A 230,686-nucleotide genomic window follows, 5' to 3' on the forward strand; every position below is an offset into this window, starting at 1 on the left:
TGGTGCTGGTACTAGCACCGTTGATGCCGTCGGGAATGATTGGGATGCTGCTGGCGGCAGGGAGTGGCTTTTGGTTGCTGTGGACGCTGGCGGGGGAACGGGAAGGCCGCTGGTCGGGGGTACATTTGCTGGTGCTGCTGTATTGGGGGATTGCGCTGCTGGCCACGGTGTTGTCGCCGGTTCCTCGGGCGGCAATGGTGGGTTTGGGGAAGTTGACGTTGTACCTGCTGTTTTTTGCGTTGGCGGAGCGGGTAATGCGCAATGAGCGGTGGCGATCGCGCTTGCTGACGGTCTATCTGCTGACGGCGTTAATGGTGAGTGTCGAGGGGGTACGGCAGTGGATTTTTGGGGCGGAGCCGTTGGCGACGTGGACGGATCCAGAGTCAGCCTTGGCAAATGTGACACGGGTTTATAGCTTTTTGGGAAATCCAAATCTGTTGGCGGGTTATTTGTTGCCGAGTGTACCCTTAAGTGCAGCGGCGATCGCGGTGTGGCAAGGCTGGCTGCCAAAGTTGTTGGCGGTGGTGATGCTGGGGATGAATGCGGCGAGCTTGATTTTGACGTTTAGCCGTGGTGGCTGGCTGGGGTTGGTTGCAGCAACGATCGCTGGGGTGGTGTTGCTGGGGATTTGGTTTTGGCCAAGGTTACCGCTGCAATGGCGTCGTTGGGGGGTACCGACCATGGGGGGGTTGGCGATCGCCCTCTGTATGGGCACGATTGTGAGTGTGCCGCCGCTGCGGGAGCGTGCCGCGAGCATTTTTGTAGCCCGCGGAGATAGTAGCAATAATTTCCGCATTAACGTTTGGATGGCAGTGCAGCAGATGATTTGGGCACGGCCTTGGCTGGGAATTGGTCCTGGGAATGTGGCGTTCAACCAAATCTATCCCCTGTATCAAGTGAACGTCCGCTTCACAGCCTTGGGAGCCTACTCAATTTTTCTGGAAATTCTTGTGGAAGTTGGTTTCATTGGCTTTGGTGTCTTTCTCTGGCTATTGGCGGTTCTAGGCGATCGCGCCCGGCGTTGCTTTGAGGAGTTACGGGCAACAGGAAGCCCTCAGGGATTCTGGTTGATGGGTACGATAGCAGCCATGATCGGCATGCTGACCCATGGGCTGGTGGATACGATTTGGTTCCGCCCAGAGGTGGCAACCCTGTGGTGGTTAATGGTGGCGATCGTGGCCAGCTTTACACCCTTCCAGAGCAAAACAGCAAACGGAACTTTTAGCAATCGCGATCCTGAGCCATGAAGGTCGGCATGGACTGGCGATCGCTAGCGTGATCCTGCCAACCACAGTGGGAACAGTAACATTGACCTATCCTGAGCTGGGAGTGATGAATGGGTTGCCGGCAGGCGGGACAACGGCCGGTGAAGTAGGGGTGGTGCATCAGCATCCGAATCTGCTCAACAGGGGAAAGGTGACCCATCACTTGCTCAAGACTGTTGGCAGGACTCTCTAGGGAAAACATCAGGGAATCCTAAAGAAACGTTTGTACTGGTTGACAAAATCTCTTTTTTTAGTCTGGGGGCGATCGCGGGCAAGGGGAACCGTAGAAATACGGAGATCTGCCCCCTGTAACCTGTGGAAAACTCCAGAAGGCCTGTGGAAAATTCTGGGGAAAACCTGTGGAAAACCCCGGAAAAACTCTGAAAAACTGTGGAAATCTTTTTTATTCTTTTTCCGCCGGGATAATAGCCTGTGGAAAAACCCCTACTTTTTCCACAAGTTTTCCACAGGGGGTAAGTGGCTCAAACCCGCTTGCAGAGAGCGTTTCCGAAAAGTTTTCCACATTTCCACAGGCCCTACTACTACTATAAGAATATTTAAATAATTTAGTAGTAGTAGTGGATCCTTAAGATCCTAATGCGAATAAAATTTTTACAGAGGAAAATAAGGATGCGATCGAGGTAACTCGGGGTTAGTTTGAATGTGGGTTAGAGCTTGAGGAAATCATTGGTTGAGAGGATGGGGATATCGAGGAAGATCAGGAAACCAAGAACAAACGGTTGAGACGGTTAGAGGATCGAAAGTTGCAAGAGCTTGGGGAAAACCTTGGGGAATTTGGGGAAAACTTCGAAAAAAGAATCTGACCGTAGCTTCAGAACCTTCTAATGAGGATCCATTTGCGCCGCGGAAAATTTTTTTGGCCTGAGAATGGTCTACAAGCCCCTAGAAGGCCCGCGATCGCTGCCCCGAGTAGGTTTTATCGTTGAACACATTTGGCTGCCCATAGAGGCGATTTTACGAGGGGTTCTTTAGAAAACCTTGGGGCAGCCGTTTGCCGATAGGATAGTCCAAGCAGCTATCGTCCTCAAACTTGCCATGACACGCATTGTTACCCTCCTAGGAACAACTCCAGAACAACAAACGGCACTGGGTCTGGCCATTGCCCAGTGGTTTGCGAGGCAACAGCAACGAACCTTACTAGCGGTGCCGAGTCCAGCCACGTCCTTGCAATTTCTCATCGGCAGTTCGGATCAGGTGATTGGCTGGCAACCGAAATGGCTATCGGAGGGATTGGCGATCGCAGAACTCCTGGCGACTGAAAGTCTCAACGCGGCATGGCAAGAACTCAACCGTTTAGTAGAACCCTACTTGCCCCAAGAGCTGGTGGGTAAAGTTTATGCCGGGGAACTGGTGATCTTGCCGGGGATGGATACGTTACTCACGTTGAATACCCTGCGTGTGCACTACAGCAGCGGCGAGTACGATGTGATTGTCTATGCTGGGGGCAACAGTCAGGATACCCTGCGGCTGATTGGCTTGCCCCAAGGGTTGGCGTGGTACTATCGCCGATTTCAACGTTTGTTGGATCAACTGGATCTGAACGCGATCGCGAACGCTATTGGCGGACCGATCGCCAGCGCAATTATGGCTGCCAATATTGACACGCAAAAAGTTCGAGAGCGCTTTGCTGAGGCAAAGGAGTGGGTCGATCGCGGTGTGAAAATTGCCGCAGATCCTCAGCAGCTATCCGTGTTTCTGCTTACGGATACCACAGCGATCTCAACCGCGCAAACCCAATGGTTATGGGGCAGTGCCCAACAGGTGAATGTGCCCATTTCTGAAGTCTTTTGTATAGGGGAACCCACACCAGAAGTCAGGCGTACGTTTGCCCCGCTCCGTATTTCAGTTCTGCCTAAAGACTGGAGCAACTGGCAACATCTTGTTTCCCATCTTCCGGACTTGAATCAGCTAGGAGTAGCACCGGCTCCCCATGAGTTTGATGAGACCCAACAACAGGTACGCATTTTCCTACCGGGATTTCGCAAAGAGCAGGTGAAACTCAGCGAGTTTAGTGGGGAACTGACGGTGGAAGCTGGCGATCAGCGGCGCCACATTGAACTGCCCCCTAGCCTCAAGGGCAAACCCGTTCGCGGGGGTAAATTTGAAGCCCCCTACTTGATCGTCAGTTTCTAAGGCTGACTAAGGTTGAAGGCGCAGACGCACAGAGTCGCGGTGGGAAATCAGACCTTCCGTTTCCGCGAGAGTCATGACTGCTCCCCCCTGTTTGCGTAAGGCCGCAGGGGTGTATTGAATAATACTGGAGTGTTTCAAGAAGGTCTCTACGCCCAAGGCGGAAGCATAGCGGGCCGCACCAGAAGTAGGCAGAGTGTGATTGGGGCCCGCCAGATAGTCACCAACCGCTTCAGGGGTGGAATAGCCTAGGAAAATGGCACCGGCATGGCGCACCTGCTCGACAAGGCTCCAAGGGTCTTCAACTTCCAGTTCTAGATGCTCTGGAGCAAAGCTATTGGACAGCTCGACTGCCTGTTCGAGGGTTTCAACAATACCAATGAGGCCGTAGTGGGCGATCGCCTTCTCAGTGAGGACACGGCGGGGATGGTCAGCCAACTGTTCATTCACAGCCGTTACAACTGCCTTCGCCAGGGAAAGACTCGGTGTAAGCAAAATGGCCGCTGCAAGGGGATCATGTTCCGCTTGAGCCAGCAAATCAGCTGCAATCTGAGCAGGATGGGCCGCCTCATCAGCAATGATTAAGACCTCTGATGGCCCTGCAAGGGAGTCAATGCCCACGCGGCCGTAGACCTGCTTTTTGGCAAGCATCACATATAGGTTTCCCGGCCCAGTGATGACATCCACCCGGGGAATTGTTTCTGTGCCATAGGCAAGGGCAGCAATGGCTTGGGCGCCACCAACGCGATAAATCTCTTGAATTCCGGCTTCTTGGGCGGCAACGAGAACCGCAGGGTTAATGCCTTTGCCTTGACCGGGGGGCGTGACCATGACAATCCGCTGCACACCGGCCACCTGAGCGGGAATGGCATTCATTAAAACTGTACTTGGATAGGCCGCCCGTCCCCCCGGCACATAAAGTCCGGCAGCATCAACAGCAGTGTAGCGTTTGCCTAGGACAACGCCATCTTCGCCAAATTGCACCCAACTTTTAGGCACTCGCTGGCGGTGAAAGGCTTCAATTTGTTGCTTAGCGAGGCGAATTGCATCTAGGAGTTCTTTGGACACCTGTTGGTAAGCGGCATCCAGTTCATCCCCTTTCACCCGTAATGTTTCGGGGGTGAGGTCAATGTGATCAAACTGGGCGGTGTACTCAATCAGGGCGCGATCGCCATCCTTGGCCACACGGCGCAAAATTGCCTCAACAGTTGCCTGTTGTTCGCTCATCTCCCCGCTATCGGTGCGATCGCAAATGCGGCGTAGTTCAGCGCGTAGGTCTGTTAACTGGGTAATGATCCGCAACATGGTCGTTCACGTAGGCGAGGCAGAGAGTAGGGTCAAGGTTAAAAAACCTTAATCAACCCTATCAATAGCTTACAGTGATTTTCCAATTACAGGGGCGGGCTGAGGCTGACCAACAACGGCGGCTTGGAGCAAGATCACAATTCACAATACTGACCCTTCGGAGTTCGCAGCAGGCGGCCAAGGAAGCGAATTCTCATCTAGGGTTTGTTCAAGGGTAAATTCGAGGGCTTCAGGGATCGAATGGGGAGTCACCCCCCTGGCGCTGAGAAAGAGTTTTTTGCCATTGCGATATTGTTTGATGAAAACTTCCTGCAAAAAAGATGTCAGGATAGGGCTGGCTTGGAGTATTGGCGTATTGCCTGAGGGGGCAATCTAAAATTTAACTCTTCACTTCTGGTTGCTAACCCCGGGGGCACTATTCCCGTTCTGTGGGTCCCAGTATTCAATTTTCAGGAGTGCTCACACAGTTGCATGAAATAGCTAGCGATCGCCGATTTTTCCCTGTGGCCCAAGCGCTCAATCTCCTCAATTCAATTTTCCACCTCTCATTTGTCGAAGTGCCGTCCCCGTCGTTGGGCAACGGTCTTATTGGGCCAAAGATAACTGTCGCTCTCATAAAGAAGTTGGGGCTTAAGACAAGGTGTCGTAGGGACTAGATAACCCTGGCAACTGGTTTTCTGGTGCAGTATAGCCTAGATGTTGCCAAGCGCGGGGAGTAGCGACTCGACCGCGGGGTGTCCGTTGCAGATAGCCCATCTGGAGAAGGTAGGGTTCATAGACCTCTTCAATGGTTTGCACATCCTCGCCTGTGGCGGCGGCAAGGGTTTCAATTCCCACTGGCCCCCCTTGATAGGACTCAATCATCACCCTGAGGAGGCGGCGATCGCTCCCATCCAACCCTGCTGGATCCACATGCAACAGTTCCAGGGCAGCCCTAGCCACATCCAGCGTAATCCTGCCATCGTGCTTTACCGCCGCATAGTCCCGTACCCGCTTGAGAAGCCGCAGGGCAATGCGGGGCGTACCGCGACTGCGCCGCCCAATTTCTAGAGCTGCTTCAGGAGTAATAGGGGTTTGTAAGAGGGCGGCCCCCCGCTGGACAATCTGTTGCAGTTCTTCGGGATGATAAAAGCGTAACCGCTGCACCAAGCCAAAGCGATCGCGCAAGGGTGAGGTCAAAGCCCCAGCACGGGTGGTGGCTCCCACCAGGGTAAAGCGATTGAGTTTGAGTCGTCGTGGGCGTGCCGTTTGCTGTTTTCCCACCGTCAGATCAAGGTAAAAATCCTCCATCGCCGGATAGAGGAGTTCCTCGGTCATGCGGGAGAGGCGGTGAATCTCATCAATAAAGAGGATATCCCCTGCTTGCAGGTTCACCAGCAGACCCACAATGTCGCGGGGGCGTTCCAAGGCTGGGGCACTGGTCACCTTACAGTTGACCCCCATTTCTGCCGCTAAAATCAAGGCAATGGTGGTTTTGCCTAAGCCCGGTGGGCCATAGAGCAGCAGGTGATCAAGGGGTTCTTGGCGTGCCTTGGCTGCCTGGATGGCAATGTGCAGCACCTCCTTGAGTTCCTGCTGACCAATGTAGTCCTGTAAAGAGTGAGGACGTAAGGAGTCCTCAGCCAAGGAGTGTTGTTCCTCTGGGGTGGGTTGATTGGAGAGCACTGAAGGGGGGCGCGATCGCTCCGGTGGTGAATTTTGCGACGAAATAATCGCCATCATTGCCCCCCAGGGCAAAGCTTAAGCCCGTTTTAACCAGCTAAACATAGAGCGCAGTTCTTGACCCACCTGTTCAATGGGGTGTTCTGCCTCCCGTCGCCGCATCGCAGTAAAACCTGGTTTACCGGCCATATTTTCCAGCACAAACTCGCGGGCAAATTGACCCGTTTGAATTTCGTGGAGAATTTTGCGCATTTCCGCGCGGGTTTCCTCGGTAATAATCCGTGGGCCACGGGTGAGGTCGCCGTATTCTGCGGTGTTGGAGATGCTGTCCCGCATTTTGGCAAGCCCCCCTTCAACAATCAAATCCACAATCAGCTTTACTTCATGGAGACACTCAAAATAGGCCAGCTCTGGCTGATAGCCCGCCTGCACCAATGTTTCAAAGCCGGCTTTAATCAGGGCACTGAGGCCTCCACAGAGGACCACTTGCTCACCAAAGAGATCGGTTTCTGTTTCTTCACGGAAGGTGGTTTCAAGAATCCCGGCACGGGTGCCACCAATCCCCTTGGCGTAGGCCATGGCGAGATCGCGGGCTTGACCACTGGCATCTTGATAGACCGCAAACAGGCAGGGGACCCCTTCCCCTTGGGCATAGGTGCGGCGAACAAGATGACCGGGACCTTTTGGAGCCACCATCACCACATCTACATGGGCGGGGGGCACAATCTGGCCAAAGTGAATATTAAAGCCGTGGGCAAAGGAGAGGACATTTCCCGGTTGCAGGTGGGGGGCAATCTCCTGTTCATAAACAACCCGCTGAACTTCATCGGGCAAAAGAATCATAATCCAGTCGGCCATTTTCGCAGCTTCCGCCACGGGGTGGACCGCTAGACCCTCGGCACGGGCGCGCTCTGCAGAACGACTGCCGGCGTAAAGACCCACCACAACATTGAGACCGCTATCGCGCAGGTTGAGGGCATGGGCGTGGCCTTGGGAGCCGTAGCCAATAATGGCGATCGTTTTGTCCTTAAGGAGCTCTAGTTGGGCATCTGCGTCGTAATACATGCGCGCCATAGGGATGATGTTCCTTTCCAATTGCATTCAGCAGGTCGTTATTATTTCTCTACCACATTGGTAGAGCAAATAGAGCCCTCCTTGTGGGAATAGGGTGAAATAAATCCTATCCCAAGTTTGTCAAGAGGGCTATTGAAGGACCTTCTCAGGAGTTAGCGATTACGGGAATAACGATTGTTGCTACCACCCATGGCTTCGCGGGGACGGGCTTTGTTGACTTTGAGTTGCCGTCCCATCCACTCGGCACCGTCGAGATCGGCGATCGCCGCCTCTTCTTCAGCATCGCTGGACATTTCTACAAAACCAAAGCCCCGCTTCCGGCCTGTTTCCCGATCCACCGGTAAATAGACTTGTTTGACGGAACCGTACTCGGCAAAAACGGCCTCTAGATCTTCTTGGGTGGCCGTGTAGGAAAGGTTGCCGACATAAATAGACATAATCTGATCTGCTCCAAAGCAAAAGTTGAACCCGGTGTTGACGTTGACTTCGGAGAGACGACTGTTACGGAACCAACCTTCCCTAAAACCGAACTCAAGAATCGCTCTACTTAAGAAACTCAAGCGGCGATTACTCGCCAACCTTGTCTCCTGATTATAGCCGATCGCGATGGCCTGTGTTGCGAAAGTTAGGAATGCTACCCTAAAAGAGGTAGATTTTTTGTGAATCTTAACAATGTCTGATTTACCGGCGGTTGTTGTGGGCCTTTCCGGCGGTGTGGATAGTTCCGTTGCCATTGCCAGTCTCAAGGCGCAAGGGCACCCCGTTGTGGGTCTGACGCTCTGGCTGATGAAGGGTAAGGGGCAGTGCTGCTCTGAGGGGCTAGTGGATGCGGCGCGCCTTTGTGAGCAGCTGGGAGTCCCTCACCATATCGTCGATAGCCGCGAAATTTTTGAGAAATATATTGTGAACTATTTGATCAGTGGCTATGCCAATGGGGTCACACCGCTACCTTGTTCCCAATGCAACCGTTTGGTGAAGTTTGGGCCGATGCTGGCCTATAGCCGGGAGCAACTGGGGATTGACTACATTGCGACGGGTCACTATGCCCAAGTGAAATACAATCCCACCAGCGATCGCTATGAACTGTGGCGAGCTGTGGATCGCCATAAGGATCAAAGTTACTTTCTCTATGATCTGCCCCAAGAGATTCTAGCTCATGTGCTTTTCCCCCTTGGTCAGCAAACCAAGGCTGAGACCCGTGCCCTCGCGGCGCAGTATGGTCTGCCCACAGCCAGTAAGCCGGAAAGCCAAGATCTCTGCCTGATTGAAGCCCATGGATCCATGCGCCAATTCTTGGATCAGTATCTGCCCCGTCAGCAGGGGGAGATTGTGGATGTCTATGGACGGGTGCTAGGGTACCATCAGGGGATTCACCACTATACGATTGGCCAGCGCAAAGGCTTGGGAATCGCCGCACCTGAGCCCCTGTATGTGGTGGCTTTGGATCGGGAACACAATCGTGTTATTGTCGGCGATCGCGCCACCGCCGGCAGGCGTGAGTGTACCGTGGCACGGGTGAACTGGGTCTCGATACCACCTCCTAAAGAACCGATGACAGCCACAGTGCAAATTCGCTATCGCACCCCCCCTGTGCCGGTGACCATCATTCCCGACGCCAATGCTGAACAGGTACAATTGGAGTTTGCTGAACCGCAATTTGGGGTAACGCCGGGGCAAGCGGCGGTTTGGTATGCGGGCGATCGCCTGTTGGGGGGCGGCATTATCCAGCCCTTTGGGACACCGACACTGCACCCCCTAGAAGCAACAGCCACCCATGTTTGAGGAAAGGACCAACCATGCAAAAGCGCCTTCATTACTCATCTTTGGAAATTAACCGTCGGGCGGAAGAGTTAATTCAGCACTCCGCCAATCGCTATCGCATTACGGTGCAAATTGCCAACCGGGCTAAACAACGGCGCGGGCTAGAGGCCAGTGAAGATCTTGATGATCTGCCCCTAAAGCCGGTGATCCGTGCCATTATCGAAATGTCCGATGAAGTTGCCCAACCGGAGTTGCTGGCAGATTCCTAGCCATGGGGAGACAAGGGGGTTGGACATTTTGCGGCTGGGTGACGTGGGGGTGCTTGCTGGCACTCCTATGGTTGCCCCTGAGTAGTGCTTGGAGCGGGGGGCGATCGCAGTCTGACCCCAACTTGCCCAATGCCACTGGTGAAATTCGCATTAACCCCCGTTGGGTGGCCGAAACCCTCTATCCAAAGTTGCCCGGTTTCCCGAAGGAAAATCACTACATCCGCCAAGACAATCGTCAGCCAGCGCCGGAGAGTACGCTCCTAGAGCGATTCATTATCTATCACACTACCGTCAAAGGGCGATCGCCCCTCTACCGTTTTGACTGGAAACTTTCCCTTGCCGACTACTTGGGGCTGAATGAATTCCTGACCCCAGAAACCTATCCGGGACGTTCTTACCTAACAGTGAACCCAATGGAAGGGGATAGAGCCGCCATTCGCCAACTTAATCGTCAACAACGGGATGCCTTGGTCAGCACACTGGCCACCTTCTACGCACAACAGGCGGGGTTGCTTCCTACCCCACCACAACCTCCCCAACCCCAGACAACACTGTTAGAACCGACGCCGAGCCCCCCCACCGTTTTCCCGCCGATTCCCCAACCCGGCAGTGCAGGTCTTTTGGTGCCTCCCGCTCCTCCGCGACCAATGCCCACTGGGGAATCTCGCTTTTTATTGCCCTAGAGGTTTGCAATTGGGTTGATGAGTCATGGCTGTTCCGATTCCTGAGTTGCTCACCCCTGAGATCTTCAAACCCGCTCGCTATTTGGGCAATGAGCGGGGTGCCGTTCATAAGCCGTGGCAGGCTGCAACGGTGCGCTGGGTGCTGAGCTATCCAGAAATCTATGAGGTGGGCGCCTCGAACTTGGGACACATTATTCTCTACAACATTCTCAATGCCGTCCCCGATCAACTGTGCGATCGCGCCTACCTACCGGCGGCGGATTTAGCTGCTAAACTGCGAGCCACCCAAACCCCCCTCTTTGCTGTGGAGTCGCGCCGTGCCCTGCGGGAGTTTGACCTCATTGGCTTTAGCCTCAGCTATGAGCTGGGGGCCACCAACATTTTGGAAATGCTGGATTTGGCTGGCTTACCGCTGACCTGGTGGGAGCGCCAACAGGCATCCCTTGAGGAAATCCCCCTGATCTTTGCGGGTGGACAGACAGCGACATCCAACCCCGAACCTTACGCTGACTTCTTTGACTTTTTTGCCCTTGGGGATGGCGAAGAACTCTTGCCGGAAATTGGCCTGGTGGTGGCCGAAGGCAAACGGGCGGGGTTGAGTCGGCAGGACTTGCTCCTAGACTTGGCACAGGTGCCGGGGGTCTATGTGCCCCAATTTTACGATCGCCAGGGGGATGGCTCTGTCAAACCCAATCGCCCCGATGTGCCCGCGCGAGTTTTGCGGCGGGTGGCTACCCCAATGCCCCACTATGCCATTGGCTTGGTGCCCTACGTGGAAACCGTTCACGATCGCCTGACGGTGGAAATTCGGCGCGGCTGTACGCGCGGCTGTCGCTTTTGCCAACCGGGGATGCTGACCCGCCCTGCCCGTGATGTTGCCCCTGAGGAGGTGATTGCTGCCATTGAAACGGGGATGCGTGCCACGGGCTACAACGAGTTTTCCCTACTCTCTCTGAGTTGCTCCGACTATTTGGCTTTGCCCGCTGTGGGCGTGGAAATTAAAAACCGTCTCCAAAACGAGAACATCTCCCTCTCACTCCCCAGTCAGCGGGTGGATCGCTTTGATGAAAACATTGCCCACATTGTTGGTGGTACTCGTCAAGGGGGGCTCACCTTTGCCCCGGAAGCGGGAACGCAACGACTGCGGGACATTATCAACAAGGGTTTAACCAATGAGGAATTGCTGCGGGGAGTAAAAACGGCCTATGAGCAGGGCTGGGATAAGATCAAGCTCTACTTTATGATTGGCCTGCCGGGGGAAACCGATGCCGACGTCTTGGGGATTGCGGAAACCATCCGTTGGCTAAGGCGGGAGTGCTGGATCAAAGGACGCAAACCCCTGAGCTTTAACCTGACCATCTCCAACTTTACCCCCAAGCCCCACACCCCCTTCCAGTGGCATGCTGTCTCCACCAGTGAGTTTCTGCGCAAACAGGAGTTGCTCAAGGCAGAATTCCGCACCATCAAGGGTCTGAAGGCTAACTTTACTGATGTGCGCATCTCGGCAATGGAAGACTTTGTGGGTCGGGGCGATCGCCAACTCGGACCGGTCATCCGCCGCGCTTGGGAATTGGGAGCCCGCGAAGATTCTTGGTGGGAAAACCTGGATCGCGCCTATGCGGCTTGGACGCAGGCGATTCAAGAAGCGGGTCTGGACTGGAAATACCGCCAACTGGAAGCGGGCGAGTGGAATGTCTTTAGCGGTGGCAACCACAACCTCGATGCCCCCCTACCCTGGGATCACATTGATACGGGCATCAGTAAAGCCTGGCTAAAGGAAGACTTACACCGCGCCCTGGAAGCAGTGGTGGTCCCCGACTGTTCCTTTGCCGGTTGTTCCCACTGTGGCGTCTGTGGTATTGATTTTGGCCATAACGTGGTCGTGCCGCCGCCGCCAATTCCGCCCATTCAAGGTCAGCCCCAAGTTCCCCAAGAACGGGTTCAACGTCTGCGCCTCACCTTTGGCAAAACGGGCGAGATGACTCTCCTCAGCCATTTGGACCTGCTGCGTCTCTTTGAGCGGGCCGTCCGCCGTGCCCACTTGCCCATTGCCTTTAGCGGCGGATTTCACCCCTCACCGCGCATCTCTACCGCCAGTGCCTTGCCCCTCGGCGTGACCAGCTATGGGGAAATTGTGGATCTGGAGTTTTACCGTGAGGTCGATGCGCAAACGGTGCTGGAGCAATTGCGGCAGCAGCTTCCCCAGGAGATACCCCTCTATGGCTGTGAGGTGGTGCCCCTCAGTGAACCTGCTGCTAGTCAAGCCCTGCGAGCCGCCACCTATGAACTGCTCATCCGTACACCTGAACCCCTAGAGCGGGAGACTTGGGAACAGTGGTTAGAGACCTTGCGAGCCACACCTGAAATTCTCTATGAGCTAACCACTAAGTCAGGGAAAACCCAAGTGGTGAATTTGCGCGATCGCCTGCTGGAGATTCGCCTCAATGAGCATCAAGTGCACTGGCCGACGGTGAGCCTGATCTACACAGGGGTCTGTCGCAACGATGGCACGTTCCTGCGGCCAGAGCATTGTCTCTACTTATTGGAGAAAGTCAGTGGCCACTCCCTAGAACTGGGGGCGATCGCCCGTCAGAAGCTACACCTGGAGACCCCATGAACCTAGCAACGCAAATTCGCGGCGGTCTGATTGTCTCCTGCCAAGCCCCGGCAGATTCCCCTTTGGCAGCGCCAGAAATCATTGCCGCTATGGCAAAGGCAGCAGTTTTGCGGGGGGCAGTGGCAGTGCGCATCAATACCCCAGCCCATATTCAGGCAGTGCGCCAAGCGGTGAATGTGCCCATCATTGGCCTCTGGAAGCAGACTTTGCCAGCGTACCCCGTGTATATTACGCCTCGCTTTGCCGATGCCGTAGCCGTTGCCGCCGCGGGTGCCGATATCATTGCCCTCGATGCCACAGCGCGATCGCGCCCTGAACCTCTCCAGGACTTGATTCAGCGAATTCACAATGAACTGGGCAAGCCTGTGATGGCTGATATTGACTCCCTGGAAAATGCGGCAGCCGCGGTTGCTGCGGGAGCAGATTGGGTAGGCACCACCCTCTTTGGCTACACCGAAACCACGGCACATACTCCGCCCCCCAGTTGGTCACTTCTGAGCCAGCTGGTCGAGCATCTCAGCGTGCCTATTCTCTCTGAAGGGGGAATTGCCAGTCCAACCATGGCCGCAAAGGCCTTGGGTTTAGGGGCTTGGGCAGTCGTTGTCGGCACTGACATTACCGGTATTGATCTTAAGGTGCAGCAGTATGTCGCAGCTCTCAAGGCTAATACAGACCTTTCTTAGGGGAGTGGCTCTCAACTCTGGCTCCAGAGACTGCAACCTACTCCTGATTCCACGGCAGCCTAGGGCAGGGGAAAGCTGTGTTGAGGGCGCTGCGCCATTGAAACCTTTGACTCTCGGCCTCTCGGAGCTGAGGGGTTTGTATATTTTCCTCTCTATTCCGACCGATAAACGAGAGTTTATGGCAAGATAGAATTCATAGTGACTAATACACCGGTTAGCCTAGGAGCCACCATCTATGAGCCTAAAACTTGGGGATGTCGTACCCAACTTTACCCAAGCCTCCTCCATGGGGAACATCAACTTCTACGAGTGGGCAGGGGATAGTTGGGTTGTCCTGTTCTCCCACCCAGCGGATTACACCCCCGTTTGCACGACAGAACTGGGCGAAGTGGCGCGGTTACGCCCAGAATTTGAGAAGCGCAATGTCAAAGTCTTGGCTTTGAGTGTCGATAGTGTGGAGTCCCACCTCGGCTGGATCAAAGACATTGAAGAAGTGAACAACGTCAAGGTGGATTACCCGATTTTGGCCGACGAAGATAAAAAAGTCTCCACCCTCTACGACATGATCCACCCCAACTCCCTGAATAATCTGACGGTGCGCACGGTCTTTATCATTGACCCCCAAAAACGCCTGCGCCTGACCATGACCTATCCTGCCAGCACCGGCCGCAACTTTGCCGAGATTCTGCGGGTCATTGATTCGCTACAACTGACGGACAACTACAGTGTGGCAACTCCTGCCAACTGGCAAGAGGGTCAAGAATGCGTGATTGTGCCTTCCCTCAGCGATGAAGAAGCGAAGCAGAAGTTTCCCAAGGGCTTCAATGCTGTTAAACCCTATCTGCGCTTGACACCTCAACCCAACAAATAGCCTAGATTAGCCTAGACAAGTCATGGCCACACCCTGAGCTGTTCGGGGTGTTTTTTTGTGCCTCGGCAGCATCCCAAGATAGGATAATTTTGCATGGCAAAACCCAGGAAAGGAATAGAGGCGGAATGCAGCGCTGGATACTTTGGCTTTTGATACCCCTTTTCGTCTGTTTGAGTGGATGCGTCCAAGCAGATATGGTCATCCAGCATCAGGGACAAACGGGGGGGAGCCTAACCTACACGCTAACGCTGCCTCAGCCCGATCCTCCCTTTACCGAGCAGGTCATCCAACAGGCGCACCGCTTGGGGGGAGCGGTCCAAGAACGCGATAAAACCCATCTTCAGGTGACGATTCCCTTTGACACCAGCCAGCAATTGGCCACCGTCCTCAATCGCCTTGGTCGTGTGCCCTATCTGCCCCAAGTCACTGCTGAGGCGGATATTTTTGATCAGAACCTGTTACTCTTTGTTCGGGAACGCTTTCGCTATGACATTGACCTGCGACCGTTGGGTATTGAGTCCCGTGAGCAGGCCGTTCTGGTGGCGCCGCAGTCACTGCTGAATTTTCAGCTTGCCCTAGAAACCCCTTGGGGGGCACGTCCAATTGAACGCCCAACCACGGCGCAGGACATAGTTGTGAACCCCCATGTTCAGCGGGAGGGCGATCGCTTGACTTGGACATTGATGCCCGGTTATCTCAATCACCTAGAGGCAGCCTATTGGTATCCGAGTCCCTTGGGTTGGGGCACACTGGCGATCGTCGGCTTGCTGGTGCTGGGCAATTGGTTACGCCCTCGCCAGCCTAGGAGTCATTCAACCTAGATTTCCATGAGATGGTCTGGCCCGCCACAGAGTTGGCAACGGTATCTTGCCTATTTAATTACAGGACCTCTGATTGTCCTCAACCTCTGGGTGGCAGAGCAAGTTTACCTCTATTTTGAATATCCGATTAATATTCTTGTCATTGCCGCCATCTTGGCTTTTTTGCTCAATCAAGTGGTGATTCGTTTGTCTGCTCGCGGTCTGCAGCGACGGCAGGCGATCGCCCTTGTGCTACTGATGACTCTTGTGGTGGCCAGTGTATTGATGCTGTTGCTGCTCCCCCTTGCTATTCAACAGGCGGAAGAACTCCTGAATCAACTGCCAGAATTGGCGGATACCAGCAATCAAAATTTGCGCCATCTGGATCAACTCCTGCGCCGCTACCAGTTCCCTGTGGGGGTGAATGACTTGATGGAAGAGCTGGCGATCCAGATCAAAGGAATTACTGCCCTGTTACCCAGTGTCGCCATTACAACTGTAACCAGGTTTTTTGATACTCTCTTGGTGTTGATTCTAACGGTATATATGCTCTTTTATGGCAGTGGGATTTGGCGTGGGCTAATACAATTGGTACCCAAGCCTTGGCGGCAGGGGGTGGATGACGCTTTGCGCCTGAATATTCGCAGTTTTTTTTCAGCGCAACTATTTCTGGGGTTGTTTATGTTTCTTGCCCTCATTCCCTTTATGGTTGCCCTGCAGGTTAATTTTGGCTTTCTTTTTGCCCTCATCATTGGAGTTGCCCAGTTAATCCCTGTGGTAGGGGCAACGCTGGGGCTTGGTTTTGTCACCCTGCTCATTCTCTTTCAGGATGCGTGGCTGGCCTTGAATATTTTCCTGATTGCTGTGGTTTTGCAACAGATTAAGGATAATGTGCTTGCTCCCAAGTTACTGGGGAATTTGATGGGACTCAACCCTCTGTGGCAGTTTATTGCCCTGCTCATTGGTGCACGGGTGGCAGGTTTCTTGGGGATTTTGCTAGCGATTCCCCTAGCAGCAACGGTCAAAATGGTTCTAGAGTCCCATCCAGCTCCCGAGGTCTAGCGGGTAGCGGGCGATTGGAAAGTTTTGATTAACTGACACACCCCATGGCCAAAAGCATTGATCATGATGGCGTTGGTGGCACCACCAATGACCCCACTGATCAGGGGCAGTGCCCGCACAGGAAGTGTTACACTTCTGCTTGACACTCTGCCAACCTGTTGAACCAGAGGCCCTGGGAGCTGTTGCATTGCTTTTGGCAGCACTTGGGGTAAGTTGTTTTCCAGTGATCGTCTGGCGAAGGTGCTGAAAACTTGCCGGCACAATTCAGTGCCAAAGTAGTTTGCTAGCTCAGCAGCGCTAACCCCAAAGGCAGCCGCAATCAGGATCATCAGTACACTCTCGTCCCCCATGTCGAGGCCATAGATGGTAAAGAGGGCTGCTGCTAGCTTGGTTTGAGAATAATAAAAATAGCCAATATCCAGTGGTAGGCCAAACCAACCCATGAGGCCAGTGCTCACACCAGTACCAAGGGACCAGAGGGTGGCTTCATAAATGGCATGCTTGGCCATGCGATCGCGATCCCCCTGCCACTGAGGATCGCAGAGAAACTGGTGCCCCCATTCTTGCCCCTCCAGTAGGGTGGGGAGCATGAACCTGAGCAGCCAATTGGGTAAAGAGACGGCAGATTCCTGAGTCATCGGTGCGCTCTCCAGTTGGGGTGGTGCTACTCATTTATCCTTGGGTGAATGGCTGAGTATGCAAGCTCACCCAACTATTTTCGGGATGATTATTTGGGCACCGCCGCCGTTAGTACCTCGTGTCCCGCAGCCGTGACGAGGACATCGTCCTCAATGCGCACCCCAATGCCCCGCCAGCGATCGCCAATCTCAGGCTGACCCTCGGCAGGGGTTGCCTCAGGATGAATATAAATCCCTGGCTCAACCGTCAACACTTGCCCCGGCTGGAGAGTCACCCATGTCTCCTTGTTATGCTTGTAAAGACCTACATCGTGGACATCGAGCCCCAGCCAATGACCGGTGCCATGCATAAAAAAGGTGCGGTACTTTTGGGTCTGATTCTCTTTCCCTTCATTGATGAGGGTCGTAATTTCCCCGCGCAGCAGGCCAAGGTCAACCAAGCCTTCAACAATCACCTGCACTGCTGCATCGTGGATTTGGTTGTAGGTATTCCCCGGTCGCACCTGCTCAATCGCCGCTTTTTGGGCAGCGAGGACAATATCATAAATCGCCTTTTGTTCGCCGGTAAACTGGCCACTCACGGGAAAGGTGCGGGTAATATCGGCGTTGTAGTAACGATAGGCACAGCCCGCATCGATCAGGAGCAAGTCTCCTGCTGCCATTTGCCGTTGGTTTTCGGTGTAGTGGAGCACGCAGGCATTCGGACCTGAGGCAACAATTGAAGGATAAGCAGGGCCATCGCCTCCCCGTCGGCGAAACACATGCTCGATCTCTGCTTGGATCTCGTATTCCCAGCGCCCCGGAGCAGCGAGTTCGCGGGCCCGCTGATGGGCTTCGACAGTGATGGCGATCGCCTGGCGCATCAAGGCGAGTTCCGCTGCTGATTTAATTTGCCGCATGGGTGCTAAGAGAATACTGGGATCGGCGATCGCCCGCGGGCCTGTGCCCCGTTTCGGTAGTGTCGCCAGCAGCCGCTGGTAGTGCTTGAGAATCAGTTGATTAAAACGCTCGTTGTGACCAAAGTGGTAGTACAGCGGATCCCCCGTCTCCAAATAGCGGGGCAGGTGCTCCTCTAGCTCACCAATGGGATATACGGCATCGGCGCCTAATTCCTCCTTGGCCGCTTCTACGCCAAGGCGTGTCCCTGTCCAAATCTCTTGGCTGAGATCCTTGGGCTGCACAAAGAGCACATAGCGATGCTCACTGTGGTTGGGCGCAAAAACAGCAACCGCCTCTGGCTCATTAAAGCCTGTGAGATAGTAAAAATTACTGTCTTGGCGAAAGTTGTAGTCCACATCATTGTGCATGATGGCACGCGGGGCACTACAGAAAACAGCAACACCGGTGCCCAACTTCTCTAAAAACTCCTGCTGTCGTTGCTGGTACTCTGCTTTCATCGCACCCTGAACAATGGGTCAACCCTTGGGAATGAGGCCCCTGAAATGGTTTGGTGGGGGCGGAGGGACTTGAACCCTCACGACTTGTTTAAGGTCAACGGATTTTCATCCTCCTGCCGCTTTCGCGACCACCCCTTGGGTGTTGAGGATTGGACTCTCCCTTTACCCGCGTAGAGGATCTACGGTAGGGTAGCTCCCGTCGAGTCTCTGCACCTTCCGTTTCCGTAGGGAGGCTCCTGGGAAACGGCTTGGCTCAGGATTGCCATATTTGCCCTGTGGACAAACGTAGGTTTCCCTGAATTTGAGAGCATTCACTTAATAGATTTCTCTACTAAGGCTCAATTGCTTAAGTCCGCAGCGTCTACCATTCCGCCACGCCCCCTTAAGTACCGCTACTATACCACCTTGGCTTTGGGGGATGCAATTCCTACGGACGTTGGTAATACGCCCGCAAAGCCTCCAGAAGACGCTGATTTTCGCTGTCACGGCGCACCGCTACCCGGAAGTAGGAAGCGCCCAATTCGGGAAAGCTGCAACAGTCGCGAATCAAAATGCGATGCTGCTGTAGGAGGTAGGTTTGCACCGACAAAATGGAGCCGCTGGCTTGAATGAGTAAAAAGTTTGCCTTGCTCTTGGTCACCACCTTGAGTTCGGGCAAAGTGTTCAGCGCAGCGGCAAAGGCCTGGCGTGTGGGTGGCAGCCACTGCCATGTGTGCTCCTGAAAGGGGCGATCGCCTAAAGCCGTAACGCCAGCGATGATGGCCAGATTGTTCACACTCCAAGGATCCCGCCATGCTCGCCAGCGCTGCCAACGTTCGGGGGAGGAGACGGCATACCCTAGACGCAGACCCGCTAGACCATAAAACTTCGTCAGCGATCGCACAACAATTAAATTGGGGTACTCAGGCACCGCCGCTATTAGAGACTCGTTTGCCGCCGGCGGCAAAAAGTCCATAAAGGCCTCATCCAGCACCACTAAGGCACCTGTCTCGAGCAGGGGTTGGAGATGATGCCGCGACCAGAGATGCCCACTGGGGTTATGGGGGTTGTTGACAATGATGGCATCTGCCGGCGTCAGTTTTGGTAAGACTTCTGAGAAGTTGTTTTGTACCTGTGGCAGAGGCAGGGGAACCACTGTACTGTCAAAGGCCGCCACTGCCCGCCGATAGTCGGCAAAGGCAGGAACAACCACAAAGACCCGCTGCCGCTGCCCACATTCACGCCCCACCCATGTCAACAACTCTGCTGCACCATTGCCCACCAAAAAATAATCCTTCGGCAGCCGATGAAGGGTAGTCAGGGCCTCCACCAAGGGACGGCAATCGGGATCGGGATAGTCGCGAATTGTGGCAAGAGAGGCCTGTAGGGCAGCAATCACTGACTTTGGCGGCCCCCAAGGGTTGAGACTGGCAGAGAAATCCAAGATCTCATTGGGGGTACAGCGAGCGATCGCTGCCGCCCAAGCTAAATTGCCACCGTGGCGCGGGGGATGCAAACTATTTTTTCTTGCCCTTGGCCGCTGGTTCCGCCGCCGCAGGAGGCGCAACTTTTTCTTTGAAGAGTTTCCCTGCGGAAAAGGCGGGGACGTTAGTTGCTGGGATTTGCATTTTTTCCTTGGTTTTGGGGTTGCGCCCTTCACGGGCTTTGCGCTCCCGACGTTCAAAGGCACCAAAGCCCACCAGGGTTACTTTTTCTCCCTTAGCCACGGCCTCCATGATTTCCTCCACAGTGGCAGAGATAATCGCCTCAACTTGCTTTTTGGTGACGTTGTTGGCGCTATGGGCACGGTTAAACACAGCATCCACGAGCTCAGCTTTATTCATGGGGATCACTCCACAGAAACATTAAAGATTGTTTAATTGAGAAGATAGTGGTGAAAGGCACGAAACCCTTGCCTCTGCTTGCTTTCAAGCCTCATTCTAGAATAGCCAGACCCCAAGTGTAACCCTGAAACCTTTAAGATATGTGCTTTTCCGGTGCTTTTATCCATTAGAAATCCCTGAAACCCTTGATTTATCAGTCCTTTAGCAGATTCCCCCTACCTTTGAGATGGGTTTTAGGTCAGTGACAGTTGTTAGAAAAATTAACAAATTGCAGCAACCTGAGGGTTGAACGTGGCTCCCACAGCACAAAAAAGCCCCCTAGAGGGGGGATGGAAAATTCACAGAAAATTCACAAATTTGATGATTCGATGCAGAAGCGTTGATCAAGATTGATCGAGAAGAGGATGTCTGATGACGGCCTAGGCATCATCAAGGGCAGCAATACCTGGCAGTTGTTTGCCTTCGAGGAGTTCAAGACTCGCCCCGCCACCGGTGGAAATGTGGCTCATGCGATCGGCGACGCCAACTTTTTCCACAGCAGCCACAGAATCGCCGCCGCCAATAATTGTGCAGACCCCCTGACTGGTAAGCTCAGCCAAATAGCGGGCGATCGCCTCTGTCCCCTTGGCAAATTGATCAAACTCAAACACCCCCATTGGGCCGTTCCAGATCACCGTTTTGCAATCTTGGAGTGCCTCTTGGAAGCGCTTGACAGAAGCAGGCCCAATATCTAGCCCCATCCAGTCGTCAGGAATCGCTTCGATACTGACCACTTGGCTATTGGCATCGTTGGCAAAGTTATCCGCCACGACAACATCTGTTGGCAAGAGCAACTCCACCCCTTTCTCCTGGGCCTTGGTTTCCAGGTGCTTGGCTAGTTCCAATTTGTCTTCTTCCACGAGAGACTTGCCAACATTGAGCCCCCGCGCTTTATAGAAAGTGAAGATCATGCCGCCGCCAATGAGCAATTTATCCACTTTTTCTAAAAGGGCTTCAATGACACCAATCTTAGAAGAGACTTTTGATCCCCCGACAATAGCCGCCAGGGGACGGCGGGGATGTTCGATGGCATTTTGCAGATATTCCAGTTCTTTCTCCATCAAAAAGCCCGCCACGCAAGGACTGAGGTACTGAGTCACCCCAGCGGTTGAGGCATGGGCGCGGTGGGCAGTGCCAAAGGCATCATTGACATAGACTTCTGCACAGGCGGCCAGTTGCTTGGCAAATTCGGGATCGTTTTTTTCTTCCCCCGGATGGAAGCGCACATTCTCCAGTAGGCAGACATCCCCGTTGGCCATGGCTTGGGTGTGGGCGATCACCGCATCGCCAATGCAGTCATCGAGCTTGGCCACGGGTTTGTGGAGCAGTTCTGAGAGCCGCTGGGCCACAGGGGTGAGGCGCAACTTCTCATCCACGCCCTTGGGACGGCCAAAGTGGCTGACCAGAATGACTTTTGCACCTTTGCTGATCAGGTCTTGAATGGTGGGCAGGGCCGCACGGATACGAGTCTCATCGGTGATGACGCCCTTTTCATCGACGGGGACATTAAAATCCACCCGCACGAGGACACGCTTTCCTTCTAAGTCGGCAGCGGATAATTGCGCTACGGATTTTTTAGACACGCTAGAGCCTCCTAAATGCGTTAAAAGATAGATGATAGTACTAGGGGCATAACAATCCCGGCTAGCGATGGAGTGATGCGCTACAAATCCCTCACCTGATTCTACCCAAGGGCGTGCCCTTCCACTTGACTCCCATGAGGTGAACTCTATGTTCAAGACCATTCTTTTTCCCATTGACCGTAGCCGTGACACCCAAGAAGCCATGCCCACTGTGGTTGAGATGGTGAAACTGTTCCAGAGCCAGTTGTTTTTGCTGTCGGTGGAGGAAAGCCCAGAACCCGATCCGGAGCTAGAGGCAGCGATCGCTGAATTTTTGAATCGAGTGAAGGAAGCCTTTGCCCAACAGGCGATTGTGGCGGAAACCTTGCTACGGCGCGGCAAACCTGCCTTTGTGATCTGTGATGTGGCCGATGAGATCAATGCCAGCTTAATTATTATGGGCTGCCGAGGAACGGCGCTTACCCCAGAGGGATTTCAAGAAAGTGTCAGCACCCGCGTCATTAATTTGGCGCCCTGTCCGGTCCTGGTGGTGCCCTAGCGTAACTCAATCTTGCGGAGCTTGAAGTTTCGTCACAGACGGCCTAGTCCCTGGGGCGATCGCCGATGATTAAAGTAAAGTAAACTACCGTCTTGTCCTGTGGTTGATCTGCATGCTGAATTCAACGGATGTGACGCCTATCGCTGCTGCTGCCGCTGCCGATCAACTGCAAGCCCTGGGGGTCTACATCACTATCCATGGCCATTTCTATCAGCCCCCCCGCGAAAACCCCTACCTCAATGCCATTGAATATCAACCCAGTGCCCACCCCTTTCACGATTGGAATGAGCGCATTTACTACGAGTGCTATCGCCCCAATGCCTTTGCCCGCATCCTCAACGATCGCGGGGAGGTCATTGATATTGTCAATAACTTTGAATACCTAAGCTTTAATATTGGCCCAACGCTCTTTAGTTGGCTGGAGCGCTACGATCTCGAGGTCTATCAGCGCATTATTGAGGCCGATCGCCACAGTTGTCAGCGCTTCAATGGCCACGGCAACGCGATCGCCCAAGTCTATAACCACATGATTCTGCCCTTGGCCAACTATCGGGATAAATTGACCCAAATTCGTTGGGGCAAGGCGGACTTTCGGCGGCGGTTTGGCCGCGAACCCGAGGGGATGTGGCTGGCAGAAACGGCCATTGATTATGAAACTGTAGCCGCACTGATTCAGGAGGGGATTCGTTTTACCGTTTTGGCGCCTTCCCAGGCTCAACGCTGTCGCCCGATTCTGCCTGAGGGGGAGGCGGAGTGGATCGAGGTCAGCGGCAGCCAAATTGATCCAACGCGTCCCTATCGCTGCTATTTACCAGGGGGCGATCGCCAGCGGGATTACCTAGACATCTTCTTCTACGACGGTCCCATTTCGCGCGATATAGGCTTTAGTGACCTGCTCAGTAGCTCCCAATTTCTAGCAGGACGGTTGGGGCAGGCCGTGCGCGGCGATCGTCGCCCCAGTCAAATTATTGCCGTTGCCACCGACGGTGAGACCTTTGGCCATCATAAGCATGGCGGTGAAAAAGCCCTCGCCTATGCCTTTAGGGTGGAATTTCCACAGCGGGGTTGGCAGATTACCAACTTTGCCTATTACCTCAGCCTCTTTCCCCCCACTTGGGAAGTGGAACTCAAACCAGTCACCGCTTGGAGTTGTGCCCATGGAGTGGATCGCTGGCAGGACAATTGTGGCTGCGGTGGGGGTGGCGAGTGGCATCAACGGTGGCGACGCCCCTTGCGAGATGCCCTGAACTGGTTGCGGGATGAGCTCATTGATATTTATGAAACCCTGGGCAGTGATTTATTTCAGGAGGTTTGGGCGGCCCGCGATGCCTATATTGCGGTGATTGGCGATCGCTCCCCGGAGACCCTGCACCGCTTTTTGGCACACCACCAACGTCATCCCCTGAGTCAAAGGGAGCAAATTGATGCTCTGCGTCTGCTGGAGATGCAGCACCATGCCCTGCTGATGTTTACCAGTTGTGGTTGGTTCTTTGATGAGCTCTCACGGCCGGAGGGGGTGCAAATTCTCCGCTATGCCGCACGGGCAATCGAACTGGCAGGGGATGTCGCCGGCGTACAGTTGGAACCCGAGTTTATTGAGCGGCTGGCAGCGGCCCCCAGCAATCTGCCGCAGTTTGGCGATGGGGCAAGGGTCTATCACCAGTTGGTAAAAACAGCGCAAATTAGCCTACGGCAGGTGGCTGCCCACTATGCCATCAGCTCCCTCTTTAACAGTTATCCCCGCCAACACCAACTCTACTGCTATGAGATTGAGCAGGGGGATTACCATCTCCAACGCATGGGCAGCCTGACGCTGGCGATCGGCCAAATTCAACTCACCTCGACGATGACAACCGAGTCACAACTGTTGATCTTTGCTGTCTTGCACCTGGGGGGCTGGGATTTCCACTGTGTTATTCAACCCTTCCAAGGGCGGCGCGAATATAGCCAGATCAAGACCCATCTCCTGCAAGCCTTCCAACAGGGCAGTGCGGCGCGGGTGGTGATGGCAATGACGGAACGCTTTGGGGGGCTCGCCTACAGCTTGGACGATCTCTTTGCGGAAGAACGACACCGCCTCATGGGGGTGCTGGCGCGGGAAACCCTCAACCGCTTGGATCAGCTGTATACCCAAGTCTATCGTGATAACTACGGCATCCTCATGGGGTTTCAGCGGGATGGCCTGAGCGTGCCCCAGGAATTGCAGGTGGCCGCGGCGGTGGCTTTAACCCATCGTGCCATTAGCCATTTGCGAAGTTTAGAGCAGGACCTCAGCGATCTTGCTGATTTGCCCTTGGCAGATCTGCAAAGCCATTTGGCGGAATTGGCAGCGATCGCCCGCGAAGCGCGGCTGTTGGGCTGTCAACTTGGTCTTCAAGAGCAACAACGGCTCCTCGAGCAGACCATTACGACGGGATTACGCTATCTGGCTCACCATTTGCAGACTCATACCCTAGGACAATTGAGTCCCTTGCTTCAGGATTTGATCACAATCGCGGAGGCCTTGGGTTTGAACCTGAATCTGGATCGGGCCCAGGAGCAGCTTTATACCCTCATGGGTCAACTGCGGCAGACGGGTAGGCACCTTAGCGAGGGCGATCGCCGGCACCTACAAACCTTAGCCACCCGCCTTAGGGTTGATCCTCACCTATTGGTTCCCCTTTCTGCCTAGGAAAGCATCACCCCTCAGTCTAGAACCAATCCAGAGTGCTTCCCCCCAAAAGTGCTGGGGGCATCGCGACTTCAGGGGAGGGTTGGCAGCGGTAGATGTCTAGCAGGTGAGGAAAGTTGCCTCTACCAAGACCAAACCGACATCTAGTTTCGTTAAAATCAGCAAACTAGCCCCATAGGCCGGCCTAGGTAGGGGAAGTAGAGAGTAGATAGAAACAGTTGTGAGGAGTGGGTATGGCGTCAACGTTGCCAGAAATGGCTGAGGCTTTGGTTGCTTCATCTTCTGCTGCTGAGCGGGGGCTGATCCCACGGGTATTGCAACCGGCACTGCAGTGGTGGTTATCCTCACAGTTAGAGCAGGCAACCGGCCTGGAAATTGAGATTCAAGGGGGCGATCGCCAGCTATTGCGGGGGTACTTGCCCCATGTGCGCGTTGCCGCAGCAAAAGCCAGTTATCGCGGGATTCAATTGCGCCAAGCGGCCGTCCAAGCGGAACAGATTCAAATTAATCTAGGGCAGGTGTTGCGGGGCAAACCCCTAAAACTCTTGGCACCGGTGCCCCTGCGGGGGGAGCTGGTTCTGAGCCAAGACGATCTCAACGCCTCCTTGGGGGCTCCCCTCCTGCAATCCGGCCTAGGGGAACTACTGAAATTGCTCCATCAGCGGGGCTTGGGCAAGGCGGGAGTGGATCTCCAAGAGTGGCAACTGCTACAAACACAGGGAGAATTGGGGCCGGGCTGCCTCAAACTGATCTTCTCGATGGTGAATGCCCAAGGAGAGCAGGTGGATTGGCCTCTAATGACCCATGTGCGCTTGCAGGATGAACGGACCCTCTGCTTAGAAAAGGTGCACTGGCAAGGGGAACGTGACATTCACCCCACAGTGACCATTGATTTGGGTGATGGGGTTGCTCTTCAAGAGTTGCGGCTAGAAGCGGCTGCCCTCAGGGTACAGGGAATGATTTGCATTTATCCCTAGGTTGCTCAGCAACGCTGCCACGCGCCCTAGATCCTTGACCCCCGGCCGACTTTCCACCCCACTGGCCAGATCAATCCCCTGGGGTTGAGTTTGGGCGATCGCTTGCCGGCAATTTTCGGGTGTAATGCCCCCCGCCAGCCACCAAGGGCAGGGAATGTGCAACGCTTTGAGGAGCGTCCAGTCAAAGGGCTGACCTGTGCCTCCCAACTGCTGCGGATGGTAAGCATCCAAGAGAATGCGATCTACCGTCGACGCGTAGGCTGGGATTGCTGCCAATGTAGCTGCCGATTGCACCCGCAGGGCTTTGATGAGCACGATATTGGGGAAGGTCTGGCGCACCGATTGGCAAAATTCAGGGGATTCACTGCCATGGAGCTGGAGCGCTTGGACCCCTGTGGTTGTGACTAAATTGGCTAATGCCTCTAAATCAAGATTGGCGACAACAGCTACCGTCAGCACGGCAGGGGGCAATTGCCGACAAATCTCTGCAATGGTTGGGGCGCTGACGTAGCGGGGCGAATGGGGGACAGTAATGAAGCCAAGAGCACTGACACCCATTTGGGCGATCGCGATCGCCTGCTCAGGGAGGGTCAAACCACAAATTTTAACAGCAATTCTTGCAGGGATAGTTGAGTTAAGCATTTGTAACGAGATGCACCGTTTTGTAACGAACTGGGGGTGGCCGATCGGGCGGTTCCGTATAATTCATGGGCAATTGTACCCATTTAGGAGGAACCATGGTGTTAGCCACGCTCCCCGATACCACTTGGACGCCCTCTGTGGGGTTGGTGGTGATCCTCTGCAACCTGTTTGCGATCGCCCTTGGCCGCTATGCCATTCAATCGCGGGGAAAAGGCCCCGGCTTACCCATTGCCTTGCCTGCCCTCTTTGAGGGCTTTGGTCTGCCAGAATTGCTGGCCACCACCAGCTTTGGTCACCTTTTGGCGGCTGGCGTTGTCAGTGGCCTACAGTACGCCGGCGCCCTCTAGGGTGGGAATGCCACTGGCAATCTGACGGGAAATGAAGGGCAGTACCTCTGTATTTTTACTGGCAGTGGAATTTTCCATAAAGACCACCAAGGTATAGGGGCAGCGATCCGGTAGTTCAATATAGGCGGCATCATGGCGCACCCAACTGGTGAGTCCCGCCTTTGACCACAGCTTGGCCCCTGGAGGTAGCCCTTCCCCCAAAAACCCCTGGACCTGGTTTTCTGGATCCTGAGCCAAAAGCTCTGGATCGAGCGATCGCTCCATCAGTTCCATCATCCCTTGACTGGCGCTGGCAGAAACCGCAACACCGCCAACAATACTGTGGATTAACTTGGCCGTGGCATTGGTTGTTAGACGATTGGCATTCTGGCGATCGCGCCCAACAAATTCCTGCTCTCGTCCATAGGGACCCTCGCACCATGTTTTTTGATTCACGTTGATCTGCGTTAGTTCTGGCCACCCCAAGGACTGAAAATAGCGATTGACGATATTGCGCTGGTATTGCCACGTCCGAAAAGGTTCCGGCGGCAGCACTGGGCCACTGGTGGTTCCCGTGAGCATATCCACCACTAGGCTGGTGGCATCGTTGCTGGAATCCACAATCATATCCCGCATGGCGCGTTCCAATTCCGCATCGGGCTGGAGCATGCCACTGTGGAGCCACTCATGACAAGCCACAAGATAAAACAGTTTCACCACACTGGCCGGGTACATGGGCACATCGCCGCGATAGTGAGCGCCGGGAATCAAGTACTGCCAAAACTCTGCTGCCGTCAGTGCTCCGCCGGTATTGACGGGAATCGGTGGTGGGTACACCAGTAAGGTCAGGGCAATATCCTCCTGCCCCAGCCAAGGAAACTGTTGCCATGTGGCCTGCAGGGTACGGATCACCAAATCCGTGAGGTGGGGATGAACTTGAAAAAACATCATGCCTTCCTCCTACTCTGGCGATCGCTCGCCGCCATTGCGGGCACCGGAATAAACCACGCCCCGTTCCACATCCATCGTCAGAATGGTGCCCTCACGGATCAGGCGAGTGGCATTTTTGACGCCCACAATCACAGGAATACCCAGCCGCAACCCCAAGACGGCGGCATGGCTTGTGAGGCTGTCCTCCTCGGTAATAATGCCTGCCGCTTTGCGAATCACTTCCACCAACTCAGCACTGGTGCGCTCAGCCACCAAAATTTCCCCACGATTAAACGTACGCACCGGCATCCCTTGGCGTACCACCCGCGCAGGACCACTAACAGATCCATGGCCAATGCCACAACCCCGTCCCATCACTGAGGTAACCAGTTCCACCTTGATCATATCCGTGGAGCCAGAAACCCCTTGTAGGGTGCCCGCCGTCATGACCACCAGATCCCCCTCCTCAAGGAAGCCCCGCTCCTGGGCAGCATTAATCGCCGCCTGGAAGGATTCGCGCATCGAGGGATGATCCAATGTCAGCAGCGGTTCGACGCCCCAGACCAACTGGAGGCGACGGGCCACTTCGATATGGGGTGTTGCCGCCAAAATAGGAATTTGGGGACGAAACTTGGAAACATTCCGCGCCGTTGCGCCTGTTTTAGTTTGGGTAATGATCGCTTTGGCATGCAGCTGCGCCGCCACCTGTCCCACCGCTTGACTAATGGCACTGGGAATAGAACGCACCGCCGTAGACTCAGCCCCGGGAGGTTGCCGCAGTTGAGGTTGATTGTCAATGCGGGCGGCAATGGTGGCCATCATCTTGACCGCCTCGACGGGGTATTCCCCCATCGCCGTTTCATTGGAGAGCATCACGGCATCAGTGCCATCGAGAATGGCATTGGCGACATCGGAAATCTCGGCCCGGGTAGGACGAGGGCTTTTCACCATGCTGTCGAGCATTTGTGTGGCCGTAATGACCGGAATGCCCAAGCGGTTGGCAGCAGCGATCAGCCGTTTTTGCAGAATCGGTACATCTTCGGCGGGCAATTCAACCCCCAAATCACCCCGTGCCACCATGACGCCATCACAGAGGGAGAGAATGGCATCCATCTGCTCGATCGCCTCGTGCTTTTCGATTTTGGCAATGACTGGCACCTGCTTCCCAGCGTTGGCAATCAGTTCTTTGATCTCCAGTACATCTTGGGGATTGCGAACGAAGCTGAGGGCCACCCAATCCACCCCTTGATTGAGGCCAAACATCAGATCTTCGCGATCTTTCTCTGTTAGGGCTTTAATCGAAAGGTAAACCCCCGGAAAGTTCACACCCTTGGCATTGGAGAGGGTACCCCCAACAATCACTTGGCAATGGAGCTCCCCCGCCTCTTTATCCACTTCTTCCACGAGCATTTCCACGCGGCCATCGTCGAGCAAAATCGTGGCACCGGCGGGCACCTCTTGGGCCAAGGGGGGATAGGTAATTGAGCTAATGTGCTGATTGCCCAGGATAGGGCGACTCGTGAGGGTAAAGCGATCGCCCCGCTTGAGGGAAATGGAGCCATGCTCAAACCGCCCAAGGCGAATCTTGGGGCCTTGCAAGTCCTGCAAAATCCCCACCGGTTGCCCGAGTTCATAGGAAATTTGGCGAATGAGGCGAATGCTGCGCTGGTGATCGTCATGGGTGCCATGGGAAAAGTTTAGACGCAGGGTGGTTGCTCCCGCTTGAATAATGGCGCGCAATTTGTCGGGGTGACTGACTGCTGGACCAATGGTGGCGACAATTTTGGTGCGGCGTTGCAACGGCTGGTTCGACATAGATGGTTGAATGATGAGGCTCCAACAGGTTACCGTATTTCCTAGAACCCTTGGTAGGGATAGGGGATACAGCAGTAAGTGGCATTGCCCTTTTGGGAATGGCTAGATCTGAGGAATCGGAGTAAAGTGGTTGCTTCTAGCCTACAGCACAGCGATCGCCCTTGGCGGTGTTCCCTAGGAAGGGGCGGCAAGTTCTTTGTTATAGTTAAAATATGAGAATGATTCTCTTTTTCTTGAGCCACTGACCTATGACAACAACCCTCTCTCATTCCTCTCCAAAAATGCAGGCTGAAAAACACGGTCTGCCTGTCACCATCATCACGGGTTTTCTGGGGAGTGGCAAAACAACCCTCCTAAACCATATTCTCACGAACCAAGAAGGCCTCAAAACCGCTGTACTGGTCAATGAATTTGGCGAGATTGGCATTGATAACCAGCTATTGGTGTCCCAAGATGAGGGCATGGTGGAGCTCAGCAACGGCTGTATCTGCTGCACTATCAACAACGACTTGATCAATGCCGTCTATCGGGTGCTTGAGCGGCCCGATAAGGTGGACTATTTGGTGGTGGAAACAACGGGATTGGCGGATCCGTTGCCGGTGGCGCTAACATTTCTGGGGACCGATCTACGGGATCTCACCCGCTTGGACTCGATTATTACCGTGGTGGATGCGGAGAACTTTAGTCTGGATCTTTTCAATAGCAGCGCTGCCCAAAGCCAAATTGCCTACGGTGACATTATTCTCCTCAACAAAGCCGACCTAGTCACCGAGGAACGCTTGCAGGAGCTAGAACGGCGCATTCACGAGATGCGGGAGGGGGCACGGATCATTCGCACGGTGAAGGCACAGGTACCGCTGCCCTTGATTTTGAGTGTGGGATTGTTTCAGAGCGATCGCTACTTTGATCCGGAACACGAACACTCTGAGCACGACCACGATCATGAGCACGATCATGGGTGTGATGACCATTGCGATTCTGATCATCATCACCACCATCATCACTCTAATCACCTTGAGGAGGATGGCTTTACCTCCGTGTCTTTCCAGAGCGATCGCCCCTTTGAACTGCGAAAATTCCAGTATTTTCTTGACCACCAACTACCCCAATCCGTCTTTCGCGCCAAGGGCATCCTTTGGTTTAAGGAAAGTCCCCGCCGCCACGTCTTTCACCTCAGTGGTAAGCGCTTTAGTCTCGATGATGAGGAATGGAAGGGCGATCGCAAAAATCAACTGGTTCTCATTGGCCAGAACTTAGATCATGCAACCCTACTGAACCAGTTGGCCGCCTGTGTCACTGATCCATAACTGATCGATAAACGTCAATCATGGCCAAGCAACGTCGCAAAGCGGACTTTCCCAGCAAAGTTTGTATCGTCTGTGGCCGTCCTTTCCAGTGGCGCAAAAAGTGGGCCGATTGCTGGCAGGAGGTGAAGTACTGTTCTGATCGCTGCCGGCGGCGCCGTTCCCAAGCCCAATCCTAATGACTGTTCATTGCTTGAATGCTGCTTTAAGGAGCACTGATCCATGAAAGTTGCCTATATTTTTGCCACTAACATGGCCAGCACCTTTAAGCTGGCAACGATGGTGCTGCCCCAGCTTGAACGCGGGGATCACGGTGCCCAAGTGGTGGGCATGATGTTTTTTGACGATAATCTATTTTGCTTGCGTCTAGGAGATCCAGTGGGTGAGCGCTTAGCTCCCATCGCTAAGGAACAGGGGATTTTACTCATGGCCTGCGACCAGTGCGCAGTGCGCCGTGGTTTAGCGGAAGGGACATTTGATGAATGCGGTACAGGCTCAGTGAAGGCCAAAGGGATGGTTGAAGGGGTTGTCTGTGGCTGCTTTCCTCAGTTTTATGCCGCCCTTGCCGAAAGGGGGGTCGATCAAGTGATTACCCTTTAGGCCCTTGCTGCCCGACAGAATCCAAGCGTTCCACATCTGCTCCCAGGACTAGCTTTGCCGTTTATGTTAAAACTAGGTAGACTGGGGCTTTTGTTTGGGAAAAATGCCAGCAATCTACGACTGTATTGTGGTGGGGAGTGGTCCGGCAGGGGGATCAGCAGCTTATCATCTTGCGCGGCGCCAGCGTTCGGTTTTAGTTCTTGAAAAAGCTGCTCTCCCTCGCCAAAAACCCTGCACAGGGGGCATCTCACCGGTGATTGGCCAATGGTTTGACGTTGATTTTCAGCCTGCCATTGCCGATACCACCCGCACTGTGCGCTACAGTTGGAAGTTCAAGGATGCCGTTGAAGCCGAGTTGAGCATTCCCGAACCCATCTGGATTGTTGAGCGTACAGTGTTTGATCACTACCTGTTGCAGCAGGCGCAACAAAAGGGTGCAGTGGTGGCAGATCAGACAGAGGTTACAGGGATTACGTTCCAAAAGGATCACTGGCAAGTCCATACAGCAACCACCACCTATGGGGGGCGGTATCTGATTGCGGCTGATGGTGCCAATAGTCAAATGGCTCGGTGGCTAGGGTTTAAGCCCAAAGTTGGGCGCACTGCGGCAGTGATGACCGTCCCTAACCCCAGGGGCGATCGCGCAGCCCATTTTGAATTTGGCCTTGTTAAAAACGGCTACCTCTGGAGTTTTCCTAAGGGAGATCAGCGAACAGTGGGTGTTGCCGTTGTGCGGGGGAGCGATCGCCCCAACTGGGAACCAATTTTGCAACAGTACTGTGCGGTCCATCAGCTACAGCTTGCGGATTGTCCGATTCAATACCATCCCCTCTGTATCTGGGAAGGTCAGCAGCCCCTGCATACCCATCATGCCCTCCTTGCCGGTGAAGCCGCTGGTTTAGTGGATCCCTTTTCTGCCGAGGGAGTTCGTCCCGCCCTCTACAGTGGTATGCGTGCCGCTGAAGCCATTGATGCAGCTCTTGGGGGAGAAGTGGATGCCTTGGCCACCTACAGCAAAACCTTGCAAGAGGAATGGGGGACAGACTTGGCGTGGGCACAACGCCTTGCCGGCCTCTTCCATCGGATGCCGGGGGTCGGCTATCGCTTGGCGATGAAACGTCCCTCCGCTACCCAGCGGCTGGGTCAAGTTCTCTGTGGTGAATTGCGCTATCGCGATATTGCTGGCCGGGCTATCCAACGGCTGAGCAGTTCCCTGATTCCCGGTCGCTAGATCTCCAGTTCAATTGCCGTGGGTTGGTTGGGGGCGATCGCCAGCCCTTGACGGATACCGAGAATGCGAAAGACCTGAATTTTGCGCTCTTTCCCCTTCAGTTCCAAAGGTCCCCATGCCTCGACCTCGTAGCGATCGCCGAGGTACGCCAGCGTTTCTTGAGCCACTAAAATCCGACACGGGCTAGGCTGGCGGTGCTTATCCACACTTTCAAGACGCGAGGCCGTATTCACACTGTCGCCAATAACACCGTACTCTAGGCGATTTTTACTACCGAGACTGCCAACAACAATCGGACCGGTATAAATTCCCGCCCGCATCATCACCTGCGGTAGCCCTTGGGCAGCCCATTCGCGGTTCAGTTCCTCTAGCAGTTGTCCCAAGGCCAAGGCACAATCCACAGCATTGCGGGCATCAATGGCAATTCCTTCGCGGCTTGTCCGTTTAATGGGCACGCCAAACACCGCCATAATGCCATCACCAGTGAACTTATTAATCACGCCGTGGTAGCTTTGCACCACATCTGCGACTTTTTCCAGATAGGCATTCAGCCAGTTAAAAAGCTCCTCCGGCTCCATTCTTTCAGAAATGGTACTGAAGCCCTTCAAGTCGGTAAAAAGGAGCGTGGCAATCAGACGTTGGCCAGGCAACTTGCCGTCCTTGAGGAGTTGATCACGCCGTTCCCATAGGGCAGCGGCAATTTCGGGGGAGATACTTTGGCCAAGGAGGCGCATCACCATTTGCCGTTGTTGTTGAGCCTGTTGGGCGGTGTAGGTAACAACTCCCCCACTGCTAAGCAGCAGTGTCAATGCCGGCGGCACAAGGGGAACCCAGCCCAACTTAAGAAATAGGCCATAACAGACGAGTAAAAGAAGCAGTAGAGCCGCTGCCACTGCGGTCCCTAAGGCTAGAGGATGGCGCACTCGCCAAGCAAGGATGCCACCCAGCAATGCCCAAAGCACAATCCAAACAGTCTCGACACTGTCGGGCCAAAACCAAATGACGGCGCGATCGCCCAAACCCGCATCAATGAATTGCCCCACCATTTGGGCATGGATAAATACCCCCGCCATGCGCTGATTGTCCCGCAGGCCGGAACTAAAGGGAGTATAGAAAAAATCTTTGCCACTTTCGGCAATGTTGCCAATGAGAACCACGCGATCGCGAATCAATTCTGGTGCCACTCGTTCCGTCAGCACATCCTCAAGGGGCACCCATGTCACCGCCCGCTCGTCACCGCGGTAGTTCAGCATCACCTGATACCCCGCCGTATCCGCCCCCACATAGCCGCCATCATTGGGTTGCAGGGGTGTGAAAATGCTCTGCCCCAACTGCATCACATAAGGATCCGCATCACTGCCGCGGGGCTCAATCCCCTCATCCGCTAGATACCGCAGCGCCAGCCGCAATGAGAAGGAGTAGAGCGTATTCCCCTGGTCGTCGGGCAAAAACAACAAACTGCGACGGATAATGCCACCGGCATCAACCGTAACATCATTAAATCCCACCTGATCGGCACTGAGGGCAGCCGGCGGGCGAATGGTTGGGTGGGTAGCATTTCCCAGTTTGGTTACAGCAAAGAGGCGATCGGAACTGAGCCAAAGGCGGTTGAGCTCCTCATGCCCCGGCGGCATGGGAAAATCGCGGTAAATATCCAAACCAATGGCACGGGGTTGATGTTTGAGGAGTTTTTGTAAGGCTTGAGCATAGACCTGATCCGGTAACGATAGGGAGCGGTAACGTTGAATATCGGCTTCGGTGACTGCCACCACCAATAGTCGCGGATCGGGGCCGGGCATGGGGCGCCATTGCATCAGGCGATCGTAGGCACCCAGCTCCAGCGGTTGTAGCCAACCCATTTGACGAATCCCAATCACAACCGTGCTGGCCAGGGTACTGACCACGACAATCAGACCGAGATCAGCAAAGGTGCGGCGAAAGTGGGACAATAGGGGCAGCATAGCTTTGCAGGCAACCAAGAGATTTCCTTCATCCTATCGCTATGAAAAATTACTTGGTAGCGACACTGGGCGATCGCCTCCAGGCGGAGGCCGTTTACACCCAGCTTGAAAAGGACGGCTTCCCCATGGAAAAAGTAGCCCTCCTGGGCCGAGGCTACAAACAGTGGTCAGAGTTGGGACTGACTGATCCATTTCAAGTCGCTCGCCGGCAAATGCAACGGATGTTGATCTGGCTGGTTCCCTTTGGCTTCTTTGCCGGTTTTACCTTTAACCAAGCCACTCAAATTGACATTCTGCCGATGCTGGATCGCCTAAACAATAGTCTTTTGGGGGGCATCTTTGGGGCGATCGCGGGTGCTCTTGGTAGTCTCACCGTAGGCGGTGGCCTCCAAGTGGTAATTACGGGTAAGTCCGGCATCCCCTTTGAAAAGCGATTGCAGCGGGGCAAATACCTGATCTTGATTCAAGGGAGCGACAGCGAGATTCGTCGTGCCGAACGCCTCCTCAAAGTCCAACCCCTAGAAACCCTGCAAAGCTACACCCTCGACGAGTAGGGAATTGTTTTCTCAAAAGGGGAATAGCCAGTCTTCCCCCCTATATGGTATATTAAAAAGTCGCGATGAAAGGGTCGGTGCCCGAGTGGTTAATGGGGGCGGACTGTAAATCCGTTGGCTACGCCTACGCTGGTTCGAATCCAGCCCGGCCCATCAAAATAAATAGGCGATGCCCCAAAGGAGGGCAATAGGGCCCAGGCAAGGGTGCCACATCTGTCGCAGGGGCGATCGCGCCGCTCAAGTTGACCCAGTGGGCGGCCAGTCCTCCCATTGAGGGTGGAGAAAATACCGCGGATAGTGCAGCTATCCCTGTCTTTGGTTTGAGTGTGGTCTCTGCTGCTGTTCAATCTACTGGCGCGCGACAGAAATCGCCAGACCAGTAGCGTTTACTGGAGGAAGGCAAAGGCCAAGGTTCAGCGCCTTTAGGCCCGCATCGGCAATGGCCGCCGAGACTGCCGACACAACGTCTCGACCGCGATGAGCAAAAAAGGCGATTGTGGATATCGAGGACTTGCAGGTACGGAATATGCCCAGGTCGGCAACGGATACGAAAAATGCGCCAGGAAGAAATATTCACGCCAAGTTTGGTCTGAACCAATCAATTTTTGACCAAGGCTGGTTTGAGTTCCGGCACCAACTCGATGACAAGCTGGCATGGCAGCGTGGATGACTGGTTGCTGTGCCGCCGCAGAGCACCAGCCCGACCTGTCCGGTGGTGGTCACATCTTGGCACAAAAGCGCCAGAGATCATCCCCCTTGGCCTACGTCAAATCCGGTTTCAAGGAAAACGCCGATATCGCGTAGCGGCAATTAACATTCTTTCTGGCCGGATGCAGCAGTTTCCAGCCGAAGGGCAGGACATCCTCCATGGCCCGTGGAGCGAACCGCCCTAGCCGTCGGAAGCAAAAACCCACCAAAGCAACTACCCAAGGCGCGATCTGTGGGTAGCGCAGTAGGAAGCTTCACCGTAGCGCAGTAGGAAGCTTCACCCTTGAAGGGCGGGAGGATATGGGCCACGATTCCCTTAACCAAACTGCGCTAGGATTGTAAAGGTTTGTCACACTCCTCAACGCTCTATTACAAGAACCGCAGGAAGTCGCTATGAGTCTGCCGATTCGTAATGTTGCCATTATCGCCCACGTTGACCACGGCAAAACCACGCTGGTGGATGCCCTGCTGCGCCAGTCGGGTGCCTTTCGCGAAGGGGAAGACATTCCTGAGTGCGTCATGGACTCCAATGATCTGGAGCGCGAGCGGGGCATTACGATTCTGGCCAAAAATACTGCGGTTCGCTACAAAGACTTGACGATTAACATTGTCGATACCCCCGGCCACGCCGATTTTGGTGGTGAAGTAGAGCGTGTTCTCGGCATGGTGGAAGGTTGCTTGCTGATTGTGGATGCCAACGAAGGGCCGATGCCCCAAACGCGGTTTGTTCTAAAAAAAGCCCTTGAGAAAGGTCTGCGACCCATTGTGGTTGTCAATAAAATTGACCGGCCCCAGGCGGAACCCTACAAAGCCATCGATAAGGTGTTGGACCTCTTCATTGAGCTGGGGGCAGATGACGATCAGTGTGAGTTTCCTTATCTTTTTGCTTCGGGCTTGGCGGGCTATGCAAAAACCAATCTAGATGAAGAAGGCAAGGATATGCAGCCCCTCTTTGAAGCCATTGTCCGCCATATTCCACCGCCAGTGGGCAATCCCAATGCGCCGCTGCAACTTCAGGTGACAACCTTGGATTATTCGGAGTACCTAGGGCGGATTGTGATTGGCAAGATTCACAATGGCACGATCCAAGTGGGGCAGCAGGCAGCCTTAGTCAAGGATAATGGCCAAATTGTCAAGGCAAAGATTACCAAACTCTTGGGCTTTGAGGGCCTCAAGCGAATTGAATTAGACACGGCCAGTGCGGGCAATATTGTGGCGATCGCCGGCTTTAGTGATGCCAACATTGGCGAAACCGTTACCGACCCCAACAACCCCCAAGCCCTACCCCTAATCAAGGTGGATGAACCGACCCTGCAAATGACCTTTGCAGTCAACGACTCCCCCTTTGCCGGTCAGGAGGGAACCTTTGTGACCTCGCGGCAGTTGCGCGATCGCCTCTTTCGGGAGTTGGAAACCAATGTGGCCCTGCGGGTTGAAGAAACGGACTCCCCCGATCGCTTTGCCGTTTCGGGTCGGGGTGAATTGCACCTTGGCATTCTCATTGAAACGATGCGCCGCGAAGGCTACGAATTCCAGGTCTCCCAGCCACAGGTGATCTACCGTGAGGTCAATGGCCAGCCCTGTGAACCCTACGAATGCTTGGTCCTCGACGTTCCCGATGAAGCCGTTGGCGGCTGTATTGAGCGCCTAGGCCAGCGCCGCGGTGAAATGCAGGATATGCAGGTAGGAGGCAATGGCCGCACTCAACTGGAGTTTGTGATTCCGGCTCGCGGTCTCATTGGTTTCCGGGGGGAGTTTATGCGCCTAACGCGCGGCGAAGGGATTATGAACCACAGCTTCCTGGACTATCGTCCCCTCGCCGGTGAGATCAGTACCCGGCGCAATGGTGTCTTGATTGCCTTTGAGGAGGGCACGGCCACCTTCTATGCCCTGAAAAATGCCGAAGATCGCGGTGTCTTTTTCATTACCCCCGGTACCAAAGTCTATAAGGGCATGATTGTTGGTGAGCACAACCGCCCCCAGGATTTGGAAATCAATGTCTGCAAAGCCAAACAACTCACCAACTTTCGCTCCTCAACCGGGGATGAACTGGTACAACTGCAAGCCCCCGTGGAAATGAGCCTAGAGCGGGCACTGGAGTACATTGGCCCCGATGAGTTGGTGGAGGTAACGCCCCAATCCATTCGCCTGCGGAAAATGAGCAAGAAGCTGGCACGCCGCTAATGCTCACGAATACCTTTTTTGCCCTCTCGCTGTTGCCCTATTTGGGGTTTTTGTACTTCATGACCCGCAACCCCAACACACCCCGTTTAGCCCTGATGGGCTTCTATGGGACACTGGTCTTTGTGGCCATCACGATTCCAGCGGGCCTCTATGCCCAAAGCGTCTATGGCACAACACTAGCCAATGTAGATGGGTTGCACGGGGGGGCAGAATTTTTTCTGACATTAGCGAATATCCTGATTGCGCTCGGCTTTCGCCGTGCCCTCAAGGAATCATCCTAGTTCACTGTAGTTCACCTATTGCCAGCGGCATAACCAGAGGAAGCGAAGCCAACTGCGCAGGAGTGCCAAACCCGCCAGTGCCGCTACTGTAAAGAGGGCGATCGCTCCCCCCGGGGCTTTGGCTGACCACAACATTGCCCCCGCCAAGAGGGTAAAACCAGCCAACCCCAGATAAACCAAACAGATCAACAAACTTTCTAGCCGCCGCAGTTGCCGCTCCATCGTCGGATAACGCACAGAGACTTGTAGTTCGCCGCGAGCCAAGCGATCCTCTAACTGTTGCAGCCGCACTTCAACTCGACTGGGCTGCTGTCGTCGCTGGTTGATGAGGGTTTGGGTTTGATGAATCAATTCTCGCCAGCCCGGCCGTGAATGACGCATCAATTCCTTAACAAAGGGTTGGGCAGCAGCACTTAGGTTGTACTCAGGGTCTAAGCTGCGGGCAATGCCATCGAGGGTTGTGAGGGACTTAAGAATGTAGGTCATCTTTGCCGGTAGGCGAAAGGGTTGCTGCTCAAAAAGGGCATAGACATCCTGTTGCAGTTCTTTAAAGGCGGCTAAATCCACCGGCCGTTCAGTAAATCGATCGAGAATCAATTGCATAATCCGTTGTAGGGGAGCTCTATCAGTGACAGGCAGCAACAGCCCCAGTTCCATCAAGGCAGCAATCACGCGATCGCTATCCTTTTGCAGTACGGCAAAAAATGTTCGCACCATCTGCTGCTGATTCAGGGCTGGCACTTCCGTCATCATGCCGTAGTCATAGAAGATGAGATCCCCCTCTTTGGTCACCGCCAAATTCCCTGGATGCGGATCGGCGTGGAAGAAGCCATCCATCAATAACTGCTTGAGATAGCAACAAATTCCCCGCTGGTTAATGATCTGGGGATTCAAGCCAAAGGCTTCGATGGCGGCGCGATTGTCAATGCGTATGCCGGGGAGATACTCCATCGTCAAGACATAGCGGCAGGTATGGGTCCAATAGACCTTAGGAACGCGAATATGGGGGTCTTGGGCAAAGTTGGCACGAAAGCGATCGGCATTTTGCCCTTCTTGAACGTAATCAATTTCCCGCAGTAGGATACTAAAAAACTCCTCATAGATCTCTTGGAGGCCGTAGGCACGAAGAAAGGGTAGCCAGCGATCGCCCCAGCGAATGAGTTCACCAATGGCCAGATAGTCCAGATACAGTTGCGCCTCCAGTTGTGGGCGTTGTACCTTCACAACCACCTCTTCACCACTATGGAGCCTGGCCCGATGGACTTGGCCGAGACTGGCTGCTGCAAGGGGTTTTGGATCAAATGTGGCGTAGAGATCCCCAAGGGATTGCCCCAAATGCTCCTCAATGAGGGCGATCGCCCGCCGCGAATCAAAGGGGGGTACCTGATCCTGTAGTTTCCTCAGGGCCTCAATATAGGCCGGGGGCAACAGATCAAATCGAGTCGAGAGAAATTGACCAATTTTGATAAACGTCGGTCCCAAAACCAACAATTGCTGTACGAGCCAACGGGCCCGTTGGGATTGAGCGCGATCGCTCCGCCGCCGCCAAGTATAGTCCCACAGCAGTTGAGTCCCAAATTGCCCCAGTACCCCCACAATTTGACTAATACGGCGAAACAGCAGCCAGCGACTGGGACGAGAGGTAGAAGCAGTAACGAGCATCCAGTAGCAATGACAACAGAGCGCTCAACCTCAACAATAGCGCCTTTTTCCCCCCTATTTAGACTGGAGCGGCGATCCTTTCGCTGATTCGTTTGCCCTGTGTCTATGATGAGGGTAGAGTCTTGATCGGAAGTGACTATGGCAACCACACGTCAATTTAGTAGCTTTAGCGATCTCCTAGCCACAACGGATAAGCCCCTCTTGGTTGACTTTTATGCCGACTGGTGTGGCCCTTGCCGAATGATGGCTCCTATTTTAGAGCAGGTCAAGAAATATTTGAAATCCGAGGTCGAGGTGGTCAAAATTGATTCTGAGCGCTATCCTCAACTGACCAGTCAACACCACGTTCAGGCCCTGCCCACATTGATTCTTTTCCACCGAGGCCGTGAACTCCAGCGCTGGGAAGGGGTGCAACCGCCAGAAGTTCTGATTGATGCCATTCGTCGGCTGTAAACTTTTGAGGGCCTATGACCAACAGAGGTGATAGCCACAGCCCCTGCGGCAAAGGCAGGGATAATCCGGCGCCAAGAGGGGTGTGACTCCCCTGTGCAATGCCTAGGAAAAAAGTTGTCAGCAAATAGAGGAGGCGTAGGCCAGCATTGGCAGACATCAGCTATTGGACATTGCTTGTACCACCGTTGGCGGGGGGGGTCATCGGCTACTTTACGAATGATTTAGCAATTACAATGCTCTTTCGCCCCTACAAGCCAATTTATATAGGCGGCAAGCAAGTCCCCTTTACTCCTGGTCTCATCCCCCGCAATCAGGAGCGGCTGGCCCGTCGAATTGCCGATGCGATTCTAGGTTCCCTCTTAACGCCCGAAGAGCTGCAAAACTTAGCGCGGCGTCTGTTGCAAGTGCAACGGGTGAAGGCGGTCATCCATTGGCTCCTACAAACCAGTCTTAGCCAAATTCAGGCTCAAAGTGAACAGCGATCGGCCCAAGTTTTGGCGAATATTCTGCGGGATTTTTTTGGCAGTGCCTTGCCCCGTTTGATGAAGGTGTGGTCGCGGCGGGAAGATTTTTTGGAGCCGCAACTCAATCAATTGTTTGATCAGGTATTAGTGGAGCTGCAACTGAGTGATGAGCAGGCGGAGAAACTAGCGGATTGGCTGCTGTCGGTTATGTTGCCCCCGGATCGCCTGCGATTGGCAATAATTGACTTTCTCACCGATCGCACCATTAATGTCCTCGATCAAGAGCTACGGCAAAATACCAGTGGCACCTACTGGGTCGTGGCTAATCTTGTGGGCGTGCGCAATACGTTGATTCGTCTACGGGAGTATTGTCTCAATGAACGGGAGGCCTGTAACCGCCGCCTCGGCGACTTGATTACGGCATTGGCACTGCGGCAGCGCTTGGTGGAAGCCCTGCAAAATCTCACCCTGCAAAGTTTGCCCCTCGGCACGGTGCGGGAGCTACGGCAACTGTTTCGGCAGACGGTGCGCAGTTATATCCAAGAGCAGGGCGCTAGCGTCATTGAAACGGTGAGTCAAACGGTGGAGTGGGAAACGATTTCCCTGAGTATTTTGCGGCGACTGCGAGATTCGGCGAGTCTGGGTGCCTCCTTAGAAGTGGTCAGCGATGAATTGGCTTTGGTGCTCGATCGCTATCTGGAACGGGATATGGAACTGATCGTTGAGCGGGCGATTCCGATTTTGGATTTGGATCGGGTAATTGTGGATCGGGTCAAGGCCACCTCCCCGGAAAATCTCGAACTAGCAATTCAGGGTATTGTTCGCAGTGAGTTGCAAGCGATTGTCCGCTTGGGGGGCATTCTTGGCTTTTTAATTGGTGTGGTACAGGCAGGCGTTTTGTACTGGCAAAGTTTGCAAGTGCCCTAAACTGGAACTTTGACTTCGGACTCACCCGCCAACTGGCGCAGGTTTTGGCAGCGAATCAGTTCAGTGACATCCAGAACGGGACGGCGTTCCAACGCTGCCACCCGAGAGACCCCTGAAAGGAGCGCTTTGGCGGCCTCTTGTTCACTGTAGCCGCGCCGTTGTGCCAAGAGCAGGGCCTGGCGATCAGCCGCCACCTCCACGGGAATCCCCCGCGTATTTTGCCACACTTGCAGCCCCGCAAAGGTGGTTAGCCCCCCCGCCACCAAAATACCGATGGGGTCTGCTTGGAGGACCTGCAAGACCGTACCCCCTAAGCCGGCCACCGTTAGCCCTTGGTAGAGGTCAAGTTTGATCAAGCCAGTGGTGTCAAACCAGGCCACTGCCCGCAGCAGTAACAGATCCCGCTCTGGGGTATCGAGATGCTGCCACAGGCGAAAGTTAATTTCAATCGGGCGATCGCCCCAAGGGAGAGGGGGCCGGTAGCGCAGGACTTGGCTTTGTTGCGGTCGAGCAACCAACTTACAGCGCATCCGTGCCGACGCCGGCATCAGATCAAGCAGACGACGAATCTCAGCTTCTGGGGTCATAGGAATAGTGATGCCATCAGTGCTCTGCCCCTAGTCTGCCATTGCTGTACCTTTCCGGCAATCGTGCAGATTCCTTAGAATAAAGGGGCATGTGTTTTTTGTGCCTAAATCAAAACAGTGATGACATCGGCCTTTGCACCCTCAGAACAGTCGCTGGTTGCTTCTCCTCAAGATCTGCCCGCGGTGGATGTGGCGATTGTCGGTGCCGGGATTGTGGGTCTCAGTCTGGCCTGTGCGCTACGCAACAGTGGGCTAGCGATCGCCCTCATTGAGGCAACTCCCTACAGGCGGGAAAACACCAAGGGTCAAGCCTATGCCCTGCACCAAGTGTCTCGTTACTTCTTTGAGGAAATCGGGGTGTGGGATAAGCTTATGCCCCATGTGCAGCCCTTTGAGGTGGTGCAACTCTCCGATGAACGGTTTCCCTTGACAGTTCACTTTTCCCCAGCAGATCTGGGCACGGAAGCCCTTGGTTATGTGGGTGAGCACTCAGCGATCGCCGAGACCCTGCAGAGCGTTTTACAGTCTGCCGGCAATGTCACGTTCTACTGCCCGTGGCGGGTAGTGACCAACGAAGTCCACGGCGATCGCGCTCAGTTGACCCTCATTTCTGGTGACCCTGGGGAACCCAAGGTGGCTCACTTGGCAGCCCGTTTAGTGGTCGCCGCAGATGGTGGCAAGTCTCCCCTACGGCAGCAGATGGGGATTGAACCTAAGGGATGGCAATATCCTCAGTCCTGTGTGGTTGCCACCCTCGATGTTGCCCATCCCCAACCTGTGATTGCCTACGAGCGCTTTTGGCCGACAGGACCAATGGGCGTGCTACCCCTACCGCGGAATCGCTATCGAGTGGTTTGGACACTGCCCCACCCAGAGGCGGAAGCCGTTGCTGCCCTCGACGATCGCAGCTTTTTGGCAACACTTCAGCCCTATCTTGATCCCCAGATGGCGGAGATTACGGCTGTGGGCGATCGCTTTGTCTTTCCAGCCCAATTCATGCAAGTTAACTCCTACGCGGCGGATCGCTTTGTGGTTATTGGCGATGCAGCCCACCGCTGCCATCCCGTGGGGGGACAAGGACTCAATTTGGGACTACGGGATGTATGGAATCTGGCACAGCAGATTTTGGCTAGCCCCCTTGAGGAAATTGGCGATCGCCGACACCTGATGCACTTTCACCGCCAACGCTGGTGGCAAAATGTCTTGACCCTGGCCTTTACCGACTTCCTGAACCGTCTGTTTTCCAATACAGGGTGGCCTTTGGTGGCAGTACGCCGCTGCGGGCTGGGGCTGTTGTGCCTCTTGCCGCCGTTGAAGCGTTTGCTATTGCGCTTTATGGCCGGTCTTCTACTGCCCCTACCAGGCGATCGTGAATTCCCCAGAGGCCGTTAAAACTTGCTACGCAGTTATCTGCAACCCCGTCATTTTGTAGTACCAATTTCACAGAGAAACCAACTGCTCGGGAGAGAGGGATGGCCGCTACGGATGATCTAGAGAAAATTCGCCGCCAATTCGACTATGGTCCCTATCCCCGTGTGGCCATTGACAAAACGCCCAAGGATGACCCGAACGTTCTTTTTGTCCACGATTTAGTGACCCCCTTTTATGTGCGGGATCATCGGGTACCAGAGACCAAAGGTAAGCGGATTCTCGATGCCGGCTGTGGCACGGGCTATAAGTCCTTAGTCCTGGCGATCGCTAACCCCGGCGCCGAAATTGTCGGTATTGATCTATCCCCTGAATCTGTGAAGTTGGCGGCGGATCGGCTCAAGTTCCATCACTTTGATAACGTTTACTTTGAGGTGCGCTCCATTTTGGATTTGCCCAGTTGGGGCGAGCAGTTTGACTACATCAATTGCGATGAGGTGTTATATTTGCTGCCTGACCCCGTTGAAGGCCTCAATGCCCTCAAAAGTGTCCTTAAGCCCGATGGCATTCTCCGTAGTAATCTCCACAGCGCGCTGCAACGCTTCCCCTTCTTTCGTGCCCAAAATCTCTTTAAGCTGATGGGCTTGATGGACGAAAATCCTGAAGAAATGGAAATGGACATCGTCCGCGAGATCATGAAAGAACTCAAGGATGGTGTGGATCTCAAAGCCCGCACCTGGAACCCCCGCTATGAACAGGAGGAGGGTAGTGAGGCGCTCTTGGCGAATCATCTACTGGTGGGAGATAAAGGAAGCACGATTCGCCAACTGTTTCAATACCTAGAAGCAGCGGGTTTGGAATTTATTGCCATGGTGAACTGGCGCCACTGGAATCTGGTGGATCTCTTCAAAGACCCAGAAAACCTGCCCACCTTTTTGGCCTTGAGCCTACCCGATGTGCCGCAGTCGGTGCAGTTGGAGATGTATGAGCTGCTGCATCCGGTGCATCGCCTCTTGGATTTTTGGTGTAGTCCGCAACCCCGTGCCTCTCTACCTGAGTTAGGGGAATGGTCTGAGGAGCAGTGGGATCAAAGTACGATTCATCTACATCCGCAACTGTGCACGGAGGCAATCAAGGAAAAATGGCTGGGGTACCTCAATGACCGCATGATTGTGGATCTGGGCACGTTTATGTCCTTCTCTAGTCCCACCCCTGTCTATGTGGATGCCCTTGGGCTGGCAACCCTACTGCCCCTGTTTGATCACCCCTTGGCTTTTCCAGACTTGTGCGATCGCTATCAACGCTTGGCACCCCTTGACCCGCTCACACTCGAACCCATTGAACCAAGGGTGGCACGACAACAACTGCAAGCCCTCCTGACCCGCTTGGAACTCAGTTTGTTTGTTCTCGTCAGCCTACCCTAGGCCAATCCAGCCCAGAACTTGGGCAAGGGCCAATCCCAAATAGTTGGCGATCGCGTATCCCAGCAATCCCAATATCATCCCTACACCTAGCAATTGGGGCTGATGCCGACCAGTGGCTTGGGCAACGGCAGTGGTAGGCCCGCCAATAGCCGCTTGGGAGGCAAGAGCCAACAGTTCCACATCCAACTTCAGGAGGGCTCCCAGACCAAAGGTGACAAGACCGTGGCTAACAACAATCACAGTGGTAAAGAGAATCATTTCCAGTCCCACCGGAATTAGGGATGGCACATGGGTACCGGCACCAATCACTGTAAAAAAAAGATTCAGGCCAAACATCCCCAAAGCCCCCGTGCCCCGCAGATAGCGCATCCACTGAAATTGCGCCAATGCTAAGCTGAGGGTGGTGAGCCAGACAATGGTGGGAACGAGCGGCCAAAACTGCTGCAGTGCCCTTGACAGGACCAAGACAGCCACGGCCAAGCTGAGGAGAATCGCTAAATCTAGGGGAGCGATCGCTGAGGCGGTGGGCAGGGAGGTGACGGTAACCGCTTCCCCCTCCTCCTGGGGTGGATAAAAGCGCGCCAACAGCGAAGGCAGACTCAGCGTGGTTGCCAGCCAAATGGCCGTGAGCAGGTTATCTGCCGTCGTGGCCGCACTAAAGAGCAAATCCGAAAGGTTCAGGGCGCGCCCCACCCCCACAAAGTTCAGGCTGCCGCCAATATAGCTGGCTGCCAAACTTCCCGCCAAGCGGGGGGTATCCTCCAAAAACCGACTATGGAACAGTACACTGGCAAGGAACGCACCCACCAAGGTGCCAAAACTGGCAAGGCCAAAGGCCAACAGGGCCGATCGCCCCAAGCGCCGCACATCCTGTAAATTTACCAGCAGCAGTAGCCAGACAATCGCCAACGAGGTCATGGTGTCGTAGATGGTGTCATAGACCGCAGATTGCTGGGGAAGAATACCAACATTGGCGCAGACGGCCGCCAAAATCAAAATGATCAGTGAAGACCCCAACCGTGCTGCCCAGCGAAAGCGATGCTCTAGCCATAGCCCGAGGGCCGTCAGGGTCAATAGGATGCCCCAAAGGATTAAGGATTCATCCATGGGGCGTCAATTCTGATAGTCGCTGTCCCAACCGGGTGGGTTGCTCATAGACCCGCCGCAGGGTATTCGCATCCCGCTGCGAAATCGGGGGCGGATCCGCTACCTGGGCAAAATAGAGGGCATCAGTGGGCAGGGGGCTATGCCCCCAAATGCCAAGGGCATGACCCAGTTCATGGCGCAGCGCCCCAAGGACGAACTTAGCAGCTTGGCTAGGACGCACCACGACGCGGCAGCGATGGCGCAGCACCCCTTGGCTATCCACAAAGAGTTCATAGCTCGTTTCAGCAAAGCGAGCGCGGCGGTGATTTTGATCCGTGGGTCGCTGCGAGAGGAGGCGAATATTGGCAGGGCGGCCCGGATCAACAATTTCTAAGGGCAAATAGACTGACCACTCCGCTACTGCCTGTACTGCGGCTGCTTGCCACACATGGTTGGGATCCCACTGGGGGGGGTCAATGGCAACGGTGACTGGGAACTGAGTCCACAGTAAATAGCCCACGTCCACCGGTTGGACTGCCTCAAAATAATCTTCGCCTTGCCTAGGAATCTTCGCCAGGGAGGGGGGCAACGGATAGCGAACCGCTGGTGGCAATTGGATATTGTCGCGCGTCAGGTTTGGGGGACCTGCCAAGGACTCCCAATTCCCTTGGCTACTGCCCAACATCAGTCCTAGGGCAACCATGCCCACCAAGAACCACCACTGCCGCTTCATAGGGGCTCCTCCTTGCTCCTCAACAGGTTTGCACAAAGGGCCAGCCCGGAAATCGCCAGAGAATCACGGGAATTGCCACGGTCCAGAAAAAAGCATTGAGCAAGGCAATTTGACCCGCCAGATTCATGGGTAAATGCAACCACCCCTGCAATACCCAGCGATCCAAGGGCAAGACCACAAGCCACATGAAACAAACGACGGCCATGCCACCCCAAAAGATTGGCCAGCGGGGGTTGCGATTGACGCTTTCAAAAAAGGTTTGGCCCACCACTTCCTCGAGAAGGGCGACGGGGGCAGAGCGGTATTGCCCACCCGTGGCTGCGGTGGCTGCAGCCAGTTGCGGAGCCTGATCACCCAGGACAATGGCATTGATTTTCACCCGTTGCTGACGGGCAGTGGCAACCACCCCCGCGTCTACAGGGGCTGCACCATGGGTAATGAGGAGCAGTTCACGGCAGCGATTGGGCAGTTGTTGCAGTTGTTGGGTGGCGATGGCGATCGCCCCCGAAAGATTTTTGGCAGTCGGATCCACCTGCGTTAACAAATCACTGCGATTGAGGGCTTGATCGAGTTGGGTGAGGAGCAGATCACTATTGGTCTCAAACCGGGGCGTAAGAAACACCACATTGCGACCAAAGCCGTGGATCATCACTGCGTTGGGATTTGCCAGATCCCGTTGGTTGCGTTGTAAGTAGCGCTTGGCAGCGAGCACCTGTTGGGCCAGGGCGGTTTGTGGTTGATTAAATTGCAATGGATGATTGCCAAACGTACTGCCGCTGAGATCAAGGGCGAGAACAAGGGCGACACTGGGGCGTCCCCAATTCAACAGCGAGAAGAGCAGCGCCAGGAGGACACAGCCTATGAAGAGAATGAGGGGAATCTGAAAAAGAGGGTAATACCACAGTTGTCGCCGACGGGTCATCGCTCACCTAGGGCAAGGTACCGCTAAAGACTGCGAGGGCAGGTCCGGTCATATACAGATGTTGGCTAGGTAAATCCCAGCGAATCTGGAGATCACCCCCTGGCAGTTCAACCGTGGCTTGGGCTTGATCGCCCCCAGGACTCAGGCAACCGGTCAAAACAGCAGCGACGAGGGTGGCACAGGCCCCCGTTCCACAGGCAAGGGTCATACCGGCTCCCCGTTCCCAGACGCGCATCCGCAGGCGATCGCTCCCTAGGACTTGCACAAACTCAGTATTGGTGCGCTGGGGAAAAGCGGGGTGATGCTCAAACTGTGGACCAAGGACGGCTAAATCTAGGGCAGCCACATCCTCCACAAAGGTGACACAGTGGGGATTGCCCATACTCACGCAGGTCACCAACCACTGGCGATCGCCCACCGTTAGGGGGACATCAACCACCTTTTGATCTGCGGCTGCTAAGGTGGTGGGAATCTGCTGCGCCAAAAGTCGGGGTTTGCCCATATCCACCGTGACCTGACCATCCGCCTGTACCTCCGGTACAATGAGACCGGCCAGGGTGTCAATGCGGTAGCGGACAATTTCACCAGCAGAGCGACCCTCAAGGGCAAAAATGAACTTGGCCAAACAGCGAATGCCATTGCCGCACATTTGCGCCACGGAGCCATCAGCGTTGTACATCCGCATGCGGTAGTCGCTTTCCCCAGTTCCCCGCAGTAAAAAAATGACACCATCGGCCCCGACGCCAAAGTGGCGATCGCACCAGAATTGGGCTTGTTCCGGGGTTAAGAGCAGCTCTTCCTGATGGCGATTATCAATGAGGAGGAAATCGTTACCTAACCCTTGGTACTTCTGAAAAGATAGGCTCATAGAATTGAAAAAGTAAGAGAGGGAAAACCAATGACGGATGAATTTAACACGGCACTGCCTAGCATTCGCCAAGTACAGACCTTCATTAAAGATAGCACCGAGGTTGAAGTCAAGCTCAGCACCAGCGATCTCGTGGTTGGTAAAGTGCGCTGGCAGGATATGAATTGCCTCTGCGTTGTCGATCACTATGATCAACCCACAATTATTTGGAAGCAGGCCATTGTCTTTATTAAACCGAAGCTAGCCTAAGGGCCACAGTTTCAGTGCCACTGCCAAAGCCTCTTGATAGACCACCTGCCAAGGTTGCTGATGTTGACGAGCAAGGGCGGCACAGTCTTCGTATTCCGGCTGGACATTGAGCCGCTGTCCTTGGTGCTCCGCTACTTTCACCCGCACTGTCCCAAAGGGGGTTGGGATTTCCCGCATTTGCCGCTCTAGAATATAGCGCTCCTGTACTTGACGCCGTAGCCCCAGGGTTGTGGTTTCCCGGAAGAGTGTCTGCACACAGGCAGCCTCAGCACTGGGGGGACACAGTACTGTAACCAACACCCCTAAGCGCGATTTTTTCATCGTTATCGGCTGACAAAAGACCTCAAGGGCACCGGCGGCATAGAGTTGTTCGCAGGCATAGCTAAGGGCTTGGGGGGGCATGTCATCCAGTTGGGTTTGCAGTTCCACAATCGTTTTTGCCGTTCCTGTTTCTGGGGGGGCGGGTACCGTTCCCAACCAGAGGCGCAAGAGATTGGGTAGGGGCAACTCTTGAGTGCCAGCACCGAGTCCTACCCGCTGGAGGGTCATGGCGGGAGGCGCACCAAAACCCGCACTCAGGGCACAAACTAGGGCAGCTCCCGTCGGTGTGACCAGTTCTTTTTCGATGCCATTGCTATAGAGGGGGACGCGGTACCTTTGGCAGAGTTCTAGCACCGCAGGCACCGGCACCGGCAGTTGACCATGGGCTGCCTTGACCGTTCCGCCCCCGGTGGGTAGAGCCGAGCAGTAAACCTGACGCACATCGAGATAATCCAACCCTAAGCAGGTGCCAACAATATCCACAAGGGCATCCACCGCCCCCACTTCATGGAAATGCACTTTTTCTGGCTCAATGCCGTGTACGGCCCCTTCCGCAATGGCCAAGGCTTCAAACACCTTAAGGCTCCAGTCGCGGGCGCGATCGGGCAGATGGGCGGCGCAGATTTGGTCGGCAATCTCTGGCCAATGGCGATGGTGATGGCCGTGGCGATCGCGCAGATGTACCTGTGCTTTTAACCCCCGCTGGCCCCTGCGCTGCACCGTTTCCGTGGTCAACTCAAACTCATTGGCAATCCCTAACTTTGCCAATTGGCTTTGGAGATAGTCAAGGGGAACCCCCAAATCAAGGAGGGCACCCAAGCACATATCCCCAGCCACACCAGCGGGGCAGTCAAAATAGGCAACGGTCATGGCAGATTAGAGGCGCAGCACTAAGGAATATGGTAACAAGGGACAGAATTGATATCCTGCCTATGCTCATCCCACTTTTGCTTTTGCAGAATCTGTTGCTGCCCCCTCTGGCCAAATCAACTGTTGATACACCGTGGCGGGGGGCTGCCATTGGTAGCGCCTCAAGTTAATGCGATCGCCCGCCGTAAAAATAATCCCCTCTGCCGCTAGGCGCCAGCGCTGTAATTCATCTGTCCCGCGGCGTTGGGGCGCATAGGAAATTTTGCCTTGGGCATTGACCACGCGGTGCCATGGAATGTCAGAATTGGGTGCCACCCGATAGAGGGCATAGCCCACATAGCGCCCATGGCGAGGCCAGCCACACAGGGCGGCAATTTGGCCATAGGTAGCCACACGCCCTAGGGGAATTTGCTTCACTAGCCAATAAATTTTTTGTTGAAACGTTAGTGCCCCTGTGTCCATCTTCATAGACTTGATACTTTTTTATACTCGGAGATCAAATTTAACCCCTCTAAATCCGTATTTCTACGGAAGCAAGGCTCAAAGCGATCCACCTACATTAAACAACATTAAGGGTAGTAACAGAATTACTAAATTCAATTAAGAACAACTGCCCACGCAAAGATAGATCAGTCATGATTGAAGCAGCAGTAATGCTGAGGCAAGGAAGAGTGGAATTCGTTGCCTTGCTTTGAACCATGACGTATTTCTCGTCTAATTGCTTTTTGCGCAATGATTGCTTCTATGTTTTTTGACTTAAGTTCTCCAGTGTCTTTGTCGATATTCCTGACCCTATTTGATGGAGTCCCCCTATGACCATGACCCGTTCCCGATCCCAAGCCGCCGCTGGCGATCGCTCCAGTGTTAACCATCTCCTGCGCAAAAAATACCCGAAACGCCACCATCACTACGCTTTTTGGGACTTCTTTCAATTCGATAGCGATCGCGGTACCTACACTGATTGGAACAATGCCCGCAACCTCCTAGTCACCGAAGACTTCATCATTGGCCTCATTGAAGGCCTGGAAGAGGAAGTTGGCCCTGCTTCCAGCGTCGTTATGTACAAAATTGGCGAAGAATGGGGGCGGTGCGATGCCCAGTTTTTTGCAGAGTGGTTTCCCAGTGAATATGGCTATGAGCAGGGGATCAAGCAAATGCGGCTTTCCTATGTCCTCGAAGCTTGGTGGTGGCCCTGCACAACCCAAGGCTGGGGGAACTGGGAAGTGGATCTCAGCGAGCAAAAGCACGGCTTCATGTTCATCAATATCTTTGATTCGGTTGTGGCGCGTACCTTGGGGGATGTTGGCCGACCCGTGTGCCACCTCTATGCAGGCCTCTTTGCCGGTTTCTTCAGTGGCTTAGTTCAAAAGGAACTCAGTTGTATTGAAATCCAGTGCTACGCTATGGGGGAAACCTACTGCAAGTTCCTTCTCGGCAAACAGGATCGCATTGATGCCGCTGCCTTCTGGCAAAACGAGGGAGCTTCCGCCAAAGATATTGAAAGACGCCTCCGCAGTGGAGAACTGGTCTATGGAAAACCTCAACGGTAATTGGCAACAGCAAGCCGTTGCTGAATTCTTTGAGGAACTAAACTGGCTGGGCCTGGTGCGCCAGCAGCCGGTGGCGGCAGCGGGGGTCCTCAATTGGCAATCCCTAAAAATCGGCGAATTTTGGCAGCGGGTCAACTGGCTGGGTCTTGAGGCCAAAGGGGCGATCGCCCCCACGAGTCCCACACCGTGGCCAAGCTACCCTGTCAAGGACTTCTTTGGTCGCATGAACTGGGAAGGGGTTGGGGTCGTCTTGGCCCCTCTCTCACCACCCCCCGAGGAGGAAATTGCCGCTCCCTCAATGGCTGCCCCTGCTACCCCTTGGGCGGCGTGGTCGGTAGAAACCTTCTTCCGCCAACTCAATTGGGAAGGCCGTCCGGATCAAGCCATCTCCCTTGAACCGAGTCTGTGCCTCTGGTGCCTATCGGTCAAGGACTTCTGTGCCAGTCTTCCTTGGGCAGGCCAACCCCCGATCGCTCAAGTGAGTAAGGTGGAAGCCCCGCCCCCTGTCCCCGTAGAGCCCGAAGTCACCCTCTCAGACTTATCAAACCTGTTTTAGGAGACCCCTATGCACACCGAGTTAATGAATCTCTACTACAAAGCTGAAGAAAACTACCTCAGCAATGTGGACATCAAAGTCTTTCGCCACCACATCGAGTCCCTGCAGCAGCGGTTAAGCACCTATGAATTTCTGCGGGATCATGAAATTGAAATCTTTCAGCCTGTGGCTGATGCCCTGCAAAAGCAATATCCCACCGAAACCCCGCAAACCCTTGAGCAGGTGTTACGCCAGGCGATCGCCCTCCTGCGCTATGCCGCCATGGCCATGCTCCTAAACAATCCCGAGTTTTTGCAGCATCGACTCCTAGAGTGGCTCACGGAAGTGGTCAAGGCCCACCAAACCCAAACCCTATGGCGCAGTTGTCACGAGCTTCTCAGTGACCGCCTCAAGGAAATGCTCACGGACGCTCAGCAGGACTTGATTTTGCCGCTATTGGATCAGGCGCAAGCGACCCTGGTGGGCTTGCCAGCGGTGGTCTCCGTCCACGCCTAAGGGACTGTTGAAATTGCTTGTCATGCCTACAAATGAGGATGTCCTATGATCTCCGTTGCTGATTTGGTCAAAGATCCCGTCATCCCCGGCAATTACTACGCTGCCGATGCCTATGTGCAGGGAGATTTTGAAACGGGTCTCATTGAAAACCGCAAAGGTGCCCGTCTGATTGCCCTCCCCGATGTTTTGCTCCAAGCCATCTATGCGGGCCTTGATCAAGAAGTAGGGCAGGCCTCTGGGGTTGTGCTTTTTAACTGTGGTCGCTGGTGGGGCAAAAACTTTTATCGCCGCTTTGTCGAGGATGTCAGCGAGTACTATCGCCGTCCCCTTGCGGAGATGGAAATGGTGGAGTTTCTCCAATGCCTCAAGGAATGCTGGAAGACCCACGGTTGGGGCACGATTGACCTCGATGTGAGCTTCTACCAACAGGGCTTTTTGGTGGTGAAAACGTGGGACTCTCCCTTTGCGGCGGCGGCTCCCAAAAATACGGGTCAGCCCCAATGCGCTGCGGAAGCAGGCATTTTAGAATCCTTCTTCAGCCAATTGACCGGTCGCGATCTCCACTGTGTGCAAACCGCCTGTGAAACCCTGGGGGCAACCCATAATCTCTTTGTCTTGGGCTTGCGGGAGCGGGTCCAACCGGCCGAGGCTTGGCTGCAGGAAGGACAGGGTCATGACACGATTATGGAGCGGCTATGTCGCGCTCAGGCCGCTTGAGTATGATCCTAAAGTAACTCTCTATGCGTCATTAAAAGGAGAAAAGAGCAGTGGCCAAAGTTGTCAAGCTTGAACCCATCTCGCGGGAAACCACGGTTAATACCAATGACAATTTGCTGTCTGCTCTATTGGACTCTGAACTCCATGTGCTCAAGGAGTGTGGCGGGCGCGGGATGTGTGCCACCTGCCATGTCTATATCAAAGAGGGGATGGAGAGCCTCTCCCCCATCAATAAGCGTGAGCAACGCACCCTTGAGGTGATTACAACGGCCAATGCCACCTCTCGTTTGGCCTGTCAGGCACGGGTACTGGGGCCGGGGGTGGTGGTAGAGCTACCCTCAGGGATGTATGTCAACGCAGTTGAAGATATTGAGTCTTTGATTGGGCGGCGGGCTGAGCAGGATATTTTGCACCCCCTCGATGGCCGCGTCTTGGTGGAGGCAGGTAAGCTCATTACTCGCACGATGATTACACAGTTGAAAGATACCCAAGTGCAGGTGGGGCAATATTTCGCCAATACCTCGGATGCATAAGAACCCCTTCATTGTTTATCCTCAGGGAGGCACCATATGATGGAAGACCGTAGTTTAAACTCCCATGGCATGCCATCTCGCCGGGGGCTTGAACCCCTAGAATGGGGCGCAACAGGGTTAACGGTTGTGTTGTCTGTGGCCGCTGCTGCAACCCAACAGGCAATTTTGACGGCGATCGCCCCCTTGCCCCTTTCGTTAGCGGTGGGCTTAAACTGGGTGAGCCGCAAAAAACTGGATGACCAGTTCCAAGTCTTCCGGCAGCAACAGGAGGCCAAAATTGCTGAACTGGTGGCCTCCCAAGGGCAGCAGCAGTCAGAGTTGGCTAGCCTCAACCTTGCCCTTGCTCAGGTGCGCGATCGCCTTGAGGATGTGCAAAAACAGGTGATGCAACTCAACCAAGGGGCACAGGATCTCCACGACTACACCCGCATTCTCGACACAGAGCAAAAACAAATTGAAGAAGTGCTGGATTGCTTGCGGGAAATTGAGAAAAATACCCAAGTTATCCAAGTGAATCCCAGCCATGCCAAGGCCTACTACAACCGCGGCCTGACCCATCAGCGTTTAGGGGATGCCGAAGCAGCCATTCTCGATTACACAGAAGCGATTCGCCTCAACGATACCTATGCCAAGGCCTATCATAATCGCGGTGTGGCGCGCTCAACGCTGGGGGATCGCAAGGGCGCAGTAGAGGATCTGCGCACAGCAGCCAAGCTCTTCTTTGAACAGGGGGACATTAGCAGTTATCAGCGGGCACGGGATCTGGCCAAGCGCATCCATGAAGTGGGGAGTATTGAACAGGACAATCAAGAGGGGACAATAAAGGAGGTGCCCTTAGAAATCCTCTTCTCCTAGGGGAGAATTATTCTCCTTCTGACCCTGCATTGACAGGGACGCGATCGCGAATCATTTTGAGAAATGTTTTTCATTGATGGTTGAGGCTTGTTGTTCGCCACAGCTCATGCTGCCCAAACCTCCCGTTACCGACTGGTGGATCTAGCGGGTCAAGGCCAGTATGGGCAAGTTTATCTGGCCGTCAATCGCGAGTCGGGTGACCTTGTAGCGATTAAAGTGCTCAGCGAGCGGCAATTGCTGACCCGTGGCTTTTTGCGGGAGTTGAACTTCCTCCTGACGCTTCAGCATCCCCATGTGGTGGGCTGTCAAGCAATTGACTATATTCGTGTGCACCATAGCCCCCAGGTGAGCCGCAGTTTGGTGATGGACTATTGTGCTGGGGGGACATTGCGATCGCTCCTAGAGCAGGAACAGGCCTTGCCCCTGACGACGGCTTTGCGCCTCACATTGGACATTCTCTCTGCCTTGGCCTATGCCCATCATCGCGGCATTCTCCACTGCGATCTCAAACCGGAAAATATCCTGCTGGAGGTGACGGCGACGGGCTGGCAGGCAAAGGTGTCCGATTTTGGCGTGGCGCGGCTAATTGAGGATGTCAAGGGCAGCGGTCAAACGGGCTCCCCCGCCTATATGGCACCGGAGCGTTTCTATGGTCAGACAATGCCCGCTTCAGATCTCTACGCAGTAGGGATCCTTCTGTACGAGATGATTGTTGGCGATCGCCCCTTCCACGGTACACCTGCTGAACTCATGGCTGCCCACCTCAGCCGCCCCTATACCCTTCCCGAGGGGCTGCCCTTTCTGGTGCGGAGCATTATTGCTAAGGCCTTGGATAAATTACCGCAGCGCCGCTATAAAAGTGCAGCGGAAATGACGATGGCTGTGCAATTAGCCCTAGAGGTTATTGAAGCAGAGCATCATCAGCAGCCCCTATTGTTTTCTAGGTCACCGGCGGCGGTTTGGCTGGGGGAACCCCAGGGCTTTGCTTTGCCGCGACTACCCCAACAGGTTGCCAGTACCGCCACAGGTTTCTATGGGGTGGTGGGCGATCGCCTCTGGGCTTGGCAAGCTAGGGAGACTATACCCGAAGCGACGGCTCAATGGCCGCTACCACCGCTGCCCATTCAACTCTATGGCAGTGAAGTCAGTGCTTGGCTGCGAATCAATGCTCTGCCCCCGCAGCTTTTCTGTATCCATGACCAGTTGATCCCCCTAGACGGTCATCTTCCCTCTACCCTGAACCCATTGACCATTGATGCGAGGGGGTATTGGTGGGCAGAAACCCAGATTGATAGTGCAGCAGCGGAATTACAGCTTCATGTTCAATTGATCAATGGTCAAGGGCGGCGTACCCTTCGCTGTCAGTGGCATGGACGGACTTTTGTCGATACCCTACTCCTCAATCGTCGCTATGGGGCGGTGATTAGTCGCTCCCAAGATCCTGAAACGGCGCATCCCATCACCCATTTTCAACTCTTTGACCGCCGAGGACACTGGCGACTATACACCCCACTGCCTGCCCACCTGACGTTGTTGACCCCTGCCCATCACCAACCATGGCAAGTAGCGGCCTTTGAGGATCATCCGCAGCAACCTCTATTAGTGCTCCTACATTTGCGGCCTTGGCGGATTCAACGCTTGGGGCTGCGGTTTCGTCCCCAATTTCTCTGTGCCACACCTTGGGGCTATGTGGTGGCGGGTCGCCATAGTTTGAATTTAGTGACCCACAGCGGTGAAATTGTCGGTACGGCTGAAAGTGAACAGGAGATTGATGGCCTGGGCTTTACGGGCGATCGCCACCTTTGGTTGATTCGCCGGCAGGGAAGTGGCTGTGTGATACAAACCTGGGACATTACCACCTGGGACATTCACCTCATCCTCTAGGCCAGCAACCTATGATAGGAAGAATAGCCGTGGCATATGACCCATGAAACAGCCGCAGATTCTCAAGATTACCCGCAAAGCTGCCAGTCTTAAACAAAAGCAAAAGCAGCAGTCAGCTCCTGTAACGCTTGATGTCACAGCGACAACGGCAGCCTCTGAACCTGTCGTTGAGGTAGCAGCCGGCGATCGCGACAGTGCCCAGGGGCGTCAACATTGGTGGAGTGAACGCTGGATAGGTGTGCTGGAGTCCTTTGGCTGGCGACGGCGCTTAGAACGGGCACGCAATTATGTGCGGGAGGGGCGAGTCCTCACCTTGGAGTTCAAGGGCAACCAAGTCCATGCCCAGGTTCAGGGCACGGCCGCCGAACCCTATCACGTCAAACTGTATTTGGATGCCTTTAGTGAAGAGCAGTGGCAATATGCCATTGACGGCATGGCACAAAAAGCCTTCTATGCCGCGAAGCTCCTGGCGGGTGAATTGCCCCCCAGTATTGAAGAAGTCTTTACCCAAGCGGGACTGAGTTTATTTCCCTTCACGAAATTTGACATCCATAGCCGCTGCAATTGTCCTGACCCAGTCAATCCCTGCAAACATATTGGCGCCGTCTATTACTTGTTGGGACAGTCCTTCAACGAAGATCCCTTTCTCCTCTTTCAATTGCGGGGCAAAACCAAAGAGGAGATTCTCCAACGCCTGCGCCACTATCGGGCAACGGCGACCACCCCCTCTATGGTGCCCACCCCTCCACCCCTCTATGAGCCGCCGAAAACCGATGCCCGCTTTTGCCAATATCGCCAGCCCCTACCGCCAGAGTTAGTGGTGCTTGTCCCCCGTGGCCAACCCCAGGGGGTGCTTTCTGTCTTACCCCCCTTTCCCCACGAAGTTTCCAGTGAAGTAGCCCAGTTAATGGCCACCCTAGAGCAGATGTACAGCCGTGCCAGTCTTGCCGCCTGTCGGTTGGCCATGGGTGAACCCCCTGGAGTAGAAGTGACCAGCGAGACCCAGCCAGTATGACGGTTACAGCGAAGGTCTTCAACCCAGTCTCACAGTCGAGGACGTCTTCCTAGAACGGGCCCGCAAGGGGAAATTCCAAGTTCACCACCCCAGCGAAGCTGCTGATATAGCGATAAAGACCGTCGATCGCCCCCCTGAAGTTAGCCAACCACAAAGGCCCTAAAAAATACCAGGGCAACTATCCTGTTGACGATCGCCCCCTCCGGGTCAAATGCCGCGCTGTATCGAAGGGCTCAACCCCCAGCGGCTTCGCCCTTTTGCCAAATGACCTCAAGGGGTTACATCCCCTTTGCCCAGCGATCGGCCAACCTGTCAACAATATCCACCATTTCTGAATTACGCCAGCCCGCCAGTAGATGGCCAGCAATGGCACAGCCCCCTGCCCCGACCCCTTCCTTGACAAATCCCTGTTCATAGGCACGCAGGGCAGGATGACGGGACAAGCTGAAGTCCAGTTGAGTGTAAATGAGCGGACACTGCACACGCTCGGCTAAGCGGTGAATCTGAGCCGTTTGATCTTCAATCAGCCAACGAGTGGTGCCCACCACAATTTGTTCTGGACGCCAAGGCAGCTGACGCCACTGGGCGATCGCCCGCCCAAACGCATAGACCGCGATCATTTGCGACCCCCCCGCCAGCAAAACACCACAGGTTTGACTGGCCCGCAGGGCCATCGCAGCCACCACCACCTGCATTGGATCGCCAATGGCCGCTACACAGGTGAAGGGATCTGCCTGAGGAGGGAGATGGGCCAGCCCCTTTTGAACGAGGGACCACTTTTGGGTATGGTTGCTTTGGCGATGGCTACTGCCTACACAATCGCGAGCGGGGATGCCCAGACTTTCACAGAGGGCAAGGGCAGTGGTTGTGCCCCCCACGACGCATTCAGCAATGATCAGCCACGGATATTGGCTGCTGAGCTTGGCCCCCCAGGACCATCCCTGTTCCCAGAGGTGCGCCACCATTTGTGGTGTCATCGCCTGACCCGTGGTTAGGCAGCGAGCGGGTGTGCCCCCCAAATCAATCATCTCAGGCAACCGCGGTAGGGGTAAACCCGCATCAAAGACGTAAAGGGGCAACGCCAAAGCCTCAATGAGGGCACGACTAATCAACGCAGGGGAAGCACCCGCCGTCAGGGGCGGTAGTGCATAGTGGTACTGGGGTTGAATGCCCCGCAGGAGGAACTCACCATCGGCCAAGGCTGTGATTTGGCGATCGCTGGGGGTTTGACCCGCCGCCGAGATGCCAGGAATTAATGCCGTCTCTGTAAATCCAAGGACACAGACTAGGGCAGGAAAAGTTGGGGGCTGGCGGTGGCGATCGCTCCAAGCGCCAGCGATGGCTGCTCCGGTTGCAACGCCAATCATCGGAACCGACTGACAATTCCCGACCACTGCACCTGCTTCAGAGGTTCACGGCGATAGGAGAAAAAGAACTCAGCATCGCGAAACGTACAGTGGGGCGACAGGGCAATTTGCTCATCCCGCAGTCCCAACTGCAGCAATTGCAGACGATTGACCCGGGCCACATCCACTCGCAGGCGCTCAGGATCCGGATCAAGAAAGACCGCCGCTGGGTCTAGGGCCGCGAAACGCTGGTAGAGATCATCGCGGTCAGTGGTTTCTGTGATCCCCTCAAGAATGGTCTGCGCCAAGGCACGGGCAACCTTCAGCCCCACTTGATAGACCTCACCGCGAATGGCAGGCCCCATGGCAATCCGTAAATTGGCAAGATCACTGCCGCATGCTTGCATCTGCTGGAGCGTGGCCTTCGAGATTTGGATTGCTGTTCCCCGCCACCCCGCATGAATGGCTGCCACTCGTCCACTGGCAACATCGGCAACCAACAAGGGTACACAGTCGGCACTACAAACCCAGAGGGCTTGATTAGACCCTGTGGCCACAAGGGCATCTGCTGCCAAGGGCTGCTCCCAGGCTAAAACTTCCGCTGCCAAAGCCACGCGATCGCCATGCACCTGTTGCGTTCGCAGGGGTGTTGCTGTTGCTCCTAAGGCTGCAGTGAGGGCGCTGAGGTCTTGTCCTTGCCAATCGCGAGTAAAGAAGCCATGGCGAAACCCCTGCAGGAGATCGCAGGTGAGAAAGCGCCCAAGCTCAGTGGTTTGCCAGTGCCACATCAGGAGTGAACCCCTACACCGGGGGGACATCAAAAAGCACAGTGGTCATGTAGCGTTCCGCCCAAGGGACACCAAAGGCCTTTTCCAGAACACGACGGGTTTTATCGTTTTGCTGCTGTTGCTGGCAATACTGCCGTTGACCGGCAATGACCGCTTGGGGGTGATCCGTGGGTACGGCCTGCTGGCTAAGTTGACAGTGGAGGGTAAGGTATTCACCAATGCGATCTAGAAATTGCTGTTCCTCAGCTTCTCCCTGTGGCCGAATAAAAATGCAAAACGGCGAGAAGATATGTCCCCAAGGGGGCAGCTCACGCGGTTGACGAAAGGTGAGCTTCGGCAAAGCATTTAAGGCGCAGGTGTAGGCAGCGGGCAACTGACCCGTCACAGGGGAGAGATCCACAATCGCAGCACTAATTTGCCCGCGGCCACCGACGAGATCACAGCCAAACATGGGTAGGTCGTAGCGCGGCTCTGGAAACATGACACAGTGCAAAATGTCCAAACTCTCCCCTACCCGTGCCAATTCCAGGTGAAGCTTGCGAAAGGGAGGGGCTTGGTAGCAGTGGTTCTCAATCGTTAGCCGTTCCCCTTCTAGTTTACCCTCGACATAACCGAGATCTTCAGGCAGAGCGTAGGGTGCCAAGGGAAAGAAAGCCTGCCAAATCGCTTCAATGCGATCAGCAAGGCGCTGAATCAGAGGATGCTGGTGTTGACGCAAAGACATAGCCTTAATCGTAACCCAACTCTAGGACGCTTGCGAGGGAGCGATCGCCGCCGCTAAACTAACCAAGAGTCTAACAGCCGAAGGATCATGCCAACTTCACTTGCGACGGCCATTGACCCAAAGCAACTCCAACAGGCGATTCGCGCCAGCCAAGACTTTCTCTTTTCGCAGCAATATGCCGAGGGCTACTGGTGGGCGGAATTGGAGTCCAATGTAACCATGACCGCAGAGGTGATCCTGCTCCACAAAATCTGGGGCACCGAACAGCGGTTACCCTTGGCCAAGGCGGAACAGTATTTGCGCAACCATCAGCGGGATCACGGCGGTTGGGAACTGTTTTATGGCGATGGTGGTGATCTCAGCACCAGTGTTGAAGCCTACATGGGATTGCGGCTCTTGGGCGTTCCCGAAACCGATCCAGCCTTGGTGAAGGCACGGCAATTTATCCTTGCCCGCGGTGGCATTAGCAAAACGCGCATCTTTACCAAACTGCACCTTGCCCTCATTGGTTGCTATGACTGGCGGGGGATTCCCTCCCTGCCCCCTTGGATAATGCTTCTGCCAGAGGGGAGCCCCTTCACGATTTATGAAATGTCCAGTTGGGCCCGTAGCAGCACGGTGCCGCTGCTAATCGTCATGGATCGCAAGCCTGTTTATGGGATGGACCCGCCCATTACCCTCGATGAACTCTACAGCGAAGGGCGGGCAAATGTGGTCTGGGAACTGCCTCGCCAAGGCGACTGGCGTGATGTTTTTATTGGCCTCGATCGCGTCTTCAAACTCTTTGAAACGCTGAACATTCATCCCCTCAGAGAACAGGGGCTCAAGGCTGCCGAGGAATGGGTGCTGGAGCGTCAAGAAGCCAGTGGCGACTGGGGCGGCATTATTCCGGCAATGCTCAACTCCCTATTGGCGTTGCGTGCCCTTGACTATGCGGTTGATGACCCCATTGTGCAGCGGGGGATGGCGGCAGTGGATCGCTTCGCCATTGAAACGGAAACGGAGTACCGCGTGCAGCCCTGTGTCTCCCCCGTTTGGGATACCGCCTTAGTGATGCGAGCCATGGTGGATTCAGGGGTTGCTCCCGATCATCCCGCCCTTGTCAAAGCTGGCGAATGGCTACTCTCCAAGCAAATCCTTGACTATGGGGACTGGCACATCAAAAACAAGAAAGGTCGGCCGGGCGGATGGGCCTTTGAATTTGAGAATCGCTTCTACCCCGATGTGGATGATACAGCGGTGGTGGTGATGGCGCTCCATGCTGTGACCCTACCCAACGAAAACCTAAAACGGCGAGCCATTGAGCGGGCAGTCGCTTGGATTGCCTCAATGCAGTGTCGGCCAGGGGGTTGGGCGGCCTTTGATGTGGACAACGACCAAGATTGGCTCAATGGGATTCCCTACGGGGATCTCAAGGCAATGATTGACCCGAATACTGCTGATGTTACGGCACGAGTGCTGGAGATGGTGGGTCGCTGTCAGTTGGCCTTTGATAGGGTTGCCCTCGATCGCGCCCTTGCTTACTTGCGCAATGAGCAGGAACCGGAAGGCTGTTGGTTTGGCCGTTGGGGGGTGAACTACCTCTATGGTACGAGCGGGGTGCTGACTGCCCTCTCCCTTGTGGCTCCTCGCTACGATCGCTGGCGTATTCGCCGTGCTGCTGAGTGGTTGATGCAGTGTCAAAATGCCGATGGTGGCTGGGGTGAAACCTGCTGGAGCTACCATGACCCTTCCCTTAAGGGCAAAGGGGATAGCACCGCTTCCCAAACCGCTTGGGCGATTATTGGCCTTTTGGCCGCTGGCGATGCCACGGGGGACTACGCCACAGAGGCCATTGAAAGGGGAATTGCCTATCTTCTTGAGACGCAGCGCCCAGATGGCACATGGCACGAGGATTACTTCACGGGCACTGGCTTTCCCTGCCACTTTTACTTGAAGTACCACTACTACCAGCAGCACTTTCCGCTGACTGCCTTGGGCCGTTATGCCCGCTGGCGCAATCTTTTAGCCACTTAGGTGCGCTTAGAAGGAGCGCAGTTGTTGCTGATAGGCTAAGGTATCGGTGCCACAGAGGGGTTGGGGGCTAACCACGCATTCATTGCTGAGGCCAGAGCGGATTAAATTTTCGGCAATGAACTGGCGATCGCGGGGAGCAGGGTGCGTACTTAAAATCGTCGGCGGTGCCCCTCCCTCCCGTTGCAATTTTTGCAGAAATGTCACCATCGCCCGTGGATCGTAGTGGCTGCGAGCCAATAGCCGCAACCCATAGCGATCGGCCTCCAATTCCTGCTCCCGACTGCGGGGTCGCCGAAAAGCAAGTTCCATCGCCAGTTGGACCCCGCGATCGCGCTCCAAGCCAGCTGCGGTCATTAAGCCCTGGGCGATCGCCATTTGTTGCAGTTGACGAATCACATGGCGCTGATCGATATGGCCAATTTCGTGGGCAATGACACTGGCGAGTTCCGCCTCGTTTTCTGCCCGCAGCATGAGCCCTGTTGTGACATAGACAAAGCCCCCCATGGTCGCATAGGCATTGATGTCGCGGTCTTGAATGATGTGAAATTGATAGGGCAGCCCTCGACGTTCGCCGACACTGACCAAGCGGGCACCAATGCTATTCACATAATTTTGAGCAGCGGGATTTCGAACAAGGCGCATCCCTTGCCGTAGCATCTGCTCATGGATCTGTTGCCCCAAAGCCACCTCTTGGCGGGGCGAGATATTGGAGAGTTGGATGACCTGAAGCCCCTGCAACAGCAACCGCTGCCAGAGATTTTGTGCCTGTACCGCAACAGGATGGAGGGCGATCGCCACCCCACAGACCAGGCTGGCCAACAGGGGAAACCAACGTTGTTTTTTCACGGCTGATGCTTCGCGTAAAGTCCACACCCACGCCTAGCGGCTACTTGTCCCCTTCTGACCCCTCTATTTTAGACAGTGTTCCCAAGACTTAACGTTTTTTAATCTCTGGCACCCGTAGCCCTTTACTGGCCAGCCACTCTGGGTTAAAGAGCCGCGATTGATAGCGGGAACCCCCGTCGCACAGCACTGTGACAATTGTGTGGCCGGGGCCGAGTTCCTTGGCTAGGCGTACCGCTGCCCCGACATTAATGCCCACGGAGCCCCCCATGAAAAGGCCATCGTAGTGCAGCAGTTGATAAATGACGTCAAGGCACTCTTGATCCTCAATTTGAATCGCATCATCAATGGGAGCGCCTGCTAAATTGGCTGTAATGCGGCTATTGCCAATGCCTTCAGTGATTGAACTCCCTGTGCTACTGAGGGTACCCGTTTTTACATAGCTATAGATAGCGCTGCCCATCGGATCAGCAATCACGGTGCGAATGGCGGGATTTTTTTCCTTGAGGAACAGGGCTACACCTGCATAGGTACCCCCCGTGCCAGTGGCTGCTACCCACGCATCAATTCGGCCATCGGTCTGCTCCCAGATTTCAGGGCCAGTGGTTTCGTAGTGGGCCTGGCGATTGGCAAGGTTATCGAACTGGTTCGCCCAGAGGGCATTCTCCATCTCAGCAGCAATACGGCCAGAGAGCTTCACATAGTTATTGGGGTCTTTGTAGGGCACGGCAGGAACGGGGCGCACCTCGGCACCTAGGGTACGCAACAGGTCAATTTTTTCTTGGGATTGGGTATTGGGAATCACAATCAAGCACCTGTAGCCCTTGGCATTGCAGATGTGGGCTAGGCCAATGCCGGTATTGCCCGCTGTACCCTCGACCACTGTACCGCCAGGTTTGAGAAGGCCTTTTCTTTCAGCATCTTCAATAATGTAGAGGGCCGCTCGATCCTTGACGGAGCCACCGGGGTTGAGGAACTCTGCTTTACCGAGAATTTCACAGCCCGTGAGGTCACTAAAGTAATTGAGGCGAATCAGCGGCGTCTGCCCGACGGTGCCGACAAAACCCTGTTTAATATTCATGCCGTCGTTGTTTGAAGTGAACTGAATACTTTTATGGTAAAAGGCTTTGCCGCCAGAATTCCCTTCAGGGAGAGCGATCGCCCAGTGTGCCTTTGGCATTCACCTTTGCTATGATTGGAGATCCGTGGAGAGGTGGCAGAGTGGTTGAATGCGCTTGACTCGAAATCAAGTTTAGGGTAACACCTAACGGGGGTTCGAATCCCCCCCTCTCCGTCGATATCCCCGATCACAAGTGTCGAACCTACAACTTGTCCCTTGCTCCCCTGGTAGACATCAGCATCGGCCCGGACTCGTCATCCGCGAACTGGCTGAATTGATACGGCTGGGGATATGATAAAAAGCCGAAGTCTTGTTTGATTCCACAAAACCAGATGGAGCGGCAGAGAAGGTACTGGATATTTCGCGCTTTACGGCGAGGAGCCGACAAACAAATTAGGATTTGGGAGCCGCTCTTGTCAAGACTCATAGGCATCCGTAGTCATTGAAGCCCGTTCCATGAGCGCCAACTTTTTGATCCAGACCATGAGTAATCCCCGTGAAAACATCATCTGGCACCAGGCCACGGTGACTCGTGCTCGCCGCGAACAACTGAACGGCCACAAATCCTGTGTCCTGTGGTTTACCGGTTTGTCCGGCGCCGGCAAATCGACACTCGCCCATGCGGTGGAGGAACGATTACATCAGCTCGGCTACCGCACCTTCGTTCTGGATGGTGACAACGTCCGACACGGCCTTTGTTCCGATCTGGGTTTCACCGAATCCGACCGCAAGGAAAATATCCGCCGTATCGGCGAAGTCGCTAAGTTGATGATGGAAGCGGGGTTGATTGTCATGACCGCTTTCATCAGCCCCTTTCGGGCCGACCGCGAGGCTGTCCGCAACCGGATGCCACACGGGGATTTTCTGGAAATCTATTGCCAGGCCAGCCTGGAAGTCTGCGAGGCGCGCGATGTCAAAGGCCTCTACAAAAGGGCCCGAGCCGGAGAAATCAAGAATTACACTGGCATCGATTCCCCCTATGAACCGCCGCTGAAACCCGAGCTGATTGTCAATACAGAATGTCTGACGCTGGAAGAATCGGTAGGCGCCGTCCTGCGCATGCTCCAGGAGCGAGGGGTGGTGCAATGACCCGCGACATCAGAACAATACGAGCCCGCCTGTCTTACGACTATGGTTTCGAATTCTTGTTTGGCAATGGTTTACAATTGGCCTGTGATGCTTTCGAGAAATAACCATTGTAAAGTTCGCTGCTCGTGTGCCTGCCTTCCTCAGTGAATCGCTGATGCGTGTACGTATGGCGTTTCTCCGTCTTCGTTTGGGCTACCTTGGCCCTGGTGCACACATTTTTGGAAGATGCAGGCTGACTTATCCCTCTCACATCAGGATCGGTGCCGATACTTCGATTGGCGTGCACGTCTCACTGCATGCTTCATCCCAAGGCTTCATAGTTATTGGCGAGCGTTGCGCCATTGCTGCCTACACCCGGATCATCACACCCACCCACGACTCGTCTGTTCTTCCCATCACCGCTGTCGGCATCAACAAATTGGTGTCCATCGATGACCATGTCTGGATTGGAACTGGCGCGATCATACTTCCCGGTGTCAAAATCGGTAGCCGCAGCATCGTCGCTGCAGGAGCCGTGGTGAACAGGGATGTTCCCGAAGATGTTTTGGTGGCTGGAGTGCCGGCACGCATTGTGAAAAATCTTCCGCCAGCAGAGGTGCGTTTTGGGAACGGTCTGCGGGTAAAGGAAAGTAAAAGGGCAAGTTCATGAAACTCCATCTTGGTTGCGGCAAACGCTTCATCCCTGGGTTTGTCCATATCCATACGATCGGTTATCCGCACGTGGATCACGTCGCCACGATCGACAATCTTTCCTTCATTCCAGATGGATCGGTGGATCTGATCTACAACTGCCATGTGCTCGAGCATTTCAAACGCCGGGAAGTGCCGCGTGTGCTGAAGGAATGGCATCGGTTGCTGCGGCCAGGGGGCGTTCTGAGGATCTCTGTGCCGGGTTTCGCCCAGATTTGCGAAGTCTATAGGCGCTTCGGCAAGCTCGACCTCGTCATCGGCCCGCTGTTCGGCCGGCAGGATTACCTCTACAACATCCATTACAACGTCTTCGACTTCGATTCGCTTTTGCGCTACCTCATCGAAGCAGGATTCGTCAACATCCGGCGTTATGACTGGCGGCAGACGGAGCACGCCCATGTGGACGACTTCTCCCAAGCCTACATCCCTCACATGGATAAAGAAAACGGGATTTTGATCAGCTTGAATGTCGAATGTGAGAAGCCTTTGCTATGAGTTTCTTCGCCCGCCTCGCTAATCGTCTCGGCTACCTTTACAAGCTCCATATCTTTCGTGATCCCTTTCTTCGCGAGGTTCGCCGCTGGTTCAGGGACCGTGGAGACCAAACGCTGCGCCTCGACTATCCCTTGACCAGTGATAGCCTGGTGATTGATGTAGGGGCGTACCGTGGTGACTTTGCAAACGCGATTTACGAACAATTCGGCTGTAGGGTGCTGCTGTTCGAGCCAGTGGCTGAGTTCTATGCGTATTGTGTCGAGAGATTTAGAGCGATCCCGCGCATCGAGGTGTATGGATATGGTCTGGGCACAAACGATGCATTGCTGCCAATCGAAGTGAAGGGCGATGGTTCCTCCTTTATATCCTTCGTGCAGCCTCACACGCCACAACGTCAGGCTTGCATTAAGCGTGCAGACCGTGTTTTTGAAGAATTGGCACTCAAGCAAATCGACCTGATGAAAATAAACATCGAAGGCGGAGAATACGACCTTTTGGAGCTGCTGATTTCTTCCGGCTGGATCAGGCGTATCCGCTTTCTGCAGATTCAGTTCCACAACTTTTTTCCTGAGGCTCCTGAGCGCCGGCAGGCCATCCGCGCCAAACTGGGAGCAAGCCACGAAGAAATGTGGAATTATGAATTTGTGTGGGAAAGTTGGGTATTGAGAAGCTAAAAAATGAAGATTGCGCATATCGGTCTTCCCAAGACTGCCAGTACGTTTTTGCAAAAGCATTACTTTTCGAAGCTTCCATTTTGTTTTTATTCGACGCAATCACCCTATACCTGGCCTATTGAATTCAGGTTCATTTGGGCCACTCACCTTTTTTGGTATGAAGATTTGCTTAACAAAAATGCTCTAAAACTCCGCGACGAAAGAATCCATCATTTCAGAGTCGCGGTGAGTAAAGAGGTGGAGGGGTGGAAGAAAGGGGTAAGGTGCTGGGCTCGAACGATTGAGTGTGAGTCCATATTGCTGAGCGCCGAAGGACTATGCGGCTTGTCAGCGGAGATGACTGACGTGCATATGGAACTCTTGCGCTGCGCAGGTGTGGAGAAAGCCATGTTTGTGATTCGCAGACAAGACAAGTATGCGCTCTCTTTGTGGCGGCAGTTCATTTTGCGCGAAGACCGATTCAGTCGTTTTGTGAATTTCGCCACGTTATTCGGGTGTAATAACGATAATCCCATCGTCGATCTTGATTGGTCTCGCTATATTGAGGCTCTCCACGCCGTATTCGGCCGGGAGAATGTGCTCGTTCTGCCCTACGAGATGATGATCGAGGCGCCTGATTTGTTTTTCTTCAGATTTGAATCTTTTGCCGAGCTTGAACATGGCCAGTCGCGACCCGATATGGGGATAAGGGAGAACTTGTCATCTCGCGATGAGACCTATCGTGGTTATGTGATGGACGATTGGCTTGTTTTCGATCGGTTACCATTGTTGAGAAGGGCATGGCGCAGATTGGCGCGTAGCATCCCATTTATTAAAGATATGGGTAGCATAATTCATGAAACCAGGGTCTCTGATTCCATGCTCGAACTTTTGCTGACGCGTTATCGAGACTCTAATGCGCGGTTGCAAGAGAAAATCGACGTTGATCTAAGGGATTATGGCTATTTGTGAGAGCGGGGCTTTACCCTCACACGTCGGTGCTCTCTCCTATAGTGGAGGGGCTGCATCTAGTTTTTTCGGGCGGCGTAACGCCGATGGTCTGAATGACAAGTGGTTAGCCTTGCGTGATGCTTTCCGAGCTGCCGGAGGTGACCTTTTAGCCATCGAGGATGCCAGAAGTGCGGCTCTCGACTTCGTCATCCATGTCAATGCTCATCGACTTCGGCACGACGTGCCGGCGTTTGTGATTCTGGCGGAATCCGAGTTTATACATCCCCCTAATGTGGATTGGCGGATGCTGCAACAGTACAAGGGAATTTTTACTTGGATGCCTGATCTCGTCCGCCGGGGAATTGGAACCGAGATCTGCCTGGCCCACCCTCTGGGCGCGGGCGTGGTCGATGGCTATCAAGAGCGACCCCAGCTTCTGGTAATGATTGCCTCCAACAAGGCTTTGCCCGTTTGGCGTCCTGCGGTCGATCTCTATCGGGAACGCGTGCGAGCAATTCGCTGGTTTGAAAAGCACGCCCCCCAGGCTTTTGCGCTCTACGGACATGACTGGGATAAATCCCCACGTTTGCCGACACCCCTGGGCGGCATTGTCCATGGGGTCGAGTTTGTGCTCCCCTGGCGGCTGCAATGGTTTCCCTCGTGGAAAGGCGTGATCCCCAGCAAGCGGGAGGTTTTGCGGCACGCGCGTTTTTCCCTGTGTTATGAGAACGTTCGCGGCTTGCGCGGCTATATTACTGAAAAAATCTTCGACGCCTTTTGTGCTGGTAACGTGCCGGTTTACTGGGGTGCAGAGGATATTACCGACTATATACCAGCAGACTGCTTCATCGACCGCAGGGCATTTGGCGATTACGCCGATCTTTACCGTTACCTCACGAGTATGCCGGAGACTCGCTATATCCAATACCAGCAGGCCATTTGCGATTTTCTGGTCTCTCCCGCAGCCAAACGCTTTTCCAGTGAAATCTTCGCCACCACCATTGTCGGTAAGGTGCTCGACACTTTGGGGCGCCGCGATGAGTAAGCATTGGGATGCAACGACCCTGGGCCTGTTCCTTCTGTCCTTTAGCATTCCGGCGCGGATGACAGCTGTGATGGAAACTGTCGTTGTGCAATACACCTATGCCTATTATTTTTATTTTCAGCGCATCGCAGGTAGTACGGACGTGAGCGTGCAAGCTGAAGCGACATCAAGTATAACCAACGCCCTCTTGCCACTCTATTGGGTTTGTGGCAGCTTTCTGTGTCTTGCGGCAGCCCAACAGACGATTTTGAGCATCTATCGGGCGCGAGGCATGCAGCCCACTTGCTTCTCCACGAAACGGGGTGTTTTTGCTGGGGCCGTCTTGCTTGGGGTCTTTTTCCTGTTATTCTTCCTCCGGGCAGGCCGTAGTGTCGCGAGCTCTTTGGCCATCATCTTGCTCACTGCAGGCCTAACAAAATAGGTAGCCTTTCAGCATCTTCGTACTGCGGCGTTTTTCCACACCCTGCTTCGTCAGAAATTGAGCTGAGCCATGATCATCGTTCGTCTCTGTGGCGGTTTGGGCAATCAGATGTTTCAATATGCGGCAGGGCTGGCCGCTGCCCATCGCATCGGAAGTGAAGTCAAGTTCGATACTCATTGGTTTGACGCCACGTGCTTGCACCAAGGCCTCGAGTTGCGGCGCGTCTTCGGGTTAGAACTGCCCGAGCCTTCAAGCAAAGACCTTCGAAAAGTGTTGGGAGCGTGTGTGCATCCTGCCGTAAGGCGTTTGTTGTCGCGCCGTTTGTTGCGCGCGCTGCGGCCAAAGTCGCTGGTCATCCAGCCCCATTTCCATTACTGGACAGGTTTTGAGCATCTGACGGACAATGTGTATCTGGAGGGCTACTGGCAAAGCGAGCGATATTTTTCGAACATTGCTGACATCATTCGGCAACAGTTCCGTTTCGTTGAGCCCCTCGACCCCCACAATGCTGCGCTAATGGATGAAATGCAATCCGGCGTTAGCGTCTCACTGCACATCCGCCGGGGAGATTACTTCAACAATCCACAGATGAGGCGTGTCCATGGCGTAGACTTGTCCGAATATTACCCAGCTGCTGTTGCCACGATGATTGAAAAAACTAATGCTGAGCGCTTCTACGTGTTTTCCGACGATCCCCAATGGGTTCTGGAGCATCTTAAGTTGCCCGTTTCTTACACAGTGGTTGACCACAATCGTGGTGCGGCAAGTTATCGGGATATGCAACTAATGAGTGCGTGTCGGCATCATATCATTGCCAACAGCACTTTCAGTTGGTGGGGGGCGTGGCTGAATCCGCGTCCAGACAAAGTCGTCATTGCGCCCAGACACTGGTTCAATGTCGATGTCTTTGACACACGAGACCTGTATTGTCCTGAATGGATTGTGTTGTGACTTGCAATCATCAAAGCAACAGGCCGCTGCTATCGGTGTTGATGCCGGTATTCAATGCCGAAGCCTATGTGGGGGAAGCGATCGAGTCGATTCTTGGGCAGAGCTTTCGGGATTTCGAATTCATCATCATCGATGACGGTTCTACGGATAATAGCCTTTCCGTCCTGAAGCGTTATGCTGTGCAAGATGCTCGTATCCGCTTGATTAGCCGTGAAAACCGAGGGTTGGTTGCGACGCTCAATGAAGGGATCGCCCTTGCTCGCGGCGAGTGGATTGCCCGCATGGATGCGGATGACGTGGCTATGCCCAATCGTTTTATAGTACAGCTTGCCGCGCTCGAACGTGAGAGAGTTGATTTTTGCGGTGGCGCTATCCAGTGTTTCGGCGCCTTGCGCAGCGTGTGCTTCTACCCGCTGACCCATGAAGCTTGCGAGGTTCACTTGCTGTTTGGTGTTCCCTTTGGCCACCCGACCGTTATAGGGCGGCATTCGGCGTTTGCTGAACTGGGTTACGATCCAGACTATCCGTATGCAGAGGATTACGAACTGTGGCAGCGTGCCTGGGGGAGAGGCTACAAATTCGTCAATGTGCCCGAGGTCGTCTTGCGCTACCGCGTGCATGCAGGCCAGGTTTCAGCGCGAAAAAAGGCCGAGCAACAGAACACGGCGGATGCTGTGCGCAAGCGTCATTGGCGCGCACTCTTCCCTAGGATGGATGATAAGGAAATCGATTACATCATCAAAATGTTGCACGATGGTAAGGGTGAAACCTCGCGCCTACTGCCATGCCTTCTCAGTCTGGTGAGCCACTACTCTGGCGAGGCTCGGCAGGTGCTTTTGCTTGATAGCTATGGAGCTTTTCGTGAACTGGCAGGTTCCGACAGGTCTGCGTGGCGTAACTGGCTAACTCTCAAAAAGCAAGCTTGTAGCGATGCAGTTGAAGTCAAGGATGTTTTTCGTACAGCAGTTTTATGGGGATTTTCAATCTTTAATATAACAAAGGGTAGTATCAGATATCAACTTTTGCAAAAAATTAAATCTATTGTGTTGAAATGATCTAAAATATGATATCGGTAGTAATTCCTCTCTTCAACAAAGCGCCACATATTGTCAGAGCGGTGGAAAGTGTTCTGGAGCAAAGCAGTCCAGCGGATGAGATCATTGTGGTGGACGATGGATCGACTGACGGTGGTGGCGAGCTGTTGTTACCGTATGTTGCGAAACATGGTGTTCGGCTGATTCGTCAGGAGAATGCTGGCGTCAGTGTTGCGCGTAATCATGGTGTTAATTTGGCGGCCAGTGATTACGTGGCTTTTCTCGATGCCGACGATTTCTGGTTACCTAATCACATTGCAACGCTTCGTAGGTTGATTGACAATTACCCTGAAGCGTCATTGTTTAGTACAGCGTTGATCATTGAGCGCGATGGCAGGCAGTGGCGCAGCAAAAGTACTTATTCTGATGGTTGGGAAGGAGTGGTGCAAGATTTTTTTACTGAATATTTGAGGAGGTTTGCTCTGGTGAGCTCTACTACATCGTGTGTCCGAAAGAAAGATTTTTGCAGTATTGGTGGGTTTCCCGTGGGTGTAAAATATGGCGAGGATTTCATTTGCTGGATGAAGATGGCTTTGTTCTATCGAGTTGCCCATGCTGAGGTGGTAACGGCAGTTTACTGTCTAGACGCGGTAAATCGCACTGACCAGCTGCAGGAGACTGATGTACTCGCACCTTTGCAATTCATAGCTAAACTGTTACAAAGTAATGAGCTGGATAATGCACAAAGGGTGGGGCTGGCACAGTTGTTCGACCACATCAGCTTTTCTACTGGAGCGAGGTTTCGCATCAATAGTAATTTGAATGGGGTTAATGCCATTCGAAATTTGTCATGGGAAATGGGACACTATAGAGTCAGCTTGCTAATGTCTGCCTTACGTTTTACACCTAGCCTGCTGTTGCAGGCTGCAAAGAGATTTAGATATCGACAGGTGTCTGTCGTTTGACGAAAAGAGAATTTGATCTATTGCAGCGTGACGAGTTTTTGGGAGTTTTGCAGTTCCCCTGTGGATGAGGCAAATGCCACTGTGCGGCGCATGGCCGACACACTCGTCCACTGCGGTCCGGATGATGCCAGGCTGTGGGTGGATGCGGAATCAGTCGTTGCGTTGGGGGCACCGTGGGCTGGCTACTCTTGATCTATAGCTATTTCGAAAGGGAGTGACATATTCAGGATCAAACAGTTGCTCGGAGGTATAAGGGCAATTCTTGGGCAAGTCTGAATAATCTAAAGGGGTTTTCTTCACCACCAAATCTAGTCCAGCTTCATAGGCATTGGCGATCGCCTCTGTGAGATAGGGCTTTAGACTGGGTCTTTCCTTCAGGAGTTGCAAAATTTCTCGCCGCTGCTCACGAATGGTTAAGAGGGTTTCCATAGCTCTACTCCATCTCGCTGATCAATCCCCTGCAGGAGGACCTTGACCACTTCATCGCGAGCTGTGGGCAGCGCTTTACCGGTAAAGTCAGGGTGAATCGGCAATTCTCGGTGCCCGCGATCGATGAGTGCCAATAACCAAATGGCATTGGGGCGACCGTAATCATGGACAGCATTGAGGGCAGAGCGAATCGTGCGACCACTAAAGATAACATCATCCACCAAGACCACAATTCGCCCAGAGAGATCGACTGGAATCAGGGTCTGACGGGGGGTACGCGGTCCAATGCGATCCAAGTCATCGCGATAAAACGTGATATCCAACTCACCAATGGGCAGGCTCGCGCCTTCCAGTTGTTCAACTTGTTGTCCTAGGAGCTTGGCAAGGGGAACCCCACGGGTATGAATCCCCAGCAACACTAATTTGTCGAGGGCATCGCGAGCCTTTTCCACCACTTGAGAGGCTAAGCGGGTTAGAGTGCGCCGTAGATCATCGGCACTTAAAATTTCAACGACTTCACCAGCCATGGCCGTCACGGTAGGGAATTCCAAGATTCTAGCGAAATTCCCGCAAAAAGAGACCCTACGCCAAGCGGGTAGGGCCAAAGACGCAGTTAGGAGGTATCTTGCTTTCCTACAATACTGCCGATATTTTGAGGTGGCCAAAGCTTTTACCAATTCTTTAGATTTAGCGTAATTAACTGTTACAATTCACAAGAAATTGTTATTTAGAATACCAAATTTTACGGTTGCTTTCTAAAATGGGTGAGGACGTGGTTTTGACCAATGAAATGGGATACAAGCCCCGTCCTTTTAGGACGGCTTTTTTTGATTTCTAATGTATTCCTTAAGCACCTCTAACGGTGCTCCTCCAACAGATGCCGCAAAATAACTAGGGCTCCAAAGTGATTCTTCATGGGGTTTTGGTAGTGCAGCTTTTCCATATCGACGACTAGATACGCCTTTAAGCGGATTTACAATCTGCGAAACAGAAAGTTTAGGAGGGTACTCGATTAGCGCATGGACATGGTCTTCTTCGCCGTTAAATTCAAGAACCTGGAAATCCATCTTCATGGCAACTTCTCGAAACGATTTCTCGATCAGCTCTAATCCCTCAGCGCTAAGGACCGGCCGGCGACACTTAGTCACGCATACCAAATGAATCTTTAGGTCCGTAACACTGTGTCTCCCTTTACGAAGATGACTTGACATTGCCTGTAGACCAACCTATAATCTAGCTACAGACCAATTATAGCACAACCAATGAAAGCTAGATATAGATATCGTTTCTATCTCACAGACCAACAACGACAACGCCTAGCTCAGTTGTTTGGCTGTGTCCGTGTGGTATGGAACGACGCACTGGCAATTTGTAAACAATCTGATTCATTGCCAAAAACTAGTGAATTGCAAAAGCTAGTAATTACCCAAGCAAAGAAAACACCAGAGCGGCAATGGCTGTCTGATGTTTCTAATGTCCCCTTACAGCAGTCTGTTGCCGATTTAGGAGTTGCCTATAAAAACTTCTTCGATTCAATTAAAGGTAGGCGAAAAGGCAAGAAGATCAACCCTCCTAGATTTAAAAAGAAGACAGAAAGACAATCAGCCAGATTTACCACCTATGGATTTTCAATTAAAGGCGAAGAAGTTTATCTGGCGAAGATTGGTAACATCAGACCAATTTGGTCAAGACAGCTTCCTTCTGAACCAAGCTCAGTTACGGTGATTAAAGATGCTGCAAATCGATACTTTCTCAGTTTTGTGGTCGAGATCAACCCAGTTGATCAACCTGCAAGTAATCCTTCTATCGGCATTGATTTGGGAATTAAAGCGTTTGCTACTTTAAGTACGGGCGAAAAGATTGATGGCCCTGATTATTCGAAGCTAGACAAAAAGATCAGGCGAAAACAACGCAAAGTGGCCCGTCAAGTTAAAGGAAGCAAACGACGCGAGAAAACAAGACTGCAAATCGCTAAGCTTCATAGTCGGATTTCAGATATTCGCAGGGATTTCTTGCATAAATTGTCTACCCGCGTGGTTATCGAGAGCCAAGTGATCACGCTGGAAGACTTGAATGTCTCTGGAATGGTGAAGAACCGCAAACTCGCTAGAGCAATTAGCTTGCAAGGTTGGCGAGAATTCAGGGTTTTAGTTGAGGCTAAGTGCAAAAAACTAAACCGTGAGTTCATTGTCATTGATCGATGGGAGCCAACCAGTCAGACTTGCTCAAAATGCGGTTTTAAATGGGGCAAAATCGATCTATCCGTTCGCTCTGTTGTATGCATAAACTGCGGCGCAGAGCATGATAGAGACGAAAATGCCGCAAGAAACATAGAGAAAGTCGGGATAGGGCATTGCCACGACTATAAATGGACGCAGAGGGGGAGTAAGACTACTTCGGTAGCATCACCCGATGAAGCGTCAAGAATCATCGCACTTTAGGGCGGTGAGTATGTCAATATCGCCAGATTCCAACCTTTGCGGAATATCTGCTCATTAGCCAGGAGTGCCCCTGTGTCGAGCAATAGGGGCGGCAAGCTGAAAATCAATAGTTGCCGACGGTTTGGCAAGGAATTTCCCAGGAACAACCGCTGCCCTCCCTAGATACTCCTAGAATAAAGTGTTCTCTATGCTGGCGTTGAGTCATTGTGGAATTGTTGATCAGGGGGGTTCTCGGTCAATATCTGAATAGCCCCTTACTATCCCCATCAAAGTCTCCATCAAAGGCCCATGACTCCTACCACTGCTGATGCCTCGCCGCCTTTTGGCCTGATGATTGTCGAGGGAGAAGATGTTATCCGCCTTGGCCTCTGGACGGGCATTCGACAGCAGTTGGGGATTGAGCCGCTGGTCTTTCACGATGGCCACGGCCTGATCACGTATCTGGAAAACACGCCCCTGGATGAAGAACACACGCCTTGGATTGTCCTCTGTGATGCCCAACTCACGGTCAATGATGCCACGACCCCTTGGCTCTGGCAGTGGTTGAAGCAGCACTATCCTGCCCTGCGGATTATTCTCACCGTCCGACCTGCTGCCCTTGAGTTAGTCTCCCTGGCTCAACAGGCGGCTGTGGAAGGCATTTACCATCGCAATACGGCGCTGAGTGATCTGTTGGCGGGAATTCTAGCTATTGCCCAAGGGGAAATCGTTTACACAGTAACGCCCCCGCAGCCGCCCTTGAGTATGCTGTTTCCCAATCCGTGGGATCGTTGGCGGTACCAGGTTCTGCAGCAGGGACTGGGGGAAATGGATGCATGGTTGCAGGCTTTGGATCAGCATCTGGGTCGGGCGACGCTGTCGCCCCTTGAACGGCTTGTGTGTGAAGGTCGCCATCGAGAAATTCGTGCTGCCCGCTGGTTGGTGTCCCGTTTCCTGCCACAGCCGAGTCAAACACCCCCTAGGCCGGTGGTGTCCCCCGTGCGTCCGCAGATTGAAATCATTTCCCAACTGGTGGATCGCTGCTTACAACGGATGCAGTCGGATCTGTTGAACCTAACGTCGCAGCCCCTGGAGCTAGAGGTGCTCATCCTCCCACAGCGGCGGGAACTGCTCTACACTATTTTGCGGCAGTGGGATCTGCTGGTGCGCACTTTACAAGCGACACCCCCTAGTATTGAATTTCTGCACCAGCGGGGCAACCCCCTACTACAGGACCTGTGGGAGCAGAGCCTGCGGGAGTTTTTTCGTCCCTATCGTTTTGCCCTCGGCAGTGACGCCGACCTCATTGAGGAATTGCTCACAGAAAGGGAAACCGTAGTCAGCGTGTATCTAAAGCGAATCCCCTTCGTAGCGGAGATGCTGGCTCATTTACTGGTGCAACAGCCCCTCACCCTCCATCAGCAAACCTATCGCTATGGCACCGCTGCGGCCTTGGAGATCCTCGATGCCCTGCTGGATCACTGGTTGCTCACTGTTGCCAATGGCATCGTCTACCCACTCCTGAATCGGTGTTGCTATAGCGCGGTGATTCAGCAGACATTTTTCCAGCCGCAATACATCTCAACGCGGGAAATAGAACGCTTTCGCAACGCTCTCTCGTGGCATTACCGCTGGCAATGTTGGGTTAAGGAACCGCAAAACATCTTTGAAAGTCGCTTGGTTTTACTGCGGCTAACGGAGCGAGGGATTCAGGAACTGGCGCTGACTGTCCCCCGTCAAAGGGAACTGATGCAACTGGAGGGAATTCCCTACGCTCTGACCTTGGCTCTTGAGGCTCGCGATGCTTTGGCTCCCCCGGTACGGGCGGTGGTGGCTTGGGTCGGCAAGGGGGTAGTGTATCTGCTGACGCAGGTGATTGGTCGCGGTTTGGGGCTGATTGGCCGAGGCATTTTGCAGGGGATTGGTCAATCCGTTGGCAGTGGCTGGAGTCGCGCTGAGGCCCCAAAAAACTCATCTAAATTTTAGAGCTAGCTTATTCTTAAACGACTCCTAACCTTGAGATAACCTCGAGCCAACAAACACGGTGTTAGAATTTAGCAGGTCATTAGACTATTTCTATCCCTTAGGGGATAGTTTCTATGGGATGTGCTAAAGCCTCTGTGAGCAAGTCTGATAGCTCAGCCTACTAGCAGATGAATAACTTTAGCGATCATCTCAGTTAGTGATGAACACAGTTTGTCTTAGGGTTATTGAGGAGTGAAGGAGTACAGTGGTATGTCCCGTATTTTTCGAGGTCTAGCTTTGGCCTCGCCTGCTTTAGTGGTAGGAACCTTTGCAGGGTCGGCTACGGCAGCCGATGCTGTTTTGGCTACTTCTAGCGATGCACAGTTATCAGCTCCAACTGCAGCGGCTGAATCTTTAGCTCCACTACCCCAAAGCACGACGTTAATTGCCCAGAACCACGGTAACAAGCTGCCTCTACCCTCGGTGGCGGATTTGGAGGTAGGCCGTGCTGCCACACCCAGCATGGGGCAAGTGACTTCTGTGTCCCAGCTTTCGGATGTGCGCCCCACCGATTGGGCCTACCAAGCCTTGGCCTCCCTGGTAGAAAAGTATGGCTGCATTGCTGGTTACCCTGATGGTACCTTCCGGGGGAATCGGGCAGCTACCCGCTATGAAATGGCTGCGGCACTGAATGCTTGCTTGGATGTGATTAGCGATCGCTTTGCCACCAAGGAAGAGCTCGCCACCTTGCAGCGCCTGATGGATGAATTCAAGGCTGAACTAGCTACCCTGCGGGGTCGGGTGGATAAGCTGGAGGCTCGCACTGCTCAGTTGGAAGCACAGCAATTCACCACCCTCACTAAGCTGAATGCGAGCGTTATCTTCAACATTTCAGATGTTTTAACGAACACTCAGGCACTGGCCCCTGGTCTGCCTGGGCCACCGCCAGTTCTTAATACCAACCCCGTTGCTAACACTCGGGTACGGTTAAACTTTGACACTAGCTTCTATGGCAAAGACCGCCTGCGGTTGCGCTTACAAGCATCTAATATCGTCAACTATGCTACCGCAGCGCCCACTGGCACTAACATGGGGCGCCTTGGCTATGACGGCTTCCCTACTCCCCCCGGCTCCGGCGCATTTGAACTGCAGAAAGCGTTCTACAGCTTCCCTGTCAGCCGTCGTGGTCAACTGATCCTCGACTTTAAGGGTGGTGAGTTCAACGATAACTTCAACAACTTCAACCCCTTCCTGCAGTCAAGTGACACAGGAGCGCTCTCTCGCTTTGGTCGCTTTAACCCCATCTACCGCGCAGGAAATGCTCCTAACGCTGCGGGCGTCAGCTTTAAGTATGACATCGTGCAGAATGAAGAGCGCGGTACAGGCGTTACCCTCAATGTGGGTTATTTAGCTCCTGCCGCCAATGCCCCTACCGGTGTCGCTGGCTTTTTTGACGGTGCCTATGCTGCCCTGGCCCAGGTTGATGTTCGTCCTGTGAAAAACCTTGCCCTGGGGGTTACCTACACCCACTCCTTTGGGCTGGATCCCTTTGGTGCGACGGGTAGTAGTGGTCCACGCTCTGCAGCAAACCCCCTTAGTAGTGTACTTGCTACCAACAATGTGCCTAACCAAGCTGCAGATGCTGTGGGCTTCCAGTTCACCTACCGTCCCATTAAGCAGTTCAATGTGGCGGGCTGGGCTAGCTATGCCAATGTTTATGGTGTTAAACCGCCTGCTTTCACTCCCCCCGCACTACGTCATGAAGCGGAGATCGTCAACTGGGCGATTACCTTTGCCTCGCCAGACCTCTGGCGCAAGGGTGATTTGGCAGGCCTAGTCTTTGGTCAGCCGCCTCAGTTGATTAGTACAAACGTTCCAGGTCCACCTGTTACTGCTTTCAATTCCTATCACCTAGAGGCCTTCTACCGCTTTGCAGTCTCCAAGAATATCTCGGTGACGCCGGGGGTCATTGCCATCTTTAACCCCAACAGCAACTCAGCTAACGATACCCTTGTGGTGGGTGCTATCCGCACGACGTTTAGCTTCTAGTGCTCTCCCCTTTCCCCCTCCCCGTGAGGGGGATTTTTTTATGGGGGGACGATAGAATAGGGGCAAGGTGTTTTGAATGGCTTTGTCGGGTGAAACACTGGGCAATTCTTGGAGTTGGTGTTGCGCTTTTGGGGATGCCGCCAGCAGTGGGGGGCACCAGTACCCTCAAGGATGCTCCCAAGGCCCTGGTGGATGAGGCCTGGCAAATTATCTACAAAAGCTATTTGGATCGCAGCTTTAATCGTCTTGACTGGCAGGCCATTCGTCGGGAGCTGCTCTCCCAACCCTATCGCGATCGCGAGGCTGCCTATCGGGTGATTCAGCAAACCCTTGTCCGCCTCAACGATCCCTATACTCGCTTTCTGCCGCCCCATGAGTACCGTCAGCTACTCCTGCAAACCCAAGGGCAGCAGGTGGATGTGGGTCTCACTTTAGTGGAGGCGGGGGAACTCTTTCGCATTCAGGCGATCCAACCCGGCTCTGTGGCGGCTAAGGCCGATCTGAAAGTGGGCGATGAAATTCTGGCCATCAATGGTCGAGGGAGCGATCGCCTCACCTTGGAGCGCGCCACGTTGGCTCTGCGAGGGCCAGCGGGGACTAAATTGCGCCTACTGGTGCGCCGTGAGGGTAAACCCCAGCCTTTTAGTGTCGAACTCACCCGTGCTGGCGAGATTCCCCGTACGGTGAATTTTCAAATTCTCAACTCTCCCCGGGTGGGCTACATCCGTCTCAGTGGCTTCAACAGCCGCTCCCAACAACAGATGCAGGAGGCGATCGAAATCCTGCAACGGGAAAAGGTGCAAGGCTTTATCTTGGATTTGCGCCACAATCCGGGGGGACTTCTAGAAGCAGGGATTGAAATTAGCCGCCAATGGCTGGATTCTGGGGTCATCGTGCGCATTCAACAAAACCAGCGGGAAGAGACGATTCGTGCCCGCCAAGGCGCCTTGAGTCAGTTGCCCCTTGTGGTCTTAGTGAATCAGGCCTCTGCCAGTGCCAGTGAAATTTTGGCGGCGGCTTTGCAGGATCAGGGGCGAGCGATCGTTGTCGGCACGCCAACGTTTGGTAAGGTGCGCGTCCAAGCGGTTCATGAACTGGCGGATGGCTCTGCCCTTGTGGTGACGGTGGCTCGCTATTTGACGCCCAAGGGTCGCGATATTGCCGCGGGGGGCATTAGCCCCGATGTGCTGGTGACGGTGGATGCCAGTACGGATCTCGAATTGCGCCTCAATCCTAACTTGGTGGCACGCCCCACCGATCCAATGGTGGCCAAGGCCTTAGAATTATTGAGCACCAAAATTAGTAATGCTCGCCATGTCCAGTGAGGCTCTTGTTGTGCCCTCGGCACCTGAGAATACCCCTACCTGCCGCCCCCTGCGATTGGGGGTGTTGGCCTCTGGGAGTGGCTCCAATTTTGCTGCCCTTGCGGAGGCGATCGCTGCCGGTGAACTAGCCGCCCAAATTCAAGTTCTGATCTACAACAATCCCGATGCCTTTGTGGCAGAGCGGGCAAAACAGTGGCAGATCCCCAGTGTCCTCCTCAACCATCGCCACTATCCCAACCGTGAAAGCCTTGATGCAGCCATTGTCGAAACCCTGAAGGCGCATGAAGTAGAGTGGGTGGTTATGGCCGGTTGGATGCGCATTGTCACCCCCGTACTCCTCAACGCCTATCCCCAGCGGGTCATTAACTTGCACCCCAGTTTGCTCCCCAGTTTTCGGGGACTCCGTGCCGTTGAGCAAGCCCTTGCTGCCGGCGTCAAAATTACGGGCTGTACGGTGCATTTGGTGGAGGAGGAAGTGGATAGTGGCCCAATTTTAGTGCAAGCAGCGGTGCCTGTTCTCCCTGATGATACACCGCAAACCCTCCATGCCCGCATTCAAGTCCAGGAACATCGCATTCTCAAGCAGGCGATCGCCGACATTGCCGCACGGCAAGCCCAACGTTCTTAGGCATGATCCTGTAGCCACTGTTTTAGGGCAGCAACAAAGCGATCGCCCTCCTGCGGCAGCGTAAAGTAATGGACACAGGCACGCACCGACGGAGGATAGAGCAATTCCCGCACCAAGATATTCTCTGCCTCAAGGTCTTGCACCAATTGGCGATGTTGACCATTGGCCAACTGAAAGGCCACTAAGCCCGACGGTGGCGGCACGGGACTCAGACAGGTCAAACCCGCCATGCCCTGTAACTGTTGCCAGAGGTGATGGCTCAGCTCACAAATGCGCTCATATCGCCCTTGGGCGGTCCCCCATTGATCATGCACCCGTAGGGCAGTAGTGAGCCCCGCAACCAAGGAAAAGGCAGTTGTGGCCACCTCAAAGCGACTGGCATCCTCCTTCCAGCCCGCCGGTTGGGCATCACGGGTCTGGTGAATGCCACGCCAGCCAATAAAGGTGGGTTCCAATGTGGCCAGGCGATCGCGCCGAATATAGAGTCCTCCTAGTCCCGCTGGGCCACAGCACCACTTGTGTCCCGTAAAGGCATAGTAATCGACGCCCAAGGCTGGTAAGTTTAGGGGTACCATGCCGACACTTTGGGCGCCATCTGCCAAGACTTGGATGCCGCGCCGGTGGCAAACGTCAACAATCTTTTCCAACGGCAAAAGTTTGCCGGTATTCCACAGCAAATGACTGAGGACGACCAAGCGGGTGCGGGGGTGGAGTTGGGCTTCAATGGCGGCCACCTCATCGTCACACCACGGCCAAAAGGCCACCCGATCAACAACCACCCCTAATCGCCGCGCCAATTGCTCGGTAATTGCCACTACCCCCGGATGCTCACAGTTGGAAATCAGCAGGCGATCGCCCGCTTGCCAGTTGATGCCCCAGAGAACAATGTTGCAGCCAGTGGTCACCGAATCCGTGAGGGCAATGGTTTCGGGCGTTGTTCCCAGAAGCTGTGCCAGTGCAGCGCGCAGGGTGTGCAGTTGTTGACTCAGCCACGGAAAGACGCGATTGGCAAAGGGACCCTGTTGTTGGAGGTGGCGATCGCTCTGGATAATGGCCTGCCAAGCCTCTTGGTGCAACGGCCCTTGACCCCCATAGTTCAGGTAGATCTTATTTAGCAGGGCAGGGTAGGTGTCGTGATAGGCGCGCAGTGTCTCTAGGTTCATTGACAGTGATTTCAAAGGAAAGTGATAGATAGATGCTACCGCAAAGGATTTAAGATAAAGGTGATGTAGCCAGTACCCCTTTGCTCCCCCACTCAAGTGGCGGAGCTGCCAAGCAAGGCTCAGTCAATTAATCCCGTCCATCAAGCAATGACAAAGGCACACACCCCTGAAGATGTTTGGCGCTTATTAGGGGAGCTATTAGAAGCTCAAAAGGAAACCGAACGCCGCTTTCAAGAAACGGAACGTCGCTTTCAAGAAACGGAGCGCCGCTTTCAAGAAACGGATCGGCGATTTCAAGAAACGGATCGGCGATTTCAGGAGACTGACCGCCGTTTCCAACAAACGGAGCGATTGCTGCGGGAAGAGGCTCGTCAACTCAACCAGCAACTGGGGAAACTGGGCAATCGCCTTGGAGAATTTGTAGAGTGGCAGGTACGACCGGCGGTACTGCGTTTATTTCAAAGTCGAGGGATTGCCGTCTCTCAACTTTACAGCGATGTCATTCTCCAAGATGGCAACGAGAGTTTAGAAGTTGATCTGCTGGTGGTCAATACAGATGAAGCGGTTCTCGTCGAGGTAAAAACGAAACTGGGCCAAGGAGATGTGGATGAGCATCTGGAGCGCATTGCCAAATTTCGTCGTTTGGCTCACCAGTACCGTGGCACTAAACTCTTGGGAGCGGTGGCGGGGATGATTGTGCCGCCTGAGGTGGCTCGCTATGCCTATCGGCAAGGCTTGTTTGTGCTGGCGCAGTCGGGGGATGGGGTGACGATTCTCAACGACCCGCAGTTTCAGCCCCGTGCATGGTAGCTGATGTGTGGATCGCGCCCAATCATTTGGGGATAGACAAGCGTCAGTTATAGCTGCGGGTCACCGGCTGCCAGTGTTGCTTTTGCAGTTTGAGAGCGGGCATCAAGCCACTGTTGCAAAATCAAGGCAGCCGCAATTTGATCCACTAAATCCTTGTGGTGACGGGGCGATCGCCGGCGTTGTTTAAGGATTTCCTCCGCTTGAAAGGAGGTAAGCCGCTCATCGATATATTCTACAGGCAAGTTCAAGGCCGCGCCAATTTTTTCTGCCAAATGTTGCACCTGGCGCGCCTGGGAACCCAATTGGCCATCAAGGGTGTAGGGCAAGCCCACAATCAACTTTTCCACCCCGCGCTCTTGACAAATCCGCCGCAGCTGCGCCACATCACTGGCAAAATTGCGGCGATAAATTGTTGTAATCCCTGTGGCCAACTGTCCCAAGCGATCGCACCCAGCCACACCAATACGCTTGCGCCCCAGATCCAAACCTAGAACGGAAATCATCCTTGAGTGAATCAGAACAGTTCCCCTACAATTGAATCCATTGCCCAGTTTTGCTTACCCTTAAACGATCATACCCCGCTGTACCCACCCATGACTGATGCAACCCCCGACTACAAAGACACTGTTAACTTGCCGCAAACCACGTTTGAAATGCGGGCAAATGCAGCAACACGGGAACCCCAATTGCAGGCCTTTTGGGCACAGCACAAAATCTATGAAACCCTGCAGCAAACCAATCCGGGGGAAGTCTTTATCCTCCACGATGGCCCCCCCTACGCCAATGGCGCTCTCCACATTGGCCATGCCCTCAATAAAATTCTCAAGGACATCATCAACAAGTACCAACTCCTACGGGGACGCAAAGTTCACTACCGCCCCGGCTGGGACTGCCATGGCCTACCCATTGAACTCAAGGTGCTGCAAAACCTGAAACCGGAACAGCGGGCTCAGCTAACGCCCCTCACTCTCCGCCAACAGGCCAAGGAATTTGCCCTTAAAACCGTCGCCGAGCAAAAGCAGAGCTTCCAGCGCTATGGGGTTTGGGGCGACTGGGCGCACCCCTATCTGACACTGACCCCCGACTATGAGGCCGCCCAAATCGGTGTCTTTGGTGAAATGGTGCTGCGGGGCTATATCTACCGCGGCCTGAAACCGGTGCACTGGAGTCCCAGCTCCAAAACTGCCCTCGCCGAAGCCGAGTTGGAATATCCCGAAGGTCACACCTCCCGCAGTCTCTACGCTGCCTTTGAGGTGATTGAGCTGCCCCAGGGGCTAGCCAAGGCTTGGTACAATGCCCTAGGGAAATTGGGGGTGGCTATCTGGACAACGACTCCTTGGACGATTCCCGCCAACTTGGCCGTGAGTGTCAACCCGGATCTCACCTATGCCCTTGTCGAGGTTCAGCCGAGTGAGCGCTATAAGCATTTAATTGTTGCCAAGGATCTTGTAGAGCGGCTGAGTGATACCCTGGGTCGCACCCTAAAGGTGGTGGCAACGGCCAAAGGGGCTGATTTAGAACATAGCCGCTATCGCCATCCCCTCTTTGAACGCGAGGGCAAAATTCTCATTGGTGGTGATTATGTGACAACTGAATCGGGAACGGGTCTGGTGCACACTGCTCCTGGCCATGGTTTAGAAGACTATGGCGTGGGTCAGCGCTATGGTTTGCCGATCCTATCGCCGGTGGATGAGAATGGTTGCTTTACGGCGGAAGCGGGGCCATTTGCCGGTCTCAATGTCCTCCAGGAAGGCAATGCAGCGGTCATTGCGGCTTTGCAGGAGTGTGGGGCGCTCCTGAAGGAGGAACCCTATGTGCACAAGTATCCCTATGACTGGCGGACAAAGAAACCCACTATCTTCCGCGCCACGGAGCAGTGGTTTGCTTCCGTTGAGGGCTTTCGCGATGCGGCACTCAGAGCGATCGCTGAGGTGAAGTGGATTCCTGCCCAAGGGGAAAATCGCATTACGGCAATGGTGGCAGAGCGTTCCGATTGGTGTATTTCGCGTCAGCGCAGTTGGGGCGTGCCCATCCCTGTCTTTTATGACAAAGAAACGGGGGAACCCCTGCTAACTGCAGAAACCATTGCCCATGTGCAAGCCATTATTCGCGATCGCGGGTCCGATGCTTGGTGGGAACTCTCCGTTGCTGAATTGCTTCCCGAATCCCTGCGAGATCAAGCGGATCGCTACGAAAAGGGAACGGACACCATGGATGTCTGGTTTGACTCCGGATCCTCTTGGGCAGCGGTTCTCGGCGATCAGCAGGCAGATCTCTACCTTGAAGGCTCTGATCAGCACCGCGGCTGGTTCCAATCCTCATTGCTGACACGGGTTGCCGTTAAAGGTCAAGCTCCCTACAAGGCCGTCCTGACCCACGGCTTTGTCCTCGATGAGCAGGGGCGAAAAATGAGCAAGTCCCTCGGCAATGTCACGGATCCCCGCGAAGTGATTGAGGGGGGCAAAAACCAAAAGCAAGACCCGCCCTACGGAGCCGATGTGCTCCGCCTGTGGGTTTCCTCCGTGGACTATGCCAACGATGTGCCCATTGGTAAAAATATTCTCAGGCAGTTGGCGGACGTCTATCGCAAGATTCGCAATACGGCTCGCTTTCTCCTAGGGAATCTTCACGACTTTGAGCCCGAACAGGATATGATTCCCTATGCCCAACTGCCCGCGTTGGATCGCTATATGCTGCATCGACTCCACGAAGTCTTCAGTGAAGTGACTGCGGCTTTTGATAGCTTTCAGTTCTATCGCTTTTTCCAAACCATTCAAAATCTTTGTGTTGTTGATCTTTCGAACTTTTATCTCGATATTGCCAAGGATCGGCTGTACATCAGTGCCGCCACGGGCGATCGCCGCCGCAGTTGTCAAACCGTTCTTGCCATTGCCCTGCAAAACCTTGCCCGTGCTATTGCCCCCGTACTTCCCCATCTGGCTGAGGATATTTGGCAGCATCTGCCCTTCAAAACCCCCTATCTTTCAGTGTTTCAAAGTGGTTGGGTACAGCTTTCAGCCCAGTGGCAAGATAATGCCCTCGCCGCTGAGTGGCAACGCCTGCGGCAATTGCGTCTTGAAGTGAACAAGGTACTCGAAAAAGCCCGCGCCGAAAAGCTGATTGGCTCTTCCCTGGAGGCAAAAGTGTGGCTCTACGTTGCCGATTCTGAATGGCGCGATCGCCTGGCGCAGATGAATCCCAGGGATGCCCTCAGCGGTAATGGCGTGGATGAACTGCGCTATCTCTTCTTGGTGTCCCAGGTGGAGCTGATGCCGCAACCGCAGGCGGTGGACGTGCCCTATGTCCTTGAAGCGGAGGGGCTATGGATCGGCGTTGGTCATGCCCAAGGCGAAAAATGCGTCCGCTGCTGGAATTATTCTGAAAGTGTGGGTCAATCGGCGCTGCATCCCCAGTTGTGCGATCGCTGTCAAGCGGCTCTGCAAGGAGAGTTTTAGATCAATTCTTGGGAAACTATCCTAGAGATTGATGATCGCTACTGAACTGACCCATTCGCTCCTTTGCCGCAGATTGACAACGCCACTACTGATCTAAAATTACTGCTAGTTATTTGCAATGATCCCTATGGTGGAATCAACAACCCTTGGGAGGGAATCTTTCCCATGGAAGTGCTGATGGGCTTGCTGAGGGTAACCATCAGCTCGATGAAAGTCGGAGTCGCATTTTAGCGTTGTTGGAATAGCTTGAGATTGGCAATTCTTTTATCCTGTTCAACAGGCGGAGTTTTCATTCTTTGACACGGCGGTTAGGGGGGTGGACTGAGGCGGGCCACTAATGTTTCAGGGTGTAAGGCTGAAAGGACGATTATCTCACCATCCAACACCAGTACGGCACGAGTGCGTCGTCCGTGGGTGGCATCAATGAGATGATGGTGCTCCCGGGCTTCAAGAATCAGGCGTTTGATCGGGGCAGAGTCGGGGCTCACGATCGCCAGCAGGCGCTGCGGTGAGATGTAATTGCCAAAACCAATGTTTAGCATTCTACCCGATGGTAGTCTTGAAGTGCCCGTACCCCTAGAGTGGAGGTTTGCAGGGTTTTAATGGCGGCAGCGGTCGCCTTCGCACCGGCGATCGTTGTCACAATTGGAATTTTGTAGGCAAGGGCAGTGCGACGAATCAATTGGGCATCGGTACGGGCTTCCTGACCGGAGGGTGTATTCAGAATTAAGTGAATTTGCCCATTTTTAATGGCATCAAGAACATGGGGACGCCCTTCATGGAGCTTGAGGATGAGTTCTATATTGCTCAGCCCTGCCTCAAGCAAGGCATTGCGGGTTCCTTCGGTGGCAATCATCCGAAAGCCAAGAGACTGCAACTCCTGCACCACGGGCACAATCGCCGCCTTGTCGCGATCGCTCATCGACACAAAAACGGTTCCCTTCAAAGGTAACCTTTGATTGGCCGCCAGTTGGGACTTGGCATAGGCAGCCCCAAAGGTCATATCAATCCCCATTGCCTCACCTGTGGAACGCATCTCTGGCCCAAGCACCGTATCGGTACCGGCAAATTTTTCGAAGGGGAGGACAGCTTCCTTGACGGCGACATGGTTGGGAATCTTCTCATTGAGGAAATTGAGTTCCGCGAGGGTTTTCCCTGACATCAGCCGAGCAGCAACTTTAGCAAGGGGAATGCCGATCGCCTTCGAGACAAAGGGCACCGTACGGGATGCACGCGGGTTGGCCTCCAAAATATAGACCTGATCTCCTTGTACTGCCAGTTGTAGGTTCATCAGCCCCACCACTTTGAGGGCCTGAGCAAGGGCAATACTCCAGGTGCGAATGGTCTGCAAAACGGCGGGAGACAGAGATTGGGTGGGCAAGCTACAGGCAGAATCCCCGGAGTGAATCCCGGCTTGCTCGATGTGTTCCATGATCCCACCAATCACAACGGTGCCCGTGGCATCAGCAATGGCATCCACATCCACTTCAATTGCGTTTTCCAGATACTTATCAATGAGGATGGGTCGCCCTGGCTCCACCTGCACGGCTGCATTCATATAGCGTTCCAGTTCCCCATTGGAATAGACAATTTCCATTGCCCGACCACCGAGCACATAACTGGGGCGCACCACCACTGGATAGCCAATCCGCTCGGCAATGCTCAGGGCTTCAGCATAACTGCGAGCAGTGCCGTTGGGGGGTTGGGGGATGTTGAGCTCCCGCAAAATTTTCTCGAAACGTTCGCGGTCTTCAGCAATATCAATGGAGTCAGGTGAGGTGCCCCAGATTTGGGTTCCGAGGCGATCGCCCTGCTGTTGAAGGTACCGTTGCAAGGGTAACGCCAGTTTGAGGGGGGTTTGACCACCAAACTGAATAATGATGCCGACGGGGCGCTCCACTTCAATAATGTTGAGGACATCTTCCTTGGTCAGGGGTTCAAAGTAGAGGCGATCGCTGGTGTCGTAGTCAGTAGAAACCGTTTCAGGGTTGGAGTTGACCATGATGGTTTCATAGTCATCGGCCCGCAGCGCGTAGGCAGCATGGCAGCAGCAGTAATCAAATTCAATCCCTTGGCCAATGCGGTTCGGCCCTGAGCCAAGAATCATCACCCGAGGCTTGCGGGGGGGCAGCACTTCCGATTCGGGAGGCAGCAATTCAACATCGCCGCTATCGGGGTTAATTTGCTCCAGGGGTCGCTCGTAGGTGGAGTAGTAGTAGGGGGTATATGCCTCAAACTCGGCAGCACAGGTATCCACGGTTTTATAGACGGGAACCACACCAAGGGATTGGCGATAGGCTCGCACCTGATCGTCGGTGGTTTTGGTGGCGTAGGCAATTTGGGCATCACTAAAGCCCTGTTGCTTGATCCGCCAGAGATCATCGGCAGTGAGTTGTTCCAGTTTGCTGCGCTTAAGAAATTTCTCTGTTTCTAGGAGTCCCTGCATCTGCCGCAAAAACCAGGGATCAATGGCTGTTAGTTCGTAGATCTCCTCAACGGTCATCCCCAAGAGGAAGGCGTGGCGAATGGCAAAGATACGCTCTGGATTTGGCGTGCGCAGTTTCCCCCGCAGTTGCTCAAGGCTAGGGAGTTTTTCGGGGCGATCGCACCCCCAGCCGGCTCGCCCAGTTTCCAGCGATCGCAGGGCTTTTTGCAGGGACTCTTGGAAGGTGCGGCCAATGGCCATGGCTTCACCCACAGACTTCATTTGGGTAGTGAGGACGGGCGGGGAGCCGGGAAACTTTTCAAAGGCAAAGCGGGGAATTTTGGTAACCACATAGTCAATCGTGGGTTCAAAGCTGGCGGGGGTTTTTTGGGTAATGTCATTGGGGATTTCCGGCAGCGTATAGCCCACAGCCAATTTAGCTGCGATTTTGGCAATGGGAAAGCCCGTCGCCTTTGAGGCCAGTGCCGAAGACCGGGAGACGCGGGGATTCATTTCAATGACGATCACTTCGCCGGTTTCCGGATTCACAGCAAACTGGATGTTTGATCCACCGGTTTCAACGCCAATTTCACGAATAATCTTAATGGCAGCATCCCGCAGCCGCTGGTATTCTTTATCCGTCAGGGTTTGCGCCGGAGCAACGGTGATGGAGTCACCGGTATGGATGCCCATGGGGTCAATGTTTTCAATGGAGCAGATAATGACCACGTTATCGGCCATGTCCCGCATGACTTCTAGCTCGTATTCTTTCCAGCCAATGAGGGACTGCTCAATGAGAATTTGGGAGACGGGGCTTGCCTCAAGACCGGCAGTCGCGATCGCCTCAAATTCCTCTTGGTTGTAGGCAATGCCGCCACCGGTGCCCCCTAGGGTAAAGGCCGGTCGAATAATCAGGGGATAAACCCCAATCTCTTGGGCGATCGCCCGCGCCTCTTCCAGGGTATTCGCCAAGCCCGACGGACACACCGCCACACCAATGCGCTGCATGGCTTCCTTAAAGAGCTTGCGATCCTCAGCCATCTCAATAGCGGGCAATTTGGCACCAATCAACTCCACCCCATAGCGATCAAGGACACCGGATTTGGCCAGGGCGACCGCTAAGTTCAGCGCCGTTTGTCCGCCCATTGTCGGCAGTAGGGCATCGGGGCGTTCGGCGGCAATGACCTTTTCCACCATCTCCGGAGTGAGGGGCTCAATGTAGGTGCGATCGGCGATCTCAGGATCCGTCATGATGGTGGCGGGATTCGAGTTAATGAGGATCACCTCGTACCCTTCCTCGCGCAATGCCTTACAGGCCTGGGTACCCGAATAGTCAAATTCACAGGCTTGACCAATGACAATGGGACCCGAACCGATAATCAAAATTCTCGAAATATCAGTACGACGCGGCATAGGAACAATGCAGCCAACGGCTTTGAATGACGCTTTCCCTATCCTACACTCCCGCTTGCGATCGCGCCTGTTTTATACCTCGCCTCAAGCCCCAAGGATTCCTCCTAGGGGATGGGGGTAGCGGATCCGGATCGCACCGCTGCAACGGTTTCCGCTTGGTAAACCACACCCGTTGACTCCACCAAAGCCGCAATGCACAGCTTCACGTTGCGGTTATGCTGCACAAAAACGCGAAATCCACCCTTTTCGGTGCCACTATCAATTGCACCCGGCAAGTTATTGGTGCAGGTGGGGCTGCTGTTGGCAATGCCATCAATCAGCGCATTGGGGGTAGAGTCACCTACTTTTTGGCGATAGAGAATCCTTGGGCCTCGCCACACCACACTACTCGTTTTGGGACGGGTGTAATAGGCAACACGGGTTGTCGTGGCCAACTGGCCGTTTTCCTGCTCCTCGAGGTTATCCGCTGGTTTCTCGACAAACATCACCAACTGGTAGCCACCACTGGGAATCTTCCAATCTGGGGGAGCGGTTGTTGAAATGCGAATGGCGGAGCGGATGTCATCGGAGATAAAGTCGAGGGCGCGGCTCAGGTTCATGCGGGTAATTGCCTGCTGTTCAACACGGCGATTGTTTTGCAAAATGGCCACCATTGCCCAACCACTCATGGCCACCACAATACCGCCAACGGCAGCCGCCACCAGTAACTCCGTCAGTGTAAAGCCGCGATCGCCGCTGCGCCAACCTTGCATCTTTCTGCTCCTTAATTGCGGGCTTGACAGTTATCGGCAGTTGCGCCTGTGGTATCCGTCTCCAGGTAGTTGCCCGTGCGCAGGAGGCCTAGTCCTAGGGAAACCACCAAACAGCGTTGCAGCGTCGGATAATTGGTGGAAGCAATCACAATGGTACCGGTACTACTGGTGCGCCCCTGAAAGCCAAACCGCACTGAGGCAGTTCCCGCATTGCGACGCAGGGTCACCTGTTGCAGTTGGCGGGGACCATTGGGCAGGCATTGGGGCGGATCGCCGACGATGGTGGGGTTGGTGCCTGTGTTAATGGTTACGCGGCAGGTCTGGTTGCGCCGCATCGCTTCCCGCTGCGCTTCCCGCAGTGCCCCCTCCAAGCTTTCAAGGGCTTGATTGACCCGCTGCGTTTCCAGCCAATAAAGAAAGCTAGGGGTGACAGCCAGGGCCAAAATAACGGCCACCGTCACCACAATCAGGATTTCAATCAGGGTCATGCCCTGCTTATGGACAGCGGAAAAATGCATTGGGCACCACCTCGGTTGATAGTTGAGCAACAATGCGGTTGCTACTATTGCGCACAAAATAGGCCAGCTCCAAAGTCTGGAAGGGTGCTTGGGCACGGGTGGTTGGTATGCGCGTCATTGTAAACGTCTCATTGACAATGGGGCGACTATTATTGCTGCTATTCATCGGTGGAATCAAGGTTTGCAGGTAGGCGCCAAAGCCACCATCAATGCCCTTGGTTTCATTGGGCTGAATCCGACAGCGGGCATAGACACGAGTCCCCACCCCCCGATAGCCCCCTACTGGCGAGTCCAAGGTAATGGTGTTGTCTGATTCTGATATGGAGACAATGCGGCGGGTGCCCGAGTCCGAACCAATGAGAACGCGATCGCCCACTCGCAACCCATCCGTGGCTGCCGTAACCGGACAGGCACCCCCGGGCCGATACTCTGGGGGCATGGCTTGATCGTAATCGCTTTCACCCGGGGCAATGAGTGCCAGGGTTAAGGTAGTGGCGTTCGCTGGAGCAGATGCTGCTAGCTTGCGTTGGGCATACTTGGTTTGGCAGAGGTCATAGGCAACGATTTTAATATTTTCCAGATCCTCTTGGATCCAGTGGCTAGCCTCGGCAAATTTACGGGCATCGGCTTGGAAAAAAGCAGCGACAACAATGGCCTGCATCGCCGCTAGGGTAAATAGGCCAATCACCAAAATAGAAGCCAAGACCTCCGCCAGGGTAAAGCCGTGCGCTCGCTGCTGCACCAGCCAGTGGAAATAAAATTTAGGATGATTGACATACCTGCTCGTCCCAAAGGAGCGAGGATTCCCTGACGCTTCACAGAAACCTGCTACCGAGGTAGTCTTACAGTCTCTCCACGTCCATTTAAAGTCTCCCAATGTCCTATGGCGACCTCCCCATTCTAGCACAAATATCACAAAAGCCGTCCTACAAGGACGGGGCTTGTATCCCATTTCATTGGTCATCAACACTGCCTCCAAAGATTAGTACTGTGCTAAGCGATACCAGTTGCTAGCTTCTGTCGTTCGTGCCACAACAATTGAGGCATTGGCATACTCACCACCCAAGGCTTCCGGCAGGCGATCGGGCACCCGAATTTCAGCGTTGTTGGAACTTGAGCCATTCCATTCCTTGGCCCACACAGCTCCAAAAATATCGGGATCGCTACTGCCGCCGTTAATCCCCACTTTGGCATCCGGAGCATAGACAAAGAGACTGCCTGCCGTGGCGCCGCCACTGAGGGTAAATGCCTGATCCGTCCTAGCATTGCTGGGATCTGGGGGATTGCCATAAATCCGTAGGCGATCCGGTGTGCCTATCTGACTGGGAAGACCCATATTGGCATCAGTGCCACAGGTGGAACTATCGGAGTCACAGATATTTTGAATCCCTGCTTGACCGCTGAGGGTGATATTACCGCTGACATAGAGACGAATTGGATAGTTAGTGGTATTGAACTGCAGGGTTTCACTTCCCTGAAGGTCGATATCATCAATGCGATAGGCATAATAGACCTTTTCAGGGTTCACGATTTTTCCCCCGGGTTGTAGGGGATCGGGGATGAAGAAGGGAATACTGGAGTTAGGATCGACGTAGGGATAATCACCCGGCCGCGGAAAGCTGGGGGTCATTGTATTACCGTTAATATCTGGACTGTCTTGAGGGCCTTGCTTGCCTTGACCTCGAGTGGGAAAGTTGTTGTAGGCGCCTTGACTGTAGTACCCCCCCGCCTTTCCCAGGGCTGCCTGAAAGTCATTGAGTTGATCAAGGGGTAACCAAGGCGGAGGCGAACTCAAGGGAACATTACCAAGTACGGAGGAGCCATTCACTGGAGCAGGAGGAGTAGGCAAGGGCGGTAGGTCAATTTTATTGATAGCGATCGTTCCCTCAATAATTGAGTTATTGAGCGCTCCCACGGCCCTACGCAGTCCCTCTAGGGTCGGCTGGCCATTGCTACACTCCGTTGGAGGGACAATACACTTTGCAGGATTGGTGCAGATCACATTGCCACTCACCGTGCCAAAGACATCATTATTGCCGAGGTCAATACTTTCTGCCAAGAGTCCAGGGAAGTTGGCAGGGACGCTGCGATCCGTAATCATCATCTTTTGCAAGATGAAGGCATTGGCGGGTGAGTCATTGGCCAAGCGGCCTTCAATCAACAGGTGCCCTGTTTGCGTTGGCGCGTCGTAGAGATAGGAAAGAATGCGGTAATTGCCCTGCACAGGGGTGCCAATTGTGCCGCTGAGGACCAGCGTATTCAGATTGTCAAGGGTAAAGCAAGGGGGGGCATCGGAACCTAGGCTTTGCGCTGTCCATGCATTGACAGAGGGAACAGCTAGACCGCTGGTATTGGGCTGACCAATTTTCGTCGCATCTGTTGAACGATCGATGAGGTAGGGTCTGGGGGGGTTAAAGTTGAGGTTGGTGGCGGGGTTGTAGGTACGGCGCAGCAGAACCTGATAGTTGCCATTGAGTAAGCCAAGGGTACGTGCCATGCCCCCTTCGGCTACGGCAAAGGCCTGCTGGGTTTGTTTTTGCAGGCTAGCAGTGCTGACATCGAGTTGCGATCGCGACAGGAGTGTCAGGGCAACCACGATCATGATCAGCCCCATACCCAAGACCAAGGGCAGTGTAAATCCCCGCTGCCAATGCCCCAGGGGGGGATAGCGACGTTTTGGTGAGCGTATCCGTTTCTTCATCATTGGCTTGTTTCCTCTTGCTCCCACCTTTGCTGTATCAATACTCTATCAATATATGTTGACTAACATTACCAGAACTCTGTTGACTACCAAAACTGAGTTGCTGCTGATGCTAGGTTGACTAGCCCTCCATTTCTTGGGTTTTATATACAGTTGATATAATTATAATTGCAGACTTGACAAAAGCGATCTTCTCTTGGTCACATCTATCTTCTATTCCTTATTACACTTTCCCCCAGAAAGCCAGATTTCAAGAGTCTTGGAGTACGAAGTGGCGAATCTCTCGCTGAGGGGCAAGTCCACGCCTTATCCAGTTGATCCACACTTGCCTTCAGTGTAAACAAACTTACTTAAATATATCTTGAATATATCTTGCATAAAGGAGCAATCTCTTGAGGGGACGCTGGTACTCACGGTTTAGGGCTTGGTTCAATTTGCAGCTGGCACACACTTCCCTCTTTAGCGAGGCACTGGCGGCTCTAACCACATTTCTAACGATGGCCTACATCTTGCCTGTCAATGCGCAAATTCTTTCCAATGCAATTTTTCTCGAGCAACCCCAGGATTTGCAGGCGGAGTTGGTGATTGCAACGGCAATATCCGCGGCAGTGGGCAGTATCCTCATGGGGATTTGGGCGAATTACCCGATTGCCTTAGCTCCCGGCATGGGCATCAATGCTTTTTTTGCTTTTGCGGTGGTGGGGCAGATGGGGTTGCCTTGGCCAGTGGCGTTGAGTGCTGTACTCCTGGAGGGCATTGTGTTTGTGCTCCTGACCCTCACGGGGGTGCGATCGCTGATTGTGAGGATGATTCCTCTGTCTTTAAAGGTGGCGATCGCTGCCGGGGTCGGGCTATTTATCGCCTACATTGGCCTTGGCAATGCTGGCATTATCATTGCGGATGCAGCTACAAAAACAAAACTCACCACCTTTCACACATGGCCCCCCATCCTCGCTGCCCTTGGGATTCTTTTGACGGCCTTTCTCTGTGCCAAGGAGGTGCGGGGGGCAATTTTTTGGGGGGTGATGATCACTGCCTTCGCTGCATGGCTAGTGGGGGCTGCCCCTTGGCCAACGGGTTTCCTCCAATGGCCCCAATGGCCCTCTCATCTCTTTGGTCAAGCCTTAGTGGGCTTTCGAGAATTGCAACCGCAGCAGGTGGGGTCTTTTCTCTTGGTGACGCTGGTTCTGCTTTTTACCGATATATTCGACACCGTAGGCACCCTTTCAGCGGTGGGGGTACAGGCGGGGCTTCTCAATCAGCAAGGGCATTTTCCCCGCGCCTTGGGAGCTTTTATGGCGGATGCAGTGGGGACAATTGTTGGCGCCCTCTTTGGCACTTCCACGGTGGTCACCTATATTGAATCGGCAGCGGGCATTGCTGTGGGTGGACGGACGGGTCTAACGGCCCTGATGGTGGGGGGCTTGTTCTTGCTCTCACTACTGTTTTTGCCGATTACGACGGCTATTCCCAGTTTTGCCACGGCACCGGCGTTGGTCCTGGTGGGTGTTTTTATGGCGCGATCGCTCCCCGAGATTCCTTGGTCTGATCTGACGGAGGCGATCCCCGCCTTTTTGGTGATGTTAGTGATGCCCCTGAGCTACTCCATCAGTGAGGGGCTAGGGGTGGGATTTATTAGCTATCCAATCGTCAAACTGGCGGCAGGGAAAGGCAGAGAAGTTCACCCTGCCCTCTGGGGATTGGCGGTGATCTTTGTTGCCCACTACTTTTGGCGTTAGACAGGATCTGAGATAGGATGCTTCTGAACTGATTGGAAATACATTACCTATGGATCTCAAATCCCTGATTCGCGATGTCCCAGACTTCCCTAAGCCGGGCATTCTGTTTCGGGATTTAACAACACTGCTGCAAAATCAGGCGGGGCTGCGCTACGTCATTGATCAACTGGTAGAGAAACACGCCAATGCTGGCATTGACTATGTGGCTGGCATTGAGTCCCGCGGCTTTATTTTTGGCGCTCCCTTGGCCTACCGTCTGGGAGCAGGCTTCATCCCTCTGCGCAAACCCGGTAAGCTCTGTGCTCCTGTCTATGCGGTGGAGTATGAACTTGAATATGGGCGCGATCGCTTGGAAATGCACCAGGATGCCATTGAACCGGGGCGGCGAGTGCTCATTGTCGATGACTTAATTGCCACAGGGGGCACAGCGGCAGCGGCGGCGGGCCTGATTCAAAAAGCGCAAGCTGAACTCTATGGCTTTGCTTTTATTGTCGAGCTGACGGACTTGGCGGGCCGGCAAAAGCTTCCCGACGTGCCGATTACCACTCTTGTCACTTATTAAGTATGACTTAAAGTGTGACTTAGGTAAGTGTGCTTTGTTCAGCGTGATTTATTGAGGCCGTTACCACGTCACGCGATCGCGCAAGCGTTCCAGGAGCTTCGGCCCAACACCAGGGACAGCATCTAAATCTGCCAAGGATTGAAAGGGCTTGTGCTCGCGGGCACGGATAATTTCAGCCGCTAGTTTTGATCCGACGCCCGGTAGGGTCTCCAGTTCAGCAGCAGTCGCTGTGTTCAAATTGACCCGTGAGGTAGGCGTGGGGGCACGATTTGCGGAAGCGGGGGCAACTCGGGTGGCAATAGGACCGCCACAGGTGGTCAGCTGTTGCTGGATGCGATCGCGAACGTATTGCGGCAGACCTAAACGACTATTGCTATAGAGCCGCTCAAACTCCCGTTCGTAGTGGGCTGCTACCGTGGGATGCTCAATCACCAGCAAAAATTCATCGTTACCGCGATTGGCCGCCTCTGACCAGTTGTGGGAACCCACAATCACCGTGCGATCGTCAACAACGCCGTACTTATGGTGCAGCTTATCCCCCTCTGGGAGTAGGGGAGTCCCCACCGTTTGCAAGGGGTTTGGCCACGGGCGGTTAGCGGCTTCGTAGTAACAGTTACCTTGACGGGCTTGGGTGGTATTGGCCATCGCCACTCCCATCATATCGAGGGCTTCGCTAAAGTCACGGTAGATAAATCCCCGATCAATGAGGGCACGAATTTTCACCCCTTGGTTATGGCGTTCCTCTAAAACGTTGGACAGTTCCTGATCCGAGAAGACAAAGAGCGCCATATCAATTTTTTGGCGAGCCTGGCCGAGTATTTGACCAATTAACCCATTCGTGGAGGTCACCCAGGGTTGCGATCGCGGGGTCGGCGAAAAGCGCACCGTGACCATGGCATCGCCCACAGCCACCCGTTGGGGGGGACGCACTGGCTTTTTGACCCCAAAGCGACTGTTGGGCTGACCACCGGGACCATCCCCCCACATCATATTAAATTCCTCGGTAAATAGGCGTGCCACGGCGGGGCTATCAATCACGACAAGGGAGTTGGCATTGCCACGGGTATCCGGTCGTCCCAAGTCACCGTGGACATCACTGAGGGTAAAGTTTGCCGTCGTTGCAATCACTTGGCGATTGTCAATCACAATAAACTTGTGGTGCATGAGCATGCTGCCCTTGGAGCCATCGGCAGTGTCATCAATCCAAGGAATCTTCGCCTCGTTGAGAATTGTCTGCACATCGCGATCGCTGAGCTCAGCAGCACTGAGTTGGCCATCGCCGTTGGTATCCACAAGCGCTTTCCAGTCGTTATAGCGCTCTCGCATCCTTGGATCCATGGCTCTGACTTGAGCTGCAGTGTATTTTGCCCAAGGGGCAGTGTAGGTATTCTCCATGACCAGCCGTACCCGTACGCCTGCCTGCTGCCGTGTTGCCAGAGCCTTGGCTAGATTCGGAAGGCGAAACTCCTGCACCGCCACATCAATGCTCTTTTGTGCCTTGGCAATCTGCTCAATCATAATTGCCTCAAGGTCTTCCCCTTCACGGGTATAGGGGCGATAGGGTTCTTGGTAACTGTGGGCTGGGGAGTGATTCATGTGTACCTTAATCTGCGGATGTTGAGGCAGCGGCTTTAGGGAAGGGCGGATAATCGGGTGCGATCGCAATTGGGTAAACACCACTGCGGCAATTAACAGCCCCAGGACAAACAACAGTAGATACACACCATGTCGCCGCCATTTCAGCTTTTGCCAAAACATGCTAACTTCCCCAATCCCTGTCCCAATTCTAGGGCCCTGTTTTTCGCCTCAAGGTGTTCTGCGCTGCATCGGCCAAAGGCGCTTGGGTAGGATAGAGGCGATGCGTTGACTGGCCTGCCATGATCACGGTGCTGGTGTTAAATGCTGGCTCTAGTAGCCTCAAAGCCTCTTTGTATCGGTTAGCACCTGAAATAGGGGCAACAGCTGTTCGGCCCCCTGCTCCCCTTTGGCAAGGCCTCCTCGATTGGGGACAAAACCCGACGGTGGCCCGTCTTAAGGTAACAACTGCCAACCAGCACTACGAAGCCAACTTAACTCACCCAGAGGGGGGGATCGCAGGCCTACGGGACTGGCTCAAAAGCCTCCTAGACACCCTCACCAGTGGCCAGACAAAACTCCTAGAAAACCTTGCAGAAATTACGATCATCGGTCACCGCGTTGTCCATGGCGGCAGCCGTTACCAAGCACCGGTGCGAGTGGACGCGCAGGTGAAAGCAGCGATTAGCGAATTGAGTGAATATGCGCCGCTCCATAATCCAGCCAACCTGCTGGGGATGGAATTAATGGCTGACATTTGTCCTCAAACGCCCCAAGTAGCCGTGTTTGATACCGCTTTCCATGCCCAACTGCCAGCAGTGGCACGCACCTACGCCATTCCCTATGAACTAACAACGGCTGGTATTCAACGCTATGGCTTCCACGGCATTAGTCATCAATACGTCAGTGAGCGGGCCGCGACCCTGTTGCAGCGTCCCCTAGCCGAGTTGCACCTGATCACCTGCCATCTCGGCAATGGGTGTTCCCTGACTGCAGTCAAAGGGGGAGTTTCCGTGGAAACCACCATGGGCTTTACCCCTACAGCGGGAGTGATGATGGGGACGCGCTGTGGTGACATTGATCCGGGAATTTTGCTCTATCTGCTGCGGCGTGGTTGGACGGTTGCAGAACTGGATCGGCTGGTGAATCGGCAATCCGGACTGTTGGGCGTCTCTGGCGTGAGTAATGATTTGCGGCAGATTTTGGCCGCCATTGACCAAGGAAATCCCCAAGCCCAGTTGGCCTATGACTGTTTTATCTATTCCCTACAGCGGGGCATTGCCAGTCTCTTGCCAGCTCTTGGGCGTCTCGATGGGTTGGTCTTCACGGCAGGAATTGGTGAAAATGCCCCAGGTGTGCGCCGCGATATTTGCCGAGGGCTCGGTTGGCTGGGAATTGAGTTAGATAGCACAGCTAACGAAAAGGGTCAAGGAGATCGTAACATTGCGCTGCCTACTGCTCCCGTGTCAGTTCTCGTGGTTCAGACCCAAGAGGATTGGGCGATCGCCCGCGCCTGTGGGCAACTTTTATCGCTTCCCATCAGCAGCTAGCGTTTTTTCTGAGCATTTTTGTCTTTCCTAGTAGGCAATAGGGATCTTGCAGATTCCCACAGGTTTGCCCTTTACTTTTTTATACTTTTGGATGAAGACACTTTGCAAACCATACCAACCCATTGAAAAGACGCGATCCCCATTGGTTATGATCGCCTTAGCAACAGCGGCACTTGCATAACCCCCTCGGGTGCAGCGCTGCTCTGTTGTGAAACCCTTATCCTTGACTCTTCACGTCATTTCGTTCATGGACACTTGACCATTACGGGTGGGTGATCTTGTGCTGGGAAACCTATTTGCAAAACCAAAGCAAGGCTTGGGGATTGAACTCACCCCAGAGCGGGTCAATATCGTACAGATTCAGCGACAAAAGCAGGGCCTGAAAATGACGGCCATGGCCTCCGTACCCTTGGCTGAAGGCGCCATTGAAGAAGGCCGCATCATTGACACCACCGCCGTTGCCGATGCCATCCGTCAAGGGATTGAGGATAAGCGCATTAAACAAAAAGAGGTGATCAGTGCCATTCCCATGAATGAAGCCGTGATTCGCCTGATTCGCCTGCCTGCTGAACTACCGGACTACGAATTGCGGGAAGTGGTTCTCATGCAGGAAGCCCCCCTCTACCTTCCCTTTCCCCGCGAAGAAGCCGACGTCGATTATCAAAAGCTGGGAACCTCCGTTGATGAGGATGGCATTGAGCGAGTGGAAATCCTGCTGGTGGGTACCCCCCGCGAGGTAACCGACGCCTACGTCAATGCCTTTACCCAAGCTGGTTTACAACTGACCGCCCTTGAAGTCACTAACTTTGCCCTCATGCGTACGCTGCGGGATTCGCTACAGCAGTTTGTGGGGGAAGCAGCAGCAATTATTGATATTGGCGATGAAGGCACAGAAATTAGCATCGTCAAGGATGGCATTCCCCAGTTCAACCGCAAAGTGCCCATTGGTAAAGAACGGATGCAAGAAGCGATTAGCCGCGCCATGAACTTGCCGCCTTCGATGGGCGTTGACCTCATTGAGAATCTGACTGTTCCCCTAGAGCCAATGGATGTAACGGGGGCACTCAACCCCAGTGGTGCCGCTATTTTGCGCGTGCTCTCCGATCTCGCGGATGAAATCCGCCGTTCCATTGACTTTTACCTGAACCAGGGGGAGAGTTTAGAGGTCTCACAGTTGCTGCTTGCAGGTCCGGGTGCTAGTCTTGGTCAAGTGGATGAGTTTTTTAGTCAGCGGCTCAACTATGCCACCACGTTAGTTGACCCCATTAGTTTGCTGGGACTGCAAACCCCTGAAGAGATTCCCCTCGAAAAACGCCCTGCCCTCGGCACGGTGATTGGTCTTGGTCTGCGTGGCGCTTAGGAGCATGCCCTATGTACTCAATTGAGATTAACCTCCTTAAAGAACGTCCCGAAGTGGGGGGGATGGCTGCTACGACAACCACAGCGGCAGGAATGAGTAATGTGCCGATAATTATTGGTGGTATCGCTGCCCTCTTCTTTGTGGGTCTAGCTCTCCTTGGCTCGGTGGGTGCCAACCTCTGGCTGCAGGAACTGGCGAATAAGCAAAAAACCATTCAAGATCGCCTTGCTGCAATTTCGCCGGATTTGCAACGTTTGGATCAAATTAAAAAAGAGCAAGAGCAAATTACGGCCGAAACCAAAGCCCTTGCCACCGTCTTTAATCAGATCAAACCTTGGTCAGCGGTGATGCGCAGTATGGCCACTCAAACACCAGTAGGGGTACAAATTCGCAAAATTACCCAAGGGGGAGCCACCTCGCCAGAGTTAACGATTGAGGGCACAGCTACTTCCTTTGATGCGGTGAATGATTTTATACTACTGCTGCAAAATCGCTCTACCTTCTTTGATGGCAAAGCGACTCGATTGATCAAGGCTGAGCGCTCCACGGCAGACAACAAAGAAGAGAACATAACAACTGTTTCCTTTAGTGTTAAGACCGCGATCGCCAGCCTGCCGGCGTCGGAACTCCTTGAGCAACTTGCCGCCAATGGTGTTCAAGGACTGGTGGCGCGCATTCAATTTCTCAAAGCAACAGGAGTGGTACAGCAATGACTCTCACTGGCGATTTTGGCGGCCCCCCGTTTGAGGAACCGGCACCAAATTATCCGACGGTCTTTGGCATCACCCTAACACCCGTGGTGAGTGGGGTATTGATTGCCCTTGTCGGCTTGGGAGCCGCCGTCTATCTGGGCAGTTTGCTCATTGCCCCCAAGCTCGAGGAAGCCGCTAAGCTACAGCAAGAAATCGCCCAACAGGAAAATGACCTCGCCCAGCGGGAAGTGCTCCTGAAGCAACTCAATGATGCGATCGCGGGGTTAGAGCGCGCCAAGCAGGAAAATCGGGATGTGCGATCGCTCTTTGCCTCCCAGAAAGCTCTTGACACCCTCCTCCTTGACCTTAACCGCCTGATCGTAGCCAGCGGCGCCCAACTCAATACCTTTGAACCCGATAGTGCAGCTTCAGGAATTGTCCAAGATGGCTCCCTGGGCCCAGAACTCAATGCCAAACTAAAACAACAGGTAACCAACGTTACGATTCGAGGGCCATTTCCCAGCATTTTGCAGGTCATGGAAAAAATTGATCAGCAGCAGAACTTCCTCGTTATTAACAACCTGACGATGGAACTCGTTGCGGATCAGCCTGGCGAAGTGATTACCACATTTAAGCTGATGGCCTATGTACCCCTAACCCCTGAGGAAATTGCCGCTCTGGCACCACCACCCCAGGAGGGGCAGCCCCAAGGAGGTGAGCAGCAAGGACAAGGGCAGCAACCACAACAGCAATAGCGCATGGCAATCAAAGCAGCAGCGTAGATTGTTTTAGAACTGAGGAGCATTCTCTTTTCGTAGGTTGGGTAGCATTTGTGAGGAGTCAAGCATCGTGAGTCAGCTTTTACATCGTCTCGGTTTCGGGGTGGCCACAACGGCCCTCATTGCAGCAAGTCAAACGCCCACTTGGGCCGCAGCTACAGAAATTACCGACATTCGCCTTGTGACCGCTGCTAACGGTATCCAACTCTTTTTTAACGTGCAAGGGAATCTACGGCCAGCGGTTTTTACGGTCAATCGTGGCAATGCTTCCATCGCCGACATTGCCAATAGCCAACTGCGCCTACCCCGAGGGGGTGCCTTCCGCCAAGATAACCCCGCTCCCGGGATCTCCTCCGTCGAGGTGGTGCAACTCGATGCGAAAACCATCCGCGTCACCGTGAATGGCATTAGTGCTGCCCCCATTGGTGAAGTCATCCGCGAAGGACGCAACGGACTGCAAATCAACTTCACGACGGCTCAAGGCCCGGCTGGTCCTCAAGTTGCCCCCACTGGCCAACCCATGGCCACGTTCCCAGGCCCTAGCGCAGTACCGCCTTTTCTGCCGCGCCCAGTACCGCCACCCGTTGGCGATATGCTCATTAGTCCTCTCAATGCTGATCCCGATGTGATTCAACTGGGCACCAATGAACGGATTCCCCGCCTACTGTTGCGGGAGGCTCCTGTGCGGGAGGTTCTTTCCCTACTGGCTCGTGCCGCCAATATGAACGTTGTGTTTCCTGAAGGGGGCACGACTGGCGGACCCACTATCTCCCTTGACATTGAAAACGAATCGGTCCAGGACGTGTTCAATTATGTGCTGCGGGTCACCAACCTCAAAGCCAACCGTCAGGGCCGCACCCTCTTTATCGGTCAAGTGTTACCTCCCGATGCCCAAAACCGTATTGTTCGCACCATTCGTTTGAATCAACTGCGAGTCTTTGGTGCGGGCGCAATCACGCGGGAAATTAGCTCCCTTGCTCAAACGGGGGGGACCATTGGTACTGCCGGCGGGCAGGGTGGCCAAGCCGCGACAATCGCTCAAACAGGTCTTAACCGTGAAACTCGAACTCGTGAGGGTGACTTACAGCTGGGTGCTGTGCAGCTTTTGGAGATGTATGGTGCCAACCTGCCTGATACAGGACAGGCGCAAGCACCAGCGGGCTGTGAGCAGTTGCAAGTGCCACCTGCGGCCGGCGGCGTTGTCAGTCAAATTTGCCGTAGTACACTCCTAAAAGGCTTAGAGGTCGTTGGCGATCCTCGTACAAACACGATTACCCTCATTGGCACACCCCGCAAGGTGGAAATTGCCACCCAACTCATTCAGCAGTTTGACATCCGCAAGCGGCAGGTCATGGTGAATGTCAAGTTTATTGACGTTAATCTATCGCGGACCCGGACAGCAAATGCAGACTTAATCACTAACTTTGGCAGTGGTCTTTGGGGAGCTATCTTCAGCAGTGAGGGACTTAGCGTTATCCGGGGTACCACACCCAATGTTGGTAGTTTGACCCCTCAGCCCCTACCCCCTTTTCCTGGCACACCAGTGGGTAGTTTACTCAGTAACTTTTTTGCCCAGATTCAATTAGCTATCGACACAGGAAATGCGACAATTCTCACTAACCCAACCCTTGTGATTCAAGAGGGCAGCGCTGCCCAAGTCAATTTAACTCAAGAGATTTTCTCAGGGATTCAGTCTACGGTGAGTTCTCAGGCAACGGGTAGTGGGGCAGCTATAACATCTCAGCAGATTACTCCTATTATTCGGCCAGCAGGAGTCATTTTTAATGTCACAGTGGATCAAATTGACGACAATGGCTTTATTACACTGCAACTCTCTCCTGAAGTGAGTGCCCCTACTGACACCTATGACGTGGTCTTTCCGGGGGTAGATAACCCCTCGATCGGAACGCTGCTGGCACAACGGCGGATGGAGTCCGGGCGGATTCGCCTGCGCGATGGCCAGACATTGATGTTGGCGGGGATCATCCAAGATCAGGATCGTTCAACGGTTACGAAAGTTCCCATCTTGGGGGATATTCCCCTCCTGGGGCGACTCTTCCGCCGGGAAAGCAACAGCCGTCAGCGCAATGAACTGGTGGTGATGGTGACACCAAAGATTATTGATGATACCCAGAATGCCGGGTTTGGCTACCAGTACTCGCCAACACCGGGTAGTATGCCACCCAATATCGAAAATCAAATTTTACAACCGCCCCAACAGCGCTTCTAAGGGTGGCTGCTTGCCCCCTCTTGATCCCCTTAGGGGGGTTCTTTTTCTCAGTGGGCAACCAGTTTTTGCCAGCCTAATCCAGCAAGGGCTTGGTTGCGCCGGAGGGGACGAGTCACCAATTCCAAGATGTCGCGGGCATTGCCAAAGCCGTGGATCTGAGCAAAGGTGAATTCCACAGACCACTTGGTACTGATGCCACGGGCCTCAAGGGGGTTGGCGTGGGCCATACCCGTAATCACCAGATCGGGTTGAAGCGCCTTAATCCGCTGGAGCTGGTTGTAGTTATCCGGTTTTTCAACAATTGTGGGCAAAGGATGCCCCATCTCGGCACAAGTTTGGCTTAACAGGGCCAGTTCAGCAGCTTGGTAGCGTTTGTCCATGTAGGGAATGCCAATTTCAAGTACCCGCATCCCACAGCGAATCAAAAACCGCGCTAGGGAGATCTCTAGGAGATTGTCCCCCATAAAAAAGACCGATTTGCCTCGCACTAATTCAAGATAGTCACTGAGTTTTTGCCAAGTTTCGGCTTCGCGCTCCGCTAGACCTTGGGGCTGAATGCCAAAGGTAGCACAAATCTGCTCGATCCAGGTGCGAGTACCATCAGGGCCAATGGGAAAAGGTGCCGTAATGAGTTGACATTTGCGGCGGCGAATCAGGGTGGTGGCGGTACGACTGAGGAAGGGATTGACGCCAGCAACATAGTAGCCTTCATCAATGACTGGCAACTCGGTATAGCGCTTGGCAGGCAGCCATCCTGAAACTTTAATCCCCTGTTTTTTCAATTCCAAGGTGAGTTGGGTCACCACGGGATCTGGCAGGGAGCCAAAGAGAACAAGGGGTGGGTGGGGGTGGTATTGGCTTGATTGAGCTTGGACCTCTTCTTTTTTCTTGCCAAAGTTGAGAAGACGTTGAATGGGATTGCGTTCCTCTGGATCACTTATTGCTGTGGAGGTGGGGCAACGGGCAGCCATTGCTGCTAGTACCGTATCTTCCCCTTGGGTAAAGGCGTAGTCAAGACCATTGGCACGGGCGACGACAATGGGAATGCCAATTTCGGCTTCGAGTTTGGGAGCTAGTCCCTCCAAGTCCATTTTGATAATTTCCGTGGTGCAGGTGCCGATCCAAACAATCACGCTGGGGTTGCGATCGCGCTTAATTTCGAGGCAGAGGCGCTTTAACTCTTCATAATCATTGAGTTGCGCCGATATATCCCCCTCTTCTAGCTCCGCCATGGCATAGCGGGGTTCTGCAAAAATCATGACCCCCATTGCATTCTGCAAAAAGTAGCCACAGGTTTTCGTACCAATGACTAAGAAGAAACTATCTTCAATCTTTTGGTAGAGCCACGCCACACAGCTGATGGGGCAAAAGGTATGGTAATTACCTGTTTCACACTCAAAGTTGAGGGCATTGGGAGCAGTGACAGTCATAGGGAGAGCCTCCAAATTGAGAAACTATTGCAACTAGGTTTGATGACGTTGAGCGGCCTCCTCACTGTGTTCTTCAGCCCGATTACTGACAAAGGGCTTCGGGGGTAGTAAGCGAGGTTCTGGGGGCAGTTGCGCAGGATGATCGCGATTGGCTAGTTCTTCGTCAGGGTTGAAGTTCAAACCAAGGGCAGAAACGATGCGATCGGGATCGTTGGTGAGTTCAACAATGACAGGTAGAGCATCCAGTAGGCGGGGCTCTAGGGTCGTGAGCACTGCCAAAATAAAACTCGAGGAGGGGCGCCGTTGACCGCGATAGGTACTCCAAATGGCCAAGCGAACAATCCAATGGCGGTTTTCTTGGTAGTAGGCCAACCACTTACTGCGTGCGCTTTGCCGTAGTTGTTCAGGGTTCATACTCACTCCAGCGAGGGGTTCCGTGGAGTATTCTAGGGGAGTTTTAGACAGCGGCGAGTGAACGTTCTGATCCCTGTGGATTCAAGTAGAAGTCAGATAGCAGGGCAAAGAGGTCGCGATCGGGGACATCCTTAGGCACGACACCCTCGGGCCGCGCCAAAATTTGATCGGCAATGTTCAAGTAGTAGTCACAAACATCGTTGAGACTAGGATCACTTTCGGCCATCTCAAAGAGGGTTTTGCCCTTAACCCGTGACACGCGAATATCCTCAATCAGCGGTAGCACCTCAAGAATGGGCATGGGAACTGCTTCCACATACTTTTCAATGAGATCCCGCTTATTGGTGCGATTACCAATGAGGCCCGCAAGGCGCAGAGGGTGGGTGCGAGCTTTTTCGCGGACAGAAGCGGCAATGCGATTGGCGGCAAAGAGGGCATCAAAGCCGTTATCAGTGACAATCAGACAATAATCAGCATAGTTGAGGGGGGCGGCAAAGCCACCACAGACCACATCCCCAAGAACGTCAAAGAGAATGACATCGTATTCATCAAAGGCATTGAGTTCCTTGAGGAGCTTGACGGTTTCACCGACGACATAGCCACCACACCCTGCGCCGGCTGGGGGACCACCCGCTTCAACACAATCGACGCCGCCATAACCTTTGTAGATCACATCCTCTGGCCAGACATCCTCGTAGTGATAGTCCTTGGCTTGGAGGGTGTCGATGATGGTGGGAATCAGAAAGCCCGTGAGGGTAAATGTGCTGTCGTGCTTGGGGTCACAGCCAATTTGCAGGACTTTTTTGCCCCGCCGCGCCAGCGCCACGGAGATGTTGCAACTGGTGGTGGATTTGCCAATTCCGCCTTTACCGTACACTGCGAGTTTCACGTTGACCTTGCCTCCTCGGTAATGGAGCGACACGATGACCTAACTGCTATTGTCCGCCAGCGATCGCCAGAAGCGGCAGCGGTCAAGAAAATTATTTTTGTGTAATAAAATTTCAGCCTCCTTGAAAATCAGTAAAAAATTTTTCAAGCTCTCTCAGCCTGTCAGGACAGAAGTAGTTCTTTAAGAAATTAATTTTCATTTTTTTGTTGTTAGTTTTTTAGTTAAATTAAACAAAAATACAAAAGTTTCCCCTCCCCAAGTCATCCCCTGAGCGACTGAACCCAAAGCTAAAGTTTGTCTGCCTCGCGATCGCACCAACGGAAATCTGCAATAAGAAGCTGTTCTTCTAGGGGGCGATCGCCTGATCTGTTGTAAAGAATCATTAAAAATCTCGAAAGTAAATTATTTGTTACATTTAAGCGGTTGCATGCCCTCGAGCGCCACTTTCTCTCGTTTTCCCTAGGAAGTCGCTAGAATTTGAGGGAAGGCGATCGCGTTGCGGTTTTTTCCCTGCCATCCATCTCAACGAGCAAGATTAGCTCCTTGGAAAGGCAGGGCATCCTGAGGAAAAAGCTGTAGGCTAGCCTTCAGTCCGCCGTTGATATTGCCCGTAAGAATGGCCAATGAGCAAAGATCAATTTGCCATGAGTGACAACCCCTACGAAAAGCTGCAAGTGCCAGAAGATGCTTCTTTCGAGCAGATTAAGGAAGCACGGGATGCACTATTAGCGGCTCATTCGGGGGATGAACGGCAGCGTACCGAAATTGAAGCAGCCTACGATGCAATTTTGATGGATCGGCTGCGGCAACGCCAAGAGGGCAAAATCAAAGTGCCCGAGCGCATTCGCTACGCCGAGGAACTCAAGGAACCGGCGCCAGCTAAGCTAAATCGCATTGCAAATCATCCTGCCCTTCAGTGGTGGCAGCAGCAGTTAGACACCCCCAACCTGCGGGGCATTGCCATTACCTCAACCATCTATGCCGTTCTGATGGCAATCGGGCTGGCTCAGGCCAATCCCGACACCTTGGCACTGGTACTGTCCCTGGGGGTTGGCTTTAACCTTGTGTGGCTGCAACGCAAGGAACAACGCCTTGGCCGTGCCTTTTTAATCACCCTCCTTGCCCTGATCTTGGGATCAGTGATGGCCGTGGGTCTCTATCAGCTTGGTCTGCCGGGGGTCTTCCTTACTGTGGATCAACTGGTGGGCATTGGTGTTTTTGTGACCTTTTGGCTCACCAGCAACTTCCTGCGCTAACTGCGAATTTGAATGGGCATCACCAAGTATTTCATCTGGGCTTCCCCAAGGGGAAGGAGGATCGCAGGCTGAGTTTCGCCATTGAGTTGCAGTTGCACATCAGCACTATTCATGACCTTCAGCCCCTCTAGAAGGTATTTGACATTGAAGGCCACCACCATCGACTCCCCTGAAATTTGAGCTGGTAGATTCTCTTCACCACTGCCCAATTGCGGAGCCTCGGCGGAGAGTTTCAATTCTTGAGCCTCAGTATCAATGTTGATTTTGACAACGTTATTCTTTTGCGCCGCAAGAATCGCCACCCGCTCTAGGGCATCTGCCAGGGCCGATCGCTCAACCGTTACTTGGCGAGCAAAGGTCTTGGGAATGAGTTGGCGGTAATTGGGGTACTGGCCCTCCAGCAGACGGCTGGTAATCCGGGCATCATTGCCAATGTCAAACACCACTTGGGTGGGGTCACAGCGAAGTGCGACCATCCCATCTTGTTTCGCCATCAGCCGCTCTAGATCCTTGAGGGATTTTGCTGGAATGGTAATTGGCGAGAGGGGTTCTGCAGGAACAGGCTGTTCAGTAACGGTAACAGCAAGGCGGTGGCCATCGGTCGCCGCAAACTCAAGGCGATCGCGCTCAAAGGTCACGTGCAACCCGCTGAGAATTTGCTTGTTTTCATCAGTGCTGGCCGCAAACAAACTCCCCTGAAGTCCCCGCCGTAATGCCTCTGCGGTTAACGTAATCGGCGTCACATCCTCTAAGGTCGGCAACGCCGGAAATTCCTCAGCACTCATCCCCTGAATCTCAAAGAAACCGCTGCCATAATCAAGGATCACCCGCGTATCTTCCGCCGTAATCTCAATATCGCGATTGGGCATCCGCGACACCATCTCACTAAAGAGCTTGGCGGAAACGGTAATCGCCCCCGGCACCTTCACCGCTGCATCGAGCCAGATTTGCATTCCCAGACTAAGATCAAAGACGGAGAGGCCAAGGCGGCCACCCTCAGCTTGCAGAAGAATATTCGCCAAAATCGGGTGCGACGGATTGCTAGGGGCAACGCGACTCAGGGGGGCGAGCTTACTACTGAGAACCGATTGTGAACAAACAACTTTCATGGCGCACTCCAAAGCAGAGGCAGATGGGATGAAGCACGGCTCGTCATTGGCCGGTTTACTAGCATACTACGGCAATCGATTACTGGTATCGCTTAGGCAAAAATCGCCGTACTTTGCTCAGAAAAAACTCCACCTCTGGCAGATTTAGGGGTGAGATGATCGCTGCAAAAACGATCAGGTTGACACTGCCGGCGATCGCCAGTTGCAACAGTTGCACCCCCAAGCCTTCCCGCCCCCAGAGTAATTCCAGTCCTTTGAGGGCACCCCAACCTGCCCCACCAGCGAGAACACTGGCTAGGGCAATTCCTGCCAAAGGCACAATAAGCTGCCCCCAAGGCAGCCCCCCCAAACGACGGTGCAAAATCCAAGTAAGGGCAATAAACGATACCGTATTCACGCCAACAGTGGCCATTGCCAAACCGACAGCGCCAAAGACTTGGGTAAAGAAAAAGCAAAACAGGGCATTAAATCCCAATCCCCAGAGGGTGATATACAGTGGTGTGCGGCCATCCTCTAGGGCATAAAAGACACGGACAATCACATCGCGGGCAAGGTAGAAAAACATACCAATGGCATAGACCAGCAGCAGCGCCGCCACCAGTTGGGAGGCCTGAAAATCAAAGGCACGCCGCTCATAGACCACCCGCACTGCCGGTAAGGCCAAGGCCGCCATCAGGCCACCGAGGGGCATCATACTCAAGGCAGTGAGGACCAAGCTCTGGCGAATGCGTTCCTTAAGATGCGGCCAGTGTTCTGGCTGTGCCAACTTGGAAAAAATGGGCATATAGGGCACAAGGATTACATTGGAGAGAATCCCCAAGGGCGTCAGAAATAGGAGTTGGGAGTAACTCAAGGCCGACGCAGCACCCACCGGCAACTGGGAGGCAAAGAAGAGACTGATATAAACGCTGATCAGGAGCATTCCCGAGGATAGGGTGGCAGGCCCCATGAGTTGAATTAACTCCCGCACCTCAGGACGATTGAAATCAAAACGTAATCGCAATGTACCCATGCCCGCTTGCCATTGGGCAGGAATTTGTACGAGCCATTGCAGTATTCCTCCCACTAGGGTTCCCCAAGCAAGTACCACTGGGCCAAACTCATCAGCAAAGAACCAAATCCCAATGATCACCGCCAAGCTGGACAGCAGGGGACTAATGGAGGGCAGCCAATACTGATCGGCAGCATTGAGGGTGCCAAAGCCAATCCCAATCAAACCCGAGAGCACCGCCAAGGGCGCCATAATCCGAAACTGCTCTGCGGCTAAGGCTTGAATCTCTGGACTTGCGCCGGGGGCAATGAGTTGAATTAAGGGTTCCGCCAGCACCATCAAAATGGCGGTGAGCACCAGCAGGAGGACGCCCACAACGGTGGTAATGGTTTCCACGAGGGGCGCGGCTTTTTCTGGGGGTTGCTTGAGAACCACACTGATGATGGAACTGTGGAAAGGGCCATTGATCCCCCCCAAGAGCACAAAGAGAAACCCCGGAATCACATAGGCGTAACTGTAGGCATCCACTGCGGCGCCAACACCAAATTCGGCGGCGATCGCCTGCTGGCGAACCAGTCCCGCGACTTTACTCAACAGCGTAGCAACGGCAACAATGGTGGCAATGTGGGCAAGCGAACGCGACTTCTTTTGCACAGGGGTGGCAATCCTAATGAAATTGGCTGATTTGGGGATGACTCTGGCGATGATCGTACCAGCGATCTAGATCTCTTTTATTTCTGTTGGCAGCAGAATCGTAAAGCAGGTACCTTGACCGACTTCACTCGTCACCTGAATCTGACCTCGATGGGCCTGAACAATGGACTGGGCGATCGCCAGCCCTAAACCTGTTCCCTCGGATTTTGTGCCCTGAAGGCGATAAAAGCGATCAAAAAGGCGGGGCAGTTCACTGGCAGGAATCCCCGGTCCATTATCGGCAATCACCAGACGGTAGAATTTGCCCTGCTGATCTAACCTCACTTGAATCTGACCGCCCGCAGGGGTATATTGCACGGCATTACTGAGGATATTGCTTAGGAGGCGGCTGAGATGATCGGGGTTGCCCCAAAGGCGATAGGCGGCTGCTTCTGAGGTCTGGGGATCTGCGAGCTCCAACGCCAGTTGCAGGTGCTTTTGTTCAATCAGGGGCATCTGCTCCTCAATCACCCCCAAAAGAATCGCATCGAGGTGGCAGGGTTGGGCCTGCAGGGGAATCATGCCGCTATCTTGGCGAGCCAGAAACAGCAAATCATCCACCAAACGGCTGAGGCGACGACTGAGGCGTTCAATGACCAGAAGTTGCTGGCGTTGGGTTTGCGGATCCGCAGTGGCTAGGGCAACTTGGACATTGGTTTGAATCAGGGCCACCGGATTGCGCAGTTCATGGGAGGCATCGGCGGTAAATTGCTTCAAATAGGCATAGGACTGCTGCAAGGGGGCGATCGCCAGCCGTGACAGGAACCAGCCACTAATACTCACCAGTGTCAGCGTGATGGTAATACCGACTAAGAGATCCCAGAGGAGGGCTTGACTGGGTTGGGTCACCTCGAACCAAGGATGGCTAACCCGCAAATAGCCTAGCAGGCGATCGCCCACGACTAAAGCCACCGTCATCTGCCGTAGCCAGCGATCCTTTGCCACCTGTACCGTTTCCGCTGTCCGACTCAGATGCAAGGGCAGATCCAGGGGTTCTGAAAACGTGCTCCAAGCCAACTGCTGATCTGGGGTAAACCCCTCAAGGTCAATGTGATCTTCCTCTAGCCCAGCAAGGGGGCTACTGCCTAAACTAGTTTGCCAATCAATGACTTCCGCAGTGCCCGTGTCAATAATCAGGGAGCGACTCACCACCTCAACAACGTGGCTAAGGGTGTCATCAACGCGCTCAATCAGCGTTCCCCGCACATAGAAAAAGAACCCTGTCCCAAAAATGAGGAGCAGAAGTGCCGTTACTCCGACGTACCACAGGGCCAGACGGTATTGAATCGCACGAACCATCGTCATCGGGGCAATGCTAAGGGAGACCAATCACCACTGGACACAAAGGCTGCCCAATAGTAGGGAGATTCATCCTTGAGTCGCTGAAGCTGGACTTGCCGCAGGGCTTCTGTTCGCCCCATCCCTCGCTGCAGGTTTTGGTAAAAGGCGATCATGATATCGCGGGTTACTCGATCATCCACTTTCCACAGGGTACTCACCTGCGATCGCGCCCCAGCCAATGTAAAGGCTCGCCGCAACCCATAGACCCCCTCGCCATTGACCACCTCCCCTCGCCCCGTATCACAGGCGGATAACACGACTAATTCTGTGTCCCTAAGATTCATGCCGGTGACTTCTAAGGCAGTCAGGAGGCCATCATCACCCTCTGAGCCACGCTGGCGTTCGTTAGATGCTGCCAAGACCAACCCCGATCGCAGGAGGGGGTTTTCAAGGATGTCTTTGTTCCCGGAAGCAGCTAAAAAGAAACCGTGAGTAGCCAAGTGGAGAATTTTAGGAGAATTGGCGGCTTTAACTGCGGTTTCGGTGGCTGCAGCTTGCAGTAACACTTGGGCTTGGGGAACGAGCGCCCTGAGTGCTTGCGCTTCCTCCGCCGTTCCCGGTAGGGGAGTAAAAGTCAAACCCCGCCCATCAAGGGCGTGCATCGTTGATGAGCGATCGAAACTCGGGTCAGCAATAATCAACGGGGGATTCGCAGTTACAGGTCGGGATAGGATGCGCAGGAGTTCCCGCCCAGAGGTTAGCAATGTAATCCAATAGGATTCCACCAGATAGCGCCCTTGGGCATCCACAAGAGCCTGAAAGGGAATGGTATTCAACTCCCCATCCGGCGCAATGAGCAAATGAGTTGCATTGCCAAGCCACGGACGAATGGGGGTAATCACCTGCTCAGTCAGAGCTTGAGCTGCCCGTTGAACTTCAACCTTCGGTAAACGCCGGTCAGCCAAACGGAAACGGGTCTGGCGTACTTGGGCATCTATTTCAGCAGCAGGGCCCAGATCTTTTCCTAGGGGTTGACCTCTAGCAGGCAACACATAGACGCCATAGCGCGGCTCACCAAACCTCTGGGTGCGCAAGTCGTAGGGGCGATAGCGAATAAACTCGATCAAAGCAGCATTGGCTGGAATCAACCGTTGAACCGCAGCAATGGTTACGGGTTGAGTCAGCTCGCGAAAGCTAGCACTGCGCAAACTTAGTTCGGCTTCCAGTTGACTGGCTTGGGTTTGCAGCTGCTGCACTTGGGAGAAAGCTGCTGGCTCTGCCGAAGCAAAAACGAGTTTGGCGATGGCTGTGCGCAGTTTGGTGAGCTGTTCAAGCTTCGCTTGATCTGGAGCCGCCAGTTGCCGTTGCAGTCGTGCTTGGTTTTGGCTGAAAAAATCGAGTAACCGCCCCTTGCGGCGCAGGATGGTTGTCAGAGCAAGGGCAGTGGCCTCAGGGTGCCGGGGCAGACTCTGGAGATGCAAGCTGAGAATGGCATTGGTGCTGTCTTGAAATGTCGCCAAATAATTGCGCTTGTAATCCTCGGAACCCACGATCAAATTTTCACTGAGGTTCTTTTCCTCAATCTCCTGTACGTTTTGCAGTAGGGCAAGGGTTTGGGTAAGATTGCCCTGTTGCCAATAGACAGCAGCAAGGTTACTCAGGGCAAGGGCAGTATTGGGATGGTTGTGCCCTAGGCGAGATTGGGCGATCGCCAGTGTGCGTTGATAAAGAGGCAGTGCTGCTGCATAGTTGCGCTGATCAAAATAGAGCGTGGCTAAATTATTCAAGCTATTAGCAATATCGGGGTGACCTGCGGGCAACGTTTGTTCGCGAATCTGAAGGGCACGTTGGTACAAGGGCAAGGCGGCGGTGGCATTCTTTTGTCGTCGATACAGGTTTGCAAGGTTGTTCAGCGTTGTTGCCACATAGGGACTTTTCTCCCCAAGGGTTTGCTCAAAGATCCTGAGGGCGCGTTGATACAAGGGCAGAGCGGCAGCGGTCTTTTTTTGCTCAGTGTAGAGGAGCGCCATGTTATTGAGCGTGATCGCCACCTCAGGATGATTTAACCCTCGGGTCTTTTCGGCGATCGCCAATGACCGCTGAAGCACTGGCAGCGCAGCATCATAGTTCCCTTGGGCACGGTAGAGGTTGGCCAAGTTATTGAGTATTGCAGCCACCGATGGTTGATCTGACCCTCCAGCCCGCTCATAGATAGCCAATGCCCGTTGATAGAGGGGGAGGGCTGCTGCATAATTTCCCTGCTCAACATGGAGCTGTGCCAACTCGTTGAGAGTCGCTGCCAAAAGGGGATGGTTGGGGCCTAGGATCTTTTCCACAAGGGTCACAAAGCGCTCTGCTAGGGGGATAGCAGCCTGTATATTCCCTTGTTCTCGCAGTTGATCAATTTGATTGGCAAGTCCCTGAAATTGTTGTTGATAAATTTCATTGGCAATTTCCTGAAATTGCAGGGCTAGAGTTGGAAAACACAGACCCAAAATTAGACAACTTCCAAGGGCGATCGCGCCCGAGACAAGGTAGCCCCTGGTATTCATTTTTTCCTCGCGAGTTCCTCAACAGCCCCCGTCACCATCAAGAATACTAATGGGAAACGCTGACCCCCAGTTCCTGCCAAACAGCCTCTAAGAGAGGCTCTAACCCCTGACGAGCTACCGCCGAGATAGCAAAAACCCGTTGACCCACGTAGGCAGCGAGGGTCTCTTGAAGAGTCGTGATTTGCGAGGCATCGAGGGCATCAATTTTATTCAAAGCGACGATTTGGGGGCGATCGCCCAAGCCGTGGCCGTAGGCCACTAACTCATCGCGAATCGTTTGGTAGGCAGCCACCACATCCTCAGCCGTGGCATCAATCAAATGCAGCAGCAGCCGGGTGCGCTCAATATGGCGGAGAAACTCATGCCCCAACCCCAGCCCGGTATGGGCACCAGCAATCAGACCCGGAATATCGGCAAATACCGTTCCATCGCCATTGGGTTGGCGGACCACTCCCAAATTGGGCACCAAGGTTGTAAAGGGATAATCCGCAATTTTGGGTCGCGCTGCTGACAGTACTGAAATCAGTGTGGACTTGCCCGCGTTAGGCAGGCCAATAATGCCCACTTCGGCCAGTAGCTTCAATTCTAGCCGTAGATGCCGTTCTTCTCCCTCCAAGCCCGGTAGGGCATAGTCCGGTGCCCGCTGATGATTGCTGAGGAAGTGCTTATTCCCTAACCCCCCTTTGCCTCCCTTAGCCACAAGCAGCGTTTGACCGGGGGTCGTAAGGTCTCCCAGCAATTCCCCGGTTTCCGCATCCCAGACCATTGTGCCGCAGGGCACCTCAATCACTAAATCCGCACCACAGGCACCGGTACGGTTATTCGGCCCGCCCCGTTGGCCATTTTCTGCCTTGAAAACATGGGCATAGCGAAAGTCCAGCAGCGTTTGTAAATTCGAGACTGCCTTGAGAATCACCGAGCCGCCATTGCCACCATTGCCCCCCGATGGCCCCCCTGCAGGCACATACTTTTCACGGCGAAAGGCAATAATGCCGTCACCCCCTTTGCCGGCTTTGACGTGAATTTCTGCAAGGTCAATAAATTGCATGTTGGCCGCAATTGGTTCCTGATGGGTTGGATATTTGAGTGATATTTGAGTATTGTATCCTGCCAACTTGTTGACCGTTCTTTTGATGGGAAGGACATAGAGGCCAACGGGTGAAACTCCCTATCGAAGACCCTTGATGGATGTCCTAGGAGAAAAGAGCTATATGGTAGGCTTAAGGGAATTTTAGTGTGGCGAGGCAACAGTGTTGATTCGATGGCAACGCCGACGACAACCGGCTCCGCCTGAAGAAGAGGTCTTATTTTGGCGACTGGTGTTGTGGCTAGGGGTTGCCCTGATCTCCGGCAGCCTAGGGGCACTCTGGGGGCTACTGAGTCAGAGTACACCGCTCATGCAGCGATCGCTCAGCCCTCAGGAGTGGCAGGTGTTTCAACGGGGCGATCGCTGGACAGGGGCAAGGCTGCATCAGCCCCTAAATTTATTGCTCATTGGCTCTAAGGTCTTAACCTCCGACTTAGATCACCCCCCCGACCCCAACCTTACCTACCATGCCCTCGTTAATTCCGTTGAGGGACTATCGGACTCGCTTCTATTGGTGCGCTTTGATCCAGTGCAGCAACGTTTAGTGATACTCTCAATTCCCCGCGATACCCTGACCTTTATTCCCGGCCGCGGGGATGCCAAAATCAACGAAGCCAATGCCCTTGGGGGGCCAGCGTTGGCAGCAGCGACGGTCAGTGAGCTGTTGGGAAATGTGCCCATTGATCGCTATTTGCGCATTAATGTTCAGGGAATCGAGAAACTCATTGATGCCCTTGGGGGTGTGACCCTCGATGTGCCCATAGCCATGCGCTATCGCGATGAGAGTCAGCACCTCTATATTGATTTGCAAGCCGGACGACACCACCTGAATGGCCAGCAAGCCCTGCAATTTCTGCGCTTTCGCTACGATGCCCTTGGGGATATTGGCCGTGTGCAGCGACAACAGATGTTCTTGCGGACATTGATGGAGCAAACGGCTCGGCCGGAAACCCTTGCCCGTACTCCCCACATTCTCAGTATTATTCGCGAAAACTTGGATACGAATTTAACGGTTGAAGAATTGATGAGCTTGGGCCAATTCCTGACCAGGTTGCCGCGATCGCGGGTGCAGTTTCTGCTGCTGCCGGGGAACTTTAATGGCACCACTGAGGAAGTGGCAGTGAGCTATTGGTTGCCCAATTACCAACGGATTGCTTGGCTAACGGATCAGTATTTCCGTGATACCCCTACGGCTGATCCACGGGAGACGGGTTTGCCCTCCCCTGCCCAAGTGCGGATTGCCATTCAAAATACCAACCTGCCCCAATCATTGGTGATGCGTCTGAGTGAGCAACTGGCAACCGCCGGTTACCCCCATCCCCTGGTGGCGGAGCCATTGCCCCAACCGATCCCGATTACGCGGATCATTGCCCAGCAGGGGGACTTGGCGGCAGCGCGTCAGGTGCAGTTACTGTTGGGATTTGGAGAAGTGCGGGTGGAGAGTACGGGTGTGCTAGCATCGGATGTAACGATTCAACTGGGCGACGATGCCCGCGATCGCCTGCAATTGAGACGAACAACATCTCTGTGAGTGAACCCTACGTTATTGGCGTTGATCTCGGTGGCACGGCCATCAAAATGGGGCGCTTTAGTCCCAAGGGGGACTGCCTCAATGCCCTGACGTTGCCGACTCCTCAGCCCCCTTTTCCAGAACGGGTGATCAAAGCAATTTTGCAGGGGATTCAAGACCTGGATGGTGAGGATCAGGCATTGGCGATTGGTATGGGCATACCGGGGCCTGTGGATGCCAGCGGTCGCATTGCCCGCCGTGCCATTAACCTTGACTGGTACGAAGTGCCGATTAGCGATAGCCTGGAACACCTGACGGGCAAACCCACAGTGATTGGTAACGATGCCAACTGCGCCGGCCTCGGAGAAGCATGGCTAGGAGCAGGGAATCAGTTCAAAGACTTAATTTTGCTCACATTGGGGACGGGGGTAGGGGGTGCCATTATCCTCAATGGGGAGTTGTTCGTTGGTCGAGATGGCACCGCCGGCGAGTTGGGGCTGATTACCCTCGACTACAACGGGCCTCCCTGCAACAGTGGCAATCGCGGTTCCCTGGAGCAACACGTTTCCGCCCAAGCCCTGCGGCGGCGTTGGGGCTGTGAACCCCATGAGATGGCAGAGCGGGCCAAAAATGGCGATCCTGAGGCGATCGCCCTCTGGCAAACCTATGGCCGCGAATTAGCCGCTGGCATTGCTAGCCTTGTGTATGTGCTCACCCCGGAAGCAGTGATTATTGGCGGGGGGATAAGTGCCGCCAGTGATCTCTTCTTTCCCTCGATGATTGCTGAATTGGAGGAGCGGGTGCTGCCCACCTCCCGTCATCACCTCCAGTGTTTGCGAGCAACCCTTGGGAATTCCGCAGGCATCGTCGGTGCAGCCAAACTGGCATGGCAACATGTGAAAGAGCATCTCTAAGGGGCCTGAGCGAGTTACACCATTACACCATTTGGGCAAGGGGCATGACTCCTCCCACCCCTGTGGATAGCTCGCCGCTGCTGCCCAATGTCCACAATGCACCGGTGCTTTGATCAACGCTGCCGCATCCTCCTGAGCTGCCTCTACAATTGAGCAAACCGGAGAATTCATGATCATGCCACCAACAGAGGGCAAAGGGGTACCCACAATTTTGAGCTGATTGGGAGGTGGGGCTTTGGCGCCGGCAAACGCCAGTGGAGCGTGCCTTTGATACCTTGACGGGCTATTTACAGCTTTGGGGAGCGGCCAACTTTCCCCAGACATCTCTTGGATGGCTGACTCCCCCCTAGAGGATATTGATCTGACGGGCTTTATCCCAATCGTGCCGGATTTCGTTACTGAGTTGCGATCGCCCTCGGATCCTATTGACCGCTTAGGCGCCAACATGCAGGCGTATCAGCCACTGGGGGTGTCCTTGGGACTGCTGCGCTGATCAATACCCAAGACCGCCAAGTAGAACTCTAGCGTCCCCAAGAGGAAGTGGTTATTTTAGACTCCTAGACTCCCCTGAGGGGGTTGCTGCTAGCGATGGGGCAGTTGGGGACTTAGAGCCGCTGGACAAATTTCGCTAGTCGCGTCAGGCCTTTTTCAATCGTGGCTAGATCCGTGGCGTAGGAGAGGCGAATGTGATCATCCATGCCAAAGGCTTTACCGGGGACGGCGGCCACTTTTTCCTCCTCCAGCAGGCGATCGCAAAATTCCACGGACCCTATACCCGTGTCGCCAATATCCACAAACAAATAAAATGCCCCCTTGGGTTTGAGACAGCGCAGCCGCGGAATCTCACAAATCCCGGCATACATATAGGCACGGCGCTCGCGAAATGCTGCCACCATCTCAGCCACACAGTCTTGACTTCCTTCTAAGGCAGCAAGGGCGCCATACTGGGCAAATGTACACACATTTGAGGTGCTGTGGCTCTGAATTTTGGTTGCCACTTTAACAATCTCCGTTGTCCCTGCTAGGTAGCCCACTCGCCAGCCGGTCATGGCATAGGCCTTGGCAAACCCACTGCAAACAATGGTGCGCTCAAAGGCAGCCCCACTGACTGCGCCAATGCTCAGGTGTTCGGCACCGTCGTAGAGTATTTTTTCGTAAATTTCATCAGAAACGACCCACAGTTGATGCCGCACAATCACTGCCGCCAGCTCACGAATTTCCTCAGGTGTATAGACCATGCCCGTGGGGTTACTGGGGGAATTGAGGACAACCAGCCGTGTCTTCGGTGTAATCGCATCCTCCAGTTGCGCAGGGGTAATTCGATAGCCCGTTTCCGGCGTGGTTGCCACAATCACTGGCGTGCCACTGGCTAGATGCACCATTTCTGGATAACTCACCCAGTAGGGGGCAGGAATAATCACCTCATCGCCGGGGTTGATCAGGGCCAGCATCAGGTTAAAGAGGGCCTGCTTGCCGCCATTGGTGACGAGGATATTTTCCGCACGATAGGGCAGGTGGTTGTCGCGGTTGAGCTTGGTGGCGATCGCCTGCCGCAGAGCCGGTTCCCCTGCCGCCGGACCATAGCGAGTTTTACCTTGATCGAGAGCTGTTTTCACAGCTTCACGAATGTGGGCAGGGGTGTCAAAGTCGGGTTCGCCTGCACTGAAGCTACAGACATCTTCTCCAGCCGCCCGCATTGCCTTGGCTTTGGCATCAATCGCCAGCGTTACCGACGGCGTGACCCGCATCACCCGCGTTGCCCAATCCATCCTTTGTCTCCTGCACTACTTTCCGTATTGTGGCACTTTAGCAGGGGAGCGGTGAATCAACTATCCACCGTTCGTGTGAGGTTGCCGGTGTAGGATACCCCCAGGGGAATTCGAATCCCCGTCGCCTCCGTGAAAGGGAGGTGTCCTAGGCCACTAGACGATGGGGGCAAGACTCAGCATTAGTTAATGTAGCGAATACCCTGAGCGTTTGTCAACACCTCGGGCAATTTTTGCATCGAAGCCCCTCCTAGGGAGAAAATGAGGGCGAGTGACGGAGGGACTTGCTGTGGAACTTGCTGGCCTGCGTTCCTTCTCGATTGTGATGCCCGCCTACAATGTGGTAACCCAGCGGGGAGAAAGGATCTTTCGCGAAACCCTTGAGAGCATTGCTGCCAGTTGCCGCTACCTCCAACAGCACTTCCCCTACACCCCTGAGGGGGAATTGATCCTGATTAGCGATGGTTCAACGGATCGCACCTGCGATGTGGCGATGGCAGGATGGCCGAATGCTGTCCCTCTGCAATTGGTGGGCCTGCCGACGAACGTTGGGATTGCAGCAGCGCGAAACATTGGGGTGCGCTTAGCCAAAGGTGAGGTGATTTTTTTCTGTGATGCCGATGATCTATACCGCCCTGAGCACCTGTTTTTAGCCCTATCGGTGTTGAATCAGCCCTTACCGGAACCCTATGCCCCGGCCTATTTTGGGGCGGTGCGCACGGGGGTCTATTGTCGCGATCGCCTGCATCCCTACTGGCACAAGAGCCTCGAGCAAACCTTGGTGCTGAACCTGGCTGTGCGCCGCGAAGTCCACGAGTTTATTGGCGGCTTTCCAGAGGATGAGGTGTTTCGCCAATTTCGCTATGGGGCTGAGGATGTGGCCTATGCCTATTGGTTGCACCAGTTTTGCCACACCGCCCGCCTCGAGCAGCGGACCGTTGAGTACCGCCGCTTTCCCAATAGTGTCTTTGACCGTCAACTCAAGAAATTCCAAGCCGCTCCCGGCACGGTGGCCGACGACCTTGATGAGGGCGATCGCCAGCAGGAGGCGCAGATACGGCAGATTATGGCCACACGACTTCAGGAATTGCAGGCCAAGGCAGCTCAAGGCGTGGCCTAGGGGTTTTTGTGGCGCTGGACAATCACTGCGGCCAGTTTCTCCGGTACTTCCTGAAGATGGTCAAATTGCCAATGGAAGCCACCCGTGCCCATGGTCAGCGATCGCAACTCCACGACAAAGTCATGCATTTCCGCTTGGGGTAAATACGCCTCAATCTGTTCCCAGCCGGGCCAACCCTCCTTACAGCTGTAGCCCAAAACCTGACCGCGCCGCCCCGTCAAAGCCTGCATCACCTTAGCAGTAAAGGTTTGGGGCATCCACACCTGCACCGCCATGATGGGTTCTAGGAGTTGCGGTTCACACTGGGGAATTCCCGCTTGCATCGCGAGGCGGGCGGCTTGGCGAAAGGCTTGCTCAGAGCTATCCACAGAGTGGTAAGAGCCATTGGTGAGGGTAACAGCCACATCCACAATCGGAAACCCCAAGGGACCTTGGTTTAGGAATTCGCGCACCCCCTGCTCAACACCAGGGATATATTGCTTGGGAACAACGCCGCCGACAATGGTTTCACTAAATTGGAAGCCGCTGCCGCGCTCTAGGGGAGCGATATCGAGGTATACATCCCCAAATTGGCCGTGGCCACCGGTTTGATGTTTATAGCGGCCATGGCTGTTTTTGATACTCCGGCGAATGGTTTCCCGGTAGGGGACTTGGGGTAGATGGGTTTGCATCGGTAGGTTATATTTGCGCCGCAGGCGATCGAGGGCAATCTGCAAGTGAATGTCGCCCTGTCCCCAGAGAATAATTTCATGGGTATCACCATGCTGTTCCCAACGCAGCGCCGGGTCTTCCTCAAGGAGTTTTTGCAGCGCGCCAGTGAGCTTCACCTCGTCACTCCGTTTACTGGGAGTAATGGCTAGGGCATAGACCGGTTCCAGTTGCGGTGCACAGGGCAAAGGCGGTACCTGACCACTGCCACTGAGGGTCTCACCGGTACGAATGCCCTCCAGCCGTGCCAATAGGACCACCTCACCCGCCGTTGCTTGCCCCAAGGATTCTAATTGCGTGCCCTGGGCACGGTAGATGCCACCCACGCGCACTCCATTCAAGCTCATGCCATCGGTCAAGGTGCCCTGCCAGACCCGCACAAGGGAGAGTTTGCCACCTCCTTGGGGGATATAGAACGTCTTGAGCACTTGGGCGAGAGGCTCCTCACCGTTGATCTGGCGATGGGCAGCGGTTGCTGTGGCATCGGGTGCTTCGCGATCGAGGGCGGCCAAGAGGGGGCGCACACCATAATCCGTTTGGGCACTGCCAAAAAAGACGGGCACAATTAAGTCGGCTCCCAACTCCCAGCGCAAATCGGCCATAATTTCACTTTCCGGTGGCGCGATATCCTCCAGGAGTTCTTCCAGGAGGTGATCATCGTAGTTGGCCAGAGCCTCCAGTAGCTCTGCCCGCGCCGCCTGTTCAACGGCTTGCAATTCCGAAGGAAAGGGGACTAAGTCCGCCGCTGCTCCCGCATGGTAGTGATAGGCCTGCTCCGTCACTAAGTCAATGTAGCCCAAGAGGTCATCCCCCTGCCAAATGGGGTACTGGTGGGGCACAAGGGGGCGGCTGGAGGCTTGGCGATAGGCGGCTAGAATCTCCCTGTAGGGATCATGGGCACGCTCCATCTTGTTGAGAAAAAGGATATGGGGAATTTGCCAGTCATCGAGGAATTTGAATAGGGGGGTTAGGGTAAAGGCGCGATCGCTCAGGGGTTCACAGACAACGATCGCCATGTCCACACCCACAAGGGCATTGAGGGTTTCTTGGAGCAATTCCACGGAGCCGGGACAGTCGAGAAGGGTGAGGTCTAGCTCCCCATACTGGGTATGGACAACATTCAGTTCCACGCCCATCTGGCGATCGCGCGCCTCAGGACTGGTATCCAGAAGACCAATGGCTTTCCCCTTGGTGGCATGGGTAAGGCGCAAAATACTTTCTGCAAGGGTCGTTTTGCCACTGTTGTAGTTGCCCACAAGGGCAATATTGCATCGTCTCGCCATCGGACACCTACCTTATTAATTTCGCCTGATTTGCCATGGGGGTCAAAATTGTCCAGAATAGACCCTGAGTTTGCTTTAACTAGATCTCTTAACCCTTGGCGATCGCCCTTGGGGGAATTTGCAGTATCTCTTAAGGGAGCTGTAAACAACCGTTAAGTTAGGGTTAACGTTTGCGAGGAGGACTCACTCACAATGCGCATCAATTCCCTTTTGTGGGCTAGTATTGCCAGTCTTGGCCTTTGGATGGCATCGCCAGTCCACGCCAATAGCCCAGTGAGCCGGCTGATGCAGGAAGGGCAGCGGCTAGTGGAAGGAGGAAACTATGCCCAAGCCTTGGCCATTTATCAGCAACTCCTCGAGAGTGAGAGCCGTAATCCCCGCGTCCATTCTGCCATTGGCTACATCTATGCCCAGCAGGGACAATTTGGCGAAGCGGCCCGTGCTTACCAACGGGCGATTGAGCTCGATCAACAAAACGCCGATTTTTACTATGCCCTAGGCTACAGTCTGGGGATGATGGGGGAAAACCAGGGGGCGGCTGCCGCCTACCGCCAAGCCATCCGGCTGAATCACCGTAACGCTCAAGCCTATGAAGGACTGGCGGTGATTCTCGCCCGCCTGGGAGATCCCCAAGGTGCCATAGAGGCCTACCGCTCCGCCCTCCGTCTTGCCCCCGGCAATTGGGCAGCTCAAAAGGGATTAGGGGTTCTGCTGCTCCAACAAGGCAATATTCCTGAAGCCCTCAGCCGTTTGCAACAGGCGGCAGCCCTTGCCCCTGGCAGTGCCTCAATTCAAATCAATTTAGGCATGGCACTTCTTGCCGCCGGCGATCCTAGCAATGGCTGGCAGGCCATTGATCGCGCCGCTCACTTGGGTCAGCGGGATGCGGATCTCCTACAGCAGGTGGCCGAACTGGCTGCGGCTGCGAATCAGCCAGAGCGAGCGATTCAAGCCTACCGCCGCCTGATCACCCTGCAACCCGAACGGGTCGCCACTTACTTTAGCTTAGGTGAGCTGTTAATGCAGCAAAATCATCCCCTGGAAGCGGCGGCGATTTATCGTCAAGCCACGCAGATCAACCCCCAGGATCCGGAAGGATTTTACCGCTTGGGGAAAGCCTTGGCAGCCCAAGGACGGCGGCAGGAGGCCCGCAATGCCTATCAAGTCGCTTTAAAGCTCTACCGTGAGCAAAACAACCCCACGGGGGAAACCAAAGTGCGAAATGCAATGCGGCAGCGCAATTAGGGGCTAAGCCCCCTGCCCCAAATTCATAACCACCTGCTGCAACTCAGAAATGAGGGCACTGGGGCGGCCATTGAGGATATTTTGGTTGAGTCCCTCTAAGCTTTGGCGCAGGTGATTGAGGCGATCTTGAACGGGTTGTAAAATTTCCCGCAGCAGATTTGCCTGCCCCCGCTTGGCGGCGAGTAAACGTTGTTCTTCAATGAGCACCTGTTCTTCTTGAGTCAGTTGATCTTTTTGCTGCTGTTGGAGCTTGCGGCGCTCTTCGAGGTCGTGGCGCAAACTTTCTAGATCGGTATAGGCCTGCTGCAATTCTTCTGCCAGTTGATTGACGGCCACACTGTATTCGTGAAACTGGTGTTCAAGTTCACTGAGAATGGGAATGAGGCTAATGCCCTGCTGAGAGGCCGGATCCTTGCGGGCCTCGAGGACTTGCTTATGGATTTTGTAGATCGCTTCTTTTTCACGGATATTTTGCCGCTGTCCCTCAAGGGCCTGATTGAGCAGATTACAGCGCTGGCGCTCATCCTCTAGTTCCCCCGCCAGTTGCAGGCGATCAAAGTCACTGGCTTCTTTAATTTTCTGCTCTAGTTCTGCTAAGGACTCCAGAGCCATTTTTAGCTCTTCTTCTTGATCGTTGACAAAGGCAGAAGCCCGCTTGAGGTCATTGCCGCGGTTGGCCACTTCTTTTTCGAGTTCCTCCATGGGCATTTTCATCAGGGCATTGACATCCACTGCCTCTGTGAGATCACTGACCATGGCTTGGCGCATTTGCTGGATCATTTCCTCCTGTTGAGCAAGGAGGTGGCGTTCTTTTTCCAGAACGGACTGTTTGTAGCGGCAGAGTTCCTCCTGCAGAGCGATCGCCCGACTGTCTTGCCAAAATTTTTCTTGAGCGGTGCGCCAGGTCTCCTCCTTTGCTTGGAAAGCTTGAAGTTGCTGCTCTAGGGTGGCTTGCCGTTGGCTCACTTCCTGCTCTAGTTGCTCCAGTTGCTGCCAGTATTGACTCAGCAAAGCCTGCTGCTGGTCTAAAATTTGGAAACATTCAGCGATTTGGGAACCCCCATCCCTGCTGAGGGTCTCGGCCAACTGCTGCAAAATCGAGTCCACTTGGCGAATTTGTTCTGGGGATAGGCCATTGCCGTGGCTGGATTTGAGTTGTTCCCAGCGCTGCTGTTCTTGATGGACTTGGTGGCGTAAATTTTCAAGGGCTTGGCGTTGCGCTTGAATCCGCTCTTCCTCTGCGGTCAATTCCTCCCGTAGTTTTTGGAGCTGGGCCAGTTGCTCTTCAGCGCCAGCCAGTTGCGCCTCTAATTCCTGGAGTTCTTCTTTGCGCTGCTCAAATTCCTGTTCCCGTTGGTTAAGCGCTTCCGCCTGATACAAGAGGGATTGCTTCCAGCCTTCAATTTCTTCCTCTTGACTTTGGAAACGCTCACGCATCCGTGTGAAGCCGTGCAAAATACCCGTGAGGCGGCGCGCCGCTTCATCGACATTTTGAATTTGGCGGTTGGCGGCCATTTCCACAAAGACCAGCACGCCATTGCCATAGTCGCGACTATTGTCAAAGGGAATCGTTTCCTCGTTTTGGGGGACAGGGTGCCAGTAGCCCGACTGCTCCCGCATCAACAATTTCAACTCGGATTTCGTCCCCATAAAACCGGTTTTTTTAATCACTTCAGCGAGATACTGCACAGCCCTTGACCTCTACCCTAATGCTCAGACTGACACACAACTAGAACAGGCAACAACCGTAAGAACACCTATGACGGATTGGCGCTGATGAAGGATGCAACTGTTGGGTTGTCCGCGATCGCTGGAATCCAGAAGTCGGGTAGCAGGGGGGCATTACTGCCCCCTAGCCCCCTAAGAACCGGACGTGCAAGTTTCCTCGCATCCGGCTCAGGCCCCCCAAAACCCCTCATTTAAGAGGAACCGGTTGTGTGTACAACCTTTACGATACTCATCTACAGCCTGCCTACCCTTGGTGGGAGGGTTGGTGACCGCACCAGTGACTCAAGGTCACCGCCATTTGCTTTGTCACCATTAGGGAGGTTCTATAGATTTTCTCGTAATGGGGAACCGACGGGAAGTCTGCCCTCTTTCGAGTGGGATGATGTTGAATGTCCTGCCAGCATTCTCAATCCCTATCTAACCCATTACAGGCTAGCATTCGCTTTTTCCCGTCTCCTCTACCCGCACTTCCATGGGTGTTCCTCGCAGTCCACTTGCCTTGTGCTTGGCCTATCAAGGCGGAAGTACGGGCTTACCGCGTTCCAACCAGATGACGCGAGGGGTTAGGTGGTGACTTTACCCCGGTGGAGCTAATGTCCCCGTACACCTAATTAGGAGAGGTGTAGCCGTCCACTTGCCATTTTGGCCCAGGCCTGTCAGCGTCTTTGGCCTGCTGAGAGTAACGAGGCTTCTGGCGTCACTTCACTTACGTTCACCATACCCTCAAGCCTAGCTCCCTATCACCTGACGCTGGTGAAGTTGCTTCCTCCTCACGGATTCGGCTTCAACCTTGCGGTTCGGGCTACGTTGTCGGGAGGGCTTCATACCTGACCGTTACCAGTCACGCATGCCTCCCTAGGCTACGGTTGGGGGCACAACCGGTCCCGTTCTAGCTTGTTGGGCTAGTGGGACAATCATCTGGCTAGCTTTCGCGTCGCACCCCTATATCTTTATTAAACACCGATCCGTAAGAGTTCATCAGTTGCCTGAATCACTCGGTCAGACACTGGAGAATTCCAAGGCCAAGGGGGCTGAACTATTTGTCAGTATAGGGAAAGGCAGCCTGCCGCCCTCACTAATCGTCAATGACAGCGGGCATCCAAGGTTGTTGCGGCAAAAAGGCGCGATCGCACGGCAGTGGGGCAATGGGTTCTGTCAGCGTAAAACGACCACTCTGAATCCAATCCTTGAGGACCTCAGCTATGCGCTGGCTAAAATAGAGACTAGTGAGGGGAGCGGTGCGCACGGTTTTGCCTTCAATTTTGATCTTGCCCGACTTGAGTTGGGCATAGTTGACCATGCCGAAGGTGGGACGTACCCGGCGAGGAATTGAAAAGTCAATAATCGGCGCCACCACGTCCTCATCGCGAATGGCACAGCGGGCAATCACCTCTTGATCCAACACTGGCAGCGGAACCCCCACCCCTAGCATCAGGGATGCCCCATAGTGCTTGAAATAGCAGCCGCGTACCCAAAAGGGATCCATCTGTTTGGCGTCACCAATTAGAGCAAGGGTTGCTGCAGGGCCAATGGGGGTGTCGTTTGCCAAACGTTTTTGCAAAGGGAAGTGTTGGGTGCCTTCCCAAGCTACATAACCAATGCCACCACCAAGGAAAATGCGCGTGCCAATCCCCACCAGTCGCAGATAGGGATCATTCAACAGAGGTGAGAGGGCGCCGCCACAGGCATAGACGGCATTCCCCAGTTGCGGCTGCAGTGGACCGAGATAGGTATAGAGGGGGCGATCGCCCCCATTCACACCCACAATAAAGTTTTGATACAGATTGCGGGGATTATAGAGATAGAACTGGTTGATGGTGTCTTTGCTAATCACCGTTTCTAAACTGGCGCGGGGATAACAATCCGTAACATAGCCCACTGCCCGTAGGGGAATGGCTTTACCCGCAATCAAATCGGCAATGACATGGCCACCCCCCCGTTCCCGCAGACTATCGGCTTCACCCCCTTCAGAGTTGGCATCGACCGATTGGGCCGCGCCAAGGTACAGATCCACAGCGCCAAAACCAGTGTAGGCGGGAATGCCATCGAGCCAGCACTGCCGTAGTTTAATAGGCGGATCCGTGGGTCCCAAGTTAATGATCGCCCCAGAGGACTCCATGGGTTCAAATGTACCCGTCGTAACCACATCCACTTGGCGGGTTGCTTCAGCAATGCTCAGGCTTTGAAGACGGGCTTTGAGTTCTGCCAGTGTCCAAACCGTGGCTTTGCCTGCTGTAATCTTTTCATTAATTTCGGCAATCGTCCGTTCCACAGGCGTTACCGCAGATCTTCAGGGTGGCGAATTTGCCAAGCGCCATCGGGAAGCCGTGAGACTTTGCCCCCTAGGCGTTCAATATTCTCTATGGCCGTTTGCCGCGAGCGATCGCTGACGGCATTGACCAGTGCCCAAATCCACGCATTAATCTGTGCCATGCGACTGTCGGGATCTCGCCGTAGGGTTTGTGCTAAAGAGCGATAATACTCGGCTGCAGCGCGTACCTGTGGCTCTGGATTCAGCTCTGCCCAAGCCGCGGCGCGATCGTAGGACACGGCTGCCGCTCGCCCTTTGCCCAAAAAGAGCAATTCATCCATGGCCCGAAACACCCATGCCAAGTAGGCCGTTGGTTGATAGGCGGGATCCATCGCAACCAAACCCCGATCCATCAAAGCCACAGAGGTTTGTGGCTGTCCTGCATACACCGTGATTGCCGTCGAGAGGTAGGGATAGGTTTGGGCAAAGCGGGGATCCTTGGCAATAATTACCTCAAAGAAAGCAGGTACATCGTCGTAACCTGTGACTTGGCGGGCAGCAGAATCCCCAAAAAACTGCAGAAATTGCAAAAATGCCCAATCGGCAACTAAATTGTCAAAACCAAAGGAAGGTAACTTTGCCAAAAGTTGCATTTGAGCAATGGTTTGGGCATTCTGGCGCTCATATTCGGCATCGGTGAATTGTTCGCCCGTTTGAGCCTGTAACTGACGCAAGGCATCCTGCTGCATAAAGGCAACAATGCCTAGAGCCACAGCCGTCAGACCTAGACCCACCACCTCTGACCAGCGCCAGCGTTTTTGATTCATGGCTCACCCTCAAGCCAAGCAGCTATTGATTTTTGTTGCTTGCTTCTCCCGGTTCCGTAATGCGCTGAAAGAGATACCCAGTACCCCGTGCGGTCAAGATTAATTCTGGATTACTGGGGTCTTCTTCTAATTTAGCCCGCAAGCGGGAAATGTGGACATCCACCACCCGTGTATCCACATGGCGCTCGGGGGTGTACCCCCATACTTGCTCCAGAATTTCTGCACGGGAGAAAGGCTCGCCCGAGCGTCCCACCAGCAATTCCAAGAGCATAAATTCCATGCCCGTGAGACGAATGCGCTCATCCCCCTTGTAGACCTGCCGCTTATTGGTGTCAATGCGAATATTGCCCACCTGAATCACCCCGGAGCTAGGGATGCCAGAGGTACTGGTTTTCTCAATGCGTCGCAGTACCGAGCGTATGCGGGCTTCCAACTCCTTGGGGGAAAAGGGCTTGACCACATAATCATCGGCACCTAGTTCTAGCCCCGTAATGCGATCGGCCACATCGCCCAGGGCAGTGAGCATAATAATGGGGACATCCGATTCCTTGCGCAGTTCTTGACAGACGCCATAGCCGTCTAGTTTCGGCATCATCACATCAAGCACGACTAAATCTGGCTGCTCCTGCCGAAATTTGGTCAGGGCTTCCTCGCCATCGGCGGCAGTGACGACGGTATAGCCAATCATTGACAGGCGAGTTTCTAAGATGCGACGAATACTCGCTTCATCGTCAACAACGAGTATCTTTTCCTTGTGGGTCTCCAAAGTAACGGACACTCCTACTCAATGGGGACAGTAATGGATAGAAATTAAAATGTGAATTTTTTGTACTTTATCATTTTCTTACTGGCTATAGAAAGACTCCTAGCCCTGACTAGGACGGGAGTTTGCGGGTTTTTCAGAATTGAACAGCTTTAAGATATTTTAACGTGGCCTTGTCGCGCAAAAAAGCGGACACCCCCCTAGGAGTATCCGCTCGTGGATAGATTCACCAGTGGATAGTGGCAGTGTACCCTAGTCGCGATGGCTTGGCTGAATCCCTACCAAGGAGGGCGAGAGGCTCGACCAGGATTGCTTCACCAAGTCGGCATCGGCCTTGACACTGCCAATGTAGTTGCCCGCTGGCAGCGTGGGGAAGCGTTTGTAGGGCACGACATCTTCGCCAAAGTAGCGGCTGTACTCAGGGCTATTCACCATCGTTTCGACAGCGGTCTTCAGGCCTTGATCCGCCAAGATTTTGTTGTATTGGCGAATTTCCGCTTGGGTCGCTGGGGCACGACCAAGGAGGTGACGGAAGAGGAACTCAATCACCTTAGTGTTGGGATAGGGGGTGTAGAAGCGGTTGCGATAGATCTCCGAGCTGGCCAGTGTACGCACAAACTCGCGGACGGTAATTTCACCATTGCGTAGGCGGCTTTCCAGATCAGGACGCCGGAACTGGCTTGGCACTTGGCCACTAAAGACATCCATCACTTGGCAGTAGATGGCATTGATGACCAGCTCCACTTCAGCACTAGGGGCACCCACGGTCATGCGGAAGATGCGAGCGGGACGGCGACGGGTGGTACCGACCCCCACTTCCACTGATTGACCATCGCCATTGCGGAAGGAGCGGCCCAATTCGATAAAGCGGGGCTTGCTGGGATCCGCTTGACGGGCTTTAGCTTCTTGCTCGGCGATCGCCCGACTGAGGAGGGGCAGCTTCGTATTATCGAGGCGAGGTTTGACCGGGGCAAAGCTAGGCACGACAATCGCATCACTTTGCTTCGTGAGTTGATTGTGCAGTTTCTCGGTGTTGGGGAAGTTGGCCGCTGGCAAGGTGGGGAAGCGACGATAGGGCACCGTATCTTCACCGAAGGCTTGAGCGTATTCAGCACTGCTGACGAGGGCTTGGACAAAGGCCTTTAAGCCTTGGGTGGCAAGAATTTGGTTGTAGCGGCGAATCTCTGCTTGATCAAGGGGTGCCCGCCCCAAGAAATGTTTGGTCCCCAGTTCAATGACCTTGGTGTTGGGGTAAGGGGTGTAGAACTCCTTCTGATAGAGTTCGGAGCAACCCAAGGCTTCGATGAACTCCTTGAGGGTAATCTCGCCGTTGCTGAGCTTGGATTCAAGGGCAGTAAACTCATCGCGGACAATGTAGGGGGCCACATCCCGCTCAAAGACCTGACGATAGGCCGCCTGAATCACCAGTTGCAGATTTTGCTTGTCGTTGAGATCCGTGAGCTTGAAGACCTTGGTTTGCTCGCGGCGCTTGCTCACTCCTTGATTGGCACGGAACTGAATCGCTGGCTCAGTCCGCAGTTCAGTAACCGCCCCCAGTTCGACAAAGCGGGGCGTTTCTTCTTTTTCCGGAGGGACGCCAGTTTCGCCAATTGTGCCCACCCGTAGCGATCGCAAAGCCAGACCCTGAGGCGTAATGTAGCGCTCATAGGGGACCGTATCTTCACCAAAGGCTTCGCTGTACTCTTGGCTGTCAATGATGGCATCCACCAAGCCATAGAGACCTTTCTTCGAGGCAATGTCAAAGTAGGCATTCATCTCTTGGCGGCCATAGGTGGGACGACCCAAGAGGCGACGGTGAATATATTCAATCGCCTTCGTAACGTACAGCGGTGTCCAGTAGAGGCTGCGGAAGAGGTTTGACTTCGCCAAAATCCGCACAAACTCACGGACAGAGATTTCACCGTTCTCCAGTTTGATCTCGGCAACTTTTTGGCGCTGCCCTTCATAGACATCGCGGCCAAAGACTTGGAGATAGGCGGCACGAATCACCCGCTGGGTGGAACTTTCAGCAAATTTGACACTGTCGGTGCCGGTGGCGATCGATCGCTTGCCAATGCGGGCATTGATGCTGGGAAGCTGATCCAGTTTGAAGACCTTTGGCCCTAGGGTGCCGGGGGTGAGCCCACGCGCTCCTGGATTGCTGACCTGGTTGTTGATCCCGGGCCCGCGGGCAATGAGAATGCGGCGGGTGTCTTTGTTGAAGGGTTGAGGGCGAGCACTGGGGTTTTTCTTCTCTTTCGGGAAGATGGCGCCAAACTGAATTTCCAGGGGATCGTTGCCCGACCCATAGGGGTGTTGATCCGGCAGGGGCTGATCTTGGGCAGCAAAGGTCGTGATGAATTGGGGAACTTTGCGGAAGGGAGCACTGTACTTGAAGAGATCCTGTTGGGCCCCCCAGTTGCGACACTCTTGCGCCTCTTGGCCCAGACCCCGCAGATAGGGCACCGTTTCTTCGCCAAAGTAGTCGCTGTATTCCTTGGAATCCACAAGGGCATCCACCAAGGCAGGGAGACCCCCTTTGGAAATAATGGCAAAGTAGGTTTGCACTTCCTCGCGGCTAGAGGGCCCACGACCCAAAATATGGCGGAAGGCCAGTTCTAGGGCACGGCTGTTGATATAGGGTTCGTAAAAGTTTTTGCGATAGAGGGGCGATTTGGCCAGTTGACGGATGAACTCCTTCATGGAGATGGAGCCATTTTTTACCTTCGATTCCAAGTCAGAGATACCGAGGCCATAGGCACGGGAGATGTCGCGCTCAAAGATTTGCCGGTAGGCGGCTTTCACCACTTCGTTCTTCTCGGCAGCCGATAGGCCCGGCTTCATCACAAATTTGGGACGGCGCTCGGCGGCATTGAAGTAAATCTGTGGCAGTTGCAGACCTTGCAGATCGGTGGAGTTGCGCTGCCGCACTTTATCGGAGGGGGCAGGGGCAATAAATTCATTGATCAGAACGTCAAAGTAGGTTTCGACAATGCCCTTGGCTTCGGCATCTTTTTCAAAATAGCTGAGAGCCGCCCGCCGCATTTCCTGCAGAGCAGCAATGGTGGCATCACTGGAGCAAGCAGCCTCAATGATTTCCCGCAAGCCGCGCGTATTCACCGCCAGAATGTTGGGATCACCGGCGACAATGGCGTAGGTGGTATAGCGCAGGAACCAATCCAAGTCCCGCAGGGATTTTTCCATGCGAGCCGGGCCATAGCGGGCAATGTTGATGGGCTTGAAGCCGACGGGTGCACCGCCACTGGAGGCACTAAAGATGGAGCGTAATCCCTCTAGGAATCCACCACGGGTGTCCACATAGGTTGCGGTTCCCAGCTTCATGGCTTCTTTGATGTCAATGGCTTCGCCCCTTGCCCCAGTGGTGAATTGGGGGGCTTCTTCAGTCTGGGGACGGGAGAGGAAGGCCATGGGGGAACCACCGACAAAGATGCGGTTGGCTGCACGGGAAACAATGATGTCGGCGTTGCGAGTGAGGGTGGTGGCAATTTCAAGGCGTTTTGCCCCGGAGCGCAGATAAACAGCGAGTTCATCCAGTTCACCCCGATTCAGGAAGCGATCCTGCTGTTCGGCTTGAATAATCGTTGAAACGGGGACTGTTTGATAAAGTTGCGGGCGGGCAACCGAGCTTCCACCACTTGCTTTGACAACCATGGTTACTAAGAGGCTCCCTTTACTTTTAATTAACGCGCTAACTTAGATTAGAACGATTCGGGGGTGGCTCGGCATTTTTTTAAGAAATGTATAAATTTATGGGGATTTGCTGGCGATCGCCCCCAAGCTTTATGAATTTTTGTAATATTCTTTGACGGCTATTGCCTACCTCAACACCCATTGCTGCAATTGTCGCTGTGCGTTAACCCCCTGACCCCATTAAAAGTTAAAAGTGCTGAAAGAGTTGATTGACTTGGACGGGTAATAACTCACCATTGAGCTTGAGGTGCACCCTTTTTTCAGGAATAATTTCCCCCACTATGGCGGCGCGATCGCCCGCTGCTGTGCAGAGATCCTGAGCCAATTCTGGGGAAAGGCACAATACCAATTCAAAATCCTCACCGCCATAGAGGGCCCAGTTGAGGGCCTGCTGGTGATCGCCATCGTCCACTATCGGAATCTGGTCTGCCCAAAGAACCGCACCCACCCCACTGGCTTGACAGATTTGCAGGACGGCAGCAGCCAGACCATCACTGCTATCGATACCGGCAAGACGCAGCGGGGGGACCTGTTGGCGCAGCCAGTGGACAATATCCAACCGCGGTCGGGGACGTTGATGGGCTTGAATCCATGCCTGCTGCAGTGCTGCCGGGACCGTGCTTGCCCACTGGGGAGACAAAAGGCATTCGAGACCGGCTCGGGAGGCCCCATGAACACCCGTTACAACGATGACATCCCCCACTTGGGCGCGATCGCGATAAATAATCCGTTCTGGCGGCGCACTGCCTAAGACCGTGATGCTAAGACTGAGGACACTAGAGCGACAGGTATCACCACCGACAATACTGGTGCCGTAGGCCTGAGCACAGGTAGCCATCCCTTGGTAAATGCTCTCAATCATTGCCACAGGACAGTTGCGGGGGGCGGCTAGACCAACGGTTAACCCCAAAGGCAGTGCGCCCATGGCGGCAAGGTCTGATAAATTGGCGGCCAGCGATCGCCAGCCAACATCCTGAGGTGTCATGGTGACTGGGGTATCGGTCATCCCCAAACTAAAGTGCACCCCCTCAACTAGCACATCGGTACTGACAATCAGTTGTTCCCCAAGGGGGAGGGACAAGACCGCTGCATCATCCCCCATTAATTCCCTGTGGCAATAGGGGCGCAGACGGGCAATCAATTCCAGTTCGCCACAGTCAGCGAGGGTGAGCATCACTAGTCAAACATCCGAAAATAGGGGGGACGAATGGGGGCACCGGGTTCCTTTTCCAGATCAAAGTTAATCACATCCCAGCGCTCCTCTTGGCTAGCGGGGGGGCTAAACTCAACGGGCAAGCCAAACAGGCGCAGCATTTGCCCATCGGTGGCGCCGCGCCAAGGGGTACTGCGTTCGAGGTAGGCGCAAAAGAGATCCCGATAGCGTTCGGCAATAATGACTTTGGTGGCACGGTAGCCTTGGGTGTAGAGACGATCGAGGGCATCGTGGATTTCAAAGCGAATGCCGTCGGGGTGGGTGTGCTGGCGATACCATTCACCTTCCCAGAGACGCCAAATGCGGCCGGATTGCAGGTGCATCAATTCCCCAGTTTTGGCATCCGCTTCAAAAGGACCATGGCGCGGGCACAGGTAAGTATCGGTGAGGGTGAGAGCGGGAATGATTTGCCGACAGTGGGGACAACGGATTTCAGGACCAAAGATCGGGTAGTGAGAGCCGGATGAGATCATGGACAGTTACCACACAGCGGCAGCAAATCCACCGCGATCGCCCTTATTATAACGAGTTGACTTCAGGAGCGGAAAACAAGGCGCTGTTTGCCCTCAAGGGGGTGGTTTGGGCTAGCCTTAAGGGGTAGCAGGTGCCAAGATAAAGAAATCGATCAGTTGGGATTGAAGTGTCAAGAATGATCCTTGGGGATGAACAGCGGGACATTTTGATTATTGGTGGTGGCACCATGGGGCTCGCGATCGCCATTGAGTTGGCATTGCGGGGGGCACGGCCGACGGTTCTCAGTCGCCAGTTTCGAGAAGCAGCGCTCCATGCAGCAGCGGGAATGCTCGCCCCCCAAGCAGAAGGTTTGCCGGCCGGGGCCATGTGGAATTTGTGCACAGCCAGCCGCAATTTGTATCCCAGTTGGATCGAGAAGCTTGAACAACTGACGGGACTGGATGCAGGCTACTGGCCCTGTGGTATTTTGGCACCGGTGACCGATGAGCGACAGCGCGATCGCACCCACCCCATGGAAGCCGATAGCCGCTGGTTGGATACCTCTGAACTAGCGAACTATCAGCCGGGCTTTGCAGAGAGTGTGCTAGGGGCTTGGTGGTTTCCCCAGGAGGGTCAGGTGAACACACGCAACTTGGCCAAAGTGCTGGTGAGTGCAGCTCGCCTTTTGGGCATTGAGGTCATTGAGGGCATTACTGTTCAGCGTTTTCAGCAAACGCCGCAGGGAGAGATTACAGCGTTAGAGAGCGATCGCGGGCGGTGGTCGGCGGGGATTTACATTTTGGCCACAGGGGCATGGTCACAAAGCCTCCTGCCTCTACCGGTCACCCCCCGCAAGGGGCAAATGTTAGCACTGAAACCCCCGGGGCAACCCCTGCTGAACCATGTGATCTTTGGCGATCAGCTCTATCTTGTGCCGCGGCGCTCTGGCAAAGTGGTGGTGGGTGCCACTAGTGAAGATGTCGGTTTTCAAGAGGGGACGACGGTTGCTGGCCTGCAAGCACTGCTGAACCGTGCCACCGCCGTTATGCCAGAATTGGCAAACTACGAAGTGATTGATACCTGGTGGGGGTATCGTCCAGCCACCCCCGATGACTTACCTATTTTGGGTCAAGGACCAGCTGCCAATCTTTACCTGGCAACGGGGCATTACCGCAATGGTATTTTGCTGGCCCCAATTACAGCGAAACTGATGGCTAACTTGATCCTGCACCAGACGGGCGATCGCCACCTCAAGGCCTTTTCCTGGCAGCGATTTCAGGCGCCCTCAGAAACCAGGGCCTAGGCAGTCACCAACTCAGGGCTAGGGCGTTTGCTATTGCGAATACCCGCGATCGCAGCGGCATAGTCGGGGGCATTAAAGACGGCTGAACCCGCCACAATGGCATTGGCACCTGCTTCGAGGACTTGCCAAGTATTGTCCACCTTGAGTCCACCATCCACTTCAATCCATGGATCTAGGCCACGCTCTTCACACAGTTGCCGTAGTCGCCGAATTTTCGGTAGCACTGCCGGAATAAACTTCTGGCCACCAAAACCGGGGTTGACACTCATAATTAGGACAAGGTCACAGACCTCCAGGACGTACTCAATGAGCTCAAGCGGGCTCGAGGGATTGAGCACCACCCCCGCCTGTTTGCCCAGTTCACGGATTTGACAGAGGGTGCGATGGAGGTGGGGTGAGGCATTGTGCTCAGCATGGACAGAGATAATATCTGCACCCGCCTTGGCAAAATCAGCCACGTATTTTTCTGGCTCGACAATCATTAGGTGGACATCGAGGGGCTTTTGGGTCAAGGGGCGAATTGCCTCAACAATCAATGGCCCAATCGTGATATTGGGAACAAAACGACCATCCATCACGTCCACATGGATCCAGTCGGCTCCCGCCCGATCCACCGCTTGGATCTCTTCACCCAAACGACTAAAGTCCGCAGAGAGAATGGAGGGAGCAATCACGACGGGCTTAGCACTCATGACCGATTCATTCCGTAAATAACGTTACAGTTGTTCTCAGTGTACCGAGCGATCGCTTCCACAGCAACTGGCGGCCCCTCAGAGCACCGAAGACCACTTTGGCAACTGCCTATGCATAGCCACTACAAGCTAACAGTACATTTTATAGTAGGCAACAAAGAGCATGTCTGCACCGCCAGACCATCATCCAAGGGTGAGACGCCAAATGTTGAAACAGCGGACCAAGATGATGACCATTGCAGCCGGGTGGCTAGCCTCAGCCATCAGTGGCTGTGGCTTGATGGTTACTGAAACAGAAATCACGAATCAACCCCCTGTTCCCCCCACAGCAACTCCCACCCCCCCGGAAGCCACCGCCCCCGAACCCAGTGCTGCCGGCTCTCCGGTTGCCGCCCTCACCCCACCCACCGACCCCAAAACCTACATTGAGGGACTTCCGAATATTGGTCGCTCGAATCCTTTTGATCCCGTGCGGGTACCCAACACTGGTGGCGTTAAGAATGGTGGCCCTGGGGAAGGAGGTGGCAATGGCACTTCTGGACCAGGGAGCACTGGTACAGGGACTGGTGGTACCGCTAGCCGGCCTACACTACCCACTCCGCCCCCGCCACCACCACCCGTTGATGCCCAAGCTGTGCAAGTTTTTGGTGTGGCTGCCGTGAATGGCCGCCTCCAAGCGATTATTCGCTCACCCAAGGAGAATGTGACTCGCACGGTGCAGGTGGGGGATAGGATCGCGGGCAATGTGCTTGTTCGCGCAATTGATGCCTATAACACCACACCCGCAGTGGTTTTGGAGCAATTTGGCCAAACTGTACGCGTTACAGTCGGTCAGCCCACTACTGCTCAAGGGGCAACACCGCCAGCGATTTAAGGCTAACTGTGCATCCGCGGCAAGGGATAGGGGGTGCTGAGAATTTCACTTTCAAGAGCAGCTAACTGCTGTAATCGCTCTGCCACTACCTCTTGACCAAAGGAGCCATAGGCCAAGGACCAATAGGTGCCATAGTGGCGTGCCTCAGAGGTCACTAGGCTCGCAAAGAACGCCGCTAGTTCGCCCTCTGGGCAGTGCTGAGCCAACAGTTGCAACCGCTCATGGCTGCGGGCTTCAATCAAGGCACAGACCAATAGGCGATCCAAGAGGCGCTGGGGTTCCTGTTGGCGGACAGCTGCATTCAAGCGAGAGGCATAGGGGGGCGGACTTAGGGGCGCAAGGGCAATGTGGCGGCGTTCTAATTGCTGATTGACTTGGCGAAAGTGGTCGAGCTCCTCTTGGGCAATATCGGTGAGGGCATTCACCAATGGTTTGTGGGAAGGATAGCGAAACATGAGATTGATCGCTACCCCAGCAGCTTTGCGCTCACAGTGGGAGTGATCGAGCAAAATCGTATCTAGGTGAGCGATCGCCTGCTCTACCCACTCACGACGGGTAGGTTGGAGGAGGAACTTAATGCGAACGGGAGTCTCAATCACGGCGGCGTTGGACAGTGAGTACACAACAGTGGGCATTGTGGAGCACATAGTTGCTGACACTGCCGAGGAAAAATTCACTCAAGCCCTTGAGACCCCGCCGTCCCAGCACAATCAAATCGCTTTCCCAATCCTTAGCCAGATCACAAATGGCACGACCCGCATCCCCCAAGGCTTGGGTAAATTCAGTGGGCACCCCCTTTTCAGTGGCAATTTGGGTGAGGTTGCGCAACATATCCAAGCCTTTTTGCTCAAAGTTTTCCCACTGCTCAGCATAGGCGCGCATCACTTCTTCGTGGAGTCCCACATATACGCCTGAAGCCAAAGGGGTCGTAAAGATCGGGTCGGGATAGGATTCATGGGTGGGGGAGAGAACATGAATCAGCATCATGCGAGCTTGGTAGTGCTGTGCCAAATCCAGCGCAGTTTGAAAAACTTGTTCGCCAAGTTCACTGTCATCGACTGCAACGAGAATTTTTTTATACATACTGCGCTCCCAGTGCCCTGCGGTTTACCTATCTATAGCTTAGAGGATTGCTCAAGGAGTCAAGCCTAACATTGATAGCGTAGGTTGAACGTAGATTACTTTTGGGCAACAGTAATTGCCATGAGTCCCCCCAGCAGAGGGTAGTGTTTGACCCTTTCAAAACCCGCTTGTTGAATCAGTGCACAGAGGGTAGGAGGGGTGGGGAAGGCCTGAATGCTCGGCCACAAATAGTCGTACTCTGCTGCTAATCCATAGTGACGTGCAGTCGGAACGACCCACTGCTGCAAATACCATTGCTGAAATTGCTCTAGGGCGGAGGTTTGAGGATGGCTAAAGTCGAGGATGGCAGCTCGCCCACCAGGGACAAGCAGCCGAAACATTTCCCTGAGCGCTTGGGGAATATCCACCACGTTGCGTAGCCCGTAGCCGATCGTGATGCCCTGAAATGTTTGAGGGGCAAAGGGTACTGCTAAGGCATCTCCTTGGAGCCATTCAATTTGCGGGTAATGGTCACTCCGTTGGCGGGCGATCGCCAGGGGTGCGGCCGCAAAGTCCAACCCCACCACCCGCCCCTGCCGCCCCACCCGCCGCGCCAGTAGACGAGTCAAATCCCCTGTGCCACAGCAGAGATCCAAAGCCGTTGCCCCCTGAGGGAGTTCGAGCCAGTCCACGGCCATCTGTTTCCAGACATGGTGCAGGCCAAAACTCAATTGATCATTGAGGCGATCGTAGAGGGGGGCAATGCGCTCAAAGAGGGCTTGGATATTGGTCATGGTTAGCTTTTGGAATGGCGACGCTGACGCAAATGGTTCGCCTCACGGCGCAACTGCTGAAAGTACTCCGTTTCGGTAATTTCTGCCACCTGCTGCCGCCGTTTTTCGTGATCAATTTCCACCCTGAGCTCTTCAATTTGCTGCTGCATGGCTTGCTCGCGCTGTTTGCGCTCGGTAATGTCTTGCACTAATCCTTCATAGTAGGAAATTTTGCCGTCGGTATCCAAGACCGCTCGCATATTCAACTGAATCCAAATGATCTGGCGATCGCGCCGATAGGCCTTGAATTCAAAATGCCCCGTTGTTTCTCCCGTCGCAAAATGATTCAGAATCTCGTCATGGGTGCTGGGTTCCCCATAGATTTGGTCGCGGATACTGGTGACGGTCTCCACCATTTCTTCCGGAGAGTCAAAGCCAAAAATCTTGGCCATAGCGGCATTGACCCGAATAAACCGATTTTCCGTTGAGGCTTGAAAAATTCCCTCAAGAGCATTTTCAAAAATACTGCGGTAGTTTTCCTCAGCAATGCGCAGCGCTTCCTCGGCTCGAATGCGATCGCTAATATCAATGCCGACAGCAACCGTATGGGTACCCTTCATATACTTTTGCAAAGCAACGAGGTAAAACCTGGTTTGACCATTGCGCTGAACGGAGATTACCCGTGAGGCAAATTGATCTGGAGAAACCAAAAACTCCTGCATAAAGGCTGCTAGCTCGCGATCCTCAGACAAAAAGCCCAAGGGACGCCCAATAAATGCCTCTGGTGGCAAATTCAAGGTTTCTGCCAATTTGCGATTGACCCCCTTATAGATGCCCTCAGCATTTATCCAAGCAATCGTGCCGGGAACAGCATTGAGAACTGCCTGAAATTGTTCATTGGCCTCAATGAGTTCATCGCGAATCTGCTCAAGGGAGTGGTTTTTTTGGGCTAACTCCTCAAAGGAGATACGCAACTGGTGCATCATAGCATTAAAGGAATTAGCCAGTTCGCCCACCTCATCAAGGGAGTGCACCTGCACCAGTGTCGCCAAATCCCCTGCCTGCACTCGACGGGTGGACGTTACCAAGGATTGAATTGGCCGAACAATCGCATTGGCCGTGAGATAGGCCCAAACACTGGCCAACGAGAGGGCACCAAGGGTAATGGCAAAAGACACCCACCGTTTTTGATGGGCTATGGTATCAATCCATGCCCAGGACTTCCCCACAAAGGCGATACCAATGGGGGGTGGATGCGGCAGATTGAGCTGCTGGCGAAAGTCCTGCAATGGGCTGTAGATAGTTGCGTAGGCAGAACCCACAATGTCAGTTGTACCGACAAACATTTTGCCCTGATTGAGAACTTGAGTGGCCACTTCGCGAGCAACACGGGTACCAAGGGCGCGCGTCCGACCATCGGAGTAAGGCACATTGGTGGCAATCCGCAAATCTTGGGCAAAAATGGTTGCCACCGTATCTACGGTGGACCATGCAGTCGTGCTATCCACAGGATCCGGCATATTGTTGAGCAAAATGCCCGTCAGAATGAGCCCTTGAAATTGGTTGTTTTCATAAAGGGGCTTTGCCGCAAAGGCCAGTAAGCCAATATTGCCGTCCGCGATGGGGTAGGTACCCGGAGGGGCCGGCTGCTGATTGGGGGGTAGATTGGCAATGGGTTGAGGACGCAATGTGATCTTTGCCTGCTGTGCTAAGCCCAGTTCTTGTAACTGTTCACGATTGAGGAGTACCAGACCGCTAATCATTTGCTGGCGATCGCGAGCCACTTGAAACATGGCTAAGTTAGCAATACTACTGGCTTGATGGCGGCTGAGACGATAGGAGGAATGGGTTTCGGGACTCAAGTCGAGGAGTGCCTCTCCCGTTTTGGCCAAGACCTTTGTTTGCTGTGCCAGTACCTTCCCCCTCGCATCGGTCACCAGCATCAGGTTCATGGGGCGTTCAGTCCTATCGACTTCGGCAAGGATCCCTTGGAGAGCGGCAGGATTCAAAACACTGACAAGGGATTGATCCACCTGTCGCGCATAGATTCCACTGGCAATTAAGAGGGCTTGGATGCGAGACTCATAGGCCAAGTTGTCGATTTCCCACTGCAAATCTCGCCAACTAGAGCGCAGTTGCACATCGAGGAAATGCTCAAAGCCGCGATAGCTCAGTTGAATCAGGGCTTCAGTAATGACGACCGCTGGCAAGAGCGCCGCAAGTGCCAAGGCCAAGGTCAATTTCCAACGCAGACTTAACCGCTGCCATGGGATCGAGAATCGTTGAGATAAAGCCCTAGGGGAATTTTTCATCAAGATGGATACCGAGGCTACTGCAACTGCCGCAATTGTCGTCTTCCAAGCCTAAGCGTTGCTGTCAATACACCCATCTTAGACGACATGAAAACGGCATTAAAAACGGTAACGGAACTCAAGAAAGCCTGTGCCCTGACCACTGGTGCTCACCTGTCCGCCAAGGCGAATCTGCTCTGTCACCTGAAACCCAAGGTTAAACCGCGTCGGATCATTGGGGGCAGTGAGCAACTGTAAGAGGGAAACCGAGGTAAAACGATTCACTTGGAACCCGAGTTCAGCTCCCAGAGCAAGGGTTAGGGCTTGGCTTTGGGCTTGGCGATCGGGGGGCACCACGGCTGGAAACATCCGAAAGGAGGTGCGGTTACCCGTGGCCTGATCAATCAATGCCTGTAGGTTATTGAAAAGAGCAGATCCGGCGAGACTGGCCACCACTGCTTCTCCCCGCACTTGGTTGAGATCCGCAATTGAGCCACCGCCCATCAATGCCAGTAGCTCGGTTGTGCTACGGGAGGGCGTACTGGATAGGTCAAGCACCGCAGGTAAATTGGTTTGGAGTTGACTGGCACGACCATTGATGCGGGCAGTGATCCGAATGGTGTTCAAGGTTCCTAGGCGGGTGGCGGTCACGGAACCCACATCCGATAGTCGCGTCACCGTACCGGGGGTATAAACTTCAGTGGCGGTGGCACCAAGGGTGAGGTTGAGTTCGGGATCCAAACCATTCGCGGGGGTAAAGAGCACATAGTTATCCGCTTGCCGCTGGAGCACAAAGAGGGTGGTAAAAAGATTCAGTTGCCCTCCCGTGAGGCGAATTTTGCCGTCGGGTTGGAGATTATCGAGGCCGCCGTTGAGGGTTAAACGACCAGTGGCCGTTAGGTTGAGAACGGGCGATCGCGTCACCCGCAAGGCATCTAAGATATTAATTTCTAAATTCCCAAAGACCAGTGGCTCAAATAGGGAGTCGGCAGCAGTGGCTAACCCATTGCCATTGGCAAAACCATTGATTGCGCCTAAATCCAAGCGGCCTTGGCTGAGTTGAACACTGCCCCCCAGATCAGGACTCAGGAGGGTATCCGTAATCACGAGTGTGCCATCTACTGTACCGCGATAGATATTGCCGGCATTCACCTGCAATCGTCGCAGGGAAGCAGTGAGGGGTGTTGCAGCATCTGGATCAGCCGCGGCCAAGGGGGTCTGAATAGGCAGCACCCCTGTCATGGTAATTTGCCCTTGGCTAAAGAGACCTTGAATGCTATCCACCCGTAGGCGATCGCGATCGAAGCGCACCCGCGCACTAAGATTCGTCACTGGCTCCGCAAAGGCGGGAGTTTTAATCACCGCATCATCCAAACTAAGGACGCCATTCACAATGGGAGCGTCCCATGTACCCCGCAGTTGGGCTTGGAAGAGCCCCTTTCCTTGTTGCCATTGCACCTGATCCGTTAAGAGGTTGATGAAGGACAAGCCGTCATCCTTGACACTCACATCTAGGGCTAACTGCGGATCCACCACTGGTTGCGGGTCAAGGGGATAGATCAAGGGAACCGAACCCGTTACCCTCAGTGGTTCTGACGTATCCAAGCGGGCGATCGCCTGAAGGGCAAGACGATTTTGGGCATAGCGGAATGTGGCATTGGCAACTTCAAGGGGACGTTGATTGAACCGACCCGCCGCAAGGGTAGCCTCACCGGTGAGAATCGGCTGCTGCCATGAGCCAGTTAACACCGCTTGGGCTCTCACCTTACCTTGAACATCCACCCCCGGCGGCAAAAGACTGGCCACAAGACTCATAGGGAATTGCTCTAGCCGCAGTTGGGCATTTTGCTGATTACCCCCAAAAATGCCATTGACATTTAATTGCCCACCATTTATGAGCATACTGAGGGTCGTCAGCACCAGTCGGTTTTGGGCAAAGCGACCGCGACTAAGAAACTGCTCCACTTGGTAATTTCCCCACTGCCAATTGGTGCCCTTGAGATCAAAGCTGACCACAGGACCTGACTGGGGGGTTTGACTGAGATTGATTTGGCCATTAAAAATACCCTGAAGTTGATCTAAGGGGGGCAGTAGTTCCGGCCGCCGCACCAAAGCCGCTTGGGACTGTAGCATGTCAATTTCGGCAAGGCGGCGAATTTGCGTTAACAGTGATACTGGCAGACCTTCCCCTGCGGTGGGTGTACCCAAATCTGCCGCGGTGCCCCGAGCAGGGGGTTGAGCAATCCCGAGGACAGTGGCGAGTCCCGTCAAATCCGCTAAATTGCCTTGGGCAATCGTCAACTGCGCCCCCAATTGCTGAGGCTGGAGATCGGCAGTGAAGTGATAGCGACTTTGCCCTTTTTCAAAAAGGCCGGATTGGATCGTCAGGCGATCGCCCCTCAGACGGAATTGCCCTTGCAGGCGATCGCCCCGCCATGCCCCTAACCCCGGTCGCTCGACCGTCAAACTGCCCTGACCACTTGTCCAGTTTTGCCACTGTAGCTCGCCAGAGGCGACTCCTGCGAGGATGACACCCCTGGGGAGTTCCGGGAAACCTAACCGCAGGGATTCCACGGGAAATTGCTGAAGACGCAGATCAAAGATTTCCCCTTGGCGCTGACCAATGAGTTGGGCCTGTTGCCGTTGAACCAGCAGTGAGTGGAGTAAGCCATCGGCATCAAGACGAAACGCCACGCGATCGCCCCCACCCTGCAAATTGAGGGTTGCCCCCTGTTGTTGGCTCAGGGCAACCGTGCCCGTGAGCTGAGGGGCAAAGCGCAAATCATTCAGCGCCAATCCTTGGGTCAGCAGTGTCCCCTGAAACTGGAGCCGATTGAGGCGCCCGGTGAGTTGGCCTTCAAAGGACGTTGTGCCGGCAAGGGCAACAGGGAGCTTCGGTTTCAAGACAGTGCTTAGCCGACTCAGGGAGAGATTTCTAGCTTGAATGCCCAATTGAATGTCAGTGGGTTTCAAAGCCGCTAAATCAACGCCAATGGTTCCTTGGGCGCGGATAGCACCAAGGGTGGCCTGTTGGACTTGCAATTGCTGACCATCCCAGTTCACAGTCGCCACCAGGGGATCCCCTGTGGGGGTTTGATCCACTGTGAGATTGGCCCTGGCGCGAATCGCTGGCAACGTCAGTTGATCCACTCGCCCTTGGGCGATCGCCTCCCCCCTGAGACGACCTTGTAAATCTGGATTCAACTGCCGCAGCGGCATATTCTCGACCTGAGCCTGTAACTGCCACTGACCGGCAGCGGCTTGCCCTTGACCCCGCACACTCCCCCCAAGAACCTGCATTTGAAACTCAGGAACGAGCAGTTGGGTTGGCGTCAGACGAGCAGTGCCCCGCAGGGGATACTCAGCAGTGGGCAGTTGAAAGATCGCATTGGCCTGCCAAGCCTCTGGGGTACGCCAATTGCCACGAAAATCCAGTTGCGCAAAACCCTCCCCTAGGGACACGGGCGGAACTACATCATAGCGGCGGGCAATCGCCTGCAGATTCACCTGCTGCACTTGTGCTTGGCCACGAAACTCCCCTGTGGGCTGTACTCCTACCGTTGCCCGTAGCTCACCCCCCTCCATCAACTGGGCGCGGACATCCATCAGCCTAACCCCCCCATCAAGGGAGGCCATAAATGGCAGCCTGACCTGTTGCAGTTGCAGTTGATCCACTTGGAGAGGCGTTTGGCTGCGCAGTTCACCCACAATTTGGGGATTCTCCAGATGCCCCTGCAGGCGGAGGGTGGGAACTTCTACTTGACCCCTCAGGGCAACCGGCGGCGTCATCTGCAAGGCCCTCAAGGCGGGAACGAGATCAAAGCTCGACACTTGGGCATTGATATTCCAGCCCCTTTCAGGACTCACTGTGCCGACCGCTTGCCAGCGAACGTTCGCGATCGCCCCGCGCAAATAATGGAGCTTTGCCTGATGGCCCTGCAATTGCACATGGGCTTGCAACGCTTTGATATCCTGGGGTACAAAGGTTGTGCGCAGGCTACCATCCCGTAACCAAATTTGACCCGTGACTTGGGGTGTTTCTGGCAGAGGAAGGCGAACGCGCAAGTGCCCCTCCAGTTGGCCGCCTTGGACCCGAATCGTCTTTGGCAGAATCTCATTACCCAGGGCAAGGGGAATCTTCCTAAAGCGCAAATCCAGTTGTCCCTTTTCTTGGGATGGGTTCCAGTCCCCCTGCAATCGCCATTGGCCACCGCCGGCCAGTTGTCCTTCCAGTTGACCAGCAAGGGCAAAATTCTGGCGATCGGGGGTCAGGGTCCATTCCCCCTCAATTTGACGCAGCAGGTAGGCAGGACGCTGAAAGGGTTGAACCAGCACAGAGCCATCCCGCACCCTCACGCTGATTTGATGCAGTTGCAAGAAGGTTGGGTCCTCCTCTGGCGGCTTAACTTCAGTGCGCCACCACCGCCCTTGGGCATCCTGAACCACCGTGAGTTGGGGTTGGTGGAGGGTAAGGTCAATATCGAGCTTTTGCCCCGTCAGGAGCTGCCATGGATTAAAGGCAACCTCAATGCTGTTGATGAGGGCATGATCCAATTCTGGGCTACCCTCCTCCGGCGTGTAACTGGGAACCGCTGAGGACCCAAAACGTACAACATTGAGCCCGACGTCCTCGACGCTACCAATTTCCACTGGTCGATTGAGGCGCTGTTGCAGTTGTTGGGCGATTTCAGGAGCCAATTCATAGCGCACAAACCACCAGGTCCGCGTTCCAACGGCGATCGCCCCTAGGGCCACCAAGCCAATCATTCTCCATCCCCACTGACCCAACCGCAGGGTAGAGGGGGGTTGTGGTTGTTGCGTCATCTTTACCTCCGAGAGGCCCCTTCCTTTAGGGAGGGGAGGGATAGGAGCGGCAGTCTGTGACTGCCAAGTATAGTTGTGTTACTCACAGAATAATCGCTATAATTTAAAGCATGCAAAAGGCTTTCAGTTACCGCTTCTACCCAACGACCGAGCAGGAATCCCTGCTTCGGAGAACATTGGGCTGTGTTCGGTTGGTTTATAACCGAGCACTGGCAGCCAGAACAGAAGCCTGGTATGAACGAAAAGAGAGACTTGACTACGTTCAAACCTCTGCCTTGCTTACTCAGTGGAAGAAGCAAGATGACCTTCAGTTTTTGAATGAGGTTAGCTGTGTTCCCTTGCAGCAGGCATTGAGACATCTGCAATCTGCTTTCACTAACTTTTTTGCAGGTCGGGCAAAATATCCCAACTTCAAAAAGAAACGCAATGGCGGTAGCGCAGAATTCACCAAGTCTGCTTTTAGGTGGAAAGACGGAAAAGTATTCTTGGCAAAGTGCAACGAACCGCCGAATATTCTCTGGTCGAGACGGCTTCCAGATGGTGTTGAACCATCCACGGTGACCATCAGGCTTAACCCTGCTGGACAGTGGTACATCAGTCTGAGGTTTGATGACCCCAGAGATTTGACACTGCAGCCCGTCGACCCGTCGGTTGGTTTGGACGTAGGGATGAGCAGTCTCATTACCCTGAGTACAGGGGAAAAGATTGCCAACCCCAAGCACTTTAACCGCTACTACAAACGACTCCGTAAGGCGCAGCGGTCTTTGAGTCGCAAACAAAAAGGCTCTCGCAATTGGGATAAGGCGCGGTTGAAAGTTGCCAAGATTCACCAGAAAATCTCTGATTCCAGAAAAGACCATTTGCACCAGTTGACGACTCGATTGATACGTGAAAACCAAACGATCATAATCGAGTCGTTGGCTGTGAAGAATATGGTCAAGAACCGTCAGCTTGCCCGATCCATCAGTGATGCTGGATGGGGTGAACTGGTACGGCAATTGGAATACAAGGCCCAGTGGTATGGTCGGACACTGGTGAAGATTGACCGATGGTTTCCCAGTTCTAAACGCTGTGGACAGTGTGGTCACATTGTTGAGCGGTTGCCATTGAGCGTCCGAGAATGGGACTGTCCTAAGTGTGGGGCGCACCATGATCGGGATATAAATGCCGCTGGGAATATTTTGGCCGTGGGACACACGGTTACAGTCTGTGGAGCGGGTGTAAGACCTGATAGACATACGTCTGGAGGGCAACTGCGAAGAAACAGAAAGTCTCAAAAGTGATTTTGGGAATCCCCCTGCTTTAGCGGGGGGAGGATGTCAACGTTCCTGTGTCTTGTCCACTCATTGCCTACACAACTCTTGTGGCCGCTGCTCTCCTTGATTTTGCCCTTGGGGACCCCTGGGGCTGGCCACATCCCGTACGCTGGATGGGAGCCTATATCCAATGCCTGAGCAAGCGGTTGAACTATGGCCAAGGCTGGCCAGTGTGGGCGCAGCGGATAGGGGGGGCAGTTCTGAGCTTGAGCTTAATCGTAGGTTCAGGCCTCATCAGTTGGGGCTTAGTGGCAGTGGGAATGGCAATTTCACCCGTGGTGGGTTGGGGGATTGCAGTCGTCGGTACCGCCAGCGGCTTTGCCGGCCGTAGTCTGCAGGATGCCGCAGCAGAGGTATTAGCCCCCTTAGCAACGGGGAATGTTACAGGGGCACGGCAGGCCTTAGCCAAATATGTCGGGCGTGAGACTTCCCACCTAGAGCCAGCCGAGATACTGCGCGCCCTACTGGAAACTGTTAGTGAAAATGCCACCGACGGCATGATGGCACCGCTTTTTTATGGAGCGATCGCCACCCTTATCGTGCCGCAAGGGAGCCCCTTGCCGCTGGTCATGGCCTATAAAGCCGCCAGCACCTTGGACTCGATGATCGGCTACCGTGAGCCACCCTACACCCATTGGGGCTGGTTTGCCGCCAAAACTGAAGATGTCCTCACATGGTTGCCCTGTCGGTTGTTGGTCTTTCTCGTTGCTCTCTGCTCCGGGCAGTGGCAGCGAGTGTGGCAGTGGTGTTGCCGTGATGCTCCTAAGGACCCTAGCCCCAATTCAGGGTGGAGTGAGTGTGCCTATGCAGCCGCTTTGGGGGTACGTCTGGGGGGCACGAATATCTATCGCGGCACGGTGAAGGTGAAACCCTTTTTAGGAGAACCGTTGCACTCCCTTGACCAAAAAACGATCCAGTCTGCGCTTGACCTTAGCCGCCAGATTTATCTCATGGCCTTAGGATTGACAGGAATACTTTTATTAATTTCTTGCAAATTGTTTTCTATTTAGAAATCTAACTAATTAGCAATGTAGCTAAGGCGTTCTACTGTAAATTGGGCACGCTAAAGCAAAAAACCGCCGGTAACTATGGTTATGGTTCAGCCCTCTCCTCTGCAAAATCAGACACTGGCTGCTTTCTCCCTCTCCATGGCGATCGCCCGCTGGAGATTCTTTTTAACTACAGTGCCCAAGGGCTACTGCTGATTGGTGTTTCTCCCACCCGCCCCAATATCAAGTCATTAGTATCAACGGCATTGACCAGGAGCTATTGGGGCATTCCTTCTCCGTGGCCTCACTGCTTCAGGATGAAGCACCGCTCACATTGCTGTGATCATTGTTGGCAACGTTGGCAACAGCAAATGTCTCTGCAAGGTCGGCACCGGGAACTCTGCTTCACCATGGTTCCCCTCAGAAAGCCATTATTCATTTAGGCAATGGCTTAGAGATTCCTACCGTCACCGAAGGTGTAGAAACTTGGGGTCAAGGACAACTCCGCCAACATCTTGGCTGTAAGGCGATTCAAGCCCACCTGCTCATAGAGCCACTTCCCTACTCCCAAGTATCCACTGGTCAATTCCTCCACTCAATGGCTTCAAGGGTCACCGCCCTTGGTGATGAGCATCATCAGTTGGGGGTGAGAAACACCACCGGTGCTCTTAGTCAGCCCATCTAAGATTAAGAGTATTCACTCCGGAGGGGCCAGACAAAACCGTTCTCTCCACCCACACAAAGGACACCCAAATGCTAAATCAGAAAGGCTTACTTCTCGCTTGCCTCGCCGTTGCCCTCAGCCCCGCTGTGAGCCGTGCTGTACCTCTCGCTTCCACCCAGACCCTGCAATCGCAACGCCCAAGTAATAATGGGGAATTGAAAACCCCAAGCAATCTACAGGTGCACCCTACCATCATCGGAAAGATTACTAAATCCCATTCCATCTCCTGCAATGAGATTGTGATTAATGCCACACTGCATCCTCCCGGCGGCTTTCCAGTAGGAGGTGCTACCGCTACTTTGTCACCTGCTGGTCGCAATGGTTGTAGTTACAAAATTATGGTTCCACCAGAGCTACTCGGCAAGCAGGTTCATCTGTGGGGAACGTTTAAGAGCTCTTCACCCCTGTTGTCAATTCAACCCGTCGGCTGGCAAAGTCCTATCTCTGTGCCTCAACAGTTAGGCATTTCCCAAAGCTACGACTTTGTTGCTATGGAAACAGTCATTCATTAAGCCTAAATAAAGGAATTCTGAGAGCGCCACTAGGGCTGACTCGCTTCTAGCCAATCAAAGATGCGGTCCAGCTGCTCAAGGCTCACCAAGCCATACTGCCAAAGAACAACCGGCAACAGATTCACCTGCTCATCGCAGTGCTTGAGGCCAAGGTCAATGGCAGCGGTGGGCAGTGCCATCTCCCGCTGTAGGAAGTCAATGAGTCGTGTCCAACGTGGCGTTTTCATGATTCCTATAACTACCACACCTTACCCTCTATCCTAGGGATTAATCTGAGAAAACGCAACATTTCGTTACAAAACCACAGACAATGAAATAATCAGCCTGCTATTTGGTATGATGCCTGCTATTTTCGGCGACACTTTCCCCGGAAACTTCCCCCAGCAGAGGGAATTTCTAGAGGCAAAGGCTCCATCATTCGTCTTGGGCAACACATTCTAAGTAAAGAGACTCAACCGTAGCTCGTTATACTAAAGTCTGATAGGGGCTGTTCAAGCTCAGCCTAGAGAGAACAGCGACCTATTAGTTGTTTCAAGGATGTGTTCATGACCCAAGCGACCGTTGCCAAACCCCCCATTGCCTGGCCTACGGCGACCTTTATTATTTTTGTCCACCTCGGTGCTCTTCTTGCTTTTTTACCCAGCATGTTTAGCTGGCAGGCAGTTCTGCTGGCCCTTGTGCTCCACTGGTTGACCGCTGGCATTGGTATTACCTTGGGTTGGCACCGTCTGGTCTCCCATCGTAGCTTCCAGGTCCCTAAATGGCTGGAGTATTTCCTGGTCTTTTGCGGCACGCTCTCAATGCAAGGGGGGCCGATTTGGTGGGTGGGGCTGCACCGCCATCACCATCTGTACTCCGATCAACCGAATGATCACCACGATTCCCGTAAGGGCTTTTGGTGGAGCCATATTGAATGGATGTTTCATGAGGTGCCGGCGGAGGCAGAAATTCCCCGTTTCACCAAGGATATTGCTGATGACCCCGTCTATCGGTTTCTTGACAGGTACTTTCTTCCCATTCAGGTGGTCTTGGCGATTGTCCTTTATCTTTGGGGGGGCTGGCCATTTGTGGTTTGGGGAATTTTTGTGCGGCTGGTAACAGTCTATCACACCACTTGGCTTGTCAACAGTGCCACCCATACCTTTGGCTATCGCACCTTTGAAACCACGGATCACTCAACAAATTGCTGGTGGGTAGCTCTGTTAACCTTTGGTGAGGGCTGGCACAATAATCACCACGCCTATCAATACTCGGCACGCCATGGTTTGCAGTGGTGGGAATTGGATCTGACGTGGCTCACCATTCGCTTCTTGCAATTGCTGGGCTTGGCCAAGAAGGTACGGTTGGTGGAGGCACCGGCAGCCTCTTGCCAAGATTAGCGGGCAATGCGGGTTCTTATTCTCGGTTGTGGTTATACAGGAACTTGGTTGGCGCGATCGCTCCACGCCCAAGGCATTGATGTGGTCATGACCAACCGTCGGGGGGAGCCGCCGCCAGAACTCAGCACCCTTCCCTGTTTTCCCTTTAAATGGGAGCAGCAGGGGGAGCAACTTCCCTTAGCACCAGCTGCCCTTGAGGGGGTAACCCACGTCCTTAATGGTATTCCCCCCGATCGCCAAGGGGAGGATGCGGTTGCGCTAGCACTGTTGCCTCAGTTAGAAAAACTGAATCTGCATTGGTTTGGCTATCTTTCGACAACGGGGGTCTATGGCGATCGCCAAGGGGGCTGGGTAGATGAAACGACACCCGTCAATCCCCAAAATTTGCGTTCACAACACCGCGTCAGGATTGAGCAAGTCTTTCTTAACGCCAATTTGCCTACCCACATTTTTCGCCTCCCCGGCATCTATGGCCCCGGAGAAGGGCGTAATCCTATCGCTCGTATTCTCAAGGGCGATGTTCAACTCATTGATAAGCCGGGGCACTACTTTTGCCGTATCCATGTGGCAGATATTGTCCAAACCCTTGAGCGATCGCTGGCACAGCCTACCCCACAGGAAATCTATAACCTGAGTGATGATCAACCCTCAGAGTCGCTCCCTGTGCTACTTGAGGCCTATCGTCTTTTGGGTCGTCCAGCACCACCAGCAATACCCTTGGAGGCAGCCAATCTGAGTCCAATGGCTCAATCTTTTTGGCGTGAATCCCGCCGAGTGCGCAATGACAAAATCAAGCAGGCCTTAGGGGTGCAACTCCGCTATCCCTCCTACCGCGAGGGGCTACGAGCGATCGCTCGTGAATTGGGTCTTTGAGGTCAACTGCCCCCGGCTGCAGGAGGGATGCCTGGCATACCTAGGGGGTCGGTCGCCGTCGCTGGAGAAATTCAGGAATGTCCAACTTCGGTTTGGCTTCAACCTCTGGTGCAGGCGCTTCAGGAGGGGGAGATGTCGTTGCTAGGGGGCGGTTCGTCAGGGGTGTTGTCTTGGTTGTGGCACGGGTGCGGCTCATGGGTTCACCACTAAAGCCAGTGGCGATAACGGTGATTTGAACTTCCCCCTGCATTTGCGGATCAATGACAGCACCAAAGATGATATTGGCGTTGGCATCGGCCACATTGTAAATGACGTCTGCGGCAGCATTGACTTCATGGAGACTGAGATCGGTGCCCCCTGTAATGTTAAAGACAACGCCCTTGGCACCCTCGATAGACCGCTCCAGTAGAGGTGAAGAAATGGCGCTGAGGGCAGCTTCAGTGGCCCGTGACTTTCCAGAGGCAATACCAATGCCCATCATGGCAGAACCGGCATCAGCCATCACCGAGCGAATATCGGCAAAATCCACGTTAATCAGCCCCGGCACGTTGATAATGTCGGAAATCCCCTGAACCCCTTGGCGCAGCACATCATCAGCAACGCGAAACGCATCCTGAACCGATGTTTGCTCAGAGATGACCGAGAGAATCTTGTCATTGGGAATCACGATTAGGGTATCCACGCGACTTTGCAGTGCTTCAATCCCTTCATCGGCTTGGTTCGCTCGACGACGACCCTCAAAGGTAAAGGGGCGGGTCACCACTGCAACGGTGAGGGCTCCCTGTTCCTTGGCCACTTCCGCCACAATTGGGGCAGCGCCGGTGCCAGTGCCGCCCCCCATGCCACAGGTAATGAAAATCAAATCAGCGTCCTTGAGCGCCGCAGCCAGGTCTTCGCGGGATTCTTCGGCCGCCTTTTGACCAATGGCGGGGTTGCCACCTGCGCCAAGACCACGGGTGAGTTTCTGGCCAATTTGCAGGCAGCGGTGGGCTTGGGATTGGGCGATCGCCTGCGCATCAGTATTGACACACCAAAATTCAACACCCGCCACATTACTGGCAATCATGCGGTTTACTGCATTGCCACCGCCACCACCGACACCAATCACTTTGATGCGTGCCGCTGAAGTTTCCACCAATTTGTCATAACTCCTTAAGACATCGGTTGGTGCGCCATGACCATTGTCGCCAGATGCAATGGCTACCTCTCCCGAAATAAAGGACGGGGGGACTTCAGGGGGAACAGGTTCCGTAGGCCACTGTTGATCTGACTCCATAACGCAACTGTCTTTACCCATGATAAATATGGGGCAACTATATCATGAACCCTAGCAACGGCATCGACAATCCCCCACAAAACAATCTTTATCATTCTTCTAACTCAGGGGGGAGCGGGCTTTGGCCAAAAGACCGTGCTTGGGGGCAAAAATCATCGTCAGCAAAAAAATGACTGTTTGCAGAACAACAATGCAGCCCCCCGTTGACGCATCCAGATAGTAACTGATGTAGGTGCCTAGCAAACTGCCGAGACCACCCACGGCTAGGGCAATCAGTACCATGATGCCAAAGCGATCGCTTAGCAAATAGGCGGTTGCCCCCGGTGTAATGAGCATCGCCACAACGAGAATGATGCCCACGGTTTGCAGGGCCGCCACAGTGGTTAGGGACAGCAACGCCAGCAGAAGATAGTATAGCAGCGTTGTATTCAAGCCAATGGTGCGGGCATGGGTGGGGTCAAAGCAAAAGAGGATGAAGTCGCGATGCAGGAGGGCGAGCGTGATCAATGTAATGAGGCTAACAATGACCGTTTGCCAGAGGTCGCGATCGCTAATCCCCAAGACATTCCCAAAGAGAATGTGCATTAGGTCAACGCTACTGGCGGTCTTCGAGAGCAACACCAACCCCAAGGCAAAAAAGCCCGTAAACACCAAGCCAATAACGGTATCCTCCTTCACCCTTGTTTGCTGCTGAATGAAACCAATCAGGGTCACGGCCATCAAACCAAAGACAAAAGCTCCCAAAGCAAAGGGTAACCCTAGCCAGTAGGCCAAAACCACACCAGGTAAGACCGCATGGGACACAGCATCCCCCATCAGTGCCCAGCCTTTCAGGGTCAAAAAACAAGACAATACAGCACAAACGCAGCCCACAAGGGTGCTTACTCCCAGTGCTTTGACCATAAAGGCGTGTTGCAGTGGCTCCAATAGCCAAGTGATCATCATCTGTCCTCTATCCCTGAAAAGTATGATAAGGTGCTGCCAGTACAGTCGGAGCGCGGTTCTGGTGGATGGCATCCTGTTACTGAACCCTTGGTGGATGGGTGTTTTGCTCAATACTCTCCTTGGGGCGATCGCCCTTCTGACGCGACAAAAATTACTCACCCCCGCAGGACTCTTCCATGCATGGCTCCTCGGCGTGCTCATTTGGGGCACCTTAAGCTGGCAAGGCTATCTGATTGTCATGGTCTATTTCCTTGTCGGTTCAGCCGTCACCCGCCTTGGTATGGCCGAAAAAGAGGCCGCTGGTATTGCGGAAAAACGCTCAGGGGCACGTGGACCCGAGAATGTCTGGGGATCGGCTTTTACAGGTACTGTCTGCGCACTCCTTCTGGTTTTACTTCCCCAATGGCGGCAGTTATTCTTAGTGGGGTTTGTTGCCAGTTTTAGTACTAAGCTGTCGGACACCTGTGCCAGTGAAGTGGGCAAAGCCTACGGCCAGCGCACGTTTCTGATCACGACATTGCAAGCGGTGCCGCGGGGAACTGAAGGTGCCGTGAGCTTAGAGGGAACACTAGCAGGGCTAGTTGGTGCAACTGTAATTGCTCTGCTAGGCTGGAGTCTGGGCTTGATGGGGGCGATCACCATTCCCATTTGCATTCTTGCTGCTTTCTTTGCCAATGTTGTGGAGAGTCTAGTGGGAGCAACGCTTCAGGGACGCTACCCTTGGCTCAGTAATGAACTGGTCAATGGTATTAACACCACAGTCGGTGCTGGCCTCGCAATGGGGGCGATCGCTCTTTTGCGCCTTGGTGTCTAGTGAACTTTTGTTATTGAGCAGCAGGTAATCTCTTGAGGCAGAAGTGTTGAATCCTGCAACAAAACTTAACATTATAAGTGACGAGTTGCTCTGGCTGCCAATCAAAGCGCCAATGCACTATCGAGCACCGACCACTGAGTTCGAGTTGAAAATATCGCAATTTATCTAATAGCTTCCTCCCAAAGTATTTAGGTGCATCCACTAGCTCTAAAATTAAATATGTAATTAAAACCATATAAATCTGATTCACCACTTCCTTCAAGCTCTTCGTAATCAGTCTGTCTAAGGATAAATGCATCTTCAGAAATTTCCATAGATTCTCAATCGCCCACCGATGCCGATATAGTTGACTCACTTCTTCATCTCTCAGATGCTTTAGATTCGTCGCAAGACAAAACTCCGTTTGATTCTCGTCATAAAATTGAGCCACTCGATATCTATGATGATTGAACTTCATTTTCATGTTATTCTTGATACGTACAACAATAAACAGTTCCTCTCACTCAGTTGCTCTAAAAATTTCCAACTCGCAAACCCTCTATCCATGACAACAAAAGCATTCTCAGAGATCATTCCTAGAATCTCCTCTTGAAAGGTCAGGTCATGTCTCTCCCCCAAAAGAAATCACCGCTTTACCCAGAATATTCGCTGTTAAATAAATCCTGTAATTAACTTCACTCGATGATATTGATAGAAACACAAGAGTTGACTGGTCAGGCTAATGACACTTGAATCGATAGGAAATATCATCGGCCTGGGAGAATGATGTCTCTTTTGTGCTTAAGACATCAGATGAGTGTAAATCCTTTCGAATAAGCTGGTGTCCTGAGTTTTGTTGGCTTTCGAAAAAGTGGAGATGTCTACTGTAATTCCTGAATGATTTAAGCAATAAAATAAGGCTCTCATGCTGGTTAACCGTTAGTCGAGGATGTAGGTCAAGCAGATTTTGAAGAACAATTGAGAGTTCAGGACAGGGTAGTCACACGGGCTGAGCCGATTGAGAATAGACTTGACAACAGTTGCAAAAGATGCAAAGTAAGTTGATATTCTTTCTTCTTCTAAGGGAAGACCGCAACATTTCTTTCTTTTTTAGCCTCTTAATCTATCTTTCAACACTTCTGGGAGAGAATAATTAATTTAATATTATTTACAGGAAGTTGCTGGATGCCCGATCTCCGCCTGGCTTTCTTTTGGAAGATGCCTGATGTCAGTGTTTTCCAGTCGCTATGGCATTGTTGTCTACACAGTGTGCTTGTTGCAATACGCATGGAAACTGAGCAAAATCTCATACCCTAAAATTACCGCCACCTTTCTATAGTCAACTTTTATCTTGGTAGATGTTTTCGATGTCTGAGTTTCAACTGACCACGCCGGTTGCCTTCATCATCTTCAACCGGCCCGATACAACCAAGCGGGTGTTTGACGAAATCGCCAAGGCTAAGCCACCAAAGTTACTGGTGGTAGCCGATGGCCCTCGCGTTGATCGGCAAGGTGAGGCCGACAAAGTTGCCGCTGCGCGCGCCGTCATCAATTGCGTGAATTGGGAGTGCGAAGTGCTGACGAATTTCTCTGAAACAAACTTGGGTCTCAGGCAGCGCGTCTCCAGCGGAATCGACTGGGTGTTTGCACAGGTGGAAGAAGCTATTATTCTCGAAGACGATTGCCTACCCGACCCGACTTTTTTCCGTTTTTGTCAGGAACTACTGGAACACTATCGCCACGACCAACGCATCGGCATGATTAGCGGCAACAACTTCCAGTTCGGGCGCCGCCGTAATCGCGATAGTTATTACTTTTCGAAATATACCCATATCTGGGGTTGGGCTACTTGGCGTGACCGGTGGGTCGGTAGCTACGACGTCGCGATGTCCAAATGGCCGCGCATCCGCGACGAAGGCTGGCTAATAGATATGGTGGGCAATGCACGGGAAGCACGTTACTGGGAAAACATTTTTGAACAGGTATATTGCGGTAAAATTAACAGTTGGGCTTACCAGTGGACTTTTGCGAATTGGGTTGAGGGTCGGCTAACCATCCTACCAGCAACAAACCTGATCTCGAATATCGGTTTCGGTTCTGATGCTACTCATACGAACGGGACAAGCGAATTGGCCAATATGGCTCGTGTGCCGATGAATTTTCCTTTGGTGCATCCTGTGGGAGTAATCAGGAATAACCAGGCCGATAGGTTCAGCTATATCAAATGTTTTCAGCAACCATTTGTTAAGCGTGTTTTCAATAAACTCGCCAGGTTGCTTCGATGACAGTTTCGAGTAAAAGATGGTTTCGATTAAAAATCAAGCGGCGGTGTGACGCGCTATCATTTTAACGGGACGATGGTGCTCGATTTTGTCTAAAAGTATTCTCAAAAAACTTATAGTATAATGCGAAGAAACCTCCACTGTACAATCTTGATAAGTTGGAACATTCTCTTTGATGTTTACGCTTGTTACACTTGTCTCCGAAGAATAATAAGCAGGCTCTAGCATATGATTAGCGAGTGATGCTGCATGTATAAAGTTAATCTTGGTTGTGGATCTGTTTTTGTCGATTCACCCGATTGGTTGAATCTGGATTACGTGTCTTATTCTCCTGCAGTGCGTAAAGCCAATCTGCTGTCAAGGCTTCCGCTGCCGGATGGCACGGCAACATTGGTCTATTCCTCACATTTTTTTGAGCACGTGCCACGGGCAATGGTGAGCGGGTTGCTCCGTGAATGCTTTCGTGTGTTGCAACCGGGAGGAGTGCTAAGACTGGTGGTGCCCGATCTTGAGAATATGGTGCGTGAATACCTGGCTAGGCGCGAGTCGAGACAACATGCCAAGGCGGATTTTGTGGTGTTCGAACTCATTGATCAATGTGTTCGCAGTGAGCCGGGTGGCGAGTTGGGACGGTTTTATCGACAGATTATTTTGCAAGAAGAGAGATGTAGCGAGATGATTGAATATGTTCGTCGGCGGACAGGGGAAGATTTGCCGGCAATTGCAATTGCAAACCGGCAGGGAAACTACAGTCCGCGGCGTTTTATCGGTGTGCTCTGGGGGCATGTTGTACGCGCCTGGATCCAGCTCTGGTGCCTTTGCGCTACCAGCAGCCTTTTGTACCTAGAATGTCAGCTTTGCGGCAGTGGGTGAACGCCATCAGTGGTTGTAGGATTTCCATCTGTTAAAGACCGCACTCGAAGCTGTGGGATTCCTCGATGTCCAACGACGCAGCGCCAGCGCTGCCGCCGACTTTCTGTTCTAGGCCTTTTACCTGGATCGGTTGGCTTGCTCCACAAACGAGAACAGCTGTTCTTCGTAGAAGATTGGATGCCTGATTCGCGCCGACGACAGCGATTTCACATACCAAATGGAGGCTCAATGGATGGAACTTACAAAGTGGATATCGCCAGATGATTTGGTATTCCTTTCTGCAGAAGAGCGTCATTGGTTGGGTGAAGTTTTCAGTCGCTTTTCAGGTTTTCCGAATTTGGATCAGATTTGGAGTTTGATCGATGATGTATGGAAGATTTTCGGCTGTGATCCTGAGGTAATGGATGAGCGAATTTCGGCATTTTATAGTCACCCCGTCTGGTTGTTGAATGGCTTGTTTATTGAACAGCATTTGGAAAGCTTGGCAAACAGAGAGGAATTTAGCAATTGGGTAGCGAAACAGGCGCCGCAGCGTGTAGCAGACTTCGGTGGAGGTTTTGGAACCTTGGCACGCATGATCGGACAAAAGCTACGTGATATAACAGTTGAAGTGATTGAGCCACATCCTCATCCGTTGGCTATTGCACGAGCGGAGAAAACTCCTAATGTTCGCTATCAAAAAAAACTTATCGAGCAGTATGATGTAATCGTAGCCACTGATGTTTTTGAACATGTATTTGACCCTTTGCAACTAGTTTATGATACGGCACAATGCCTATGCATTGGTGGGAAGTACTTGATTGCAAATTGTTTTTTTCCGGTGATTCTTTGTCACTTACCGCAAACTTTCCACTTACGTTATTCGTGGGATGCGGCAATGAAAGCAATGGGGCTTGATCCATCTGATAAAGTCGCATATGGACGGGCATACATTCGGCGGGGAGAGTTAAATCTCGAAGCGGCACGTCAAGTCGAACGATATTCGATAGCAATGTGGCAATATAACAGATTTCTGCCTGGTAGACTGGCACGGCCCATGACGCGTGTTTTGTTGTTTCTTCTTAATCGTGGAGCTAAGCCATGAAGGTCTATCACCTCAACCATTTTGATATCATCGGTGGTGCGGCGCGTGCGGCCTACCGCATCCACCACGCCTTGCGAGAGGTGGGGGTAGACTCCACCCTTCTCGTCGATGTTGGGATGTCTGGGGATTGGACAGTCCAGGGGCCAACTACAAAGTTCGGGAAAGCGCTGGCCAGGCTTCGCCCGGCAATGGTTCAACTCTTGTTGAAATCGGTGTTCAAGACAGGAAATCCGAGCCCGCATTCGCCAGCCTTGCTTCCCTCTGGTCGAGTAGCAGCTTTAAACCAAAGCGATGTGGACATAGTGCATTTGCACTGGGTTCAGGGGGAGATGTTGTCGATTGCCGACATTGGCCGGTTACGCAAACCGGTGGTCTGGACCCTTCATGACATGTGGGCATTCTGCGGTGCTGAGCACTACGCTGAGGATTGTCGCTGGCGGCAGGGCTATTGCCGTGATAACCAGCGCAGTGATGAGTCTGGATTTGATCTCAATCGCTGGACATGGTTATGCAAGTGCAAGCATTGGAAAAAACCAATGCAGATCGTAACACCTAGCCGTTGGTTGGCCCAGTGTGTGCGTGAGAGTGCCCTGATGCGCGACTGGCCAGTAAGCGTAATCCCCAATCCAATCAATACCGAGCGCTGGCAGCCCGTGGAAGCCAAGCTCGCGCGATCGCTGCTGGGCTTTCCCCAAGATGTACCGCTAGTGCTTTTTGGGGCTATTGCCGGTGGTAAAGATCCCCGTAAGGGTTTTGATCTGTTGCTTGCTGCGCTTCACCATCTTCATGGTCAAGTTGCCGATCTGCAGTTGGTAGTCTTTGGCGAGCACCGACCGAAAAATCCCCCAGACTTGGGTTTTCCAATTCACTACACCGGTCATCTGCACGATGACCTGACTCTGCGTATATTGTATAGCGCGGCTGATGTAATGGTAGTTCCATCTCGGCAAGAAGCATTCGGGCAGACAGCATCGGAATCGCATGCATGCGGTACCCCCGTTGTTGCCTTCAATACCAGTGGTTTGCCAGATATCGTCAAGCACGAGGAGACAGGTTACCTGGCCAAACCATTTGATCCAGAGGATCTTGCGCGGGGCATTGAATGGGTGCTGTCAGACTCGGTGCGCCGCGCGCAGCTCAGAAAAAATGCCCGGGCACGGGCAGAACAATGCTTCGCTAGTCAACTAGTGGCAACGCAATATCGTCAGGTATATGAGTCCGTGATGAATGGTGTTGTTATTTAGGTGCCCGCGCCATGACAAATCATCCTGAGATTTTGGCTGCACTCATCAACGAAGAAATTAGACCGCCAGCAGCAAGACCGGCAATCAAGAAGCGACATTTGAGGAACGCCAGTACTAACATTAGCCAGCATTAGCCAGAGGCCTTTGGCTTGATGGAAAACTTGGTAGCACTGGCAACTCGGCTTACTTCCTCAGAATAAATTGGGTGGGATGGAGGAAGCAGCGGTAGCAGGACAGCACCAGTAGGGCTTGCTGAGCCGGAACGCAGGACAACCCAAACAACTCAAGCAACCTAGGAAGGAACTGATTGCCATCCAGTTACACTCTTACTATTGAGCATCCAAGGTCAACTGCACGATCCCTCTCGCCTCAAGCCGCCAAATCAGCGGAATCTAACCCCTGATCCCAACCACTAGAAAAGTGATCGGCATACACCACCTTTCTGAACCGGATCAAGGAGATTGTTCAGCATTGCCAATCCTTTGCAGGCTGAGGGGAGCCTCTAGGTACCGGATGTCCAAGAATTCATGTACTCCACCTGTTCAGGGGTGAGGGTGTCAATGGCAATGCCCATGGCTTGCAGTTTCAAGCGGGCAATTTCCTGATCCACTGCGGCGGGAATGGGGTGAATACCGGCAGCCAACTGGCCTTTATTTTTAACGAGATATTCACAGCCAAGGGCTTGGTTGGCAAAGCTCATATCCATCACACTGGCGGGGTGACCTTCTGCCGCCGCAAGGTTAATGAGTCGCCCTTCCCCCAAAACAATGATGGATTTGCCACTGGGGAGAATATACTCCTCGGTAAAGTTGCGCACAACGCGGACTTGCTTGGCAAGGGTTTTTAGGGTGGCGAGGTCAATTTCAATATCGAAGTGACCGGAGTTGGCAACCATTGCCCCATCTTTCATGACGGCAAAGTGCTCGGCGCGGATGACGTGTTTATTCCCCGTCACGGTAATGAAAATATCGCCAAGGGGCGCGGCGTCGAGCATCGGCATGACACGGAAGCCATCCATGACCGCTTCAATGGCCCGCACGGGATCGATTTCCGTCACAATCACATTGGCACCCATGCCCCGTGCCCGCAGAGCTGTTCCTTTACCGCACCAGCCATAGCCAGCTACGACAACGGTTTTACCGGCAAGGAGAATGTTCGTTGCCCGAATAATGCCATCGAGGGTGGATTGACCCGTGCCATAGCGGTTATCAAAGAAGTGTTTGGTGTCGGCATCGTTGACGTTAATGGCAGGGAAAGTGAGGACACCATCGCGGAACATGGCCTTGAGGCGGACAATGCCAGTGGTGGTTTCTTCAGTGGTGCCAATAATGTCGCTGATCTGGTGCTGGCGCTCCTTGACGAGGGTGGCAACCACATCACAGCCGTCATCAATGATGATGTTGGGACGGTGATCAAGGGCAATGTTGACGTGGCGCATGTAGGTGGCGGTGTCTTCTCCTTTTTGAGCAAAGACCGGAATGCCGTAGTTCACTACCAAGCTAGCGGCCACATCGTCTTGGGTGGAGAGGGGATTACTGGCAATGAGCACTGCGTCAGCACCGCCGGCTTTGAGGGCGATCGCCAGATTAGCGGTTTCTGTGGTCACATGGCAGCAGGCGGCTAAGCGAATACCTGCAAAGGGCTTTTCTTTCTCAAAGCGATCGCGAATCTGGCGCAGTACCGGCATCTCCCGACTGGCCCATTCAATCCGTTGCTGGCCTAAAGGGGCAAGGCTCAAGTCTTTGACATCGTGGCGAACAGGGGCTTCAGATTTTATGGGAGAAGACACCATACTGTGGTTCCTGAAAAAGGCTACGGCTCCCCATTATACGCAAGAATTACCTAGGGGGAATTTTTCCGCAAGGCCCAACTGGTAACCGTACCACCGGGAACAATGGGCAAATTCACGGTGGCAATTTCCAAAAGATGACCCTTGCGATTGCGAAACTGAAAGGTGCAGATATCCACCCCCACCAGTTGGCAGCCCATCAGTTCGCTATAGCCCTGACTGAGCAGATAGGCCACCGTCGGCGTCGTTGTTGTCGGATTCACCATTGCTGGATTGACCACGGGTTGCCAACCACGCTCAATGAGACGTCGACGAACATCGGCATAGCTCATGCCTTGGCGTAAACGCGGTACCCGCTGGGCAAGGGCACTCGGCCCAAAACCAACGCCTGCTGCCAGTAAACTAAGGGCAATGATGCGTTTGAGGAATACCATAGGAATTGGTGGTTAGATGCCAACGGCTATACGCTGTAACGGTCAGGTTCATGCAGGTTTGACGGTGGACTTAAGCCCCCACGGCTTCTTTGGCAGCATAAAGGACTTCCACAGTAATCTCGCTAATTCCCTGTTCGCGAGCGAATTTTTCTGTGTTGCGCTTGACCTTGCCGCGCACAAAGCCCGGAATCTTGTTCAATTCCGCTAGCCCTGCCGCTGTCCATGTCAAATCCGAGTCGGCGGAGAGTCCCTTGTGAATCACTGCTTTGGTGTCATGGCCACCAAAAATTTCCAGCAGGTGGTCTTCCATCCCCAAAGTGAAGGAGTTGTAGATGAGGTCGACCAGTTGATTGGTGCCCTCGTAGCCCAGGAAAGGCCGATAGCCCACAGGAAAGTCTTGGATATGGATGGGGGCAGCAATGACACCACAGGGAATGTTGAGGCGTTTGCCCACATGGCGTTCCATTTGCGTGCCAAAGATAGCAGCAGGTTCAACGCGGGCGATCGCGTCCCCAACCACCGTGTGGTCATCGGTAATCAGTACCTCGTCACAAAAGCCGGCCACCTCTGCGCGGAACCAATCGGCGTCGTATTTGCAGTAGGTGCCTGCCCAAACAACGTGGATACCCATTTCCCGACTGAGAATCTTGGTCATCGCTGCTGCATGGGTATTGTCCCCAAAAACAACCGCCTTTTTACCGGTGAGGTTTTGGCAATCAATGGAGCGGGAGAACCAAGCGGCTTGGGACACCTCCCGTGTTTGCTGCTCGATAAAGGCTTCGTAGTTAACACCTGCCCCCTGAGCATTGAGCACCCCTTGAATGGCACGGATACAACGGGCGGTTTCTACCACACCCATTGGCGTAATGCGGACGCTCGGCTGGCCAAATTCCCTTTCCAGGTATTGAGCAGTGAGGCCACCAATTTCCCGATAGGGGACAAGGTTAAACCACGCTTGGGGGAGTCGCTGCAGGTCATGGACGGTGGCTGCCGCAGGAATCACCAGATTTACCTGAATGCCAAGGTCAGCCATCAGTTGCTTGAGTTCGCGGCAATCGTGCTGGTTGTGGAAGCCGAGGGTGGTGATGCCGATGATGTTGACGCTAGGGGTGGGGGTTTTGCTCGTCCCTAAGGTGCCTTGGCGGCGGGCTTTGTCAATATAAAACTGAACGATTTGCTCAAGGGTGCGATCGGCGGCCTGTAATTCATTGACGCGATAGTGATTGACATCCGCTAAGAGAACATCGGCAGTGGTGCTAAGGCTGGCGCGCCGGACAAAGTTTTGCAAGTCCTCTTGGAGAATGCTGGAGGTACAGGTGGGGGTGAGCACAATTAAATCAGGGTGCTCTTCAGTGTCTTTGCGGATGATATTGTCCACCACTTTTTCCTGGGAGCCGCGGGCTAAGACGTGGCGATCAACAATACTGGCGGTAACAGGGGTAAAGTCGCGCTCTCGCTCAAGCATTGAGCGCATGACGTTGAAGTAATCATCCCCAAGGGGCGCGTGCATAATGCCATGCACATTTTTGAAGGAACTGGCAATGCGCAGAGTACCAATGTGGGCAGGCCCTGCATACATCCAGTAGGCAAGTTTCATCGCGTCAACTCCTGGGGCAAAGGTGTTTTAATGTCCGATCGCGATCGTAGCGAGGCGCTTTCCCTAGCCCAGCAAAACGTTGCAAAACTTGAAGGAAGTGGCAAGGCCCCTTAACATAGCAACATCTTTCCCCTCTCCCGTAAAATTGATAAATACTGCAACTCCAACTCAGTTTGCCCGTTTTAAGGACACCTACGCATGGTTGCTTGCGAATTTAGCCCCGGTCTTGACGGTATTCCCGTTGCTCAATCGGCCATTAGCTATGTGGATGGCCAAGCAGGCATTCTGGAGTATCGCGGTGTCCCGATTCAGGAACTAGCGGAGAAAAGCACGTTTTTGGAAACTGCCTTCCTCTTGATTTGGGGCTACTGGCCAAACAGGGAGGAGTTAGCAGCCTTTGAGCACGATATTACCTACCATCGCCGCGTTAAATATCGCATTCGCGATATGATGAAATGCTTTCCCGAAAGTGGCCACCCCATGGATGCCCTGCAGGCCTCGGCGGGAGCCTTGGGATTGTTCTATTCACGGCGGGCACTCGAGGATCCAGAGTACATTCGGGCAGCGGTGATTCGCCTCTTGGCAAAAATTCCAACGATGGTGGCGGCCTTTCAACTGATCCGCAAGGGAAATGACCCAGTCATGCCCTGTGATGAACTGGACTATGCGGCCAATTTTCTCTATATGCTCAATGAGCGGCGGCCGGATCCATTTGCAGCGCGAGTATTTGATATTTGCTTGATTCTCCACGCGGAGCACACGATGAATGCCTCAACCTTCTCGGCGCGGGTGACGGCCTCGACGTTGACAGACCCCTACGCCGTGGTTGCTTCAGCGGTGGGTACGCTGGCAGGGCCACTCCACGGGGGCGCCAATGAAGATGTGATCAATATGCTTGAAGAAATCGGCAGTGTCGAGAATGTCCGTCCCTATGTGGAAAAGTGTATCCAGAACAAGATCAAAATTGCTGGGTTTGGCCATCGTGTGTATAAGGTCAAGGATCCGCGCGCCACGATTTTACAGAAGTTGGCGGAGCAGTTGTTTGATAAGTTTGGCGGCGATCGCTACTACGACATTGCCCTGAAACTGGAGGAAGTGGTGGGCGAATACCTCAGTTACAAGGGGATTTACCCCAATGTAGACTTTTACTCTGGTCTTGTCTACCGGCGGTTGGGAATTCCCAGTGATTTGTTTACGCCGGTGTTTGCGATCGCCCGCGTGGCCGGTTGGCTAGCCCACTGGAAGGAACAACTGGAGGCCAATCGCATTTATCGTCCCACCCAAGTCTATACGGGTGCCCACAATCAGCCCTATGTGCCCATGGAGGAACGCAATCATCGCCCCTAACTCTCGATCCGCAATTCCTGACTAATCTGCCTTATAGTGACGGTACCCCTGTGGAGTTTCTGATGGCAAAGGCAAAATCAAATCAACGGCAAGCATCAAAAGCATCAAAAACGTCAAAAACATCCAAAGCGTCGCCATCCCCTCAATCAACCTCAACCCAGCAGGCAGCAACCGTGGCGCCTGAACCCACCCCTGTAGATGCCGCTAGTCTCACCTACGAGGCGGTGATTGGCCTAGAGATTCACTGCCAACTCAGTACCCAAACAAAAATTTTCTCCTCTAGCTCGACCCAGTTTGGAGCACCCCCAAATACCAACATTGATCCGGTGTGTTTGGGGTTGCCGGGGACGCTCCCTGTGTTGAATGAAAAGGTTCTCGAGTACGCTGTCAAGGCGGGTTTAGCCCTCAATTGTCAGATTGCCCCCTACAGCAAGTTCGATCGCAAGCAGTATTTTTATCCTGACTTGCCGAAAAACTATCAAATCTCGCAGTACGATCTGCCCATTGCCCACCATGGCTATCTTGAGATTGAACTGGTGGATGACAAGGGGACTGCCCGCCGTAAAAAAATTGGCATTACTCGCCTGCACATGGAGGAAGATGCCGGCAAGTTGGTCCATGCGGGGAGCGATCGCCTGTCTGGCTCCGCCTACTCCCTAGTGGACTTGAATCGCGCCGGGGTGCCCTTGGTGGAGATTGTCTCCGAGCCAGATTTGCGCACCGGTCAAGAGGCGGCGGAATATGCCCAAGAACTGCGGCGCATTCTCCGTTACTTGGGGGTTTGTGATGGCAATATGCAGGAGGGCTCGCTGCGCTGCGATGTCAATATCTCCGTGCGGCCAGTGGGCAGCAACACCTTTGGCACCAAGGTGGAGATTAAAAACATGAACTCCTTTAGTGCCATCCAACGTGCCATTGACTATGAAATTGAGCGACAAGTGGCTGCCCTCAAAGCGGGGGAACCCATCGTTCAAGAAACGCGGCTCTGGGATGAGGCCACCCAAGAAACGCGAACCATGCGGGTCAAGGAAGGCTCCAGTGACTACCGCTACTTTCCTGAACCCGATCTCGGACCTATTGAGGTCACTGCTGAGCAATTGGCGGCATGGCGCGCTGAGCTGCCCGAACTCCCTGCCCAAAAACGCCGCCGCTATGAATCGGAGTGGGGATTACCACCCCAGGATGCCCGCGTTCTCACCGATGAGCGAGCCGTTGCTGAATACTTTGAGGCAACCGTTGTTGCAGGGGCACCCCCGAAATTAGCGGCCAACTGGATCATGGGGGATATTACCGCCTATCTCAAGGAACAAAAACTGGCGATCGAGGCACTGCCCCTGAAACCGGCGGAATTAGCGGAGTTGATCCAACTCATTGAGGCGGGCACCATTAGTGGCAAAATTGCCAAGGAGATCTTGCCCGAATTACTCTCCCAAGGGGGCTCGCCAAAAGCCCTGGTGGAGCGCAAAGGCCTCAGCCAAATTTCTGATGTTGCCACCCTAGAGGCAATGATTGATGAGGTACTGGCGGCACATCCCAATGAACTGGAGCAATACCGTGCTGGCAAGACCAAACTTCAAGGCTTCTTTGTTGGCCAACTGATGAAAAAAAGTGGCGGGCGTGCCGATCCGAAGCTAGCGAATCAACTCCTGGCTCAAAAGCTAAACCCTGGCAGCTAGGGCGCGGCGCAGTGTCGGCAACAGGTGAGCAATCAACTGTTCGGGATAAACCCCTAGGGAGGTAGCCTGTTGTTCCGCTTCAAGGGCGGCTTGGGCATGCCACCAAACGCCCCCATAGGTTGCTCTCAGTGCTTCCTGCTGGGCCAAAAGGCCGCCTATGAGGCCAGTGAGAACATCGCCACTGCCCCCCCGGGCCAGGGCAGGGGTACTGTGGGGGTTGATCCAGAGGTCACCCCTCGCAGAGGCAATGGCCGTCCGTGCTCCTTTGAGAAGAACAATGGCGTTGCTCCAGCGAGCGGCTGCGATCACTTGGTCGAGGCGATCGCCCGCGGTGCCGACAAGGTCAGGAAAGAGCCGTCGAAATTCGCCATAATGGGGGGTCAAAATCGTGCCACTGGGCAGTGGCCATGGGGAGAGGGTCGCCAAGATGTTCAGGGCATCGGCATCTAGGACGAGGGATGTCTCAGCCCTGAGCACTGTTGCCACAACTGAGACTGCCTCAGGGGTTAGCCCTGGCCCACAGGCAATAGCGGAAAATTTCCCTAACTCTAGGCCCTCGGGCAAGCGAGCGATCGCCCCCCTAGGTGTTTCTGGACAGCCGACAACGATGGCATCGGGAACTCGTGAGAGCACCAGGGACTTCAGGGATTGGGGCACCGCCACCACCAGCATTCCCACACCCGTACAGCGGGCGGCTAGGGCACTGAGGAGAATACTGCCCCCAAACTGGCCAGAGCCGCCAATGAGTAAAAGCTGACCTTGCTGATACTTGTGGGTAATGGGCGATCGCGACAGGGGCAATGCTTGCCAACAGGAATCATCCAGGCAATATCGCCGCGGCGCACTAGCCAAGGCTGTTTCAATCACGACCGAGGGAATATCAAAGGGGATTAACACCCCCTGCCCCACCCACGGTTGGGCCTCCTCCACCAGTAGCCCCCGCTTCCAGAGTCCTAAACAGAGGGTGCGATCGGCCCGAATTGCAGTGCCTAACACTGCCCCCGTATCACTGTGGAGCCCCGAGGGGACATCGATGCTCACCCGCGGTTGCGGCCAAGTGTTAATCTCATCAATGGCATGGGCCAGTTCACCCGTCAGTTCCCGCTCTAGGCCAAAACCAAAGAGACCATCCACAATCACGTCAACTTCCTGCAACGCCTCCACCCGCTCCACAAAGGGCAGACCGAGAAAGCGAGCATAGCGGGCATGATCCGCCGTCAGGGGCTTCAGCCGCTCAAAGGGCTGCCAGAGTTTGACCTGATAGCCGCGGTGCCATAGTTCCCGCGCCACCACCAAGGCATCACCGCCGTTGTGACCGGGGCCTGCCAAGACGGCCACGCGGGGATACTGGGAGGTTGGGAAATGCGCCTGCAGATAGTGACTCAATCGCTGCCCCACCTTTTCCATCAGGGCAGGAATGGGGAGGCCGCCATTAAACATTGCTCCCTCAATTGCCTGCATTTCAGCAGTGGTGACAATCGCCGGAAATGTTGGTTTCATCGCTGTCCTAGCCAACGTTGACCTAAGGGAACCGCCTGGCGTGCCCCCGTAACCTGGGGCAAATTCCCTGGCAAGCCCAACTCATGCCAGTAGGCCAAAATTGCGAAGGCGATCGCCTCCTTTGCATCCACTGCAATCCCCGCCGCAGCAGTGGTTTCCACGGGAAGGTCTCCTAAATGCACCTGCAGCCGCTCCCTGAGAAAAGAATTGTGGGCACCGCCGCCACATAGGAAGATGCGCTGTGGCCATTGGGGCAAAAATTGGCGATAGCTCTCAACGATACTGCGAGCTGTAAATTCCGTTAGCGTGGCTAGAAGATCCGCAGGTGCCAAACCAGTGGCATCCGTACGGCAGCGTTGCCAAAAGGGCAGACCAAAGTATTCCCGCCCAGTGGATTTTGGCGGCGGCTGGTGAAAGAAGGGGTCCTGCAGCCAGTGCTCCACTAGGGGCTCGCTAATTTTGCCCTGTCGTGCCCATGTGCCATCAGGATCATAGGTCAATTCACTCCCCGATAACTCCGTTACCGCCAGATCAAGCAGCATATTGCCGGGACCTGTATCCCAGCCCATGACCCCTTTCCCCTCAGGATCCTCGAGCTGAGCGGGCAAGTAGGTGACATTGCCGATCCCACCGATGTTTTGCACACAGCGGACTTCCGTGGCATGACCCAAAAGACACCAATCCACCCGCGGCACAAGGGGCGCCCCTTGACCACCCAGGGCAATATCCTGAGCGCGAAAGTTGGCAATGGTGGTCATGCCTGTACGCCAAGCAATCCAATCCCCCCGTCCCAGTTGTAGGCTGTAGCCTAGGCGATCGCCTACGGGGGGGCGATGAAAGACCGTTTGACCATGGGAGCCAATGAGATCTGCCCGTGGATAGCCCCGTTGAACCCTTTGCGCCGCATGGGCGAAGGCCTCGGCGATTGCCTCATCCAAGGCCGCCAACTCAGCCAGGGTTAAGGATTTTGCACCACAAACCTCAAGAATACGCTGCCGCAGGGCGTCTGGATAGGGCACGGTACAAAAATTCAACACCGTTACCTGCAGGTCGCGATCGCCCCCCCATAGCTCCACCAAGACCGCGTCAATGCCATCCACAGAGGTTCCGCTCATCAAGCCAATGACCCGCATCATCTGCGCCCACAGCAGTTGCTTACAACAGTTGATATTTTGTTTCCGCCAAGCGGTAGAGGGGTCGCCAAACCAAGCGGTTGGTCAAAACCACCAATAACGACATCACCGCTGTTGCTGCCATCAGTAGAGGAAAATCTCCCCGAACGCTAGCCTCGGAAATGAGGGCCCCCAAGCCAAGGGTTTGCTCCGTTTGGTTCTGAAATTCCACATATTCACTGACGATGCTGGCGTTCCAAGCGCCCCCCACAGCGGTAATGATGCCCGTCATCAAATAGGGAAAAATTCCGGGCAAAATGAGAGTGCGCCACCGCTGCCACCAAGGGAGTTGATAGACCACCGCTGCTTCGAATAATTCTGTGGGAATGGCCTGGGCTCCGGCAATCACATTAAAGAGGATGTACCACATTGTGCCCAGCATCATCAGCGCCACAGATCCAATCTCCAAGCCCCCACCCACATTGGCCAGGGCCAACAGCAAGACTGGAAATAGCGCCGTGGCCGGCACCGATGCCGCAATTTGAACAATGGGTTGCAACACTTGCGCAGCACGCGGATTGCGACCGATCGCCACCCCTACAGGCACCGTCCACAGTAGCGAGAGAAGGAGGGCCGTCATTACCCTAAGGGTTGTCAGTACCGCCCCCAGAGTAATTTGCTGCCATTGTTGCCAACTCACCTTGAACATTTGCTGCACAAAGGCGATCGCCCCCCAACCCACGACCACAGCAGAAATCAGCAAAATGATGGGGGTGATCCGCCAGTGGCCTTGGCCATTCCGGGGGGCAAGAGATTGACGGGGGTGTTTGGGGCGCAACTGCTCATCCAGTCGTTCCCAGACGGGGGCAAAGATCTGTTGGTGGAAAGCTCGCAACGTGGGCGATCGCCGTAGAAAATCAAGAAGGAAGGATTTAGGCACATTCTCCGCCTCGACCATTTCCATCTTGAATTTTTCGCCCCAGGCAATCAGGGGACGCCACACCAAAATATCAATGGTGATGATGACGCCAATGAGAACTGCCAAGCCGTAGATCAAAGCCGCATAATCCTGTTCGTTGGCCGCTGTCGCCAGATAGGAACCTAAGCCTGGCAATGTAAACGTTTTCTCGCCAATGGTAAAGGACTCAATCGCCATCAGGAAAAACCAGCCGCCCGCCACCGACATCACACTATTCCAGATCAGGCCAATGGCTCCCGCGGGCAAATCCAACGTCCACACCCGCTGCCACCATCCCAAGCGATAAATTTTTGCTACCTCCCGCAGCTCCTGGGGCACACTAATCAAAGACTGGTAAAAGCTAAACGTCATGTTCCAAGCCATCCCCGTGTAGATGAGGATAATGGCTGCCAATTCTACGCCCATACGACTCCCCGGAAAGAGCGCAATGAGGGCCAGCACCACCCCCGGCAAAAATGACAGCACCGGAATCGATTGCAGAATATCCAGCAGGGGCAGCAGGATTTTTTCAGCAGTGCGGTTGTAGTAGGCGATATAGGAGTAGAGGATGCTAAAGACCAGGGAAATCATGTAGGCAATGAGCATCCGCAGCAGCGTTTGAGCAGTGTAACTTGGCAAGACCGCCGGACTCAGCTCAATAGTGATTGTGGGGTCATAGCGTCCTGTAAACTGAGCCGCTGTGTTGACAATCCAAAAGATCAGGGCAATCAAGGCCAAAATCATCAGGCCATCTTGCCAAGTCCAAGCACGATTGAGTGTTTGATTGTCGGGGGTCAGGGGGCGTGCCATTGCGGCCTCCGGCAGTGATCTCCACGAGGCAAATTATAGCCACATCCCTGTGGCCATAAAAGTTAATAGGGAATGCAAGCCACAACACCCCTGAATTCCTTGACCGATGCTTAAGATTGAGCAGAGTATTAAGGTATCCCCCACTCCTATGCTTTGTAGCGATGTTGTCGGGCGAATCCGCGGTGGCTGCCTTTCCTGTGCAGGCGGTGAAGATGCTGGCGCGAATTGCAGTAGACGTGGAGCCGCACCTTGGGTTTGACCCTATGCCCGCCTAGCGCAATGATGAGACCCATGCCCTGGGTGAAGCCTGAACCCCTATTACTCAAATCCTCGATCTGCGGGCGATCGCCTGCTTGACCAATGAAATGGGATACAAGCCCCGTCCTTTTAGGACGGCTTTTTTTGATTTCTAATGTATTCCTTAAGCACCTCTAACAGTGCTCCTCCAACAGATGCCGCAAAATAACTAGGGCTCCAAAGTGATTCTTCATGGGGTTTTGGTAGTGCAGCTTTTCCATATCGACGACTAGATACACCTTTAAGCGCATTTACAATCTGCGAAACAGAAAGTTTAGGAGGGTACTCGATTAGCGCATGGACATGATCTTCTTCGCCGTTAAATTCAAGAATCTGAAAATCCATCTTCTTGGCGACTTCTCGAAACGATTTCTCGATCAGCTCTAATCCCTCAGCGCTAAGGACTGGCCGGCGATACTTAGTCACGCATACCAAATGAATCTTTAGGTCCGTAACACTGTGTCTCCCTTTACGAAGATGACTTGACATTGCCTGTAGACCAACCTATAATCTAGCTACAGACCAATTATAGCACGACCAATGAAAGCTAGATATAGGTATCGTTTCTATCCCACAGACCAACAACGAGAACACCTAGCTCAGTTGTTTGGGTGTGTCCGTGTGGTATGGAACGATGCACTGGAAATATGCAAGAAATCTGATAAATTGCCAAAAACTAGTGAATTGCAAAAGCTGGTAATTACCCAAGGGAAGAAAACACCAGAGCGGCAATGGTTGTCTGATGTTTCTAATGTCCCGTTACAGCAGTCCGTTGCCGATTTAGGAGTTGCCTATAAAAACTTCTTCGATTCAATTAAAGGTAGGCGAAAAGGCAAGAAGATCAACCCTCCTAGATTTAAAAAGAAGACAGAAAGACAATCAGCCAGATTTACTACCTATGGGTTTTCAATTAAAGGCGAAGAAGTTTATCTGGCGAAGATTGGTAACGTCAGACCAATTTGGTCAAGAAAGCTTCCTTCTGAACCAAGCTCAGTTACGGTGATTAAAGATGCTGCAAATCGATATTTTCTCAGTTTTGTGGTCGAGATCGATCCAGTTCATCAACCTGCAACTAACCCTTCTATCGGCATTGATTTGGGAATTAAAGCGTTTGCTACTTTAAGTACGGGCGAAAAGATTAATGGCCCTGATTATTCCAAGCTAGACAAAAAGATCAGGCGAAAACAACGCAAACTGGCCCGTCAAGTTAAAGGAAGCAAACGGCGGGAGAAAACAAGACTGCAAATCGCTAAGCTTCATGGTCGGATTTCAGACATTCGCAGGGATTTCTTGCATAAATTGTCTACCCGCGTGGTTATCGAGAACCAAGTGATCGCGCTGGAAGACTTGAATGTCTCTGGAATGGTGAAGAACCGCAAACTCGCTAGAGCAATTAGCTTGCAAGGTTGGCGAGAATTCAGGGTTTTAGTTGAGGCTAAGTGCAACAAACTAAACCGTGAGTTTATTGTTATCGACCGATGGGAGCCAACCAGTCAGACTTGCTCAAAATGCGGTTTTAAATGGGGCAAAATCGATCTATCCGTTCGCTCTGTTGTATGCATAAACTGCGGCGCAGAGCACGATAGAGACGAAAATGCCGCAAGAAACATAGAGAAAGTCGGGATAGGGCATTGCCACGACTATAAATGGACGCAGAGGGGGAGTAAGACTACTTCGGTAGCATCACCCAGTGAAGCGTCAAGAATCATCGCACTTTAGGGCGGTGAGTATGTCAAAGAAACAAGTTAGACCGCAACTACTGCCTCTGGGGAACGGGTGAAACCGCTGATTGTCGCCTTTACCGATCGCCCGCGGGTGTATCACTGGATGAATTGGCTTTGGGGCGTGAAGCCGATGCTTTTGGAAACGCTCCCTATAACCTTTGCAGGAATGCTTGCCGTGGCCAAAAACCAACTCAAAGAGCGCCAGCTGGTCAGCAAGGGCGATAAAATTTTGATCCTGGGTGACATTCCTGCCCAAAGCCCTCAAGGCACCAAGTTTTATTAAGATTCATAGGATTCGCACCTAAAGGGGAACAGAATCCCAGGTAGAGGCGGTCTCGAGAGAAACAAGGTTCATGACGTTTTAGCTTAGTTTGTCTGCTGCTATGAAACATCCGTTGAGGCCTTTTTATACCCTCGGTCTTGTCGCTTTTCTTGTGGGGGCATCTGTGGTGGTTGCTGAGGGACCCGCCGTGAGTCAAGAGGCCCAACGTACCCTGACGGTCATAGGTCGAGGGACAGAAGCCATTTCAGCAACCCTTGCCCAAGTGAGCCTTGGGGTCGAAGTTCAAGGTCGTACGGCCCAGGAGGTACAGCAGGAGGTGGCGCGGCGAGCCAATGCGATTTTGGCGGTTTTGCGGGCACGGGAGGTCAGTCAACTGCAAACCACGGGGCTGAGTCTCAGTCCAAATTATGAATACACCAACAATCGGCGGATACTGGTGGGCTATATCGGGCGCAATACCGTGAGTTTTCGCATTGCCAGCGATCGCGTGGGGCCACTCCTTGACGCTGCTGTGCAAGCTGGCGCAACCACGATTGACAATCTTAGCTTTACGGCCCCAGAGGCCACCATTGCCGCTGCCCAACGCACTGCCCTGCAGCGGGCAACCCAAGATGCCCAAAGCCAAGCCCAAGCAGTGCTGAGTGCCCTCAATCTCCAACCGCGGCAAGTGGTGAGCATTCAAATTGGTCAGGCGGCACCTCCTCCAAAACTCTTCAGCGTTCGCGCAGCAACGATGGCTGATAGCACCCCTGTCGTCTCTGGGGAATTGCAGGTGGAGGCGAGTGTAACGCTGCAAATTAGCTACTAGGTCTTGGTGATGGCGATTGATTTCCGTTGGTGGTGGGGGAGCTGCGCGGCACTGGTTGCCCTGTCTCCAGTGTTGTCTCAGGCGCCGGCAACGATTGAAAAACCCCAAAAAGTCCTCCCTTTACCGGGGGCCCTCGATCAGGTGCCTGTGTTTAATAGCAATAGCCCAGAGGTGGTGCAGCGACCGGGCATTCTTCTTTCTACCTTTCCACCCGAGGGCAAAGGGACCCCCAAGGCCCACTTGAACTTTGCCTTTCGCGATCGCTTTGATATCTTTGCCCACCATATTGCTCAGCCCCTTGACCCGCAGGATCTCACCACCCTCTACCTAGGGATTCTCGCCTACAACCCCAGTGCTGAAGCGGTAACAGTGAACCTGATCTATGCCGCCAGTTACCTGAGTCAACCCGATGCTCCCTTCCGCCCCCTACCCAGTCAGCAGGCTAATGATCTAGGCCAAGTTTTTGCCGGTCCGGGCGATCGCGTCATGCTAGAGATTTTGCGACAACGGCGGCAACCGGGCTGGCCAGCACAAATCGTCATTCCCCCCCGCAGTTATGCCCTGATGGCCAATTTACCGATTCCTGTTAAGGGGCTAGACCCACCCCTCAATGGCCGTTCGCTGCTGATTCGCGCCCGCAGCAGTGGCAACATTTACCTTGCCAGTTTAGCCCGCTTTGGCAATGAAACGCCGACCCTAGAGCAATGGCAGCAGACCCTAATGACAGGGGAACTGGTCACTCCCCGCGATCGCGCCCCCACCCCCCCCCATCAAGGGGGCCACATCATCTATGGTCGAGTCGCCGGCGTGGCCCTTGGCTCCCGCTGGCACAATCCCCAACAACAACCCATTCCCATTCCCGCCGCAGGGAGCGCCGTTTCCTATCCCATTAGTTCCTTAATCGGAGGGCGCCTAGGTACTGGGCAAATTCAAGCTGCTCCCTTGGTGGTGCGCTATCCCGATACCGCCCATGCAGCCCACGGCAACTATGGGGTTGAATATGATTTAGTGCTGCCCCTGCAAAACACTCGCGATCGCCCCCAGACCGTTCGCCTTGCCCTCCAAACCCCCATCAAGTTCGATGCACCTGCCCCTGGGCTGCGGTTTTTTGCTGAGCCGCCCAACCGCATCTTTTTCCGAGGCAGCATCCGCTTGCGCTTCCGCGATGATCAAAGCACCCCCCAAAGTCGGATCATTCATCTGGTGCAACGCCAAGGGGAACAGGGAGAGGATTTGCTGCGCCTCCGGCTCCAACCCAAAGAAACCCGTTGGATCCAGTTCACCATGCTCTATCCACCGGATGCGACACCACCCCAAGTCTTGACAATTGAAACCCTCAGCGATCGCAAGTCTCACCCCTCAGTACAATAAAAACATCCCCTCACCTTTGCTGGTCAGGTCAGATCAGCGGCATTTCTTATGAAGGGCTACCATGCTAAATCCAGACCTGTCTACGATTCAACTAACGAAAGACGACTATGAACGCTATTCCCGCCATCTGATTTTGCCGGAGGTGGGTGTTGAGGGTCAAAAACGCCTCAAAGCTGCCAGCGTGCTTTGCATTGGCACAGGTGGATTGGGATCACCGCTGCTGCTTTATCTTGCCGCTGCGGGTGTTGGTCGCCTTGGCATTGTCGATTTTGATGTGGTGGATAGTTCGAATTTGCAACGGCAGGTGATCCACGGCACCTCTTGGGTGGGCAAGCCCAAAATTGAATCGGCCAAGCACCGCATCCTTGAGATCAATCCCTACTGCCAAGTCGATCTGTACGACACTCGCTTGAGCGCCGCCAATGCCCTTGAGATTATGGCGGACTACGACATTGTGGTGGATGGCACCGATAACTTCCCCACCCGCTACTTGGTGAACGATGCCTGTGTGCTTCTGAATAAGCCCAATGTCTATGGCTCCATCTTTCGCTTTGAAGGCCAGGCCACCGTCTTTAACTATGAAGGCGGCCCCAACTACCGCGATCTCTACCCGGAACCCCCGCCGCCGGGTCTGGTACCCTCCTGTGCTGAAGGGGGCGTTCTTGGCATTTTACCGGGTATTATTGGTGTCATCCAGGCCACAGAGACGATTAAAATCATTCTTGGCAAAGGCACCACCCTTAGTGGCCGCCTTTTGCTCTTCAATGCTTTAGAGATGAAATTCCGTGAACTCAAGCTGCGCCCCAACCCCGAACGGCCAGTGATTGACAAGCTGATTGACTACGAAGAATTCTGTGGTATTCGCCAAGCTAAGGCACAGGAGGCCGCCCAAATGGCAGAAATTCCAGAAATGACTGTGCAGGAACTCAAAGCCCTTATGGATAGTGGTGCCCAAGATTACGTCCTTGTGGATGTGCGCAACCCCAATGAGTACGAAATTGCCAGGATTCCCGGTTCTGTCCTGGTTCCCCTATCGGAAATTGAAAACGGCCCGGGCGTGGAGAAAATCCGCAGTCTGCTGAATGGCCATCGCCTTTTGGTGCACTGCAAGATGGGGGGACGCTCTGCCAAAGCGTTGGGCATCCTCAAAGAGGCTGGCATTGAGGGAATCAATATCAAAGGGGGCATCAACGCTTGGAGTCAGGAAGTCGACCCCAGCGTACCCACCTACTAACCCAAGATTGGGGGCAGGGCGGCGTAAGGGGATGTTGCGATACATGAACTTTCTTGAAGAGAAGCACGCTCTCTCTCGCGCGATCGCCCGCCCTTGCCTAGAATAACCACTTAGGTCTGTGCCTGTGCGCGGACATGACGGAATGCTAGGGAAATAAAAATCATGGCAGAAGAACTGGTTAAGCCATATAATGGCGATCCCTTTGTGGGGCACTTGTCAACCCCCATTTCTGACTCTGGCCTAGTGAAGACGTTTATTGGTAACCTACCCGCCTATCGTCAAGGCCTCTCCCCGATCCTGCGGGGCTTGGAAGTGGGGATGGCCCATGGTTACTTCCTCATTGGTCCTTGGGTCAAGCTCGGTCCACTGCGGGACTCTGATGTGGCCAACTTAGGTGGTCTCATTTCTGGAATCGCGCTTATTCTTGTGGCGACAGCCTGCTTAGCGGCCTATGGTCTAGTCAGTTTTCAAAAGGGTGGCAGCAGCAGCGATCCCCTGAAAACCAGTGAAGGTTGGAGTCAGTTTACGGCTGGCTTCTTCGTGGGTGCCATGGGGAGTGCCTTTGTGGCCTTCTTCCTCCTCGAAAACTTTTCTGTTGTCGATGGCATCATGACTGGCTTGTTTAACTAGAGCCTTGGTCACTCTTGACGTTTGATCATCCAGAAGGAGAACCGCTGATTATGATGGGATCTTATGCTGCATCCTTTTTGCCTTGGATTTTTATTCCCGTGGTCTGTTGGCTCATGCCCACGGTAGTGATGGGGCTCCTGTTTCTTTACATTGAAGGAGAGGCCTAAGCCGAGGGCTAGCTTACCCAGATCAATAGAGATTGTGAATTGAGAACTGGTTGGGAAATCTCCTAGCCAGTTTTTTGTTGCTAAGCAGCGGTATCCTCAAGCCGCCGCACCACTGAGCCGTTTTTTCAGGGAATTCACCCGCCGTTGGGCGATCGCGTTGTTGGGGTCATATTTCAGTGTGTGCTGATAGGCTTCAAGGGCTGGTTGGGGGAGGTTCTTCTTCTCATAGGCGTGACCAAGATTGTTAGCTGCAGTCACATAGTCTGGTTGATGTTTGAGGGCCTCTTTGTACTGGCGAATCGCCAAATCGTACTGCTCCTGCATGAAGTAGGCATAGCCAAGGGCATTGTAGATGGGGGCAAGAGGGGTTTCGCCTTCACTTTCAGCCGCCTTCAGGGCCTTTTGAAATAGGGGAATTGCTTGACTGGCCAGTTTCTTAGTGAGGTAAATGCTGCCTAGCTCAAAGTATTCTTGGGTAGTGCCCGGTTCCTGCTTGAGCTTGCGTTGGAGGCGTGTCAAGCTAGACTCAATGCGGCGGGTTTTAAGAATTTGTTTGACCACAAACCAAGCCGAGACGCCCAGTAAAACAATCAATACACTGAGATAAATGGCGGGTAAGGCATTCTCCATGGTCAGTTCTATCCTCAATGGCTTCCTGAAAAATTTAGGCTCTGTGCATTTATTCTTAGGTCTATGATAAGCAGAGCGGACCCGCTTCCTCCTAGAAATCTTCCCATTGCCAGCTAGCCTAGGGTTCTGGTTCCTCTTCCTTAGTGGGTTTTGCAGCCGCAGTGGGAGCAGAAATTGCGGGCATAGGTTCATGAGCCTCCCCTAGGGAAGTGGCATGGAGTGCCAAGAATTGCTGCTCAAGATCCTGGCTTGAGGCCAGCAGGCGCCTGAGGATTTGAATTAAGCGTCGTAAATCGGACTGAAAGGAGGGATCGCTGGTCAGTTTGAGAAGGTCATTGGTGAGTTTTTGGGCATTGATGAATGTGGCGCGCGCGGCGTCTAAGGTTTGGGCGATCGACAGCATAATGAGAGGACTGCTTAGGGCCCCAGAGACTTTATTGAGATTGGCGGCTGCTTCGGCGCCATTTTTAATTAGGGCATCCAAATTCGCTAGCAATTCCCCCTGCTCCAGTTGATTCGTCAGGGGGTGCAGTGCTTTGAGTGTGGTTCTCAGCTCTCGAGCAGCACTGTCAATGTTGCGCAAACTAGAGTTAATGGTGTTGCGGTTGACTTCAACGATTTCACTGATTTGGTTGGCTGCACGAGTAACTGCTTGCGCGGCGATGCCAAAGTTCCGTAGTTCAGCACGGGCTTGATTACTGAGGGCATTGAAGCTATCGAGGGCAGTGGTGACCTTCGTCAGGGATTGATCAGCACGGTTAACGATGCGGGTTGCCCCCAAAATGAGGGTGTTGGCGTTGTTGATCAGGCCTGATTCTTCAAGGGCAGTGGTAAAACGAGTTGCGGCTCGCACCAAATCTTCTAAGCTGGCAGTGCGCACCCCGGTCACGCGATCGCCATTACAGTAAACCAACTCTGGTTGGCACTTGGGAGCAAAGGCGGTGACCCCTTCGGGAATCTCCGGTACTCGCTCCTTGGGGGTAAAGTCCAAGAAGGCTTGACCAATAAAGCCCGACTGGCGAATCTCCGGTACAGCTCTACGGGGAATCAACACATTATTGATGCGCACACTCACTTGGACACCATTGGCATCAAAACCAATGGCCGTGACTCGTCCCACCTGGACGCCTCGATAGCGCACCTGTGTTCCCACTGCTAAGCCCGGTGCTGTGTCCAATTCCACCTCAAGGGTGTAGCTATTGGCACCGGCAAGGTTGCCCCGCAACCAGAGGAGGCCAACCCCCAATGTAGCTAAGCCCGCAAGAATGACCAGGCCCACCAAACTTTCCTGCACACGCCGTGACTGCATCATAGGGAGAGATCACCGCAAAAAATTTTTGGAATCTATAGCAACTATAGTTTACTCTGAAGTCCTTGAATCGCTGCTTTTTGCCAGTGTTCTCCCGAAATCAGGGTGTGCATTTGCCAGTTAGGATCGGGTTGGGGGTAGTCTTGGCGATAGTGACCACCGCGGCTTTCCTCACGAAAGAGGGCACTTTTGAGAATTAAATAGGCAATATCCAAGAGATTGCGTAGCTCGCCCCATTCCCAAAGAGTGTCCTGCACGGCTTGATTGCTGAGGGTATAACAGTAGTTGGGGCCGAGTTCATGGAAGGCGATCGCGACTGGATGAACCAGCAATTCTTGGCGCCATTCCTTCACTTGGGAAAGCGCAGCCATTAGCGTGGGAGCATCGCGACAAATCCCCGCACTTTGCCACAGGAGTTCCCGCAAGTCTTGGCGCCACTGACGAAAGCTCACGGGCTCAATTTCCAGGGATTTCTGGCCAGCAGGGGACACTGCCAAGGGATGGGGCTGAGGTTCCAGATAAGCAAGTTGAGCTGAAAAGACAAAACATTCCAAAAGGGAGTTACTGGCTAGGCGATTGGCACCATGGACACCAGTACTAGCGACTTCGCCAACGGCATAGAGGCCGGGAAGGCTGGTTTTGGCCTGTAAATCGGTGACGACTCCCCCCATCCAGTAATGGGCTGCGGGAGACACCGGAATGGGTTGCTGCTCAACGTCAATGCCCCACTGCCGACAGACGGCGATGATTTTCGGAAAGCGGTAGTGCAGGCGATCGCGGGCAATGGGTCGTAGGTCTAGCCAGACATGGGGGGCAGGGGTGTGCTGAAGGTGACGGTAAATGGCACGGCTGACAATATCCCGTGGAGCAAGCTCGCCAGCAGGATGGTAATCCGTCAGAAAGCGATGACCTGTGTTGTCGATTAAATGGGCCCCTTCACCCCGTACTGCTTCACTGATAAGAAATCGCGGTGCCCCCTCGACGGCTAGGGCAGTGGGATGAAACTGAAAAAACTCGACATCGCGAATCTGGGCACCGGCTCGCCAGGCCATTGCCACACCATCGCCAGTACTGAGGGGGGGATTGGTAGTTTGGGCAAAAACTTGACCGCCACCCCCCGTAGCGAGAATGACCGCCCCCGAGCGCAGCCACTGAAGCTGTCCCTGATGCAACAGACACACCCCACAGCATCGCCCCGACTCTAGCCACAGATCCAAGACAAAGCTATTGGGCAAAAGCGTGATATGGGGTGCAGCAGTGACCTGTTTGAGCAGTGTCGTAATTAGGGCTTGTCCGGTGGTATCAGCGGCATGGAGTACTCGAGGACGAGAATGGGCAGCTTCGAGGGTCAGAGCCGGGCGATCGCCCGCACGATCAAAGGCAACTCCCATCGCCAACAGGCGCTCCACCTGCGCTGGTGCCTGCTCAACCAAAAACTGGACACTCACTGGATCACAAAGACCAGCTCCCGCAGCAAGGGTATCCTGGGCATGGAGCAAGGGAGAATCCGTAGGATCAATGGCCGCAGCCATACCCCCCTGTGCCCAGCCGCTGGCGGATTGCTGGAGATCGGTTTTTGTGATCAGGCCAATGCGATAGGTGGCAGGAAGAGCAAGGGCAGCACTGAGACCCGCAGCACCACTGCCAATGATTAAGACATCAAATCCAGAAGTTGCGGGAGTCAACGCTAACCCAAAAGAAGATTATCCCTAATATTGCTAACGAGGCTGACTACTTGTATAGCCCATTATTGTAGCGATCGCCACCCTCAACAAGAGCTGTTTCCACCTCAGTCACGGTAAAGTGCTCCAAATTTTCCCGCAAAATTTGCTTTTGCCGCTCCGTCAGGCCGGGAATGTTGAGGACATCTTCAACAGATTCGTACGGAGCATTTTTAACGATTAATTTCGCTAGGGTTGGGTATAGCCCCCGGTATTGAATAAAGGCGGCAATATTGGTATTGTTGAGGTCAATTTTTTCACCATAGGCAGTGCCGAGTTTCTCATCTACCACATTGACCAGTTCTTCCTCGGTGGATGCAGTTGCTGCCAAGGTTGGGGCACTCCAGTTGATCCAGCCCAACAGGCTAACGCCCACAAAGTAAGCCAGTGCTAGCCAGCGGCCCAAACGTTGCATAATTCCTTTACCTCCCAAATCTCACAGGTCATTACAAAAACAGCGGTTCATTAAGAGTCAAAGCAAAGAACTGACCACATCGCACAGCAAGCGCAGGCGGCGGTAGCCGATCACCAGCAGGATGACAGAGAAAACTGAGGCATTATGCCCACAATAGAGTTAGGCTGCCCCCTACAGGTGATTCAATCATATCAGAGGGAGGCCGTCCCTTCATCGCCTTTTTCAAGGTGTTTAATGTAGGGTGTCTCTGCTTTTGAGGGCTTGGGCAAGGAAGGAATGCAGGTCATCAAACGTGCCCACGTAGGCAGGTACAGGAGCTTCATAGCCCTTGAGATTCAGGACTTGAGGTCGAAATGGGACAGGGGTTGGGCAAGAGTGCACAAGGTAGTGGTAAGTGGTTGCTCCCATGGCCAAATCAGCGGCAATGGTTTTGGTGGCACTCTCAAGGCGAAAAGCAGCATTAACGGTATCTCCCAAAGCAGTATAGTCTGGGCGATCGCCACTCCCGGTATTGCCCACCATTGCATAGCCCGTATTCAAGCCAGAACCAATGCGCAATGGCCACGGCAAGGGATATTGCTGGTGCAGTTCTCCCGTCATCAGCCGTAAATCCTCTAAGGCAGAGAGGGTGTGGCAAATTTCTTGATAGCCAATCTCCTCGCTTTCGTGGATCCAAACTGCCATCACCGCATCACCAATGTACTTATCGACCCAACTGCCGTATTGACGGATAATCTCACCTGCGCGATGAAACCACGTCCCAATGAGTTCTGACAGTAGTTCCTCTTCGAGTTGTCGCGTCAGCTGCGTAAAGTCACGAATATCCACGACCAAAACTGTCAATAGGCGGCGGACATGGAGAAGCGCCGTGGCGGAGCCTTCGGATTGTGGCAAAGACAGAGTGGCATTTTCGGAAAACAGGGGGGCGAAGGGTTCATTAAAAAAGTCCAATTCTGTTTGGCCAAAGGTAATACGATCGCCATTGTGCAGGGCAATGGGAATGCTGACGCGGCGACCATTGACAAACGTGCCATTGCGACTGCCAAGATCAATGAGATAAAATTCCCCCCGTCCCATGCGCTGAATCATGGCATGGTTCCGTGACATCCAGCGATCGCTGAGCACAATTGAATTATCTTCACTGCGGCCAATGGTCCAGCAGTTCCCCCCCGTTAAGGGAAAATAACAAACCGTGTCCTCGCTCACCAGTGCCAGATGGGGTTCTGAGGGGGGTGGAGCCTCCGGGTGAAGGACCTCAGGAACGCCGCGAATCTGTGAAAGGGTATGGCGCAGTTGGTTAATAATTTGCTGCTGACGCAAAATAATCGCCACTAATTGTTGGGAAGGTAAGGTTTCTAGGATTTTTTGATCGGGCAAGTTAAACGTCAGGTCAGTATCCATGGGGGGCGAAATAGGAAAAACACTTTTCATCGTTGACAAATCACAGTGGGTTAGCTATCCCCCCAGTGCCACGGACGTGTAGATGTTGCAGGGTGAAGTCCAATATAGATCCAGTCTAGCAAAGGAACGTTGTCCGGCTCAATCGATGCTGTCTTTGCGGTAGCACTGATCAAGCATAGAGCGATCGCCAGAGAAAGCATTAGTCACTATTTGCCCTCGTAAAAATTATTAACCTTTCCCCTAGGGTTGGGTTGAAGCCCATCCGCTAAAATGAGGGCAGTTTTGGGAGGGATGACTCTCTCCGTGAATGCACTTTGACCTGTCTGCATTTGAGGACAACACTCCATGCGTCGATTCTTAGCCCTACTCCTTGTCTTGACCCTGTGGCTAGGTTTTACCCCCCTAGCCTCCGCTGATGTGGCAGGACTCGTCCCTTGCAAAGATTCTCCTGCCTTTCAAAAACGTGCTGCGGCTGCTGTGAATACCACCGCTGATCCTGCTTCTGGCCAAAAACGGTTTGAGCGCTACAGCCAAGCCCTCTGTGGCGAAGATGGTTTGCCCCACCTGGTTGTCGATGGTCGTCTCAGCCGTGCCGGTGATTTTCTCATTCCCAGTGTGCTCTTCCTGTACATCGCTGGCTGGATTGGCTGGGTGGGCCGCGCCTACTTGATTGCCGTGCGCAACAGCGGCGAAGCCAATGAAAAAGAAATCATTATTGATGTTCCCCTTGCCATCAAATGTATGCTCACGGGTTTTGCTTGGCCTTTGGCCGCCCTCAAGGAGCTGGCATCGGGCGAACTCACCGCCAAAGATAACGAAATCACTGTTTCCCCTCGCTAGCTTTGCTGTTTGTTGATTGTCATAAGGACGACGTACCATGAAGCACTTTTTGACCTATCTTTCCACCGCCCCCGTGCTAGCTGCCATTTGGATGACGATTACCGCCGGGATTTTGATTGAGTTTAATCGCTTCTACCCCGACTTGCTCTTCCATCCCCTCTAAGTCAATCCTTAACGTTTGAACAAACTCGGTACAAGGGTGGAACAGCGTTCTGCCCTTTTTTATTGCGATCGCGTCCCACAGCGTAGCTGTTCGCGCCCTAGAGGGTATAGAATAGTTATTTGTCCTAAAATAACAGCCGTAGCCACCAGCGCTGACGCTTGCTGTTAACCCATCCAGTTCAATGAAAGAGGATACCCATGGCAAAGCGGGTGCAAGTTGTCTTGAATGAAACCGTTAATAAACTCGGGCGAATGGGTCAAGTCGTCGAAGTCGCCCCCGGCTATGCCCGTAATTACCTGTTCCCAAGAGGGATTGCCGAGCCAGCAACCCCCAGTGCCCTACGGCGCGTAGAGCGGCTCCAAGAAAAAGAACGGCAGCGGCTCGCCGCACTCAAAAGCATTGCTGAAAAACAAAAAGCGACCCTCGAAAAACTGGCGACCATTACCATCTCGATGCCCGTGGGCGAAAAAGATATGCTCTTTGGCAGCGTCACACCCCAAGATGTGGCCGATGCGATCCAGGCGATTACGGGTGAAACCATCGACCGCCGCGAAATGATCCTGCCTGAGATTCGCAAATTGGGCACCTACACGGCTGAAATCAAACTCCACCCCGAAGTGACTGTCAAGCTCAATATCCAAGTTGTTGCCGATTAGGGCTAGCTTCCCTGATGGTTCAGGAGCCAAGTTTTCAGCCCGATAGCCAACTGATTCCCCCCCAGAACCTCGAGGCGGAAGAGTGGATCTTGGGGGGTATTCTCTTAGATCCGGAAGCCATCAACCGTGTGGTGGATATTTTGCCAGTTGAGGCCTTTTACCTCAGTGCCCACCGCGAGATCTATCGGGCAGCGGTTTCCCTCCATAGTCGCAGCAATCCCACGGATCTGCTGTGTGTGACCGCCTGGCTACAGGATCAGGGGTTATTGGAGCGAGTTGGGGGGCACAGGAAGCTGGCAGAACTGGTGGAGCGCACCGTCAGTGCCATCAATATTGATCGCTACGCTCTTTTGGTCAAGGAAAAATACCTGCGCCGGAAGCTGATTGAAGCCGGCACCCATGTGGTGAAGCTGGGCTATGATAACAGCCTCCCGTTGGATGTGATCTTGGATCAGGCCGAGCAACAAATCTTTAGCGTGACTCAGGATCGGATTCAGCAGGGGTTGACCCACACTAATGAGATTCTTATCCATACGTTTACAGAATTGGACAAGCGGGTGGAGGGCAATATTCAGCCAGGTCTATTCTGCAATTTTTATGATCTGGACAACATCACCCAAGGCTTCCAGCGATCGGATTTGATTATTATTGCGGGTCGTCCTTCAATGGGTAAGACAGCGATCGCCCTGCAAATTGCCCGTCGCATTGCTGAAATTCACAATCTGGCGGTGGCCATCTACAGCCTTGAAATGTCGAAGGAGCAACTGGTTCAACGCCTCCTCGCCAGTGAAGCTCGCATTGACACCAACTATTTACGGGCGGGGCGCATTAGCCAACACCAGTGGGAACCCCTAAGTCGGGCGCTCGGGATTCTCTCGCAACTGCCCATCTACATTGACGACACTCCTAACCCCACCCTTGGACAAATTCGCTCTACTGCCCGCCGGCTCCACGCCGAGCATCCCAACGGCCTCGGCCTTATTTTGATTGACTACCTACAACTGATGGGCGGTGAAGAAACCAGCGAAGGCCGGGTTCAAGAACTCTCCAAAATTACCCGCTCTCTCAAAGGACTGGCGCGGGAACTCAATGTCCCCGTCATTGCTCTCTCCCAACTCAGCCGCAGTGTAGAATCGCGGCAAAACAAGCGTCCCTTAATGTCAGACCTGCGGGAATCGGGATCGATTGAACAGGATGCTGACCTCGTCATTCTGCTGTACCGCGATGAATATTACAACCCCGACACCCCCGATCGCGGGATTTGTGAACTCCTGATTGCCAAACACCGCAATGGCCCTGTGGGCACAGTGAAGCTGCTCTTTGACCCCCAATACACCCGCTTTGAAAACCTTGCCCGCGATTAGTCAAGGGGGGACAGTGTTCTGCTTTTTCCCCACGGAGGTTCGGTGTCAACGGGATTGACGCCTATCTATACTGGGGGCAAGTTCCGATGGAGAAAATACTCTATGAGTACTGCCTTTACCCAACCAGCAACTAAATGTGTCTCCGCCACGTTCCAGGAGGAGGCCAAAGTCAAAGAAGCGATCGAACGGCTTTTAAATCGCGGTGTCCCTAAAGAAAATATCTCTATCATTGGTCGCAATTTTCAGTCTGAAGCCCGTATTAGTGGATTTATTACTAAGAAAGATATTATTTTAGATGGCGTCACCACTGGCGCACTCTACGGCTCTATCTTTGGTTCACTGCTGAGTCTGTTGACGGGGGTTGGTGTTCTTTTCATTCCCTTTATTGGGGTTGTTGCTGCTGCTGGACCGTTGGCTGCTGCTCTGTTGGGGGCTACAAGTGGCGCCCTCTACGGTGCCCTAGGAGCTGGGCTAGGATCGGCGCTGATCTCCCTAGGCATGCCCCAGGACAAAGCGGCCATTTACCAAATGCGGGTACAGGCGGGTGAATTTTTGCTAGTTGTAGAAGTCCCTGAGGAAAAAGCAGGGGAGATCTTTCTCCTATTGCAATCCGCTGGTGGTCAAGAGGCGGCAATCACGGAGATGCAAATTCCGCGTCAACCTGAGGGGCAGTTGTCTGGTCCAGAGGACATTTCCCCAGAGGTGCGCGCAGATCTCTCGGAGGCAGCGCAGTCTCAATTTGTCACAGCCTATAATGAGGCGCTGAAGGAGTCCAATGATGAAAAAAATGCCCTGATTAAGGCTTGGGAACACATCAAGCGCCTCTTCCAACGGAATGAGAAGGGAATCTATGGCAGCTAGGCAGTAGGATGATGCCGTCCTGATGGACTGATGAGCTAGTCTAAGACGCCCCTGGAGGCTGGTGGATCAGTACACCAGCTTTTATAGCTATTGCGGTAAAGAATCAGACGTTGTTCAGATAATGGCAAATCACTTCATGAGTAGAACTCTTTGACCGTGCATAGATCCGCGCTCGCTTCAGCGCACTGATTAAACCCGCATCGGAATGGACTGCAACGTCTGCCGCTAAGGCCTGCCAATCGAGTTTCCAAGAACGATGGGGAACAAGGGTGGGCGCTCAGTTGTCCCCCTTAGCTGGTGATGGATAGTGGCGCGACTCACCTGGAAAATTTGAGTGGCTTCACTGATTTTATTACCTTGCCGGCCATAGGAGAAAACGCATTCTCGTCAGTCCAAGCCATCCCTCACGTTCTTTGAGAATATGCATGACTGTAATTTATTTCTCTTTCTAATGTGTCACTCCCTGTCGAAATAGCTATATCCTGTGTCCTCAGGCTGAGAATGACCGTCCCTGAGACAGGGGAGGATGTGAAGGGTACTGGCTCTAGTTATCTTACTGCCGTGATCCGCCAAATAACCAATGGAGATTGACCCCTACCCCTGGCGACTCCTGACCGACGAGGCCTGAATTGGGAATACTGCTGCCGACTGCCGTTGAGCCATAGAGATCAATTCCCAGACCCCACTGGGGCACGACATAGCGCAATCCCGCACTGTAAACACCTGTTTGCCCATAGACAGGTGTGGCTTCGGCAATAAATTGGAGGTTGCGGATAACCTCAACATTGAGGCCGATCCCAACGCCACCCACCACTTTTTGAGCGGGAGTAAAAATCCCCAACTTGGGATTCAGGAGCAGTGCCACATTCTGAGTTGGTTCATACATAAAGGCCAGTTCCAAACCCCCTAGGGAACGACTAGTACCCCCTCCCTGCTGAATGCCACGATTAAATGAGCCTTGAAAGGCCAAAGAAAAGGGATCCCCTTGAGCTTGATCGAGGAAGCGCAACTTAGCTGCTAGGCCCAACTGCAAGTTACCGCTGTAGTTGCTGTTTTCGATAAGGGTTTCACCGCGTTCCCACTCTTCAATCGCAACAGCAAATTGGGCGTCGTAGGCCAGCCCAAAGCCCACCTGAAAACCGGTTCCTGTGCTGCCGCTATTACCCCGCAGGTACAGCATACCCGGATCGAGGGTACTGGGGGACGTAAGAGTCAGACCATTGAGGAGCAGTTGGCGATCGCGATCCGTGAGAGGTTGCCGCGGCCCACTGCGAAAACTGGGCAGAAAAGGAGGAGCAAAATCAGGTCCCATATTGGGGGTATAGCTTAATCCCGCCATGATGCCCACTTGATCGGCACCGGGCAAAAAAGCCAAGGTACGACTTGCAGGTGTTATCCCAAAGGCGTTGGTTGCTGCCAGATCAATACTCACTGAGGGGTTCACGAGGAAACGCACACCAGCACTCCACACAGGCAGGTTGACGATCGCGCCATTACTACTGCGCACGGCATTGCCCCCAGGCCCCACCGGCATATTCACATCGGCAAAGAGGTTAAAGCGAGGATGGGGTTGCCAACTGATGCCGGTGCCAAAGTTGACGTTGGTGCCGTAGAAGTGTGCCCCTCCGTTAAGGGTGTCGGGAAAGTAGGTGAGGTTTGGTGTCAAGTGCCACTGTAACTGGGGATTGAAGGTGTAGGTAAGGGGGGCTTGGAGTGAAGCAGCCACAGTCCATGTTCCTGTGGGTGCCGCCGCGGGCGTAAACAGAAAATTACTCGATCGCACCCGCACCGCTTCTAGGGAGCCAGCCACGGCTAGGGAGAGGTTTTGGCCACGATGTACTTGATATTTGAAACCGCCGGCGATCGCCCCAAACTGAAGGTCAGGTTGTAGCCCATTCACCAAGCGTCCCAAGGGGTCATCGTAGTAATTGCCACTAAAGCTCACTTGCAAACGATCATTGATTGCATAGTCAATGGAGCCGTAGAAAATTTGCAGACCGCCGCCGCCGCCAGCCACTTCGGGATCATAGTTGCGAATTCCCCCCCGCAGTTCAAGGGTTTGCTCGGGCAAGATATTGGCTGTCTCCAAGTTAAAGAGACGGGTGGGCGGACGCATTAAGGGGGGAATGCGATACTGGGGTTCTTCGGCAATGACCGGTCTCGGTGCCTGCTCAGCCACGGGAGGCAAAATGGGTTGCGCTAATTCCTCTGGAGCCGCTGGCTGCCACGGGCGATCGCCACTGGGTTCAGGAACAGCTTGCCACTGGGGGGGAGTTTCCGCCGTTGGTGCCACGTCAAAGGTTGGGTGAGTTGCTGGCCGAGCTTCAATTTGCCACTGGGGTGGACTCGATTGCGCCATTGCCCCTAGGGGCAGCCACACACCTACACTGAAGCTAAGGGCCAGCGTCCATTTGGTATTCATGCCACATCACTCCCACCACCATCTCTCCCAGTTAAACCGATCGCTCCCCCTGCTGGCAAATTGACTACCACTCTAAGATCAATCAGCACCTAAATCCAATGTAAATCAACATGCCGTAGTGACAACATGTACAACCTACCATCGTGTACAATATACCATGAACAATGCCATGACTCACTGAACGCGCTGCCCCCTCCCTCGCCGCGATGGTTCGCCCCTGTGACCAGCCTCCTCTCTTGCCAAACCGACCAGAAAGTGGTCGAGTACAACTTTTTTTTGATAGACTGATGATACTGGAGTGCTAAGGTGGGGGCAATGCCAGGTAGCGTTCAATGGGCCATCGAGCGCCGACTCTGCCGCCCGCAACCTTGCGGACCAGCGGATCATGCCGTTGAACCGGGAGGCACTCGATGCCTTGACTTTCTCCCCACACTTAAAGGTGGGGGATTCTTTTCACTGCCCGACGCTAACGCCCGGGACAGGACTACGCTGGATATGTGGCTTAAAAGGCACTCCAAAGGGGGGAGCCATAACCCCAACGACTGAACCCAAGTTCAGATACTTTCTGCGGATGTTGATGCTGCCTACCCCGTCCCTGTGGTATTTGAACCCACAATTGGTGCAATGGTAGTTTTTACCCTTCACCTTCTGACGGTGTAGGCAAACCGGGCATTCTTGCGAGGTGTATGCTTCATTTTGCAGGGTCGTTTTCATTGCCAACTTCTGAGCTTTGTAGCTCAACATTTGCCACACCCGTCCAGCCGCCCATTTTCGGACAACGTATGACATGGGCATCACTGAAGTTACAATAAAAGCCTAATACCTTTGTCAGAGGGTATGGGTATCCCCATGTCTAAAGCCAGGGGCATGTGCGACCCTCTCAGGCTCTCCCTAGTTGGTCAACAGTTTCAACAAGGGCTAAGAACTCCACTTTTAGGGGTAAGGTTACTCCCACTCAATGGTTCCCGGCGGCTTGGAGGTAATGTCATAGACCACCCGATTCACCCCCGGCACTTCGTTGACAATGCGGTTGGAAATTCGCTCCAGAAGGTCGTAGGGAACCCGTGCCCAGTCCGCGGTCATGCCATCTTCGCTGGTGACAAATCGCAGCACCACTGGATAAGCGTAGGTGCGCTGATCCCCCATGACCCCCACGGTGCGAATCGGCAGTAGTACCGCAAAGGCTTGCCAAAGCTCGTGATACATCTGGGCGCGGTTAATTTCCTGCCGCACAATCAGATCCGCATCCCGTAGAATCTCTAGACGTTCCGGGGTCACTTCCCCCAGAATCCGAATTGCTAAACCGGGACCGGGAAAGGGATGCCGCTGCACAATTTCTTCGGGTAGCCCCAGGGATCGCCCCACTTGGCGCACTTCATCCTTAAAGAGCTTGCGTAGGGGTTCCACCAGCTTAAAACGCAAGTTCTCCGGCAGGCCGCCAACATTGTGGTGGCTCTTAATTTTCACCGCTACGCGCTCACCCGTTTGGGGGTCAATGTTGGTATTCGCAGATTCAATGACATCGGGATAAAGGGTTCCCTGCGCTAAGTAGTCGAAGGGACCTAGCCGCTGTGATTCTTCTTCGAAAACGCGGATAAATTCATGGCCAATGCGTTTGCGCTTTTCTTCAGGATCGGTGACCCCCACCAGTTGGGCAAGGAAGCGATCGCGGGCATTGACGTACTCCACCTTGATGTGAAACTGCTCCTGAAAGAGCTTGAGGAGTCGCTCGGGCTCCCCTTTGCGCATAAACCCTTGGTCAATAAACATACAGGTGAGCTGATCGCCAATGGCACGGTGGAGCAAAAAGGCCAGCGTCGATGAATCTACCCCCCCCGACAGGGCAAGGAGGACCCGTTTGTCCCCCACTTTGGCTCGCACTTCCCGGATGGCCTCTTCAACAAAGGCAGCAGTTGTCCAAGTGGGTTCGCAATCGCAAATGTGATAGACAAAGTTGCGGATCAGGGCAATGCCCCCCACAGAATGCACCACCTCTGGGTGAAACTGAACTCCATAGAGTTTCCGCTCGGGATGGGCGATCGCTGCTATTGGCGTATTGTCGGTATGCGCCAAGACACGAAAACCGGGGGGCAACTCGGTGACACTATCGCCATGACTCATCCACATAATTGTTTCCTGCTCGACATTGGTGAGCAGATCTGTGGGGTCATCAATAAAAAGCGCCGCCTTGCCATACTCGCCGGCGATCGCTCGCTCTACCGTTCCCCCCAACTGTTGCACCATCAGTTGCATGCCGTAGCACACCCCAAGAATGGGAATCCCCAGGTTCCAAATCTCTGGATCGCATTGGGGGGCATTTTCGTCATAGACAGAGTTGGGGCCACCGGAGAGAATAATGCCCTTGGGTGCCAATTGGGCGAGTTGCTCAGCAGTGGTGCGATAGGAAATGACCTCGGAATAGACTTGGGTCTCACGAATACGGCGGGCAATCAGTTCCGAGTATTGCGACCCAAAATCGAGAATGACAATGAGTTGGCGTTGCAGGCCTTGGCCAGTGGCTGTATCCGGTTGGTGGAGGGTGGAGTGAGTCAACGTTGCAATCCTTCTGATCCCAAATCGCTTATAAATGGCTCCTACTTTCCAGAATACCGCCCTTTTCTAGAAATATCGCCTGGGGGAAGTGATTCTCGCCCACGGTGACTTTAGCTGTTTTCAGAGGGTTGATTTGTTAGCAGTGCAGGGGTATCGCTGCTGTTGGTGACGGGGGGAATTTGCCCAACATGCTACGATCGCTATCTAAGCTACTCCGTAGAGGTCAGTGATTCATTACCCCATGAGTGCCCCCCTAACCGTTGAATCTGTTTTAGCAGTACTGCGCCCCGTTGAAGATCCGGAACTGCGGCGATCGCTGGTGGAGTTGAACATGATCCGCGATGTTGCCATTGAGGATGGCACGGTTCGTTTTACCCTGGTGCTGACAACCCCCGCCTGCCCCCTCCGGGAGTTCATTGTCGAAGATTGCAAAAAGGCCGTCTTTACCCTGCCGGGGGTAATGGATGTGCAAGTGGCAGTAACCGCTGAAACGCCCCAGCAAAAAAGCTTGCCCGACCGTACCGATGTACCGGGGGTCAAAAACATTATTGCCGTCTCCAGTGGTAAAGGGGGGGTTGGCAAAAGCACCGTTGCTGTGAATCTAGCTCTGGCCCTTGCCCAAGCGGGGGCTACCGTCGGCATGATTGATGCGGATATCTATGGCCCCAATGTCCCCACAATGCTGGGGCTAGAGGAGGCCATTGTCGAAGTGCGCAAGGAAGCAGGAGGCGATCTTCTGGTACCCCCAGTGGCCCACGGCTTGAAAGTGGTCTCCATGGCCTTCCTGATTGATCGCGATCAGCCAGTCATTTGGCGCGGTCCCATGCTCAATGGCATTATTCGCCAATTTCTCTACCAAAGTGATTGGGGTGCATTGGACTATCTGATTGTGGATTTACCCCCCGGCACTGGGGATGCCCAACTCACCCTGGCTCAAGCGGTGCCCATGGCAGGTGTGGTGATCGTCACCACGCCCCAACCCGTTGCCCTTGGGGATGCGCGGCGGGGATTGCGGATGTTTCAGCAGTTGGGGGTAACGGTCCTGGGGTTAGTGGAAAATATGAGCTACTTTATTCCCCCTGATCTGCCCAATCGTCGCTATGACATTTTTGGCAGTGGCGGTGGCGAAGCCTTGGCAGCGGAAATGGGTGTGCCGCTTTTGGGACAGATACCCTTGGAATTGCCCGTGCGGGAAGGGGGGGATTTGGGTCAACCGATTCTAATTGCGGATCCGCAGTCTGCTGCTGCTCAAGCGCTGCGGGCGATCGCCCAACAGGTGGCAGCACGAGTCTCTGTGGCTGCCCTGAGCTCTGTGGGATGAGCAGTAGACACTTCAAGATCAAAAACTCCCTCTTTTGGTGGGTTGCTGGCCTCGCCTTAGCTAGCGATCGCCTGACCAAAGCATGGATTGTGGCCACCTATGCCCTCACAGTGCCGCCGCAAACAACGCCGATTATTCCCGGTGTCTTTCACATTACCTACGTTACGAATACTGGGGCAGCCTTTAGCCTCTTTGCCAATGGCAGCATCTGGTTGCGCTGGCTGTCTCTCATTGTCAGCTTGGGGCTGATCACTTGGGCAATTCTAGGTCCGCGGTTAGATCGCTGGCAGCAGGTGGGCTATGGTTGTTTACTGGGTGGCGCCTTGGGCAATGGCATTGATCGCTTTCTCACGGGTGAGGTGGTTGACTTCTTGGATTTTCGCTGGATTCAATTTCCCGTCTTTAATGTGGCAGATATTGCCATTAACATCGGCATTGTATGTCTTTTGTGGTCCGCGTGGCACCCACGCTAGCCCCTGCTCCAAGACAACTCTGCCAAATCGATGAGAAATCTGTCCAGTTCCCCCTGGCGAGTACCGCCGTAGAGCACATTCACTTGATAGACCCATTGATTGGTCCAGTCGAGGGCGGTCAGGTAGCCACTGCGCTGATGGTAAGCACCGGTTTCAATGTCTAGCCAACCGGCACCCCGCACAATTTGTCCTGCTTGAACACTGGGAAACGTAAAGGTAATGGTGTGTCCGATCACAATGGTTTTATCCGTAAAGTAGGGGCTAGGGTGAGCTAAAAAGGACTCGCGAATCCAGCAACACTCTTGATGAGTTTGCTGTTCTAGGGGCAGTGCCGGATTCAGCCCCGCATGGGCAATAAACACATTCCCTAAATCTTGATAGAGGGGCACTGTCTGCAGCCAATCCAAGTGTTCCCAAAGCAACTCTGTGGACGTATAGCTGGCAAGAGTCTTATCCCCACCACTTTGGGACCAAACTAAAAGTCGTGGCGGATTGATTTGTTTGCCCTCAAAGGTGAGAAGCATCATATCCTCATGGTTACCCCGTACGGCACCATAGCCACGCTGTCGCACCAATTCAACTACGGCGGCACTCTTGGGGCCTCGATCCACCAGGTCACCAAGGAAGTAGAGGCGATCGCTCCCTGTGGGTGAAACGAGATCCAGCAAACGGCACAGACCCTCGTAGTGACCATGCACATCCCCGATCAGGATCAGGCGACTGTCCACCGTGGTGACTCCTAGGGTGTAGGTGTGAGGGAGAGAGAATTAGCAGCGGCGGGCACTTGAGTGGTGTTCTCATAGCTAGGGCCAAGTAAGGTCGCCACTGTCAGCACTTGGGGTGGGGTTGCATCGGGCGGATAGAGTAGATCTACAGTAACATTCCTTTTTTCACCTGGACGCATATTTAACGTTACTAACGGTTCTCCCCGCTGACCCCGCCGCTGTACTAAATGAACATAGCGCTCTTGCATCTGTCCTAAATCATCTGTGAAGCGGAGGCGCACCGTTCCTCGGAAAAAGACTTCGGGGGCTGGCGGTTCCAAAAATTTGAGGACAACACTGCGGTGATCTTGCTTGATAGGCGTTTGCAGCGTTAGGACTACGGACTGCAACTGATGGCTATTGTTGACCAAGGGCAAGGTCAAACTATAGTGAACGCCGTAATTGCCGTGGGCATAGTAGGCAGTGTCTGGATAGCGTACCAACATGGGTGCACTTTGAATTTGACCGGTGCCAAGGGTGCCGCGGTGGAGCGTACTAATCCCATAGGAGATGGCTCGCCCCGGTGCAGGAATGGTTAAAGCTTGTCCATGGGTTTGGCTATCGGTGAGGGTGGCTTGCCAGCGAGAGCCTCGGCTGACACCGGCCACGCGGCCATAGAAGAAGCGACCAAACTGACTACTGTTGGGGGGAGTGGGTGGAATGTCGCGGGGGGTAACCAGTTGACCCCGATGGAGCATTGCCCACCATTCCTCTAGGGTGGGTGCCCGTTCAGTACCCTGCTCGTTCATGCGAGCAAACATTGACATTTGTGCCAGATAAATCGGGCCACTGCTTTCTAAGTACATCAGGGTTGAGCGGCCATTGGAGGAGGAGACATCACCAAACGGACTCGTATCGGGGATTAAGGGCAACTTGGGGCCAAATGAGCTATCGGCATTGAGGATAAACTCTGCACGAGCACGATTGAGTACCGCATTGGGAAATTGAGTGGGCAACGGCAGCGGCAGATTAGCCAGCATCCGCGCCTCGTAAGGGGGAATCGTGACCTGTGAGGGAAAGAAGGTCTGGCGTACTCCCCGCAGCACTTGGTTGGTGACTCGACTCCCAGGCCCTGAAAAAACAAAGCCCGTGGGGTTATCAACCATGGCGGGCAAATCGCGGAAAGGGGCATCTGGGGTACTTAAAAAACTAGCGGCTTGATGAAATCTCACCGTGACATAGCGATCCGTTGGGTTGTAGGCCAGTAGCCCTAGATAGAGGGTTGGCGTACTCACAGCCCGATTGGATTGGGTAATGTGGTGGGCAAAAACATCAAAGCGCCCCTCTAGGGGATAGTTCAGGTGAGCTGCTGGTTGCCATTTCCCTTGGGGTGGAAACGTCGAGAGGAGAATCCCCTCCGAGCGCACCATCTCGGGACTGTTGCTGTTAAAGACGGGCACATCGTCTAATTGGCCGGGGAGTGGACGAATGTCTTGGGGAAAGTAGGCAAAGTGGGGGGGGGTGACGTAGGCCGTTCCAGACGGTAGGGAAGGGACTTCAGGGGGTAGGACCTTGAGGGGTACGGCATTGGCTTGAACAACAACATTTGAGCGAGGCGAATACTCCTGTATGACCGTGGATGAATGTTGGGGTGGAGTTGCTAGAGCGGCTTGTGCCACAAGAATGGGAGCCAGCATATTCGATCCAAACCACAGCATTGCAGTGAGTGAGCAGTTCGCAAAAGTCAGGACAGGGTCATCGTTTCTGCCCAAAAGTTGCATTCCCAAAGTATAGCCTAGGTTTGTGGAAAATCCGCTCAAGAGCGCATAAAGCTTGCAGGATGAACATACCTCCAGTTTGGGTTGCTCCGCGTATAGCGCCCTAAACTGGGTTTCAAACTGCACCAAGGGCTGATTAGAAAGTGGTCTAGGCCAATTTTAGAGGGTTCAGTGACCCATCAGCACTGTACAAACTGATGTTTATGTGCTGGGTATACTCCAATTTTAGGAAGAAAAGGTCTATCTCCCTAGACTAGTCGCAAATATTGAGAAAATCTAAAGAAACCCAACAAACTCTTAAGGTTTTTGCAGCGATGTTTATAATTCTCTCAGAAGCGGTAGTCCGCCGCCCATGAGGATTGAGTACCGTTCATCCTATGAAGCCCCGCATCTTAATCATTGATGATGACCCTGCGATCGCTGACGTTTTGGCAATTAACCTGCAAATGGCGGGCTACGAGGTCACAAAGTCCTTAGATGGGATGCAAGGGCAAGCCCTCGCTGTGCAACTGTCTCCCGACCTGATTCTCCTTGACCTGATGTTGCCCCAAGTCGATGGCTTCACCATTTGCCAACGCCTGCGACGCGATCCGCGTACCCAAGATATTCCGATTTTGATGCTGACGGCCCTCAGCCAAACCCATAACAAGGTGGAGGGGTTTAATGCCGGTGCCGATGACTATCTCACCAAACCCTTTGAATTGGAGGAAATGCTGGCACGGGTACGCGCCCTCTTGCGACGGGCCGATCGCATTCCTGCCACGGCAGGCCACCGAGAAATTCTCAGCTATGGTCCATTGACACTGGTGCCCGAACGATTTGAGGTCTCTTGGTTTGGCAAAATCATTAAGCTGACGCGCCTTGAGTTTGAACTCCTCCACTGTCTGCTGCAACGCCACGGCCAAACCGTTTCTCCCAGTGAAATCCTTAAGGAAGTCTGGGGCTATGACCCCGATGATGACATTGAAACCATCCGCGTCCATGTGCGTCACCTGCGCACCAAACTGGAACCCGATCCCCGCAATCCTCGCTATATTAAAACGGTTTATGGCGCTGGGTATTGTTTAGAGTTGCCAAGTCATATTGAACCCCCCAATGCATCCTAGGACGGAGGGTCTGGTGCCTTCTCTGAACTTTTTGTCGGCAGTTGCAGCGGCTGCAGGGGAACCGCTTGAGCAAAGACCTGCTCATTGATCGTCTCGCCAATCCTGCTGAGGCGCTCTTCCACAGCTTGGCGAAAACGAGTTTGGAACTCGATAACCAAACTAGAAAAGTCCTTGACGGCGGGGTTGAGGGTAAGGGTGTCACCACTGGCAGATAATGTGCGCGTGAGAATACCGGCTTTGACATAGTTGGCGATCGCCCGCTTAATTCCCGTCTCACTCATTGACTGCCCCTCCGTGGACATCTGCTCAAAAATGGCGTTAGTCATTTTTCTCGAGGCCATATTGCGGGGGCGATGAGCGATTAACCAGTGTCCCACGTTAGTTAAGAGGGGATCTCCTGCCACGTCATGGGCAAAAATGGCGCGATAAATCGAGACGGTGTGGATACTCTGGGGCTCATGGGTATGAACTGTGCAGTGCTCGGGGAGTTTATTTCGCCAACAGAGAACCGCTTTGCCCAATTGACTATTCACTGCAACACAAATCGGTAACTGATGCTGATCAGCTAGATAAGCCACCCAGCCGGAGGGCTTGAGGAAACCAAACCGCAATGGGTCCAGTTGGGGAAGTACCGATTTGATATCCAAAAAGACAGTATCAAAAATAATGCCGTCGACGAGTTCCTGGGATTTTGCTGGATCGCTAGTATAGTAAGACAACAGTTCCAGGAGTTTTTCGGTTTCCCGTTGGCCGATAGCACTCACAGGAATTTGATCATAGTTCAACGGCTCAATGGGTAAGGGAGAAGCCAATAAAGGTGAAGCCTGACTCGTCGTCTTAGCTGGATTGGATTGACCAAGAAAAGGGGTGCCGTTTCTCCCATTGGTTGTGGGGGGGGAATCAATGAAGGGATTCTCAAGGAAAATAAATTGGTGACAAACCTTCTGAAAGCTAAGACTAGCCGCATTCCAATAGGCACAGCCAATCACAGTTTTACCGTAGTCGCGCAGGCGCAGGGCAATGGAGCCAAATCCACCATCACCAGAGATCAGAACGAAGGTGTTGATGTCAGGATAGTGGTGAATCAGGTCAATGGCATCGAGGGCAAGCTGAATGTCAGCAGCATTGCGTTGATCCCGATTGTGGCCATAGACAGAAACCGGTTGAATCTGTGAGCGCTTGAGTTGATCGTTAAGGGCTTGAAGCGTTTTGTTTTGCCAGTTGCCATAGGCGCGCTTGATGGCAATTTCCCCCAGATCAATGGTGCTTTTAATTGACTCCAGAATTTTGTCTAGGGACACCAGCTCATTGACTTTGGCGGGGTCTAATCGCTGCCCTTGGTTAAAGACTAAGTTCTCAATGTCGTAGAGAACTGCGGTTTTTAGGGTATTTGCGGGGGGTTGGGGTCTTTGGAGTAGGGTCTGAATGGTTTGCAAAGCCGCACTCTGGGCGTGAATGGCTTCAATCAATGGCTCTAGTTGCTGGGCACTCAGGGGCGAAGTGTCTCTTAAATTGTCCTTGAGGGTTTCTAGTGGCTGGGCTAGCTCGTTGCGAATCGGACGCAGGGTTTCGTGTAGGTGCTGTTCAAGGTCAGTGAGCTGTCGGCGTTGTTGCTCGAGTTCTTGCAGGAGAAGTGTCTTGAGTTCTGTCGTCTCTGGGGAAGATGCGAGGAAGGTGTGAATCTCTTGAAGCAGGCGATCGCTCCGGCGTTGGTTCTTTTCAATGAGGGGAGCCGCTGCAAGGGCACCAATGCCACTCCCTAAAAGGGCTGCTAAGGGTTGTTGGGGTTGAATCAGGGTGGCAATACCACCGAGGGCGATCGCGCTAATGGGAGCAACGAACCAAAGCTCTGGCTTCATTCAATAATGTGAAAGGAATTACAGGAAATTAGAATATTACGATAGCAAAAAATGTTCAGGCAATGAGTTGGGCTTGGCGCAATTGGCCACAGGCGGCTTGCCGATCCAGACCCCGCGATCGCCGAATGCTGGCAGTAACCCCTAGAGCCTGCAGTTGGCTGAGAAATTGCCGCAGGTGCTGATCCGTGGGACGTTGATAGGCTGCCTCAGCAATGGGATTGTAGGGAATCAGGTTGACATGGCTTTGGAAGCCCCGCAATAGCTGCGCCAGCTCCTCGGCGTGCTGGGGGCGATCGTTGACCCCCGCCAGAACGGTATATTCAAACGTAATGCGGCGACCGGTTTGTTGGACATAGGCACGACAGTCGGCAATTAACTGGCTGAGGGGATAGTGCTTGGCACTGGGAATGAGTTGCTCTCGTAGGGCTTGGTTGGGGGCATGGAGGCTGACTGCAAGGGTGGTTTGCAATTGGTGCTGTGCCAGTCGCTGAATTTGTTGGGGAATGCCCACAGTGGAAATGGTGATGTGCCGCTGACCAATGCCAATATCGCGATTGAGACAGGTGATCGCCTGGAGAACAGCAGGTAAATTGAGCAGGGGTTCGCCCATGCCCATAAAGACCACATGGCTGACGCGGCGCCCCATTTCACTTTGGATCGTGAGCACCTGATCCAGGATTTCGTGGCAGGCCAGATTGCGGCGGTACCCCCCTTTACCGGTGGCACAAAAATCACAGGCCATTGGGCAGCCGACTTGGGAAGATACGCAGACCGTCAGGCGATCGCTACTGGGAATGCCTACCGTTTCAATGGTTTCACCATCGGCTAAAGCCAACAGCAGCTTCACCGTGCCATCCTGGGCATCATGGCGGTAGCGAATCTCTGAGCGGCCAATCTCTACATCGGCAAGGGCAGCGCGCCACTGTTTCGGAAAAACGGTGATCTCTTGGAGCGATCGCGCCCCCTTTCGATAGAGCCACTGATGAAGTTGTTGTCCCCGATAGCCGGGCTGCCCTTGGGCTTCTACCCATGCTTTCAGTTCTGCTGCGGACCGTCCCAGCAGTACCATCGTCTTAGACCAATTGAACTGCCCCTTGATCCTAACAAACTGGTGACATCCTCCCGACGCTGACCCTAGGGACAGCGGGCTGGGTTGCCAGCCAAAGCGCCCGCCGCAGTTTTCAGGAATTCCTGCAATCTGAGGTCCATCGGTTGCATCCTTGGGCAAGCAGCCGGACAGTGAGGATTTGGTCTAGGCTAAAGGAAACCCTAGCCGCAAGCGGTATTGATAACGTTAAGGAATGACTTTAAGGAAAAGGTTGGTTTGAAGTGAATACGCAATCCTGTTGCCCTGTGGAGATAGAAATTACCGAGGCTCCCCCCCTTTCCAGCCACCAGGAAACCTTGTTGGATATGCACAGTGTCTTGAATACCCTCAATATCTTGCTGGGGGAACTGCAATTTTTAGAGCTGGAGCTCAATGATTGGCAGGTATTGCAACCCAGTCTGAACAGCTTAGAGCAACTTGTGAATGCCTTGGGCGATCGCTCGACGATTTTGGCGTATCTTCAGCAAATCGATCATCTACGCGCAGCCATCACGGGGAATATCGAAACAGCCCTGGCGCAGCATCCCGAAAAGGCAACCACTCCAGAGGTGCAAGAGGCAGTGGCCAATATCCAATCCGTCTTTGATGTGGTGGAGGTACGAGTCCAACAACTCCTTGCCCGGGAAAAGGCGCCAGCAGCTTGGGTTGAGGTGCCCATTCAGCAATTGCAGGCTCAGTTTGAGCAAGTCTTCCAAGCCATTGAGAAAAACAGTAAGGGGCGTTACCGCATTCTTCACAACATTGCCGCTCAGGAAGCCTCGGATTATTTTCTGACCTTTGATATTCAAACCCCCAATGGTCGCACGGTCCTGATGCCCCCCGTTTTTGAGGATGTGATGCGGGATTTGATTGCCAATGCCCGTAAATATACTCCCCAAGGGGGTAAAATTATTGCCGGCCTGGTGCAAACGGCTGATCGTCTCAAGTTTGTGGTGGAGGATACGGGCTGTGGGATTCCCGTTGAGGAAATTCCGAAGGTGGTTGGCTTTGGCTACCGCGGCTCCAATGTTCAGCATCGCCGCACGATGGGGGGTGGCTTTGGTCTGACGAAGGCCTTCTTTGTCACTCAGCGCTTTCAAGGCCGCATGTGGATTCGTTCAGCAGCAGGGGCGGGTACTCGCATTACCCTTGATTTGCCGATGCCCTCAGCAGTTGTTCCAGGTACATCTGAGCAGGGGGATAGTCAGGGTTAAATTTAAGGGTCTTTTGAAAATAGGCAATGGCGCGATCGCGCTCCTGAAGGGTCATATAGGTGTAGCCCAGACTGTAGGCGGGCTGGGTGGTCATCCACTGGCGATCAAAAGGCTCCGTGCGATCGTAGCTGCCCGCCTCAAAAAGGTCTAAACAGCGGTGAAAGTAGGGCAGCGCCCCCCGCGGCAAACCTAGCTCAAAGACAAATAGCCCAGCCACGTAGAGCAAGGGCGGATAGCGATCAAAGAAGCGCAGCCCATAGCTGAGGTAATACTGAGCGGTTTCGTAGTCTTTGGCTTCAAAGGCGCGGTAGCTCACCCAAAAGAGAAGATGACGTAGCCATGTGGTCTCCCTAGGGAGTATCCCTTGTTCGACAGCAGATGCAATCTCCTCGAGGGCTTGTTCGTACCATGCTTGGGAGCGATCGCTATCACCACAGGCGGCGTAGTGATCCCCAAGGCAGACCAAGTTTTGCAGTCGGCGATCGCCCTGCTGCACCATTGTTTCGAGGATAGGGATGTTGCGATCGCGAATTTTGGCAAGGAATTGCTCTTGGCTTTGTTGGTTGTGGTGAATGAGATAAACCCCCTGCAATTCACCCACTACTGCTTCTCGTTCTCGGTAGCAGAGTTGCTCATGGAGTGCGCCGGCAAAGTGGAGGTCGGGGAAGCGGCGGCCAAAGCGCACATTCCAAAATTCACTCCAGTTGCGATCGCTAGACTGTTCACGGCGCAGCAAACTCCACTGATTAATGGCATGGGCCCCCGGCGCAGTCAATTGGTCTTGCCAGTGGGCATCGGTAACCACCAATTCTTCATCGGCATCAATGTAAAAGACCCACTCCCCCGTGGCCTGGGCTAAGGCGGCATTCCGGGCGGCTGCAAAATCCCCTTGCCAAGCAACGGCATGGACGTGGGGTGTAAATTCGCAAGCAATGGCGATCGTCCCATCGGTGGAGCCTGTGTCCACAATAATGATTTCATCCACCCAAGGCTGAACCGACTGCAAGCAACGCCGCAGTTGATGGGCTTCGTTTTTGACAATCATGCACAGGGACAGCAGGGGAGCCATTAAACCCGCTTCAAATACTTGGCTTCCAACAAAAAGGCACCCCGCTCGAGCCGCACCACCCAATAGTTTCCCGGTTGCTGGCCTAGAATCACCCCTTCTTCACCGAGGGTGAGGATACTGGCGGGACGCAACATTGGCATCGGTTCCGCTGTTTTCACATAGGGTGGCAGTTCCACAAGGCGAACGCGATCGCCCACCGCAAAGACTTCTTCCATTCCCACCAAAGGATGCTCGAAATTGGCAATGCTAATGACACAATTTTTAATTTAATATACCGGTTAATATACTGGCTTCATCTGTGGAATTTTTGTCAAAATTTTTAGAGTGTCTTCAAGTAGCTTAATAGGTCAGCCATGTCTTGGGGCTGGGCTTGAAACTTGGGCATGGGGGGGGTATTGCCACTGATAATTTGCTGAATGAGTTGTACCTGCGATCGCCGGTGGCTAATCTGCAGGAGGCTAGGGCCGACTTCCCCCTCGCCATCAAGGCCATGGCAGCCCGCACAGTTGAGGATAAAAATTTGTTCGCCGCGACTGGGGTCGCCCACTGTCGCCCGTACGGCTTGAATGTAGGGATCCCGCAGGGGCAACAGGAGGGAAAATATCCAACCGCCACCTACCACCAGTACGACTAAGACAGGCAGCAGCCACCGCCATACCGCTGATTTAGCCCCAACCGTGTTGACTAAACTCATTCACTTATCGGGAAAGATTAAAAATTGTTTATTATTGTTACAACTGCATTCTAAACCCTGAACTCAGTCAGATTCAAGGGAGTGAGTCATCATTCCTAATCATTCCCAAATTGCAGTGCCGCTGCCCTGAAAGCGATGATAGACCGTGCGCAGTGCCTCGCGATCGCCCACATTGCCGGGGAACAGCACCACTGGTAATTCTGGAAAGCGGGGATGATCAGCAGGGGTGCGCACAACGGAGCAGCCGGGAATCACTTGCCCCAAGAGGCGAACTGTGGCTAGGTTTAAGCCCTTACTCAGCACATCGTTGGAGGTGATGCCTCCTTTGCTGATCAGATAGCGCAAATCGGCGGGTAACTGCTCAACGATCGCCATCAGCACTTCAGAAACCCGCTGCCCAAAGGCTAACCGTGTCGGTGCATCAGCAAAGGTGAGTTCCTCACGGCTGGTATAGATGACGGGGGTTTTCCCCTGGGCAATTGCCTGATCCACCGCTGCCAAGACCGCAGCAATGATTTCCGCTTCAGCCACCCCACTGTCGCGCAATCGTGCCACGGGCACTTCAATGGGAAACACATCGGGTTCCTGCAGCAGGGCGGTCAGTTGTTCAGTGGTTTTGCGCACATGGGAACCCACTAAAACTGCGCCATAGCGCCCAGGGCGGCAATAGGTGGCCATTGCCTCTGGGGGGGTGGGTTGGGGGGGCAGTTGTGCTAGGGCAGTGAGTAAACTGGCAGCACTGCGGAACAAAAAGCGTTTTCCTTGACTGGCCACCTGAAGCACGGCCGCAGCAAACTGATCCAAATCCCCTTGGGTTTCAGCATCGACAACGGCGCAGACATTTCCCTGCAAGCGGGCTAAACGATCAAGCAAAGCCGCTGGCTGCCGCAAATCCGCCAGTAAAAAGCGTTCGACAGCACTGGCTGGAATTCGCCCTTGGGTCTTTTCGGCGACATAGTCGGGCAAATAGCTGTGGTGGTAGCCAAAGACGGAATCGCGAGCAAACTCAGTTTCATGGACCGGCACAGGCTGACCTTCGACCATGAGGTAGTGCTGGCTATCGCGGGTAATGCGCCCCCCCTCCAAAAAGGCAGGCACCAGAAAATGGGCATCAAAGGGACCCAGTTCCGCAGCAATGACATCCGTTTCGAGGGGATAGTGGCCGCGGAGGGTGGAGTCGGAACGACTGACAATAATGTAATCGGTTGTCCCTGTTTGGGCGATCGCCTCCTTGAGATGACGACAAACCCTGCGTGTCACCGCCGCTGCCATGTCTGCTGGCAAGGCACGGGTATTGGTGAGGATAAAAAAGATGGGTACGCTATCAGCAAGGCCACGACAGAGGGTATCCCTATCCCAGCGGGTCAACAGCAGGCAACTGTGCACCGTTTGCGAACCGGTGGGGTCATCATCTAGGACAATAATTTTTGGGCGCGTCACCGCGGGTCTCTCCGGTACTCTTTACGTTTGCAGTTTATCATTGGGGCGATCGCTGATCTCAATCAATAGCAATTGAATTGGCTGGCCTCCACCCTTCCAATCAGAGTTGCCAAAGGATAAACTGGCTGCTGCCGATAAAAACATGCCCTGCGGTTTAGCAGTGGGCCAATAACTCAATTGACATCCTCCCCCCGCTAAAGCAGGGAGATTCCCAAAATCACTTTTGAGACTTTCTGCTTCTTCGCAGTTGCCCTCCAGACGTATGTCTATCAGGTCTTACACCCGCTCCACAGACTGTAACCGTGTGTCCCACGGCCAAAATGTTTTGAGCGGCATTCACATCCCGGTCATGGTGCGCCCCACACTTAGGACAGTCCCATTCTCGGACGCTCAATGGCAGCCGCTCAACAATGTGACCACACTGTCCACAGCGTTTAGAACTGGGAAACCATTGGTCAATCTTCACCAGTGTCCGACCATACCACTGGGCTTTGTATTCCAATTGCCGTACCAGTTCGCCCCATCCAGCATCACTGATGGATCGGGCAAGCTGACGGTTCTTGACCATGTTTTTCACAGCCAACGACTCGATTATGATCGTTTGGTTTTCACGTATCAATCGAGTCGTCAACTGGTGCAAATGGTCTTTTCTGGAATCAGAGATTTTCTGGTGAATCTTGGCAACTTTCAACCGCGCCTTATCCCAATTGCGAGAGCCTTTTTGTTTGCGACTCAAAGACCGCTGCGCCTTACGGAGTCGTTTGTAGTAGCGGTTAAAGTGCTTGGGGTTGGCAATCTTTTCCCCTGTACTCAGGGTAATGAGGCTGCTCATCCCTACGTCCAAACCAACCGACGGGTCGACGGGCTGCAGTGTCAAATCTCTGGGGTCATCAAACCTCAGACTGATGTACCACTGTCCAGCAGGGTTAAGCCTGATGGTCACGGTGGATGGTTCAACACCATCTGGAAGCCGTCTCGACCAGCGAATATTCAGCGGTTCGTTGCACTTTGCCAAGAATACTTTTCCGTCTTTCCACCTAAAAGCAGACTTGGTGAATTCTGCGCTACCGCCATTGCGTTTCTTTTTGAAGTTGGGATATTTTGCCCGACCTGCAAAAAAGTTAGTGAAAGCAGATTGCAGATGTCTCAATGCCTGCTGCAAGGGAACACAGCTAACCTCATTCAAAAACTGGAGGTCATCTTGCTTCTTCCACTGAGTAAGCAAGGCAGAGGTTTGAACGTAGTCAAGTCTCTCTTTTCGTTCATACCAGGCTTCTGTTCTCGCTGCCAGTGCTCGATTATAAACCAACCGAACACAGCCCAATGTTTTCCGAAGCAGGGATTCCTGCTCAGTTGTTGGGTAGAAGCGGTAACTGAAAGCCTTTTCCACGCCTCGCATTATAGCGATTATTCTGTGAGTAACACAACTATACTTGGCAGTCACAGACTATCGCTCCTATTAACAACTCAAGCCTGATTGCTGGGATCTTCAACTTGGTCTCCCCTAAGCAGGCCGCCTTGCCCTTGAATCTTTTCGGTGTTGGGACTGCGCAATGCCCAAAAAAAGGTTGATAGGTTAAGGTTCCCTACTGCTGCTAAGACGTAGTATGCTAGAAATAGTGCTGGTGTAGCTCAGTTGGTAGAGCAACTGACTTGTAATCAGTAGGTCGTCGGTTCGAGTCCGACCATCAGCTTGTCAAGAGGTTACTCTTCCCAAAAAGCGTTGTCCTACCGCAAGGCTAGCAGATATTCTGAGGGCAGTATCATAGAGGAAGCCTTGCAGCAGCGGATCCATGTTAGTTTATTGTACTCGTCCCCATTGCCCTCGTCCGCAAAACAACCTTCCTGAGCTGGATCAGCCAAATCAGCGCTACAGCCGCATTCGCGACCGCTTTTGCATCACCTGTGGCATGCCCCTCATTTTGCGGGGTCACTATGTGGCGGAGCGGGTCTTGGGGCGGGGGGGCTTTGGAGCTGCCTACTTAGCACGGGACTTGGATACTCCAGGGTGGCGATACTGTGTCATTAAACAATTTTTGCCCAATGTCTCAGACCCCCAAAGCTTGCAAAAGGCTCAAGAACTCTTTGAGCGGGAGGCAAAAGTTCTCGAGGAACTGGGGCAGCATGCCCAAATTCCTGATTTACTGGCGTTTTTTCGTGAGGAAGTGGCCGGCTTTAACAGCTCAAGCGAAGAAAGCTACTTTTACTTGGTTCAGGAGTTTATTGACGGCGAAACCCTAGAAGATGAGTTGGCACAGCAGGGCTGCTTTAGTGAAGAAGAGGTACGACAGGTGCTGCGGGAACTGCTGCCTGTGCTGCAATATGTGCATGAGCGCGGCTCTATTCACCGCGATATTAAGCTTTCGAATATCATGCGCCAGCACCCCAGTAAAACCAAGTTTCCTGGTCAAGGACGGCTCTACTTGCTGGATTTTGGAGCGGTGAAACAAGTCTCCCAAACGTCTATGGAGAGCCGCAGTACCGGTATCTATACGGCTCACTATGCACCTCCAGAGCAGATACGGGGAGAACAGGTCTTTCCTAGCTCGGATCTGTATGCCTTGGCGGTAACTTGTATTGTGCTGCTGACGGGCAAAGATCCCGAAAAACTATTTGACGCCTACAACAACCGCTGGAATTGGCACTCCTATGTTCCCTCTGTCAGTCAGCAACTCCAGCAGATTTTAGACCGCATGTTGCAGCCGGCGCCGAGCGATCGCTACCAATCGGCAGCCCAGGTCCTAGCAGACTTAAATGCTTCTCCTACCCCCGCCCCAGCCCCACCCCCCCCGCCACCACCACTAACACCGCCTCTCCCTCCACAGCCAGTGACAACACCCCTCCCGCCCTCCCAAGTGAGCTCACCACCGTCACCTGCGGCGCCGATACCGTCCCCCAAAATGGCGCCCCCTGCAAAGGCGAAACCACCGCGGCAGCCTCCTGCGCCCTTACCCGCCTTCAAAATTCTCATGGGGGCGGGCTTTACGGGCTTTGAAATGACGGCGTTGGGGGTGATGATTTTCAGCTTGATGACCACTTGGCAATTCCCCCTTGGGGTCAGTGCTGGTCTGATTGGGGGGGTGTTTGCCCTGCTGGTATTTATGCAGTTCAAAGGCTGGATTGAACACTGGGAACAATTAATCATTGCCACCATTTCAGGGGCGGCCCTCTTCTTTTTTCCCTTCTTGCAAGCGGGACTGGGAGGGCTGACGGCACTGCTGATGTGTGGTTTGGTGGGTTTAGGTTGCATGGTTGTCGGTAACCTCTTTTTGCTGGTTTACAATATCTTGGCGCGGTTCCTGTAGGAGCAGGGCAATGCAGTTAACCTGGCTGGAGAGCAATACATGGTTATGGGAGTTGGGTAATACCCGGGTTTTGGTTGATCCGTGGTTTGTGGGGCCGCTCACCTTTGGCAAGACACCTTGGCTATTTCAGGCGGAGCGATCGCGCCCCTGTGCCCTGCCGAGCAATGTGGATGTCCTTTTGCTCTCCCAAGGACTACCGGATCACTGCCATGAGCCGACCCTCCGCGCCTGCGATCGCGCCCTGCCCGTCATTGCCTCCCCCAGTGCTGCCAACGTTGCCCGCAGTCTTGGCTTTGAAACGGTGATTTCCCTGAGCCCCCACCAAACCCATACCTACCGCGATCTGACCATCCAGGCCACCAAAGGTGCCAGTATCGGCCCCACTCAACAGGAAAATGGGTACATTCTGCACTGGGGTACTCAAAGTCTCTACTATGAACCCCACGGCTGTCATGATCCGTGGCTGCGCACCTGTGGCAAGGTGGATGTGGTGATTACGCCCCTTTTGGAGGTGTGTTTACCCGTAGTGGGTGCGATTCTCAAGGGGGGCAACGTAGCATTGGAATTGGGGCAATGGCTGCAGCCCAAGGTGATGATCACCACCGCCGGCAATGGTACCCTTCGCCTTCAGGGATGGCTACCGCGATTGCTCTCGGTTAAAGGAACCCTTGAGGAATTGCAAGGGTCGTTTCAGCGCCTTGGGCTAAGCACTCGTTTAGTGGAACCCGTGGCCTACACTCCCCTTGTTCTGCTTGCTGAGGCCTAGGAATGGGACGCTGGTTGCGGTCTTTGGTTGACCTTGGCGAACAGCTCGTCATTCTGCTTCAGGACAATCAGCGATTTTTGCACCTTCTCAGCCAGATTGAGGGGATAGCAACGCGGGTGCTGGCGATCGGGATGCTGCTAGTGGTCATCGTCGCCATTATTGATTTGGGGCGGATTTTGACCGTAGAGCTACTCTCACCCCCCTTGGGGCAGTTTAGCCTGGAACTGGTGAAAATCTTTGGCCTCTTTCTCAATGTTCTGGTGGCATTGGAAATTCTTGAAAACATCACGGTCTACCTGCAAACCCATGTCTCCTCCCAGATTGTTGAGCTGGTGATTGTGACCTCCCTGATTGCCATTGCCCGTAAAATCATCATTCTGGATATTAGCCAACCAGAAACGGTGGCAAAGCTCCTGGGGCTGGCGATCGCCATCTTGGCCTTGTCTGCCAGTTACTGGATTGTGCGTCGTCTAAACTATCGGCGGCGTCCCTGAGGGATAGACCTGCTCACGGTAAGCTTTGGCCTGCTCTAAGGTGATTTGCAGGCGCTCCCAGTCCTCCTGCTCCACTTGGCGAATCAGATCATCAAGGGTGGCACGGTAGTGGATCAGGCAGTGGCGCAGGGCGGCGCGGTTATATTCCGCCATCATCCGTCCCAACGCTGGGTTACCACCCCCAACGCGGCTGGTATCGCGAAAGCCGGAGCTCGCCAACTGCTGTGCCAGCGTCCGAATCGGCTCATTGGCTTCCTGGGCATTGGCAAGAATCAGGGCTGCACTCACCAGTACGGGGAGGTGGGATATCCAAGCAACGGCGCGATCGTGATCCGATGGGGTGGCATAGAGCAGCTTTGCTCCGAGATCATTGACCACGCCAGCCACACAGTCAATGGCAGCACTTTGGGTGTGCAGGGTTGGGGTGAGAACATAGGGGGCATTCTCAAAGAGATGAGCTTGGGCCGCCTCAATGCCGGATTCTGCGGTACCGGCCATCGGGTGACCACCGACATAGCGTGGCCAGAGTTTTTCGAGGGCAGGGACGATCTCTCCCTTGACGGATCCCACGTCCGTCAGCACTGTTTCCGGACTGAGCGAGGGGATGATCTCAAGGGCGACAGGAAGGATGCTGCCGATAGGGGGGCAGAGAAACACCAGATCAAGGGCACGCAAAATTTCCGGCTCCGTGCTACCCCAGTCAATGGCTCCCCTGGCGATCGCCCGCTCGTAGGTTTCAGGGCGCCGACTCAGTCCCACCACATAGTGCCCCTTGGCCCGCAGATCAATGCCCAGCGACCCACCAATCAGTCCCAACCCGACAATACCAATGCGCAGCATCTTGCCCCTAAGTTTGAACACCTTTCCAATTGTGACATTGATTCTTGTTCTGAGGGACAGTTCCCTCCTATGCACCCTTTGTGCTTTTGCTTCACAGCCAGCGGAGAGAGCTTCGATACAATCAGAAATACATCTGTTGCGCTCTAGGCCACCCATGATGAAACGCCTTGCCCATTTACTTCAGCAGACCCTCAAATTCTGCCTTGGCCTTACCCTTGTTTGGTCCCTGAACAGCGGTACACCAGTGTGGGCAGCAGCAGCTCACCATAGTTTTGTCGCAGCTGCAGTGGAGCGGGTTGGCGATGCAGTTGTTCGCATTGATACCGAACGCACAATTGTGCGCACCCCCGATCCCCTCTTGAGTGATCCCTTCTTTCGCCAATTTTTCCCTGGTTTAGCCTTGCCCCCCCAAGAGGATCGGCTGCGGGGTCAAGGGTCGGGGTTCATCATTGATCCTAGTGGCATTGTCATGACCAACGCCCATGTGGTGAGTCAAGCAGATACGGTAAACGTGCGCCTCAAGGATGGCCGGGTCTTTGAGGGGGAAGTGCGCGGCGTGGATGAGGTGTCTGATCTAGCAATTGTCAAACTCAAAGGGGTCACCGAACCATTGCCCACGGCGCCCCTCGGTGATTCCAGTGAGGTGAAAGTGGGGGATTGGGCGATCGCCGTCGGCAATCCCCTTGGCCTTGATAACACAGTAACATTGGGAATTATCAGTACACTCCACCGCTCCAGCGCCCAAGTGGGTATCCCCGATAAGCGCCTTGACTTTATCCAAACCGATGCAGCCATCAACCCCGGCAATTCTGGGGGGCCTTTACTCAATGAAGCGGGGGAAGTGATTGGCATTAACACCGCTATTCGTGCCGACGCCATGGGGATTGGCTTCGCCATTCCCATCAACAAAGCCAAAGCCCTGCAAGCCCGCCTGATTCGGGGTGAGAAAATTCAACACGCCTACATCGGCATTCAAATGACTACCTTCACGCCGGCAATGGCCAAGGAAAACAATGCTAACCCCAACTCACCCGTGATTCTGCCGGAAGTCAATGGTGTTCTTGTCCTACAGGTGTTGCCCAATACGCCTGCGGCAAAAGCCGGTCTGCGCTGGGGGGATGTGATTACCGCAGTCGATGGGGAACCAATTACCAGTGCCGATCAGTTGCAGACCATTGTCGATAGTGCCGCGGTGGGACAAGTTCTCAATCTGACCGTTCAACGGGGCGATCGCGCTCAACGCATTGCGGTGCGGACAGCAGAGTTGCAGGGAGCGGCTTAGGATGCCCTTGGGGCTACTGCTGCTGTGGCTCTTTGCCCTTGCCACCCGCTTTTGGGGGCTAAGCCGCTTTCCCACCCTAGTGTTTGATGAGGTCTATTTTGCCCGCTTTGCCCGCCACTATCTGGCAGGTGTGCCTTTCTTTGATGCCCATCCCCCTCTGGGAAAATACCTGATTGCCCTAAGCATCTGGCTGGGGGGTGGCTTTCACCCTTGGGGCTATCGCTGGTTGAATGCGCTGATGGGATCACTGATTCCCGTGGCAGTGGCAGTGTTGACCTATCTCCTGACCCGGCGATCGCCCGTGGCCCTGTTATCGGGACTCTTCGTTGCCCTCGATGGCCTCTTTTTGGTGGAGTCCCGCTATGCTCTCATCAATATCTCCCTTGTGCTGTTTGGTGTGGTGGCACAAATTCTTTGGCTGTGGGGGTTGCGCTACCAGGGAAGGGCGCGATCGCTCTGGCTGATGGCTGCAGGCATTGCCTTTGGAGCCTGTGCCGCGGTGAAGTGGAGTGGTTTGGGATTCCTGTTGGGAGTGGGGCTTTTCTGGGTTCTCCAGCAGAGGTTGCCGCTGCCCGCTGAGTGGAAGACGACCTACCAATGGTGGCAGATGTGCCTGCTCCTGCCCTTTATCGCCTTTGTGGTTTATACCCTGCTCTGGCTGCCCCATCTCCAGTTTCATCCCCACCAGAGTTTACTTGAGCTGCATCGCCAAATGTTTAACTTTCACCGCAGCGTTGCCAGTACCGCCCATCCCTACTGCTCCCCATGGTGGTCTTGGCCGCTGTTGCTGCGCCCCATGAGCTACTTTTTTCAGCGAGTCCAAACCCTCAGTGAACCGGTGCCCGTTATTGGACCGCCCCTACCAATGGCGGATACCCAGTGGATTTATGCCGTCTATGCCCTCTTCAATCCGCCCCTCCTGTGGCTGGGCACCTTAGCTACCCTTGCACTTTTACCCCTTGGGCTGACCACAACCGCAGGCCGTTTTGTGCTCCTAAACTATGCCGCCAATCTCCTGCCTTGGGCACTGGTCACCCGCTGTATCTTTCTCTATCACTACCTCCCCGCTGCCCTCTACAGCTTTATGACCTTGGCCTTGGTCTGGGAAGCCAGCCACGCTTGGGGAGACAGGGCACGCTGGGCACGCATTGCCGTCCTAGGGGTAGTTGTCGGGGGCTTCCTTTACTGGCTCCCCCTGTATTTAGGACTGCCCTTGACGCCCCAAGGCTTCTTTAGGCGGATGTGGTTACCCTCTTGGATTTAGGGCTATCCCAAGAGCTGTTTGACACTGGCAACGAGTTCTGCAGGATCAAAGGGCTTAGTGATGTAGGCATCCACCCCCTGTTTTTTGCCCCAGTGAATATCAAATTCTTCACTTTTAGTTGTGCACATAATCACTGGCACCTTTTGGGAAACCGCTTCCCCCTTAATCCAGCGGCAGAGTTCATAACCATTCATGCGCGGCATCACGACGTCTAGAATCACCAGGTCAGGGCATTGGGCTTTGATTTTTTCCTGAGCTTCGATGCCATCTTCGGCCTCAACAACGTCGTAGCCTTGCTCTTTCATGAGTTCAACAATCATTGCCCGCAGAGTGGGACTGTCATCAACAACCATAATTGTGGCCATAGGGGTTTTGTCTGATGCCGCAAACAATACGCTGACTATTATGCACTGGAACAGCCAATAATGCTGCCTAGGCTCTAGGTTACCACTTTGATTGCAAGCCCAAGCATTGTCAGGGCAATTCTTCAGCACTCGTCGCCGAGATGCCGAAAGCGTTCCCCCAGTTCTCGGCTAAACTCTGTCACGGTACGGGGGAAGGGACGGTGTTGTCGCCAGGCGGGGGGCAGTTGTTGCCAGAGACCAAGGAGGGTGGGGGTTCCCAATTCAGGGGCAAAGGTCGGCCACTGCCCAAAGACATGGGAAGCGCGATCGCTGACGCTGACCTGACCATTGACGAGAATCATAATCCAATCCGCCCAACCATAGGCAAAATCGAGATCATGGGTGGCAATCACAATGGTTGTCCCCTGTTGGTGAATTTTCTCTAGGAGTTCTCGCAATTGCTGCCGCTGCTGATAGTCGAGATAGGTGGTGGGTTCATCAAGCAGTAATAGGGTTGGTGCCAAGGCCATCACCCCAGCCAGGGCCACCCGTCGTTTTTGGCCCAAGCTCAAATGATGGAGAGGCCGATCAGCAAGAGCAACTAAATCAAACTCCTGCAGGGTTTGATGGAGGCGAGCTGCCACTTCTGGGGGGCTCAGACCCAAATTGCACAGCCCATAGGAGATGTCCTCGGCCACAGTTGCCGCCACCAACTGCTGTTCTGGATCTTGAAAGGCCAAGCCAATCCGTTGCCGCCATTGCCGCAGTCTCTGGGGTTGATGAACCAGGCGTTGCCCCTGGCAGTAAATTTCACCGCGATCGCGCCGATAGAGGGCAGCAGCCAAATAAAAGAGGGTGGATTTCCCTGAGCCATTCAGGCCCAAGAGGGCAACTTTCCGTCCTGCCTCTAGGGTAAAGGAGCAGTCCCGCAGAACCGGTTCAGGGGTATTGGGATAGCGAAACCCAACCTGATGAAATTCCAATAGGGGGACAGACATCTTAGGCCATCAGGGTGTTTAGCAGGAGCAGGGCACTGCCACCAATGAGGACTTCGAGGCCATACCGTTGGGAATAGGTATAGGTGCAGGGGCGCAACACTCGAAACTGCCCTTGAAAGCCCCGACTGACCAGAGCCAGCTGAATGGCTTGATAGCGATGCAGCGATTGCTGCAGAAGCTGAGCGGCTAAGAGACCGACACTGAATAGCCAGCGCGATCGCTGTTGATAGCCTCCCCGTGCCCGCTGTGCCAATTGAAGCGTGAAGGCGGTTTCGAGGAGGGTGAAGATATAGCGGTACATCAGCATCAAGACATCAAGGACGAAAGTGGGAACGCCCCAGCGCTCAGCCACGACCAACAGTTCTGGAAAGGGAGTCGTCAATAAAATCAATAGTAAACAGGTGCTGGCAACCATTGTCCGCAGTCCTACCGTTAAGCCTTGATGCAATTTCTCGGCACTGACAAAAAGCGACCAGCCCATTAGGGAAATGTCACTCAGAACCCCTTGCCCCGAAGCCCTTAAAGCCTCCGTCGGGATGATTTGCACCACTAACCCCGGCAAACTCACTAGCCAGAACACAGCCACTGTAGCTAAGAGGGTACAATAAACCCGCCACGGAATCCGGGCATAGCCAAGAATCCAAAGGCTGAGCCATAGCCAAAGCAAGCCCTGGATCAGGGGGCGAGCAAAAAACGTAAATAACAGGCTGGCGATCGCAAAAATCAGCTTTTGTTCGGGGTGTAGATGCCGCAGACCATTGGTGTAGGCATAGGTATCGAGGTGATGGTGCATTCACGCCCTAGGATCCTTAGAATGACGAGGGGTTGCCGAACGGGCGTGGTACTGACCAGCAATAAAGCCGATGACCCCCGCCCCTAGGGCTGCTTGTACTGCAAATAAGAGCGATTCCACTTCACTACTGGGTGGCTCAAAAAGGGGTTTTGCCCACGGCTGAAAGTCTGGCGCCACCTCCTGAATCAAGTCCTGCGCTTGGGCGTCGGCACCTTCAAAATTTCCCTTGACGAAAAGTAAAGGAAAGATGGCCAGGACAACGGTTCCTGCTCCTAGTAGAAGTGCCGCTATTTTTTTATTCATCAAAAACCTCCACAATCTTTCCCCTGCACCGCCTCGAGGGGCTGTTTTTAAGTCAAATGTAATGTCCCAAAAATGACCCTACCTCCAGCAGCCGGTAGAGTCTTCTAGGGCAACTCTTCCTGAGGCAAGAGTCTTAAGGCCTGCAGTTCTGCAACGCAGTAGGTCGTCAACCAGTTCCACACCAAGACCGTCAGCAGCCCTTCACTGATGGCGAGGGGAATCTGTGTGACTGCAAAGAGGGTGCCAAATTTGGCAAAGGAAGTGGCCAGGCCACCCACGCTGTCGGGAAAGGCCAAGGCCAATTGCAAAGAGGTCAAGGTGTAAGTACCCACATTGCTGATGAAGCTAGCGGCAAACAGAGCGATCGCCGGCTTCACTCTCAAACGAGACACACCGCAGTAGGTGAGCCAAGCCAACCACGGTCCTACGACCGCCATTGAGAAGGCGTTGGCTCCCAGTGTCGTCAATCCGCCATGGGCAATGAGGAGGCTCTGAAAGAGCAACACCAGTGTCCCCAATACTGCCATTAAGGGGGGCCGAAAAAGAATAGCCCCCAGGGCAATCCCAATAGGATGGGAACAGCTGCCTGTAACCGAGGGAATCTTCAAAGAAGAAACAACAAAGGCATAGGCGCCTGCCAAGGCAACCAGTAGGACGGATTCGGAGTGTTGTTTGATCTGTTGTTGCAATGACCACAGTCCCCATGCCAAAAAGGGGAGAAAGGCCAGCCACCAACCCACGGCCCAACCCAGGGGCAAAAAGCCCTCGCTGATGTGCATGGCCAAGGCGGGGTTAGGACTTGCTACCACGAGAGATGTGGTCAGAAGGGCGATCGCCCCCAGGGAAGCATATCGCTTTGCTTGAGTAGGTTTGACCATATGACTAAACATCGCCTCCACTCCTGGTAGCGCCCATTTTAGGGGTCAACGGGTTGCCTGACTATGCCTAGTGGGGGCTTCAACAGATATTGGAAACGGCCATCCGTGCTTAAGAATTCACTGGTAGGAAGATCTCCAAGCTGAAATTTGCATAAATTTTGATCTGGTCGATACAACAGAATGAAGTTTAATATCATTATTTAGTCGTAGGTCCTTTTGTTATGTTCCCAAGGGGGAGTTATCATGAGTGAGTTGACTGCCTTTGGTCATTCCTTGAGTAGTGGCTATGAAGTGGTGGTGATCAAGCCGCAGTCCCTCAGTGATACCACCCTAATTGTGCAAGCGCTGCGGGCAGACAAGGCCGTCATTTTGAACCTAGAGCACCTTGATGTGGCTGAGGCACAGCGCATTTCTGATTTCGCCGCTGGTAGCACCTATGCCATCAATGGCCATCAATCGCGCCTTGGGGACGGCGTCTTTCTCTTTACTCCCAACGTGATTAATATCCAAGAGCGCACAGCAGTACCGACACCGGCTGGCCTGGTCTAAGCAAAGCCATTGATGAACCCTGAGGATCTGCTCACCGTCAGTGAGTGCCAAGAGATTGATCAACTGCTTTTGCCAGCGGCAGATCGCTTTGCGATTCGAGTAGCGGTGTATGCCCAGCGTTACCTGCGTACCAAGATTGAGGGGCAGCCCCTCGAAGACCTGACAGAAACCCAAGTTTATGAACTGGTTGCTGCCGATCCCCGGTTGCAAGCGGAGGAAGCCCGCCAAGGGGGATTTATAACGTGGTATGGCCAAATCCTCATCAGCGCCCTCAAGCAACTACGGCAAATGGCTGAAAGGGAGGGGGTGCCTATTGCCGAGCTAACCATTCCCCAGATTAGTCGCTGGTTTGAGCAGCAGTGTCAGACACGCTTGCGATCGTCCCCGCCGTTACCTTAAGAATTTGCGCCTGCTGGCGCCAAGGGGCGGCAAAGGGGGCAAGGTGGGTGGTGGTCATCAGGGTTTGGTAGCGATCGCCCATCACCTCCAGCAAAATTCCCTGTCGCTGCAAATCCAATTCTGCGAGGACGTCGTCCAACAACAAAAGGGGGGTGTCGCCAACCACGCTTTCCACAAGAGCTAGTTCCGCTAGTTTCAACGCCAATACCAGCGTCCGCTGCTGCCCTTGGGAAGCAAATTGACGGGCACTTTGAGCATTAAGACAAAAGCCAACATCATCACGGTGCGGCCCCACCAGGCTAGTTTTTTGGAGAAATTCAATGGCGCGGCGAGTCGCCAAGGCCTCACTAAAGGCTGCCACAATGGCCTCAGAGGTGCCATCCCCAAGGGGCACATGGCTCTCATAACTCAAGGTCAGGGTCTCGCGATCGCCACTCAAGACTCGATGCCAATCCTGTGCCAAGGGAGCCAAGCGTTCAATGAGGCGCTGTCGTCGGCGGATGATGCGGGTGCCATTGATGACCAATTGCTGATTCCATGCTTGCCAGAGGGCCTCATCCCATCCTTGGCTGCCTGCCTGTTTGAGGAGCGCATTCCGTTGGCGCAGGGCTTTTTGGTAGGTTTGCAGGAGTTGACTATAGAGGGGTTCCAACTGCAGCAAAATCCGATCCAACCAGTTGCGGCGAATAGCTGGGGTGCCCCGCACCAGTTCCAAATCCAAGCAGGAAAATTCCACCGCATTGAGTTGACCGAGAAAGTCCGCAGTGCGCTTGACCGTACAGCCATTGACCCGTAGGACACGGCCTGAGGAGGGTCGCAAACTCACCGCCAGATCAAGGGGAACACCTTGGCGCTCAAGGGTGGCTTCAATTTGGGCACTCTCGTGTCCCTGCTGAATCAGGTCGCGATCGCGATGGGTACGATGGGATTGCAATGTGGCCAGCCACTCCACAGCCTCCAGCAAATTGGATTTGCCTTGGGCATTGTCGCCGACGAGAATGGTTTTTGGCGCAGCAAACGTCACAGATTGCTCGCTGTAGTTGCGGAAGTGGCGCAGATGGAGAGATTTGAGAAACACTCAGCAGCCCTTACCAGCCCCAGGTTCCCGGTGCCCCCTTGAATGGGCCAACAATGTCTGGCGTAATCCAGCCGCCATAGAAGCCCCCCGGTTGCGGAATCACCACCACACCATCTACGGTGCATTCATCCATCAAACCAGCATAGAAGGCAATGTAGTTGCGGATTGCCGCAAAGGCAGGGGTAGGTTTGGGATAGTACCACGCTGCATTCTCAGCTTGGCGATCGCCCACCTTGATGTGGTAGTAGGCTCCTTGGCCTTTCCATTCACAAAAAGTTTGCCGTGCCGAGGGCACCAGATACTGCGACTGCACATCCTCTGGCGGAAAGTAATATACCGGGGGGTGACTGGTTTCAAGTACCCGCTTTCCCCGCTGGGTGTCGGCAATCACCAGACCATTAAAGATCACCCGCAGGTGTTTTGCCGTGGGTTCAAGACGGGGGGGACGGGGGTAGTCCCAGACCGATTCTTGACCAGGGGCAGGGGGAATCCGTTGCATGGGGTCTCAGTTCCTGAACCTCCTGCGTTGACCAAGGGCGCGAACAGCTCCGCCGTCTAGGGCGGAGAAGGATAGCAGGATTGGTGTAGGCGTTCTTAGTTACAGCATAGAATCGCTTGAACATCAAATATTATTCTTAGCACAAAAATCCAATCCTCACAGGAATAGCCAAGACACACCTGGAGGGCCTGTGGATCTAACCCCCCTAGAGGTCGGAAGCAGGAATCCACTAAAGCGACTCAACAAGGAGCCATCCCTGCGGAGCGCAGTAGGACTCTCCGGGAAGGATGTCAAACAACAGCTATAGCTCAAGGTTGGGAACTGGTTTGTGGCTCCACCAAGCCCTGTTCAATTGCCAGTCGCACCAGCTCAGCCCGATTGTGAACTGCTGTTTTTTGAAAAAGGCTACTGACGTGCTTTTCAATCGTTCGCGCGCTCAAGTGCAGGCGATCGCCAATCTGGGCATTGGAGAGTCCCGCCACCAGCAAAGCCAAAACGTCCTTTTCCCGCTGCGTCAGATCAACTCTAACCCGTTGGCCTTTGGGGGCATGCTGTCGCTGCTGCCACTCCATTTGTACCAGTTGTGCCCGATCAAGTAGGTTGCGCACCACCGCTGCTAACTCATTGAGGTCAAAGGGCTTGGCAAGATAGACATCGCCCCCGGTACGATAGGCCCGAATTCGCTCCTCCAGTTCTGTGCGCGCCGTTAGGTAAATCACTGGCAGTAAGCGTAACGAGGGATGCTGCCGGATCTGCCGCACCAATTCATAGCCATTCATATTGGGCATGGCAATATCCGTAATCAGGAGGTGAGGCTGATAGTGGTGGATCATTTCCAAGGCTTGGGCACCATCTCCCGCCATCAGGCAACAGTATCCTTCGGATTCCAAAAAGCGACTCACCGAGAGGCGAATGCCGGGATCATCGTCGGCAATGAGTACCGTGAGGGACATAGGAAACTTATGTCTCCACTAGACCACAGTATTTCTCCACACAGCGGATAAACAGCTCAACCCCAATACTTAAGACAGTTTCGTCAAAGTCAAAGCGGGGATGGTGGTGGGGAAAATCTAACCCCAGTGTGCCATTGGCTGACCCCAAAAAGAAGTAGCAGCCTGGAACAGCCTTTAGAAAAAATGACATATCCTCCGCTGCCATCGTCTGACAATGGGACGTGACGCCAGCCGGCACCTCGACGACCGATTCCGCAACAGAGCGCACCAGTTTCGCCATTTTGGCATCGTTGACCGTGGGGGGATACATCCGCTCGTAGTGAAAACGATAGGTGGCACCCTGACTCTGGCAGATACCCGCAATCACCTGTTCAATGCGCTGAGGTAGCCAGTCCCCCAACTCTGGCTTAAAGTATCGCACTGTTCCCCGAAACGTTGCCGTATCGGCAATGACGTTCTTTGCAGTGCCCGCATGCACTGCCCCCACGGAGATGACCGCAGTTTCTAGGGGATCCACGTTGCGGGAGACGATGGTGTGCAGTGCGGTAATGATTTGAGCAACAACGAGGACAGTATCCACCGTAAAGTGGGGTAAAGCCGCGTGTCCTCCCTTGCCCTGGACTTCACACTCAAAGAATTCTGCTGCCGCCATCAACGGCCCACTGCGCACCCCCACCGTACCAACGGGCAGAAAATTCCACAGGTGCAGGCCAATAATGCCATCCACTTTTGGGGCATCGAGCACCCCCGCTTCAATCATTGGTTTGGCACCCCCGGGACCTTCTTCAGCCGGCTGAAAGATGATTTTGACCATGCCAGCAAAATCGCGGTGAGTCGCAAGATATTTCGCGGTACCCAGGGCGATCGCCGTGTGACCATCGTGCCCGCAGGCGTGCATTTTTCCCTCATGGAGAGAGCGATAGGGCTTATTGTTTTCCTCCTGCACTGGCAACGCATCCATATCAGCGCGAATTGCCAGAACGGGTCCCGGTCGCGATCCTGGAATCACCGCCACAATCCCCGTTTCCGCAATGCCCGTGCGATGTTGAATGCCCCATTGCCGCAGTTTTTCACTGACAAAGGCCGCCGTGAGGTGTTCCTGAAAGCCCAGTTCCGGTCGCTGGTGCAAATAGCGTCGCCACTGCACAAGTTCGGGTTGTAGGGCCGCCACCTCTGGACGCAGTTGGCAGCTCACTTGGGGAAGATGGAAAGCCATGGAGCAGTCTTTAAGATTTTGTTTAGGATGCACTTCTAGGATAAAGCATGCCCTTGGCTAGCGGATTGATAGGGATGGCTATTCAGCCCTCAACTTGGGTACCGCTGACTTCCACTAGTTGTGGGATTTTTTCGTCAGAACCCCCTGACTTAGGAAACATTTGTTATTATGGCAGGTAGCTCCCTAGGGCAAAAATTAAAATAGTTCAGTATTGGATATTACAATTTGCCAATCCTGAATCCTAGGGTCTCTTCAGCCAACGAGGATGTTATGGTTCAATCCCTTCAATACTCTATTGAACTCGTCAAAGATGAAGCCCGACGACTGGTGGCCAAAGGTGTGGTGAGTCGGCAGCAGCCCATCTACACCCTCTGCCAGTTTGTACCCCTTCGGGAGTGGCCCCTCATTGAGGCAGAGTTAGAGCGCTGTGATTTTATGCTGCGCGATCGCATTGGTGACCTCATTGGTCGTGAGTGCTGGGACAACGACTAAAACAACTCAAGAGCAATCATAAGGAGCACCTCCCTCCCCTCGTGGGCAACAATTCTAGGATGCGGGTGCTTCTAAATCCTGCTGTAGGTCTTGGCGAAGGGCTCGCAGCGTTTCCAGAAGTGTTTGAATATCTGCGGCCAACTCAGCACTTTCGCAAGAAGCAGGCTCAGGGGGTGAAGGCGATTGCGGCTGCTGGGCAATAAAGGCTTGAATCAGTTCCCGGGCTTGGGCTTCAGTGAGTCGGCCTTTCTCAGCGCAGACTGTAGCCAGTTGCCGGGCATCCGCTCGCAGTTGCATCAGGTATTCTTGGCGTTTGGCGTCATCCTGGAGGGATTCAATGGCAGCAGCTGCAGCCCCAATACCGGTGTAGTAGAGTTGCTGAACGATTTCGAGGGGATTGCGATCCATAGAGTTCATCCGGAAGCAGACTATCCTTTTACTCTAGGGGAAATCTCGCTTCCTCATCAAGGTTGAGGAAAGCGGCTGCGGTAGAGATGGACAATTTTACTCACTACCTCATCGATCCCCAAGTTGTCAGTACAGACTTCTATGGCATCGGCTGCTTTACGGAAGGGGGCGTAGGGGCGTTGCTGATCCGCTGTGTCGCGAGCGGTAATCTGAGCGAGCAATTCTTCATAGGAGAGATCGCAGTGCCCCTGCTGTTGTAATTCCTGCCAGCGGCGCTGGGCCCGCTCTTCGGGGGAGGCGGTTAGGAAAATTTTCAAGCCCGCCTCTGGGAAGACATGGGTGCCAATATCACGACCTTCAGCAGCGATGCCCCCATGGGCTCCGATCGCCCGCTGTTGTTGTACCATTAGCCGCCGCACACCCCGCAGGGCAGCAATTTGGGACACCCGCTGCGTTACCTCTAGGGAGCGAATCGCTTGGCTAACTTCGCGATCGTTGATCCACACTCGCGTTGGTTGATGGGGATCAGGGCTCTCAAGATGCAACCGACAATGGGCGATCGCCTCTACAATTGCTGGCTCATCGTGGAGATCAAGATTATTTTCCAAGCACCACCAAGTTACCGCCCGATACATGGCACCGGTGTCAAGGTACCGCAACCCTAGGGCTTGGGCAGCTAGTCGCGTCACGGTTGACTTCCCGGCACCGGCAGGGCCATCCACGGCCAAAATCGGCCGGCGGCGATCCAGTAGACAATTGTCAATGAGGCGCGTTTGCCCCACCCAGCCCGCGATCGCCAATAGCCCCACGGTCTCAATGCGTTCCAAGGGCACAAGGGTCTGGGGATGCACCAATTCGGCATAGTCGAGGCGCAACTGGGGAAACTGGCGCAGATGATCTTGAACTTGGGCCAGCAGAAGACTCGCGTCCCAGCAGCCCTGACGGAATGCAGCCTGAGCCACCTCCAGGCTTTGGCTTAAGGCAAGGGCAGTGGCGCGCTCCTCGGCACTCAGGTATTGATTGCGGGAACTCAGGGCAAGGCCGTCGGCATCGCGGACGATGGGACAGCCAATGATCTCCACGTCCAGATTCAAGTCCGCTACACAGCGGCGAATAATGGCTAACTGCTGGGCATCCTTTTGCCCAAAATAGGCGCGATCGGGCTGTACCAGATGCAACAGCTTCAGCACAATTGTTGCTACCCCGCGAAAATGGCCGGGGCGCGATCGCCCACAGAGGTGTTCCGTTAGCTCCCTTGGCGGCTCCACCACGGTCAAGTGCTTCATCCCCGTCGGGTAAAGCTCAGCCACACTAGGCACAAAGAGCAGATCCACCCCTAACTGCTGACAGAGGGCTGTATCGGCCTCCAGGGCACGGGGATAGCGCTCCAGGTCCTCTTGGGGACCAAACTGCAGTGGGTTGACAAAAATACTGACAACAACCACATCACACTCTTGCCGTGCTCGCCGAATCAAGGCAGCATGCCCCCCATGGAGTGCCCCCATTGTCGGCACAAAACCAACGGTGGTCGCGGGAGAGAATGTGCCAAGGGCAGTCTGTAAACCCGCCGTGGTGGTTAAACGGTGAAACGTACCCATAGAGTGCTTCGGGGGCGATCGATGGAGTTTTGATACAATCTGTCATATTACCGCCCTTTTCCCACGGAGAGAAGCCACTCAAGCTTGTGAAAACCAGGATCACAGAGGCTTGTTTCGGGCATCCCCATTGTAGAAAAGGTCTGTTCAATGCCGGGGCCGGCTTTTTTTGACCAAAGTTTGTACATTTGTTGCAAGGGCTTTAATCTTGCGGCTAGGTTCTCTAAAATTCAGGTACTTTCGTTTTCCTACACTTGCAAACGCTATAGCGCAACTCCAAGTTTCACCCCTCCTTAGCCAAAAGCTTGTTTTTTAACTGGCACTGTTGAGCATACGCCGCGAGGATAGCCCCTATGGCCAATGAACTACAAAACGGCTTACAAAAATACCGTTTCGTCTGCACCCTCACCTTCGGGGATATTTATGGCCAAGTCATTGTTTGGCTGATTGTGATCTTTATTGGTTTGGCCGCCTCCCTCACTCTCTACAACAATCCAGTGCAGGCGTTTCTCGTCGGGGGGCTAATTTTGGTTTTAACCCTGCCCTTTTTACTTTTTGCCTTTGTCACGACTCTGGTCAACCACATTGAAATGCGACCTGTGACAGTGACGGAGAAGAAAAAACGTAAAGATGCCGCGGTGGCCTCAACGACCGAAGTGGCTACTGCAAATTAAAGAACCCTTAAAAACAGGGGGCGATCGCTCCCCACACTGAAATTAGCGCTGTAGGGCTAGTCCTAGAATTCCTAAAACGCGACTGCATACCCCTAGCTGCCGGAATGGATAACCCTTCAGTAGGGCTAGGGGGCAGAGGCATGCATAAAGGATTTATTGAATCCGTCTCTATTTTCAAAATTCATAGAACTTTGTCAATGGGGAAAATATAAAATAAAGATTAAGGAGCACCAAAGGTCAGTGTTAGTATTCTCCTGAACAGATTTAGAAAGTCGGGTAGCAGGGGGGCATCGCTGCCCCCTAGCCCCCTAGGAACCGGACGTGCAAGTTTCCCTGCATCCGGCTCGAGCCCCCCAGGACCCCTCATTTAAGAGGAACCGGTTGTGCATGCAACCTTTACAATACTCATCTACAACCTCTCTACCTTTTGAGCAGGTTGGTGACCGCACCAGTGACTCAAGATCACCGCCATTTGCCTTGTCACCATTAGGGAGGTTCTGTGAGTTTTCTCGTAACGGGGGACCAGTGGGAAGTCTGCTCTCTTTCGAGTGAGATGATGTTGAATGTTCTGTCACCATTCTCAATCCCTATCCAACCCATTACAGGTTGGCCTTCGCTTTCTCCCGCCTCCTTTACCCGCACTTCCATGGGTGTTCCTCGCAGTCCACTTGCCTTGTTCTTAGCCTATCAAGGCGAAAGTACGGGCTTACCACGTTCCGTTTAGATGACATATGAGGGGTTAGGTGGTGACTCTGCCCCGACGGAGCTATCGTCCCCGCTCACTGAAGAACAAACAGTGAGTCCTGTCCGTTTGCCATTTTGGCCCAGGCCTATCAGCGTCTTTGGCCTGTCTAAGATCACGAGGCTTCTGGCGTCACTTCGCATGTGCTCACCGTACCCTCAAGCCTAGCTCCCTATCGCCTGACGCTGGTGAAGTTGCTTCCTCCTCGCGGATTCAGCTCCAACCTTACGGTTCGGGCTTCATTGTCGGGAGGGCTTCATACCTGACCGTTACCAGTCACGCATGCCTCCCTAGGCTACGGTTGGGGGAACAACCGGTCCCGTTCTAGCTTGTTGGGCTAGTGGGACAATCATCTAAACGACTTCGTGTCGCACTATTCCTCTCTTAGAAGAAGGAATACCGAATGACCATTGCATCTTTTGCAACTCTTATCAAGTCGATTCCCAATCGGCTCAGCCCTTGTGACCACCCCGTCCTGAACTCTCAATTGTTCTTCAAAACCGGGTTGATCGACATTCTCGACTAAGGGTTAACCTCCATAGGAGCCTGATTGTATCGCTGACTAAAACCTGCTGCCCATGACAGGGAAAGGTGGCCGCCAAGTGAACAGTGACAGTGGTTTTCCCGACGCCACCTTTGTTGTGATAGATGCTAATCACTTTCATGCCTCTTTCCCCTTGAGTGGGGTACTGAGGGCTCAGGAGGCGCTGACGGTGTCGCGATCGCCTGTCCCTGCAGGGCTCACTGCCCTAAAGGTCAACTCACTACCCACCAAATCTACCAAAATCGTATCGCCGGGGGTAAAGACCTCCTCAAGAAGCTTCACGGCGAGGGGGTTCTCCAATTCCCGTTGAATCGCGCGCTTTAGAGGACGTGCCCCATAGACTGGATCAAAGCCCACCGCCACTAAATGATCTAGCGCTGCTGGGGTAAGGCGCAGGTGAATTTTTTGATCTGCAAGGAGTTTTTCCACGCGTCGCAGTTGAATTTGAGCAATCTGAGCCAGTTCAGTCCGCCCTAGCCCGTGGAAGAGAATCACGTCATCAATGCGGTTGAGAAATTCGGGGCGAAAATACTTTTGGGCACTTTGGAGCACCCGTTGGCGCATTTCCTCATAGCGGCTGTCATCCGCCGCCAAATCTAAGATATGCTCACTGCCCAGGTTACTGGTCATAATGATCACGGTGTTGCGGAAGTCCACCGTCCGCCCTTGGGAATCGGTAATGCGGCCATCATCCAGCACCTGCAAGAGCACATTAAAGACTTCGGGATGGGCTTTTTCGACCTCATCAAACAGAACCACGGCATAGGGACGACGGCGGATGGCTTCGGTGAGTTGACCGCCACTGTCAAAGCCAACATATCCCGGCGGTGCGCCAATCATGCGGGAGACGGCATGTTTTTCCATGTACTCCGACATATCAATGCGCACCAAGGCATTTTCATCATCAAAGAGGGCTTCGGCAAGGGCACGGGCCAGTTCGGTTTTGCCCACGCCTGTGGGTCCCATAAAGAGGAATGAACCAATGGGACGGGCAGGGTCTTTCATGCCAGCTCGCGCGCGGCGGATGGCAGCAGCGACGGCAGCCACGGCATCGCTTTGACCAATCACCCGCTGATGGAGGACTTGTTCCAACTGCAGGAGTTTTTGGCGTTCTGAGGCCATGAGTTTTTGCAGGGGAATTCCTGTCCACTTGGCAACAATTTCGGCAATGTCAGCTTCGGTGACTTGATCGCGCAAAAAGGTGCCCCCTGCGGCCTGAAGTTCTAAAAGTTGTGCTTCAGTGGCCTCCAGTTCCCGTTGGAGGGTTTCTAAACGACCATATTTGAGTTGCGCGGCTTTGTTGAGGTTGTAGTCCCGCTCTGCTTGCTCAATTTGCAACTTCACTTGGTCTTCTTCTTCCTTGAGGCTGTTGATGCGCTCCAGGAGTTCTTTTTCTGCTTGCCAGCGGGCCTGCATGGCCTGTTGTCGCGGTTGCAGTTGGGCGATTTCCGCTTCGATGCGCTGCAGGCGATCGCGAGTGGCCTGTAGTGGCGCCTGGCTGAGGGGCAGGCTCTCCTCCTGTTTGAGGGACAGTCTTTCCATTTCCAGTTGCCGCAGGCGCCGCTCAAGGGCCTCCAGTTCAGCGGGCTTGGTGGTAATTTCCATTTTGAGCTTGGCGGCTGCCTCATCGACGAGGTCAATGGCCTTATCGGGGAGGTAGCGATCGCTAATATAGCGATCTGAAAGCATTGCTGCGGCCACCAATGCCGAATCGGTAATTTTAACGTTGTGGTGAATTTCGTAGCGATCCTTGAGGCCGCGCAGAATTGAAATCGTATCCTCCACACTGGGCTGGCCAATATACACCTGCTGAAAGCGGCGTTCTAAGGCAGCATCTTTCTCAATATATTTGCGATATTCATCTAGGGTGGTGGCGCCAATGCAGCGCAGCTCTCCCCGCGCCAACATCGGTTTGAGGAGGTTGCTGGCATCCATCGACGAGTTTTGATTCGCACCGGCGCCAACAACCGTGTGCAGTTCATCAATAAAGAGAACAATTTGACCTTCGGAATGGGTGACTTCGTGGAGAACAGCCTTGAGGCGATCTTCAAAGTCACCGCGAAACTTGGCCCCCGCCACCAAACTCCCCAGGTCCAGGGAAATCAACCGCCGATTTTTTAGGGATTCTGGTACATCGCCGTTGATAATCCGTTGAGCCAGACCTTCAGCAATGGCGGTTTTACCAACGCCCGGTTCACCAATGAGAACTGGATTATTTTTTGTGCGGCGGGAGAGAACTTGAATAACGCGGCGAATTTCTTCATCACGGCCAATGACCGGATCCAGTTTGCCTTGGCGGGCCGCTTCGGTGAGATCACGACCGTACTTTTCAAGGGCAGCGTATTTATTTTCGGGGTTTTGATCTAAAACCTTTTGGGCACCGCGAATGGCTTTGACGGTGGCAGCCAACTGTTGGCGATCGCAATTTAGGGCACGGAAAAGACGTTGACCAATGCGGCGATCGCCCACAAAAGCCAGTAAAAGATGCTCAATGGAAATGAATTGATCTTCTTCCTCTTGGCGGAGGCGATTGGC

212 protein-coding genes, 4 tRNA genes and 1 pseudogene (2 of these 217 only partly in view) are annotated in these 230,686 nt (G+C 53.8%); 110 read left to right on the forward strand and 107 right to left on the reverse strand.

What is annotated here, in order from left to right:
- Window positions 1-1,247, forward strand: partial view of an IctB family putative bicarbonate transporter gene (locus TLL_RS11405; protein ID WP_011058082.1) — the 3' portion only. It extends 145 nt beyond the left edge of the window; the window shows 1,247 of its 1,392 coding nt (coding positions 146-1,392); the start codon falls outside the window, past its left edge; the stop codon is at window positions 1,245-1,247.
- Here the strand turns inward: TLL_RS11405 and TLL_RS11410 are convergent.
- Window positions 1,222-1,467 (reverse strand): hypothetical protein, encoded by a 246-nt coding sequence (locus TLL_RS11410; protein WP_011058083.1) that lies wholly within the window; start codon window positions 1,465-1,467, stop codon window positions 1,222-1,224. The two genes, TLL_RS11405 and TLL_RS11410, sit on opposite strands and share 26 nt — an antisense overlap.
- Before the next feature lie 854 nt (window positions 1,468-2,321).
- Here TLL_RS11410 and TLL_RS11415 point away from each other — a divergent pair.
- Window positions 2,322-3,419, forward strand: coding sequence for an ArsA family ATPase (locus TLL_RS11415; RefSeq protein ID WP_011058084.1), 1,098 nt, complete (start codon window positions 2,322-2,324; stop codon window positions 3,417-3,419).
- Between the two features lie 6 nt (window positions 3,420-3,425).
- Here the strand turns inward: TLL_RS11415 and hisD are convergent, their stop codons facing one another.
- From hisD to TLL_RS11440, 5 genes are all read right to left on the reverse strand, one after another.
- Complete coding sequence (gene hisD, locus TLL_RS11420; protein ID WP_011058085.1) at window positions 3,426-4,721, reverse strand: histidinol dehydrogenase; 1,296 nt, start codon at window positions 4,719-4,721, stop codon at window positions 3,426-3,428.
- Between the two features lie 141 nt (window positions 4,722-4,862).
- Complete coding sequence (locus tag TLL_RS13605) at window positions 4,863-5,036, reverse strand: DUF29 domain-containing protein (RefSeq protein WP_164921007.1); 174 nt, start codon at window positions 5,034-5,036, stop codon at window positions 4,863-4,865.
- 315 nt (window positions 5,037-5,351) lie between these two features.
- Window positions 5,352-6,440, reverse strand: a complete 1,089-nt coding sequence (gene ruvB / locus TLL_RS11430; protein WP_164921228.1) for a Holliday junction branch migration DNA helicase RuvB — start codon at window positions 6,438-6,440, stop codon at window positions 5,352-5,354.
- Between the two features lie 21 nt (window positions 6,441-6,461).
- Entirely contained in the window at window positions 6,462-7,457 is a 996-nt protein-coding gene (gene ilvC, locus TLL_RS11435) for a ketol-acid reductoisomerase (RefSeq protein ID WP_164921008.1), read from the reverse strand.
- A gap of 152 nt (window positions 7,458-7,609) precedes the next feature.
- The gene (locus tag TLL_RS11440) at window positions 7,610-7,894 is read right to left on the reverse strand and encodes an RNA recognition motif domain-containing protein (RefSeq protein WP_011058088.1); all 285 of its coding nucleotides are present in this window, start codon (window positions 7,892-7,894) and stop codon (window positions 7,610-7,612) included.
- Between the two features lie 235 nt (window positions 7,895-8,129).
- On the opposite strand from TLL_RS11440, the gene mnmA reads away from it, so the two are divergent.
- The 8 genes from mnmA (at window position 8,130) to TLL_RS11480 (ending at window position 16,203) form a co-directional block, all read left to right on the forward strand.
- A complete protein-coding gene (gene mnmA / locus TLL_RS11445; RefSeq protein WP_011058089.1) occupies window positions 8,130-9,239 on the forward strand; it encodes a tRNA 2-thiouridine(34) synthase MnmA in 1,110 nt (369 codons plus the stop codon).
- Window positions 9,240-9,253: 14 nt separating this feature from the next.
- Complete coding sequence (locus tag TLL_RS11450) at window positions 9,254-9,487, forward strand: DNA-directed RNA polymerase subunit omega (RefSeq protein ID WP_011058090.1); 234 nt, start codon at window positions 9,254-9,256, stop codon at window positions 9,485-9,487.
- Between the two features lie 2 nt (window positions 9,488-9,489).
- On the forward strand, window positions 9,490-10,170 hold the full coding sequence (locus TLL_RS11455; protein ID WP_011058091.1) for a hypothetical protein: 681 nt from the start codon (window positions 9,490-9,492) through the stop codon (window positions 10,168-10,170).
- A 25-nt stretch (window positions 10,171-10,195) separates the two neighbouring features.
- Entirely contained in the window at window positions 10,196-12,787 is a 2,592-nt protein-coding gene (locus TLL_RS11460) for a TIGR03960 family B12-binding radical SAM protein (RefSeq protein ID WP_011058092.1), read from the forward strand.
- Window positions 12,784-13,470 (forward strand): N-acetylmannosamine-6-phosphate 2-epimerase, encoded by a 687-nt coding sequence (locus TLL_RS11465; protein ID WP_011058093.1) that lies wholly within the window; start codon window positions 12,784-12,786, stop codon window positions 13,468-13,470. The genes TLL_RS11460 and TLL_RS11465 overlap by 4 nt, the downstream gene beginning before the upstream one ends.
- Window positions 13,471-13,705: 235 nt before the next feature.
- Window positions 13,706-14,341 (forward strand): peroxiredoxin, encoded by a 636-nt coding sequence (locus tag TLL_RS11470; protein WP_011058094.1) that lies wholly within the window; start codon window positions 13,706-13,708, stop codon window positions 14,339-14,341.
- A 194-nt stretch (window positions 14,342-14,535) separates the two neighbouring features.
- A complete protein-coding gene (locus tag TLL_RS11475) occupies window positions 14,536-15,162 on the forward strand; it encodes a DUF3153 domain-containing protein (RefSeq protein WP_164921009.1) in 627 nt (208 codons plus the stop codon).
- Window positions 15,163-15,168: 6 nt separating this feature from the next.
- The gene (locus TLL_RS11480; RefSeq protein WP_011058096.1) at window positions 15,169-16,203 is read left to right on the forward strand and encodes an AI-2E family transporter; all 1,035 of its coding nucleotides are present in this window, start codon (window positions 15,169-15,171) and stop codon (window positions 16,201-16,203) included.
- On the opposite strand, the gene TLL_RS11485 is transcribed toward TLL_RS11480, so the two are convergent.
- The 5 genes from TLL_RS11485 to TLL_RS11505 form a co-directional block, all read right to left on the reverse strand.
- A complete protein-coding gene (locus TLL_RS11485; RefSeq protein ID WP_011058097.1) occupies window positions 16,200-16,841 on the reverse strand; it encodes a hypothetical protein in 642 nt (213 codons plus the stop codon). The two genes, TLL_RS11480 and TLL_RS11485, sit on opposite strands and share 4 nt — an antisense overlap.
- Window positions 16,842-16,930: 89 nt before the next feature.
- Window positions 16,931-18,238: an aminopeptidase P N-terminal domain-containing protein gene (locus tag TLL_RS11490; RefSeq protein ID WP_011058098.1), complete on the reverse strand. Its 1,308-nt coding sequence runs from the start codon at window positions 18,236-18,238 to the stop codon at window positions 16,931-16,933.
- A 427-nt stretch (window positions 18,239-18,665) separates the two neighbouring features.
- On the reverse strand, window positions 18,666-19,733 hold the full coding sequence (gene cobD, locus TLL_RS11495) for a threonine-phosphate decarboxylase CobD (protein WP_011058099.1): 1,068 nt from the start codon (window positions 19,731-19,733) through the stop codon (window positions 18,666-18,668).
- 1 nt (window position 19,734) lies between these two features.
- A complete protein-coding gene (locus TLL_RS11500) occupies window positions 19,735-20,061 on the reverse strand; it encodes an HU family DNA-binding protein (protein ID WP_164921010.1) in 327 nt (108 codons plus the stop codon).
- Window positions 20,062-20,480: 419 nt separating this feature from the next.
- Window positions 20,481-21,683: a phosphoglycerate kinase gene (locus TLL_RS11505; RefSeq protein ID WP_011058101.1), complete on the reverse strand. Its 1,203-nt coding sequence runs from the start codon at window positions 21,681-21,683 to the stop codon at window positions 20,481-20,483.
- Between the two features lie 148 nt (window positions 21,684-21,831).
- Between TLL_RS11505 and TLL_RS11510 the strand changes: the two genes are divergently transcribed.
- The 3 genes from TLL_RS11510 to TLL_RS11520 all read left to right on the forward strand — a co-directional run bounded on the left by TLL_RS11510 (window position 21,832) and on the right by TLL_RS11520 (window position 25,869).
- Complete coding sequence (locus tag TLL_RS11510; protein WP_011058102.1) at window positions 21,832-22,221, forward strand: universal stress protein; 390 nt, start codon at window positions 21,832-21,834, stop codon at window positions 22,219-22,221.
- 112 nt (window positions 22,222-22,333) lie between these two features.
- On the forward strand, window positions 22,334-24,892 hold the full coding sequence (locus TLL_RS11515) for a DUF3536 domain-containing protein (protein ID WP_011058103.1): 2,559 nt from the start codon (window positions 22,334-22,336) through the stop codon (window positions 24,890-24,892).
- 233 nt (window positions 24,893-25,125) lie between these two features.
- Complete coding sequence (locus tag TLL_RS11520; RefSeq protein WP_164921011.1) at window positions 25,126-25,869, forward strand: DUF2993 domain-containing protein; 744 nt, start codon at window positions 25,126-25,128, stop codon at window positions 25,867-25,869.
- Here TLL_RS11520 and TLL_RS11525 read toward each other — a convergent pair.
- Window positions 25,819-26,511 carry a phosphoribosylanthranilate isomerase gene (locus TLL_RS11525; RefSeq protein WP_011058105.1) on the reverse strand — a complete coding sequence of 231 codons (693 nt, stop codon included), beginning with the start codon at window positions 26,509-26,511 and terminating at the stop codon, window positions 25,819-25,821. The two genes, TLL_RS11520 and TLL_RS11525, sit on opposite strands and share 51 nt — an antisense overlap.
- A 95-nt stretch (window positions 26,512-26,606) precedes the next feature.
- Between TLL_RS11525 and psaK the strand changes: the two genes are divergently transcribed.
- The gene (gene psaK / locus TLL_RS11530) at window positions 26,607-26,858 is read left to right on the forward strand and encodes a photosystem I reaction center subunit PsaK (RefSeq protein WP_164921012.1); all 252 of its coding nucleotides are present in this window, start codon (window positions 26,607-26,609) and stop codon (window positions 26,856-26,858) included.
- Here psaK and TLL_RS11535 read toward each other — a convergent pair.
- Both TLL_RS11535 and pyk read right to left on the reverse strand, forming a co-directional pair.
- Complete coding sequence (locus TLL_RS11535) at window positions 26,835-27,788, reverse strand: serine hydrolase (RefSeq protein WP_011058107.1); 954 nt, start codon at window positions 27,786-27,788, stop codon at window positions 26,835-26,837. The genes psaK and TLL_RS11535 overlap by 24 nt on opposite strands.
- 9 nt (window positions 27,789-27,797) lie before the next feature.
- Entirely contained in the window at window positions 27,798-29,582 is a 1,785-nt protein-coding gene (pyk, locus tag TLL_RS11540) for a pyruvate kinase (protein ID WP_011058108.1), read from the reverse strand.
- 248 nt (window positions 29,583-29,830) lie between these two features.
- Here pyk and TLL_RS11545 point away from each other — a divergent pair, with 248 nt between their 5' ends.
- From TLL_RS11545 to TLL_RS11560, 4 genes are all read left to right on the forward strand, one after another.
- A complete protein-coding gene (locus tag TLL_RS11545; RefSeq protein ID WP_011058109.1) occupies window positions 29,831-30,889 on the forward strand; it encodes a CobW family GTP-binding protein in 1,059 nt (352 codons plus the stop codon).
- Between the two features lie 20 nt (window positions 30,890-30,909).
- A complete protein-coding gene (locus TLL_RS11550; protein ID WP_011058110.1) occupies window positions 30,910-31,065 on the forward strand; it encodes a DUF2256 domain-containing protein in 156 nt (51 codons plus the stop codon).
- Between the two features lie 43 nt (window positions 31,066-31,108).
- Window positions 31,109-31,486 (forward strand): SaoD/DsrE family protein, encoded by a 378-nt coding sequence (locus TLL_RS11555; RefSeq protein ID WP_011058111.1) that lies wholly within the window; start codon window positions 31,109-31,111, stop codon window positions 31,484-31,486.
- A gap of 112 nt (window positions 31,487-31,598) precedes the next feature.
- Complete coding sequence (locus TLL_RS11560) at window positions 31,599-32,717, forward strand: geranylgeranyl reductase family protein (RefSeq protein WP_164921229.1); 1,119 nt, start codon at window positions 31,599-31,601, stop codon at window positions 32,715-32,717.
- Here the strand turns inward: TLL_RS11560 and TLL_RS11565 are convergent.
- Entirely contained in the window at window positions 32,714-34,696 is a 1,983-nt protein-coding gene (locus TLL_RS11565) for a CHASE2 domain-containing protein (protein ID WP_231833779.1), read from the reverse strand. The two genes, TLL_RS11560 and TLL_RS11565, sit on opposite strands and share 4 nt — an antisense overlap.
- Before the next feature lie 35 nt (window positions 34,697-34,731).
- On the opposite strand from TLL_RS11565, the gene TLL_RS11570 reads away from it, so the two are divergent.
- From TLL_RS11570 to TLL_RS11590, 5 genes are all read left to right on the forward strand, one after another.
- Entirely contained in the window at window positions 34,732-35,232 is a 501-nt protein-coding gene (locus TLL_RS11570) for a hypothetical protein (protein WP_231833780.1), read from the forward strand.
- Between the two features lie 71 nt (window positions 35,233-35,303).
- Window positions 35,304-35,385 (forward strand) — tRNA-Tyr (locus TLL_RS11575).
- A 488-nt stretch (window positions 35,386-35,873) separates the two neighbouring features.
- The gene (locus TLL_RS11580) at window positions 35,874-36,125 is read left to right on the forward strand and encodes a hypothetical protein (protein ID WP_164921013.1); all 252 of its coding nucleotides are present in this window, start codon (window positions 35,874-35,876) and stop codon (window positions 36,123-36,125) included.
- 208 nt (window positions 36,126-36,333) lie between these two features.
- Window positions 36,334-38,124 carry a translational GTPase TypA gene (typA, locus tag TLL_RS11585; RefSeq protein ID WP_011058116.1) on the forward strand — a complete coding sequence of 597 codons (1,791 nt, stop codon included), beginning with the start codon at window positions 36,334-36,336 and terminating at the stop codon, window positions 38,122-38,124.
- A complete protein-coding gene (locus tag TLL_RS11590; RefSeq protein WP_011058117.1) occupies window positions 38,124-38,405 on the forward strand; it encodes a DUF3593 domain-containing protein in 282 nt (93 codons plus the stop codon). The genes typA and TLL_RS11590 overlap by 1 nt, the downstream gene beginning before the upstream one ends.
- Before the next feature lie 15 nt (window positions 38,406-38,420).
- On the opposite strand, the gene TLL_RS11595 is transcribed toward TLL_RS11590, so the two are convergent.
- The gene (locus TLL_RS11595) at window positions 38,421-40,067 is read right to left on the reverse strand and encodes an ABC1 kinase family protein (protein WP_011058118.1); all 1,647 of its coding nucleotides are present in this window, start codon (window positions 40,065-40,067) and stop codon (window positions 38,421-38,423) included.
- A gap of 138 nt (window positions 40,068-40,205) precedes the next feature.
- Here TLL_RS11595 and trxA point away from each other — a divergent pair, with 138 nt between their 5' ends.
- Window positions 40,206-40,520 (forward strand): thioredoxin, encoded by a 315-nt coding sequence (gene trxA, locus TLL_RS11600; protein ID WP_164921014.1) that lies wholly within the window; start codon window positions 40,206-40,208, stop codon window positions 40,518-40,520.
- 146 nt (window positions 40,521-40,666) lie between these two features.
- Window positions 40,667-41,911 (forward strand): DUF445 domain-containing protein, encoded by a 1,245-nt coding sequence (locus TLL_RS11605; protein WP_231833781.1) that lies wholly within the window; start codon window positions 40,667-40,669, stop codon window positions 41,909-41,911.
- Here TLL_RS11605 and TLL_RS11610 read toward each other — a convergent pair.
- Window positions 41,908-42,498 carry a DUF3318 domain-containing protein gene (locus TLL_RS11610; RefSeq protein WP_011058121.1) on the reverse strand — a complete coding sequence of 197 codons (591 nt, stop codon included), beginning with the start codon at window positions 42,496-42,498 and terminating at the stop codon, window positions 41,908-41,910. The genes TLL_RS11605 and TLL_RS11610 overlap by 4 nt on opposite strands.
- Before the next feature lie 120 nt (window positions 42,499-42,618).
- On the opposite strand from TLL_RS11610, the gene TLL_RS11615 reads away from it, so the two are divergent.
- A complete protein-coding gene (locus tag TLL_RS11615) occupies window positions 42,619-43,890 on the forward strand; it encodes an FAD-dependent hydroxylase (protein WP_164921015.1) in 1,272 nt (423 codons plus the stop codon).
- 80 nt (window positions 43,891-43,970) lie between these two features.
- The gene (locus tag TLL_RS11620) at window positions 43,971-45,290 is read left to right on the forward strand and encodes a class I SAM-dependent methyltransferase (protein WP_011058123.1); all 1,320 of its coding nucleotides are present in this window, start codon (window positions 43,971-43,973) and stop codon (window positions 45,288-45,290) included.
- Here TLL_RS11620 and TLL_RS11625 read toward each other — a convergent pair.
- From TLL_RS11625 to dapF, 4 genes are read right to left on the reverse strand one after another with little or no spacing between them, the layout of a single operon-like run.
- Window positions 45,282-46,397, reverse strand: coding sequence for a DUF819 domain-containing protein (locus TLL_RS11625; RefSeq protein ID WP_011058124.1), 1,116 nt, complete (start codon window positions 46,395-46,397; stop codon window positions 45,282-45,284). The genes TLL_RS11620 and TLL_RS11625 overlap by 9 nt on opposite strands.
- Window positions 46,390-47,109, reverse strand: coding sequence for a hypothetical protein (locus tag TLL_RS11630; RefSeq protein ID WP_011058125.1), 720 nt, complete (start codon window positions 47,107-47,109; stop codon window positions 46,390-46,392). The genes TLL_RS11625 and TLL_RS11630 overlap by 8 nt, the downstream gene beginning before the upstream one ends.
- 19 nt (window positions 47,110-47,128) lie before the next feature.
- Entirely contained in the window at window positions 47,129-48,031 is a 903-nt protein-coding gene (locus TLL_RS11635) for a VWA domain-containing protein (protein WP_011058126.1), read from the reverse strand.
- Between the two features lie 7 nt (window positions 48,032-48,038).
- On the reverse strand, window positions 48,039-48,899 hold the full coding sequence (gene dapF / locus TLL_RS11640) for a diaminopimelate epimerase (protein WP_011058127.1): 861 nt from the start codon (window positions 48,897-48,899) through the stop codon (window positions 48,039-48,041).
- 30 nt (window positions 48,900-48,929) lie between these two features.
- Here dapF and TLL_RS11645 point away from each other — a divergent pair, with 30 nt between their 5' ends.
- The gene (locus tag TLL_RS11645) at window positions 48,930-49,148 is read left to right on the forward strand and encodes an Hfq-related RNA-binding protein (protein ID WP_011058128.1); all 219 of its coding nucleotides are present in this window, start codon (window positions 48,930-48,932) and stop codon (window positions 49,146-49,148) included.
- Here TLL_RS11645 and larC read toward each other — a convergent pair.
- A complete protein-coding gene (larC, locus tag TLL_RS11650; RefSeq protein WP_011058129.1) occupies window positions 49,140-50,339 on the reverse strand; it encodes a nickel pincer cofactor biosynthesis protein LarC in 1,200 nt (399 codons plus the stop codon). The two genes, TLL_RS11645 and larC, sit on opposite strands and share 9 nt — an antisense overlap.
- 66 nt (window positions 50,340-50,405) lie before the next feature.
- Window positions 50,406-50,807: an MGMT family protein gene (locus tag TLL_RS11655; protein WP_011058130.1), complete on the reverse strand. Its 402-nt coding sequence runs from the start codon at window positions 50,805-50,807 to the stop codon at window positions 50,406-50,408.
- Window positions 50,808-51,151: 344 nt separating this feature from the next.
- On the opposite strand from TLL_RS11655, the gene TLL_RS11660 reads away from it, so the two are divergent.
- The 8 genes from TLL_RS11660 to TLL_RS11695 all read left to right on the forward strand — a co-directional run bounded on the left by TLL_RS11660 (window position 51,152) and on the right by TLL_RS11695 (window position 57,944).
- The gene (locus TLL_RS11660) at window positions 51,152-51,889 is read left to right on the forward strand and encodes a V4R domain-containing protein (RefSeq protein WP_011058131.1); all 738 of its coding nucleotides are present in this window, start codon (window positions 51,152-51,154) and stop codon (window positions 51,887-51,889) included.
- Window positions 51,870-52,445, forward strand: coding sequence for a hypothetical protein (locus TLL_RS11665; RefSeq protein ID WP_164921017.1), 576 nt, complete (start codon window positions 51,870-51,872; stop codon window positions 52,443-52,445). The genes TLL_RS11660 and TLL_RS11665 overlap by 20 nt, the downstream gene beginning before the upstream one ends.
- 9 nt (window positions 52,446-52,454) lie before the next feature.
- Window positions 52,455-52,940, forward strand: coding sequence for a phycobilisome protein (locus TLL_RS11670; RefSeq protein ID WP_011058133.1), 486 nt, complete (start codon window positions 52,455-52,457; stop codon window positions 52,938-52,940).
- Between the two features lie 45 nt (window positions 52,941-52,985).
- Entirely contained in the window at window positions 52,986-53,657 is a 672-nt protein-coding gene (locus TLL_RS11675; protein ID WP_011058134.1) for a V4R domain-containing protein, read from the forward strand.
- Window positions 53,658-53,707: 50 nt separating this feature from the next.
- Entirely contained in the window at window positions 53,708-54,190 is a 483-nt protein-coding gene (locus TLL_RS11680; RefSeq protein ID WP_011058135.1) for a 2Fe-2S iron-sulfur cluster-binding protein, read from the forward strand.
- 36 nt (window positions 54,191-54,226) lie between these two features.
- On the forward strand, window positions 54,227-55,045 hold the full coding sequence (locus tag TLL_RS11685) for a tetratricopeptide repeat protein (RefSeq protein WP_011058136.1): 819 nt from the start codon (window positions 54,227-54,229) through the stop codon (window positions 55,043-55,045).
- A gap of 90 nt (window positions 55,046-55,135) precedes the next feature.
- Window positions 55,136-56,929: a serine/threonine-protein kinase gene (locus TLL_RS11690; protein ID WP_164921018.1), complete on the forward strand. Its 1,794-nt coding sequence runs from the start codon at window positions 55,136-55,138 to the stop codon at window positions 56,927-56,929.
- A 43-nt stretch (window positions 56,930-56,972) separates the two neighbouring features.
- Complete coding sequence (locus tag TLL_RS11695; protein ID WP_011058138.1) at window positions 56,973-57,944, forward strand: hypothetical protein; 972 nt, start codon at window positions 56,973-56,975, stop codon at window positions 57,942-57,944.
- Between the two features lie 278 nt (window positions 57,945-58,222).
- Here TLL_RS11695 and cobT read toward each other — a convergent pair whose 3' ends face one another.
- The 3 genes from cobT to TLL_RS11710 are packed head-to-tail and all read right to left on the reverse strand — an operon-like array spanning window position 58,223 to window position 60,802.
- Window positions 58,223-59,311 carry a nicotinate mononucleotide-dependent phosphoribosyltransferase CobT gene (gene cobT, locus TLL_RS11700; RefSeq protein WP_231833782.1) on the reverse strand — a complete coding sequence of 363 codons (1,089 nt, stop codon included), beginning with the start codon at window positions 59,309-59,311 and terminating at the stop codon, window positions 58,223-58,225.
- Window positions 59,308-60,078 (reverse strand): peptidoglycan editing factor PgeF, encoded by a 771-nt coding sequence (gene pgeF / locus TLL_RS11705; protein ID WP_164921019.1) that lies wholly within the window; start codon window positions 60,076-60,078, stop codon window positions 59,308-59,310. Before pgeF ends, cobT begins: the two co-directional genes overlap by 4 nt.
- Before the next feature lie 13 nt (window positions 60,079-60,091).
- Window positions 60,092-60,802 carry a phycocyanobilin:ferredoxin oxidoreductase gene (locus tag TLL_RS11710; RefSeq protein WP_011058141.1) on the reverse strand — a complete coding sequence of 237 codons (711 nt, stop codon included), beginning with the start codon at window positions 60,800-60,802 and terminating at the stop codon, window positions 60,092-60,094.
- A gap of 87 nt (window positions 60,803-60,889) precedes the next feature.
- Between TLL_RS11710 and shc the strand changes: the two genes are divergently transcribed.
- A complete protein-coding gene (gene shc, locus TLL_RS11715) occupies window positions 60,890-62,818 on the forward strand; it encodes a squalene--hopene cyclase (protein WP_011058142.1) in 1,929 nt (642 codons plus the stop codon).
- Window positions 62,819-62,824: 6 nt separating this feature from the next.
- On the opposite strand, the gene TLL_RS11720 is transcribed toward shc, so the two are convergent.
- Complete coding sequence (locus TLL_RS11720; protein WP_164921020.1) at window positions 62,825-63,664, reverse strand: M48 family metallopeptidase; 840 nt, start codon at window positions 63,662-63,664, stop codon at window positions 62,825-62,827.
- Window positions 63,665-63,752: 88 nt separating this feature from the next.
- Window positions 63,753-64,742 (reverse strand): cysteine synthase A, encoded by a 990-nt coding sequence (locus tag TLL_RS11725; RefSeq protein WP_164921231.1) that lies wholly within the window; start codon window positions 64,740-64,742, stop codon window positions 63,753-63,755.
- A gap of 126 nt (window positions 64,743-64,868) precedes the next feature.
- On the opposite strand from TLL_RS11725, the gene TLL_RS11730 reads away from it, so the two are divergent.
- The 11 genes from TLL_RS11730 (at window position 64,869) to TLL_RS11780 (ending at window position 73,075) form a co-directional block, all read left to right on the forward strand.
- A tRNA-Ser gene (locus TLL_RS11730) sits at window positions 64,869-64,955 on the forward strand.
- Between the two features lie 309 nt (window positions 64,956-65,264).
- Window positions 65,265-65,870, forward strand: a complete 606-nt coding sequence (cysC, locus tag TLL_RS11735) for an adenylyl-sulfate kinase (protein ID WP_011058145.1) — start codon at window positions 65,265-65,267, stop codon at window positions 65,868-65,870.
- Window positions 65,871-66,036: 166 nt separating this feature from the next.
- Window positions 66,037-66,519, forward strand: a complete 483-nt coding sequence (locus TLL_RS11740; RefSeq protein ID WP_164921022.1) for an acyltransferase — start codon at window positions 66,037-66,039, stop codon at window positions 66,517-66,519.
- Window positions 66,516-67,055 carry a class I SAM-dependent methyltransferase gene (locus TLL_RS11745; protein ID WP_164921023.1) on the forward strand — a complete coding sequence of 180 codons (540 nt, stop codon included), beginning with the start codon at window positions 66,516-66,518 and terminating at the stop codon, window positions 67,053-67,055. Before TLL_RS11740 ends, TLL_RS11745 begins: the two co-directional genes overlap by 4 nt.
- Window positions 67,052-67,729: an FkbM family methyltransferase gene (locus TLL_RS11750; RefSeq protein ID WP_164921024.1), complete on the forward strand. Its 678-nt coding sequence runs from the start codon at window positions 67,052-67,054 to the stop codon at window positions 67,727-67,729. The genes TLL_RS11745 and TLL_RS11750 overlap by 4 nt, the downstream gene beginning before the upstream one ends.
- Window positions 67,730-67,732: 3 nt before the next feature.
- The gene (locus TLL_RS11755) at window positions 67,733-68,680 is read left to right on the forward strand and encodes a hypothetical protein (protein ID WP_011058147.1); all 948 of its coding nucleotides are present in this window, start codon (window positions 67,733-67,735) and stop codon (window positions 68,678-68,680) included.
- On the forward strand, window positions 68,667-69,704 hold the full coding sequence (locus tag TLL_RS11760; RefSeq protein WP_011058148.1) for a glycosyltransferase family 10 domain-containing protein: 1,038 nt from the start codon (window positions 68,667-68,669) through the stop codon (window positions 69,702-69,704). The genes TLL_RS11755 and TLL_RS11760 overlap by 14 nt, the downstream gene beginning before the upstream one ends.
- Window positions 69,697-70,125, forward strand: a complete 429-nt coding sequence (locus tag TLL_RS11765) for a hypothetical protein (RefSeq protein WP_164921025.1) — start codon at window positions 69,697-69,699, stop codon at window positions 70,123-70,125. Before TLL_RS11760 ends, TLL_RS11765 begins: the two co-directional genes overlap by 8 nt.
- 69 nt (window positions 70,126-70,194) lie before the next feature.
- Window positions 70,195-71,076, forward strand: a complete 882-nt coding sequence (locus tag TLL_RS11770; RefSeq protein ID WP_011058149.1) for an alpha-1,2-fucosyltransferase — start codon at window positions 70,195-70,197, stop codon at window positions 71,074-71,076.
- Window positions 71,073-72,131 carry a glycosyltransferase family 2 protein gene (locus TLL_RS11775; RefSeq protein ID WP_231833783.1) on the forward strand — a complete coding sequence of 353 codons (1,059 nt, stop codon included), beginning with the start codon at window positions 71,073-71,075 and terminating at the stop codon, window positions 72,129-72,131. The genes TLL_RS11770 and TLL_RS11775 overlap by 4 nt, the downstream gene beginning before the upstream one ends.
- Before the next feature lie 8 nt (window positions 72,132-72,139).
- Window positions 72,140-73,075, forward strand: a complete 936-nt coding sequence (locus TLL_RS11780; RefSeq protein WP_011058151.1) for a glycosyltransferase family 2 protein — start codon at window positions 72,140-72,142, stop codon at window positions 73,073-73,075.
- A gap of 150 nt (window positions 73,076-73,225) precedes the next feature.
- Here the strand turns inward: TLL_RS11780 and TLL_RS11785 are convergent, their stop codons facing one another.
- The 3 genes from TLL_RS11785 to tnpA (TLL_RS11795) form a co-directional block, all read right to left on the reverse strand.
- The gene (locus TLL_RS11785; protein WP_011058152.1) at window positions 73,226-73,504 is read right to left on the reverse strand and encodes a DUF29 domain-containing protein; all 279 of its coding nucleotides are present in this window, start codon (window positions 73,502-73,504) and stop codon (window positions 73,226-73,228) included.
- Entirely contained in the window at window positions 73,489-74,031 is a 543-nt protein-coding gene (pyrR, locus tag TLL_RS11790) for a bifunctional pyr operon transcriptional regulator/uracil phosphoribosyltransferase PyrR (protein WP_164921232.1), read from the reverse strand. The genes TLL_RS11785 and pyrR overlap by 16 nt, the downstream gene beginning before the upstream one ends.
- A 285-nt stretch (window positions 74,032-74,316) precedes the next feature.
- Window positions 74,317-74,715 (reverse strand): IS200/IS605 family transposase, encoded by a 399-nt coding sequence (gene tnpA, locus TLL_RS11795; RefSeq protein WP_011058154.1) that lies wholly within the window; start codon window positions 74,713-74,715, stop codon window positions 74,317-74,319.
- Window positions 74,716-74,766: 51 nt separating this feature from the next.
- Between tnpA (TLL_RS11795) and TLL_RS11800 the strand changes: the two genes are divergently transcribed.
- From TLL_RS11800 to purN, 5 genes are all read left to right on the forward strand, one after another.
- Window positions 74,767-75,945: an RNA-guided endonuclease InsQ/TnpB family protein gene (locus tag TLL_RS11800; RefSeq protein WP_011058155.1), complete on the forward strand. Its 1,179-nt coding sequence runs from the start codon at window positions 74,767-74,769 to the stop codon at window positions 75,943-75,945.
- 288 nt (window positions 75,946-76,233) lie between these two features.
- Window positions 76,234-77,910, forward strand: coding sequence for a DUF3685 domain-containing protein (locus TLL_RS11805; RefSeq protein WP_011058156.1), 1,677 nt, complete (start codon window positions 76,234-76,236; stop codon window positions 77,908-77,910).
- A gap of 249 nt (window positions 77,911-78,159) precedes the next feature.
- Entirely contained in the window at window positions 78,160-79,938 is a 1,779-nt protein-coding gene (locus TLL_RS11810) for an iron uptake porin (RefSeq protein WP_011058157.1), read from the forward strand.
- A gap of 89 nt (window positions 79,939-80,027) precedes the next feature.
- Complete coding sequence (locus tag TLL_RS11815) at window positions 80,028-81,263, forward strand: S41 family peptidase (RefSeq protein ID WP_231833784.1); 1,236 nt, start codon at window positions 80,028-80,030, stop codon at window positions 81,261-81,263.
- On the forward strand, window positions 81,253-81,891 hold the full coding sequence (purN, locus tag TLL_RS11820; RefSeq protein ID WP_197524113.1) for a phosphoribosylglycinamide formyltransferase: 639 nt from the start codon (window positions 81,253-81,255) through the stop codon (window positions 81,889-81,891). The genes TLL_RS11815 and purN overlap by 11 nt, the downstream gene beginning before the upstream one ends.
- On the opposite strand, the gene TLL_RS11825 is transcribed toward purN, so the two are convergent.
- Entirely contained in the window at window positions 81,888-83,054 is a 1,167-nt protein-coding gene (locus TLL_RS11825) for an aminotransferase class V-fold PLP-dependent enzyme (RefSeq protein ID WP_011058160.1), read from the reverse strand. The genes purN and TLL_RS11825 overlap by 4 nt on opposite strands.
- Window positions 83,055-83,201: 147 nt before the next feature.
- Between TLL_RS11825 and TLL_RS11830 the strand changes: the two genes are divergently transcribed.
- Window positions 83,202-83,864, forward strand: coding sequence for a hypothetical protein (locus tag TLL_RS11830; protein WP_164921026.1), 663 nt, complete (start codon window positions 83,202-83,204; stop codon window positions 83,862-83,864).
- A gap of 47 nt (window positions 83,865-83,911) precedes the next feature.
- On the opposite strand, the gene ruvX is transcribed toward TLL_RS11830, so the two are convergent.
- A complete protein-coding gene (gene ruvX, locus TLL_RS11835; RefSeq protein WP_011058162.1) occupies window positions 83,912-84,367 on the reverse strand; it encodes a Holliday junction resolvase RuvX in 456 nt (151 codons plus the stop codon).
- A 90-nt stretch (window positions 84,368-84,457) separates the two neighbouring features.
- Here ruvX and ileS point away from each other — a divergent pair, with 90 nt between their 5' ends.
- Window positions 84,458-87,319, forward strand: a complete 2,862-nt coding sequence (ileS, locus tag TLL_RS11840; protein ID WP_164921027.1) for an isoleucine--tRNA ligase — start codon at window positions 84,458-84,460, stop codon at window positions 87,317-87,319.
- Window positions 87,320-87,627: 308 nt separating this feature from the next.
- Here the strand turns inward: ileS and TLL_RS11845 are convergent, their stop codons facing one another.
- The 6 genes from TLL_RS11845 to TLL_RS11870 form a co-directional block, all read right to left on the reverse strand.
- Window positions 87,628-87,861: a DUF370 domain-containing protein gene (locus tag TLL_RS11845; RefSeq protein WP_011058164.1), complete on the reverse strand. Its 234-nt coding sequence runs from the start codon at window positions 87,859-87,861 to the stop codon at window positions 87,628-87,630.
- Window positions 87,855-91,157, reverse strand: a complete 3,303-nt coding sequence (carB, locus tag TLL_RS11850; protein WP_011058165.1) for a carbamoyl-phosphate synthase large subunit — start codon at window positions 91,155-91,157, stop codon at window positions 87,855-87,857. The genes TLL_RS11845 and carB overlap by 7 nt, the downstream gene beginning before the upstream one ends.
- Window positions 91,158-91,261: 104 nt before the next feature.
- Window positions 91,262-91,909, reverse strand: coding sequence for a PulJ/GspJ family protein (locus tag TLL_RS11855; protein ID WP_011058166.1), 648 nt, complete (start codon window positions 91,907-91,909; stop codon window positions 91,262-91,264).
- 11 nt (window positions 91,910-91,920) lie between these two features.
- Window positions 91,921-92,427 (reverse strand): GspH/FimT family pseudopilin, encoded by a 507-nt coding sequence (locus TLL_RS11860; RefSeq protein WP_011058167.1) that lies wholly within the window; start codon window positions 92,425-92,427, stop codon window positions 91,921-91,923.
- Window positions 92,405-93,169 carry a type IV pilus modification PilV family protein gene (locus TLL_RS11865; protein WP_164921028.1) on the reverse strand — a complete coding sequence of 255 codons (765 nt, stop codon included), beginning with the start codon at window positions 93,167-93,169 and terminating at the stop codon, window positions 92,405-92,407. The genes TLL_RS11860 and TLL_RS11865 overlap by 23 nt, the downstream gene beginning before the upstream one ends.
- Window positions 93,170-93,409: 240 nt before the next feature.
- Entirely contained in the window at window positions 93,410-95,131 is a 1,722-nt protein-coding gene (locus tag TLL_RS11870) for a pilus assembly PilX family protein (protein ID WP_164921029.1), read from the reverse strand.
- Window positions 95,132-95,562: 431 nt separating this feature from the next.
- On the opposite strand from TLL_RS11870, the gene TLL_RS11875 reads away from it, so the two are divergent.
- The gene (locus tag TLL_RS11875; protein ID WP_231833785.1) at window positions 95,563-96,867 is read left to right on the forward strand and encodes an NCS2 family permease; all 1,305 of its coding nucleotides are present in this window, start codon (window positions 95,563-95,565) and stop codon (window positions 96,865-96,867) included.
- Between the two features lie 49 nt (window positions 96,868-96,916).
- Entirely contained in the window at window positions 96,917-97,429 is a 513-nt protein-coding gene (locus TLL_RS11880; protein WP_011058171.1) for an adenine phosphoribosyltransferase, read from the forward strand.
- Between the two features lie 60 nt (window positions 97,430-97,489).
- On the opposite strand, the gene TLL_RS11885 is transcribed toward TLL_RS11880, so the two are convergent.
- Entirely contained in the window at window positions 97,490-99,187 is a 1,698-nt protein-coding gene (locus tag TLL_RS11885) for a DUF655 domain-containing protein (protein WP_011058172.1), read from the reverse strand.
- A 119-nt stretch (window positions 99,188-99,306) separates the two neighbouring features.
- Here TLL_RS11885 and TLL_RS11890 point away from each other — a divergent pair, with 119 nt between their 5' ends.
- The 5 genes from TLL_RS11890 to TLL_RS11910 all read left to right on the forward strand — a co-directional run bounded on the left by TLL_RS11890 (window position 99,307) and on the right by TLL_RS11910 (window position 105,615).
- Window positions 99,307-100,554, forward strand: coding sequence for an acetate/propionate family kinase (locus tag TLL_RS11890; protein ID WP_011058173.1), 1,248 nt, complete (start codon window positions 99,307-99,309; stop codon window positions 100,552-100,554).
- A 280-nt stretch (window positions 100,555-100,834) separates the two neighbouring features.
- Window positions 100,835-101,914 carry a type IV pilus biogenesis protein PilM gene (gene pilM, locus TLL_RS11895; protein ID WP_164921030.1) on the forward strand — a complete coding sequence of 360 codons (1,080 nt, stop codon included), beginning with the start codon at window positions 100,835-100,837 and terminating at the stop codon, window positions 101,912-101,914.
- Window positions 101,915-101,925: 11 nt separating this feature from the next.
- Window positions 101,926-102,627, forward strand: coding sequence for a PilN domain-containing protein (locus tag TLL_RS11900; RefSeq protein ID WP_011058175.1), 702 nt, complete (start codon window positions 101,926-101,928; stop codon window positions 102,625-102,627).
- A complete protein-coding gene (locus TLL_RS11905; protein WP_011058176.1) occupies window positions 102,624-103,361 on the forward strand; it encodes a type 4a pilus biogenesis protein PilO in 738 nt (245 codons plus the stop codon). Before TLL_RS11900 ends, TLL_RS11905 begins: the two co-directional genes overlap by 4 nt.
- A 94-nt stretch (window positions 103,362-103,455) precedes the next feature.
- Window positions 103,456-105,615: an AMIN domain-containing protein gene (locus TLL_RS11910; RefSeq protein ID WP_011058177.1), complete on the forward strand. Its 2,160-nt coding sequence runs from the start codon at window positions 103,456-103,458 to the stop codon at window positions 105,613-105,615.
- Window positions 105,616-105,662: 47 nt separating this feature from the next.
- Here TLL_RS11910 and TLL_RS11915 read toward each other — a convergent pair whose 3' ends face one another.
- From TLL_RS11915 to bchL, 3 genes are read right to left on the reverse strand one after another with little or no spacing between them, the layout of a single operon-like run.
- The gene (locus TLL_RS11915) at window positions 105,663-107,045 is read right to left on the reverse strand and encodes a ferredoxin:protochlorophyllide reductase (ATP-dependent) subunit N (protein WP_011058178.1); all 1,383 of its coding nucleotides are present in this window, start codon (window positions 107,043-107,045) and stop codon (window positions 105,663-105,665) included.
- Between the two features lie 33 nt (window positions 107,046-107,078).
- Window positions 107,079-107,459, reverse strand: a complete 381-nt coding sequence (locus tag TLL_RS11920; RefSeq protein ID WP_011058179.1) for a DUF5331 domain-containing protein — start codon at window positions 107,457-107,459, stop codon at window positions 107,079-107,081.
- Between the two features lie 43 nt (window positions 107,460-107,502).
- On the reverse strand, window positions 107,503-108,348 hold the full coding sequence (gene bchL, locus TLL_RS11925) for a ferredoxin:protochlorophyllide reductase (ATP-dependent) iron-sulfur ATP-binding protein (protein ID WP_164921031.1): 846 nt from the start codon (window positions 108,346-108,348) through the stop codon (window positions 107,503-107,505).
- Window positions 108,349-108,971: 623 nt separating this feature from the next.
- Between bchL and TLL_RS11930 the strand changes: the two genes are divergently transcribed.
- On the forward strand, window positions 108,972-109,604 hold the full coding sequence (locus TLL_RS11930; protein WP_011058181.1) for a CPP1-like family protein: 633 nt from the start codon (window positions 108,972-108,974) through the stop codon (window positions 109,602-109,604).
- On the opposite strand, the gene dnaN is transcribed toward TLL_RS11930, so the two are convergent.
- The 5 genes from dnaN to cgtA all read right to left on the reverse strand — a co-directional run bounded on the left by dnaN (window position 109,601) and on the right by cgtA (window position 117,278).
- On the reverse strand, window positions 109,601-110,713 hold the full coding sequence (gene dnaN, locus TLL_RS11935) for a DNA polymerase III subunit beta (RefSeq protein ID WP_011058182.1): 1,113 nt from the start codon (window positions 110,711-110,713) through the stop codon (window positions 109,601-109,603). The genes TLL_RS11930 and dnaN overlap by 4 nt on opposite strands.
- A gap of 79 nt (window positions 110,714-110,792) precedes the next feature.
- On the reverse strand, window positions 110,793-112,358 hold the full coding sequence (gene murJ / locus TLL_RS11940) for a murein biosynthesis integral membrane protein MurJ (RefSeq protein ID WP_011058183.1): 1,566 nt from the start codon (window positions 112,356-112,358) through the stop codon (window positions 110,793-110,795).
- 66 nt (window positions 112,359-112,424) lie between these two features.
- Window positions 112,425-113,696, reverse strand: a complete 1,272-nt coding sequence (locus TLL_RS11945) for a sensor histidine kinase (RefSeq protein WP_164921237.1) — start codon at window positions 113,694-113,696, stop codon at window positions 112,425-112,427.
- Between the two features lie 2 nt (window positions 113,697-113,698).
- Window positions 113,699-116,230 (reverse strand): CHAT domain-containing tetratricopeptide repeat protein, encoded by a 2,532-nt coding sequence (locus TLL_RS11950; protein ID WP_011058185.1) that lies wholly within the window; start codon window positions 116,228-116,230, stop codon window positions 113,699-113,701.
- Window positions 116,231-116,276: 46 nt separating this feature from the next.
- Window positions 116,277-117,278, reverse strand: coding sequence for an Obg family GTPase CgtA (gene cgtA, locus TLL_RS11955; protein ID WP_011058186.1), 1,002 nt, complete (start codon window positions 117,276-117,278; stop codon window positions 116,277-116,279).
- A gap of 202 nt (window positions 117,279-117,480) precedes the next feature.
- On the opposite strand from cgtA, the gene TLL_RS11960 reads away from it, so the two are divergent.
- The 4 genes from TLL_RS11960 to TLL_RS11970 all read left to right on the forward strand — a co-directional run bounded on the left by TLL_RS11960 (window position 117,481) and on the right by TLL_RS11970 (window position 120,234).
- A complete protein-coding gene (locus TLL_RS11960) occupies window positions 117,481-118,848 on the forward strand; it encodes an LCP family protein (protein WP_011058187.1) in 1,368 nt (455 codons plus the stop codon).
- On the forward strand, window positions 118,845-119,741 hold the full coding sequence (locus TLL_RS11965; protein WP_011058188.1) for an ROK family protein: 897 nt from the start codon (window positions 118,845-118,847) through the stop codon (window positions 119,739-119,741). The genes TLL_RS11960 and TLL_RS11965 overlap by 4 nt, the downstream gene beginning before the upstream one ends.
- Before the next feature lie 227 nt (window positions 119,742-119,968).
- Window positions 119,969-120,091, forward strand: coding sequence for a hypothetical protein (locus TLL_RS13090; RefSeq protein WP_269441365.1), 123 nt, complete (start codon window positions 119,969-119,971; stop codon window positions 120,089-120,091).
- Window positions 120,073-120,234: a Uma2 family endonuclease gene (locus tag TLL_RS11970; RefSeq protein WP_011058189.1), complete on the forward strand. Its 162-nt coding sequence runs from the start codon at window positions 120,073-120,075 to the stop codon at window positions 120,232-120,234. The genes TLL_RS13090 and TLL_RS11970 overlap by 19 nt, the downstream gene beginning before the upstream one ends.
- A 112-nt stretch (window positions 120,235-120,346) precedes the next feature.
- On the opposite strand, the gene TLL_RS11975 is transcribed toward TLL_RS11970, so the two are convergent.
- Both TLL_RS11975 and TLL_RS11980 read right to left on the reverse strand, forming a co-directional pair.
- On the reverse strand, window positions 120,347-121,510 hold the full coding sequence (locus TLL_RS11975; RefSeq protein ID WP_011058190.1) for a pyridoxal phosphate-dependent aminotransferase: 1,164 nt from the start codon (window positions 121,508-121,510) through the stop codon (window positions 120,347-120,349).
- Window positions 121,511-121,605: 95 nt separating this feature from the next.
- A tRNA-Glu gene (locus tag TLL_RS11980) sits at window positions 121,606-121,678 on the reverse strand.
- Between the two features lie 100 nt (window positions 121,679-121,778).
- Here TLL_RS11980 and TLL_RS11985 point away from each other — a divergent pair.
- Complete coding sequence (locus tag TLL_RS11985; protein WP_011058191.1) at window positions 121,779-122,627, forward strand: glycosyltransferase family 2 protein; 849 nt, start codon at window positions 121,779-121,781, stop codon at window positions 122,625-122,627.
- Here TLL_RS11985 and TLL_RS11990 read toward each other — a convergent pair.
- Complete coding sequence (locus tag TLL_RS11990; RefSeq protein WP_011058192.1) at window positions 122,624-124,618, reverse strand: elongation factor G; 1,995 nt, start codon at window positions 124,616-124,618, stop codon at window positions 122,624-122,626. The two genes, TLL_RS11985 and TLL_RS11990, sit on opposite strands and share 4 nt — an antisense overlap.
- Before the next feature lie 243 nt (window positions 124,619-124,861).
- On the opposite strand from TLL_RS11990, the gene TLL_RS11995 reads away from it, so the two are divergent.
- Window positions 124,862-125,863: a tetratricopeptide repeat protein gene (locus tag TLL_RS11995; protein ID WP_164921032.1), complete on the forward strand. Its 1,002-nt coding sequence runs from the start codon at window positions 124,862-124,864 to the stop codon at window positions 125,861-125,863.
- Between the two features lie 3 nt (window positions 125,864-125,866).
- Here the strand turns inward: TLL_RS11995 and hmpF are convergent, their stop codons facing one another.
- The 7 genes from hmpF to TLL_RS12030 form a co-directional block, all read right to left on the reverse strand.
- Window positions 125,867-127,552 (reverse strand): pilus motility taxis protein HmpF, encoded by a 1,686-nt coding sequence (gene hmpF, locus TLL_RS12000; protein ID WP_011058194.1) that lies wholly within the window; start codon window positions 127,550-127,552, stop codon window positions 125,867-125,869.
- A 1,114-nt stretch (window positions 127,553-128,666) separates the two neighbouring features.
- Window positions 128,667-129,863: a homocysteine biosynthesis protein gene (locus TLL_RS12005; RefSeq protein WP_011058195.1), complete on the reverse strand. Its 1,197-nt coding sequence runs from the start codon at window positions 129,861-129,863 to the stop codon at window positions 128,667-128,669.
- 5 nt (window positions 129,864-129,868) lie between these two features.
- The gene (locus TLL_RS12010; protein WP_011058196.1) at window positions 129,869-130,669 is read right to left on the reverse strand and encodes a hypothetical protein; all 801 of its coding nucleotides are present in this window, start codon (window positions 130,667-130,669) and stop codon (window positions 129,869-129,871) included.
- 22 nt (window positions 130,670-130,691) lie between these two features.
- Window positions 130,692-131,447 carry a response regulator transcription factor RpaB gene (rpaB, locus tag TLL_RS12015; RefSeq protein ID WP_011058197.1) on the reverse strand — a complete coding sequence of 252 codons (756 nt, stop codon included), beginning with the start codon at window positions 131,445-131,447 and terminating at the stop codon, window positions 130,692-130,694.
- A gap of 237 nt (window positions 131,448-131,684) precedes the next feature.
- The gene (locus tag TLL_RS12020; protein WP_011058198.1) at window positions 131,685-135,104 is read right to left on the reverse strand and encodes a phycobilisome rod-core linker polypeptide; all 3,420 of its coding nucleotides are present in this window, start codon (window positions 135,102-135,104) and stop codon (window positions 131,685-131,687) included.
- Between the two features lie 226 nt (window positions 135,105-135,330).
- On the reverse strand, window positions 135,331-136,317 hold the full coding sequence (gene thiL, locus TLL_RS12025; protein WP_164921033.1) for a thiamine-phosphate kinase: 987 nt from the start codon (window positions 136,315-136,317) through the stop codon (window positions 135,331-135,333).
- Window positions 136,318-136,319: 2 nt separating this feature from the next.
- Window positions 136,320-136,829 carry a TIGR02652 family protein gene (locus TLL_RS12030; protein WP_011058200.1) on the reverse strand — a complete coding sequence of 170 codons (510 nt, stop codon included), beginning with the start codon at window positions 136,827-136,829 and terminating at the stop codon, window positions 136,320-136,322.
- A gap of 176 nt (window positions 136,830-137,005) precedes the next feature.
- Between TLL_RS12030 and thiO the strand changes: the two genes are divergently transcribed.
- The gene (gene thiO / locus TLL_RS12035) at window positions 137,006-138,112 is read left to right on the forward strand and encodes a glycine oxidase ThiO (protein ID WP_164921239.1); all 1,107 of its coding nucleotides are present in this window, start codon (window positions 137,006-137,008) and stop codon (window positions 138,110-138,112) included.
- Here the strand turns inward: thiO and rpe are convergent.
- Window positions 138,109-138,804 carry a ribulose-phosphate 3-epimerase gene (gene rpe, locus TLL_RS12040; protein ID WP_011058202.1) on the reverse strand — a complete coding sequence of 232 codons (696 nt, stop codon included), beginning with the start codon at window positions 138,802-138,804 and terminating at the stop codon, window positions 138,109-138,111. The genes thiO and rpe overlap by 4 nt on opposite strands.
- Before the next feature lie 205 nt (window positions 138,805-139,009).
- Between rpe and TLL_RS12045 the strand changes: the two genes are divergently transcribed.
- Window positions 139,010-139,678 (forward strand): hypothetical protein, encoded by a 669-nt coding sequence (locus TLL_RS12045; protein WP_164921034.1) that lies wholly within the window; start codon window positions 139,010-139,012, stop codon window positions 139,676-139,678.
- Window positions 139,679-139,680: 2 nt separating this feature from the next.
- On the opposite strand, the gene TLL_RS12050 is transcribed toward TLL_RS12045, so the two are convergent.
- The 5 genes from TLL_RS12050 to TLL_RS12070 form a co-directional block, all read right to left on the reverse strand.
- Window positions 139,681-140,313, reverse strand: coding sequence for a tRNA isopentenyl-2-thiomethyl-A-37 hydroxylase MiaE (locus TLL_RS12050; RefSeq protein ID WP_011058204.1), 633 nt, complete (start codon window positions 140,311-140,313; stop codon window positions 139,681-139,683).
- Window positions 140,270-140,761 (reverse strand): universal stress protein, encoded by a 492-nt coding sequence (locus tag TLL_RS12055; protein WP_011058205.1) that lies wholly within the window; start codon window positions 140,759-140,761, stop codon window positions 140,270-140,272. The genes TLL_RS12050 and TLL_RS12055 overlap by 44 nt, the downstream gene beginning before the upstream one ends.
- A gap of 95 nt (window positions 140,762-140,856) precedes the next feature.
- Window positions 140,857-141,534, reverse strand: a complete 678-nt coding sequence (gene ubiE / locus TLL_RS12060) for a bifunctional demethylmenaquinone methyltransferase/2-methoxy-6-polyprenyl-1,4-benzoquinol methylase UbiE (RefSeq protein WP_011058206.1) — start codon at window positions 141,532-141,534, stop codon at window positions 140,857-140,859.
- A 2-nt stretch (window positions 141,535-141,536) separates the two neighbouring features.
- The gene (locus TLL_RS12065) at window positions 141,537-143,747 is read right to left on the reverse strand and encodes a PAS domain S-box protein (protein ID WP_164921035.1); all 2,211 of its coding nucleotides are present in this window, start codon (window positions 143,745-143,747) and stop codon (window positions 141,537-141,539) included.
- 177 nt (window positions 143,748-143,924) lie between these two features.
- Entirely contained in the window at window positions 143,925-148,628 is a 4,704-nt protein-coding gene (locus TLL_RS12070; protein WP_011058208.1) for a translocation/assembly module TamB domain-containing protein, read from the reverse strand.
- Between the two features lie 110 nt (window positions 148,629-148,738).
- Here TLL_RS12070 and TLL_RS12075 point away from each other — a divergent pair, with 110 nt between their 5' ends.
- The 4 genes from TLL_RS12075 to TLL_RS12090 all read left to right on the forward strand — a co-directional run bounded on the left by TLL_RS12075 (window position 148,739) and on the right by TLL_RS12090 (window position 152,169).
- Window positions 148,739-149,911: an RNA-guided endonuclease InsQ/TnpB family protein gene (locus TLL_RS12075; RefSeq protein ID WP_011056363.1), complete on the forward strand. Its 1,173-nt coding sequence runs from the start codon at window positions 148,739-148,741 to the stop codon at window positions 149,909-149,911.
- 47 nt (window positions 149,912-149,958) lie between these two features.
- Complete coding sequence (gene cbiB, locus TLL_RS12080; RefSeq protein WP_011058209.1) at window positions 149,959-150,954, forward strand: adenosylcobinamide-phosphate synthase CbiB; 996 nt, start codon at window positions 149,959-149,961, stop codon at window positions 150,952-150,954.
- Window positions 150,955-151,282: 328 nt separating this feature from the next.
- Window positions 151,283-151,618, forward strand: a complete 336-nt coding sequence (locus TLL_RS12085) for a hypothetical protein (RefSeq protein ID WP_164921036.1) — start codon at window positions 151,283-151,285, stop codon at window positions 151,616-151,618.
- A gap of 68 nt (window positions 151,619-151,686) precedes the next feature.
- Window positions 151,687-152,169 (forward strand): hypothetical protein, encoded by a 483-nt coding sequence (locus TLL_RS12090; RefSeq protein ID WP_011058210.1) that lies wholly within the window; start codon window positions 151,687-151,689, stop codon window positions 152,167-152,169.
- Window positions 152,170-152,198: 29 nt separating this feature from the next.
- Here TLL_RS12090 and TLL_RS12095 read toward each other — a convergent pair whose 3' ends face one another.
- Complete coding sequence (locus tag TLL_RS12095; protein ID WP_164921037.1) at window positions 152,199-152,396, reverse strand: DUF2949 domain-containing protein; 198 nt, start codon at window positions 152,394-152,396, stop codon at window positions 152,199-152,201.
- A gap of 318 nt (window positions 152,397-152,714) precedes the next feature.
- Between TLL_RS12095 and TLL_RS12100 the strand changes: the two genes are divergently transcribed.
- Both TLL_RS12100 and TLL_RS12105 read left to right on the forward strand, forming a co-directional pair.
- Window positions 152,715-153,548: an acyl-CoA desaturase gene (locus TLL_RS12100; RefSeq protein WP_164921038.1), complete on the forward strand. Its 834-nt coding sequence runs from the start codon at window positions 152,715-152,717 to the stop codon at window positions 153,546-153,548.
- Between the two features lie 6 nt (window positions 153,549-153,554).
- Window positions 153,555-154,421: an SDR family oxidoreductase gene (locus TLL_RS12105; protein WP_011058213.1), complete on the forward strand. Its 867-nt coding sequence runs from the start codon at window positions 153,555-153,557 to the stop codon at window positions 154,419-154,421.
- Window positions 154,422-154,461: 40 nt separating this feature from the next.
- On the opposite strand, the gene ftsZ is transcribed toward TLL_RS12105, so the two are convergent.
- The gene (gene ftsZ / locus TLL_RS12110; protein ID WP_231833786.1) at window positions 154,462-155,697 is read right to left on the reverse strand and encodes a cell division protein FtsZ; all 1,236 of its coding nucleotides are present in this window, start codon (window positions 155,695-155,697) and stop codon (window positions 154,462-154,464) included.
- 99 nt (window positions 155,698-155,796) lie between these two features.
- Window positions 155,797-156,642, reverse strand: a complete 846-nt coding sequence (locus TLL_RS12115; protein ID WP_011058215.1) for a metal ABC transporter permease — start codon at window positions 156,640-156,642, stop codon at window positions 155,797-155,799.
- 22 nt (window positions 156,643-156,664) lie between these two features.
- Here TLL_RS12115 and TLL_RS12120 point away from each other — a divergent pair, with 22 nt between their 5' ends.
- Window positions 156,665-157,456: a TIGR00297 family protein gene (locus TLL_RS12120; protein ID WP_164921039.1), complete on the forward strand. Its 792-nt coding sequence runs from the start codon at window positions 156,665-156,667 to the stop codon at window positions 157,454-157,456.
- 10 nt (window positions 157,457-157,466) lie between these two features.
- Here the strand turns inward: TLL_RS12120 and TLL_RS13610 are convergent, their stop codons facing one another.
- Window positions 157,467-157,949, reverse strand: coding sequence for a transposase (locus tag TLL_RS13610; protein ID WP_407635184.1), 483 nt, complete (start codon window positions 157,947-157,949; stop codon window positions 157,467-157,469).
- Between the two features lie 853 nt (window positions 157,950-158,802).
- Between TLL_RS13610 and TLL_RS12130 the strand changes: the two genes are divergently transcribed.
- From TLL_RS12130 to TLL_RS12145, 4 genes are all read left to right on the forward strand, one after another.
- Window positions 158,803-159,720: a hemolytic protein HlpA gene (locus tag TLL_RS12130; protein ID WP_011058218.1), complete on the forward strand. Its 918-nt coding sequence runs from the start codon at window positions 158,803-158,805 to the stop codon at window positions 159,718-159,720.
- 246 nt (window positions 159,721-159,966) lie between these two features.
- On the forward strand, window positions 159,967-160,590 hold the full coding sequence (locus tag TLL_RS12135) for a class I SAM-dependent methyltransferase (RefSeq protein WP_011058219.1): 624 nt from the start codon (window positions 159,967-159,969) through the stop codon (window positions 160,588-160,590).
- Between the two features lie 232 nt (window positions 160,591-160,822).
- Complete coding sequence (locus TLL_RS12140) at window positions 160,823-161,674, forward strand: class I SAM-dependent methyltransferase (RefSeq protein WP_164921040.1); 852 nt, start codon at window positions 160,823-160,825, stop codon at window positions 161,672-161,674.
- Entirely contained in the window at window positions 161,671-162,918 is a 1,248-nt protein-coding gene (locus tag TLL_RS12145; protein WP_011058221.1) for a glycosyltransferase family 4 protein, read from the forward strand. Before TLL_RS12140 ends, TLL_RS12145 begins: the two co-directional genes overlap by 4 nt.
- Window positions 162,919-163,420: 502 nt before the next feature.
- Here the strand turns inward: TLL_RS12145 and ahcY are convergent.
- The 3 genes from ahcY to bchB all read right to left on the reverse strand — a co-directional run bounded on the left by ahcY (window position 163,421) and on the right by bchB (window position 166,738).
- Window positions 163,421-164,710 (reverse strand): adenosylhomocysteinase, encoded by a 1,290-nt coding sequence (gene ahcY, locus TLL_RS12150; protein ID WP_011058222.1) that lies wholly within the window; start codon window positions 164,708-164,710, stop codon window positions 163,421-163,423.
- A 50-nt stretch (window positions 164,711-164,760) separates the two neighbouring features.
- A complete protein-coding gene (locus tag TLL_RS12155; RefSeq protein WP_011058223.1) occupies window positions 164,761-165,141 on the reverse strand; it encodes a hypothetical protein in 381 nt (126 codons plus the stop codon).
- 70 nt (window positions 165,142-165,211) lie between these two features.
- A complete protein-coding gene (gene bchB, locus TLL_RS12160; protein WP_011058224.1) occupies window positions 165,212-166,738 on the reverse strand; it encodes a ferredoxin:protochlorophyllide reductase (ATP-dependent) subunit B in 1,527 nt (508 codons plus the stop codon).
- 198 nt (window positions 166,739-166,936) lie between these two features.
- On the opposite strand from bchB, the gene TLL_RS12165 reads away from it, so the two are divergent.
- Both TLL_RS12165 and gatB read left to right on the forward strand, forming a co-directional pair.
- Window positions 166,937-168,085 (forward strand): citrate synthase, encoded by a 1,149-nt coding sequence (locus tag TLL_RS12165; protein ID WP_011058225.1) that lies wholly within the window; start codon window positions 166,937-166,939, stop codon window positions 168,083-168,085.
- Window positions 168,086-168,258: 173 nt separating this feature from the next.
- Complete coding sequence (gene gatB / locus TLL_RS12170) at window positions 168,259-169,761, forward strand: Asp-tRNA(Asn)/Glu-tRNA(Gln) amidotransferase subunit GatB (protein WP_011058226.1); 1,503 nt, start codon at window positions 168,259-168,261, stop codon at window positions 169,759-169,761.
- Here gatB and TLL_RS12175 read toward each other — a convergent pair.
- From TLL_RS12175 to tnpA (TLL_RS12190), 4 genes are all read right to left on the reverse strand, one after another.
- Window positions 169,744-171,261 (reverse strand): NAD(P)H-hydrate dehydratase, encoded by a 1,518-nt coding sequence (locus TLL_RS12175; protein WP_011058227.1) that lies wholly within the window; start codon window positions 171,259-171,261, stop codon window positions 169,744-169,746. The genes gatB and TLL_RS12175 overlap by 18 nt on opposite strands.
- On the reverse strand, window positions 171,258-172,397 hold the full coding sequence (locus TLL_RS12180; RefSeq protein ID WP_011058228.1) for an anhydro-N-acetylmuramic acid kinase: 1,140 nt from the start codon (window positions 172,395-172,397) through the stop codon (window positions 171,258-171,260). The genes TLL_RS12175 and TLL_RS12180 overlap by 4 nt, the downstream gene beginning before the upstream one ends.
- 19 nt (window positions 172,398-172,416) lie before the next feature.
- The gene (locus tag TLL_RS12185) at window positions 172,417-174,141 is read right to left on the reverse strand and encodes an ABC transporter permease (RefSeq protein WP_011058229.1); all 1,725 of its coding nucleotides are present in this window, start codon (window positions 174,139-174,141) and stop codon (window positions 172,417-172,419) included.
- A gap of 387 nt (window positions 174,142-174,528) precedes the next feature.
- Window positions 174,529-174,927, reverse strand: a complete 399-nt coding sequence (tnpA, locus tag TLL_RS12190) for an IS200/IS605 family transposase (protein ID WP_011058230.1) — start codon at window positions 174,925-174,927, stop codon at window positions 174,529-174,531.
- Window positions 174,928-174,978: 51 nt separating this feature from the next.
- Here tnpA (TLL_RS12190) and TLL_RS12195 point away from each other — a divergent pair, with 51 nt between their 5' ends.
- The 7 genes and pseudogenes from TLL_RS12195 to TLL_RS12225 all read left to right on the forward strand — a co-directional run bounded on the left by TLL_RS12195 (window position 174,979) and on the right by TLL_RS12225 (window position 180,655).
- Window positions 174,979-176,157, forward strand: a complete 1,179-nt coding sequence (locus tag TLL_RS12195; RefSeq protein ID WP_011058231.1) for an RNA-guided endonuclease InsQ/TnpB family protein — start codon at window positions 174,979-174,981, stop codon at window positions 176,155-176,157.
- A 42-nt stretch (window positions 176,158-176,199) separates the two neighbouring features.
- Window positions 176,200-176,445, forward strand: a pseudogene (locus tag TLL_RS12200) (pyruvate kinase alpha/beta domain-containing protein); the annotation flags it as partial.
- Between the two features lie 100 nt (window positions 176,446-176,545).
- Window positions 176,546-177,253, forward strand: a complete 708-nt coding sequence (locus TLL_RS12205) for an SIMPL domain-containing protein (protein WP_011058233.1) — start codon at window positions 176,546-176,548, stop codon at window positions 177,251-177,253.
- Between the two features lie 9 nt (window positions 177,254-177,262).
- Window positions 177,263-178,624: a DUF3370 domain-containing protein gene (locus TLL_RS12210; protein WP_164921041.1), complete on the forward strand. Its 1,362-nt coding sequence runs from the start codon at window positions 177,263-177,265 to the stop codon at window positions 178,622-178,624.
- A 61-nt stretch (window positions 178,625-178,685) separates the two neighbouring features.
- On the forward strand, window positions 178,686-179,858 hold the full coding sequence (moeB, locus tag TLL_RS12215) for a molybdopterin-synthase adenylyltransferase MoeB (RefSeq protein ID WP_011058235.1): 1,173 nt from the start codon (window positions 178,686-178,688) through the stop codon (window positions 179,856-179,858).
- Window positions 179,859-180,020: 162 nt separating this feature from the next.
- On the forward strand, window positions 180,021-180,488 hold the full coding sequence (locus tag TLL_RS12220; RefSeq protein WP_011058236.1) for a photosystem I reaction center protein subunit XI: 468 nt from the start codon (window positions 180,021-180,023) through the stop codon (window positions 180,486-180,488).
- A gap of 50 nt (window positions 180,489-180,538) precedes the next feature.
- Entirely contained in the window at window positions 180,539-180,655 is a 117-nt protein-coding gene (locus TLL_RS12225; protein WP_011058237.1) for a photosystem I reaction center subunit VIII, read from the forward strand.
- Window positions 180,656-180,751: 96 nt separating this feature from the next.
- Here the strand turns inward: TLL_RS12225 and TLL_RS12230 are convergent, their stop codons facing one another.
- The 5 genes from TLL_RS12230 to TLL_RS12250 form a co-directional block, all read right to left on the reverse strand.
- Entirely contained in the window at window positions 180,752-181,285 is a 534-nt protein-coding gene (locus TLL_RS12230) for a tetratricopeptide repeat protein (protein ID WP_164921042.1), read from the reverse strand.
- Window positions 181,286-181,403: 118 nt separating this feature from the next.
- Window positions 181,404-182,597, reverse strand: a complete 1,194-nt coding sequence (locus tag TLL_RS12235) for an MlaD family protein (protein WP_011058239.1) — start codon at window positions 182,595-182,597, stop codon at window positions 181,404-181,406.
- 41 nt (window positions 182,598-182,638) lie between these two features.
- Window positions 182,639-184,279: an L-aspartate oxidase gene (gene nadB / locus TLL_RS12240; protein ID WP_011058240.1), complete on the reverse strand. Its 1,641-nt coding sequence runs from the start codon at window positions 184,277-184,279 to the stop codon at window positions 182,639-182,641.
- A gap of 46 nt (window positions 184,280-184,325) precedes the next feature.
- Window positions 184,326-184,730 carry a photosystem II complex extrinsic protein PsbU gene (psbU, locus tag TLL_RS12245; RefSeq protein ID WP_011058241.1) on the reverse strand — a complete coding sequence of 135 codons (405 nt, stop codon included), beginning with the start codon at window positions 184,728-184,730 and terminating at the stop codon, window positions 184,326-184,328.
- A 231-nt stretch (window positions 184,731-184,961) separates the two neighbouring features.
- Window positions 184,962-186,161 (reverse strand): adenylate/guanylate cyclase domain-containing protein, encoded by a 1,200-nt coding sequence (locus TLL_RS12250; RefSeq protein ID WP_011058242.1) that lies wholly within the window; start codon window positions 186,159-186,161, stop codon window positions 184,962-184,964.
- Window positions 186,162-186,476: 315 nt separating this feature from the next.
- Between TLL_RS12250 and TLL_RS12255 the strand changes: the two genes are divergently transcribed.
- The 5 genes from TLL_RS12255 to TLL_RS12275 all read left to right on the forward strand — a co-directional run bounded on the left by TLL_RS12255 (window position 186,477) and on the right by TLL_RS12275 (window position 190,015).
- On the forward strand, window positions 186,477-186,971 hold the full coding sequence (locus TLL_RS12255) for a photosystem I reaction center subunit III (RefSeq protein WP_011058243.1): 495 nt from the start codon (window positions 186,477-186,479) through the stop codon (window positions 186,969-186,971).
- A gap of 37 nt (window positions 186,972-187,008) precedes the next feature.
- Window positions 187,009-187,134 (forward strand): photosystem I reaction center subunit IX, encoded by a 126-nt coding sequence (gene psaJ / locus TLL_RS12260; protein ID WP_011058244.1) that lies wholly within the window; start codon window positions 187,009-187,011, stop codon window positions 187,132-187,134.
- A gap of 197 nt (window positions 187,135-187,331) precedes the next feature.
- Window positions 187,332-187,790: a 50S ribosomal protein L9 gene (rplI, locus tag TLL_RS12265; protein ID WP_011058245.1), complete on the forward strand. Its 459-nt coding sequence runs from the start codon at window positions 187,332-187,334 to the stop codon at window positions 187,788-187,790.
- A 14-nt stretch (window positions 187,791-187,804) separates the two neighbouring features.
- Complete coding sequence (gene dnaB / locus TLL_RS12270; protein ID WP_011058246.1) at window positions 187,805-189,154, forward strand: replicative DNA helicase; 1,350 nt, start codon at window positions 187,805-187,807, stop codon at window positions 189,152-189,154.
- Window positions 189,155-189,256: 102 nt separating this feature from the next.
- The gene (locus tag TLL_RS12275) at window positions 189,257-190,015 is read left to right on the forward strand and encodes a ChaB family protein (RefSeq protein WP_164921043.1); all 759 of its coding nucleotides are present in this window, start codon (window positions 189,257-189,259) and stop codon (window positions 190,013-190,015) included.
- A 553-nt stretch (window positions 190,016-190,568) separates the two neighbouring features.
- Here the strand turns inward: TLL_RS12275 and TLL_RS12280 are convergent.
- The 3 genes from TLL_RS12280 to guaA form a co-directional block, all read right to left on the reverse strand.
- The gene (locus TLL_RS12280) at window positions 190,569-192,437 is read right to left on the reverse strand and encodes a hypothetical protein (protein WP_011058248.1); all 1,869 of its coding nucleotides are present in this window, start codon (window positions 192,435-192,437) and stop codon (window positions 190,569-190,571) included.
- A gap of 453 nt (window positions 192,438-192,890) precedes the next feature.
- Complete coding sequence (locus tag TLL_RS13615; RefSeq protein WP_011058249.1) at window positions 192,891-193,232, reverse strand: zinc ribbon domain-containing protein; 342 nt, start codon at window positions 193,230-193,232, stop codon at window positions 192,891-192,893.
- A gap of 150 nt (window positions 193,233-193,382) precedes the next feature.
- Window positions 193,383-194,990 (reverse strand): glutamine-hydrolyzing GMP synthase, encoded by a 1,608-nt coding sequence (gene guaA / locus TLL_RS12290; protein WP_011058250.1) that lies wholly within the window; start codon window positions 194,988-194,990, stop codon window positions 193,383-193,385.
- Window positions 194,991-195,231: 241 nt separating this feature from the next.
- Here guaA and TLL_RS12295 point away from each other — a divergent pair, with 241 nt between their 5' ends.
- Entirely contained in the window at window positions 195,232-196,311 is a 1,080-nt protein-coding gene (locus TLL_RS12295) for an Mrp/NBP35 family ATP-binding protein (protein ID WP_164921045.1), read from the forward strand.
- Complete coding sequence (gene lspA / locus TLL_RS12300; RefSeq protein ID WP_011058252.1) at window positions 196,308-196,784, forward strand: signal peptidase II; 477 nt, start codon at window positions 196,308-196,310, stop codon at window positions 196,782-196,784. The genes TLL_RS12295 and lspA overlap by 4 nt, the downstream gene beginning before the upstream one ends.
- On the opposite strand, the gene TLL_RS12305 is transcribed toward lspA, so the two are convergent.
- Window positions 196,781-197,512, reverse strand: a complete 732-nt coding sequence (locus tag TLL_RS12305) for a metallophosphoesterase family protein (RefSeq protein WP_011058253.1) — start codon at window positions 197,510-197,512, stop codon at window positions 196,781-196,783. The genes lspA and TLL_RS12305 overlap by 4 nt on opposite strands.
- A gap of 11 nt (window positions 197,513-197,523) precedes the next feature.
- A complete protein-coding gene (locus TLL_RS12310; protein ID WP_164921046.1) occupies window positions 197,524-199,185 on the reverse strand; it encodes a DUF3370 domain-containing protein in 1,662 nt (553 codons plus the stop codon).
- Window positions 199,186-199,643: 458 nt separating this feature from the next.
- On the opposite strand from TLL_RS12310, the gene TLL_RS12315 reads away from it, so the two are divergent.
- Window positions 199,644-200,372, forward strand: a complete 729-nt coding sequence (locus tag TLL_RS12315; RefSeq protein ID WP_011058255.1) for a response regulator transcription factor — start codon at window positions 199,644-199,646, stop codon at window positions 200,370-200,372.
- Here the strand turns inward: TLL_RS12315 and TLL_RS12320 are convergent.
- Both TLL_RS12320 and rlmN read right to left on the reverse strand, forming a co-directional pair.
- Window positions 200,369-202,231: an NYN domain-containing protein gene (locus tag TLL_RS12320; protein ID WP_011058256.1), complete on the reverse strand. Its 1,863-nt coding sequence runs from the start codon at window positions 202,229-202,231 to the stop codon at window positions 200,369-200,371. The genes TLL_RS12315 and TLL_RS12320 overlap by 4 nt on opposite strands.
- A gap of 55 nt (window positions 202,232-202,286) precedes the next feature.
- Entirely contained in the window at window positions 202,287-203,300 is a 1,014-nt protein-coding gene (gene rlmN, locus TLL_RS12325; RefSeq protein ID WP_011058257.1) for a 23S rRNA (adenine(2503)-C(2))-methyltransferase RlmN, read from the reverse strand.
- A gap of 260 nt (window positions 203,301-203,560) precedes the next feature.
- Between rlmN and TLL_RS12330 the strand changes: the two genes are divergently transcribed.
- Entirely contained in the window at window positions 203,561-204,532 is a 972-nt protein-coding gene (locus TLL_RS12330) for a sensor histidine kinase (protein WP_011058258.1), read from the forward strand.
- Here TLL_RS12330 and TLL_RS12335 read toward each other — a convergent pair.
- From TLL_RS12335 to TLL_RS12360, 6 genes are all read right to left on the reverse strand, one after another.
- Entirely contained in the window at window positions 204,462-205,601 is a 1,140-nt protein-coding gene (locus TLL_RS12335; protein ID WP_011058259.1) for a glycosyltransferase family 2 protein, read from the reverse strand. The two genes, TLL_RS12330 and TLL_RS12335, sit on opposite strands and share 71 nt — an antisense overlap.
- The gene (gene sipA / locus TLL_RS12340; RefSeq protein WP_164921047.1) at window positions 205,601-205,816 is read right to left on the reverse strand and encodes a regulatory protein SipA; all 216 of its coding nucleotides are present in this window, start codon (window positions 205,814-205,816) and stop codon (window positions 205,601-205,603) included. The genes TLL_RS12335 and sipA overlap by 1 nt, the downstream gene beginning before the upstream one ends.
- Window positions 205,817-205,920: 104 nt before the next feature.
- Complete coding sequence (locus TLL_RS12345) at window positions 205,921-206,295, reverse strand: c-type cytochrome (RefSeq protein ID WP_011058261.1); 375 nt, start codon at window positions 206,293-206,295, stop codon at window positions 205,921-205,923.
- Between the two features lie 99 nt (window positions 206,296-206,394).
- Window positions 206,395-207,735, reverse strand: a complete 1,341-nt coding sequence (locus tag TLL_RS12350) for a four-carbon acid sugar kinase family protein (RefSeq protein WP_011058262.1) — start codon at window positions 207,733-207,735, stop codon at window positions 206,395-206,397.
- Window positions 207,736-207,756: 21 nt separating this feature from the next.
- Window positions 207,757-207,912 carry a hypothetical protein gene (locus TLL_RS12355; protein ID WP_164921048.1) on the reverse strand — a complete coding sequence of 52 codons (156 nt, stop codon included), beginning with the start codon at window positions 207,910-207,912 and terminating at the stop codon, window positions 207,757-207,759.
- 40 nt (window positions 207,913-207,952) lie between these two features.
- Window positions 207,953-209,125, reverse strand: a complete 1,173-nt coding sequence (locus TLL_RS12360; RefSeq protein WP_164921049.1) for an RNA-guided endonuclease InsQ/TnpB family protein — start codon at window positions 209,123-209,125, stop codon at window positions 207,953-207,955.
- Window positions 209,126-209,356: 231 nt separating this feature from the next.
- Between TLL_RS12360 and TLL_RS12365 the strand changes: the two genes are divergently transcribed.
- The 4 genes from TLL_RS12365 to TLL_RS12380 all read left to right on the forward strand — a co-directional run bounded on the left by TLL_RS12365 (window position 209,357) and on the right by TLL_RS12380 (window position 212,300).
- A tRNA-Thr gene (locus tag TLL_RS12365) sits at window positions 209,357-209,429 on the forward strand.
- A gap of 99 nt (window positions 209,430-209,528) precedes the next feature.
- Window positions 209,529-211,040: a serine/threonine-protein kinase gene (locus TLL_RS13095; RefSeq protein ID WP_011058264.1), complete on the forward strand. Its 1,512-nt coding sequence runs from the start codon at window positions 209,529-209,531 to the stop codon at window positions 211,038-211,040.
- A 10-nt stretch (window positions 211,041-211,050) separates the two neighbouring features.
- A complete protein-coding gene (locus TLL_RS12375) occupies window positions 211,051-211,806 on the forward strand; it encodes an MBL fold metallo-hydrolase (RefSeq protein ID WP_011058265.1) in 756 nt (251 codons plus the stop codon).
- A gap of 2 nt (window positions 211,807-211,808) precedes the next feature.
- A complete protein-coding gene (locus TLL_RS12380) occupies window positions 211,809-212,300 on the forward strand; it encodes a phosphate-starvation-inducible PsiE family protein (RefSeq protein ID WP_011058266.1) in 492 nt (163 codons plus the stop codon).
- Here the strand turns inward: TLL_RS12380 and TLL_RS12385 are convergent.
- The gene (locus TLL_RS12385) at window positions 212,277-213,137 is read right to left on the reverse strand and encodes a prephenate/arogenate dehydrogenase (protein ID WP_164921244.1); all 861 of its coding nucleotides are present in this window, start codon (window positions 213,135-213,137) and stop codon (window positions 212,277-212,279) included. The genes TLL_RS12380 and TLL_RS12385 overlap by 24 nt on opposite strands.
- A 157-nt stretch (window positions 213,138-213,294) precedes the next feature.
- Here TLL_RS12385 and TLL_RS12390 point away from each other — a divergent pair, with 157 nt between their 5' ends.
- Complete coding sequence (locus TLL_RS12390) at window positions 213,295-214,422, forward strand: HhoA/HhoB/HtrA family serine endopeptidase (protein WP_011058268.1); 1,128 nt, start codon at window positions 213,295-213,297, stop codon at window positions 214,420-214,422.
- Between the two features lies 1 nt (window position 214,423).
- Complete coding sequence (locus TLL_RS12395) at window positions 214,424-215,686, forward strand: phospholipid carrier-dependent glycosyltransferase (RefSeq protein WP_011058269.1); 1,263 nt, start codon at window positions 214,424-214,426, stop codon at window positions 215,684-215,686.
- Window positions 215,687-215,688: 2 nt separating this feature from the next.
- Here the strand turns inward: TLL_RS12395 and TLL_RS12400 are convergent, their stop codons facing one another.
- From TLL_RS12400 to TLL_RS12420, 5 genes are all read right to left on the reverse strand, one after another.
- Window positions 215,689-216,051 (reverse strand): response regulator transcription factor, encoded by a 363-nt coding sequence (locus TLL_RS12400; RefSeq protein ID WP_164921050.1) that lies wholly within the window; start codon window positions 216,049-216,051, stop codon window positions 215,689-215,691.
- A gap of 122 nt (window positions 216,052-216,173) precedes the next feature.
- Window positions 216,174-217,028 carry an energy-coupling factor ABC transporter ATP-binding protein gene (locus TLL_RS12405; RefSeq protein WP_011058271.1) on the reverse strand — a complete coding sequence of 285 codons (855 nt, stop codon included), beginning with the start codon at window positions 217,026-217,028 and terminating at the stop codon, window positions 216,174-216,176.
- A gap of 1 nt (window position 217,029) precedes the next feature.
- Window positions 217,030-217,821 (reverse strand): cobalt ECF transporter T component CbiQ, encoded by a 792-nt coding sequence (gene cbiQ, locus TLL_RS12410; RefSeq protein ID WP_011058272.1) that lies wholly within the window; start codon window positions 217,819-217,821, stop codon window positions 217,030-217,032.
- Window positions 217,822-218,124, reverse strand: a complete 303-nt coding sequence (locus TLL_RS12415) for an energy-coupling factor ABC transporter substrate-binding protein (RefSeq protein ID WP_011058273.1) — start codon at window positions 218,122-218,124, stop codon at window positions 217,822-217,824.
- 104 nt (window positions 218,125-218,228) lie between these two features.
- Window positions 218,229-219,014: an energy-coupling factor ABC transporter permease gene (locus TLL_RS12420; protein WP_231833789.1), complete on the reverse strand. Its 786-nt coding sequence runs from the start codon at window positions 219,012-219,014 to the stop codon at window positions 218,229-218,231.
- Between the two features lie 231 nt (window positions 219,015-219,245).
- On the opposite strand from TLL_RS12420, the gene TLL_RS12425 reads away from it, so the two are divergent.
- Complete coding sequence (locus TLL_RS12425) at window positions 219,246-219,551, forward strand: cell division protein SepF (RefSeq protein WP_011058275.1); 306 nt, start codon at window positions 219,246-219,248, stop codon at window positions 219,549-219,551.
- Between the two features lie 12 nt (window positions 219,552-219,563).
- Window positions 219,564-219,950 carry a hypothetical protein gene (locus TLL_RS12430; RefSeq protein ID WP_164921051.1) on the forward strand — a complete coding sequence of 129 codons (387 nt, stop codon included), beginning with the start codon at window positions 219,564-219,566 and terminating at the stop codon, window positions 219,948-219,950.
- Here the strand turns inward: TLL_RS12430 and recF are convergent.
- From recF to TLL_RS12450, 4 genes are all read right to left on the reverse strand, one after another.
- Complete coding sequence (gene recF, locus TLL_RS12435; RefSeq protein WP_011058276.1) at window positions 219,889-221,028, reverse strand: DNA replication/repair protein RecF; 1,140 nt, start codon at window positions 221,026-221,028, stop codon at window positions 219,889-219,891. The genes TLL_RS12430 and recF overlap by 62 nt on opposite strands.
- A 10-nt stretch (window positions 221,029-221,038) precedes the next feature.
- Window positions 221,039-221,527 carry a DUF427 domain-containing protein gene (locus TLL_RS12440; RefSeq protein WP_011058277.1) on the reverse strand — a complete coding sequence of 163 codons (489 nt, stop codon included), beginning with the start codon at window positions 221,525-221,527 and terminating at the stop codon, window positions 221,039-221,041.
- Window positions 221,528-221,835: 308 nt separating this feature from the next.
- Window positions 221,836-222,480, reverse strand: a complete 645-nt coding sequence (locus tag TLL_RS12445) for a response regulator transcription factor (RefSeq protein WP_011058278.1) — start codon at window positions 222,478-222,480, stop codon at window positions 221,836-221,838.
- A 7-nt stretch (window positions 222,481-222,487) separates the two neighbouring features.
- On the reverse strand, window positions 222,488-223,696 hold the full coding sequence (locus tag TLL_RS12450; RefSeq protein WP_164921052.1) for a M20 metallopeptidase family protein: 1,209 nt from the start codon (window positions 223,694-223,696) through the stop codon (window positions 222,488-222,490).
- A gap of 270 nt (window positions 223,697-223,966) precedes the next feature.
- Between TLL_RS12450 and TLL_RS12455 the strand changes: the two genes are divergently transcribed.
- Window positions 223,967-224,188 (forward strand): DUF4327 family protein, encoded by a 222-nt coding sequence (locus TLL_RS12455; protein ID WP_011058280.1) that lies wholly within the window; start codon window positions 223,967-223,969, stop codon window positions 224,186-224,188.
- 54 nt (window positions 224,189-224,242) lie between these two features.
- Here TLL_RS12455 and TLL_RS12460 read toward each other — a convergent pair whose 3' ends face one another.
- Together TLL_RS12460 and TLL_RS12465 are read right to left on the reverse strand one after the other, a co-directional pair.
- Window positions 224,243-224,605, reverse strand: a complete 363-nt coding sequence (locus TLL_RS12460) for a hypothetical protein (RefSeq protein WP_011058281.1) — start codon at window positions 224,603-224,605, stop codon at window positions 224,243-224,245.
- 47 nt (window positions 224,606-224,652) lie between these two features.
- Window positions 224,653-226,194 carry a bifunctional pantoate--beta-alanine ligase/(d)CMP kinase gene (locus TLL_RS12465; protein WP_011058282.1) on the reverse strand — a complete coding sequence of 514 codons (1,542 nt, stop codon included), beginning with the start codon at window positions 226,192-226,194 and terminating at the stop codon, window positions 224,653-224,655.
- Between the two features lie 350 nt (window positions 226,195-226,544).
- Between TLL_RS12465 and TLL_RS12470 the strand changes: the two genes are divergently transcribed.
- A complete protein-coding gene (locus TLL_RS12470) occupies window positions 226,545-226,865 on the forward strand; it encodes a hypothetical protein (RefSeq protein WP_011058283.1) in 321 nt (106 codons plus the stop codon).
- Window positions 226,866-228,101: 1,236 nt separating this feature from the next.
- Here TLL_RS12470 and TLL_RS12475 read toward each other — a convergent pair.
- Window positions 228,102-228,272, reverse strand: a complete 171-nt coding sequence (locus TLL_RS12475; RefSeq protein ID WP_164921053.1) for a ParA family protein — start codon at window positions 228,270-228,272, stop codon at window positions 228,102-228,104.
- Window positions 228,273-228,304: 32 nt separating this feature from the next.
- Window positions 228,305-230,686, reverse strand: the 3' portion of a protein-coding gene (gene clpB / locus TLL_RS12480; protein WP_011058284.1) for an ATP-dependent chaperone ClpB. Its footprint extends 282 nt past the window's final position; only the last 2,382 of its 2,664 coding nucleotides appear in the window; the start codon falls outside the window, past its right edge; the stop codon is at window positions 228,305-228,307.

Source organism: Thermosynechococcus vestitus BP-1 (assembly GCF_000011345.1).
Taxonomy (GTDB): Bacteria; Cyanobacteriota; Cyanobacteriia; order Thermosynechococcales; family Thermosynechococcaceae; genus Thermosynechococcus; species Thermosynechococcus vestitus.

What these genes read in the sequence shown, in the direction of transcription:
- TLL_RS11725 (WP_164921231.1), bottom strand. Translation starts at nt 64,742, where the DNA reads ATGAATATTAAACAGGGTTTTGTCGGCACCGTCGGGCAGACGCCGCTG.
- TLL_RS12180 (WP_011058228.1), bottom strand. Translation starts at nt 172,397, where the DNA reads ATGATGCGGGTCATTGGCTTGATGAGCGGAACCTCTGTGGATGGCATT.
- TLL_RS12315 (WP_011058255.1), top strand. Translation starts at nt 199,644, where the DNA reads ATGAAGCCCCGCATCTTAATCATTGATGATGACCCTGCGATCGCTGAC.
- typA (WP_011058116.1), top strand. Translation starts at nt 36,334, where the DNA reads ATGAGTCTGCCGATTCGTAATGTTGCCATTATCGCCCACGTTGACCAC.
- TLL_RS11765 (WP_164921025.1), top strand. Translation starts at nt 69,697, where the DNA reads ATGAGTAAGCATTGGGATGCAACGACCCTGGGCCTGTTCCTTCTGTCC.
- TLL_RS12045 (WP_164921034.1), top strand. Translation starts at nt 139,010, where the DNA reads ATGTTGAAACAGCGGACCAAGATGATGACCATTGCAGCCGGGTGGCTA.
- TLL_RS12195 (WP_011058231.1), top strand. Translation starts at nt 174,979, where the DNA reads ATGAAAGCTAGATATAGGTATCGTTTCTATCCCACAGACCAACAACGA.
- TLL_RS12255 (WP_011058243.1), top strand. Translation starts at nt 186,477, where the DNA reads ATGCGTCGATTCTTAGCCCTACTCCTTGTCTTGACCCTGTGGCTAGGT.
- TLL_RS12155 (WP_011058223.1), bottom strand. Translation starts at nt 165,141, where the DNA reads ATGGTATTCCTCAAACGCATCATTGCCCTTAGTTTACTGGCAGCAGGC.
- TLL_RS12210 (WP_164921041.1), top strand. Translation starts at nt 177,263, where the DNA reads ATGGCGATTGATTTCCGTTGGTGGTGGGGGAGCTGCGCGGCACTGGTT.
- TLL_RS11670 (WP_011058133.1), top strand. Translation starts at nt 52,455, where the DNA reads ATGCACACCGAGTTAATGAATCTCTACTACAAAGCTGAAGAAAACTAC.
- lspA (WP_011058252.1), top strand. Translation starts at nt 196,308, where the DNA reads ATGAGCAGTAGACACTTCAAGATCAAAAACTCCCTCTTTTGGTGGGTT.
- TLL_RS12445 (WP_011058278.1), bottom strand. Translation starts at nt 222,480, where the DNA reads ATGTCCCTCACGGTACTCATTGCCGACGATGATCCCGGCATTCGCCTC.
- mnmA (WP_011058089.1), top strand. Translation starts at nt 8,130, where the DNA reads ATGTCTGATTTACCGGCGGTTGTTGTGGGCCTTTCCGGCGGTGTGGAT.
- thiL (WP_164921033.1), bottom strand. Translation starts at nt 136,317, where the DNA reads ATGCTCACCCTCGCTGACTGTGGCGAACTGGAATTGATTGCCCGTCTG.
- TLL_RS12220 (WP_011058236.1), top strand. Translation starts at nt 180,021, where the DNA reads ATGGCAGAAGAACTGGTTAAGCCATATAATGGCGATCCCTTTGTGGGG.
- TLL_RS11440 (WP_011058088.1), bottom strand. Translation starts at nt 7,894, where the DNA reads ATGTCTATTTATGTCGGCAACCTTTCCTACACGGCCACCCAAGAAGAT.
- TLL_RS11515 (WP_011058103.1), top strand. Translation starts at nt 22,334, where the DNA reads ATGCTGAATTCAACGGATGTGACGCCTATCGCTGCTGCTGCCGCTGCC.
- TLL_RS13095 (WP_011058264.1), top strand. Translation starts at nt 209,529, where the DNA reads ATGTTAGTTTATTGTACTCGTCCCCATTGCCCTCGTCCGCAAAACAAC.
- TLL_RS11770 (WP_011058149.1), top strand. Translation starts at nt 70,195, where the DNA reads ATGATCATCGTTCGTCTCTGTGGCGGTTTGGGCAATCAGATGTTTCAA.
- rplI (WP_011058245.1), top strand. Translation starts at nt 187,332, where the DNA reads ATGGCAAAGCGGGTGCAAGTTGTCTTGAATGAAACCGTTAATAAACTC.
- TLL_RS12475 (WP_164921053.1), bottom strand. Translation starts at nt 228,272, where the DNA reads ATGAAAGTGATTAGCATCTATCACAACAAAGGTGGCGTCGGGAAAACC.
- TLL_RS11845 (WP_011058164.1), bottom strand. Translation starts at nt 87,861, where the DNA reads ATGCTAAACATTGGTTTTGGCAATTACATCTCACCGCAGCGCCTGCTG.
- TLL_RS11685 (WP_011058136.1), top strand. Translation starts at nt 54,227, where the DNA reads ATGATGGAAGACCGTAGTTTAAACTCCCATGGCATGCCATCTCGCCGG.
- TLL_RS11470 (WP_011058094.1), top strand. Translation starts at nt 13,706, where the DNA reads ATGAGCCTAAAACTTGGGGATGTCGTACCCAACTTTACCCAAGCCTCC.
- TLL_RS12100 (WP_164921038.1), top strand. Translation starts at nt 152,715, where the DNA reads ATGACCCAAGCGACCGTTGCCAAACCCCCCATTGCCTGGCCTACGGCG.
- TLL_RS12405 (WP_011058271.1), bottom strand. Translation starts at nt 217,028, where the DNA reads ATGTCTGTCCCCCTATTGGAATTTCATCAGGTTGGGTTTCGCTATCCC.
- tnpA (WP_011058154.1), bottom strand. Translation starts at nt 74,715, where the DNA reads ATGTCAAGTCATCTTCGTAAAGGGAGACACAGTGTTACGGACCTAAAG.
- TLL_RS11665 (WP_164921017.1), top strand. Translation starts at nt 51,870, where the DNA reads ATGGAAAACCTCAACGGTAATTGGCAACAGCAAGCCGTTGCTGAATTC.
- TLL_RS12335 (WP_011058259.1), bottom strand. Translation starts at nt 205,601, where the DNA reads ATGGCTCCCCTGCTGTCCCTGTGCATGATTGTCAAAAACGAAGCCCAT.
- moeB (WP_011058235.1), top strand. Translation starts at nt 178,686, where the DNA reads ATGCTAAATCCAGACCTGTCTACGATTCAACTAACGAAAGACGACTAT.
- TLL_RS12460 (WP_011058281.1), bottom strand. Translation starts at nt 224,605, where the DNA reads ATGAACTCTATGGATCGCAATCCCCTCGAAATCGTTCAGCAACTCTAC.
- TLL_RS12145 (WP_011058221.1), top strand. Translation starts at nt 161,671, where the DNA reads ATGAAGGTCTATCACCTCAACCATTTTGATATCATCGGTGGTGCGGCG.
- ileS (WP_164921027.1), top strand. Translation starts at nt 84,458, where the DNA reads ATGACTGATGCAACCCCCGACTACAAAGACACTGTTAACTTGCCGCAA.
- rlmN (WP_011058257.1), bottom strand. Translation starts at nt 203,300, where the DNA reads ATGGTACTGCTGGGACGGTCCGCAGCAGAACTGAAAGCATGGGTAGAA.
- TLL_RS11660 (WP_011058131.1), top strand. Translation starts at nt 51,152, where the DNA reads ATGACCATGACCCGTTCCCGATCCCAAGCCGCCGCTGGCGATCGCTCC.
- TLL_RS11860 (WP_011058167.1), bottom strand. Translation starts at nt 92,427, where the DNA reads ATGCATTTTTCCGCTGTCCATAAGCAGGGCATGACCCTGATTGAAATC.
- TLL_RS12395 (WP_011058269.1), top strand. Translation starts at nt 214,424, where the DNA reads ATGCCCTTGGGGCTACTGCTGCTGTGGCTCTTTGCCCTTGCCACCCGC.
- hisD (WP_011058085.1), bottom strand. Translation starts at nt 4,721, where the DNA reads ATGTTGCGGATCATTACCCAGTTAACAGACCTACGCGCTGAACTACGC.
- TLL_RS11750 (WP_164921024.1), top strand. Translation starts at nt 67,052, where the DNA reads ATGAGTTTCTTCGCCCGCCTCGCTAATCGTCTCGGCTACCTTTACAAG.
- trxA (WP_164921014.1), top strand. Translation starts at nt 40,206, where the DNA reads ATGGCAACCACACGTCAATTTAGTAGCTTTAGCGATCTCCTAGCCACA.
- dapF (WP_011058127.1), bottom strand. Translation starts at nt 48,899, where the DNA reads ATGAGCCTATCTTTTCAGAAGTACCAAGGGTTAGGTAACGATTTCCTC.
- rpe (WP_011058202.1), bottom strand. Translation starts at nt 138,804, where the DNA reads ATGAGTGCTAAGCCCGTCGTGATTGCTCCCTCCATTCTCTCTGCGGAC.
- TLL_RS12050 (WP_011058204.1), bottom strand. Translation starts at nt 140,313, where the DNA reads ATGCCCACTGTTGTGTACTCACTGTCCAACGCCGCCGTGATTGAGACT.
- TLL_RS11545 (WP_011058109.1), top strand. Translation starts at nt 29,831, where the DNA reads ATGACAACAACCCTCTCTCATTCCTCTCCAAAAATGCAGGCTGAAAAA.
- TLL_RS11460 (WP_011058092.1), top strand. Translation starts at nt 10,196, where the DNA reads ATGGCTGTTCCGATTCCTGAGTTGCTCACCCCTGAGATCTTCAAACCC.
- TLL_RS12205 (WP_011058233.1), top strand. Translation starts at nt 176,546, where the DNA reads ATGAAACATCCGTTGAGGCCTTTTTATACCCTCGGTCTTGTCGCTTTT.
- TLL_RS12175 (WP_011058227.1), bottom strand. Translation starts at nt 171,261, where the DNA reads ATGAAACCAACATTTCCGGCGATTGTCACCACTGCTGAAATGCAGGCA.
- TLL_RS11970 (WP_011058189.1), top strand. Translation starts at nt 120,073, where the DNA reads ATGGCTGACTCCCCCCTAGAGGATATTGATCTGACGGGCTTTATCCCA.
- psbU (WP_011058241.1), bottom strand. Translation starts at nt 184,730, where the DNA reads ATGCAACGTTTGGGCCGCTGGCTAGCACTGGCTTACTTTGTGGGCGTT.
- TLL_RS11490 (WP_011058098.1), bottom strand. Translation starts at nt 18,238, where the DNA reads ATGAAAGCAGAGTACCAGCAACGACAGCAGGAGTTTTTAGAGAAGTTG.
- TLL_RS11535 (WP_011058107.1), bottom strand. Translation starts at nt 27,788, where the DNA reads ATGATGTTTTTTCAAGTTCATCCCCACCTCACGGATTTGGTGATCCGT.
- TLL_RS13615 (WP_011058249.1), bottom strand. Translation starts at nt 193,232, where the DNA reads ATGCCCATGTCATACGTTGTCCGAAAATGGGCGGCTGGACGGGTGTGG.
- TLL_RS12020 (WP_011058198.1), bottom strand. Translation starts at nt 135,104, where the DNA reads ATGGTTGTCAAAGCAAGTGGTGGAAGCTCGGTTGCCCGCCCGCAACTT.
- ilvC (WP_164921008.1), bottom strand. Translation starts at nt 7,457, where the DNA reads ATGGCGCGCATGTATTACGACGCAGATGCCCAACTAGAGCTCCTTAAG.
- TLL_RS11615 (WP_164921015.1), top strand. Translation starts at nt 42,619, where the DNA reads ATGACATCGGCCTTTGCACCCTCAGAACAGTCGCTGGTTGCTTCTCCT.
- TLL_RS11555 (WP_011058111.1), top strand. Translation starts at nt 31,109, where the DNA reads ATGAAAGTTGCCTATATTTTTGCCACTAACATGGCCAGCACCTTTAAG.
- larC (WP_011058129.1), bottom strand. Translation starts at nt 50,339, where the DNA reads ATGACCGTTGCCTATTTTGACTGCCCCGCTGGTGTGGCTGGGGATATG.
- ruvB (WP_164921228.1), bottom strand. Translation starts at nt 6,440, where the DNA reads ATGGCGATTATTTCGTCGCAAAATTCACCACCGGAGCGATCGCGCCCC.
- TLL_RS11410 (WP_011058083.1), bottom strand. Translation starts at nt 1,467, where the DNA reads ATGTTTTCCCTAGAGAGTCCTGCCAACAGTCTTGAGCAAGTGATGGGT.
- TLL_RS12165 (WP_011058225.1), top strand. Translation starts at nt 166,937, where the DNA reads ATGGTTGCTTGCGAATTTAGCCCCGGTCTTGACGGTATTCCCGTTGCT.
- TLL_RS11485 (WP_011058097.1), bottom strand. Translation starts at nt 16,841, where the DNA reads ATGACTCAGGAATCTGCCGTCTCTTTACCCAATTGGCTGCTCAGGTTC.
- TLL_RS11450 (WP_011058090.1), top strand. Translation starts at nt 9,254, where the DNA reads ATGCAAAAGCGCCTTCATTACTCATCTTTGGAAATTAACCGTCGGGCG.
- TLL_RS12185 (WP_011058229.1), bottom strand. Translation starts at nt 174,141, where the DNA reads ATGGCACGCCCCCTGACCCCCGACAATCAAACACTCAATCGTGCTTGG.
- TLL_RS11745 (WP_164921023.1), top strand. Translation starts at nt 66,516, where the DNA reads ATGAAACTCCATCTTGGTTGCGGCAAACGCTTCATCCCTGGGTTTGTC.
- TLL_RS11580 (WP_164921013.1), top strand. Translation starts at nt 35,874, where the DNA reads ATGACAAGCTGGCATGGCAGCGTGGATGACTGGTTGCTGTGCCGCCGC.
- TLL_RS11905 (WP_011058176.1), top strand. Translation starts at nt 102,624, where the DNA reads ATGACTCTCACTGGCGATTTTGGCGGCCCCCCGTTTGAGGAACCGGCA.
- TLL_RS11805 (WP_011058156.1), top strand. Translation starts at nt 76,234, where the DNA reads ATGACTCCTACCACTGCTGATGCCTCGCCGCCTTTTGGCCTGATGATT.
- TLL_RS12030 (WP_011058200.1), bottom strand. Translation starts at nt 136,829, where the DNA reads ATGATCTCATCCGGCTCTCACTACCCGATCTTTGGTCCTGAAATCCGT.
- TLL_RS11595 (WP_011058118.1), bottom strand. Translation starts at nt 40,067, where the DNA reads ATGCTCGTTACTGCTTCTACCTCTCGTCCCAGTCGCTGGCTGCTGTTT.
- TLL_RS12075 (WP_011056363.1), top strand. Translation starts at nt 148,739, where the DNA reads ATGCAAAAGGCTTTCAGTTACCGCTTCTACCCAACGACCGAGCAGGAA.
- TLL_RS12115 (WP_011058215.1), bottom strand. Translation starts at nt 156,642, where the DNA reads ATGATGATCACTTGGCTATTGGAGCCACTGCAACACGCCTTTATGGTC.
- TLL_RS11625 (WP_011058124.1), bottom strand. Translation starts at nt 46,397, where the DNA reads ATGGATGAATCCTTAATCCTTTGGGGCATCCTATTGACCCTGACGGCC.
- TLL_RS11475 (WP_164921009.1), top strand. Translation starts at nt 14,536, where the DNA reads ATGGTCATCCAGCATCAGGGACAAACGGGGGGGAGCCTAACCTACACG.
- TLL_RS12425 (WP_011058275.1), top strand. Translation starts at nt 219,246, where the DNA reads ATGAGTGAGTTGACTGCCTTTGGTCATTCCTTGAGTAGTGGCTATGAA.
- dnaB (WP_011058246.1), top strand. Translation starts at nt 187,805, where the DNA reads ATGGTTCAGGAGCCAAGTTTTCAGCCCGATAGCCAACTGATTCCCCCC.
- TLL_RS11780 (WP_011058151.1), top strand. Translation starts at nt 72,140, where the DNA reads ATGATATCGGTAGTAATTCCTCTCTTCAACAAAGCGCCACATATTGTC.
- pyrR (WP_164921232.1), bottom strand. Translation starts at nt 74,031, where the DNA reads ATGGCTGGTGAAGTCGTTGAAATTTTAAGTGCCGATGATCTACGGCGC.
- TLL_RS11975 (WP_011058190.1), bottom strand. Translation starts at nt 121,510, where the DNA reads ATGGATTGGGCAACGCGGGTGATGCGGGTCACGCCGTCGGTAACGCTG.
- TLL_RS11950 (WP_011058185.1), bottom strand. Translation starts at nt 116,230, where the DNA reads ATGAATACCAGGGGCTACCTTGTCTCGGGCGCGATCGCCCTTGGAAGT.
- TLL_RS12415 (WP_011058273.1), bottom strand. Translation starts at nt 218,124, where the DNA reads ATGAATAAAAAAATAGCGGCACTTCTACTAGGAGCAGGAACCGTTGTC.
- TLL_RS11510 (WP_011058102.1), top strand. Translation starts at nt 21,832, where the DNA reads ATGTTCAAGACCATTCTTTTTCCCATTGACCGTAGCCGTGACACCCAA.
- TLL_RS12440 (WP_011058277.1), bottom strand. Translation starts at nt 221,527, where the DNA reads ATGCAACGGATTCCCCCTGCCCCTGGTCAAGAATCGGTCTGGGACTAC.
- TLL_RS11915 (WP_011058178.1), bottom strand. Translation starts at nt 107,045, where the DNA reads ATGACTGTCACTGCTCCCAATGCCCTCAACTTTGAGTGTGAAACAGGT.
- TLL_RS12120 (WP_164921039.1), top strand. Translation starts at nt 156,665, where the DNA reads ATGATAAGGTGCTGCCAGTACAGTCGGAGCGCGGTTCTGGTGGATGGC.
- TLL_RS11990 (WP_011058192.1), bottom strand. Translation starts at nt 124,618, where the DNA reads ATGGCGAGACGATGCAATATTGCCCTTGTGGGCAACTACAACAGTGGC.
- TLL_RS12345 (WP_011058261.1), bottom strand. Translation starts at nt 206,295, where the DNA reads ATGAGTTTAGTCAACACGGTTGGGGCTAAATCAGCGGTATGGCGGTGG.
- TLL_RS11455 (WP_011058091.1), top strand. Translation starts at nt 9,490, where the DNA reads ATGGGGAGACAAGGGGGTTGGACATTTTGCGGCTGGGTGACGTGGGGG.
- TLL_RS11525 (WP_011058105.1), bottom strand. Translation starts at nt 26,511, where the DNA reads ATGCTTAACTCAACTATCCCTGCAAGAATTGCTGTTAAAATTTGTGGT.
- TLL_RS12235 (WP_011058239.1), bottom strand. Translation starts at nt 182,597, where the DNA reads ATGATGCAGTCACGGCGTGTGCAGGAAAGTTTGGTGGGCCTGGTCATT.
- TLL_RS11785 (WP_011058152.1), bottom strand. Translation starts at nt 73,504, where the DNA reads ATGGAAACCCTCTTAACCATTCGTGAGCAGCGGCGAGAAATTTTGCAA.
- cgtA (WP_011058186.1), bottom strand. Translation starts at nt 117,278, where the DNA reads ATGCAATTTATTGACCTTGCAGAAATTCACGTCAAAGCCGGCAAAGGG.
- TLL_RS11800 (WP_011058155.1), top strand. Translation starts at nt 74,767, where the DNA reads ATGAAAGCTAGATATAGATATCGTTTCTATCTCACAGACCAACAACGA.
- pgeF (WP_164921019.1), bottom strand. Translation starts at nt 60,078, where the DNA reads ATGTGGCACTGGCAAACCACTGAGCTTGGGCGCTTTCTCACCTGCGAT.
- TLL_RS12380 (WP_011058266.1), top strand. Translation starts at nt 211,809, where the DNA reads ATGGGACGCTGGTTGCGGTCTTTGGTTGACCTTGGCGAACAGCTCGTC.
- TLL_RS12250 (WP_011058242.1), bottom strand. Translation starts at nt 186,161, where the DNA reads ATGAAAAGTGTTTTTCCTATTTCGCCCCCCATGGATACTGACCTGACG.
- cysC (WP_011058145.1), top strand. Translation starts at nt 65,265, where the DNA reads ATGAGTAATCCCCGTGAAAACATCATCTGGCACCAGGCCACGGTGACT.
- TLL_RS12055 (WP_011058205.1), bottom strand. Translation starts at nt 140,761, where the DNA reads ATGTATAAAAAAATTCTCGTTGCAGTCGATGACAGTGAACTTGGCGAA.
- TLL_RS11870 (WP_164921029.1), bottom strand. Translation starts at nt 95,131, where the DNA reads ATGATGAAGAAACGGATACGCTCACCAAAACGTCGCTATCCCCCCCTG.
- bchB (WP_011058224.1), bottom strand. Translation starts at nt 166,738, where the DNA reads ATGAAACTTGCCTACTGGATGTATGCAGGGCCTGCCCACATTGGTACT.
- TLL_RS12095 (WP_164921037.1), bottom strand. Translation starts at nt 152,396, where the DNA reads ATGAAAACGCCACGTTGGACACGACTCATTGACTTCCTACAGCGGGAG.
- cobT (WP_231833782.1), bottom strand. Translation starts at nt 59,311, where the DNA reads ATGATTGGCGTTGCAACCGGAGCAGCCATCGCTGGCGCTTGGAGCGAT.
- carB (WP_011058165.1), bottom strand. Translation starts at nt 91,157, where the DNA reads ATGCCGCGTCGTACTGATATTTCGAGAATTTTGATTATCGGTTCGGGT.
- pyk (WP_011058108.1), bottom strand. Translation starts at nt 29,582, where the DNA reads ATGTCGAACCAGCCGTTGCAACGCCGCACCAAAATTGTCGCCACCATT.
- thiO (WP_164921239.1), top strand. Translation starts at nt 137,006, where the DNA reads ATGATCCTTGGGGATGAACAGCGGGACATTTTGATTATTGGTGGTGGC.
- ubiE (WP_011058206.1), bottom strand. Translation starts at nt 141,534, where the DNA reads ATGACCAATATCCAAGCCCTCTTTGAGCGCATTGCCCCCCTCTACGAT.
- TLL_RS12400 (WP_164921050.1), bottom strand. Translation starts at nt 216,051, where the DNA reads ATGGCCACAATTATGGTTGTTGATGACAGTCCCACTCTGCGGGCAATG.
- TLL_RS11675 (WP_011058134.1), top strand. Translation starts at nt 52,986, where the DNA reads ATGATCTCCGTTGCTGATTTGGTCAAAGATCCCGTCATCCCCGGCAAT.
- ahcY (WP_011058222.1), bottom strand. Translation starts at nt 164,710, where the DNA reads ATGGTGTCTTCTCCCATAAAATCTGAAGCCCCTGTTCGCCACGATGTC.
- TLL_RS12310 (WP_164921046.1), bottom strand. Translation starts at nt 199,185, where the DNA reads ATGCTGGCTCCCATTCTTGTGGCACAAGCCGCTCTAGCAACTCCACCC.
- TLL_RS11610 (WP_011058121.1), bottom strand. Translation starts at nt 42,498, where the DNA reads ATGACCCCAGAAGCTGAGATTCGTCGTCTGCTTGATCTGATGCCGGCG.
- TLL_RS11695 (WP_011058138.1), top strand. Translation starts at nt 56,973, where the DNA reads ATGAAACAGCCGCAGATTCTCAAGATTACCCGCAAAGCTGCCAGTCTT.
- TLL_RS11920 (WP_011058179.1), bottom strand. Translation starts at nt 107,459, where the DNA reads ATGAACCCTGAACAACTACGGCAAAGCGCACGCAGTAAGTGGTTGGCC.
- TLL_RS12230 (WP_164921042.1), bottom strand. Translation starts at nt 181,285, where the DNA reads ATGGAGAATGCCTTACCCGCCATTTATCTCAGTGTATTGATTGTTTTA.
- TLL_RS11465 (WP_011058093.1), top strand. Translation starts at nt 12,784, where the DNA reads ATGAACCTAGCAACGCAAATTCGCGGCGGTCTGATTGTCTCCTGCCAA.
- TLL_RS11630 (WP_011058125.1), bottom strand. Translation starts at nt 47,109, where the DNA reads ATGAAGCGGCAGTGGTGGTTCTTGGTGGGCATGGTTGCCCTAGGACTG.
- TLL_RS11995 (WP_164921032.1), top strand. Translation starts at nt 124,862, where the DNA reads ATGGCATCGCCAGTCCACGCCAATAGCCCAGTGAGCCGGCTGATGCAG.
- TLL_RS12455 (WP_011058280.1), top strand. Translation starts at nt 223,967, where the DNA reads ATGGTTCAATCCCTTCAATACTCTATTGAACTCGTCAAAGATGAAGCC.
- TLL_RS11415 (WP_011058084.1), top strand. Translation starts at nt 2,322, where the DNA reads ATGACACGCATTGTTACCCTCCTAGGAACAACTCCAGAACAACAAACG.
- TLL_RS11890 (WP_011058173.1), top strand. Translation starts at nt 99,307, where the DNA reads ATGATCACGGTGCTGGTGTTAAATGCTGGCTCTAGTAGCCTCAAAGCC.
- TLL_RS11710 (WP_011058141.1), bottom strand. Translation starts at nt 60,802, where the DNA reads ATGTCTTTGCGTCAACACCAGCATCCTCTGATTCAGCGCCTTGCTGAT.
- dnaN (WP_011058182.1), bottom strand. Translation starts at nt 110,713, where the DNA reads ATGAAAGTTGTTTGTTCACAATCGGTTCTCAGTAGTAAGCTCGCCCCC.
- TLL_RS12070 (WP_011058208.1), bottom strand. Translation starts at nt 148,628, where the DNA reads ATGACGCAACAACCACAACCCCCCTCTACCCTGCGGTTGGGTCAGTGG.
- TLL_RS12375 (WP_011058265.1), top strand. Translation starts at nt 211,051, where the DNA reads ATGCAGTTAACCTGGCTGGAGAGCAATACATGGTTATGGGAGTTGGGT.
- TLL_RS12420 (WP_231833789.1), bottom strand. Translation starts at nt 219,014, where the DNA reads ATGTTTAGTCATATGGTCAAACCTACTCAAGCAAAGCGATATGCTTCC.
- psaK (WP_164921012.1), top strand. Translation starts at nt 26,607, where the DNA reads ATGGTGTTAGCCACGCTCCCCGATACCACTTGGACGCCCTCTGTGGGG.
- TLL_RS12275 (WP_164921043.1), top strand. Translation starts at nt 189,257, where the DNA reads ATGAGTACTGCCTTTACCCAACCAGCAACTAAATGTGTCTCCGCCACG.
- TLL_RS11900 (WP_011058175.1), top strand. Translation starts at nt 101,926, where the DNA reads ATGTACTCAATTGAGATTAACCTCCTTAAAGAACGTCCCGAAGTGGGG.
- psaJ (WP_011058244.1), top strand. Translation starts at nt 187,009, where the DNA reads ATGAAGCACTTTTTGACCTATCTTTCCACCGCCCCCGTGCTAGCTGCC.
- shc (WP_011058142.1), top strand. Translation starts at nt 60,890, where the DNA reads ATGCCAACTTCACTTGCGACGGCCATTGACCCAAAGCAACTCCAACAG.
- TLL_RS11520 (WP_164921011.1), top strand. Translation starts at nt 25,126, where the DNA reads ATGGCGTCAACGTTGCCAGAAATGGCTGAGGCTTTGGTTGCTTCATCT.
- TLL_RS12105 (WP_011058213.1), top strand. Translation starts at nt 153,555, where the DNA reads ATGCGGGTTCTTATTCTCGGTTGTGGTTATACAGGAACTTGGTTGGCG.
- TLL_RS11740 (WP_164921022.1), top strand. Translation starts at nt 66,037, where the DNA reads ATGGCGTTTCTCCGTCTTCGTTTGGGCTACCTTGGCCCTGGTGCACAC.
- purN (WP_197524113.1), top strand. Translation starts at nt 81,253, where the DNA reads ATGTCCAGTGAGGCTCTTGTTGTGCCCTCGGCACCTGAGAATACCCCT.
- TLL_RS12430 (WP_164921051.1), top strand. Translation starts at nt 219,564, where the DNA reads ATGAACCCTGAGGATCTGCTCACCGTCAGTGAGTGCCAAGAGATTGAT.
- TLL_RS12320 (WP_011058256.1), bottom strand. Translation starts at nt 202,231, where the DNA reads ATGAAGCCAGAGCTTTGGTTCGTTGCTCCCATTAGCGCGATCGCCCTC.
- ftsZ (WP_231833786.1), bottom strand. Translation starts at nt 155,697, where the DNA reads ATGGAGTCAGATCAACAGTGGCCTACGGAACCTGTTCCCCCTGAAGTC.
- TLL_RS11930 (WP_011058181.1), top strand. Translation starts at nt 108,972, where the DNA reads ATGAGCAAAGATCAATTTGCCATGAGTGACAACCCCTACGAAAAGCTG.
- TLL_RS12390 (WP_011058268.1), top strand. Translation starts at nt 213,295, where the DNA reads ATGATGAAACGCCTTGCCCATTTACTTCAGCAGACCCTCAAATTCTGC.
- TLL_RS11635 (WP_011058126.1), bottom strand. Translation starts at nt 48,031, where the DNA reads ATGACCCGTCGGCGACAACTGTGGTATTACCCTCTTTTTCAGATTCCC.
- TLL_RS11885 (WP_011058172.1), bottom strand. Translation starts at nt 99,187, where the DNA reads ATGTTTTGGCAAAAGCTGAAATGGCGGCGACATGGTGTGTATCTACTG.
- TLL_RS12450 (WP_164921052.1), bottom strand. Translation starts at nt 223,696, where the DNA reads ATGGCTTTCCATCTTCCCCAAGTGAGCTGCCAACTGCGTCCAGAGGTG.
- TLL_RS11760 (WP_011058148.1), top strand. Translation starts at nt 68,667, where the DNA reads ATGGCTATTTGTGAGAGCGGGGCTTTACCCTCACACGTCGGTGCTCTC.
- TLL_RS11810 (WP_011058157.1), top strand. Translation starts at nt 78,160, where the DNA reads ATGTCCCGTATTTTTCGAGGTCTAGCTTTGGCCTCGCCTGCTTTAGTG.
- TLL_RS12135 (WP_011058219.1), top strand. Translation starts at nt 159,967, where the DNA reads ATGTATAAAGTTAATCTTGGTTGTGGATCTGTTTTTGTCGATTCACCC.
- TLL_RS12090 (WP_011058210.1), top strand. Translation starts at nt 151,687, where the DNA reads ATGCTAAATCAGAAAGGCTTACTTCTCGCTTGCCTCGCCGTTGCCCTC.
- TLL_RS11620 (WP_011058123.1), top strand. Translation starts at nt 43,971, where the DNA reads ATGGCCGCTACGGATGATCTAGAGAAAATTCGCCGCCAATTCGACTAT.
- TLL_RS11945 (WP_164921237.1), bottom strand. Translation starts at nt 113,696, where the DNA reads ATGGTTCGTGCGATTCAATACCGTCTGGCCCTGTGGTACGTCGGAGTA.
- TLL_RS11825 (WP_011058160.1), bottom strand. Translation starts at nt 83,054, where the DNA reads ATGAACCTAGAGACACTGCGCGCCTATCACGACACCTACCCTGCCCTG.
- TLL_RS11590 (WP_011058117.1), top strand. Translation starts at nt 38,124, where the DNA reads ATGCTCACGAATACCTTTTTTGCCCTCTCGCTGTTGCCCTATTTGGGG.
- TLL_RS11500 (WP_164921010.1), bottom strand. Translation starts at nt 20,061, where the DNA reads ATGAATAAAGCTGAGCTCGTGGATGCTGTGTTTAACCGTGCCCATAGC.
- TLL_RS11880 (WP_011058171.1), top strand. Translation starts at nt 96,917, where the DNA reads ATGGATCTCAAATCCCTGATTCGCGATGTCCCAGACTTCCCTAAGCCG.
- TLL_RS11480 (WP_011058096.1), top strand. Translation starts at nt 15,169, where the DNA reads ATGAGATGGTCTGGCCCGCCACAGAGTTGGCAACGGTATCTTGCCTAT.
- TLL_RS11755 (WP_011058147.1), top strand. Translation starts at nt 67,733, where the DNA reads ATGAAGATTGCGCATATCGGTCTTCCCAAGACTGCCAGTACGTTTTTG.
- sipA (WP_164921047.1), bottom strand. Translation starts at nt 205,816, where the DNA reads ATGGAAGAAGTCTTTGCGGTGGGCGATCGCGTTCGCCTTGTGGAACTG.
- TLL_RS12465 (WP_011058282.1), bottom strand. Translation starts at nt 226,194, where the DNA reads ATGGGTACGTTTCACCGTTTAACCACCACGGCGGGTTTACAGACTGCC.
- TLL_RS12295 (WP_164921045.1), top strand. Translation starts at nt 195,232, where the DNA reads ATGAGTGCCCCCCTAACCGTTGAATCTGTTTTAGCAGTACTGCGCCCC.
- TLL_RS12225 (WP_011058237.1), top strand. Translation starts at nt 180,539, where the DNA reads ATGATGGGATCTTATGCTGCATCCTTTTTGCCTTGGATTTTTATTCCC.
- TLL_RS11830 (WP_164921026.1), top strand. Translation starts at nt 83,202, where the DNA reads ATGACAAAGGCACACACCCCTGAAGATGTTTGGCGCTTATTAGGGGAG.
- TLL_RS11655 (WP_011058130.1), bottom strand. Translation starts at nt 50,807, where the DNA reads ATGAAGATGGACACAGGGGCACTAACGTTTCAACAAAAAATTTATTGG.
- TLL_RS11645 (WP_011058128.1), top strand. Translation starts at nt 48,930, where the DNA reads ATGACGGATGAATTTAACACGGCACTGCCTAGCATTCGCCAAGTACAG.
- TLL_RS12130 (WP_011058218.1), top strand. Translation starts at nt 158,803, where the DNA reads ATGTCTGAGTTTCAACTGACCACGCCGGTTGCCTTCATCATCTTCAAC.
- TLL_RS12470 (WP_011058283.1), top strand. Translation starts at nt 226,545, where the DNA reads ATGGCCAATGAACTACAAAACGGCTTACAAAAATACCGTTTCGTCTGC.
- TLL_RS11550 (WP_011058110.1), top strand. Translation starts at nt 30,910, where the DNA reads ATGGCCAAGCAACGTCGCAAAGCGGACTTTCCCAGCAAAGTTTGTATC.
- tnpA (WP_011058230.1), bottom strand. Translation starts at nt 174,927, where the DNA reads ATGTCAAGTCATCTTCGTAAAGGGAGACACAGTGTTACGGACCTAAAG.
- TLL_RS12280 (WP_011058248.1), bottom strand. Translation starts at nt 192,437, where the DNA reads ATGAATACCAAATGGACGCTGGCCCTTAGCTTCAGTGTAGGTGTGTGG.
- TLL_RS12010 (WP_011058196.1), bottom strand. Translation starts at nt 130,669, where the DNA reads ATGAATCAAAAACGCTGGCGCTGGTCAGAGGTGGTGGGTCTAGGTCTG.
- cbiQ (WP_011058272.1), bottom strand. Translation starts at nt 217,821, where the DNA reads ATGCACCATCACCTCGATACCTATGCCTACACCAATGGTCTGCGGCAT.
- TLL_RS12140 (WP_164921040.1), top strand. Translation starts at nt 160,823, where the DNA reads ATGGAACTTACAAAGTGGATATCGCCAGATGATTTGGTATTCCTTTCT.
- ruvX (WP_011058162.1), bottom strand. Translation starts at nt 84,367, where the DNA reads ATGATTTCCGTTCTAGGTTTGGATCTGGGGCGCAAGCGTATTGGTGTG.
- TLL_RS11855 (WP_011058166.1), bottom strand. Translation starts at nt 91,909, where the DNA reads ATGCAAGGTTGGCGCAGCGGCGATCGCGGCTTTACACTGACGGAGTTA.